The sequence below is a fragment of the Streptomyces luteolifulvus genome, assembly GCF_008806595.1.
Classification (GTDB): Bacteria; Actinomycetota; Actinomycetes; order Streptomycetales; family Streptomycetaceae; genus Streptomyces; species Streptomyces luteolifulvus.
In genome coordinates, this window is the sequence record NZ_VZRB01000021.1 from 1 (window position 1) to 161,617 (window position 161,617).

A 161,617-nucleotide genomic window follows, 5' to 3' on the forward strand; every position below is an offset into this window, starting at 1 on the left:
GCCGGTGCACATCGATCCCTACGTAAGCCGACATCGCGGGCCTCCAGACCCCGACTCGGCTCCCCCAGAACGATTGTTCCCTGAACGAGCCGGGAGGGGGAGCCCCCGCCCTCATAGGGTCAGGTCAGCCACGACCAGACGTAGTTACCGACAAGTATTTCCGTCGGTATGCGCTTGCCTGTCGGCGATCTCCGCCAAGTCCTAGACGCCCGCCGCCCCGAGCAGCGTCCCGGCCGCGTAGGTGATCCCCATGGCCAGCGCGCCGCCCGCGACATTGCGCAGCACCGCCCGGCTCGGCTCCGCCGCTCCCAGCCGTGCGCTGCTCCAGCCGGTGAGGACGAGGGCGGCGAGGACGGAGACCACGGTGACGCCCAGCCGCCAGGCCTCCGGCGGCAGCACGACGGCGAGCAGCGGCAGCAGCGCCCCTACCGTGAACGCCACGAAGCTCGCCCACGCCGCGTGCCACGGGTTGGTGAGCTGGTCGGGATCGATGCCGAGCTCCACGCGCGCGTGCGCCCTGAGCGCATCGCGTTCGGTCAGCTGGACCGCGGCCTCGCGGGCCACGTTCCGGGACAGCCCCCGTTGCTCCAGCAACTCGGTCAGCTCCTCCAGTTCGGCCTCCGGCCGCTCGCGCAGCTCCCGCTTCTCCTGGGCCAGCGCGGCCTTCTCCGAGTCGCGCTGGGTGGAGACCGACACATACTCCCCCGCGGCCATCGACATGGACCCAGCGAGCAGTCCGGCCAGACCGGCCGTCAGCAGGGCGGCGCGTTCATGCGTTGCGCCGGCCACGCCGACGACCAGTCCTGCGGTGGACACGATGCCGTCGTTCGCCCCGAGGACCGCCGCCCGCAGCCAGTTCAGGCGCGCTCCCAGCCCGCCGCCGTGGGCCTCGCTGTGCACTGATTCCGTCACACCCGGAGGATCGCACCCCGGGCGTCAGCGGCTCCGTACCGACGCCCCGAACCCTCTTCCCCGGGCGTCACCAGACCCGCAGGGACGCTCCCTTCGCGAACACCGGGCTCGTCGCGTCCGCCGGCGGTTGGGCGAGGGGTTCGGCCAGTTCGGTCACCGCAGGGCCCACCTTCGCGGCGATCGCGTCCAGGGCGTCCAGGTCGAAGCCGTACACCCGTGCCGCGTTGCCGCCGACCATCGCCGCGACCTCGTCGCGGGGCACGCCCGCATACGCGTACCGCAGGCCCTCGCGGGAGTAGGGGTGGGTCCCCTCGTCGTGCGGGTAGTCGCTGCCCCACATGATCTTCTCGACACCGATGCGCTCGCGCAGCGGCACCTCGTGGGGGCGCATGAAGCTGGCCCCGACGAAGCAGTTGTCCCGCCACACCCGGGAGGGGCGTTCGCCCATGCGTGCCGCGAGTCCCGCACCGAACTTCGACTCGGCCGTGGACGCCTTCGTCGCGGCCGGGACCAGTCGGCCGTGGTAGTAGTCCAGCATGTCGAGCACCCCGGGGATCCAGCCCGATCCCTGCTCGGTGAGGACGAGCCTGAGGCCCGGGTGACGGCGGAAGGCGCCGCCGAAGACCAGGTGCCACAGCGCGCGGTGGGAGAACCAGGTCGTCTCGACCATGAACACCGCACGGGCCGCCGGTTCGTCGCCCAGCGGCGGGGACGCCGAGCCACCGTGGTGGTTGACGACGACGCCGAGTTCCTCGCAGACCGCCCAGATCGGGTCGTACGCCGACGAGTAGAGCTCGGGCAGACCCGAGCCCGGGGGCGTGCCGGGCAGGAGGACGCCGCCCGTGAGGCCCGCCCGGGAAGCCCGGCGGATCTCCCGCACCGCCTCGTCCACATCGTTCAGGAGGATCTGGAAGACGCCCGCGCGCCGGCCCGGTGCCGCCTCGCAGAAGTCCGCCAGCCAGCGGTTGTGGGCGCGCAGCCCGGCCCACCGCCGCTCGAAGTCCGCGGTCGAGGGCGCCGGTGCCATCAGGGAGCCGGACGGGAAGAACGGCGGGATCGTGTTGGGGAAGACCACCTCCGCGACGATGCCGTCCGCCTCCAGCTCGGCCAGGCGCCGTTCGGAGTTCCAGTTCCGGTCGGCCGTGTCGGCGACCAGGTCCTCGTAAGGATTGACGTAGGTGGCGGCCCACGCGTCGAACTCGTCGTGGTGGCGCTTGTCCAGATACGGCCGGTAGTCCAGGAGGTCGGCGCCCGCGTGGCAGTCCGCCGAGATGACGGTGTACCGCTCGTCGTTCATGGAGTCGCCCCGAGCACAGGGAAGTCACGGCCGGTCAGCCAGTGCCGGCCGGCCTCGCGCGAGCGGGCCCAGGACTCCGTCACGGCCGCCTGGTCCTCGCTCTGGCCGAGGTCGGCCGGGGTGGGTCCGATGCGCCTGGCCAGCGGGGCCAGCTTCTGCGTGTCGAAGCCGAACACCTCCGCGGCCGCAAGACCCAGCATGCGGCGCGTCTCCGCCACCGGGATGTCGTGGAAGGTGCGCCGCAGCCACGCACGAGTGTCGGGCCAGGTGCCCTCGGGATGCGGGAAGTCGCTGCCCCAGAGGATGTTGTCGACACCGATCTCGTAGCGCTGGGCCAGTTCACGGCGCTTGGTGTTGGTCGCGCAGACGAACATCTGACGGTCCAGGTACTCGTGCGGCGGGCGGCGCAGCTCCTCGAACGGGGACAGCTTCTTGCCGCCGTGCGCACCGAGATAGAGCCGGTCCATGAACCAGAGCAGGTTCGGCAGCCACCAGCAGCCCGACTCGGCGACACCGAACTTCAGGCCCGGGTGGCGTTCGAAGACGCCGGACCAGAGCAGGAACCACAGCGGCCGGGCGGGCCACCAGGTCACCTCGCTCACATAGATCCCCAGGTGGTCGCCGTACTCCTGGCGCGGTGCCGCCCCCGAGTGGGTGACCACCGGCAGCCCGCACTCGGCGGCCGCCGCCCACACCGGGTCGTAGCGGCGGTCGTGGTAGGGCTCCTTGTCGGCCCACATGGCGGGGATCATCAGGGCACCGAGACCTGACTCCTTGGCGCGGTACACCTCCCGGACGACCCGCTGCGTGTCCCCCGTGACCGGCAACAGGGCCACCCCGCAGTGCCGTTCGGGGTGCTCGGAGACGAAGTCGGCCAGCCAGCGGTTGTGCGCCTGCGCGCCCGCCATGCCCAGCTCCGGGTCCTGGTCCCCGGAGAGGCCGAGGCCCACACCGAAGGGCGCGGCGGTCCGGCTGTCGACGGCGTCGGCGTCCGGGAAGACCACCTCGGCCGCGACTCCGTCGCCGTCCAGCTCCTTGAGGCGCTGCGCGGTGTCCCAGCCCCCGCGCAGCCCCTCCTCGTTGTCCTGGAACCACTTGCTCGCGAACTCCTCGTTGCGGACACCGAGCCGGGTCATCTCCTCGCGGCGCCGCTCCCGTCCGGCGAGGAACTCGTCGAAGTCCCGGTGGAAGCGGGAGTCCAGATAGGGCCGGTACTCCTCGGTGGGCAGTCCGGCGTGGCAGTCGGAGGAGATGATCAGATAGGGGTCGTCCTGGTCGGTCACTGCTGCCCCCTCAGTCGAGGATGAAGCTTTCGAGATACGACGGGTTCGCGCGGTCGAGCATCGAGGCGGCCCGCGCCCGGATCTGCTCGTCGCTGTGCTCGCTCTGAGGGAGCAGCCAGAAACGGCCCTCGCGGATGCCGTCCACGACGAGGTCCGCGACCTCCTCGACGGGCGTGAAGCGGACCTCCCGGCCCGCCTGCCTCATCGCGGCCTCCCACTGGCCGAGGCTGCGGTACGGCGTCCTGCGCGGCCGCTGCTTGGCGTACCGGGCGGGCCTGTTGCGGTGCGACTCCCACAGTCCGGTGCGCAGCATGTGCGGGCCGGGGAAGAGGACCGACGCGCCCACGCGCGCGTGCTCCGCCTTCAGGTGCGCGTAGAGGGACTCGGTCATCGTCACCACGGCCGCCTTGGTGACGGCGTACACGGAGGCGGTGGGCAGCGGGGCGATCCCGCCGTCCCCGGAGGACGTGTTGACGACATGGCCGGGTTCGCCGGAGGCCAGCATGCGCGGCACGAACGCCTGGACGCCGTGGAAGACGCCCCACACATTGACGGCGAAGGCCCATGCCCAGTCGTTCGGGTCGTGCTCCCACATCCGGCCCTCGGCGCCCGAGCCGACCCCGGCGTTGTTGCACAGGACGTGGACGGCGCCGTAGGCCGCATAGGCGGACTCGGCCAGTTCCAGGACCTGTTCGCGCGCCCCGACGTCCACCACGCGCGCGTGGACGTCGGCGCCGTCGGAGCGCAGGGCCGAGGCGGCCTTCTCCAGGGCGCCCTCCTCGACGTCGGCGAGGACCACCTTCAGACCCTCGGCCGCGAACCGACGGGCCATCGCCAGCCCGATGCCGCCCGCCGCGCCGGTGACGACGGCGACCTGTCCGGCCTCCAACTCCATCACGCGCCCCTCTCGGGCGGGGCGTCGAGGAACTGCCGGGGGTCGTCGTAGCGCTGGTGGATGTACGGCAACAGGGCCTGCGCGTCGACCTGTTCGACGACTCTGCCCCGCTGGTCGCTGGTCTTCTCGCCGATGGTGATCCCGATCAGGCGGTGCACGGGGAGGTCGGCGACGGGGTCGTACACCGACTCGCGCAGGACGACGTCGCCGGTGACCCGCTCCAGGCTGCGCACCCGCTCGTTGCGCACACAGTGCACGAGCACCGGGTCGCCGTCGAAGCCCGAACCGTCCACCGCGGGAAGGAACTTGAAGTAGAAGTCGGTCTTCCGGGCGGGCTCCGGCAGCGGCAGCTCGCCGTCCACCGCGCCCCGCACCTCGACGAAGGCGATGCCGTGCCGGGCGAGGGTGGCGCGGACGACGAGGCCGTCCCGTTCGACCGTCACCTCTCCGAGCTTCTTGGGCTCCCCGAAGACCTCACGGCCGCCGGTCAGGGCCCGCTCCTGGGTCATCGGCATGACGAGCGGGTACCAGCCGTCGACGCCGTCGTGGGCGGCGGCGACCGCGAACGAGCCCGCGCCCAAAGGGTGTCCGGGCAGCTCGACCCTGCTGATGTTCACCCGGACCAGGGGGCGGCCCGTGGGTTTGAGCGGCGGCGGGAGGACCGCGGCGACCGCGTCCGGGTCGGTCTCCCAGAGGGCCACCACTCCGGTGGACCAGATGTCGGGGAGCCTGGAACTCGCTGTGCGTGCGGCGGCGATCTCCGCCTCGGTCCGTGCGCCGTAGCGTACGCGTGCCATGTGCCGTACCGCCCTTCGTGAGGCCGTCACCTGCCAGGCGGGCAGCACGCTTGCACCGGGCGGGCAAAAGGTCCATAGCCGCGCGCACGGACATTCGGGGCACTCGAACAGGCGGGTGGCGCAGGGCACCTGAGGGAACGGACTGTCAGTCGCGGCCCGTATCCTCAGGGACCATGCTCGAAGACCTCACAACGGCGGCGTCCTCCGCCACAGCGTGGCCGGCCGCGTATCCCGAGGGATACGCGGTCGTTGACGTGGAGACCACCGGCCTGGCCCGGGACGACCGGATCATCTCCGCGGCCGTCTACCGGCTGGATGCGCGCGGTGAGGTCGAGGACCACTGGTACACGCTGGTCAATCCGGAGCGGGATCCGGGCCCGGTGTGGATCCACGGTCTGACGAGCGAGGCACTCGAAGGCGCGCCCCTCTTCCCGGACATCGCCGAGGAGTTCTCGGATCGGCTCGCGGACCGGGTGCTCGTCGCGCACAACGCCGTCTTCGACTGGCAGATGATTGCACGTGAGTTCGCGCGCGCCCGGCGGGAGGCGCCGGTGCGTCAGCGGCTGTGCACCATCGCGCTCTCCAAGGAGCTGGGCCTGCCGCTGCCCAACCACAAGCTGGAGTCACTGGCGGCGCACTTCGGGGTCGTACAGCAGCGGGCGCACCATGCGCTCGACGACGCGCGCGTGCTGGCGGAGGCGTTCCGGCCGAGCCTGCGGGCCGCGGCGGCCGGCGGGGTGCGGCTGCCGCTGCACGAGTGCCGGCCGCTGACGGAGTGGACGGACCGGGCGGCCAGACCCCGCATCGGCCATCAGCCGGGCGGCTACGGCGGCTATCGGCCGGGCAGTTGGCGCCCCTCCCGTAAACGCCCCGCGTGCCCCTATCCCAATCCGGGGCGCTACGAAGACGGCAAACCGCTCAAGCAGGGCATGCGGGTCGCCTTCTCCGGGGACACCTCGGTCGAACGGGAGCTGCTGGAGGACCGCGCGACCGAGGCCGGGCTGCATGTGGCGACGAGCCTGTCCCGGCTGACCAGTCTGCTCGTCACCAACGACCCCGACTCGGGCACGTCGAAGGTGGTCAAGGCGCGGCAGTTCGGGACGCCGGTGGTGGACGAGGCGGCGTTCGGACAGTTGCTCAGGGATGTGGAGCCGGCGTCGGAAGGGTGACCTCGGCGCGTGACCGTACGGACGGGTGATTGCCGTGCGACTCGCCCGGCGGCGTCTCGCCCGCGCGGCGCGGACGGCTCACCCTGTGGCCCATGGCGACCTGCGAAGTATGTGGCAACAACTACGGAATGACCTTCGAGGTGCACGCACAGGGCGCGGTGCACGTCTTCGACTGCTTCTCCTGTGCGATCCACCGCATGGCACCGATCTGCGAACACTGTCGTGTACAGATCATCGGCCAGGGCGTCGAGGTCGAGGGCCACTGGTACTGCGGCGCGCACTGCGCCCGCTCGGAAGGCAGGGTGGGGATCGTCGACAAGGTCTGAGCCCGCCCCAGCCGACCTTCCGGTACCACCCGCCCGACTGCACCCCACGACCGAGTTGTACGGTCGTGGGGTGTACCGCTTTCTGTTGTCCCGGCAGTGGGTGATCCTCACGCTGGTCGCCCTCGTTCTGATCCCCACGATGATCAGGCTGGGCTTCTGGCAGATGCATCGCTACCACGAGCGCACCGCCCGCAACCAGCTGGTCTCCGAGGCGCTGGCGGCCGAGCCGGTACCCGTGGAGAAGCTGACCTCCCCCGGCCACACCGTCACCCGCGGCGAGCGGTACCACGGCGTGACCGCGACGGGCAGCTTCGACACCGAGCGGGAGGTCGTCGTCCGGCGGCGCGTCAACGCCGACGAAGCGGTCGGATTCCACGTCCTCACCCCGTTCGTCCTGACGGACGGCAGGGTGCTGCTGGTCAACCGCGGCTGGATCCCCGGGACCGCGTCCCAGTCCGCCTTCCCCGAGATCCCCGCGCCGCCCGGCGGCCGGATCACCGTCACCGGGCGGCTGATGCCCGACGAGACGACCGCGGCGAGCGGCATCAAGGACCTCTCGGGACTGCCGGACCGGCAGATCATGCTGATCAACAGCGAGAAGGAGGGGCGGCGCCTCGGCGCGGACGTGCTCGGCGGCTACATCACGCTGATGGCACCCGAACCGAAGGGCGACACCCCTGAGCCGATCGGCCGGCCGGGCAGCGAGAACGCCGCCCTGAACTACGCCTACGCCCTCCAGTGGTGGCTGTTCGCCGCGGGCGTCCCGGTCGGTTGGGTGATCCTGGCCCGCCGCGAGGCCCGCGACCGGGCGGAGAAGGCACAGCGACCGACCGAGGACCCGACACCCGCGTCGGTGTGACGCTGCCCCTCACGCGGGCTGCCGGTCGTGGCCGTCGCGATCGGGGCGGAGCAGCGTGGCCGGCGGCCGGGCCCGGCCGCTCGGTCTCGGTGGATACGTGGGCCGACTGCGCACGGGATGCGCGAGGCGGGCGTGTCCTCCCTAGCGGGAAGGCACGCCCGCCTCGCGATCAAGACGTCGCACGAGGGTCAGCAGCAGCGGCCGGGGGCCTCGCATTCTCGTTGCAGGGTGCGTATCCGGTGGAACTCCCGGCGGGTCGGCACCGGGGCCTTGGGGTGGTGGCGGCGATGCCGCTCGCAGTAGCGGTCGTACTCCGTCTCGCCGACCAGTTCCCGCGCGTACCAGAGCATGGTGTCCAGGACCTTCCGTACGGCGCTCATGAGCCCGTCCCCACCAGCGTGTCGTCGCTGCGCTGGGCCGGCAGGTCGATGCGCGACTCGACGTACGGCGCCTCCGTCGTCGGCAGCGGCTCGGTGGACCGGAGGGCCCGGACGCACACCGCCGCGCAGTTGACCAGGACGATCAGGACCAGGAGCAGGAAGATCGCCATGATCACGCCGTCGACGGTGTTGTTGAGGACGATGGTGTGCATGTCGTCCATGTTCGTGGCGCCCGGCAGGAGCTTGCCGGCGTCGATGGCGTCCGCGTAGGCCTCGCGCTGGGCGAAGAAGCCGATCTTCGGGTTGCCGGAGAAGATCTTCTGCCAGCCGGCGGTGAAGGTGACGGCCACGTCCCAGACCAGCGGGACACCGGTCACCCATGCCCAGCGCAGCTTGCCGGCCTTGATGAGCATGGTCGTGGTGACGGCCAGGGCGACCGCGGCCAGCAGCTGGTTGGCGATGCCGAACAGCGGGAACAGCTGCTTGATGCCGCCGAGCGGGTCGGTGACACCTGCGTAGAGGAAGTAACCCCAGGCGCCGACGACCAGGCCGCTGGTGATCCAGATGCCCGGCTTCCAGGTGACCCGGCCGATCGGCTTCCAGACGTTGCCGAGCATGTCCTGGAGCATGAAGCGGCCGACCCGGGTGCCGGCGTCCACCGTGGTGAGGATGAACAGCGCCTCGAACATGATGGCGAAGTGGTACCAGAAGGCCTTCAGCGCGGCACCGCCGAACACCCCGGAGAAGATCTCCGACATGCCCACGGCCAGGGTGGGCGCACCACCGGAGCGGCCGACGAGCGTCTGCTCCTCGACGGCCTTGGCCGCCGCGGTGAGCTGGTCCGGGGTGATGGTGAAGCCGAGGCCCTTCACGGCCGCCGACGCGGTCTCCACGGTCGGGCCGAGCAGCGCGGCCGGGGAGTTCATGGCGTAGAACAGGCCGGGTTCGAGCACACAGGCCGCGATCAGGGCCATGACGGCGACGAAGGACTCCGTGAGCATGGAGCCGTAGCCGATCATCCGGACCTGGGACTCCTTTTGGATCAGCTTCGGGGTGGTGCCGGAGGAGACCAGCGCATGGAAGCCGGACAGGGCGCCGCACGCGATGGTGATGAACAGGAACGGGAAGAGCGACCCGGCGAACACCGGTCCGGCGCCGTTCGAGGCGAAGTCGGTCACCGACTCGGCCTTGAGTGCCGGGGCGGCGATCACCACACCCAGGGCCATCAGGGCGATGGTGCCGACCTTCATGAAGGTCGACAGGTAGTCACGCGGCGCCAGCAGCATCCACACCGGCAGCACGGAGGCGACGAAGCCGTAGCCGACCAGACAGAAGACCAGGGTCTCGGGGCTCCAGACGAAGTACTCGGCGAGCGAGGAGTCCTGGATCCAGCCGCCGCCGAGGATGGCGAGCAGTAGCAGTCCCACACCGATGACGCTGGTCTCCACGACCCGGCCCGGCCGCAGATAGCGCAGGTAGAAGCCCATGAAGAGGGCGATGGGGATGGTCATGGTGACCGAGAAGGTGCCCCAGGCGGACTCCGCCAGCGCGTTGACGACGACCATCGCGAGGACCGCCAGCAGGATGATCATGATGGCGAACACGCCGATCAGCGCGGCGGCACCGCCCACCTTGCCGATCTCGTCCCGGGCCATCTGGCCGAGGCTCTTGCCGTCCCGGCGCATGGAGAGGAACAGGACGATCATGTCCTGGACCGCACCGCCGAAGATCACGCCCGCGACGATCCAGATCGTGCCCGGCAGATAGCCCATCTGCGCGGCCAGCACCGGACCCACCAGCGGACCGGCGCCGGCGATCGCCGCGAAGTGGTGGCCGAACAGCACCCGGCGGTCGGTGGGGTGGTAGTCGACCCCGTCCTCCAGCCGCTCGGCGGGAGTGGCGCGGGTGTCGTCGACCTCGAGGACCCGGCGGGCGATGAAGCGGGAGTAGAAGCGGTAGGCGATGGCGTACGAGCCCAGCGCGGCCATCACCAGCCAGACGGCGGAGATCTCCTCGCCGCGGGCCAGCGCGATGACTCCCCAGCCGGTCGCGCCGAGCAGGGCGACCGCGGCCCATAGGGCAAATGACCGCATTCGTGATTTTTCCGGCGCTCTGTGACCGGATTCGGGCAGGGCTGATGTGGGCATGGCGGCTCCTCACCGGGCGGTGAACAAGAAATGCGCGGGCGGATCAGCGCGGGTCAGCGGCGACGACGGTTCGTCAGCGCATACGCGGCGAGCAGGCAGAGGCCGCACCCCGGCACCCAGGCGAGCTGGTACCAGTAGAAGAACGGCGTCCCCGCCAGCCGCGGCTCCGCGCCGGCGTACCAGGGGACCCACAGCAGGCCTGCGGCGGGCGCGAGAAGCAGTACGGCGATCGCGACGCGCCGTAGCCGGTGATGACCGGTCCGTGCCATGACCTGCGCTCCTCTGCCGCTCGCTGTCGGTCTGTGCAAGAGTTGCCCACCCGCCGGAACCGGTTGACACGACTTCCAGGAAATTTCCCGCCGCTTCCGTGTCCTCCAAACGGGTTCTCCGCGCAACTCTCCCGCGAGGGCACAGGCACACCAAGGACGGTGACCCATGGCCGACGGCGCCATGACCGCGACGTTCCTCGCCGTGATCGGCGGAGCGTCGCTGCTCGCCGTGACCGCGCGCCGTCTGCACCCCACGGACCGGCTGCCCTCACTGGAGGGCTGGGCCCTCGCCGACCGCAGCCTCGGCCCGGTGTGGACCTGGCTGCTGCTCGGCGGCACCATCTTCACCGCCTACACCTTCACCGCCGTACCCGGGCTGGCGTACGGCAACGGCGCAGCCGCCTTCTTCGCGGTGCCGTACACGGTGATCGTCTGCCCGCTCGCCTTCGTCCTGCTGAGCCGTCTGTGGACCGTGGCCCGCCGGCACGGCTATGTCACCGTCGCCGACTTCGTGCGCGGACGGTACGGGTCGCCGCCGCTGGCCCTGGTGGTCGCGCTGACCGGCATCCTGGCGACCATGCCGTATCTGGCGCTGCAACTCCTCGGCATACGCGCGGTGCTGACGGCCGGGGGCGTGTACCCGCAGGGCGCGGCCGGGGACCTTGTGATGGTGGCGCTGTTCGCGGGGCTCGCGATCGCCACGTACCGGCACGGGCTGCGCGCGCCCGCCGTGATCTCCGCGCTCAAGGCGGTCGCGGTCTTCGTCTCCCTCACCGTCGTGTGCTGGCTCGTCCTGGAGCGGCTCGGCGGACCCGGTGCCGTGTTCGAGGGCGCGGCCCGGCGGCTCGGCGGCACCGATGTGGCCCACTCCCCCCTGCTGCTGTCCCCGGAACAGCAGCCCGCCTACGCCACGCTCGCCCTCGGCTCCACGCTGGCCCTGCTGATGTACCCGCATGTGCTCACCGCCGGTTTCGCCGCCGACGGCCCGCGCACCCTGCGCAAGGTGAGCGTGGCGCTGCCCGCCTGGACGGGCCTGCTCGCGCTGTTCGGCTTCCTCGGCGTCGCGGCGCTCGCGGCGGGGGTGCAGGCGCCCCGGGGCGGTGCGGAGGCCGCGGTGCCGATGCTCGTCGACCGGCTGATGCCGGGACCGCTGGCGGGGCTGGTGTTCGCGGCGATCACGGTGGGCGCGCTGGTCCCGGCCGCCGTGATGTCGATCGCGGCCGCCACCTGCTTCGTCCGCAACGTGTACGTCGAGTACATCCATCCGACGGCCACACCCAAACGGCAGGTGCGCATCGCCAAGGCCGTGTCGCTCACCGCCAAGGTGGGCGCGGTGGCGTTCGTGTTCGGGCTGCGCGACCAGGACGCCATCAACCTCCAACTGCTCGGCGGGGTCTGGATCCTGCAGATCTTCCCGGCCGTGGCCGTCGGGCTGTTCACCGGCCGGCTGCACCCGCGCGCGCTGCTGGCCGGCTGGGGTGTGGGCATGGTGGCCGGGACCTTCATGGTCGTGCGCGAGGGGTTCTCGTCCGTCGTGGCCCTGGGCTCCGGGCCGTGGGAGATCTACGCCGGGCTCGTGGCCCTGCTGCTCAATCTGACCGTCGTGGTGGCCGGCACCGCGGTCCTCGAACGCCTCGGCGTCCCGCGCGGCGCCGACGCCACCGACCTGCCGCCCCGTCTGACCGTCGGACGGGGCCCGGAGACGGGAGCGAACAACCCGTGAGACGCAGACACACGACTCCCGTGCGGGAACCCTCCGCCCAGGAGCCGGCCGAGCCCCTCGTACCCGCCCCGGCCGGCCCTGCCGACCTGGAACGCGAGGCCGGCCTCGCCCGCCTCTTCGAGCTGCACTACTCCTCGATGCTGCGCCTCGCCGTGCTGCTCGGCGCGGACGATCCGGAGAACGTGGTGGCCGAGGCGTACTACCAGATCTACCGCAAGTGGCGGCGCCTGAGGGACGTCGAGGCGGCGGAGGCCTATCTGCGCTCCACCGTGTGCAATCTGACCCGGATGCGGATACGTCATCTCCAGGTCGCCCGCAAGCACGTGGAGACCCCTGCGGAGGAGACCGTCGCCTCCGCCGAGAGCGCCGCGCTGCTGCGCGACGACCAGCGGGTGCTGATCGACGCGCTCCAGCAACTGCCGCCCCGTCAGCGGGAGGCGCTGGTGCTGCGGCACTGGCTCGGACTGAAGGAGACCGAGATCGCCGCCGCGATGGGCATCTCCTGCGGTTCGGTGAAGACACACACAGCACGCGGCACCACCGCGCTGACCCAGGCGATGGAGGCCCGACGATGAACGACACCAGCCCGGACCGCACGGAGCGGGAGCTGCGCGAGGCCCTGCAGGCACTGGCCGGCGGGGTGCAGCCCGCCCCCGACGCCTATCGCACGGCCCGTGGCGAGTGGCTGCGCCGTGAACGCCGGCGGCGGCTCGTCCTCGCGGTGCTGATCACCGTCGTCTTCGCCCTGGCCACGCTGATCGGCCTGTGGGTCCTCAACCAGGCCCCGTCCGACCCCGGCGTGATCTTCTCCGGCACGGACGCCGGACTCGGGCACGCGTCACCCGCCCGGCCCCAGCCCTGATTGTCCCGGCACCTCGCCGGGAACCCGCACCCCGTGCACCCCCGTATCGAGGACTACGCCGTCGTAGGCGACGAACAGACCGCGGCCCTGGTCGGCAAGGACGGTTCCGTCGACTGGCTCTGCCTGCCCCGCTTCGACTCGGCCGCCTGCTTCGCCAGACTGCTCGGCGACGAGGAGAACGGCCACTGGCGCATCGCCCCCAAGGACGCGAAGGGTCCCTGCACCCGCCGCGCCTACCGCCCCGGCACCCTTGTGCTCGACACCGAGTGGGAGACCGACGAGGGCACGGTGCGCGTCACCGACCTGATGCCGCAGCGCGACCGCGCCCCCGATCTCGTACGCGTCGTCGAAGGCCTCAGCGGCCGGGTCACCCTGCACGGCACACTGCGGCTGCGCTTCGACTACGGCTCAGTCGTGCCCTGGATGCGCCGCTCCGACGGCGTCCGGGTCGCCGTCGCCGGCCCCGACTCGGTGTGGCTGCGCAGCGAACCCGCGGTGCACACCTGGGGCAAGGACTTCGGCACCCACTCGGAGTTCACCGTCGGCGAGGGCGAGAAGGTCGCGTTCGTCCTCACCTGGCACCCCTCGCACGAGCCGCGTCCCCCGCTCGTCGACCCGCACGAGGCGCTGCGCGCCAGCGTCGCGGACTGGCAGGCCTGGGCGGACCGCTGCCGCTACCGGGGCCCGCACCGGGACGCCGTCGTACGCTCCCTGATCACCCTCAAGGCCCTCACCTACGCGCCGACGGGCGGCATCGTGGCCGCCGCCACCACCTCGCTGCCCGAGCGGCTGGGCGGCGTGCGCAACTGGGACTACCGCTACTGCTGGCTGCGGGACTCCACCCTCACCCTGAACGCGCTCCTCGCGGCCGGCTACCACGAGGAGGCCGCGGCCTGGCGCGACTGGCTGCTGCGCGCGGTCGCGGGCGACCCGGCAGACCTCCAGATCATGTACGGACTGGCGGGCGAACGGCGGCTGCCCGAGTTCGAGCTGCCCTGGCTCGCCGGTTTCGCCGGCTCCAAGCCCGTACGGATCGGCAACGAGGCCGTCAACCAACTTCAACTGGACGTGTACGGCGAGGTCATGGACTCGCTGGCGCTGGCCCGGCGTTCGGGCCTCTCCGTCAAGCCGCACATGTGGGCCATACAGTGCGCCATGGTGGACTTCCTGCAGACGGCGTGGCAGCAGCCGGACGAGGGGCTGTGGGAGGTACGCGGGGGCCGGCGCCCCTTCGTGCACTCCAAGGTGATGGTGTGGGTGGCCGCCGACCGCGCCGTGCGCGCGCTGGAGGAGTACCCCGATCTGCCGGGCGACCCCGACGGCTGGCGCACGATGCGGGACGAGGTGCACCGCGAGGTGTGCGAGAAGGGCTACGACCCCGAGCGGAACACCTTCACGCAGTACTACGGCTCGCGCGAACTCGACGCCTCGCTGCTCCTGATCCCGCGCGTCGGCTTCCTGCCGCCCGACGACCCGCGCGTGATCGGCACCATCGACGCCATCCGCGACGAACTGGACCACCACGGCTTCGTACGCCGCTACAGCGCGCACAAGACCGGCGTCGACGGTCTGCCGGGCAGCGAGGGCAGCTTCCTCGTCTGCTCGTTCTGGCTGGCGGACGCGCTGCACATGACGGGCCGTACGAAGGAGGCCCGGGAGCTGTTCGAACGGGTCGCGGGCCTCGCCAACGACGTGGGCCTGCTGGCCGAGGAGTACGACCCGGTGACCGGCCGGCAGCTCGGCAACTTCCCGCAGGCGTTCAGCCATATCGGCCTGGTGAACACGGCCCTCGCCCTGTTCGGGGGCGACGAGGCAGGATAGGGCCATGGATCTTGGACTGAAGGACCGGGTGTACGTCGTCACCGGGGCCACCCGCGGACTGGGCAACGCCGCCGCACGCGAACTCGTGGCCGACGGTGCAAAGGTGGTCGTCACCGGACGGGACGAGAAGCGCGTCGCCGACGCGGCCGCCGAACTGGGCGCCGACGCGGCCGGGCTGGCCGTCGACAACGCCGACCCCGAGGCGCCCGCACGGCTGATCGGCGCCGCGCGCGAGCGGTTCGGCGGCTTCGACGGCATCCTCGTCAGCGTCGGCGGGCCGCCGCCGGGGTTCGTCGCCGACAACACGGACGAACAGTGGCGGGCAGGGTTCGAGTCGGTCTTCCTCGGGGCGGTGCGGCTCGCTCGCGCGGCGGCCGACGAGCTGGAGGAGGGCGGGGTCATCGGGTTCGTGCTGTCCGCGTCGGTGCACGAGCCGATTCCGGGGCTGACGATCTCCAACGGGCTGCGGCCCGGGCTCGCCGGCTTCGCCAAGTCCCTCTCGGACGAGCTGGGGCCGCGGGGGATCCGGGTGGTGGGGCTGCTGCCGTCACGCATCGACACGGATCGCGTGCGCGAGCTGGACGGGTTGTCGGCGGATCCTGAGGCCACGCGCGCGGCGAACGAGTCGCGGATTCCGTTGCGACGGTACGGAACGCCCGAGGAGTTCGGGCGGACGGCGGCGTTCTTGTTGTCCCCGGCGGCTTCTTATCTGACCGGGATCATGCTGCCCGTGGACGGGGGAATGCGGCACGGGTTCTGAAGGTCGTCAACTCACCCTCTCCGCGCCGTGCTTGACCGCCTTCAGGCGGACCTCCGTGGGAAGTGAGGCCAGGCCCGCCGAGTTGCGGGCGTGGGCAAGTGCGCCGGTGGTGAGGTCGTGCAGGGCCTCTCCGGCGTCGACGTTCGGTTCCAGGAGGAGGCGTACGCGCGTTTCGGGGGCGTCGCGCCGGCCGGTCAGCAGCACATGGGCGCGAGCCACGCCGTCCAGGTTCCGGGCGTCCGTCGTGAGGACGCCCTCCAGGGCTCGCCCCCGCAGCAGCGCGCCCGCGCCGTCGCCGGTGTCGACGAGCACCTCGGAGAGCCGGCGGCGGCGCAGGACCGCGGTCAGCCACCACAGGGCGAGCAGCACCAGGACGGCGAGTAGTGCGATGACGGTCGGCCACCACCAGTCGTCGTCCCGCCACCGGGTCCGCTCGGCCTCGCTGAGCAGCACGTCGTGCCGTCCGTCGTGGATCCACCACGCGGGAGGGTTCAGCCCCAGCCCGACGGCGAGAACGGAACCGCCGAGGGCGACCAGCACCAGGCCGATGAACCCGAGCAGTACCCGGTTGACGGTCCTGAGCACCTTAGTCACCCCTTCCGGCCGGTCCGCGCCACGTGCACCGTCAGGGCGAGCGGCCGGGACAGCCCGAGTGCCCTGATCGCCTCGGTCAGCACGGCGTCCAAGTCGCCATGGACGTCGTCCAGTTCACGGAAGTGCGAGACCGCGCGGACCTGCGCCTTCCTCCGTCCCGTGCGCACCCGTACCGACTGCACGCCGGCCACCTCCATGGCCCGGTCGCGCAGCACCATGGCGGCCGCGTCCCGGTGCAGTCCGGCGCGTACGTCGGGATGGGTGCGCCGCATCGGCAGCACGGCCCGCAGGCCTGGAGTGGTGGCCAGCAGGATCAGCCACAGGCCCACGGCGGCGGCGACTCCCGCGCCGACGAGCACCCAGATGTCGTCGAGGGGGCGCTCGGCGAGCTGCCCGGCCAGCTCCCGGCGCCAGCGCATCGCGGGCCGGTCGGCACGCACGGAGGCGATGTCGTAGAGGAAGGCGCCCGCGACGACGAAGAGCAGCAGCGCCACGATGCCCGCCGGGATGCGCCGCGAGGACCAGAACCGGCCGGTGCGGCCGGCCTCGTTCTCCGTGTCGTCGAGCGGAGGCGGTGGCTCGTGCTCGCCCGCCGCTGCGGACGTCTTCTCCAGGACCGGCAGACGCTTGGTGGTGCCTTCCGTGTCTTCCGTGCCTTCCCTGCTCTCGGTGCCCTGGGGCTCGCTCATGGCGTCCTCCCCTGTGCCACGCCGTGCGCCGGTACCACGTGCAACCGCTCCACCTGGACGGCGACCTCCGGCACGTCCATGCCCACCAAGGCGCCTACCCGCTCGGTGACATGACGACGCACGTGCCGGCACCGGGCCCCGATCTCGCCGGGGTACTCGAGTTCGAGATGGACACGGATCCGGGCGGTGTCGTGGTGCACGACGACGGTGGCGTGCGGGGGTGCGGCCTGCTCGGGCAGCGCCCCCAGCGCCTCGCGTGCCGCCTGCGCGGCGATCTTCGCGACGACCCGGTCCGCGATCCGGGTCGCGCCGCGCTCACCGGGCGGGACGACCGTCAGAGGTCCGCGGAGCCCGCCGGCTCCGTAGCTCACGGGCGTCACCGCCTCCGGTCACGGGGGCGGAAGAAGTCGCCGAGGTCCATGTCCCCCTCCAGGAATCGCCCGGCGACGAAACCGATGGCGCCCAGGGCCGCCACCAGCAGGAAGGCGCCGAATCCGCCGAAGTACCCGGCGAAGCCCAGCGCCATGCCGGCGATCATGCCGACCACGGCCATGCTCATGGTGCGCTCCTCCGCTCGTCAGACCATCAGCTGTCCGGCCGCCCGCGCGTCACTGGATCCGCGGTGCCGCTTCCTCTTCTTCTTCCTCCGGCAGCTTCACATCACTCACCGCGATGTTGACCTCGACGACTTCGAGGCCCGTCATCCGTTCCACCGCCGCGACGACGTTCTCGCGCACGGCCCGGGCGACGTCGGAGATCGACACGCCGAAGTCGACGACGATCTCCAGGTCGAGCGCGGTCTGCACCTCGCCGACCTCGGCCTTGACTCCCCGGGTCACGGCCTTCGACCCGCCGGGCACGCGGTCCCGCACCGCCCCGAAGGTCCGTGACAGCCCACTGCCCATGGTGTGCACGCCGAGCACGTCGCGCGCCGCCATCCCCGCGATCTTCTCGACGACGCCGTCGGCGATGGTGGTCCGCCCTCGGGTCGCCGGGTCGCCACCGCCGCGTCGGGTGGCCTTGCGCGTCTGCACCGGTTCCGGTCCGCCCTCTTGGGTCCTCGTCCGGTCCTGTTCCGTCATATCGGTCATCGCCGTACGTCCCTTTCGGTGGTCGTCCTGTGACCACGGTATGCGGGGTTGCGCCATCGCGCCCCGGGGATGCGGCAGGCTGGAGCAATGACGGCGGAGCAGTGGACGCAGGCGGTACGGCATCAGGTCGGGCTGGGCAGGATCGTCCCCCTCGGCGGCGCTCGCGACGGCGCGTGGATCTCCGAGGAGGCGGCCGGGGCCGTGCTCAGGCGCGCGGCGGCCGCACTGCGCGGGGTGCGGGTGAGCGCGCTCCGGATCGGGCTCGCCGATCCGGAGGACACCCAGGAACCCGCCGTACAGCCCCCGCCGAGCGCCCTGCCGCCCGGGCCGCTGCGGGTGACGGCGGAGTTCGCGGCAACGGCTGCGGACCCCCTGCCGACGGCGGCGGTGCGGTTGCGTGCCGCGCTGGCCGACGCGGCGGCCCACGGGCTCGGTCTGGTGGTGACGGACGTGGACCTGCGGGTGACGGCCCTGCTGGACGAGGAGCCGGAGCACACCACCGCGGCGCAGCGGGAGCCCGCGGCGGCGGTACCGGCCGGCGACCCCGTGGCCGCCGCCGCGCTGGCGGTCCCGGGCACGGCGCGGGTGACGCGCACCCATGTCGAGGAGCAGCGGACCGAGGCCGCGCTGCCACGCCGTCACATCTGGCTGGAACTGACGGTGGGCGCGGACCACCGGGCCCTGGATGTGGCCCGGGAGGTCCGCGCGCGGGTGGGCGAGGCGCTGCCCGATCACCCGACGGTGGCGGTGCTGGTGACGGCGGTCAGCTGACCGCGGGGCTCACTGCGCCGACGCCGGGCGGCCCGCGGCCTGCGCGGGGCTCATTCGCCGACGCCGGCCAGGTCCCGCAGCCGTCGGGCCTGCGCGGCGCGTTCCGCGGCGCGCTGCTCCTCGTACGACCGGCCCTGGACCCCGCGCAGCAGCGCCTTGGTCTCGATCACGGCATCCCGGGGCGCGGCCAGCACGGCTCCGGCCAGATCCCGTACGGCGCCGTCCAACTGGTCCAGCGGGACGGCCAGGTTGGCGAGGCCCGTGCTCACGGCCTCTTCGGCCGTCACGAACCGGCCCGTGGCGCAGATCTCCAGCGCCCGGGCGTATCCGACCAGCCCCACGAGCGGATGCGTACCGGTCAGGTCGGGCACGAGGCCGAGGCTGGTCTCGCGCATGGCGAACTCCACGTCGTCCGCGACGACGCGCAGGTCGCAGGCAAGGGCCAGCTGGAAGCCCGCCCCGATGGCATGTCCCTGCACCGCGGCGATGGACACGATGTCGCTGCGCCGCCACCAGGTGAAGCCCTCCTGGTACTCGGCGATGGTCGCGTCCAGCTCGGCGTCACTGCCACGCGCGAGGTCGATGAACGACGGCTCGCCGTCGAAGCCCTCGGGCGTGAACGCCTGCCGGTCGAGTCCGGCGGAGAAGGATTTGCCCTCGGCACGCAGCAGCACGACACGAACGGTGCCCGGCAGCAGCCGCCCGGCCTCAGCCAACGCCCGCCACAGAGCGGGGCTCTGGGCGTTGCGCTTGGCCGGGTTGGTCAGCGTCACCGTGGCGAGCGCGTCGTCGACGGTGAGCCGTACGCCGTCCTTGTCGAGTACCGGACCGAGGTCCTGGTCGGGCGAAGCCATGGGGCGCCTCCGATGCGTGCGGTCGTCTTTCGTGCCGCGGGACGGTTTTCCCGCCGGACCACGACACAGCTAAGTGACTGCACAGTAACCACCCGGCCGATCGGCCGACCTACCGGGTGGCCACCATCGAAAGGCGATGGGCCGCCCGGGTCAGGACGCTGCGGCCTTCTTGCCCCGGGTCGCTCCGCCACGCCCACGAAGCGTGACGCCCGACTCGCTGAGCATCCGGTGTACGAAGCCATACGAGCGGCCGGTCTCCTCGGCCAGCGCCCGGATGCTCGCACCGGAGTCGTACTTCTTCTTCAGGTCTGCCGCGAGCTTGTCGCGCGCGGCGCCGGTCACCCGGCTGCCCTTCTTCAGAGTCTCGGCCACCCGTGCCTCCTCATGGGAAGTGCGCTCTGGTCCCCTCATGATCACCCCTCCGGGCCTTCATGGCCACCCATTCGGCAAGGTCCGTGAGACAAGGTTTTGACGACAGGAGCGGGTCCGCACAAGCGGAATCTGCGATTCCAGACGGCGTCGTCCGTACCGCCGAACGGGTTCCTTCACGAAGTGCCAGGTCAGGGACGTGCGACGGCCGAGCCCTCACCGACGCAGGACTCGGCCACGAAATCGATGTACGACACACCTCGGTACGAGGAGATCTCACACAGATGATGGATCACGGATAGGCCGAATGATCCATACGCCGGGGATCACGCTCTGGATCATCCCTTCGGTCAAGCGGAACCGACCGCCCCGCCGGGGTCCGCGCCCGCTCAGGCCAGCGCCACGAGGTCCGCGTAGCCGGCGCCCCACAGGTCCTCGACACCGTCCGGCAGCAGGATGATCCGCTCCGGCTGGAGTGCCTCGACCGCGCCCTCGTCGTGGGTGACCAGGACGACCGCGCCCTGGTAGGTGCGCAGCGCGCCGAGGATCTCCTCACGGCTGGCCGGATCGAGGTTGTTGGTCGGCTCGTCGAGGAGCAGGACGTTCGCGGAGGAGACCACCAGGGTCGCGAGCGCGAGGCGGGTCTTCTCGCCGCCGGAGAGGACGCCCGCCGGCTTGTCGACGTCGTCGCCGGAGAACAGGAACGAGCCGAGCACCTTGCGGACCTCTACGAGGTCCATGTCGGGGGCGGCCGAGCGCATGTTCTCCAGGACCGTGCGGTCCGGGTCGAGCGTCTCGTGCTCCTGGGCGTAGTAGCCCAGCTTGAGGCCGTGACCGGGGCGGACCTCGCCGGTGTCGGGCTGCTCCACCCCGCCCAGCAGACGCAGCAGGGTGGTCTTGCCGGCGCCGTTGAGACCGAGGATGACCACGCGGGAGCCCTTGTCGATGGCCAGGTCGACGTCGGTGAAGATCTCCAGGGAGCCGTACGACTTCGACAGGCTCTCGGCCATCAGCGGGGTCTTGCCGCAGGGCGCGGGCTGCGGGAAGCGGAGCTTGGCGACCTTGTCGGACTGGCGGACGTCCTCGAGGCCGGACAGCAGGCGCTCCGCCCGGCGGGCCATGTTCTGCGCTGCGACCGTCTTGGTGGCCTTGGCGCGCATCTTGTCGGCCTGGGCGTTGAGTGCCGCGGCCTTCTTCTCGGCGTTCTGACGCTCGCGCCTGCGGCGCTTCTCGTCGGCCTCGCGCTGCTGCTGGTAGAGCTTCCAGCCCATGTTGTAGACGTCGATCACGGAACGGTTGGCGTCCAGGTAGAACACCTTGTTGACGACCGTCTCGACGAGGTCGACGTCGTGGGAGATCACGATGAAGCCGCCGCGGTAGGTCTTGAGGTAGTCGCGCAGCCAGACGATCGAGTCGGCGTCGAGGTGGTTGGTCGGCTCGTCGAGCAGCAGGGTGTCCGCGTCGGAGAACAGGATGCGGGCCAGCTCGACCCGGCGGCGCTGACCGCCGGAGAGGGTGTGCAGGGGCTGGACGAGCACCCGGTCGGGCAGGTTGAGCGCGGCGGCGATGGTGGCGGCCTCGGCCTCGGCGGCGTACCCGCCCTTGGTGAGGAACTCGGTCTCCTGGCGCTCGTACTGCTTGAGGGCCTTCTCGCGGGTCGCGCCCTGGCCGGTGGCGATGCGCTGCTCGTTGTCGCGCATCTTGCGGATCAGTACGTCGAGGCCGCGCGCGGAGAGGATGCGGTCACGGGCGAAGACGTCGAGGTCGCCGGTGCGGGGGTCCTGGGGGAGGTAGCCGACCTCGCCGGAGCGGGTGACGGTGCCCGCGGCGGGGATGCCGTCTCCGGCGAGGACCTTGGTCAGGGTGGTCTTGCCGGCGCCGTTGCGGCCGACCAGGCCGATGCGGTCGCCCTTGGCGACTCGGAAGGTGGCGGACTCGATGAGGACTCGGGCGCCGGCGCGCAGCTCGATACCGGAGGCGGAGATCACGGACAGACTCCAGGGCGGATGGGTTGGCGGGATGGGCGGCTGAGGACGTTCCCGCCGTCTAATGCGCGAGGAGAATGGCCATGGGCCAAGTCTAACGGGGCGGTGCAACCACTTTTTCAGCGTCCGGACGGTCGGCGGCGGGGGTACGGGACGCTCCGCCCTCGGCCGCCGACTGCGCTGAGCTGGGACGTCCGGTCGCCGTCCAGCGACGCTCGCGCACAGGGCCGGAGGAGGACCGGTGACCGGTACGCCACGTGACTTACAGCACGCGGGGTCGTCGAAGGGGGCGGGGCGGCGGGGGCGGAGCGGTGCGCGTGAGGTGGGGTGGGGTGGGGTCGATGGGGAGGACGCAAGTGGGCCTCGGCTCGCCCCGGCCCGTGCGGCGCGACGCCGTGCCGGCAGGGTGCCCGACGCTTTCCGTCGCGGCGTTGTCAGTGGGCGGTGCAAGACTGGCCAGCAGCCGGAATTTTCCGGATTTCCGGTGGTGGTCATGGCGCGTTGACACGACAGGGAGTGATGGGCATGGCAGGCACGGGCGGCGGGCATCCGAGTATCTACCCGACGCTGCTGTACGCGGACGCGAAGGCGGCGATCCAGCAGCTGACGGAGGCGTTCGGGTTCACGGAACTCTCGGTGTACGAGAGCGAGGACGGCTCGGTGATGCACGCCGAACTGGTGCAGGGCAACGGCGCGGTGATGCTCGGTTCCAAGGGCCACGGAGGCGTCTTCGACACGGCGATGAAGGACGCCGGCCCCGGCGGGGTGTACGTCGTCGTGGACGACGTCGACTCCCACCACCGTCGCGCCGTGGAGCACGGCGCCGAGATCCTCATGCCCCCGACGGACCAGGACTACGGCTCCCGTGACTACATGGCCCGGGACGCCGAGGGCAACATCTGGAGTTTCGGCACCTACGCCCCCGAGATAGGGGCCTGACGCCGGGGTCTTGGCTCATCCCCCGGTGTGCACCTGGAAGGCCGCCCGCCGTACCGCCTTGGCCAGTGCCGGGTCGGGGTGCGCCGCGGCCAGCGCCACCAACACCTGCACGGTGCGCGGGTGTCCGACGGCCCGCACCTCGTCGAGCAGCGCGGGGACGGTCGGCTGCACCGCCGACTCCAGGTGCCGTACGAGCAGCGGGGCGTCGCCGTGGTCGCTGACGGCGGCGGCGGTGTCGACCCACAGCCATGTGGCCTCTTCCCGGGTGAGGACCAAGTGGGCCTCCTCGGGGTCGGCGCCGTCGTGCTCGGCCAGCCACAGCAGGGCGTAGGGCCGCAGCGTGGATTCCTCGGCCACCGCGCGGACATCGGGCTCGGCCGGGGCGCCGACGACACGCAGCGCCTCGAAGGCGAGGCCGCGCAGCAGTGCGTCCTCGCCACGGGCGGCGTCGAGCAGTTCGGTGACAGCGCTGGAGACGGTGCGGGCGGCGAGCCAGGCGCGGTATTCGGCGCGGGCGGCGTTGGGGCGCAGCTGGGCACAGCCGCGGAGCATGTCCTCGGCCCCCTGCTCGATGTTCCCGGCGGGGCTTTGCGCGGCCACGCAGATCTGCTCCAGCTTGACCCAGACCGCCCAGCTGCCGAGCGGGGTGAGCGTGGCCTGTGCGTCACCGTAGGTGAGGGCGCCGACGGAGGCGAGGGCACGCAGGGCCCAGTCCAGGAGCGGCGCGAGCGGGGCGTCGGCGGGATCCGGCAGGTCCTGGCCGGGTTCGGGCTGGGGGCCGTAGGGGATCTCGCAGCGCTCGGTGCGCAGTTCGGTGACCCGCTGTTCCAGGAGGTCCAGTAGCTGCTCCACGGGGACGGGTCCCGCGGACAGCTGGAGGAAGGAGAGCACCTGAGGCATGGCCGAGACGACCTCGGCGACGGCGGCCGGCTCGTGGTCTGCGGGTTCCGGGCAGGCGAGCGACCAGGCGTCGAAGAGTGCGACCCAGCCACGCAGGACGGCGCTGTCGTCACGGTTCCAGGCGCGCAGCCGCCACCCCGGGCGGGCGCTGTCGCCGTGCACCTCGACGAGACCGGCGAGGCGCGCCGTGTCCCAGTCGGCACGCACCTGAGCCGGAGTCAGGCCCAGGTCGGCGGCGGCCCGTTCGGCGGTCGCACGGGAGAGGGTGCCCTTGCCGTCGGGGTTCGGGCCCTCCCGGCCGGGGCGGAGGGCCGCGTCGGCCCAGTGGGCGACGCGGGCCGCCGGGGCCAGGCCGGAGCGCGCCATTCCGGCCAGCTCCGCGGGGGCGGGCGTGCCCTCCGGCGGGCGTGGTGCGGGGCGGCGCGAGCGCCGCTGGTTCATCGCTCTGGGGGCGGCGGCCAGGGGTCGCGGGCGGACGAGTCGAAGCCTGGAGTCGCGCGGGATACGGGACGTCACGGGTGCAGTCTTCCGGTTGACGGTCCGAAAACCCAAACGGAATGTCACGGCGGGCGACAGGGATGGCCAATGCCGGGCCCTCGCGGGGGCCCCGGGGCCGAGAACAGGCCAGTCGTACGGACTTAAACGGAATGCTCGCGGCCGGGGCCGGCAGCATGCGGGGCCTCTGGCCCGCGCGGGAAACGGACGGTCACATCAGCGGGGTGAGGAAGCGGCGCAGTGCCTCCTCGTAGCCGCTGGGGTCGGCGTTCCACATGGCTCCGTGGGGAGCCTGACGGACCGTGTGGAGGGCGATGAGGTTGGGGCGGGCGGCGGCGAGACGGCGCGAGAACTCCCAGGGGGCCACCGTGTCGTCCGGGCCGTGGACGATCAGGGTCGGCGCGTCGAGCCGGTCGGGGGCGGGGCCCCTGCGGTGGGCGTGCATTCCGGTGCGGCCCTGCGCGGCGCGCACGGCCAGCGGCAGCAGGGCTCCCGGTGTACGGCGGGCCGCGGCGAGCGCGCGCAGCGTCGCCTCCCAGCTGAGCACCGGTGAGTCCAGGACGAGTCCCGAGATGCGCTCGCGCAGCCCCGAGCGCGCGGCGGCGCGCAGGGCCATCGTGGCGCCGGTCGACCAGCCGTGCAGGACGACCTGTTCGGCGCCGTAGCGCACGGCGTAGCGGATCGCGGCGTCCAGGTCGCGCCATTCGGTCTCGCCGAGGTGGTTCAGGCCGTCCGGCGAGCGGGGTGCGCCGAGGTCGCCGCGGTAGGCGAGGTCCAGCACCGGGAAGCGCTGGCGGTGCAGGAACCCCATGATGTTCATGGGGTGTTCGCGGGTGGTGCCGAGGCCGTGCACCGTGATCACCCAGGTGTCCCGCACCCCGGGGACGAACCACGCGGGCAGCGGGCCGAGTTCGCCGGGGATGTCGACGTCGGCGTGGTCGAGGCCGAGGGCGGCGCTCGGGTTGCCGATGTGCACGTTCGGGGTGAGCCACGCCTTGTCACCGGGTTCCAGGACGCCGTGGGTGACGCGTTCCAGACGGCGTACGACGGTGTCGGCGCGGTGCGGAACGGCCTCCTGGACGGGCCCGACCACCGCGTGCATGCCGTTGCCGGAGAGGCCGTAGGTGCCGGGGCGCAGCGAGGCCAGGGACCGGGTCAGGGTGATCTGCCCGGCGGCGGTGCCGTGCACGGTGAGGCGGGGTTCGGTGGGCAGGGGCCGGCCCGGCGGCGCCTTGAGCGCGGCGTCGCTGGCGAACCGGCCGGCGGCGACGCTTGCCGCACCGGCCGCGAGAGCCACGGTGACGGCCGCGGCCGTCGCTTTGACTGTGCGCACGAGTCCAGTGTCCTGGCCGACCCCGCGCGCGGCCAGCGGGAGGACGGCACGGGGTGATGTCCTGCACGGAACTCGCCGTGACGTCCCGTGCGGATTCGGTGTGACGTCCGCCGGAATCCGGCGTGACGCCCGGGGCGGAGCCCGCCTCAGAGCCGGTGTCACACCCCCGGCCGGATCAGCGCCGTCGTCATGGGTCCCCGCAACGCGGCATGAGCGTCCCGCGCGAGCGCACCCGAGCGTGGGGAATGGCGTGCCAGGCGGCGCGCGCCCGGCCGGGGAGGTGCACAGGCTCTCAGCCCAGCTGCCCGTACCCCCGTAGCCGCTCCCCCGCCTCCGCCAGCTGTTCCGGCGACAGCAGCGCCGGGGTGAGGCCCGGTACGGAGGAGGCCATGAGCCACAGCCGGCACATCCACTCCAGCTGGGCCGTGCGGTCGTAGGCCTGGTCCAGGGTGGCGCCGTAGGTGATCGTGCCGTGGTTGCGCAGCAGACAGCCGGAGCGGTCGGCGAGGGCGTGGAGCATGTTCTCGGCCAACTCCTCGGTGCCGTACGTCGCATAGGGGGCAACCCGGACGGGGCCGCCGAGGGCGCCGGCCATGTAGTGGATCGCCGGGAGCTCCGGCACGAGCGTCGAGACGGCCGTGGCGTGCACGGCGTGGGTGTGGACGACGGCGCGGGCGTCGGTGGTGGTGTGGACGGCGAGGTGCATGGGCAGTTCGCTCGTCGGGACGAGGGTGCCGAGCACCTGGCGGCCGTCGAGGGCGACACCGGTGATGTCGTCCGGGGTGAGCCGGTCGTACGGGACGCCCGACGGAGTGACCAGCACGGCATCCCCGACGCGCACCGAGACATTGCCGGAGGTGCCGACGACCAGTCCGTCGGACACCGTGCGACGGGCGGTCGCGACAAGGGCCTCCCAGGCGTGCGTCTCCTCGGGTCGCGCCTGCCTCCGTTGTTGCTCAGCCATGCGGCGATCCTTTCAGGCGGGGCGTCAACCTGCCGCCGGGCGGGGGCACTTTAGGGCGGAAGCCAACCGTCCGGAAGGGCACATATCGGCATACATCCCTCCCTTGTAGTGCTTGGCTGGAGATCAGCAATCTTTCAATGATCTTCCAGTACTCTCTGTGAGTTTCTTCGTGCATGCAGCCATTCCGGGGGGATCCATGGCCCGTGATCGCAAACCGTCCCGTCGTCGCGCCCGCGTGATCGCGCTGTCCGTGGCGGCGCTCACCGTAGGGGGAAGCGCCCTCGCCGAGTTACCGGCCTCGGCTGCGGGCACGCCCAAGGGGCACGACGTCTCCTCGCACCAGAAGAACGTGGACTGGCAGCACGCGAAGGCCAAGGGCGCCCGGTTCGTCTATGTCAAGGCGACCGAGTCCACCGGCTACCGCAACCCGTACTTCGGCCGGCAGTACGACGGCGCTCGTGAGGCGGGCATCATCCGCGGCGCGTATCACTTCGCACTGCCGGACAAGTCGTCGGGCTCGGCGCAGGCGGCCTTCTTCGTGCGCAACGGCGGCGCCTGGAGCGGGGACGGCTGGACGCTGCCGCCGGCGCTCGACATCGAATACAACCCGTACGACAGAAAGCGCCGGTGCTATGGCTTGACCAGGGCGAGGATGGCCGCCTGGATCAGGTCGTTCAGCGACGAGGTGAATCGACTCACCGGCCGCCGTCCGGTGATCTACACGACCGCCCACTGGTGGAACATGTGCACCGGCAGCAGCCGCGCCTTCGGCTCCGACCACGCGCTGTGGATCGCCCGTCACAACGCGGCAGACGCCGGGTCTCTGCCCGCCGGATGGTCGTTCTGGACAATGTGGCAGTACGACAACAGCGGCAGCCTGCCGGGTGATCAAAATCTCTTCAACGGGTCCGCAGAACAGCTGCGGAGGTTCGCCCGGGGCTCCTAGCCGTGCGGCGTCCGGGCCGCGCGGTTCGGCAGAACAGCAACCACCCTTTCCAGACACCGTGCAGCCCGCCCCAGTTCACCTTCCGTTCACCCAGGTTGCCTACGGTCAACCAGCCAATGACCTCGAACGATTGCCTGGGTAAATGGAAAACTTCTCGCTGATCCTCGCGATCGTGGTAGTAACCGCACTCGCGTTCGATTTCACGAACGGTTTTCATGACACCGCCAACGCGATGGCCACGACCATCTCGACCGGTGCACTCAAGCCCAAGGTCGCGGTGGCCATGTCCGCCGCGCTCAACCTTGTCGGCGCCTTCCTCTCCGTGGAGGTCGCCAACACGATCTCCAAGGGTCTCGTCGACGAGACCGGCATACGTCCCGAAGTCATATTCGCCGCCCTGGTGGGCGCGATCCTCTGGAACCTGCTGACCTGGCTCGTAGGACTCCCCTCCAGCTCGTCGCACGCCCTGATGGGCGGTCTGATCGGCGCCACCATCGCCTCGGCCGGCCTCGGCGCGGTCCACGGCGACGTGCTCGTCACCAAGGTCCTGATCCCCGCGATCGCGGCCCCGCTGGTCGCCGGCATCGCCGCGATGCTGGCCACGCGGCTGTCGTACAGGCTGGGCAGGAAGGCCGACGGCAAGGCCTCCGAGAAGGGATACCGCGCCGGCCAGATCGCCTCCGCCGGACTGGTCTCCCTGGCCCACGGCACCAACGACGCGCAGAAGACGATGGGCATCATCACCCTCGCCCTGGTCGCCGGCGGCGCCGTCGCCCCCGACTCCGACCCGCCCGTCTGGGTCATCCTCACCGCGGGCCTCGCCATCGCGCTCGGCACCTACCTCGGTGGCTGGCGCATCATCCGCACCATGGGCAAGGGTCTGACAGACCTTCAGCCGCAGCAGGGCTTCGCCGCCCAGACCAGCGCGGCCACGGTCATCCTGGCCTCCTCGCACCTCGGCTTCTCCCTCTCCACCACGCACTCCGTCTCCGGTTCGGTGATGGGCGCGGGCCTCGGCCGCAAGGGCGGTGTGGTCCGCTGGTCGACCGCGACCCGGATGTTCGTCGCCTGGGGCCTCACGCTCCCGGCCGCCGCCCTGGTCGGCGCTGTCGCCGAGTACGTGACCGGCCTCGGCGCCTGGGGCACGGCACTCGTCGCGGTCTTCCTGGTCGGCTCCAGCGCCGCCATCTGGAAGATCTCCCGCCGCGAGGTCGTCGACCACACCAACGTCAACCACCACGAGGAGCCGGCCGGCGTGGTGACCACGGCAATCGCCGCGGTGGCGGTGCCCCCGACCCACGCCGCCGAGGACCTGTCGGCCACCATCCCGGCCCCGGCGGGCGAATCCGCCCCGTCGACGGCCACCTCCGTCTGAGCCCCGCCCCCGGTTACTAAGGAATCAGCAGCATGAAGATCGACTGGGCAGCTCTCGGCTCCGTCTTCGGGGTCAGCCTCGTGGTCACCGTCGCCCTCGTGGGCCTGTTCACCCTCGGCATCGCCGGCCTCTCCCGCCGCGAGCGGGCGGCCGAACAGGGCGGTTCCGCCGCGCTCGCGGTGACGGGCGCCTATCTTTGCTTCGCGGGGTGTGCCGCCGCGGTGGCGTACGGGATCTCACTGATCGTCGCCTGACCGGCGGCAGCGACTTCACCTGGGGTGCGGGACGGATCGCCGTCCCGCACCCCTTGCTTCTGTGGTGCCTGTGACCCCTCGTGTGTGGGTCTCAGCACACTCTCCCTTCGCAGGTCAGCAGCAAGTTGACGGCCGTTCCGGGCCCATGGTGGACTGCCGGGGCCATGTACGGCGGCAAGAGAGGAAGCCGGTGAGAATCCGGCGCGGTCCCGCCACTGTCACCGCGGTAGTAAGCCCCGGGAGCCAGGAACTCTCACCGCCGGTCTCGTCGAACCAGGGCGTGGACACCCTGAGTGAGGACATATCGCCATGCACGGCTGCCGTTCGATCCTGAGTACGTGGGCCCTGCCCGACCCCACGGCCGGCTGAGCCGATGCGTGCCGATCGCGTCTTCGCGTACGGCGCCGCCGCCGGCCTACTCGGTGATCTGATCCTCGGCGATCCGCGCCGCGGGCATCCGGTCGCCGCGTTCGGACGCGCCGCCGGTGCCGTGGAACGCGTGCTGTGGCGTGACCACCGTGGATACGGCGCGCTGCACACCGCCGTGTGCGTGGGCGGTGCCGTCTCCCTCGCCGCCGTCGCCGCCTCGGCCGTACGGCGCTCCCGTGCCGCCTCCGTCGCGCTCACCGCCGCCGCCACCTGGGCCGTGGTGGGCGGGACCACGCTGGGGCGCGAGGCGCGGGCGGTCGGCCGTGCCCTCGAAGCGGGGGACGTCGCGGGCGCCCGGGCCCGGCTGCCGCATCTGTGCGGGCGTGATCCGCAGGCGCTCGACGCCGACGGGATCGCCCGGGCCGTCGTCGAGTCCGTCGCCGAGAACACCTCGGACGCGGTCGTGGGGGCGCTGGTGTGGGGTGCGGTGGGGGGTGTGCCCGGTCTCGTCGGGTTCCGTGCGGTCAACACGCTGGACGCGATGGTGGGGCACAGGTCGCCCAAGTACCGGCGGTACGGGTGGGCTTCCGCGCGGCTCGACGATGTGGCCGGGTGGCCGGGGGCGCGGGTGACTGCCGTCCTGGCTGTTGTGGCGGGGTCCGATCCTCGGGGGGCGGTGCGGGCCTGGCGGACGGATGCGGGGAAGCATCCGAGTCCCAATGCCGGGCCTGTCGAGACGTCGTTCGCGGGGGCGCTCGGGGTGCGGCTCGGGGGCACGTTGTCGTACGGGGGGCGCATTGAGCATCGGCCCGTGCTGAACGGGGAAGGGCGTGCTGTGCGGGTGGGGGACATCGAGAGGGCTGTGCGGTTGTCGCGTCGGGTGGGGTGGCTGGCGTTGGGGGTGAGTGCGGCCGGCGCGCTGCTGCGGGGGCGGGTCGCAGGGCGCCCGGCACAGCGGTGGGGAGGTCTGTCATGACCGGCGGGGGTCTTCTCGTCGCCGGGACCACCTCCGATGCCGGTAAGAGTGTTGTCACCGCCGGGATCTGTCGTTGGCTGGTTCGGCAGGGGGTCAAGGTCGCGCCCTTCAAGGCGCAGAACATGTCCCTCAATTCGTTCGTCACACGCGAAGGTGCCGAGATCGGGCGCGCGCAGGCCATGCAGGCGCAGGCCTGCCGGGTCGAGCCGGCCGCGCTGATGAATCCCGTGCTGCTCAAGCCCGGTGGCGAGCAGAGCAGTCAGGTGGTGCTCCTCGGCAGGCCCGTGGGCGAACTGAGTGCGCGCGGGTATCACGGCGGGCGGCAGCAGAAGCTCCTCGGGACCGTGCTGGACTGTCTCGCCGAGTTGCGGGGCACGTATGACGCGGTGATCTGTGAGGGGGCCGGCAGTCCCGCGGAGATCAATCTGCGGCGGACCGACATCGTGAACATGGGCATCGCACGCCATGCGCGGCTGCCCGTACTCGTCGTCGGTGACATCGACCGCGGCGGCGTCTTCGCCTCCTTCTTCGGGACCGTGGCCCTGCTCTCGCCCGAGGACCAGGAGCTGGTCGCCGGGTTCCTCGTCAACAAGTTCCGGGGGGACGTCTCGCTGCTGGAGCCGGGGCTGGACATGCTGCACGGGCTCACGGGGCGGCGGACGTACGGGGTGCTGCCGTTCCGGCACGGGCTCGGGATCGACGAGGAGGACGGACTGCGCGTGTCCCTGCGCGGCACCGTGCGGGAGTCGCACGTGGCCCCACCCGTCGGCGAGGACGTCCTGCGCGTCGCGGTGTGCGCGATCCCGCTGATGTCCAACTTCACCGACGTGGACGCCCTCGCCGCCGAACCGGGTGTCGTGGTGCGGTTCGTGGACCGGCCCGAGGAACTGGCCGACGCCGACCTCGTGGTGGTTCCGGGCACCCGCGGGACCGTACGGGCGCTGGAATGGCTGCGGGAGCGGGGACTTGCGGACGCCATCGGACGCAGGGCCGCCGAAGGGCGGCCCGTCCTCGGCATCTGCGGTGGCTTCCAGATCCTCGGTGAGCACATCGAGGACGAGGTCGAGAGCCGGCGCGGGCACGTGGAGGGACTCGGAGTCCTTCCCGTCCGGGTGCGGTTCGCCCGGGAGAAGACCCTCACCCGGCCGACGGGGGAAGCCCTCGGCGAGCATGTCGAGGGATACGAGATCCATCACGGGGTGGCCTCCGTCACCGGAGGGGAACCCTTCCTGGACGGCTGCCGGGCCGGGCAGACCTGGGGCACGCACTGGCACGGCTCCCTGGAGTCGGACGGTTTCCGGCGGGCCTTCCTGCGCGAGGTGGCGGCCGCCGCGGGCCGCCGTTTCGTGCCGGCCCCCGGCACATCCTTCGCCGCGCTGCGCGAGGAGCAGCTCGACCGGCTCGGCGACCTGATCGAACAGCACGCGGACACGGACGCGCTCTGGCGGCTCATCGAGTCGGGCGCGCCGCAAGGACTGCCTTTCATTCCACCGGGAGCGCCCGCATGAGCACAGTGTTGTTGTTGTCGACCGCCGACACGGATCTGCTGGCGGCGCGTGCCTCCGGCGCCTCCTACCGGATCGGCAACCCGACCCGGGTCGACGTCACCGAGGAGCTTCCGGGGCTTCTCGACGGCGCCGGCATCGCGGTCGTACGACTGCTCGGCGGAAAGCGTGCCTGGGAGGACGGACTCGCCGCGCTCAAGGCGTCCGGCATTCCCACCGTGCTGCTCGGCGGGGAGACCGTGCCCGACGCGGAGCTGATGGCCGAGTCGTCCGTGCCCGCGGGCGTCGTGGCGGAGGCGCTGCGGTATCTCGTGGAGGGCGGGCCGGCCAACCTGACCGAGCTGGCGCGATTCCTGTCGGACACCGTGCTGTTGACCGGTGAGGGGTTCGTCGAGCCGCAGAAGATGCCGGAGTACGGCGTCCACGGCGACCGTCCGTACGCCGAGGACCGCCCGACGATCGGCGTGCTCTTCTACCGCGCCCACGAACTCAGCGGCAACACCGCCTTCGTGGACACGCTGTGCGACGCGATCGAGGCGAAGGGCGCCAACGCCCTGCCCGTGTACTGCGGTTCGCTGCGTGGTGCCGACGCCGGGCTGTACGAGCTCCTCGGGAAGACCGACGCGCTGGTCGCCACCGTGCTCGCGGCCGGCGGCACACACGCCTCGCAGGCCTCGGCCGGCGGCGACGAGGAGGCCTGGGACATCGGGGCGCTCGCCGACCTGGACATCCCCGTCCTCCAGGGGCTGTGTCTCACGTCCTCGCACGCCGCGTGGGAGGAGTCCGACGCCGCCCTGTCCCCCATGGACGCGGCGATGCAGGTCGCCATCCCGGAGTTCGACGGCCGCCTCATCACCGTGCCGTTCTCCTTCAAGGAGCAGGGCCCGGACGACGTCCCGGTGTACGTGGCCGACCCCGAGCGGGCCGGCCGGGTCGCCGGGATCGCCGTGCGCCATGCCCGGCTGAAGCACAAGGCGAACGCCGCGAAGAAGATCGCGCTCGTCTTCACCGCGTATCCGACCAAGCACTCGCGGGTCGGCAACGCGGTGGGCCTGGACACACCCGCGTCGGCGGTGCGCTTGCTGGACGCGCTGCGGGACGCCGGGTACTCGCTCACCGAGTACCCGGACAACGGCGACGAGTTGATCCACCGGCTCATCGCGGCCGGGGGCCACGACGTCGAGTGGCTGACCGAGGAGCAGCTGGCCGCCGCGCCCGCGCGGGTCCCGCTCGCCGACTACCGGGCCTGGTTCGACAAGCTCGACCCCGAGCTGCGGGACGGCATGCTGGAGGCCTGGGGGGAGCCGCCGGGCTCCCTCTACGTCGACGGGGACGACATCGTGCTCGCGTCCCTGCAGTTCGGGAACGTCGTCGTGATGATCCAGCCGCCGCGCGGCTTCGGCGAGAACCCGATCGCGATCTACCACGACCCCGACATGCCGCCCTCGCACCACTACATGGCGGCCTACCGCTGGCTGGAGGCTGCGACATCGGAGGGGGGCTTCGGTGCCGACGCGATCGTCCACATGGGCAAGCACGGCACGATGGAGTGGCTGCCGGGCAAGGGTCTCGGGCTGTCGCGCGGGTGCGCGCCGGACGCGGTCCTCGGTGATCTGCCGCTGATCTACCCGTTCATCGTCAACGACCCCGGCGAGGGCACCCAGGCCAAGCGCCGCGGGCACGCCACGGTCGTCGATCACCTCGTGCCGCCGATGGCGCGCGCCGACACCTACGGCGACCTCGCCAAGCTGGAGCAGCTGCTCGACGAGTACGCGCTCGTCTCCGACCTGGACCCGGCCAAGGCGCCGGCCGTGCGCGCCCAGATCTGGACGCTGGTCAAGGCGGCCGAGCTGCACCACGACCTGCATGTCGCCGAGCAGCCGGACGACGAAGAGTTCGACGAGTTCGTCATGCACATCGACGGCTATCTGTGCGAAATCAAGGACGTGCAGATCCGGGACGGGCTGCACATCCTGGGCGGCGGGCCGGTCGGCGAGCCGCGCGTCAACCTGGTGCTCGCCGTGCTGCGTGCCTCGCAGGTGTGGGGCGGGCAGGCGAACGCGCTGCCGGGGCTCAGGGCTTCGCTCGCGCAGCACTTCGGCCTGGTGGAGAAGGAGCTGCTGGCCGAGCCGGGCGCTCCGGTGAAGGTCCCGGTGGAGCTGACGGACCTGGTCGGGGGCCCGTCCCGTACGGCCGCCGACGCGATCGACCTGCTGGAGCAGCTGTGCCGGCGGATCGCGGAGGGCATGGAGTCCCGGGCGTGGGACGTCACGGCCGCGCCCGCGCTCGTGCGCGGCACGCTCGGAGCCGAACTCCCGGACGCCGTCGCCGTGCTGGAGTTCGCCTGCACCGAGGTCGTGCCCCGCCTGGCGAGGACCACGGACGAGATCGGCCACATCCTCAAGGCTCTCCACGGCGGTTACGTCCCGGCCGGTCCGTCCGGCTCCCCCACCCGCGGTCTCGTCAACGTCCTGCCGACCGGCCGCAACTTCTACTCGGTCGACCCCAAGGCCATCCCGTCCCGGCTCAGCTGGGAGGTCGGGCAGTCGCTCGCCGACTCGCTGGTGCAGCGGTATCTGCAGGACACCGGCGCGTACCCGAAGTCCGTCGGCCTCACGGTGTGGGGCACCTCCGCGATGCGTACGCAGGGCGACGACATCGCCGAGATCCTGGCGCTGCTGGGCTGCCGTCCGGTCTGGGACGACGCCTCGCGCCGGGTGACCGGCTTCGAGATCGTGCCCCTGGCCGAACTCGGGCGTCCCCGCATCGATGTGACGGTCCGTATCTCCGGCTTCTTCCGGGACGCGTTTCCGCATGTCGTCGGGCTGATCGACGACGCGGTGCGCGCGGTGGCGGAGCTGGACGAGCCCGCCGGGCAGAACTTCGTGAAGGCGCACGCCGACGAGGACACGGCCGAGCACGGCGACCGGCGGCGCGCGACGGCCCGTGTCTTCGGCTCCAAGCCGGGTGCCTACGGCGCGGGTCTGCTGCCGCTGATCGACGCCCGCAACTGGCGCTCGGACGCCGATCTCGCCGAGGTGTACGCGGTCTGGGGCGGCTACGCATACGGGCGCGGGCTCGACGGGCGGGCGGCGCGCGGGGACATGGAGACGGCGTTCCGGCGGATCGCCGTGGCCGCGAAGAACGTCGACACACGCGAGCACGACCTCGTGGACGCCGACGACTACTTCCAGTACCACGGCGGCATGGTCGCCATGGTGCGCCATCTGACGGGCGCGAGCCCGGAGGCGTACGTCGGCGACTCCGCCGTACCCGACCAGGTGAAGACCCGCACGCTCGGCGAGGAGACCCACCGCGTCTTCCGCGCCCGCGTGGTCAACCCGCGCTGGATGGCGGCGATGCGCCGGCACGGCTACAAGGGCGCCTTCGAGATGGCGGCGACCGTGGACTACCTCTTCGGGTACGACGCCACGGCCGGGGTCGTCGACGACTGGATGTACGAGAAGCTCAGCGCGGAGTACGTCTTCGACGCGGAGAACCGGGACTTCATGAAGAAGTCCAACCCCTGGGCGCTGCGCGGCATCACGGAGCGGCTGCTGGAGGCGGCCGACCGCGGGCTGTGGGCCGAGCCCGACGCCGACACGCTGGAGCGGCTGCGGGCCACCTATCTGGAGCTCGAAGGCGACCTGGAGGGCGACGAGAAGTGAGTACCCCCTTTCCGTTCACGGCCGTCGTCGGCCAGGACGACCTGCGGCTCGCGCTGCTGCTGAACGCCGTGTCCCCGGCGGTCGGCGGTGTACTGGTGCGCGGCGAGAAGGGCACCGCCAAGTCCACGGCGGTGCGCGCCCTTTCGGCGCTCATGCCTCAGGTGGACGTCGTCGCCGGGTGCCGCTTCTCCTGCGACCCCGGCTCCCCCGACCCGGCCTGCCCGGACGGGCCGCACGAGGCGGGGGCCTTCGAGTCCCGGCCGGCCCGCATGGTCGAACTGCCCGTCGGCGCCTCCGAGGACCGGCTGGTCGGCGCCCTCGACATCGAGCGGGCGCTCGCGGAGGGCGTGAAGGCCTTCGAGCCCGGGCTGCTGGCCGACGCGCACCGCGGCATCCTGTACGTCGACGAGGTCAACCTGCTCCACGACCACCTGGTCGACCTGCTCCTGGACGCCGCCGCGATGGGCGCTTCGTACGTCGAACGCGAGGGCGTCTCCGTGCGGCATGCCGCCCGTTTCCTGCTCGTCGGCACCATGAACCCCGAAGAGGGCGAGCTGCGGCCGCAGTTGCTCGACCGGTTCGGGCTGACCGTCGAGGTCGCGGCCTCCCGCGAGCCCGAGCAGCGGGTGGAGGTCGTACGGCGGCGGCTCGCCCACGACGACGACCCGGCCGGGTTCGCGGCGCGCTGGGCCGACGAGGAGGCCGCCGTACGGGCGCGGATCGCGGCGGCACGGGAGCTGCTGCCGTCGGTGCGGCTGGGCGACGGGGCGCTGCGGCAGATCGCGGCGACCTGCGCCGCGTTCGAGGTGGACGGCATGCGGGCCGACATCGTGATGGCCCGGACCGCCACCGCGCTGGCGGCGTGGGCCGGGCGGACCGAGGTGCTCGCCGAGGACGTGCGGCAGGCCGCGCTGCTCGCGCTGCCGCACCGGCGGCGCCGGAACCCGTTCGACGCGCCGGGACTCGACGAGGACAAGCTCGACGAGACCCTGGAGCAGTTCGGGGAGCCGGAGGACGACGACCCGGATCCCGACGGTCCCGGCGGGGGCGGCGGGGGCGGCGGGCAGCCACCGGCACCGGACTCCGACGCACCGCAGGGCGGTGACCCGGGCGCACGCACCGAGGACGGAGAGGGCGGGGAGCCGCAGCCTTCCGGCGCCGGGTCCGGTGAGCAGTCCGCGGTACGGGCCTCGGAGCCCTTCCGCACCAAGGTGCTGAGCGTGCCGGGCCTCGGCGAGGGTGCCGCCGGGCGGCGCTCGCGGGCGCGGACCGAGCATGGGCGGACGACCGGGGCCCGGCGGCCCCGCGGGACGCTCACCAAGCTGCATCTGGCGGCGACCGTGCAGGCTGCTGCGCCGCACCAGCGGGCACGGGGGCGGACCGGGCCGGGCCTGGTCGTGCGCCGGGACGATCTGCGGCAGGCCACGCGGGAGGGGCGCGAGGGGAACCTCGTGCTGTTCGTGGTGGACGCCTCCGGGTCGATGGCGGCACGGCAGCGGATGAGCGCGGTGAAGGGCGCCGTGCTGTCGCTGCTCCTCGACGCCTACCAGCGGCGGGACAAGGTGGGGCTGGTGACCTTCCGGGGGTCGTCGGCCGAGGTGGCGCTGCCGCCGACCTCGTCGGTCGACGCGGCGGCGGCACGGCTGGAGTCCCTGCCGACGGGCGGCCGTACACCGCTCGCCGCCGGGCTGCTGCGGGCGCACGAGGTGCTGCGCGTGGAACGGCTGCGGGACCCCGCGCGGCGGGCGCTGGTCGTGGTCGTCACCGACGGCCGGGCCACCGGCGGCCCCGAGCCGGTCGAGCTGGCCGGGCGGGCGGCGCGGCTGTTCGCGGCCGAGCAGGTCGCCTCCGTGGTCGTCGACTGCGAGTCGGGGCCCGTACGGCTGGGGCTGGCCGGGCGGCTCGCGGGTGCGCTGGGCGGTACGGCGGTGACGCTGGACGAGTTGCGGGCGGACTCGATCGCCGGGCTGGTCAAGGAAGTTCAGGGCAACAGGAGGGCCGCGTAATGCCTCAGGGGCAGCCGAGTGTGGTGCCGGACGACGGGCTGACGACACGTCAGCGTCGTAACCGGCCCCTTGTGGTCGTGCACACCGGGATCGGGAAGGGCAAGTCCACCGCCGCATTCGGGCTCGCGCTGCGGGCCTGGAACCAGGGGTGGCCGATCGGGGTGTTCCAGTTCGTCAAGTCGGCCAAGTGGAAGGTCGGCGAGGAGCGGGCGCTCAGGGTGCTCGGGGACTCCGGGGAGGGCGGGACCGTCGCCTGGCACAAGATGGGCGAGGGCTGGTCCTGGGTGCAGCGCGGCCTGCAGGGCGACAACGCGACCAACGAGGAGAAGGCCCGGGAGGGCTGGGAGCAGGTCAAGCGGGACCTGGCGGCCGAGACGTACCAGCTCTACGTGCTCGACGAGTTCGCGTACCCGATGCACTGGGGGTGGGTCGACACCGATGAGGTGATCTCGGTGCTCCGGGACCGTCCCGGGACCCAGCATGTCGTGATCACCGGGCGGAACGCGCCCGCGGAACTCGTGGACTTCGCCGACCTCGTGACGGACATGTCCAAGGTCAAGCACCCCATGGACGTCGGCCAGAAGGGCCAGAGAGGCATCGAGTGGTGATGTCCGTGATGTCGTCGTCCTCCGTCCCCCGGCTGGTCGTCGCCGCGCCCTCCTCGGGCAGCGGCAAGACCACCGTCGCCACGGGGCTGATGGCCGCGCTCACCGCGCGGGGGCTCGCCGTGTCCCCGCACAAGGTCGGGCCCGACTACATCGACCCCGGGTATCACGCGCTCGCCACCGGGCGGCCGGGACGGAACCTCGACGCGTATCTGTGCGGGCCGGAGCTGGTCGCTCCGCTGTTCCTGCACGGGGCGCTCGGCTGCGATGTCGCCGTCGTCGAGGGGGTCATGGGGATGTACGACGGGGCCGCGGGGGAGGGTGAACTGGCGTCCACCGCCCATGTGGCGAAGCTGCTGCGGGCGCCGGTGGTGCTGGTCGTCGACGCGTCCTCGCAGTCACGGTCGGTGGCGGCGCTGGTGCACGGGTTCGCGTCCTGGGATCCGGAGGTGCGGGTCGGGGGCGTGATTCTGAACAAGGTGGCGTCGGATCGGCACGAGGCGCTGCTGCGGGAGGCGCTGGATTCGGCGGGGGTGCCTGTTCTCGGGGTTCTGCGGCGGGTGGCGCGGATCGGTACACCGTCGCGGCATCTGGGGTTGGTGCCGGTCGCCGAGCGGCGGGCTGAAGCGGTGGACGCCGTTGCGGCGATGGCGGCGCAGGTCTCCGACGGGTGCGATCTGGAGGCGTTGCTGGGGCTGGCGCGGAGCGCGGGTGGGTTGTCCTGTGCGGCTTGGGGTGCGGCTGAGGCCTTGGCTTCTTCGCCCCCTCCGCCCCTTCCCGTCCCGACCCTCGGGGCTGCGCCCCCGGACCCCCGCTGTCGGCCTGAACGGCGTCGTCCTCAAGCGCCGGACGGGCAGGTGGTTGCCGTTGCCGGTGGAGCGGCCTTCACCTTCTCCTACGCCGAGCACACCGAACTGCTCGCCGCCGCCGGAGCCGAAGTCGTCCTCGTCGATCCTCTCCGCGATGAGCAACTGCCCGACGGCACCCGTGGGTTGGTCATGGGTGGCGGGTTTCCCGAGATGTACGCCTCCGAGCTGTCCGCCAACGAACCCCTGCGCAAAGCCGTCGCCGCCCTCGCGGAGAGCGGTGCGCCCATCGCCGCCGAGTGTGCCGGGCTGCTGTATCTGTGCCGGGAGCTGGACGGGCAACCGATGTGCGGGGTGCTCGATGCCACCGCCCGGATGTCGGAGCGGCTGACCCTCGGCTACCGGGACGCCGTCGCCGTGAGCGACAGTGTGCTGGCGCCTGCCGGGACGCGGATGCGGGGGCACGAGTTCCACCGGACGGTCGTGGAGCCCGGCTCGGGGGCGGCTCCCGCCTGGGGTGTGCGCGCCCCTCTGCGGCGGGTCGAAGGTTTTGTACAACAAGGTGTGCACGCGAGTTATCTGCACACGCACTGGGCGTCCGAGCCCGGTGTCGCCCGTCGGTTCGTGGAGAGGTGCCGGACGTCATGAGCAGCAGGCTGATCGGAGTCGGGGTCGGGCCCGGTGACCCCGAGCTGGTCACCGTCAAGGGCGTCGGGGCGCTGCGCGCGGCCGATGTGGTCGTCGTACCCGTGATGGAGACCGGTGAGCGCGGGCGGGCCGAGGCGACGGTGCTGCACTATGTGCCCGAGGAGAAGGTCGTACGGGTCGTGTTCGCGCTCAACGAGCGCAGCGACCGGGCGCGGCGGGAGGCCGCCTGGGACGCGGCCGGTGAGCGGGTCGCGGGGTTGCTCACGGAGCACGGCTGCGTCGCCTTCGCGACCATCGGCGACCCCAACGTGTACTCGACGTTCACCTATCTCGCGCAGACCATCACCGAACTGGTGCCGGGCACGGTCGTCGAGACGGTACCCGGGATCACCGCCATGCAGGATCTCGCGGCGAGGTCGGGCGCCGTGCTGACGGAAGGGACCGAGCCGCTCACGCTCGTGCCGGTGACGGCGGGGGCCGCGGTGCTCAAGGACGCGCTGGCCGGGCCCGGGACCGTGGTCGCCTACAAGTTCGGGCGGCAGGCCCAGGAGGTCGCCGAGGCGCTGCGGGAGACGGGGCGGATCGACGACGCCGTGTGGGGTTCGGCGCTCGGCCTCACGGAGGAGTCCATCCAGCCGGCCGCCGAGCTCGACGGCGGTCCGCTGCCCTATCTGTCGACGCTGATCGCGCCCGCCCGGCGCGACGGCGGGCGGGGCGGGAAGCTGTGACACGATTCTCCGGATCATCCGGACACGGCCACCACCAGCCAGATGAACGCCGCGCCCGCCACCGTGCACAGCACGGTCGAGCGGGCCGGATGCTCGTGGTGGGCCTCGGGCAGGATCTCGGCGGCGGCAAGGTAGAGCAGTGCGCCGCCGAAGAGGCCGAGATAGCCGCCGAGCAGCTGCTCCGGGATGGTGAGGAACACGGTCGAGGCCGCTCCGACGACCGGTGCCGCCGCGTCCGCGAACAGCATGGCGAGCGCCCTGCGGCGGGCGTTCCCGTACAGGCTCGTGATCGTGTACGTGTTGAACCCGTCGGCGAAGTCGTGGGCGATGACGGCGAGGGCGACCGCCGCGCCCATGCCGCCGTCCACCTGGAAGGCCGCGCCGATCGCCACGCCGTCCATGGCGCTGTGACCGACCATCGCGGCGGCCGCGGTCAGGCCCACCTCGGGCGCGCGACCGTCCACCTCCTCGGCGCCGTGCGCGGCCTGACGGTGGGCCAGCAGGCGTTCCACCAGATGGGCCAGCAGAAAGCCGGCCACGAACAGCAGCAGGGCCGCCGGTACGCCGAAGACCTCGGTGCCGGCCGCCACCAGCGCCTCCGGCAGCAGATCCAGGCCGACCACGCCCAGCATCAGGCCACCGGCCAGACCCAGGACCAGATGACGGCGGTCGGTCACCCGCTGTGCCGTCCAGCCGCCGGCCAGCGTCATCAGGAACGCGCCGAGCGCGACGAAGACCGCCATGTGCCCTTGCTATCGGATCGCACCCCGTTCCCGCACATCCGGCGTCAGCATCCGCACCACCCGTAAGACCTGTTGTCAGAGAGGACCGATTCCCATGGCCGATGCCCCCACCGGCAAGGTGACCTTCGTCGGTGCCGGCCCCGGCGCCGCCGATCTGCTGACGTTCCGTGCCGCGCGCGCGATCGCCGAGGCCGACGTCGTGATCTGGGCCGCGAGCCTGGTGCAGGCGGAGGTCCTCCAGCACGCGCGCGAGGACGCCGAGATCCTCGACTCGGCGGCCATGTCCCTGGAGGACGTCGTCGCCGTCTACCGGCGCGCCCGGGAGGAGGGCCTGCGCGTGGCGCGCATCCACTCCGGCGACCCGGCCCTGTGGGGCGGTACGCAGGAGCAGCTCGACCGGTGCGCGGAGATCGGCATCGGGACGGAGGTCGTCCCCGGTGTCTCCGCCTTCTCCGCCGTCGCGGCTCTCGCGCAGCGTGAGCTGACCATTCCCGAGGTGGCGCAGTCCGTGGTCCTCACCCGGCTCGGCGGCGGCAAGACGCCGATGCCGCCCGGTGAGGAGGTGCGTGAGTTCGCCCGGCACGGCACCACCATGGCGATCTTCCTGTCGGCCGCCCGCAGCGGGCAGCTGGTGCGGGAGCTGCTGGAGGGCGGCTATCCGACGGGCACCCCGGTCGTCGTCGCCTACCAGGCCACCTGGCCGGAGGAGCTGGTCGTGCGGTGCACGATCGGCACGCTGGAGGAGACGGTCAAGGAGCACAAGCTCTGGAAGCACACGCTGTTCCTGGTCGGCCCCGCGCTCGACGCGCAGGGCACCCGGTCGCACCTGTACCACCCCGGTCACTTCCACGGTTTCCGCAAGGCCGACCCCGAGGCCCGCAAGGCCCTGCGTGCCCGGGGCGCGAGCACATGATCATGGTCGTGGGCACGGGGACGGGCGCGGCGCCCGGCGAGGATGAGCTCGCCGGGGCCGAGCTCGTCGTCGGTGGCCGACGGCATCTGGACGCCGTACGGCTGCCGGAGGCCGCCGAGCGGATCGTGCTCGGGCCGCTGGCGCCCGCCCTCGACGCCATGGAGGAGTACGTCGAGAAGGACCGGCGCGTGATCGTGCTGGCGTCCGGGGATCCCGGATTCTTCGGGATCGTGCGGGCGCTGGCCGAACGGTTCGGTTCGCATCGGCTCGATGTCCGGCCGGGGGTGTCCTCCGTCGCCGCCGCGTTCGCGCGCCTCGGGCTGACCTGGGACGACGCGGTGGTGGTCAGCGCGCACGGACGGGAGCTGCGGACGGCCGTGAACGTCTGCCGGGCGCATCCCAAGGTCGCCGTGCTGACCGGGCCCGGCGCCGGGCCCGCCGAACTGGGCGCTGTGCTGGCCCGTACCGCTCCGGGGCGGCTGCTGGTCGTCGCGTCCGCGCTGGGCGACCCCGCGGGCGAGCGCGTGGAGCGGGTCTCTCCCGCCGAGGCCGCGGCCCGTGACTGGGGTACGGCGGTGAGTGTCGTCCTGTGCCTGGACGAGACGCGGATGCTCGGCCCCGTGCGGACGCTCGCGGGACCGGCCGTGGCGCCCGCCCGATGGGCCCTGGACGAGGGCGAGTTCACCCACCGGGACTCGATGATCACCAAGTTCGAGGTGCGGGCGCTGGCCCTGGCCCGGCTCGGACCGCGGCCGGGCGACCTGGTGTGGGACGTCGGCTCCGGCTCGGGTTCCGTGGCCGTGGAGTGCGCGCGTCTCGGCGCCGCCGTCAGCGCGGTCGAGAAGGCCGCGGACGGGGTGGAGCGGATCCGCGCCAACGCCGGTGCGCACGGCGTCGATGTGCACGTGGTGCACGGCACCGCGCCGGACGCGCTGGCCGGACTCGACGATCCCGACGCGGTGTTCGTCGGGGGCGGCGGGCGCGAGCTGCCCGACATCGTGACCGTGTGTGCGCGGCGGGCCCGGCGCGCCGTCGTCGTCGCCATGGCCGCGCTGGACCGGGTCCCGGCGGCGCGCTCCGCCCTGATGGACGCCGGTTTCGACTGCGACGGCGTGCTGTTGCAGTCGTCCCGCCTCTCTCCGCTGCCGGGGGACGTGACCCGGCTCGCGGCGACCAACCCCGTTTTTCTGCTGTGGGGCGTCAGGCCTCACGCCCGTACCGAAGGAGTTGCCCAGTGATCGGCCTCATTTCCGCCACCGCGGCGGGGGCGGCGGCGCGGGACCGGCTGGCCGCGGCGTGGCCGGACCGCACGCGTGTGTACGACGGGCCCGTGGGGGACGCCGTACGGGCCGCGTTCGCGGAGTGCGAGCAGCTCGTGTGCTTCCTCGCCACGGGAGCCGTGGTACGGCTGGTCGCGCCCCTGCTGGGCGACAAGGCGACCGACCCTGGTGTGGTGTGCGTCGACGAGGGCGGGCGGTTCGCCGTGTCGCTGGTGGGCGGGCATGGCGGCGGGGCCAATGAACTGGCCCTTGAGGTCGGCGAGTTGCTGGCCGCCGAGCCCGTGGTCACCACGGCGACGGACGCGGTCGGCGTGCCGGGCCTCGACACGCTGGGGCTGCCGGTGGAGGGGGATGTCGCGGGCGTGTCGCGGGCCCTGCTCGACGGGGAGCCGGTGGCGCTGAAGACGGAGGTGGCCTGGCCCCTGCCGGCGCTCCGGGCGGGCGCGGAGGGGTCGTACACGATCCGGCTGACGGACCGTCTCGTCGCGCCCGCCGAGCACGAGGTGCTGCTCCGGCCGCCCTCGCTCGTCGTCGGCGTCGGCGCTTCGAAGGGTGCCCCGGTCGAGGAAGTGCTCGACCTGATCGAGAGCTCGTTGCGTGAGGCCGCACTCTCCTCCAGGTCGGTCGCCGAGCTCGCGACTGTCGACGCCAAGGCCGGGGAGCCGGGGATCGTGGAGGCTGCTCAGCGCCTCGGCGTCCCCCTGGTCACGTACTCCGCCGAGGAACTGGCCCGGATCGACGTCCCCCATCCCTCCGACGCCCCGCTCGCCGCCGTGGGCACCCCGTCCGTCGCCGAGGCCGCCGCGCTCATGGGCGGGGGCGAACTCCTCGTCCCCAAGCGGAAGTCGGCCGCCCGGCCCGCGATGGCGACCTGTGCGGTGGTCCGGCGTCCGGCGCGCGGCCGGCTCGCGGTGGTCGGACTCGGGCCGGGCGCCCGCGACCTGCTGACGCCCCGCGCGAAGGCGGAGCTGCGGCGCGCCTCCGTGCTCGTCGGGCTCGACCAGTACGTCGACCAGATCCGCGATCTGCTGCGGCCCGGCACCCGCATCCTGGAGTCGGGGCTCGGGGCCGAGGAGGAGCGGGCCCGGACCGCGGTCGCCGAGGCCCGCAACGGGCACGCGGTCGCGCTGATCGGCAGCGGGGACGCGGGCGTCTACGCCATGGCCTCGCCCGCGCTGGCCGAGGCCTCCGACGACATCGAGGTGATCGGGGTACCGGGCGTCACCGCCGCCCTCGCGGCCGGCGCGATCCTCGGTGCGCCGCTGGGCCACGACCATGTGTCGATCAGCCTGTCCGACCTGCACACGCCGTGGGAGGTCATCGAGCGGCGGGTGCGGGCAGCCGCGGAGGCGGACATCGTCGTGACGTTCTACAACCCGCGCAGCCGGGGCCGGGACTGGCAGCTGCCGAAGGCGCTCGCGATCCTCGCCGGGCACCGGGAGCCGGGGACGCCCGTCGGGGTCGTACGCAACGCCTCCCGGCCGGACGAGTCGAGCCGGCTGACGACCCTGGCCGCTCTGGACCCCGGGACGGTCGACATGATGACGGTCGTGACCGTGGGCAACACCGCGACCCGGAACATCGCGGGACGCATGGTGACGCCCCGCGGCTACCGCTGGCAGGAGACCGCGCAGGAGGAGACCGAGTGAACCGCGTCGTCCACCCGATCGAGCAGGAGTCCTTCCGGCGGCTGCGCGCCCGCCTCGACACCTCGCGCTTCCCGCCGCTGACCCGGGCGGTGGTGGAGCGGGTCATCCACTCCGCGGCCGACCTCGACTACGCGGCCGATCTCGTCATGGACGAGGCCGAGCTGGTCGAGGCGCACTCCGCCCTGCACGGCGGTGCGCCCGTGGTCGTCGACGTGGAGATGGTCGCGGCCGGCATCACCCGCCGGGACACCGTGTGCCGGCTCAAGGACGCCAGGTCCGGGCCGGGGCTGACCCGTTCGGCGCACGCGATCCGGCTCGCCTACGAGGAGGTCGGTCCCGGGGCCCTGTGGGTGATCGGCTGCGCACCCACCGCGCTGGAGGAACTCCTCGCCCTGGACGCCGCTCCGGCACTCGTCATCGGCCTGCCCGTCGGCTTCGTCGGGGCGGCCGAGTCCAAGGCCGCGCTGCGGGAGAGCGGACTGCCCGCCGTGAGCAACGTGTCCGAGAAGGGCGGTTCGGCGGTCGCCGCCGCCGCGCTCAACGCCCTGCTGTACCACCCCACTTCGCCTTCCGAGGAGCCATCGTGACCACCCCGCCGCCCGCCCTGCTCATCGCCGGCCACGGCACCCGGGACGACGCCGGGGCCGAGGCCTTCCGCGACTTCGTCCGCGAGCTGGGGCGCCGCCACCCCGAACTGCCCGTCGCGGGAGGCTTCATCGAGCTGTCCCCGCCGCCGCTGGGCGAGGCGGTGACCGAACTGGTGGAGCGGGGCGTACGACGGTTCGCCGCCGTACCGCTGATGCTGGTGTCCGCCGGACACGCCAAGGGGGACATCCCGGCGGCGCTGTCCCGCGAGAAGGAGCGCCACCCCGGCATCTCGTACACCTACGGGCGTCCGCTCGGCCCGCACCCCTCGCTGCTGTCGGTACTGGAGCGGCGGCTGGACGAGGCCCTCGGCGGTGTTGCGCGCACCCCCGACGACCGGGCCGATGTGATCGTGCTGCTGGTCGGGCGCGGGTCGACCGATCCCGACGCCAACGCCGAGGTGCACAAGGCGGCGCGGCTGCTGTGGGAGGGGCGCGGATACGCGGGCGTGGAGACGGCGTTCGTGTCGCTGGCGGCCCCGGACGTGCCGAGCGGCCTGGACCGGTGCGTGAAGCTGGGGGCGCGGCGGATCGTCGTCCTGCCGTACTTCCTGTTCACGGGCATCCTGCCGGACCGGGTCCGGCAGCAGACCGAGGGCTGGGCGCAGGCGCACCCGGAGGTCGAGGTACGGTCCGCGGACGTCATCGGTCCGGAGCCGGAGCTGCTCGACCTGGTGATGGAGCGCTATCGGGAGGCCGTCGACGGCGATCTGCGGATGAACTGCGACTCGTGCGTGTACCGGATCGCCCTGCCCGGCTTCGAGGAGAAGGTGGGGCTGCCGCAGCAGCCGCACTTCCACCCCGACGACGACGGTCACCACCACCACGGACACCACCACCACGGCGGGCACGCACACTCCCATGCGCACTGACGGGCACGATCTGCGGCACCACGGGGACTCCGAGGTGCGTGACGACGGCTCGGCACTGGTCGACCTGGCCGTGAACGTCCGCGCGGACACGCCTCCCGCGTGGCTGCGGGAGTCGATCGCCGCGTCGCTGGGCGAACTGGCCGCCTACCCGGACGGGCGCCGTGCGCGGGCCGCGGTGGCGGCGCGGCACGGGCTGCCGGCGGAGCGGGTGCTGCTGACGGCGGGCGCCGCCGAGGCGTTCGTGCTGCTCGCGCGGGCGCTGAAGGTCCGTCGGCCGCTGGTGGTGCACCCGCAGTTCACGGAGCCGGAGGCGGCGCTGCGGGACGCGGGCCACACGGTCGACCGGGTGCTGCTGCGGGAGGAGGACGGCTTCCGGCTGGACCCGGCGGCCGTCCCCGAGGACGCGGACCTGGTGGTGATCGGCAATCCGACGAACCCCACGTCCGTCCTGCACCCGGCCGCCTCGATCGCCGGGCTCGCCCGCCCCGGGCGGACGCTGGTGGTCGACGAGGCGTTCATGGACGCGGTGCCGGGTGAGCGGGAGGCCCTGGCCGGGCGGACGGACGTGCCCGGACTCGTCGTCCTGCGCAGCCTGACGAAGACATGGGGGCTGGCCGGGCTGCGCATCGGCTATGTGCTGGCGGCCCCGGAGACGATCGCGGATCTGGAGCGGGCCCAGCCGTTGTGGCCGGTGTCCACGCCGGCGCTGACTGCGGCCGAGGCGTGTGTGGGGCCGCGGGCGCTGGCGGAGGCCGCGCACGCGGCGCACCGCATCGCGGCGGACCGGGCCCATCTCGTCGCCGGGCTCGCCGAGTTCGCCTCGTCCGGGCTGCGGGTCGTGGAGCCCGCGGAAGGCCCGTTCGTGCTGGTCCGGCTGCCGGGGGCCGCCGCGGTACGTCGGCATCTGCGCGACCTCGGCTATGCGGTCCGGCGAGGAGACACGTTTCCCGGGCTGAACGAGGAGTGGCTACGGCTCGCGGTGCGGGACCGGGCGACGGTGAACGGGTTCCTGCGGGCGCTGAACGGAGCGATGGCACAGGCACACGGCTGAACGCCAATCCAGCCCGTCCGGCGTTTGAGGACGAGGCCCGTTCAGGGCCGAAGCGGGGGTCTGGGGGCGGAGCCCCCAGGGACGGGACGGGTAGGGGCGGCGGGGGCGAAAACCCTTGAGCGCCCGCTAGCCGACGATCCGCCCGTTCAGCACCACCCGTCGCGGCGCAGCCAGGACCCGTACATCGGCCCGCGGGTCGCTCTCGTACACGACGAGGTCCGCCGGTGCCCCCTCGTCCAGACCGGGCCGGCCCAGCCACCGCCGCGCGCCCCACGTCGTCGCCGACAGGGCCTCGGTCGCGGGGATGCCTGCCGCCACCAGTTCGGCGACCTCCCCCGCCACCAGACCGTGCGCGAGCGAGCCCCCGGCGTCGGTGCCGACGTAGACCGGGATACCCGCGTCGTACGCGGAGCGCACCGTGTCGTAGCGGGTCTCGTGGAGCCGCCGCATATGGGCCGACCAGCGCGGGTACCGGGACTCGCCGCCGTCCGCGAGCCTCGGGAACGTCGCGATGTTGACCAGCGTCGGGACGATGGCGACGCCGCGTGAGGCGAACAGCGGGATCAGGTCCTGCGTGAGGCCCGTCGCATGCTCGATGCAGTCGATGCCCGCCTCGACCAGATCCCGCAGCGACTCCTCGGCGAAGCAGTGCGCCGTCACCCGCGCGCCCAGCCGGTGCGCCTCGGTGATCGCCGCCTCGACCGCGTCCCGCGGCCAGCAGGCGGACAGGTCGCCCAGGTCCCGGTCGATCCAGTCGCCGACCAGCTTGACCCAGCCGTCACCGCGTCGGGCTTCCTGGGCGACGTAGGCGACGAGTTCGTCCGGCTCGATCTCATGCGCGTAGTTGCGCATGTAGCGGCGGGTCCGGGCGATGTGGCGGCCGGCACGGATGATCTTCGGCAGGTCCTCGCGGTCGTCGACCCAGCGGGTGTCGGAGGGCGAGCCCGCGTCGCGGATGAGCAGGGTGCCGGCCTCGCGGTCGGTCAGCGCCTGCTTCTCGGCGACGTCCGCGTCGACGGGGCCGTGGGCACCGAGGCCCACATGGCAGTGGGCGTCGACGAGGCCGGGCAGGGCCCAGCCCTCGACGGTGGGGATGTCGCGGGCGCCGGCGGGACGGTCGTAGGAGATCCGGCCGTCGATGACCCACAGCTCGTCCCGGACGTCGTCGGGACCGACGAGGACCCGGCCCTTCACGTGCAGCACCGCGTGATCGCTCATGTACCGCACCCTAGTCAACCCGGATCCCGCGCTACCGGTCGGCCTTGCCCACCCGGTCCGACGTCTCCTCCTCCACCTCCGCCATCGCGGGGTCGAGGAGGCGGGAGAGGAAGTGCCGGGTGCGTTCGTGGCGGGGGTTGCCGATGACCTGGCCGGGTGTGCCGTCCTCGACGATCACTCCGCCGTCCATGAAGACGACGCGGTCGGCGACCTCGCGGGCGAACGTCATCTCATGGGTGACGACCATCATCGTCATGCCCTCGTCGGCGAGCATGCGCATCACGGCGAGGACGTCGCCCACCAGCTCGGGGTCGAGCGCCGAGGTCGGCTCGTCGAACAGCATGACCTCGGGGCCCATCGCCAGCGCCCGGGCGATGGCGACGCGCTGCTGCTGGCCGCCGGAGAGGGAGGCGGGGTAGGCGTCCGCCTTCTCGGCGAGGCCCACCCGCTCAAGGTTCTCGGCGGCCACCCTCGCGGCCGTCGCCCTGTCGAGGCGGAGCACCCGGCGCTGCGGCAGCGTGAGGTTCTCGGTGACCGACAGGTGGGGAAAGAGGTTGAACTGCTGGAAGACCATGCCGATACGGCGGCGTACGGCGTCGATGTCGACGTCCGGGTCGGTCAGTTCGGTGCCGCCGACGAAGACCTGGCCCTTGGTGGGTTCCTCCAGGAGGTTCACACAGCGCAGCAGGGTCGACTTGCCGGAGCCGGACGGGCCGATGACGCACACGACCTCGCCCTGACCGATCTCCAGGTCGATGCCGCGCAGCACCTCGTTGTCGCCGAACGACTTGTGCAGGTCCTTGACCCGAATCTCCGGTCGGCTCATTTCACGGCCTCCTGGGCCTTCGCCTCCATACGCCGCACGACGAGGCCGAGCGGGATCGTGACCAGCAGATAGCACAGGCCGGCGACCAGGATCGGCGTGGAGTTGGCGGTCGTACTGGCCAGGTCACGGCCGTACTTGGACAGTTCGCGTTCCTCCAGGGTGACGCCGAGGAACAGCACCAGCGAGGAGTCCTTGAACAGCAGGACCAGTTCGTTGGTGAGCGGCGGGAGGATGATCCGGAACGCCTGCGGGATGATGATCGAGACCATCGCCCGCGCGGGCGAGAAGCCCAGCGAACGGGCCGCCTCCACCTGCCCCTTGGGCACGGCCTGGATGCCCGCGCGGATGGTCTCCGCCATGTAGGCGGCGGCCACCAGGCCGAGCGCGAGGGCGACCTTGCCGTAGGTGCCGCCGACGATCTCGGTGCCGGGGAAGGCCAGCGGTACGGCCACGCCGATGAAGATGAAGATCAGCAGGGCGGGCAGACCGCGGAAGATCTCGATGTACACGCCGGCGAGCCACCGGTAGGGGCCCACGGACGACAGTCGCATCAGCGCGATGACCATGCCGAGGGCCAGTCCGACGGCGAAGCCGGACACCGTGTACAGCACGGTGTTCTTCAGCGCCAGCGTGATGACGTCCGGGAACATCTGCCGGGCGATGTCCGCCTGGGCGAACTGGTTCTGCAGCCGGTCCCAGTCGGCCGTGACCGCGAAGGCGATCACGGCGGCGACGAAGACGGCGTACTGGACGCCGCGCGACAGCCTGCGCTTCTGACGTCTGGTCAGGCCCGTTTTCCTGGGCTGGACGGGTGCGTCTGTGGAGGCCATGGGATCAGGATGCCGCGGGCGAGGCCGCGGCCTGGTCGTACGGGCCGATCCACTGCTCGTACAGCTTCTTGTAGGTGCCGTCGGCCTTCGCGTCCGCGAGCGCCTTGTTGATGGCGGCGCGCAGCTCGGTGTTGCCCTTCTTCACCGTGAAGCCGTACTGCTCACCGGTGTTGATGTTGTCGGCGACCTCGAAGGCGTCCGCGTTGGCCTTGTCCTTGAGCCAGCCCTGGACGACCGGGTAGTCGATGACGACGGCCTTGACCTGGCCGGAGCGCAGTCCGTTGAGGACCGCGTCGGAGGACTCGAAGGAGACGGGGTCGAAGCCCTGGCTCTTGGCGTAGTCCTCGCCGGTGGTCTGCGCCTGGGCGCCGAGCTTCGCGCCCTTGGTCTTGACGTCGGCCAGCGAGGTGATGCCACTCTTCTTGTCGACGAGGACGGCCTGGGTGGCGTCGAAGTACGGGTCCGAGAAGTCGACGTTCTTCTTGCGCTCCTCGGTGATGGTCATGCCGGCCGCGGCCAGGTCGCACGCGCCGGAGTTGAGGAACGCACCGGTCTTGAAGTTCTCGAAGGGCGTGTCGAGGATCTCCTGCTGCACGCCCAGGTCCTTGGCGACGAGGTCGATGAGGGCGACGTCGAAGCCCTGCACCTTGCCGTCGATCTCCGACTGGAAGGGCGGGTACGGCAGGTGGGTGCAGGTGGTGAGCTGACCGGCCTTGACGAGCTCGACTCCGCCGGCGGCGGTCTTCGAGCCGCTGCCGCCGTCGTCGCTGGACGTACAGGCGGCCACGAGCACCAGCGCCGCCGTCGCGGTGGTGGCGGCCAGAATGCGGGTCCGGCGCCCGAGGTGCGTGTTCACGGAGAGCCTCCTGTGTGGGAACTATGGGTTCCGATTATAAGGAGAGGTTTGGGTCTCTCAAACCAAACCGATGGCTACGAGGCCCTCCGGCCTAAGAAGTCGCATCCGGGGGCTCCGCAGCGGGGGCGGCCCGGCACGGGGTGCCGGACCGGCCGCGAAGGGCCCGCCGTCGACCCGCCGGCGGCTCGCAGCCCAATTCGGAATTAATTTCCGGAATTCTTTCCGGGGTAGTCGCCCGTTTTCTTCTGCCCGCTTTCCCTCACCCTAAACGCAAAGATTCCGCGACCGTCGACCGGTGTATTTCGGGCAGATCTCATGAGGATTACATGGCTGTGATGCGTTACACACCGAGACCGGTTCGCCCGTTATATGCCGGACAAACCGCCAGCTTTGACACCGCCCTCGCGCGATCACCCGCGCCCGCGCGATAACACACCAGCCGACCGCACGTAACCCTGTTCGGCGATGCAATTTGGAATTTCCCTCGGTAAATTCAATTCGCATGACTGCCGCACAAGCAGACCTGCAGATCGACCGCCCGATGGTGGCGGACGGAGCCGCACTGTGGCGGATAGCCAGGGACTCCGAGGCCCTCGACCTGAACTCGTCGTACAGCTATCTGCTGTGGTGCCGCGACTTCGCCGCCACCTCGGCCGTCGCGCGTGACGAGCGCGGCGAGCCGGTGGGCTTCGTCACCGGTTACGTACGACCGGACCGCCCGGGGACGCTGCTCGTGTGGCAGGTCGCAGTGGACTCGGCGCACCGCGGGCGCGGGCTCGCCGCCGCGCTGCTGGACGGCCTGGCGCTGCGGACCGCCGCCGAGCGCGGGCTCACCGCCGTGGAGACCACCATCACACCCGGCAACACCGCCTCCGAGCGGTTGTTCACCTCGTTCGCCGAGCGCCACGGCGCCCGGGTGGAGCGCGAGGTGCTCTTCGATGCGGGTCAGTTCCCGGACGGGCCGCACGACCCCGAGGTGCTGTACCGCATCGGTCCCCTTTCTCTCACTCCCTCTGCCTGACCCCCACGCAACGAGGAGCGTTTCGTCGTGACCATCACCCAGCCCGACCTCAGCGTCTTCGAGACCCTGGAGTCCGAGGTACGCAGCTACTGCCGCGGCTGGCCCACCGTCTTCGACCGTGCGCAGGGCAGCCGTCTGCACGACGAGGACGGCCACGAGTACCTGGACTTCTTCGCGGGCGCGGGCTCCCTGAACTACGGGCACAACAACCCCGTCCTCAAACGCGCGTTGATCGACTACCTGGAGCGGGACGGTGTCACGCACGGGCTCGACATGTCGACCACCGCCAAGCGCGGCTTCCTGGAGTCCTTCCAGAACCTGGTGCTGCGGCCGCGCGACCTGCCGTACAAGGTCATGTTCCCGGGACCGACGGGCACCAACGCCGTGGAATCCGCGCTGAAGCTGGCGCGGAAGGTGAAGGGGCGCGAGGCGATCGTCTCGTTCACCAACGCCTTCCACGGCATGTCGCTCGGCTCGCTGGCCGTGACGGGCAACGCCTTCAAGCGGGCCGGCGCCGGGATACCGCTGGTGCACGGCACGCCCATGCCGTTCGACAACTACTTCGACGGCACGGTCCCCGACTTCCTCTGGTTCGAGCGCCTGCTGGAGGACCAGGGATCCGGGCTCAACAAGCCGGCCGCCGTGATCGTGGAGACCGTGCAGGGCGAGGGTGGCATCAATGTCGCGCGCCCGGAGTGGCTGCGCGCGCTCGCCGGACTGTGCGAGCGCCAGGACATGCTGCTGATCGTCGACGACATCCAGATGGGATGCGGGCGCACCGGGGCCTTCTTCTCCTTCGAGGAGGCCGGGATCGTGCCCGACATCGTCACCGTGTCCAAGTCGATCAGCGGATACGGCCTTCCCATGTCGCTGTGCCTGTTCAAGCCGGAGCTGGACATCTGGGAGCCGGGCGAGCACAACGGCACCTTCCGCGGCAACAACCCCGCCTTCGTCACGGCCACCGCGGCCCTGGAGGCCTACTGGACCGACGGGTCCGCGATGGAGAAGCAGACCCGGACCCGCGGCGAGCAGATCGAGCAGGCGCTGATCTCCGTCACCGAGGAGAACCTCGCCGACGTCAAGGAGTACCGCGGCCGGGGTCTGGTGTGGGGCCTGGAGTTCCACGACAAGGCCCGGGCCGAGCGGGTCGCGCGGCGCGCCTTCGAGCTGGGGCTGCTCATCGAGACCTCCGGCCCGGAGAGCGAGGTCGTCAAGCTGCTGCCCGCCCTCACCATCACACCCGACGAGCTGGACGAGGGGCTGCGCGTCCTCGCCCGTGCCGTCCGGGAATCCGCCTAGCCAGGAGGAAGTGCACCACCGTGATCGTCCGTTCGTTCAAGGACATCGAAGGCACCGACCGGCATGTGAAGGCCGCATCCGGCACCTGGGAGAGCAAACGCATCGTGCTCGCCAAGGAGCGGGTCGGCTTCTCCCTCCACGAGACGGTCCTGTACGCCGGTACGGAGACGTCCATGTGGTACGCGAACCACATGGAGGCCGTCGTCTGCGTCGAGGGCGAGGCCGAACTCACCGACGACGAGACCGGGCAGAAGTACACGATCACGCCCGGGACCATGTACCTCCTCGACGGGCACGAGCGGCACACGATGCGGATCAAGGAGGACTTCCGCTGCATCTGTGTCTTCAACCCGCCCGTGACCGGACGGGAGGACCACGACGAGAACGGCGTCTACCCCGTGCTCACCGAACCCGAGGAGGTGTGACATCACCATGACCACCACCGTCACCGATCTCTACCCCAGCCGCGGCGCCACCGAGGTGTCCGTCCCCCGCCAGGACCCGGTCGTCTGGGGTGCCCCCGACACACCCGGCCCCGTCCCGGCCGCCGACCTGCAGGCGTACGAGCGCGACGGCTTCCTCGCCGTCGAGCAGCTCATCACGGCTGCCGAAGTCGCCGTGTACCACCAGGAGCTGGAGCGGCTCGTCACGGATCCCGCCGTGCGCGCCGACGAACGGTCGATCATCGAGCCGAAGTCCAAGGAGATCCGCTCCGTCTTCGAAGTGCACCGGATCAGCGAGGTGTTCGCCTCCCTGGTGCGCGACGAGCGGGTCGTCGGGCGGGCCCGGCAGATCCTCGGCTCGGACGTGTACGTCCACCAGTCGCGGATCAACGTCAAGCCGGGCTTCGGGGCCAGCGGCTTCTACTGGCACTCGGACTTCGAGACCTGGCACGCCGAGGACGGTCTGCCGAACATGCGGACGGTGTCCGTCTCGATCGCGCTGACCGAGAACCACGACACCAACGGCGGGCTCATGATCATGCCCGGCTCGCACCGCACGTTCCTCGGATGTGCGGGGGCCACGCCGAAGGACAACTACAAGCAGTCGCTCCAGATGCAGGACGCGGGCACGCCGTCGGACGAGGCCCTGACGGCGATGGCCGGCGAGTACGGCATCAAGCTGTTCACGGGGAAGGCCGGTTCGGCGACCTGGTTCGACTGCAACTGCATGCACGGCTCCGGGGACAACATCACCCCGTTCCCGCGCAGCAACGTGTTCATCGTGTTCAACAGCGTGGAGAACGCGGCGGTGGAGCCGTTCGCGGCACCGGTGCGCCGACCGGAGTTCATCGGGGCACGGGACTTCACGCCCGTGGGGTGAGTACTGGTCCGGGCGGCGTCATCGGCGATGGGTGTTTCACAGCCACGCCAGTGACGCCGCCCGTTCCAGTACGTTCCGTACGGCGTCCTCGTCACCGGTGGCCCCGCGCGGGACCTCGTCGGGCGAGTACCGGCCGCCGACCAGAAGGCAGAAGTCGACCGGGTCCAGGGTGAGTTCCGCCTGTACGGGCTCGTCCGCGGAGCCCAGCACCCACTCCTGGCCGCCGGTGACCGCGAACAGCACCGGCGGGGCGGCGGGCCCGAGGGCCGCGCCGAGGATGCGGACGGCCAGGCGGACCAGCTGCTCCAGGTGCTCCTCGGGCGGCGGCGGGACGGTCAGTCCCAGGGCACGGCCGATGTCGTCGCTGTGGATCCACACCTCGAAGGCGCGCACCACGAAGTGGTCGGCGACCGGCAGCCGTACCCCCATGAGCGTCACCGCGCGCGCGGCGAGCACCGGATCGCGGGCCTCGGGCGTGGCCAGCAGCGCGCCCGCCTGCGCGGCCCAGTCGGCGACGGTCTCCTCGCAGCTGCGGCCGTGCTCCTGAGCGATGACTTCGGCGGTCCGCCGGTTCCAGGCCGCCTCCCATCCCTCACCGTCCGTGACCGGGGCGGGTGGCACCCGTCCGCCGGCGCCCAGCTGCCCGGCGAGCGGCTCGTCGGCGGCGATGAGGTGGGCGACGGTCGCGTGCACGTCCCAGTCGTGCACGACGGGGGTGCCCCAGCGGCCGTCCGCCTCAAGCAGCAGTGCCTTCAGGCCGGCTACGGCGGCGGCGTAGGGGGCCGCGTGCGCGGCCACGCGGGGGGCGGCGGGGCGGGCGCGCAGGGCGAAGGACACCGCGCCGTCGCCGATGTGTGACCGCCCGCCGTTCTCCGGCGGCCCCTCCAGCTGCCGTACCGTCTCGCGCAGCCGGGCCGCCTCCGCGGCGCAGCTCTCGCACTCGGCGAGATGCGGCGGGACCGTCTTCTCCTCGGCGGGCGACAGCGCCCCGAAGGCCCAGGCGGCCAGCAGCTCCCGTACGACCTCGTGGTCGTCGCTCACGGCGCACCGCCTCCTTTCCCGGGTCCTCTCGCCATCATGCGCCCTTTTCCCACGCGGGGTCGGGCGGGTCGGGCACTTCCGCCAGGGTCGCGGCCAAATTGCGCAGGGCGGTGCGCAGCCGGGTCTTGGCGGTGCCCTCCGGGATGCCGAGTTCGACGGCGGCCTGCCGGTAGGTGCGGCCCGCGAAGTAGGCCAGGTGCACCACCTCCCGCTGCGGCTGCGGGAGTTCGGCGAGGGCCGAGTGCAGCAGCAGGGAGCGTTCCCGGTCGACGACCGTCTGGTCGGGGCCGGGAGAGGCGTCCGGGATGGCGTGCAGCGCGCAGTCGTCGGCGCGGGCGTCCTTGCGGTGCCGGGCCTCGCTGCGCACCCAGTCCACGGCCCGCCGGTGGGCGAGCATGGACAGCCAGGTGCGCAGCGAGCCGCGGCGCGCGTCGAAGGCGTACGGTCTGCTCCACAGCTGGGCGAAGACCTCCTGCGCCACGTCCTCGGCGGCGGCCGGGCTGCGGGTGACGCGCGCGGCGACTGCCCGCACCAGTCCTCCGTACGCCGTGTACGCCTCGGCCAGCGCGGACTCGTCGCCGTACACCAGCCGCCGGTGCAGTTCCGCGTCGGCGGGCGGATGTACGGACGTCCTGCCCGTGGTCTCCACCGGCACCACCACCCCTGGTGCCCTTCCTAGCGTCCCCGCCGGGCCCGCGCCAGTGGTTCACGTGGACAGGACGTCCAGCAGCCGGTCGACGTCCTCGGGCGTGTTGTACAGATGGAAGGCGGCGCGCAGATTGCCCGCCCGGTCGGACACCTCGACTCCCGCCCTGCTCAGCCCGGGCTGCCGGTGGCCGAGTCCGGGCACGGAGACGATCGGCGAGCCGGGTGACGGGACCGGTTCTTGGCCAAGGCTGAGCAGACCGTTGCGGAAGCGGTCGGCCAGGGCGAGATCGTATTTACGTACGGCGTCCAGGCCGAGCTCCTCCAGCAGGGCGAGGGAGCGGCGGGCGCCGGCGTACGAGAAGAGAGCGGGGCTCTCGTCGAAACGCCGGGCGGAACGGGCGAGTTCCTCGACCGGGCCGTAGCAGGCGTCCCAGGGGCGCTCCCCCGCCACCCAGCCCGCGAACAGCGGGGTGATGCCGCCGAGGTCCTCGGGAACGGTCAGGAAGGCCACGCCGCGCGGGCAGAACAGCCACTTGAAGGCGACGGAGGCGACGTAGTCGTAGGCGCCCGCGTCGAAGTCCAGCCAGCCCGCGGCCTGGGACGCGTCGATGTAGGTACGCACCCCGTACTCGTGCGCGGCCGCCCGGATCGCGGGCAGGTCGGCGATCCGGCCGTCGGCGGACTGGGCGGCGCTGACGGCGACGAGCGCCGTGCCGGGCCGTACGGACTCGGCGATCCGCTCCAGTGGGACGGTGCGCACCTTGAGGTCGCCGCGGACGTGGAAGGGGTTCACCACCGAGCTGAAGTCGCCCTCGGCGGTGAGGACTTCGGCCCCCTCCCGCAGACCGGAGGCGATCAGCCCGCTGTAGACGGCGACCGAGGCCCCCGCCGCCACCCGGTCGACGGGCACATGGGTCAGCCGGGCGAAACTGGCGCGGCCGGCCTCCACGTCCGCGAACATGTCCGTGGGCTGCCCGGCGGCCGCCGCCTGGACGGCGATCCGCATGGCGTCCACGGTGCGGGCGGGCAGCAGCCCGGTGCTCGCGGTGTTCAGATAGGTGTTCTTCGGGGCGAACTCGGCACGGACGAGGCTCTCGAAGGTCTCCATGGGTCCACTGTGGGGCCCTGTGGACTCCCCGTCCATTGCTAATTTTTACGCGATTTCACCAAGGACTGCTTATAGATCCCCGACGACCTGCGCGTTTCAGTGCTGCGGCACCGCGCACCCGTCGGGGCCGCAGGCCTCGGCGCCGCCGTCCTCGACCAACTGCAGCGGCGGCCGCTCGCCCCATGCCTGGGTCAGCGCCTGCGTGAACACCTCGGCGGGCTGGGCGCCGGAGACGCCGTAGGTGCGGTCGAAAACGAAGAACGGCACGCCGCCCGCGCCCAGTTCCGCCGCCTCCCGCTCGTCGGCGCGGACCTCGTCCGCATAGGCGGCCGGGTCGGCGAGCACCTTGCGGGTGGCGTCGGCGTCCAGCCCGGCCTCGACGGCCAGCTCCACGAGGCGCTCGTCGCCCTCGGAGAACACCGACCGCTCCTCGGCGAAGTTCGCCCGGTACAGGATCTGGATCAGCTCGTCCTGCCGGCCCTGCTCCTTGGCGAAGTGCAGCAGTCGGTGCATGTCGAAGGTGTTGCCGTGGTCGCGCCCGCTCGTGCGGTACGCCAGGCCCTCGGCGGCGGCCTGCACACCCAGGTTCTCCTCGCCGGCCCGGGCCTGCGCCTCGCTCATGCCGTATTTCCGGGTGAGCATCGTGATCACCGGCTGGATGTCGCCCTTGGCGCGCCCGGGGTCCAGCTCGAAGGAGCGGTGCACCACCTCGACCTCGTCACGGTGCGCGAAGGCCTCCAGGGCCTTCTCGAAGCGGGCCTTGCCCACGTAGCACCAGGGACAGGCGATGTCCGACCAGATCTCGACGCGCATGCTCTCGGCTCTCCAGCTCGTACGGGTACGGAGGCGCTCTCCGTCAGGTACGTGAACGTTCAAGCAGCCGGGTTCATTCCGCGGTCACCGCATACCGCAGGTACAGGTGGTGATCCCCGCCGACGGGCGGGTTCTCCGGGTCGGGGACCCAGCCCTGGCGGGCGTAGAAGGCCTGGGCCCGCCGGTTGCCGACATGCACGTCGAGCACGGCCGTCCGCCGCCCGTCGGCCTGCCACTGCTCGACACAGGCCGTGTGCAGGGCCGTACCGACGCCGGTGCGCCAGTGGCCGGGGTCGACATGGAACTGGAACAGCTTGACCGTTTCCGCCGGGGCGGCCTGCGGGGTGCGGAAGGAGGCGATGCCCACGAGACGTCCGTCGCGCACCGCGCACAGGACCTGTCCGCCGGGGCGCTGGATGGCCTCGGTCCATCCGGCCGGCCAGTCGACGCCGTCGTCGGGCAGGCCGTCCGGGTAGTACGTGGAGCGGGCGCGCGCATGCAGCTCGGCGACCGCCGGGGCTTCCGCGCGCAGGGCGGTCCGGATCACCAGGGTCGCAACGGTCCGATGCGCTTTGATCATGCACCCGAGGACGTGCCCCGGACGGCCGTGGTTCCCCGCCCCGGACGTCAGCTTCCGTCGTCAGCTTCCGTCCCGCAGGTCCTTCGGCCAGTTCGGGCGGAACTCGATGTGGTCGTACGTCACGACACACCCCTCCCCCATCGGCGACTGCGTCATGAAACCGACCAGGGCGGCGCCGCTCTCCTTCTCGCCTCCCAGGGTGAACAGGCGGACGAACGTCCAGCGCTCACCGTCGCGGGAGGCGTGGCAGGCGAAGGCGCGGCCGGTGCGGCTGATCCGGAGCCAGACGGAACTGCCGTCCACGGTGAAGGAGTTGGCGTCGTCGGAGTGCCCCCGGGTGACCACCGTGCAGACGGTGGGCACCTCGGGGGAGTATTCCAGACAGAGCTTGGCCCAGGCCCGTTCGCCGACATGGACGTAGAGCACCCCGGCGTCGAAGGCCGCGGCGAACCCCACCGTGACCCGGGCGATCAGCTGGAAGTCCCCCTCGGGCGCACCGAGCAGCCGCGGCGCGTCGGAGGCCGGATCGAGCCCCTCGTCGGTGGGCGGCACAAACCGGTCCTGCCGGGGCCCGGCCCACCCGGTGAGCATCCCGTCCTCGTAGGACCAGTGCCCGTCGGGCCCATAGGTACGAAGAGCGAAGGGCAGTTCGGGAAGTTCGAGGTCCATCGAGTGAGTGTCTCAGGCCCGGGTGAGGTTTTGCGCTACCGCTCCAGCCGCCCGTTGAACCGCCGAGGCAGCCCCAGCGGATTCTCGTCGCGAAGCTCAGCCGGCAGCAGCGCCTCGGGCGCCCCCTGATACACAACGGGCCGCAACCACCGCTCGATCGCCGTACCCCCCACCGAAGTCGACGTGGACGTCGTGGCCGGGTACGGCCCACCGTGATGCTGCGCCGGAGCCACAGCCACCCCCGTCGGCCATCCATTCACCAGCACACGCCCTGCCAGCGGCGTGAGCTCGGCCAGAATCTCCGCTCCACGCCCCTCGCCGGCAGCCTCCTCCGCCGACAGATGAACCGTCGCGGTGAGATTGCCGGGCAGCCGGTCCAGGACACGCTTGACCTGAGCCTCGTCCGCATAGCGGGCCACGACGGTGACCGGCCCGAAGCACTCCTCCAGCAGCAGGTCGTACGCCCCCTCACCGGCCAGCTTCTCCGCAGCCACCGTGAGGAAGCCCGCGCTCACCGTGTGCTCGCTCCCCGCCCCCGGCGTCACCGGCGTCTCCACGTCGGGCAGTTCCGCCCGCTCGGCCACCCCGGCGATGAAGTTGTCCCGCATCCGGTGGTCGAGGAGCACCCCCGCCTCCGTGTCGCTCACCGCGTCCGTCAGGGACTTCACCAGCCGGTCGCCGGCCGCGCCCGCAGGGGCCAGCACCAGCCCGGGCTTCACACAGAACTGGCCGACGCCCAGCGTCATCGAACCCGCCAGCCCCTTGGCGATCGCCTCCGCCCGCTCGGCAGCGGCCGCCTCGGTGACGACCACGGGGTTGAGGGACCCGAGCTCGCCGTGGAACGGGATCGGCACCGGACGGGCCGCCGCCGCGTCGAACAGGGCCCGCCCGCCACGGACCGAACCGGTGAACCCGGCGGCGGCGACGAGGGGGTGCCTGATCAGCTCGATGCCCGCCTCGAGGCCGTGCACGAGGCCCACGACGCCCTCGGGGATGCCGTGCTCGGAGGCGGCCCGGCGCAGGACCACCGCGACCAGCTCGGACAGGGCCGGGTGGTCCGGGTGGGCCTTGACGACGACGGGGCAGCCTGCCCCGAACGCGCTCGCGGTGTCGCCGCCGGCGACGGAGAAGGCGAAGGGGAAGTTGGAGGCGGAGTAGACGGCGACGACGCCCAGCGGCACCTTGTAGCGCCGCAGGTCCGGGATCGGCGGGGTCGCGGTGTCGTCGGGGTGGTTGATGGCGACGTCGAGGAACGCGCCCTCGTCGACGATGTCCGCGAAGGCCCGCAACTGGTAGCAGGTGCGGGCGAGTTCACCGGTCAGCCGGACCGGACCGAGCGCGGTCTCGGCGTCGGCGGCCTCGACGAGCTGGTTCCTGGCCCCTTCCAGCCGGTCGGCGGCGGTGCGCAGGAACGCGGAGCGGACCGTGCGGTCGGCGAGCGCGCCGCGCGCGTCCTGCGCGGCGCGGACGGTGGTGTCCACCTCATGGGCTGTGGCCTCCACCGCAACCTGTTCGCGCTGCTTCCCGGTTCGTGGGTCGACACTCCAGACTGGTGCTGCTGCCACCGCGGGGTCCCTTCCGCTTTGAATGCCGTATGCAATGCCGCAGTTTCCGGGTCGTCCATCAGGGCTGTTCGATATGCTGAACACTGTCTCTGATGATGAATACGCTCGGAGACTATTTCCCGGCGAACGAAGGGGTCAAGGGCGATGTCGGCAGGCGGGACGGGGGGCGGGGCGCAGGTCAAGTCCGCGGTGCGGACGGTCGAACTGCTCGAGTACTTCGCCGGACGCCCGGGCATGCACTCCCTGGCGGCGGTCCAGGAAGCGGTCGGTTATCCCAAGTCCAGCCTCTACATGCTGCTGCGCACACTCGTGGAACTCGGCTGGGTGGAGACGGACGCGACGGGCACGCGGTACGGCATCGGCGTACGGGCGCTGCTCGTCGGCACCTCGTACATCGACGGCGACGAGGTGGTCGCGGTGGCCCGGCCGACGCTGGACCGGCTGTCGGACGACACCACCGAGACCATCCACCTGGCGCGGCTCGACGGCACGAACGTCGTCTACCTGGCCACCCGCCAGTCCCAGCACTACCTGCGCCCGTTCACCCGCGTGGGCCGCCGCCTGCCCGCGCACTCGACCTCGCTGGGCAAGGCGCTGCTGAGCACCTGCACGGACGAGCAGGTCCGCAAGATGCTGCCCGAGACCCTCCCCGCCCTCACCGAGAACACGATCACGGACCGGGAGAAGCTGATCGAGGAGCTGCACCAGGTGCGGGAGCAGGGCTTCGCCGTCGACCGTGAGGAGAACACGCTGGGCCTGCGCTGCTTCGGTGTCGCCATCCCCTATCGCACCCCGGCCCGCGACGCGATCAGCTGCTCGGTCCCGGTGGCACGGCTGACCCCCGCCCATGAACAGATGGTGAAGGACGCCCTGTTCGACGCCCGTGACCGACTGACGCTCGCCACCCGTAGGCTCTGAGGCATGGATGTCACACTGCGCGAGGTCCACGACAGCGATCTGCCGGTCTTCTTCCGGCAGATGAACGATCCGGAGTCGCTCAGGATGGCGGCCTTCACCGCCGAGAACCCGGCCGACCGGGAAGCCTTCGACGCCCTGTGGAAACGGATCCGGTCCTCGGACGACATCGCGCTGACGATCCTGGCCGACGGTGACGTGGTGGGGAGCGCGGCGGTGTACGGGGAGCCGGGCGAGAGGGAGGTGACGTACTGGGTGGACCGCGCGTACTGGGGTCGGGGCATCGCCACCGCCGCGCTGCGCGGACTGCTGGCCGAGGTCCCCGAACGCCCGCTGTACGCCCGGGCGGCCGCGGACAACGAGGCGTCCCGCCGCGTCCTGGAGAAGTGCGGTTTCCGGCTCTCCGCGCAGGCCAGAGGGTATGCGAACGCACGCGGCGAGGAGATCGACGAGGTCGTGCTCACGCTGCAGGGCTGAGCCGCCCCTCCCCCGTCCGGCGGAGCCGGATCATCGCGGTGCAGGACGTGTCCGACCGGGCGCGTGCGGGAGCGTGCACGTATGACGCAGTCACTCTCACCCACCGCCGGCACAGTCGTGCTCAGCCCCTCCCGCCGTGTGGTGCGGGCCGTTGCCGTTGCCGCCTGTCTGCCCTACCTCGGCCTCAAGATCGCCTGGATCGCCGGGAGCCACGTCGGGATCCCGGACGGCAGCTCGCTGCTGGAACACCGTACGACCATGGCCGTCGCCAACAGCGTCACCGTGCTGATGGACGGGGCCGTGATCGTGCTGGCGCTGGTGCTGACAAGGCCGTGGGGCCTGAGAACGCCCGCGTGGCTGTTGGCCTTCCCCGTGTGGGTCGCCACCGGACTGCTCGCGCCGATCATGGCCGGGTTCCCGCTGCAGCTCCTCGTGAAGACGCTCGGCGCGAGCGGGCACCGGGCCGCCGGCCCGGGACGTGAGCCGTTCCTCGACGCGTGGGTGTTCGGGGTGGTGTACACCGGGTTCATCGTGCAGGGGCTCTCCCTCGGCGCGCTGTTCGTGCTGTACGCCCGGGACCGGTGGGGGTGGCTGTGGCGCGGGCGCGTGTGGGAGCTCCCCCGGGGGGCCGTCGGACCCGCACAGCGCGCCACCGCCGTCGCCGCCGCCGTGCTCTCCCTGCTTCCGCTCGCTCTCCATCTGCTGTGGGCCTGCGGCGGCACCGCCGGTCTCAGCGACGGCCGGGCCGCCGACCGGACCGCCGACTTCTACGTCCTCCAAGCCGTATACGTCGTCTTCCTCGTCGCGGCCGTCACCGGCGGCTGGCTGATCGCCTTCCGGCGCGGGCGCGCCCTGCCCGTCAAGGTGCCGCTCGCCGCCGCCTGGGTCGGCTCCGGGGCGGTGGCCTGCTGGGGCGGCTGGCTGTCGCTGGTCTCCCTCGGCGGCGTGGACGACATCGCCGACCGCCCGACACAGCTCATGAACCTCGCCTACGCTGGCGAGGTGATCGTCGGCATCCTCGTGGCCACCATCGGCGCCTACTTCTTCGCGGAGCGGTCCGCCCGGGCTCCGCAGCCGTCGGCGTGAGGGGGTTCGCCCGGTTCCTGTTCGGCCGGCGGGCACGCCTGCGCTGGATCCATCTGATCCTCGGCGGCGCGCTCGCCATGCCGTACGTCTTCGTCGGCGAGGTCGTCCTCGGGACGGCCACCGGCGCAATGGACTTCGGTTCCTCCCCCCTGCAACTCGCCTCCTTCGCCTTCGGGTTGCCGGTCGCCGCCCTGACCTCGCTCTTCCCACTCACGCGTCCCCTGGAGGCCGGGGCCGTGCGGTGGCTGTGCGGGGTGGACGCCGACCGGCTCGCCTACGGGCCCGCGCGCACCCGGGCCGCGAAGGGGCGTACGGCGGCCTGGTTCACGCTGCATCTGGGGCTCGGCGGGGTCATCTCCGGGATGTCGCTGGCCGTGCCGCCGTTCGCGGTCGTGCTGATCGTGCTGCCCCTGTTCGCCCGGCTGCGGGGAATCGGGGGGTGGCTGCCCGAAGTCATGGACCACACCTGGGCGTTGGCGCTCGCGCCGGTCGCGGGCGTCGCGATGCTCGTCGCGCTGGCCGGATGCGCGGCAGGGGCCGGCGCCCTGCTCGCCCGCTGGGCGCCCCCGCTGCTCGGGCCCGCTCCCGAGGACCGGCTCGCGGCGGCCGAGGCGCGGGCCGCCGAACTCGCCGTACGCAACCGGCTCGCGCGGGAGCTGCACGACTCCGTCGGCCACGCCCTGAGCGCGGTCACCCTGCAGGCCGGCGCCGCCCGCCGCGTCCTCGGCAGCGACCCCGAGTTCGTCCGCGAGGCCCTCGCCGCCATCGAGGAGACCACCCGGCGGACGGTCGGTGAACTGGATGCCGTCCTCGGCGTGTTGAGGGACGGCGACACTCCTGGTACGGCGCCCGCGCCCACGCTCGCCGCCGACCTCGACGGCCTGCTGCGACGCGTCGGGGCGGGCGGGCCGCGGGTGACGGCCACGGTCGACGCCGACCCCGCGACGCTGCCTCCCCTCGTCTCCCGCGAGGCCTACCGGATCGTCCAGGAAGGGCTGAGCAACGCCCTCAAACACGCGGGTGACCAGGTCGCCGTGACGCTGCGGATCGAGGTCGTCGGTGAGCACCTGGAGATCACGGTCGAGAATCCCCTCGGCGATGCCGCCGCGTACCGCCCCGGCGGAGGCCACGGTCTGCGCGGCATCGCCGACCGGGCCCGGCTGCTGGGCGGCTCGGCCGAGGCGGGGGCGTCCGGAGGAGCGTGGCGCCTGAACGTACGACTGCCGATGAAGGGACCCGCATGACCACCGGCCCGACCACCACGGGGGAACCCGCGTGACCCGCCCACCGATCCGCATCGTCCTCGCCGACGACGAGCGCCTGGTCCGCACCGCCCTGCGGGCGATCCTGTCCGCCGAGCCGGATCTGGAGGTCGTCGGTGAGGCGGCGACCGGGGCCGAGGCCGTGTCCGTCGTCCGGGACCTCGGGCCCGACGTGGTCCTCATGGACGTACGCATGCCGGAGACGGACGGCATCCGGGCCACCGAGCAGATCCTCGCCACGCTCGACGAGCCACCCCGGATCGTCGTCGTCACCACCTTCGAGAACGACTCCTACGTGTACGACGCGCTGCGCGCCGGAGCCGCCGGTTTCCTGCTCAAGCGGGCGGAGGCCGACCTGCTCGTCCAGGCGGTGCGGCTCGTCGTGCGCAGCGACAGCCTGCTGTTCCCGTCGGCCGTGCGGGCGCTCGCCGCCGAGCACGCGCGCGTGTACCCCGCGCCGCCGGCCTGGATCGCGAGGCTCACCGGACGCGAGAGCGAGGTCCTGCGTCTCATGGCGGCCGGACTGACCAACGCGGAGATCGCCCGGCGCATGGAGGTCGGCCCCGCCACCGTGAAGACGCACGTGGCCGCTGTCCTGGCGAAGACCGGCACCCGCGACCGCACCCAGGCGGCGATCGCCGCGTACGAGGCGGGGTTCATGAAGACCCGATGAGAAACCGGGCCCAAGGGAACGAATCCCTCGGACCCGGTCGTCTTGCAGAGCGCAATGAACAACACGATCAGGCGCGCTTCCGTCTTCACACTGCTCCTGGTGTTCGCCCTGCTGGTGCGGGCGACCTGGGTGCAGTTCTACGAGGGTCAGGCGCTCGCGGACGACAAGGACAACCGGCGGGGCGCGATCGCGACCTACGCGGAGCCGCTCGGGAACATCATCGTGGCCGGGGAGTCGATCACCGGGTCCGCGCGGACGAAGGGCAGCGACCTCGCGTACAAGCGCACGTACCAGGACGGCAAGCTGTACGCGGCGGTGACCGGCTACGCCTCGCAGAGCTACGCGCCGACCCAGCTGGAGGGCATCTACCAGGATCTCCTCGACGGCACGGACAGCCGGCTGAAGGCCACGCTGGACCTGGTCACGGGCGATCGGGCCGATCCGGGGAACGTGATCACCACGATCGACCCCGACGTCCAGCAGGCGGCGTACGACGCGCTCGGCGACACCAAGGGCGCGGCGGTCGCGATCGACCCGGCGACGGGCAGGATCCTCGCGGTCGTGTCGACCCCGTCGTACGACCCCTCGTCGCTGACGGACGCCAACACCGCCGGGGCGGCCTGGAAGAAGCTCACCAAGGACTCGGACAAGCCGCTGACCAACCGTGCGCTGCGGCAGCCGCTGCCGCCCGGCTCGACGTTCAAGCTGGTCGTGGCGGCGGCCGCGCTGGAGGACGGGCTGTACGCCTCGGTGGACGAGGACACGGGCAGCCCGGACCCGTACACGCTGCCCGGCACGAGCACCGTGCTGAAGAACGAGAACCCCTCCGCGCCCTGCGAGAACGCCTCGATCCGTACCGCGCTCAGGTACTCCTGCAACAACGTCTTCGCGAAGATGGCCGTCGACCTCGGCCAGGACAAGGTACGGGCGATGGCGGAGAAGTTCGGCTTCAATGACGACACCCAGGACGTGCCCGTGCGGGCCCACGCGAGCGTGTATCCGTCCGGCATGGACAAGGCGCAGACGGGCCTGTCCGGCCTCGGCCAGTTCGACGTCACGGCGACCCCGTTGCAGATGGCCATGGTGTCCGCGGCCATGGCCAACGACGGCAAGCTGGTCTCGCCGCACATGGTGTCCCAGATCACCGACAGCGGCGGCGATGTGCTGAAGAACTACGAAGACGGCACCGACAGCGACGGCAGCACGGACACCAAGGAGATCGTCAGCTCCTCGACAGCCGGGCAACTCCGGTCGGCGATGGAGACGGTCGTCGAGCAGGGCACGGGAACGAACGCACAGATCGACGGCGCCACGGTGGGCGGCAAGACGGGCACGGCCCAGAACGGCAAGAACAACAGCAAAACGCCGTACGCCTGGTTCACGTCGTACGGAAAGACGGACGGCAAGGAGGTCGCCGTGGCGGTGGTCGTCGAACAGTCCGACGCGGCCCGCTCGGAGGTCAGCGGCAACGGCCTGGCGGCCCCCGTGGCCAAGGCCATGATGCAAGCGGCCTTGGCGTAGTCGGCCAAAGGGGCGCGGGCGGAGCCGGCCGAACCCGGCACCGGCCCGGACGCAACCACCTGCACCTTCTCTTCATCTGACATCACGTACACGCAGTGACGTCCCAACCCTGCCGGCCCGAGCCCCCCTCGGACCGGCAGCGCCGGCCAGGGCCCCCCTCATGGCCGGCAAGAAACGCCCCCGCCGGTGACGACCGACGGGGGCGTTTCGCGCCCCAGCGCCCTGAAGGGGCGCGGGGAACTGCGCGACCAGCCACGACGGCGCCGCAGACGGCCGCCCACGCATCGCGCCACTTCCAGCGGAGCGCTCAGCTCACGAAGTACGTCGGGTTCGGCAGCTTGTACGTCCGGTCGGCGTAGCCGCCGTCGAGGTCGGAGTACTGGTCGCCGAAGTTGGCGATCACGCTGTAGCCCAGGTCCTCGATGTGCTTGCGGGTGCCGGACTTGTACTGAACCGTGGTGCAGTTCCAGGTACCGGGCGTGGCGCAGTCGCCCAGGTACGACGGCGGGTTGGCCTTGTCCTTGAGGAACATGTGGCCGGCGTCGAGGTTCACATCGGCGCCGATCTTCTTCAGGTTCTGGACCGCGGCGGAGCGCTGGGCCTCGCTCAGACCGGAGTTGTAGAAGACCTCGACGCCCTTGGAGTCGGCGTACCGCACGAGCTCGGGGCTGCCGAAGACGGCCGGGCGGTCGGCCTTGTTGACGTACTCGGCCCATGTGGTCGAGTTGTACGTGTAGTTGGTCTTCTTCTCGTAGTCGAGGCTGAGCAGCAGTGTGTCGTCGATGTCGAAGACGACCGCGGGCTTCTCGCCCCGGTGGTGCGCCTTGCGCGCCGCCCGGTCGATGTACTTCCTGGCGGAGCGGTCGAGGCGCGCGAGGTCCTTGGCGTACGGGCTGTCCGGGGACGCCTGGTACACCCCGTTGCTGTCGAGCGTGGTGCCGTAGTAGGTGTCGATGTCCTTCACCAGGAGCCCGATGTTGTAGGGCTCGTGGGTGGAGTTGGCCGTGGACTGACCGGCCGTTGCGGCTCCGGCGCCGTAAAGGGCGCCGCCGGCGACGGTGCAGGCGGCGACGAGAGCCGTGATGCGAAGTGGCTTATGCATGACAAGTGTTCTACGCGCGTCACCCCACCGAGCGCGAGACCCGTTGCCCGATCTTTACCTTCTCGCCCGGGCAACGGGTCGCCGTCACCGGTGCCAGCCCGGATCCCGTCCGCTCAGACCCACCGCCCGGTCCAGCAGCGGCGCGTCGGCCGGGACGGGCACCACAGGACCGAAGAGGCCTCCGCCGCGGTCCGGGTCGTCGGCCGCCGCGAGGAGGAAGCCGTACGACGCCTCCAGCGCGGCGGGGTCGGGGAGGTACCCCTGGCCGGTGGCGCGGGCCAGGTCCCAGCCGTGGATGACAAGCTCGTCGGCGGCGACGGCGCCCGCGACCGAGCCCGGCAGGTCCACGCCGCCGGCCCGGGTCATACCGGTCCACGCGCCCGGGTCGCGCCAGGCGTCCGCCAGCTCGTCGAGCACCTTCGGCAGTTCCTCGCGCCAGCCGGGTCCGATGTCCGGCAGGGCGGCGTTCGGGCTGGTGTCCGTCGTGACACCGAGGTCCTTGCGGCCGGCGTCACGGAAGGCGACGGCCAGTCCGTGCAGGTGGCCCAGCATGTTGCGTACCGCGCAGCCCGGACACGGCGTGCCGTCCGCGAGCTGCTCGTCACTCACGCCCTCCGCGAGCCTTGCCACGATGCGGGTCTGCGGTCCCAGGTCGAGGGTCGTCCGGTCGGTCATCGCTGCTCCCTGGGGTGCGGGGTCGGTCAGGGGGTAGACCGGCCGCGTCCCGGAAACTCATCGCAGGAGACTCATCGCGCCCCGGCCTCGGCCCGCGCGGTCCGGACGAGCTCGGCGGGTGTCCGGCCTCCGGCCAGGCACCACAGGGCGATCACCGGGTCGCAGATCGCGCAGCCCAGGGAGGAGCTGTGGGCGAACGGGACGATCGGGTTGCCCTTGAGGTGGTGCACGACGTCCCAGGCGGTGTGCAGCAGCCAGCGACGCCGATGAAGGTCCACGAGTCCAGTCCGCGGTAGGCGACACAGGTGGCGAGCACGGTGAACGCGAACTCCCAGCCGCCGAGACCGCCCCCACTGAGGTAGGCGGCGCTCGCCCCGGCGACCATGACGGCGTTGAGACGGCGCCGGTGCGGTTCCCGCACGAGGCACATGACCAGGACGTAGAGGACGCCGATGAGGACGGGAAGGAGGTAGCTCCTGGCGTCGACGCCAGGAGCGACGACGTACACGCCCCAGAGGCGTCACTGACGGCTTCCAACGGATTCCCGCCCGCCGGATGCGTCCCCCCGGGCTCACGGTTCGCCGACCCCCTTGCGATCAGAGGTGGACGAACGGCGAGGCCTTCACCGGTCCTCCTCGAGCAGCGCGTATCCGCGTTCGATGACCTGAGCGAGCTGCTTGACATGATCCTCGCTCGGCTCGTGCAGCGGGGGCCGCACCTCCCCCACGTCGAGTCCGCGCAGCCGGACCCCGGCCTTGACGAGGGAGACGGCGTAGCCGCGGCCCCGGGCGCGCAGCTCGGCGAAGGGAAGGTAGAAGCCGTCCAGGAGCCGGTGCGCGGTGGTGTCGTCGCCGGACGCGAGGGCCTCGTAGAAGGCACGGGCGATCTCCGGAGCGAAGCAGAAGACGGCGGAGGAGTAGAGGGTGATGCCGATGCCGCGGTAGGCGAGCTGGGTCAGCTCGGCGGTCGGCAGCCCGTTGAAGTAGAGGAAGCCGCCGGGGACTTCGGTGCGCACAGCGCCGACGATCCGCTGCATGAGATCGAGGTCGCCGAGGCCGTCCTTGAACCCGGTGATCCCGTCGGTGCGCGCCAGCTCGACGACGGTCCGCGGGGTGAAGACGGCGTTGTCGCGCTGGTAGACGACGACCGGCAGCCCGGTCGCGGCGGCCACCTCCCGGTAGTGCCGCAGCAGTCCCTCCTGTCCGGCCGCGACGAGGTACGGCGGCAGGACGAGCAGCCCGTCCGCCCCGGCCGTCTCGGCGAGCCGCGCGTACCGGACGGCGAGCGCGGTCCCGTACCCGGCGCCCGCGACCACCGGCACCCGCCCCGCGGTCTCCTCGACGGCCGCCCGTACGCACGCCTCGAACTCCTCCGGCGTGAGCGCAGGGAACTCCCCCGTGCCGCAGCATGCGAAGACGGCGGCGGCGCCGGCCGCGATCCCGCGGCGCACATGGGCGCGGAAGACATCGAGGCCGAGGGAGCCGTCGGGGCGGTAGGCGGTGACGGGGAAGAACAGCGGCCCGCCGGGGGCGCTGAGTCGAGCGGCGAGCGGGGCTGGCGTCACGGACTCTCCCTGAGACAGGCGCCTGCATTCTTATGATCAATGTCTACATTTCTGAACGCAGCCACACTATGGAGCCATTTCACGGCGGGTCAAGCGCACACAGAGGCAGCACAGAGGCAACTCGGGCGCGGATTTCGCAGGTCCGCGTCACACTTGACGGTAAGACACCTGATCTTTAGCTAGTCCATGCATATGAATGTCGTCCATGAATGAGGCCGCCGACTCAAGGAGACCGAGGATGCCCGATCCGCGCACCGTCCTGCTCACCGGCGCCGCCGGCCGGGTCGGCACCCTGATGCAGAACCTGCTCCCGGCCTTCGGCCACGAGCTGCGCCTCTTCGACGTACGCCCGATCGACGGCGACCCGGACGCCGTCACCGCCGACCTCGCCGACAAAGCGGCCATACGGGAGGCGGTACGGGGCGTCGACGCGATCGTCCATCTCGCGGGCATCTCCCTGGAAGCCCCCTTCGAGAAGATCCTCAGGGCGAACATCGAGGGGACCTACCACCTGTACGAGGCGGCCCGCGAGGAGGGGGTCGGGCGTATCGTCTTCGCCTCCTCCAACCATGCCGTGGGCTTCACCCCGCGCCCCCGGGGCGACGATCCGCTGATCCCCGTCGACACCCCGCGCCGCCCGGACACCTTCTACGGCCTGTCCAAAGCCTTCGGCGAGGATCTCGCCCAGCTCTACTGGGACAAGCACGGCCTGGAGACCGTCTCGGTGCGCATCGGCTCCTGCTTCCCCCAGCCGACCAGCGTGCGCATGCTGTCGATCTGGATGAGCCCCGGCGACGGCGCCCGTCTCTTCCACGCGGCCCTGACCGCCGAGAACGTCGGCCACACCGTCGTCTACGGCTCGTCCGCCAACACACGTCTGTGGTGGGACCTGAGCGGTGCCCGGGCGCTCGGCTACGAGCCGCAGGACGACTCCGAGGAGTTCGCCGAGAAGCTGATCGCCGAGCGGGGCGAGCTGGACCCGGAGAACCCGGCGCACGCCTGTCTCGGCGGCCACTTCGTGAGCGACCCGCCGATGTGGCCGTACTGACCTCGTCGGCACCGACGTCGCCGACCGGCGGAAAATGATCGTTCGCGACCGCGGGCGGGCACCGAACGGGCCCGCCCGCCGCCGTATTCGGGCACCGAACGGGCACGCCTGCCGTGACACTCGGGCACCGGCTCCGCCCGATGTCCCGCGCCGATCCACAGCCGCGCAGGTCCGCGACGGGCACGCCGCGCCGTGAACGGGCAGATACGGGCAGCATCGGTCCTGCAACAGGCCTGGTCAGTGCCGCGCACCCGGGGTACAACTTCCCCCATGGCCGCATGGGGCCCGAACGGGCAGCTCCGGCTCGGGGCACCCGGACGCTATCGGGCCACGCGGCAGAGCAAGGAGGTGTCGGCGATGACGACGACAAGCACCGCGAAGACGGCGGAGGAGCGCCAGCGGGAGATCGTACGGGCCGTACGCGCCGCCGGCTCGGTCGACGTCAACGCGCTCGCCGCCGAGCTGGGCGTGGCCAAGGAGACCGTACGCCGGGATCTGCGCACCCTGGAGGAGCACGGCCTGGTCCGCCGCACCCACGGCGGCGCCTACCCCGTGGAGAGCGCCGGCTTCGAGACGACGCTCGCCTTCCGCGCCACCAGCCAGGTCCCCGAGAAGCGCCGGATCGCGGCCGCCGCGGCCGAACTGCTCGGGGACGCCGAGACGGTCTTCGTCGACGAGGGCTTCACCCCCCAGCTCATCGCCGAGGCACTGCCCAGGGACCGGCCGCTGACCGTGGTCACCGCGTCCCTGCCGATCGCGGGCACGCTCGCGGGTGCCGAGGACATCTCGGTCCTGCTGCTGGGTGGCCGGGTCCGCCCCGGCACCCTGGCGACCGTCGACCACTGGACGACCAAGATGCTCGCCGGCTTCGTCATCGACCTCGCCTACATCGGCGCCAACGGCATCTCGCGCGAACACGGTCTGACCACGCCCGACCCGGCGGTCAGCGAGGTCAAGGCCCAGGCGATCCGATCCGCCCGGCGCATCGTGTTCACCGGCGTCCACACCAAGTTCGGGGCCGTCAGCTTCTGCCGGTTCGCCGACGTCTGCGATCTGGAGGCGATCGTCACCAGCTCGCTGCTCCCCGCGGCCGAGGCCCACCGCTATGCGCTGCAAGGTCCGCAGATGATCCGCGTCTGACGTCCGGCCCCCGTACGGCATCCGACGGTTCGGCGACCCGCCCACCCACGCCGTAGGGACCCCCAACCCGGTCAGCGCCCCATTTGCCCTTATTTGTTCAGGAGGACCGCATGCGAACCCGGAGCCGACGCGCATCGCGCACCCTCTTCGCCATGGCCGCCATAGGGACGCTGATCACCCCGCTCGCCGCCTGCGCGGGCGCCGGCGGATCCGGACCCTCCGGCGGCCGCTCCCTGAACGTCCTGATGGTGAACAACCCGCAGATGCTGGATCTGCAGAAACTCACCGCCGCCCACTTCACCGAGGCCACCGGCATCAAGGTGAACTTCACCGTCCTCCCAGAGAACGACGTCCGGGACAAGATCAGCCAGGACTTCGCCCACCAGGCCGGCCAGTACGACGTCGCCACCCTCAGCAACTACGAGATCCCGATCTACGCCGAGAACGGCTGGCTCCACTCCCTGGACCCGTACGTCAAGAGCGACACCGCCTTCGACCAGGCCGACATCCTCACCCCGATGACACAGGCCCTCACCGCTGAGGACGGCAAGCTCTACGGCGAGCCCTTCTACGGCGAGTCCTCCTTCCTGATGTACCGCAAGGACATCTTCGAGAAGGAGGGCCTGACCATGCCCGGCAAGCCCACCTGGAAGCAGGTCGCCGACCTCGCCGCCAAGGTGGACGGCGCCGAGTCCGGCATGAGGGGCATCTGTCTGCGCGGCCTGCCCGGCTGGGGCGAGGTGCTGGCCCCGCTCACCACGGCCGTCAACACCTTCGGCGGCACATGGTTCGACAAGGACTGGACGGCACGGCTGGACTCCAAGGAGTTCAAGGAGGCCACGCGGTTCTATGTCGACCTGGTGCGCAGGCACGGCCAGTCCGGCGCCGCGCAGTCCGGCTATGCCGAGTGCCTCAACCACATGACCCAGGGCAAGACGGCCATGTGGTACGACGCCACGGCCGGCGCCGGCTCCCTGGAGGCCGGCGGCTCCCCGGTCAAGGGCAGGATCGGCTATGTCCCGGCCCCGGTCGAGAAGACCGAGAGCTCCGGCTGGCTCTACACCTGGGCGTGGGGCGTCCAGAAGTCGTCCCAGAACGCCGACGACGCCTGGAAGTTCATCTCCTGGGCCTCCGGCAAGGGCTACGAGAGGCTCGTCGGCACGACCATCGGCTGGGCCAATGTGCCGGCCGGCAAGCGGGCGTCGACCTATGACATCCCCGAGTACCGCAAGGAGGCGGCGGCCTTCGCGGACGTCACCCGGGACGCCATCGCCGGCGCCAGGCCGGAGGACCCGGGCGTGCAGCCCCGGCCCGCGCCCGGCATCCAGTTCGTCGGCATCCCCGAGTTCACCGACCTGGGCACCAAGGTCTCCCAGGAGATCAGTTCCGCCATCGCCGGCCGGCAGTCCGTGGACAGCGCGCTGGCGAAGTCGCAGAAGCTCGCCGAGGCCGTCGGCAAGAAGTACGAGGGATCATGACCGTCACGACGTCCGCCGCTCGGGTCACCGCGCCGGCCGCGTGGCCGGCGCCCCGCCCGCCGAACCGCATGCGCGCATGGGTCACCCGGGCCCCGCTGCTGCCCGCGCTGATCTTCATGATCGTCGTGACGCAACTGCCCTTCGTCGCGACCCTGGTGATCTCGTTCTACGACTGGAACGCGCTGTATCCGGACGACCGCCGCTTCGCCGGCTTCGCCAACTATTCGGAGGTGCTCAGCACACCCGAACTACGCAGGTCGGTGGGGACAACCGTGGTGCTGACCGCCACGGTCGTGCTGGTCAGCCTGGTGCTCGGGCTGGTCCTGGCGCTGCTCCTGGACCGCCGCTTCCGTGGCCGGGCCGCCGTGCGCACGATGCTCATCGCCCCCTTCCTGCTGGTGCCGATCGCGGCCGCGCTGCTGTGGAAGCACGTGCTGTACAACCCCGAGTACGGCCTGCTCAACGGGATTCTGCGGTGGATCGGCGGGGACACGGCGGTCCAGCCGGACTGGATCTCCGAGATGCCGCTGATGGCGGTCGCGGCCTCACTGATCTGGCAGTGGACCCCGTTCATGACGCTGATCCTGCTCGCCGGACTGCAGAGCCGTGACCCGGAACTGGTCGAGGCGGCCCGGATGGACGGCGCGAACGAGTGGCAGGTGTTCGTCCACATCACCCTGCCGCACCTGCGCCGCTACCTCGAACTGAGCGTGCTGCTGGGCTCGATCTACATCGTGCAGAACTTCGACGCGGTGTACACGATCACCTCCGGCGGCCTGGGCACCGCAAACCTGCCGTACACCGTCTACCAGACCTTCTACCAGGCGCACGAGAACGGCCTCGCCTCCGCGGCCGGCGTCATCGTCGTCATCGGCTCGCTCATCCTCGCCACCTTCGCCCTGCGCGTGGTGTCGTCCCTGTTCCGTGCGGAGGTGTCCCGCCGATGACGACGATCACCACCGCCGCCCGGCGGCGGACCGGGTCCCGCGGCCGGTTCCGGGGAGCCGCCCTGGGAGTCGCCGCGTGGCTGGCCGGCATCCTCTTCGTCCTGCCCATCCTCTGGATGGTCCTGACCTCCTTCCACTCCGAGGTGGACGCGGCGACCAACCCGCCCTCCCTCACCGCGTCGCTCACCCTGGACGGCTACCGCGCGTTCTTCGGCCTGGACGGCGGCGCCAGCCCCTGGCCGGCGCTGCTCAACTCGGTGACGGCCTCCGTGGTCTCCACGCTGCTGACGCTGCTCCTCGCACTGCCCGCCGCCTACGCGCTGTCCGTCCGGCCGGTGCGGAAGTGGACCGATGTCCTGTTCTTCTTCCTGTCCACCAAGATGCTGCCGATGGTGGCGGGGCTGCTGCCGGTCTACCTGTTCGCGAAGAACACCGGGCTGCTCGACAACATCTGGGCACTGGTCGTCCTCTACACCGCCATGAACCTGCCGATCGCGGTGTGGATGCTGCAGTCCTTCCTCTCCGAGGTGCCGGCCGCGGTCATCGAGGCGGCGCAGATCGACGGCGCGCGGCTGCCGACGATCCTGTGGCGCGTGGTGACCCCCCTGGCGCTGCCCGGCATCGCGGCGACCTCCCTGATCTGCTTCATCTTCAGCTGGAACGAGCTGCTGTTCGCCCGGGTCCTCACGGGCGTGGTGGCCGAGACGGCTCCTGTCTTCCTCACCGGCTTCATCACCAGTCAGGGCCTGTTCCTGGCGAAGGTGTGCGCCGCCTCGCTCATGATCTCCCTGCCGGTGCTCGCCGCGGGGTTCGCCGCCCAGGACAAGCTGGTCCAGGGCCTGTCTCTGGGAGCCGTCAAATGAAGGCAGCCGTCATCGAGTCCGTGGGCCGCGCCGTCGTCACCGAGGTCCCGGACCCGACGCCGGGCCCGCGCGAGGTCGTCGTCGAGGTGGCCGCATGCGGCTTGTGCGGCACGGACCTGCACATCCTCCAGGGCGAGTTCGCGCCGAGGCTGCCGATCGTGCCGGGGCACGAGTTCGCGGGCGAGGTGGTCGGCGTCGGCGCCCGGGTCACCGAGGTCGCGGTGGGCGACCCGGTGGCGGTGGACCCCTCGCTGTACTGCCACGAGTGCCGCTACTGCCGTACCGGCCACAACAACCTCTGCGAACGGTGGGCGGCGATCGGCGTGACGACGGCCGGAGGGGCGGCGCAGTACGCGGTCGCGCCGGTGGCCAACTGTGTGAAGCTCCCCGAGCACGTCCGCACCGAGGACGCGGCACTGATCGAACCGCTCTCCTGCGCCGTGCGCGGCTACGACGTGCTGCAGTCCCGGCTCGGCGCGCACGTCCTGATCTACGGCTCCGGCACGATGGGCCTGATGATGCTGGAACTGGCGAAGCGGACGGGCGCGGCGAGCGTGGACGTGCTGGACGTGAACCCCGTACGCCTGGAGACGGCGCGGCAGCTGGGCGCCTCGGCCTGCGCGGCGGGCGCGGACGAACTGGACCGGCCGCAGGGCTGGGACCTGGTGGTGGACGCCACGGGCAACGCCGCGGCGATCCAGGACGGGCTGGACCGGGTGGCGAAGGCCGGAACGTTTCTCCAGTTCGGCGTCGCCGACTACGCGACCCGCGTGACGATCGACCCGTACCGCATCTACAACCAGGAGCTCACGATCACCGGCTCGATGGCGGTCCTGCACAGCTTCGAACGAGCGGCGGAACTGTTCGCGAACGGCGTCCTGAACCCCGAGATCTTCATCAGCGACCGGGTCCCGCTGAGCGGCTATCCGAAGGCACTGGAGCGGTTCGCGGCGGGGGTGGGCCGAAAGATAGTGGTGGTGCCGTAGTGAGCTTGAATCAGCCCTCCGGCGGCTGGCAATCTTCAGCCCCTCCGAGGCTGGCATCTTCAGCCCGTCCGGCGGCTGGCATTTCAGCCCCTCCGGCGTTTGAGGAGCGGGGGTCCAGGGGGCAGAGCCCCCTGGCGGGGTCGAAGGGGCGGAGCCCCTGGGGACGGGACGGGAAGGGGCGGCGGGGGCGAAAACCACTGGGCCCGCACCCCACCACCCCCCTACCATCCCGCACATGCCAAGCCCCCACGGCTTCACCTACGAAGCCCACACGAACGGCACCGTCCGCATCTCCCACCACGGCCGCCCGGTGACCACCCTCAACGGCCCCCGCGCCGCCCAGTTCCTCGCCGAAGCCGAGGCCGAGACCGAGACCTCCGACCCCCAGCTGGTCATGGCCCGCTGGACCGGAAACTACAAACGCGGCAACGAACGCACGGCCCGCAACCACCCCCGCAACAGACGCTGAGCCCACGCCCGGCCCCCACGGTGAGATCCAACCCGATTGGCCGCCAGGTAAGGGAACGGTAAAACGCCCTCGCTCGTTCAACGGGGCATGACAGCTATGACCCCCGGCTCGAACATCCCTCTCTCCACCGCCCGCGTGACGGTGGACGTCGCCGCCCCGGTGCGGCTCGACGTATCGGGCCTGCTGCTCACGGGCGACGGCAAGGTGCGCTCGGACGACGACTTCATCTTCTACAACCAGCCGGCCGGCCCCGGCGTGACCTACCGCTCGGGCGGCGGCACGGCCCCCGACGCGATCACCGTCGACACCGCCGCCGTCCCCCCGGGCATCGAGAAGATCGTCGTCACGGCGAGCCCGGACGCCGCCGGCCAGACCTTCCAGGGCATCGAACCCACAGCGACGATCCGCAACGCGGACGACAACAGCGTCCTGGCCACGTTCACGCCCCCGCAGCTCGGCGGCGAGACCGCCCTGGTGGTTGTGGAGATCTACCTGCGCAACGGCGCCTGGAAGGCCCGCGCCGTCGGCCAGGGATACGCCAACGGCCTCGCCGGCATCGCCACCGACTTCGGCGTCACCGTGGAGGAACCGGCCCCCGCCCCCGTCGCGCCGTCCCAGCCCGCCGTCCAGGCCCCGATGGCTCCGCCGCCCCCGCCGGTCCCGCCCGTGCCGCCGACGGACCAGCGCCTGACCGCCCCCTCGGCGCCCGCCGCACCCCCGGCGCCGCCCGCCGCCCCGGCCCCCGGCGCCGGAAAGATCAACCTCGACAAGGGCAGGGTCAGCCTCCAGAAGAACCAGACCGTCTCCCTCGTCAAGGGCGGCCGCCCCCTGCTCGCCCAGGTCAAGATGGGCCTCGGCTGGGAGCCGGCGTACCGCGGCAAGGACATCGACCTGGACGCCTCGGTCATCGCCTACGGCCCCCAGCGCAATCACATCGACAGCTGCTACTTCGGCAAGCTCTCCATCGTGAACGGCGCGATCAGGCACTCCGGGGACAACCTCACCGGCGAGGGCAGCGGTGACGACGAGGTGATCACCGTCGACCTCGGCCGGCTCCCGCAGGAGGTCACCGGCCTGGTCTTCACCGTCAACTCCTTCTCCGGCCAGAAGTTCACCGAGGTCGCCAAGGCCTACTGCCGCCTCCTGGACGCGGCGTCCGGCGAGGAACTGGTCCGCTTCGACCTCACCAGCGCCGAGGCGCAGACGGGGGTGATGATGGCGAAGCTGATCCGCCAGTTCTCCGGCGAGTGGGAGATGACGGCCATGGGCGACTTCGTCAAGGCCCGCACGGTCCGGAACATGGTCAAGCCGGCGGCCCAGGCACTGTAGACCGAGGCGGTACGACCTCCGGGGCGCCCCCCGCAAGCAGGGGGCGCCCGGCGTTCGGCACACAAGGAAGCCGGCCCAGCGCCTAGAACAACGCGCTGTACGCGTTCAGCGCCGGCTGGCCGCCGAGGTGGGCGTAGAGCACCGTGGAGTCGCGGTCGATCTCGCCGCGTGCCACCAGGTCGACCATGCCGGCCATCGACTTCCCCTCGTACACGGGGTCGGTGACCATGCCCTCGGTGCGTGCGGCGAGCCGCATCGCCTCCAGTGTGGTCTCGTCCGGGATGCCGTAGATGCCCGCGTGGTAGCGCTCGTCCAGCTCGACGTCCGCCTCGGTCAACTCCCGCTTGACGCCGATGAGCTGACCGGTGCGGTGCGCGATCCGGGCGATCTGCGCGCGGGTCTCGGCGGGCTTGGCCGAGGCGTCGATCCCGAGCACGCGCCGGGGCCGCTCCCCCGCCTCCTCCAGCGCGGCGAACCCGGCGATCATGCCCGCCTGGGTCGACCCGGTCACCGAGCACACGATCACGGTGTCGAAGAAGACGCCCAGCTCCCGCTCCTGCTCGGCGACTTCGTACGCCCAGCCGGCGAAGCCCAGGCCGCCGAGCGGGTGGTCGGAGGCGCCGGCGGGAATGGCGTAGGGCCTGCCGCCCGACTCCTCGACGTCCCTGAGGGCCTGTTCCCAGCTCTCCTTGAACCCGATCCCGAACCCGGCCTTCACCAGTCGTACGTCGGCTCCGGTGAGTCTGCTGATGAGGATGTTGCCGACCTTGTCGTAGACGGAGTCGGGCCAGTCGACCCAGCTCTCCTGCACCAGCACGCAACCGAGCCCGGCGCGGGCGGCGACCGCCGCGACCTGACGGGTGTGGTTCGACTGCACCCCGCCGATCGAGACGAGCGTGTCGCAGCCCTTCGCGAGCGCGTCGGCGACCAGGTACTCCAGCTTGCGTGTCTTGTTCCCGCCGTAGGCGACACCGGAGTTGCAGTCCTCGCGCTTGGCCCAGAGCGCGGCTTGGCCGAGGTGCCCGGTGAGCCGCTCCAGGGGGTGCACGGGCGAGGGGCCGAAGAGGAGGGGGTAACGCTCGTAGGAGGAAAGGGAGGTGGCGGAAGGGGAAGGAAGGGAAGAGAGGGACATGGGGTGCCTCCGGTGTTTCAGTGGGCGGCTTCCTGGCCGGCCACGTCCATGGCGGCCAGCCCCCGCCAGATCTTCGCGGTGACACGGACCGCCCCGTCCGTGTCACCGCCCGCGCAGGCCTCGATCAGCCGCTCGTGCAGTCCGGCAGAGCGGCAGGCGGAGCCCTCGCCGAAGCGCCGTCGCTCCAGGCGCCGGATGAGCGGGGTGTAGCGAGTGATGGTGGCGGCGGCCGCGCGGTTGCCGGCGGCCCGGACGAGGATGTCGTGCAGCTCGTCGTCGGCGACCAGCGCGGCGTCGATGTCGCCGGTGCGGACTGCGGTCGCGAAGCGCTCGTTGGCCGCGCGCATCGCCTCGACGTCCGCCGGGAGCAGCCGGGGGACGGCGACCCGGGTGGCCAGCTCGTGCATGGCGCCGACCACGGCGGCGGCGTCCCGTACGTCGGCGGCCACCACCGGTGTCACCCGTGTGTAGCTCTGCGGCTTGCTCTCCAGGAGGCCCTCGTCCACGAGCCGGGAGAAGGCCTCGCGCACGGGCGCCCGGGACAGTCCGAGCCGCGCGGCGAGTTCGGCGTCCCGGACCACCGCACCGGGTGCGATCTCCCCGGACACGATGGCATCCCGGATCGCTGCGTAGGCACGGTCCCGGAGCAGGGTGCGCGGTACGGCCTCCATAAACTGAAATGTTAGATGTCAGTGCTCGGCCGGACAAGGGTGTGGCCCGTACCGAAGTACGGGCCACACCCACCACCGCGTCAGGCAGTCCACGGCCAGTCGGCGTCCCGGGCCGCCTCCAGCAGCGGAACCATCCGGAAGGCCGCGTCCGAGAGGCCGCCGAACGTGTGCCTGTTCCCCTTCCCCGACGGGCCGTGGCCCGCCCGGTAGCCGGCGAGGTTCCAGGTGTAGACGGGCACGTCCGCCGGAACCTGCTCGGTCGGGTCACCGTACTGGTGGTACGCGTACTGCTCATCGGTGACGATCAGCACCCGGTCGTGCCCCTTGTAGTGGCGGCGCACCGCCTCGGTCGTGTCGGTGCCACCGAGGTCGCCGAAGCGGTCCAGGACCTTCAGCACCGACTCGCCCTTGCGGAACGCCACACCGTGGCTCGACGTCCCGAACTCGACGAGATCCGCGCGCTCCGCCCGCAGCGCGAGCGCCGCGCCGAAGACCGCCGCCGCGTCGGCACGGCTGAGCTCCGACCGGTCGGACAGCCGCGAAAAGAACATCGAGCCCGAGCGGTCCACCAGCACCAGGGTGCGGCCGGTCAGCGCGGGCACCTGGGCCAGCGAGTGGCCGAGCGCCTGCTCCAGCGGGTACGCCCAGCGCAGCGAGGGCGCGTGCCGGTGCGCGGCGAGGTACCGGAAGGGGAACTGCCGCGAGCGCGCGACCTCCGCCGGGTCGCTGATCCGGGCCGCGACCTGCGCGGCGACCTCGTCGGACACCCCTGCCTGGTCGAAGTTCCGCAGGTTGCGGCTCAATGCCATCGTGCCCATGGACGGGATCACGGCCTCCCATGCCTCCCGGTCCATCGGCCCCTGGAGCCAGCCGGCCAGCGCCTCCCAGGTCATCCCGGCCGCGGCGAGCCGCTCGGCGCCGTCCGGTGCCGTGACGACCGCCCGCCGCTCCTCGGCCGGCAGCGCCATCAGCTCGCGGTGCGCGGTGAGGACACGGTTCGAGGCGGGCGGCACGGCGGTGTCCGGGTTGTGCCGGCGGTCGAGGGCGTACAGGAACAGCTCGCCCTGCCACGGCTTGTCGGGGTCCGGCGCCGCGTGCACGAGGTTGAGGATGTCGCCGAAGCGGTAGCCCTTGGCCGCCGTGTCGTACTTCAGCAGCGACGTGCCGCTGTAGAGGCGTCGGACGGCGTCGGCGATGCCGCGCTTGACCGGCTTGGGGACGTTGCGGCCGTGCGTCGCCGTCCAGTACGCGAGCAGTTCGCCGGGCTCGTCGGGCCGCTGGAGCACGGAGGCGACGACCTGCCGGTTCGAGGGGCCTTCGGTGGCTCCCGCGTCGAGGCGTGCCTTCACATACTCGGCGGCGCCCACGATCGAGGCCGTACGGAGGTTGCCCTCGCCGCGCAGCCAGCCGAGCAGGCCGGCCGTCCACGAGGGGTCGGTGACGGCGAGCTCGCGCACGAGCGTGGCGAACCGGTCGTCCCGGTCGGCGCCGGTCTCGTAGAAGGTCTGCTGGGTGACGAAGTGGGACACCGCGAGCAGGAAGAGTTCGGAGCGCGCGTCGCGCTCACGGCCTCGGCCGCCCTCGTAGGTGCGCAGCACCCGGCCCGTCGAGGTGACGCGGGAAACGGGCTGCGCCTTGGCGTTTCTGGTGTTGAATCGCGCCATGATGAATTCCCCCGAATTCGCTGGTGTTTCGGGGGAGGCGCAGCGGAAGGAGGGTGCCCGAGTTCAGGAGTCGGCGACGGACTATCCGGATGCTCTGCCCATTGAGCTACACCGACCCGCAGTCGATGACGGGACTCGAACCCGCAACCGTCCGATCCAATGAAGTAACCGTTGCCTGCGCACCGGGCACCCACCATGAGCTGCGCCTCCCGAGATCAAGTCGGCGGCGGCAAGGGATTCTTTTTGCAGAAGAAGTAGCCGCTGCCATCGCACCGGGAGGTGCGTGACGTCGTGATCTCACTGTAGGAGGCGCAACTCGGGAGGGGCGACCGAATTAATTACCCGCGCTTCTGCCGCTTCCAGGGACCGGTGATGGCCAGCATGATGCCCGGGTCCTGGATGCTGGCGAACAGGGTCCGGCCGTCGCAGGAGAAGGTGACGCCGGCGAACTCGCTGTATTCGGGCTCCTCTTCGGTACCTGTGTTCAGCTCGTTGCGGGCGATCGGGTACGTACGGCCGCTGTCGGTGGCGCCGAAGAGGTGCTGGATGCCCTCGCCGTCCTCGGCGATGACGAGGCCGCCGTACGGGGAGACGGTGATGTTGTCGGGGCCGTCGAAGGCGCCGTCCGCCGACGGATCAGCGGGGTCGGGGTTGACGCCGAGCAGGACCTTGAGGGTCAGGGTGCGGCGCTTGGGGTCGTAGAACCAGACCGCGCCGTCATGCTGGACGGGGCTCTCGGTGCGGGCGAACGAGGAGACGATGTAGGCGCCGCCGTCGCCCCACCACATGCCCTCCAGCTTGCGGGCGCGGGTGACCTGGCCGGCGGTGAACTGCTTGCGGACGGCGGTGGTCTTCGCGTCGCGGTCGGGGACGTCGACCCAGTCGACGCCGTACACGGTGCCGATCTTCGTGGCGCGGGACAGGTCGTCGACGAACTGGCCGCCGGAGTCGAAGCACTTGAAGGCCTGCAGGACGCCCGCGTCGTCGGCGAGGGTGCGCAGCTTGCCGCGGCCGTGCTCGAAGCCCTGGGGCGGGGTCCAGCGGAAGAGGAGGCCGTTGGGGCTCCCGGCGTCCTCGGTGAGGTAGGCGTGGCCGCGCCTGGGGTCGATGACGACGGCCTCGTGGTCGTAACGGCCGAAGAACTTCAGGGGCTTGGGGTTCTGGTTGGCGCGCCGGTCGCGGGGGTCGACCTCGAAGACATAGCCGTGGTCCTTGGTCATGCCGTTGACGCCGGCCTTGTCGGAGTTCTCCTCGCAGGTGAGCCAGGTGCCCCAGGCGGTGCGGCCGCCCGCGCAGTTGGTGGAGGTGCCGGCGATGCCCACCCATTCGGCGACCTGTCCGTCGGGACGCACCTCGACGACCGTGCAGCCGCCGGCCGCGGCGGGGTCGTAGACGAGGCCCTCGGTGAGCGGCACCGGGTACTTCCAGTTGGCGCGCGGGCCCCGGAGTTCGTGGTTGTTGACGAGGAGGGTGGTGCCGCGCGGGCCGTCGAAGGCGGCGGTGCCGTCGTGGTTGGACGGGGTGATCTCGCCGGACTCCAGCGTGGTCCGGCCGCTGTAGGTGACGATGCGGTACTTGAACCCGGCGGGCAGCGCGAGGATGCCGTTCGGGTCGGAGATCAACGGTCCGTATCCGACACCCCCGTGGGCCGCCGCCTCGCCCTCCCCCAGGCTGTCCGTGTCCGTGGACGCAAGGGCCTGGGGGGCGGTGGCGAGGGCGCCGACGCTGCCCGCCAGCGCGACGCCGGCGCCGGTGATCGCGGATTTTGTGGCGAAGTCCCTGCGGGTGAGCGACATGGTGTCTCCTGTGACGGTGGCTATGCCGTGGAGGGTGGCGGACCTCGGGTCGGCGACACCGTCCCGCCCACGCCTGAACGGGAGTTGAACGCCGGGCTACCTCACCGGGCTCTGTTCCATGAACCCGTATACGCTCCCCCGCCACACATCACAAGCCCCTCGGATTCGCTGCCGTACGAGAAATTGGTCGGAGGATTCTTCGTAAAGAAGGTCATCACTGCCAGAATGTCCCTCATCCCATGATTTACGACGGAGCACCTTGACCGCGGGGTTTCCCGGCAATAGACACCCCACTACCTGAATGACCCGGGGGAGGCGAGCCGAAGTGGACGCACGTCGTGCGCGCAGCCTCCACGAGGGCCGGCTGATGAGCCTGCCCCATGTGACGGGGGTCGGGACCGGAAGGGACGAACGGACGGGCCAGGACGTGATCATCGTCTTCGTGACCCGCAAGGTGCCCCGGGACCGGCTCAGGGACGAGGACGTGGTTCCGGACGAACTCGACGGCGTACCCGTGCGTGTGCTCGCCATCGGCGAGGTCTCGGCGCAGGAGTAGCCGCGGTCCTGTCCCCGGAACCGCGAAGACACCGGGGAAAGGTGGTCTGGCCGTGACGAGCCAGCCCGAACTGATGCGAGGACCCACCGGCGGACAGCTGAGCGACAGCTCCCGCCGGCAGGCACTGTCGGACTTCCTGCGGCGCGAGCAGCCGCTCTCCAATGTCGTCGGCTTCGGCCACGGCGTGAAGTGGAGCGGGGGCCGACCGACCGGCGAGGAAGCCGTGTTGGTGTTCGTGACGCAGAAGGTTCCGGAGTCGATGCTGCCGGAGCGGGACGTGATCCCGTACCAGATGGACGACGGGACGCCCACGGACGTGGTGGCGGTCGGCCATGTGGCCGCGCAACGGCAGCAGCGGCCGTCCGGAGCGCGCCGCGAGGAGCGGCACGGGATGTCGTACGGCGCCGACGGCGGCGTCGAGGAGCAGCTGGCGCGCCTCACGCAGCCGCTGCTGGAGGAGCTGAGCGGCCCGGCGGCGTTCGAGCCGCAGATCCTCAAGCGCCGTATGCGGCCGAGCCCTTCGGGCTTCTCGGTCGGCAACGTACGGGTGACGGCGGGCACGCTCGGCAGCGTGGTGTACGACTTCCTGCCGGGCGCGACGGTCGACCCGCCGGGCGCGGGGCTGGGCGTGCCGTCGAAGTTCTACATCCTGTCCAACAACCATGTGCTGGCGGACTCCAACCGGGCGCAGCTGGGCAGCCCGATCGTGCAGCCGGGTGTGTTCGACGGCGGCACGGACCCGGCGGACCGGATCGCGACCCTGGACCGCTTCGTCACGATCCAGTTCGCGCCCCAGATCCCGCTGGAGCGCCACAACAACGTGGTGGACGCGGCGCTGGCCACGGTGGACTTCCAGGACGCCACCCGGGAGCAGTACTTCAGCGGGGCGCCGCGTGCCTGGCGGCGCAAGGCCAATGTCGCGGTCGGCGATCTGGTGAAGAAGACCGGCCGGACGACGAACATCAGCTTCGGCCGGATCATCGCGGTCGACGCGACGATCGACGTCAACTACGGTACGGCCGGCACGGCCCGCTTCAAGGACCAGATCCTCACGACGAACATCTCGGCGGGCGGCGACTCGGGTTCGCTCGTCACCTCGCTCGACAACGTCGCGGTGGGGCTGCTGTTCGCCGGGTCCTCCGTGGTGACGGTCGCGGGCCACATCGAGAACGTCCGCGCGCTGCTGCGCATCGAGGTCGCCGAGCAGCTGGCCTGACGGTCGCTCCAATCGGAAGGAGGAACACCCATGACCACACAGGCACGCAGGCAGAAGGGCGCGACCTCGGTGGAGCATCGCTTCCACAACGCGCAGGGCGCGGAGGTCAAGACGCGCGACGAGGCGTTCGCCGCGCAGCGCGAGGTGTCCGCGGAGGCGGTCTCCGCGTCCGCGAAGCTGGAGCTGCACAACGGCGCGGTCACCTTCGCCATCGAGGTGAAGTACAACCCCAACACCTACCCGTACGTGGTGCTCGGCGGCCGGATCACCTCGGGCATCTGCGGCGCCCCGTGGGACATCACGGGCGGCCACCTGGGTGAGACGATCCGCCTCGACGCCAAGAACCCGGCCGGGCCCGGCACGTGTGCCGGCACGATCACGGTCGTCGGCGAGTACCAGAACCCGCCGGCCTACCGGGGCACGTACGGCTTCAACGGGGCGACGTCGTCGTTCAAGCACACGACGGTGTACCACTGCTGAAGGCCGGCCGGCCGCGACTCACGCGCAGCGTGCCGTGGGTCGCGGCCGCTCTCAACTCCCGTGCTGCGACCGCGCCTTGAACGCGGCCTTCCGCGCTTCCTTCGCGATCTTCTTGTCCGGGTGCAGCCGCCCCATCGCCTCCAGCACATCGGCCGTGGCCGGGTGGCCCACCCGCCATGCCGCCTCGAAGAATCCGCCGTGCTGCCGCGCCAGTCCCTCCACCAGCGCCCGCAGTTCGTGCGAGTTCCCTTCGGCCGCCAGCTGCGCGGCAACCGTGTCGATGGTCAGCCAGAACACCATCTCCTCGGACGGCGCCGGTACGTCCGCGGCGCCCCGCTCGCTCAGCCAGACCCGCGCGAGCCCGCCCAGCTCGGCGTCGTCGAGCACCTCCCGCAGCGCGGGCTCGGCCTCGGCGCCCACCAGGGACAGCGCCTGCTGGCAGTGCAGCCGCCGAAGCGGCGCGCCTGCGTCCGAGCCGCGCGCGGCCGCCAGCAACTCCCGTGCCGCAGCCAGCGGTTCGCGGCGTCCGAGCCACTGCTCGGTCTCGGCCTGAGCCGCCCTCGGCGGGAACTGGGCCGTGCCGTCGAGCAGCGCGTCGGCGCCCTTGTCGGAGAGCTCGCCGACGGCGGGCACGCCGAAGCCGGCCTCCAGCAGCCGGGCCCGCAGCCCGTACTGCCCGAGGGGGGTCAGCCGCACCATGCCGTAGCGGGAGACGTCAGCTTCGTCGACCGTCGCCGCGGGCTCTTCCTCGGGACTGTCGATGTCCGCCATCAGTGCCTCGTCGACCGGCTGGTACTCGACGAGCCCGACCGGTTCCAGCAGCCGGAACTGGTCGTCGAGGCGCATCATCGCGTCGGACACCTGCTCCAGCACGTCGTTGGTGGGCTCTCCCATGTCGCCGGGCACGATCATGGAGGCGGCGAGCGCGGGCAGCGGCACGGGTGCGTCGCCCGGGCCGTCCTCACTGGCCGTGAGCAGGTAGAGATTGCCGAGCACCCCGTCGAGGAACTCGGCCTCCGCGTCCGGGTCCCAGTCCAGTGAGGAGAAGTCGATCTCGTCGCCCGCGCCGACGGCGTCGACCAGGTCGTCGAGGTCGGGCACGCTCGCGTCGGCGAGGACCGCCTCCAGCGCGGCCAGCCACACGCCGAGCACGTCCTGCGGCGCACCGCCGGTGAGCAGCGCCAGCTCCTCACCGGCCGTCACGGTGCCCGCCTCCTCGTCGACGACCTCGACGAGTCCGGCGTCGACGGCGACACGCCAGGCCTCACCGGCGAGGGCCGCCGCGTCGTCCCCGGTCAGCCCGAGGGTCTCGGCGGCGGCGGGCAACTGCTCGTCGACGAGCCCGCCTCCGGTGTCCACCCGGGTGTCCGGGCCGGCCCAGCGGGCCAGCCGGGCGGCGCGGGAGAGCAGCGGGGTGGTCAGCGCGTCCCGCGCCAGCTCCGCTTCGGGGCGCAGTCGCACCGGCGGCAAGGGGGAGCTGTCTGACATCGGGTGTTTCTCCTAGGCGCCTTGGTACGGGAAGCCGCCCTACGGCTCGCATACGGCTCAATCGCTCAGCCTAGACGGATTTCCACCCATGCCGCCCGGTTCATCTCCCCGTCGGGTGCTGTACATGGCCGAAACCTTGACAACTGGCCTGACCAGGCAGGAGATTGACGCGCGTAGAAATCCGGCGGACATCTGTTCACTGTATTTTCTACGCGCGTTGCCGCCGCCCCACCGGCCGCGGCTCCCACCGTTCCACCCACCACATTCGTCCCGGCGCCCAACGTATGTCCCCGGAGGGATCCCGTTGCCGAGCAAGTCTTCCGCGCGTCTCGCCGCGCTCACCGTCGCCGCCGTCTGTTCCGCGGCGTCCCTAGTCGTCCTCACCTCGCCCGCGCACGCGGACTCCGTGCGTATCCATGACGTCCAGGGCAGCACCCGGATATCCCCCTACGCCGGCCAGAAGGTCACGGACGTGGCGGGAATTGTCACCGGCGTGCGCACCTACGGTTCGTCCAAGGGCTTCTGGATCCAGGATCCGACCCCGGACGACAACCCGGCCACCAGCGAGGGCGTCTTCGTCTTCACCGGCTCCGCTCCGAAGGTCGCGGTCGGCGACTCGGTCCTCGTCGCCGGCACGGTCTCGGAGTACGTGCCGGGCGGCACTTCGTCCGGAAACCAGTCCCTGACCGAGATCACCAAGCCGGTGATCACCGTCGTGTCGAGCGGCAACGCCGTCCCGGCCGCCACGGTCGTCGACGCGAAGTCGGTCCCGGCCGCCTACGCCCCGGCCGGCGACACCGCCGCGGGCAACTCGATCAACGGCCTGTCCCTGGAGCCGGCGACGTACGCCCTGGACCGCTACGAGTCCCTGGAGGGCATGAACGTCCAGGTCGCCGACGCCCGTGTGGTCGGCGCGAGCGACCCGTACACCGAGCTGTGGGTCACGGTGAAGCCGCGGGAGCACGCCAACCGCCGCGGCGGCACGGTCTACGGCTCCTACGAGTCCCAGAACACCGGCCGGCTGCAGATCCAGTCGCTGGGCTCGACCACCGACTTCCCGAAGGCGAACGTCGGCGACACCCTCACGGGCACGACCGCCGGCCCGCTGGACTTCAACCAGTTCGGCGGCTACACCCTGGTCGCCAACCGGATCGGCACGCTGAAGAGCGCCGGGCTGGAGCGCGAGAGCACGCAGAAGCAGCACCGCGGCGAGCTCGCGGTCGCGACGTACAACGTCGAGAACCTCGACCCGTCCGACGCCACGTTCGAGGAGCACGCCTCCGCGATCGTGAACAACCTGAAGTCGCCCGACATCGTGTCCCTGGAGGAGATCCAGGACAACAACGGCGCGACGAACGACGGCACGGTCGCCGCCGACCAGACGATGAAGAAGCTGACCGACGCGATCGTCGCGGCGGGCGGCCCGGCGTACGAGTGGCGGTCGATCGACCCGGTCAACAACTCGGACGGCGGTGAGCCGGGCGGCAACATCCGCCAGGTGTTCCTGTTCAACCCGGAGCGGGTCTCCTTCACGGACCGCGCGGGCGGCGACGCCACCACCGCCACGGGTGTCACCAAGGTCAACGGCAAGGCGCAGCTGACGGCCTCCCCCGGCCGTATCGACCCCGCGAACGAGGCCTGGAGGAGCAGCCGCAAGCCGCTGGCCGGTGAGTTCGTCTTCCGCGGCCGCACGGTCTTCGTGATCGCCAACCACTTCAACTCCAAGGGCGGAGACCAGGGTCTGACCTCGCAGTACCAGCCGCCGGCGCGCGGCTCGGAGGCCCAGCGCCACCTCCAGGCGACGGCGGTGAACACCTTCGTCAAGGAGATCCTCGGCGCCCAGAAGACCGCGGATGTCATCGCGCTCGGCGACATCAACGACTTCGAGTTCTCCGAGACCACCAAGATCCTGGAGGGTGACGGCGCGCTCTGGTCGGCGATCAAGTCGCTGCCGAGGAGCGAGCGTTACACCTACGACTACCAGGGCAACAGCCAGGTCCTGGACCAGATCCTGGTCAGCCCGTCGATCCGGCGCGGCTGCGACTTCGAGTACGACAGCGTGCACATCAACTCGGAGTTCAACGATCAGATCAGCGACCACGACCCGCAGGTGCTGCGCTTCCACCCGTAGCCGGTGCCGCTCAGGGCTGGCTGAACACTCCGTCCAGCCAGCCCTTCCAGGCGGCTTCGTTCGCCTCGGCGTCGGCGTCCGGGGCGAAGTCGTGGACGCTGATGCCGACCATGTAGCCCCAGTGGTTACGGCCGAAGAAGCGGATGAGGGCATTGTCGGTGCGCAGCCCGATGAAGTACGGGTTGCGGAAATCGACCACGGCGTCCAGGAGCCCGCCCTCGGGCCCACGGGCCCGTACGCGCTCCCCCGCGGCGGTCTCGTCGGCGAGCCCCAGGGCCTTCGCGACGGCGGCCATGGCGTCCGGGGCCTTGGACGCCTCGGGCCCGTCGAAGGTGGCGAAGGCGGCGGTGCGGCCGTCGAAGTGGGTCAGGTACTGGCGCAGGGTGTGCAGATAGAAGTCGGTGTGCTTGGCGGCGCCGTCGTACTGGTTTTCCCAGTCGTCGACGAAGATCCCGCTGTGCACGTACCGCACCCAGGCGCGCCGGCCCTCGTCGCGCGGCTCGACGGTGTAGTCGAGCTGGTTGACGGTCTGTTCGGAGATGCCCTCGACGTCCTCGACACGGTTGGTGTAGCGGTGCGGGGGATCCCAGGCGGTGACCGTGGACCCGAACGGGCCCTTGCCGCCCTCGCGGGGCTCCGGCGGCTCCATCGGCCACAACCAGCCGCCGGTCCCGGCGGTGAAGGCGTCCCACACCTGCTGCGGAGTGGCGTCGACTTCGAACTCGCGGGCGATCTCGAATTCCTTGGACATGGTGGGCTCCTGAGTCCTACTGGTCCAGTTCGGGGGCCGGCCGGTCCTCGGCCGTGGGTTTGAGCGTGGGATGGACGGCGACGACGATGCGGTGGTCGCGGCCGCCCTCGGCGTCCGGGGCGTCGTACTTGCGGATCAGCGCGCCGACCCCCGCCGTCAGCTCCTGGATGAACGCGGCCCGGTCGGCGGCCGAGGCGAAGCGGACCTCACCGTCGAGCGCGTAGGTGGCGAGCCGCTTGCGGGCCTTCGTCGCGCCGGTGATCAGCGAGCCGACGTCCCGTACGAGCCGGGCGCCGAGCGCGAGCAGCCAGCGCGCGGAGAGCTGGTCGCGGAAACGGTCCGGGTCCGGCTGCACGGAGGCGAGGGCGAGCGGCGAGATCACATACGACGCCGCGGTCGCGCGCATCAGCCGCTCGGTGACATTGCCCTTGCGGCGCTCACCGGCGAGCTCCACCAGGCCGTGCCGCTCCAGGGCCTTCAAGTGGTAGTTCACCTTCTGCCGGGGCAGCCCTACCTTGCCGGCCAGCATCGCGGCCGACGCGGGTCCGGCGGCCAGCTCGGCGAGCAGCCGCGCCCTGATGGGGTCCAGGGAGACGGCGGCGGCCTCGGGGTCCTCGATCACGCTCACGTCCAGCATGTGTCCACCCTCTCACCGAAAACTTTTTTTGTCCAGACGGATGAAGTTTTCGGTGAGTCGGGAGTTTCCGGTGAGCGGCGAGAGGAAAGGCCGCATCCCGCGCCCACCGCGGGATGCGGCTTGTGTGCCCGCCCGGTCACCTCCGGGGGTACCGCCACGCCACCACCACGGCCAGGGCCACCGCCGCACCGATCGCCAGCGCCGGCCCGGGATGCCGTACCGCCGCCATGACGAGGGGCCGGGCAGGCTGGGGCACGCCGTGTTCCACCCGGTGCTCCAGGTCGTGGCCCGCCCGCGCGGCCTTCTCGTGGACCGTGCGCCCGGTCCCGGTCGCCCTCTCCTGCGCCCTGTGCCCGGCCCGCATCGCCGTGTCGTGGACCTTGTGCCCGGCCTCCGTGGCCCGGTCGTGAACCTTGTGACCGGTCCGCGCGGCCCTGTCCTGCACCTTGTGCCCGGTCTCCGTCGCCCGCTCCTGGACCCTGTGTCCGGCCTGCGCGGCGGTGCTGCGCAACTGCACGGTCATCGCGCCCGCCCGGTCCCTGAGGTCGGCCGCCCGAGCCATCGCACGGCCCTTCACATCCACCTTGCCTGCCAACTCCTCCACGGTTTCGCCCAGTTCACTGCGGGTCTGCTCGATCTGCCGCCGCAGTTCCTCGGGCCCCTTCGCTCCCCTGCCCTGTGGTTCCGTCCCGTCCGTCATCGGTGCGCCCTTTCCCTGATCTCCTCTACATCGGCCCTGACGCTGCCGAGGGTCTCCTCGGGCGTGGGGGGAGCGGCGCGGCGCAGCTGCGCACGGCCCGTCGCGGCCAGCACGGCCGCGAGCACGAACAGCACAGCCGTCACGATGAGCGCCGCGGCCCAGACGGGCAGCGTCAGCGAGAGCGCGGCGGTGGCCGTGCCGGCCAGGGCGAGCAGGCCGGCGTAGGCGAGCGCGCCCGCGGCGCCGAGCAGGCCGCCGCCGCGGCCCGCGCGCCGCCCCTTGAGAGCGAGCTCCTCCTTGGCGAGGGCCACCTCCTGCCGCACGAGGCGGGAGAGCTGTTCGCCGGCCTGTCCGACGAGCTCGCCCACGGAGTGGTGCTCGTCGTGCACCGCCTTGGGTGTCATGGTCCCGGTCACGGTGTCCGCCTCCTCTCGGTTCGGACCATCCGGGTACCCGGACCGGCCTTCGTTACCCGTGCCCGCCCGGGTCGTGGCCGCGCTCGCCGAACCGGGCCAGCTGGGTCTGGAACCAGTCGAGCCGGGCCTGCAACAGGGCCGCCTCCGCGACGAGTTCGGGCACCCCGAAACCCTCGGGCGGACCGGGAGAGTCCCCCCGCTCCGGCGTCCCGCGCCCGGCCTCCACCCGCAGGCCGTGCCCGGCCAGCCGGGCGAAGGCGGTGAGCGACACGGACGTACGCCGGCGGACACAGCCCGCGCAGGACGGGGCCAGCGCGCGCCAGCCGGGTCTGCCCCAGCCGGCGTCGGCGAGCGCCACGGCGACCGCACCGCAGGCGCACGGTCCGACGGTCGCGGTCCGTACCCGCTGACGGGCGTGACGGAAGCCGCGTTCGAAGCGGATGTACCGGCCGAGCACCGAGACTTCGAGCAGCACGGCCGCCCGGTGCTCCGCAGTGCACAGCAGCGCCTCGGCCGTCGTACGGTCGTGGACGCAGTGGAAGCCGCAGTCGCAGCGGCGGTGCGGTGGACGATGCCGCAGGCCGTAGACGCAGGACGCGTCGGCCACGACGCCGTACGGCAGCGCGCCGCCGAGCGACACACCGGTGAACCCGGCCCGGGTGCCGTCCTGGGACAGCACCGGGTGGGCGATCTTGTATCCGGTCGGCGGCTCCGTCGGGCGTTCCTCGGGGAGCCGCAGTCTCATCGGGCGGCCGGGACCTCTTCGGGCGCGGGCGCGGGCGGCTCATGGATCTCTTCGGGGACCGGGAGTTCTTCCTCGTGGATCTGCGGCCGCTCCTCCGCGACTCCGGTGGCGAGTGCCTTGCCGAGCTTCATGACGCCTCCCATGACCAGTGGTCGATGACCGTCCCGGCCATGGTGACCCATGAGGGGTCGAATTGGACATAGGGCCCTGGCCTCACCCACCCCCAACCCCACCCCAGCCCCACCCCACACATCAGCATCCCTTATCAATATCTCGTAGAAGAATTAAGTGGAGCTTCACTGTGGTCGCGCCGAGACTACTCCCATGACGTCTCCCGGTGCCTGCGCCCCTCCCTTCGGCCGCTCCCTCTGCGCGATGATCACGCCCTTCACCGAGGCGGGCGGGCTGGACCTCGACGGCGCCCAGCGGCTCGCCGACCATCTGGTGTCCGAGGGCTGTGACGGCCTGGTGCTCTCCGGTACGACGGGTGAGTCGCCGACCACGACGGACGCCGAGAAGTCCGAGCTCGTCAGGGCCGTCCGGGAGGCGGTGGGCGAGCGGGCGTCGATCGTGGCCGGGGTGGGCACCTTCGACACCCGGCACACCGTCGAACTCGCCCTGGCGGCCGAAAAGGCGGGCGCCGACGGCCTGTTGGTCGTCAGCCCGTACTACAGCAGGCCACCGCAGGACGCGCTGGAGGCCCACTTCCGGGAGGTGGCCGACGCGGCCGGGCTGCCGCTGATGCTGTACGACATCCCCGGCCGGACCGGCACCCGTATCGAGCCCGACACGATGATCCGGCTCGCCGGACACCCCCGGATCGTGGCGGTCAAGGACTGCTCCTACGACTTCCTCGGCACCCAGAAGGTGCTCGCCCGCACGGAGTTGGCGTACTACGCGGGCTGCGACGAGCACATCCTCGCCCTGTACGCGGTGGGCGCCGCCGGGTACGTCAGCACGGTCGCCAACGTCGTACCGGCCCAACTCCGCGCGGTCCTGGACGCGTTCGAGGCGGGCGACACCCTCGTGTCCGCCCGCCTCCAGCAACGCGCCACGCCGCTCATCGAGTTGATGATGGCGTCCGGTCTGCCCGGCGCCGTCACCGCCAAGGCCCTCCTGACCCGACTGGGCCTGCCGGCGGGCCCGGTCCGCCCGCCGCTGCGACCCGCCGGCCGCGAGGCGGTCGACGGGCTGCTGGCGGCGTACGAAGCGCTGGTGACGGCCGACCAGCGCTCGTGACGGTCCGCTCAGGGCTGTGCGAAGACCGGCTCCCAGCGCCCGGCGGCACCGTCGTTGCCCTTGCGGAATCCGCTGAGCGGTACGACCTTGTCGCTGCCGATCGTGACCAGCACCAGCCGGTTGTGGAACTCGTTCGAGCCGGGAGTGATGTCCCAGGCGACGAGCGACTTCTCACCGACCCAGGCGAGCAGTTGCTGCCCTCGCACCTCGGTCCGCCTGCCGGTACGGGCGTCGAGGACCCAGGAGGACGTCTTCCACTTCTCGCCCGCGAAGTCACCGGCGACGAGCCGCCCGCTCGGCGACTTGCCCGCGTCGACGTACCACTGGAGGTGCTTGTCCTTCGCCGGCACGGCGACCTCGCGGCCCGTGAGGTCGTAGAACTGCTTGCCGATGTCGCCCATCGGGTTCCCGCACCAGACGTGCCGGCCGTCGTCGCTGAGCGCGAAGTCCTGGCGGGAGTTGATGAAGCCGCCGCCCATGGGGTCGTTCGGGTCGCCGTCGAGCCCGACCTCGCTCCAGGAGCCCTTGCCGGAGGCCACGTCGAGGACGTAGAAGCCGGTGCGGGTCGACTGCTGCGGCGCGTCGTAGCCCTCGGAGCCCTCCATCTTGACCCTGAGGTCGGGGTTCTCGCCGTAGCTCGTCGCGACCAGCTTCCGTCCGTCGCGGGAGAACGACAGTCCCGCGACACCGTGGTCGACCGGGATCCACCGCTCCACCTTGCCGTTGGCCAGGTCGAGCAGGCCGATCCGCGGGGCGGGCAGCTGCTGCTCCAGGACGGCGGCGGTCTTCATGCCGGGGGCGACGGCGACGTAGGACCACTGCGGGGCCTTCACATACCTGCCGGTCCTCTGGTCGAGCAGCCAGTAGGCGCGGACCGAGGCGGCCTTGCCGGACGACTGCTCGACCGTCCTCGGGATGTAGTACGCGGCCAGCGTTGTGCCGTCGGCCGAGATCAGGTCGCGCGGCGGCGACTGGTCCGGCTGGGCGCGGATCCCCGTCCGGTCCACGACATGGGCGGGACGTACGTCCTCCTTCCCGGAGTCCAGCAGCGGCACCGCCACCGCGACGGCGACCACGGCGACCGTGGCGGCGGCCGCGGCCACGAGCCTTCGCGTACGGCGGCGTCGGCGGACGGCGAGTACCCGGTCGGCGAGCCCCGCTGCCGTCGGGGCCTGCGCCGCGGCCTGCTCGCGCAGGGCGTCGCGCACGAGTTCGTCGACGTTCACGGACGCACCTCCACGGGCGAGTAGTCACGGGACGACAGCCGCTCGGTGTCGGCCGGGCCGAGCGCGTCCAGCTCGGGCGCCAGCGCACGCAGCCGGGCCAGCGAACGGTGGGTGGTGGACCGTACGGTGCCGACGGAGCAGCCGAGCAGACGGGCCACGTCCGCCTCGGGCAGGTCCTCGAAGTAGCGCAGCACCAGCACGGTGCGCTGGCGGGCGGTGAGCCGGGACAGCGCCTCACGCATGACGAGGCGCAGTTCTGCGGCGGCCGCGGCGTCGGCTCCGGCCACGCCCGCCTCGGGCGGTTCGGCGACGCTGACCTCCTGCCGGGGCCACTTCAGACGCCAGCGGCTGACCTGCTGGCGGTAGAGGATGCGCCGTACATAGGCCTCGGGCTCGTCGATCCGCTGCCAGCGCCCGGCCGCCTTGACCAGGGCGTTCTGCAGCAGGTCCTCGGCGGCGTGCTGGTCTCCCCCGCACAGCAGCACGGCCGTCTTCAGCAGGGCGGACGACCTGCTGTCCACGAAGTCCCGGAAACCCTCCAGCCCTTCGGCATTCATCGTCACCTTCTCTTCCCCGGCGGCACCTGTGCCCCGCCCCTGTGCCCCTTGTGACGCGCGCGCCCGCCCGCCGCTATGCCTGTGCGCCGGGAATTCCCCGAAGAAATGTCCACCGGCCCGTCACCACCGCTGCCGTACGGTGGCCGCGTGAGCCGCCCGCTGCTGTTCCTCGACGTCGACGGCCCCCTCAACCCGTACGCGGCGCAGCCCGAACGGCGTCCCGACGGCTATACGACGATCAGGGTCGCCGTGAGCCCGGGCCGCCGACTGCGGGTGTGGCTGAATCCCTCGCACGGCCCGGCACTGCTCGCCCTCGACTACGACCTGTGCTGGGCGACCACATGGATGGACTCGGCCAACCGCTGGATCGCCCCTGTCGTCGGCCTGCCCGAGCTGCCGTACGTCGACTTCGGCGCAGGCCTGTTCGCGCATCGAGCGGACGGGGTGCACTGGAAGACCGAGGCGATCGTGGCCCACGCCGCGGGCCGCCCCTTCGCCTGGGTGGACGACGAACAGAGCCCGGCGGACGAGACGTTCGTGACCCGCCACCACCCCGGCCCCGCCCTCCTCCACCACGTCAGCCCGCGCATCGGCCTGCGCGAGCCCGACTTCACCGCACTCGCGGAGTTCGCGGCGACAGCACAGCCGTGACCGAGCGCTGCCGGAAGCTTACGGGGCCGTGATCACTCGCGCCGAAGCAGCTCCCGGTCATCAAGGCTCCGCCGACCGCATGGAAAGGTGCAGGTCGCGGCGGAGAAACAGCCCTTGGCAACGAGCGCGATCACCTGTCACGATCTAGCCGTGGTCAAGCTTTCGAAGATCGCGAGGCAGGCAGACGTCCTCCTCGACCTGATGGGCGTGGCGGTCGGTTCACTGCTGCTGGTGATCGGTATCGAGACCTACCGCGACGGTGGATCCGTGGGCTGGCCGATCGCCGGATCAGTGCTGTTCTCGGTCAACCTCTGGGTAGCCTGCCGTCGATTCATCCGGCACAGGAAACCGACTCCGTGAGGCAGGCTCAAGTCCCGCTCCAGGCAAAGTTGCTGAACCTCCTCCGCATTGTCACGGTACCGCCACAACCACGGTATGGCCGGATCACGCCCCTTCCGTCCGGCCCGGTCCTCGTCCAATGATCGTCCCCGTTCCGACCATCCCGCCGAATCGCGCGGGGTGGCACCAGCGAAAAAAAGGGGGGACTCCACCATGAGGACCGTACGCGCCAGAACCGCCATCGCCGCCGCGACGCTGGCCATCGGCGCCGGACTGGCACTCGGGCCGACGGCCCAGGCGAGCACGACGCAGGGCTACATCGCCGGCGGCGGCTCCGTCACCGACGACTGGGGGGACGAAGGGCTGCTGTCCAGCGGCTCCCACGCGAACAGCAATGCCACCGCCGTGTGGCAGTGGGTCCTGTGGGCGGAGGGCGTGAAGGAGTCGAACGGCACGCGCTACGACCAGTCCGACATCGACTGCCAGTTCGGCCCCAACACGACCTACGCCACCAAGGACCTCCAGACCCGCTGGGGCCTGATCGTCGACGGCAAGGTCGGCAAGCAGACCTTCGGCACTTTCGACAGCTTCCTGGAGCTGGGCAGTGACGGACGGACCATCACCTACCACGGCGACTACTTCGACGGCTACACGCACAAGTTCACGCTGAAGCGCATCAGCGGCAAGTACTACGTCAAGGACCCTGGCTCCGGTAAGGGCTGGAAGGGCGCGTACTACCACAGCAAGACCGCCTGCTGATCCTGCGGGCTTCCGACAGACGCCGGGGCGGCCCGTCGCGACCGCGTGGAACGCGACCGCGGCGGGCCGCCCCCACGTTCGTCACGGCCGCCGGTGATCAGTTGTGGGCGTGCAGGACCTCGTTCAGGCCGCCCCAGACAGCGTTGTTCGGGCGGGCCTCGACCGTGCCGGTGACCGAGTTGCGGCGGAAGAGGATGTTGGAGGCACCGGACAGTTCGCGGGCCTTGACGATCTGGCCGTCGGGCATGGTGACCCGGGTGCCGGCCGTGACGTACAGACCCGCCTCGACGACGCACTCGTCGCCGAGCGCGATCCCGACGCCCGCCTCGGCGCCGATCAGGCAGCGCTCGCCGATGGTGATGCGGACGTTGCCGCCGCCGGACAGGGTGCCCATGGTGGAGGCGCCGCCGCCGATGTCCGAGCCGTCACCGATCAGCACACCGGCCGAGATACGGCCCTCGACCATCGACGTGCCGAGCGTGCCGGCGTTGAAGTTGACGAAGCCCTCGTGCATGACCGTGGTGCCCGAGGCGAGGTGCGCGCCGAGGCGGACCCGGTCGGCGTCGGCGATGCGGACGCCCTTGGGCGCGACGTAGTCGGTCATCCGCGGGAACTTGTCCACCGAGGTCACCTGGAGGTGCAGTCCCTCGGCGCGGGCGTTCAGCCGGACCTTCTCGATGTCGTCGACGGCGACCGGGCCGAGCGAGGTCCAGGCGACATTGGCGAGGAGGCCGAAGATGCCGTCCAGGCTCTGGCCGTGCGGCTGGACCAGACGGTGCGAGAGGAGGTGGAGGCGCAGATAGGCGTCGTGCGTGTCGATCGGCTTCTCGTCGAGCGAGGAGATGACCGTACGGACCGCGACGACCTCGACGCCTCGGCGGGCGTCCGGCCCGATCGCCTTCGCGGCACCCTCACCGAGCAGTTCCACGGCCTTCTCGGCGGTCAGCCGCTCGGTACCGGCGGGCCCGGGCTCGGCGGTGAGCTCGGGCGCGGGGAACCAGGTGTCGAGGACGGTGCCGTCGGCGGCGACGGTGGCGAGCCCGGCGGCAACGGCGCCGGTGGTACGAGGAGCAGTCGTGTCGGTCATGAGGGCAACCTAACCGCCCGGAGGCCACGGAGGCCAACCACCGGCGGGGCCGTCTCAGGTGCCGGGCGGTATCTCGGACGTGGGGTGGCGCCTCGGGTGCCGGGTGGCGCCTCGGGCGTGGGGTGGCGCCTCGGGTGCCGGGCGGTGCCGGAAGGTGTCCCAGGTTCCGAGGCATGTCTCAGGTGCGGAGCGGTGTGTCTGGTAGCGGGCGGCACTTCTCGGCGCCGGTCGGCATCACTCAGCCCGTCCGGCGTTTGAGGACGAGGCCGTCCAGGCCGAAATGGAGGTCTGGGGGCGCAGCCCCCAGCAGCGGCAGCGCCCCGCTAGCCAGGAATGACCCGCGCCAGCACCTCCCGCGAGGACTCCTCGTCGTACGACCCGCCCGTCAGCAGGACCTGCAGACAGATGCCGTCCATCAGCGCGACCAGCGCCCGCGCGGTGACGGGGTCCGTGCGCCGCGAGATGCGCTCGGCGAGGTCCTCCGCCCACTCCGCGGCGACGGGACGCAGGGCGGGCCGGCGCAGGGCCGCGAGATAGAGCTCGTACTCCAGCTCGACCCCCGTACGGTCGCCCGCGAGCCACTCGCCCATCCAGCCGGCCAGCTCCGAAGCCAGGTCGGCGTCCGCGTTCTCCAGGCCCCCGCGGGCCGCGATCACCTTGGCGAAGCCCTCGTTGGCCTGCCGCAACGCGGCGACCATCAGCTCGTCGAGGGTCTTGAAGTGATACGTCGTGGAGCCGAGCGGCACATCGGCCTCGGCCGCGACGGAGCGGTGGGTCAGCCCGGCAAGCCCCTTCTCCCCGACGACCCGGATCGCGGCGTCGATGATCCGCTGCCGCCGCTCGGGGTCGTAACGCCGGGCCATCAGTGCGCACCCCCCATGTTCAGCACCACGACCCCGACGATGATCAGCGCGATCCCGAAAGCCTTGGTCGTCGTCATCCCCTCGCCGAGGAACATCATCCCTATCGTGGCGATGGCCGCGGTCCCGACACCGGACCAGATCGCGTACGCGGTTCCGACGGACACGGTCTTCAGGGTCTGCGCGAGCAGCACGAAGGAGAGGGCGTAGCCGAGGACGGTCAGCAGCGAGGGCACGGCCCTGCTGAAGCCGTCGCTGTACTTCATGGCGGTGGTGGCTCCCACCTCAGCGCCGATGGCTACGGCGAGCAACAGGTATCCCATGTGTACTAGCGTACATAACGCAGCCATGACAACGTCCGAGAACGTTGCAGAAGCCGCTCTCCTCCTCGGTCGCCTGCACGCGAAACGGCGACGTCCGTCGGACGTCGCCGTTCGTCTTCGACCGATGAGGCCGATGAAGCCGATGCGGCCGACGGGATCTCAGACGTTGAACCCGAGCGCCCGCAGCTGCTCCCGCCCGTCGTCCGTGATCTTGTCGGGGCCCCACGGCGGCATCCAGACCCAGTTGATGCGGAGCTCGTTCACCAGGCCGTCCGTGGCGGACTTGGCCTGGTCCTCGATGACGTCCGTCAGCGGGCAGGCCGCCGAGGTCAGGGTCATGTCGACGGTCGCGATGTTCGCGTCGTCGACATGGATGCCGTAGATCAGGCCCAGGTTGACGACGTCGATGCCCAGCTCGGGGTCGACGACGTCCATCAGGGCCTCGCGGAGCTCCTCCTCCGAGGCCGGCTTCATCTCCACGGTGTCACTCATGCCGTCTTCCTTTCGGCGTCGGCTCCGCCCAGCGCCTGGGCCGTCGCGTCCTTCCACGCCATCCAGCTCAGGAGGGCGCACTTCACCCGCGCCGGGTATTTGGAGACACCGGCGAACGCGACCGCGTCCTCCAGCACCTCCTCCATCGCGTCGTCGGGCTCGATCCGGCCCTTGGACTGCATCAGCTCCAGGAAGGTCTCCTGGATCTTCTGCGCCTGGGCCAGCTCCTTGCCGACGAGAAGGTCGTTCAGCACGGAGGCCGAGGCCTGGCTGATGGAACAGCCCTGGCCCTCGTACGAGACGTCGCTGATCGTCGTGCCGTCGTACTTCACCCGCAGCGTGATCTCGTCGCCGCACGTCGGGTTGACGTGGTGCACCTCGGCGTCGCCATCCCTCAGACCACGCCCGTGCGGGTGCTTGTAGTGGTCCAGGATGACTTCCTGGTACATCGAATCCAGCTTCATGCGATCGCTCGCCAACCCCTCAGCCGAAGAAGTTCCGTACGTGCTCCAGGCCGTCGACCAGCACGTCGATCTCGGCCGGCGTGGAGTACAGATAGAACGACGCCCGCGTGGTCGCAGGAATTCCGTAGCGGAGGCAGACCGGCCGCGCACAGTGGTGGCCGACCCGGACCGCGATGCCCTGCTCGTCGAGGACCTGGCCCACGTCGTGCGGGTGGATGTCGCCGAGCGTGAAGGAGATCGCCGCGCCCCGGTCCTCCGCCGTGGTCGGGCCGATGATCCGCAGATCGGGGACCTCGGTGAGCCGCTTCACCGCGTACTCGGTGAGTGCGTGCTCATGGGCGAGGATCTTGTCCATGCCGATCGAGTTGAGGTAGTCGATCGCCGCGCCGAGGCCGACCGCCTGCGCGATCGGTGGGGTGCCCGCCTCGAACTTGTGGGGCGCCGGGGCGTAGGTCGAGGAGTGCATCGACACCGTCTCGATCATCTCGCCGCCGCCCAGGAACGGGGGCAGGTCCTCCAGGAGCTCCTGGCGGCCCCACAGGACGCCGATGCCCGTGGGCCCGCACATCTTGTGGCCGGTGAAGGCCACGAAGTCGGCCTGGAGGGCCTGCACGTCCAGCGGCATGTGCGGCGCGGCCTGCGAGGCGTCGATGCAGACCAGCGCACCGACCTCCTGCGCCCGGCGCACTATCGCCTCGACCGGGTTGATCGTGCCGAGGATGTTGGACACCAGAACGAAGGAGACGATCTTCGTCTTCTCCGTGATGATCTCGTCGATGTCGGACAGGTCGAGACGGCCGTCGTCGGTCAGGCCGAACCACTTCAGCTTCGCGCCCGTGCGCTGCGACAGCAGCTGCCACGGCACGATGTTGGAGTGGTGCTCCATCTCCGTGATGACGATCTCGGTGTCGGAGTCCACACGGTAGGGCTCGTCGGCCCAGCCCAGCATGTTCGCCACGAGGTTCAGCGACTCCGAGGCGTTCTTGGTGAAGATCACCTCGTCGCGGCTGGGCGCGTTGATGAAGTCCGCGACCTTGTCGCGCGCGCCCTCGTACAGCGCCGTGGCCTCCTCGGCGAGGACGTGCACGCCACGGTGGACGTTGGCGTTGTGCTGCTCGTAGTACTCGGAGAGCACGTCGAGCACCTGGCGCGGTGTCTGCGAGGTCGCCGCGTTGTCCAGGTACACCAGCTTCTTGCCGTCGTGGACCAGACGGTCCAGGACGGGGAAGTCCTTGCGGATCGCCTCGGTGTCGAGGAGGCCGGGGAGCCCATGGCGGGAAGGGGTCACGCGGATGCGCCACCCTTCGTGTATGCCTCGTAGCCCTCGTCCTCCAGCTTGTCGGCGAGCTCGGCACCGCCGGACTCGACGATCCGGCCGCCGGAGAAGACATGGACGTGGTCGGGCTTGATGTAGCGCAGGATGCGCGTGTAGTGCGTGATCAGCAGGGTGCCGACCTCGCCGGTCCCGCGGACGCGGTTGACGCCCTCGGAGACGATGCGAAGGGCGTCGACGTCCAGACCGGAGTCCGTCTCGTCGAGGATCGCGATCTTCGGCTTGAGCAGTTCGAGCTGGAGGATCTCGTGGCGCTTCTTCTCACCGCCGGAGAAGCCCTCGTTGACGTTGCGCTCGGCGAAGGAGGGGTCCATGTTGAGGCGCTCCATGGCCTCCTTGACCTCCTTGACCCAGGTGCGCAGCTTGGGGGCCTCGCCGCGGATGGCGGTGGCGGAGGTGCGCAGGAAGTTGGAGACCGAGACACCGGGGACCTCGACCGGGTACTGCATCGCCAGGAACAGGCCCGCGCGGGCGCGCTCGTCGACGGACATCTCCAGGACGTCCTCGCCGTCGAGCAGCACGGTGCCCTCGGTGATCGTGTACTTCGGGTGACCCGCGAGCGAGTAGGCGAGGGTCGACTTGCCGGAGCCGTTCGGGCCCATGATGGCGTGCGTCTCGCCCTGCTTCACGGTGAGGTCGACGCCCTTGAGGATCTCCTTCGTGGCGTTGTCGGCCTCGACGGTGACGTGCAGGTCTCGGATTTCAAGCGTTGCCATGAATGCCTCAGGACTCCTGGGTGAGGGAGACGAACACGTCGTCCCCTTCGATCTTTACGGGGTATACGGGGACCGGGCGCGTCGCGGGAAGGCCGGACGGCTTGCCGGTGCGGAGGTCGAAGCTGGAGCCGTGCAGCCAGCACTCGATCTGACAGTCCTCCACCTCGCCCTCGGAGAGCGAGACGTTCGCGTGCGAGCAGATGTCGAAGATGGCGAACACCTCCCCCTCGGTCTGCACGACCGAGACCGGCGTGCCGTCGAGTTCCACCCGCTTCGGGGTGCCCTCCTCCAGCTCGCTCAGCCCGCAGGCGCGTACGAACGTCGACGAGGCAGTCATCCGACCGATGCCTCCAGCTCCTCGTCGATCTTGGCGATGAGACGCTCCTCGATGTCCTCGACGCCGATCTGCTGGACCAGCTCGGCGAAGAAGCCACGGACGACGAGACGGCGGGCCTCGTGCTCCGGGATGCCGCGGGCCATCAGGTAGAAGAGCTGCTCGTCGTCGAAGCGGCCGGTCGCGCTCGCGTGCCCGGCACCGACGATCTCGCCGGTCTCGATCTCCAGGTTGGGCACGGAGTCGACCCGGGCGCCGTCGGTCAGCACCAGGTTGCGGTTCATCTCGTAGGTGTCCGTGCCCTCGGCCTTGGCCTCGATGAGCACGTCGCCGATCCACACCGCGTGGGCGTCGTCGCCCTGGAGCGCACCCTTGTAGGCGACGTTCGACTTGCAGTGCGGGGTGTTGTGGTCGACCAGCAGACGGTGCTCCTGGTGCTGGCCCGCGTCGGTGAAGTACAGGCCGAAGAGCTCGGCCTCGGCGCCGGTGCCGGCGTAGGAGACGCGCGGGTGCAGTCGTACGACGTCGCCGCCGAAGGTGACCACGAACGACTTGAAGGTGGCGTCCCGGCCGACCAGCGCGTTGTGCTGGCCCACGTGCACGGCCTTGTCGTCCCAGTCCTGGACGGAGACGACGGTCAGCTTGGCGCCGTCGCCCAGGATGTAGTCGACGTTGGCGGCGAGCACCGCGTCACCGGTGTGGTCGATGACGACGACGGCCTCGGCGAAGGCGCCCAGCTCGATGATCTGGTGGCCGTAGGCGACCCCGCCCTCGCCGTGCACGGCGATACGGATCGGCTCGGTGAGCACCGCCTCCTTGGGGACGGTGACCACGCCGGCCTTCTCGAACGCCGAGTAGGCCTGGGCGGCGACACGGTCGACCGGGGTGCCCGCCCTGCCGAGCCGTGCGTCGTCGCGGCCGACGGTCTCGACGGTGACGCCCTCGGGGGCCCGGACGTCGACCTTTACGCCCTCGCCGGTCGCGACGGCGGTGCCGTCGTGCAGGCCGCGCAGCCGCTCCAGCGGGGTGAACCGCCACTCCTCCTCGCGGCCGTGCGGGACCGGGAAGTCCGCCACGTCGAAGGACGGGGGCGCGCTCATGCGCGTGGCGACGGTCGACTCGGCGGCCACCGCGATCTGGCCCGCGGTGGTGGAGCCCAGCGGTGGGGGTCCCCCCGCTCGAACGGAGTTGAGAGTGGGGGAGTTCTGAGCCTCAGCCATGGCTGTCGTAATGCTCGCTTTCTTACGTGAGTGGCTTGATGGGGACTGCGGCCGGGGGCTAGCCCACCGCGCCTTCCATCTGCAGCTCGATCAGCCGGTTGAGTTCGAGGGCGTACTCCATGGGCAGCTCCTTGGCGATCGGCTCGACGAAGCCGCGCACGATCATCGCCATCGCCTCGAACTCGCTCAGACCGCGGCTCATCAGGTAGAAGAGCTGGTCCTCGGAGACCTTGGAGACGGTGGCCTCGTGGCCCATGGACACGTCGTCCTCACGGACGTCCACGTAGGGGTAGGTGTCGGAGCGGGAGATGGTGTCGACGAGCAGCGCGTCGCACAGCACGTTCGACTTGGATCCGGCGGCGCCCTCGCCGATCTCGACGAGTCCGCGGTAGGACGTACGGCCGCCGCCGCGCGCCACGGACTTCGACACGATGTTGGAGGACGTGTTCGGCGCCATGTGGACCATCTTGGAACCGGCGTCCTGGTGCTGGCCCTCGCCGGCGAAGGCGATGGACAGGGTCTCGCCCTTGGCGTGCTCGCCCATCAGGTAGACGGCCGGGTACTTCATGGTGACCTTGGAGCCGATGTTGCCGTCGATCCACTCCATGGTCGCGCCCTCGTACGCCACAGCACGCTTGGTGACCAGGTTGTAGACGTTGTTCGACCAGTTCTGGATGGTCGTGTAACGGCAGCGGGCGTTCTTCTTGACGATGATCTCGACGACCGCGGAGTGCAGCGAGTCCGACTTGTAGATCGGCGCCGTGCAGCCCTCGACGTAGTGCACATAGGCACCCTCGTCGACGATGATCAGGGTCCGCTCGAACTGGCCCATGTTCTCCGTGTTGATACGGAAGTAGGCCTGGAGCGGGATCTCCACGTGGACGCCCGGCGGCACGTAGATGAAGGAGCCGCCCGACCACACGGCGGTGTTCAGCGAGGCGAACTTGTTGTCTCCGACCGGGATGACGGTCCCGAAGTACTCCTTGAAGAGCTCCGGGTGCTCCTTCAGCGCGGTGTCGGTGTCCAGGAAGATGACGCCCTGCTCCTCCAGGTCCTCGCGGATCTGGTGGTAGACGACCTCCGACTCGTACTGGGCGGCGACACCCGCGACGAGGCGCTGCTTCTCCGCCTCCGGGATGCCGAGCTTGTCGTAGGTGTTCTTGATGTCCTCGGGCAGGTCCTCCCAGGACGCCGCCTGCTTCTCCGTGGAGCGTACGAAGTACTTGATGTTGTCGAAGTCGATGCCAGACAGGTCCGAGCCCCAGTTCGGCAGGGGCTTCTTGTCGAACAGGCGCAGGCCCTTGAGGCGGAGCTTGGTCATCCACTCCGGCTCGCTCTTCTTCGCGGAGATGTCGCGGACGACGTCCTCGTTCAGACCGCGCTTGGCAGAGGCACCGGCCTCGTCGGAGTCGGCCCAGCCGTATTCGTACTTGCCCAGACCCTCGAGTTCGGGGTGGGCAGTCTCCGTGGGGAGAGTCATGCGGGGTTCCTCCCGGCCGTGCTTGCAGATGCGTCAGTGGAATTCTTGGGGATGAACGTCGTGCAGACGCCGTCGCCATGGGCGATGGTCGCCAGTCGCTGGACGTGCGTTCCGAGCAGCTCGGCGAAGATCTCCGTCTCCGCCTCGCAGAGCTGGGGGAACTGCTCCGCGACATGGGCGACCGGGCAGTGGTGCTGGCAGAGCTGCTCGCCGACCGGTGCGCTGCGCGCCGTAGCAGCGTACCCGTCGACGCTCAGGGCCTTGGCCAGGGCTTCGGCGCGTTTGTCGGGGGTGGCGCTCTCGATCGCCTTGCGGTACACGCTCGCCTGTGCGGCGATCCGGGCGCGGGCGAAGGCGGCGACCGCCTCCTGGCCGCCCTCCTGGTCGGCGATCCAGCGCAGCGCGTCCTTGGCGAGCTGGTCGTAGGACTGGTCGAAGGCGTCGCGGCCGCAGTCGGTGAGCGCGAAGACCTTGGCGGGACGTCCGCGCGTCCGCGCGCCGTAGACCCGCTGCTCGCGTCCCTCCACGACGTCGTCGGCGGCGAGCGCGTCCAGGTGACGCCGTACGGCCGCCTGGGTCAGGCCCAGCCGCCCGGCGAGCTCTGCGACGGTCGACGGCCCGTGGTCCAGGATGGACCGCGCGACCCGGTTGCGGGTGGACCGGTCCGAGCGCAACCCAGCCGCGAACTCCTCGTGAGGGGGCCCCGTGGGGGTCTCCCGAGCCTCGCCGACGTTTTTCACAACGCCATTGTTGCGTAATTCCTCGGAGCCAGGCAAGCCACGCCCGTCCCACCGGGCGGTGCGCTACATCACTTAGGCATACCTAATCTGACCTGCAAGAACGATCTTTGATCGATCAAAAGGGCTGGCCGGCCGCCCGGCCCGTAAGGAGGAGATCCTGTACCCGCCCGTCCGGGACACGAACGGCGTACCTAGACTCTGGAGCCATGCGAAGTGAGCCCGTGGTCCAGGTACAGGCCCTGGTGAAGCGGTACGGCACGAAGACCGCGGTGGACGGCCTCGACCTGGTGGCGACGGCGGGTGTGACCGCCGTACTCGGTCCCAACGGAGCGGGCAAGACGACCACGGTCGAGACCTGCGAGGGGTACCGGAGGCCGGACTCCGGCACGGTGCGCGTCCTGGGCCTCGACCCGGTCACCGAGTCCGCCGCGCTGCGCCCCCGGATCGGCGTGATGCTGCAGTCCGGCGGTGTCTACTCCGGCGCGCGGGCCGACGAGATGCTGCGCCATGTCGCCGCCCTGCACGCACACCCGCTCGACGTGGACGCGCTCATCGAGCGGCTGGGGCTGGGCAGCTGCGGCCGGACGTCGTACCGCCGGCTGTCGGGCGGCCAGCAGCAGCGACTCGCCCTCGCGATGGCCGTGGTGGGCCGCCCGGAGCTGGTGTTCCTGGACGAGCCGACCGCCGGCCTCGACCCGCAGGCCCGCCGCGCCACCTGGGACCTCGTGCACGATCTGCGCAGGGACGGCGTCTCCGTGATCCTCACCACCCATCACATGGACGAGGCCGAACAGCTCGCCGACGATGTCGCGATCATCGACGGCGGCCGGGTCATCGCCCAGGGCAGCCCCGAGCAGCTGTGCCGCGGCGGCGCCGAGAACACGCTCCGCTTCACCGGCCGGCCGGGACTGGACGTCGGGTCCCTGCTCAAGGCGCTCCCCGCGGACTGCACGGCCGCCGAGCTGACGCCGGGCTCGTACCGCATCGTCGGCAAGGTGGACCCGCAACTGCTCGCCACGGTCACCTCGTGGTGCGCCCAGCACGGGGTGATGCCGGAGCGGATCTCGGTCGAACGGCACACCCTGGAGGACGTGTTTTTGGAGCTCACCGGCAAGGAGCTGCGTTCGTGACCACCGTCGGTACGGGTACGTACGCGCCGAAGCCCGGCGCCGCGCCCCTCCCCCGCATGATCGCGGCGCAGGCCGTGCTCGAGACGAAGATGCTGCTGCGCAACGGCGAGCAGCTGCTGCTGACGGTGGTGATCCCCACCCTGCTGCTGGTGCTGTTCAGCACGGTGGACATCGTCGACACCGGGGCGGGCGAGGCCGTGGACTTCCTCGCTCCCGGCATCCTCGCGCTCGCCGTGATGTCCACGGCGTTCACGGGACAGGCCATCGCGACCGGCTTCGAGCGGCGCTACGGCGTCCTGAAGCGGCTCGCCTCCTCCCCGCTCCCCCGCTGGGGGCTGATGGCCGCGAAGACGGTGTCGGTGCTGGTCACGGAGATCCTCCAGGTGATCCTGCTGACGGTGATCGCCTTCGCGCTGGGCTGGTCGCCGCAGGGCAACCCCTTCGCCGTACTGCTCCTGCTGATCCTCGGCACGGCCGCGTTCTCGGGCCTCGGCCTGCTGATGGCGGGCACGCTGAAGGCGGAGGCGACACTGGCCGCCGCGAACCTGGTCTTCCTGCTGCTCCTGGTCGGCGGCGGGGTCATCGTCCCGCTGGACAAGTTCCCCTCCGGCGCCGAGGACGTCCTCGGTCTCCTGCCGATCTCCGCCCTCTCGGACGGCCTCAGGGACGTGCTCCAGCACGGCGCCGGGATGCCGTGGGGCGACCTGGGGATTCTGGCGGTGTGGGCGGTCGTCGGCCTGGCTGCCGCGGGGCGGTTCTTCCGCTGGGAGTAGGCCGGCTGCGGACCCTCGTGAAAGCGTGCACAAGCGGCGGCCTACGATGGTCCGCGTGCCAAACGTGACCCGCGCCGACGCCGTAGCCGCCGTGCGCAACCCGCTCGCCTTCATCGCCGCACGCTGGACCCCGGATCCCCGGACGGTGCGGCGGGCGGCCCTCGCCGCGCTCGTCATGTCGGTGATCATCGTGGTCACCGGCGGTGCCGTACGGCTCACCGGTTCCGGCCTCGGCTGCCCGACCTGGCCCAAGTGCACCGAGGACTCGCTCACCGCGACCAGCACGATGGGGTTCCACGGCGCCATCGAGTTCGGCAACCGCATGCTGACGTACGTGCTGTGCGGCGCGGTCGGCTGGGCGATCATCGCCGCGCGCTCCGAGAAGCCGTACCGGCGCGGCCTGACCCGGCTCGGCTGGGCGCAGTTCTGGGTCGTGATGGGCAACGCGGTCCTAGGCGGGATCGTCGTGCTCGTGGGCCTGAACCCGTACACGGTCGCGGCGCACTTCCTGCTCTCGACGGCACTGATCGCGGTCGCCACGGTGATGTGGCAGCGCACCCGCGAGGGCGACGGTGCGCCCCGCCCGCTGGTCGGCCCGTCCGTGCGGCAGCTGGTGTGGTTCGCGGTCGTGGCCTCCGTGCTGCTGGTCGCGGTCGGCACGGTGGTGACCGGTGCGGGCCCGCACGCCGGCGACTCCAGCAAGGTCGAGCGGATGCCCGTCGACTGGGAAACGGTGACCAAGCTGCACGCCGTGCTCGCCTGGATCGTGGTGACGCTCACCTTCGCCCTGTGGTTCGTCCTCAAGGCGGTCGACGCCCCGAAGGGCCCGCTGGACCGCACCCGGGATCTCTTCCTGGTACTGCTCGCCCAGGGCGTGATCGGCTACGTTCAGTACTTCACGAACCTCCCCGAGGTCCTGGTCGGCCTGCACATGCTCGGCTCGTGCCTGGTGTGGATCGCCGTACTGCGCGTCCAGCTGGCGCTGCGCGAGCGCCCGAAGACGGCGATCGACCTGCCGGGCCCCGCGTCGGAGGCGGCGATCGGCACGCGCGCGTAGGTCCGGCCGCACAGCTCATCGGGAGGCCGGCGGGCGCCCGGCCGGGGATGTGACACAGGCTTTCTCAGGCCAGGCCGTACACCCGCCGTGCGTTCTCCGCCGCGACCAGCCCCGCCACCCGCTGTGCGTCCGCCGGCGACCATGCCCCCTCGTCGACCCAGGCGCCGAGCACCCGCTCCAGTGCCTCCCGGAACAGCCGTGCTCCCACCACATGGAGTTCGGGCAGGCCGTGCGCCCCGCTGGAGAAGAGGATCTTGCCGAAGGGGGCCAGTTCCAGGATCTCCGCGAGGATGGTCGCCGCCCGGGCGCCGGTGCGGGCCAGGGCGGCGCCGGAGTCGGCGTAGACGTGCGGGAAGACGCCCGCGAGGTGCGCGGCGTGACGGTGATAGGGGTAGCTGTGCAGCAGCACCAGATCCGTGCCGAGGCCGGCCGTCGCGCGGACGAAGTCCGTCAGCAGGGCCGGGTCGGTGCGGTCGATGCGCGGTCCCGGTCCGCCGAGCCCCGCGTGCAGTTGGAGGGGCAGCCCCGAGGCCACCGCGATCCACAGCAGATGTCTGAGCAGCACCGGATCGCTGAGCTCCCCGCCGACCCGGCGTCCGGCCAGCCAGCGGGAGGCCGCGCCCCGTACCTCGCCCGGCCCGGGCGGCTCGGGCGCGAGCGCGAGGCCGTGCCGCATGCCCGCCACGGAGGTGAAGGCCACCGCACTCGCGGCGGCCCCGTGCACCGACTCGGCCAGATTGGCGAGGAAGGACTCGACGGTGCCGGAGGTGTCGGCGACCTGTTCCGCGAGGAGCTCCAGGCGCACGATCTCGCGGGCCTCGGCGACCGAGGCGGAGGCCATCTCGGCGGGGCCGGTCAGGTCGCCGGGCAGCCCCGTGTCGACCAGATACGTCGTGATACCGCTGCCGCGCAGCAGCCTGCGGCCCGTTTCCAGTACGCCGAGTTCACGACGCCGGGCGAGATAGCGGGCAGGCGGACAGTGCGGTTCGAGGCCCAGCAGCGGGGGGCACCAGCGGCGTACGGCGAATCCGGTCTGGGTGTCGAACAGCGTCGTGCCGGGGGCGGGCGGGCCCTCGGTGCGGGCCAGCTGGGCCTCGAAGGTGCCGAGGCCCAGTTCTGTTCTCAGTACGCCGTGGCAGTACTGGTCCACGAGGGACGGGGTTTCGATCATCCGGGCTCCCCCGTGGGGTGACTACGTCGTTCCTACGGGGGGCTAACGGGTGAACGGGCTGTGAGGTCGCGGGCTGTTCAGGCGTTGGCCGGGCCGCCGACCTGGATGCCTGCCATGCGGGTCCATTCGTACGGGCCCGTCTTCACCTTCGCCGCGAACTCGCCGTCGAAGGTGTCGTGGGTGGGGATGCCCGACTTCTTCACCGCCTGCTCGGCGATGTCGTACGAAGGGGCCACCAGGTCGCCCCACGCGCCGTCCTCGCCCACGAGGACGATGCGGGCGCCGCGGTCTCCGATGTACGCGACCTGGCCCTCGGCTCCTCCGTGGGCCTTGGAGAAGGTGCTGATCTGCTTGGCGAGGCGGGTCGCCCTGCGCTCGGCCTTCGCGTCAACCTGCTGCGTGTCTGCCATGCCCAGGATGCTACCGACGGGTAGATCAAACGGCGAGGTCCGGGTGCGTGGCTTTGACCACGCCTACCGCAGGAACGGGTCCACGGCCACGGCCACGAAGAGGATCGAGACATAGGTGATGGACCAGTGGAACAGGCGCATCTCCTTGAGCTTGGCGCCCGTCACCTCGGCCTTGGCCCGGGTCTGCAGTCCGTGTGCCTCCCACAGCCAGAAGCCGCCGGCCAGCAGCGCCACCGCCGTGTAGAACCAGCCCGTGTAACCGAGCGGGGTCAGCAGCAGCGACACCGCGACCATCACCCAGCTGTAGATCACGATCTGCCGCGCGACGACCTTGTTGGTGGCGACGACCGGAAGCATGGGCACACCCACGCGCGCGTAGTCGTCCCGGACCTTCATCGACAGCGGCCAGTAGTGCGGCGGCGTCCAGAAGAACATGACGAGGAACAGGATGACCGGCGCCCACGACATGGAGTTCGTGACGGACGACCAGCCGATGAGCACCGGGAGACAGCCCGCGATACCGCCCCAGACGATGTTCTGGGACGTACGGCGCTTGAGGATCATCGTGTACACGACGACGTAGAACAGCAGGGCGCCGAGCGACAGCCAGGCGGACAGCCAGTTGACGGCGAGACCGAACAGCAGCGTGGAGACGACGGCCAGGGAGATGCCGAAGACCAGGCACTCGCGCGGGCTGACCATGCCGGTGACCAGCGGGCGCTGCGCCGTGCGGTCCATCAGGGCGTCGATGTCACGGTCGATGTACATGTTGAGCGCGTTGGCGCCGCCCGCGGAGAGGTAGCCGCCGATGCAGGTGAGCAGCACCAGCTCCAGGTCCGGCACGCCCTGCTGGGCGAGGAACATCACCGGGACCGTGGTGATCAGCAGCAGCTCGATGATCCGTGGCTTGGTCAGCGCCACGAACGCCTTGACACGGGCCCCGAACGGCCGGTGAGTCGGGCTCTGGCTCGTCCCGATAATCCCCGCTGGACGGGATTCAACGGCCGTCACGCACACCCCTGACAGAGACATCCCAGCAAGCCCGCCCGTGTGAGGTCCGGGTAAAGGCTCGCGCGTACCACGCCACTCTAGACGTTGCCCAGACCCGGACATTCGCGGGGGTCGGCTCGTGTTGGGCGGCGCCGCCGCAAGAGCCGGTGGGGACTCGATTGAGCACTCTGACGAGCGGCTCCGTATTCATGTGCCGAACACGGGACGGCCCAGTCGGGAGGCGGATCCCGGGGAGTCCCGGCAGTCTGGAAATGACTGAGAAAACGCACGTTCTTACGGGGGTAGGCTCAACATCGGCCGGGGCACCCACTGCACCGGCATTTCGACATGTGCGACATGTGGAGAGGAGCCCTGACCCAGGGTGAACACCAAGCCGACCACAGACCTCGAGTGGACCGAGCTGGACCAGCGGGCTGTCGACACCGCGCGCGTCCTGGCCGCCGATGCCGTACAGAAGGTCGGCAACGGCCATCCCGGTACGGCGATGAGCCTGGCCCCTGCCGCCTACACCCTCTTCCAGAAGGTGATGCGGCACGACCCGGCGGACGCCGACTGGGTGGGGCGCGACCGTTTCGTCCTGTCCGCGGGCCACTCGTCCCTGACCCTCTACACCCAGCTCTACCTGGCCGGATTCGGCCTGGAGCTGGACGATCTGAAGGCCTTCCGGACGTGGGGTTCGAAGACCCCCGGTCACCCCGAGTACGGCCACACCACCGGCGTCGAGACCACCACCGGCCCGCTCGGCCAGGGTGTCGCCAACGCGGTGGGCATGGCCATGGCCGCCCGCTACGAGCGCGGTCTGTTCGACCCGGACACCCCGCAGGGCGAGTCCCCCTTCGACCACTTCGTCTATGTGATCGCGGGTGACGGCTGCCTCCAGGAGGGCATCTCCGCCGAGGCGTCCTCGCTGGCCGGCCACCAGAAGCTCGGCAACCTGGTCCTGCTGTGGGACGACAACCACATCTCGATCGAGGGTGACACGGAGACCGCCGTCTCCGAGGACACCGTCAAGCGCTACGAGTCGTACGGCTGGCATGTGCAGCGGATCGCCCCGAAGCCGGACGGCGACCTCGACCCGCACGCCATCTACAACGCGATCGAAGAGGCGAAGAAGGTCACGGACAAGCCGTCCTTCATCGCGATGCGCTCGATCATCGCCTGGCCGGCCCCCAACGCGCAGAACACCGAGGCCGCGCACGGCTCGGCGCTCGGCGACGAGGAGGTCGCGGCCACCAAGCGCGTCCTCGGCTTCGATGCGGAGCAGACCTTCGAGGTCGCGGACGAGGTCCTGGACCACACCCGCAAGGCGCTGGAGCGGGGCAGCGAGGCCAAGGCCGAGTGGGAGAAGTCATTCCAGGAGTGGCGGGCCAACAACGCGGAGCGCGCCGCCGAGTTCGACCGCATCAGCAAGGGCGAGCTGCCGGCCGGCTGGGAGGAGAAGCTCCCGGTCTTCGAGCACGGCAAGGGCATCGCCACCCGCGCGGCCTCCGGCAAGGTGCTCCAGGCGCTCGGCGCGGTGATCCCGGAGCTGTGGGGCGGCTCGGCCGACCTGGCCGGCTCGAACAACACCACGATCGACAAGACCTCGTCGTTCCTCCCGGCGGACAACCCGCTCCCGGAGGCGAACCCGTACGGCCGCACGATCCACTTCGGTATCCGCGAGCACTCCATGGCCGCGGAGATGAACGGCATCGCGCTGCACGGCAACACCCGGATCTACGGCGGTACGTTCCTCGTCTTCTCCGACTACATGCGCAACGCGGTGCGTCTGTCGGCCCTGATGCATCTGCCGGTGACGTACGTGTGGACGCACGACTCCATCGGTCTCGGCGAGGACGGCCCGACCCACCAGCCGGTGGAGCACCTGGCCTCGCTGCGCGCCATCCCGGGCCTGAACATCGTGCGCCCCGCGGACGCCAACGAGACCGCGATCGCCTGGCGCGAGATCCTCAGGCGCTACACGAAGGTGTTCGGCAAGGGCGCCCCGCACGGCCTGGCGCTGACCCGCCAGGGCGTGCCGGTGTACGAGTCCAACGAGGATGCCGCGCGCGGCGGTTATGTCCTGTTCGAGGCGGAGGGCGGCGAGCCGCAGGTCGTTCTCATCGCCACCGGTTCCGAGGTGCACATCGCCGTCGAGGCGCGCGAGCAGCTCCAGGCCGGCGGCGTGCCGACGCGGGTGGTGTCGATGCCGTCCGTGGAGTGGTTCGAGGAGCAGGACCAGGGGTACCGGGACAGCGTCCTGCCGCCGGCGGTGAAGGCGCGCGTCGCGGTCGAGGCCGGTATCGGTCTCACCTGGCACAAGTACGTGGGTGACGCGGGCCGCATCGTTTCCCTGGAGCACTTCGGTGCTTCGGCGGACGGCAAGGTCCTCTTCCGGGAGTTCGGTTTCACTGCCGAGAACGTGGCCGCGCAGGCCCGGGAATCCATCGCCGCGGCCCAGCGCTGACGCTCATACACGACACGTAGGAGATGTAATTCCATGACAGACGCACTCAAGCGCCTCTCCGAGGAAGGCGTCGCGATCTGGCTGGACGACCTGTCGCGCAAGCGGATCACGTCCGGCAACCTCGCCGAGCTGATGGACCAGCAGCACGTCGTGGGCGTCACCACCAACCCGTCGATCTTCCAGAAGGCGATCAGCGGCGGCGACGGATACGAGCGGCAGCTCACCGACCTGGCCGCCCGCAAGGTCACCGTCGAAGAGGCCATCCGCATGATCACGACGGCGGACGTCCGTGACGCCGCCGACATCCTGCGCCCGGTGTTCGACGCGACCGACGGCCAGGACGGCCGGGTGTCGATCGAGGTCGACCCCCGCCTCGCCCACAACACCGCCGCGACCATCGCCGAGGCCAAGCAGCTGGCCTGGCTGGTCGACCGTCCCAACACCCTCATCAAGATCCCGGCCACCAAGGCGGGTCTGCCGGCGATCACCGAGGTCATCGGCCTCGGCATCAGCGTCAACGTCACGCTGATCTTCTCGCTGGAGCGCTACCGCGAGGTCATGGACGCCTATCTGGCCGGCCTGGAGAAGGCCAAGGAGCGGGGCCTTGACCTGTCCCTGATCCGTTCGGTGGCGTCCTTCTTCGTGTCCCGCGTGGACACCGAGATCGACAAGCGGCTCGACGCGCTCGGCACCCCCGAGGCCAAGGCCGCCCGCGGCAAGGCGGGCGTCGCCAACGCGCGTCTGGCCTACGAGGCGTACGAAGAGGTGTTCTCCTCCGACCGCTGGAGCACGCTGGAGAACGCGGGCGCCAACAAGCAGCGGCCGCTGTGGGCGTCGACGGGTGTGAAGGACCCGGCGTACAAGGACACCCTGTACGTCGACGAGCTGGTCGCGCCGAACACGGTGAACACCATGCCGGAGGCCACTCTCCTGGCCACCGAGGAGCACGGCGAGATCCGCGGCGACGCCGTCAGCGGAACCTACGAGCAGTCCCGCGCCGAACTCGACGCCGTCGAGAAGCTCGGGATCCCGTACGACGACGTGGTCCAGCTGCTGGAGGACGAGGGCGTCGAGAAGTTCGAGGCGTCCTGGAACGACCTGCTCAAGTCGACCGAGGTGGAGCTCCAGCGCCTCGCCCCTTCGGAGGGCTGACACGTTGACGCCTTTCCCCGGTTCCGGAGCGAACCCGCTTCGTGACCCCGCCGACCGACGGCTCCCGCGTATCGCGGGGCCGTCGGGCCTGGTCATCTTCGGCGTCACGGGCGATTTGTCCCGGAAGAAGCTCATGCCCGCGGTGTACGACCTCGCGAACCGGGGTCTGCTGCCGCCGGGCTTCTCGCTGGTCGGTTTCGCCCGGCGCGAGTGGCAGCACGAGGACTTCGCGCAGGAGGTCCACGACGCCGTCAAGGAGCACGCCCGCACCCCGTTCCGCGAGGAGGTCTGGCAGCAGCTCATCCAGGGGATGCGCTTCGTCCAGGGCACCTTCGACGACGACGACGCGTTCGAGCGGCTGCGCGGCACGATCGAGGAGCTGGACAAGGCACAGGGCACGGGCGGCAACTTCGCCTTCTACCTCTCGGTGCCGCCGCGCTCCTTCCCCGTGGTGATCCAGCAGCTGAAGAAGCACGGACTGGCGGACCAGACCGCCGGCTCCTGGCGCCGCGCGGTCATCGAGAAGCCCTTCGGGCACGACCTCGCCTCGGCCGAGGAGCTCAACAAGGTCGTGCACGAGGTGTTCGCCCCGGACCAGGTCTTCCGCATCGACCACTACCTGGGCAAGGAGACCGTCCAGAACATCCTGGCGCTGCGCTTCGCCAACACGATGTTCGAGCCGATCTGGAACCGGTCCTTCGTGGACCATGTGCAGATCACCATGGCCGAGGACATCGGCATCGGCGGCCGCGCCGGGTACTACGACGGCATCGGCGCCGCCCGTGACGTCATCCAGAACCACCTCCTCCAGCTGATGGCCCTGACGGCCATGGAGGAGCCCGCCTCCTTCGACGCGGACGCGCTGGCCGCCGAGAAGACCAAGGTGCTCGGCGCCGTTCGGCTGCCGAAGGACCTGGGCCGAGGCACCGTGCGCGGTCAGTACGCGGCGGGCTGGCAGGGCGGCGAGAAGGCCGTCGGCTACCTGGAAGAGGACGGCATCGACGCCAAGTCGAAGACGGACACCTACGCGGCGATCAAGCTGGAGGTCGACAACCGCCGCTGGGCGGGCGTCCCCTTCTATCTGCGTACCGGCAAGCGGCTGGGCCGCCGGGTGACGGAGATCGCCGTGGTCTTCCAGCGAGCCCCGCACTCCCCGTTCGACCACACCGCTACCGAGGAGCTGGGCAAGAACGCGATCGTCATCCGCGTCCAGCCCGACGAGGGCGTCACGGTCCGGTTCGGTTCGAAGGTGCCGGGCACGTCGATGGAGATCCGGGACGTGTCCATGGACTTCGCCTACGGCGAGTCGTTCACGGAGTCCAGCCCGGAGGCGTACGAGCGGCTCATCCTCGACGTCCTGCTCGGCGACTCGAACCTCTTCCCGCGCACCGAGGAGGTCGAGCTGTCCTGGAAGATCCTCGACCCGATCGAGGAGTACTGGGACAAGAACGGCAGGCCGGCGCAGTACCCGTCCGGTACCTGGGGACCCGTCGAGGCGGACGAAATGCTGGAGCGAGACGGACGGAGCTGGCGCCGGCCATGAAGATAGACCTCACGGACACCACGGCCAGCAAGGTCAACAAGGCGCTCGTCCAGGGCCGCCGCGCCATCGGCACGCCGGCCGTCGGCATGGTGCTCACCCTCGTCATCGTCACCGACGAGGAGAACGCCTACGACGCCCTCAAGGCCGCGAGCGACGCCTCGCACGAGCACCCCTCGCGCACGCTCGTGGTCATCCGGCGTGTCTCCCGCTCGCCCCGCGACCGTACGAAGTCCCGCCTCGACGCCGAGGTGCGGGTGGGCGCGGACGCGGGCACCGGCGAGACCGTGGTGCTGCGGCTGTACGGCGAGGTGGCCGACCACGCGCAGTCCGTGGTGCTGCCGCTGCTGCTGCCGGACGCGCCGGTCGTGGTCTGGTGGCCGGTCGACGCGCCGCTGGACCCGGCGAAGGACCCGCTGGGCGCGCTGGCCCAGCGCCGTGTCACCGACACCTACGCCTCCGAGCAGCCGGTACGGGACCTGGCCTCCCGCGCCGACACCTACACCCCCGGCGACACCGACCTGTCCTGGACCCGCATCACACCCTGGCGCTCGATGCTGGCGGCGGCGCTGGACCAGGTCACCTGCGAGGTCAGGGCCGTCGAGGTGGAGGGCGAGGAGTTCAACCCGAGTTGCGAGCTGCTGGCGATGTGGCTGGCGTACCGCCTGGACGTCCCCGTGAAGCGGTCGCTGTCCGGCGGCCCCGGGCTGACGGCGGTCCGTATGGACACGACCTGCGGCCCGATCGTGCTGGACCGCCCGGACGGCTCGCTGGCGACGCTGTCGATCCAGGGCCAGCCGGACCGTGCGGTGGCGCTGAAGCGGCGGGAGACGGCCGAGCTGATCGCGGAGGAGCTGCGGCGGCTGGACCCGGACGACACCTATGCCTCGGCGCTGCGGTTCGGGGTGGACCGGCTGAACCCGGTTCCCAGGCAGGAGGCCGCCGGGGCGCCGGTGGCCAAAGGAGATGCGGCCGCCGTCCCGGCTCCCGTCGAGACTGCCGCGCAAGCACCCGCGAAGGAAGCGGCGGCCGAGGCCCCGGTGAAGAAGGCGGCGGCAAAGTGAGCACTCCGCAGTTGGTCGTGCACCGGGACAAGGAGCTGATGGCGCAGGCCGCAGCGGCCCGTCTGATCACGAAGATCGTGGACGCGCAGGCCTCGCGCGGCTCCGCCTCGGTGGTGCTGACCGGAGGCCGCAACGGCAACGGGCTGCTCGCCGCGCTGGCGGCGGCCCCCGCCCGGGACGCCGTCGACTGGGGCCGCCTCGACCTGTGGTGGGGGGACGAGCGCTTCCTGCCGGAGGGCGACCCGGAACGCAATGTCACCCAGGCCCGTAAGGCGCTGCTGGACGCGGTGCCGCTCGATCCCGAGCGGGTGCATGCGATGCCCGCGTCGGACGGCCCGTACGGCGCCGACGTGGACGCGGCGGCGGCCGGTTACGCCGAGGAGCTGGCGCGTGCGGCGGGCCCCGAGAACCACGGTGCGGTGCCGACGTTCGACGTGCTGATGCTGGGCGTCGGGCCGGACACGCATGTGGCGTCCCTGTTTCCCGAACTGCCCGCGGTCCGGGAGACGGAGCGCACAGTCGTCGGTGTCCACGGCGCCCCCAAGCCGCCACCGACCCGGGTGACACTCACCCTCCCGGCGATCCGCTCGGCCCGCGAGGTCTGGCTCCTGGCGGCCGGCGCGGACAAGGCGAACGCCGCGGCGATCGCCCTGTCGGGCGCGGGCGAGATCCAGGCCCCGGCGGCGGGCGCCCAGGGCCGCTCACGAACGCTGTGGCTCCTGGACGCGACGGCGGCCGCCCAGCTGCCGCGCTCGCTGTATCCACCGGCGTCGCCATGACGCGGGGGCGGTGGGGGCCATGCCGCCCCCACCGCCCCTCCCCCGAGGTGCGTTCACTTGACCGAGCCGGCCATCACCCCCTGTACGAAGTGCCGCTGGAAGGCGAAGAACACGATCAGCGGGACGACGAGGGAGAGGAACGCGCCGGAGGAGATCACATCGATGTTGCTGCCGAACTGGCGCATCTGCGACTGGAGCGCGACCGTGAGCGGCTGCGAGCCGCTGTCGGAGAAGATGAGCGCCACCAGCATGTCGTTCCAGACCCAGAGGAACTGGAAGATGCTGAGCGAGGCGATGGCCGGCATCCCGAGGGGCAGGACCAGCCGACGGAAGATCCGCCATTCGCCGCAGCCGTCCATGCGCGCTGCCTCCAGCATTTCGCGCGGGATCTCGGCGAAGTAGTTGCGCAGCAGGAACACCGCGAAGGGCAGTCCGTAGGCGACGTGGAAGAGGACGACGCCGGGGATCGTGCCGAACAGGCCCAGCACGCCGAACAGTTTCGCGATCGGGATCAGTCCGATCTGCACCGGCACCACCAGAAGGCCGACCACGACCAGGAACAGCCAGTCCCGGCCCGGGAATTCGAGCCAGGCGAAGGCGTATCCCGCGAGGGCGGCGATCAGCACGATCGCCACGGTGGTGGGCACCGTGATGAGGACCGTGTTCCAGAAGGACTCGAGCATCCCGTCGTTGTTCAGCAGGGCGCTGTAGTTGTCGAAGGTCAGCTGTGACGGCTCGGTCAGCGCCTTCCACCAGCCGGTGGTGGAACTGAGTTCCCGCGGCCGGAGCGAGGACAGGAGCAGGCCGAGCGTCGGTGTCAGCCACAGCAGTGCCACGGCGACCAGGACGACCCGGACCAGTCCGCCCCGCGTCAGGGCGACCAGCCGTGAGGCAAGTCGGCGGCGCGGCGCGGTGGTGGGAGCCGACGGCGGCAAGGGGAGGGCGGTCCGTTCGCCGGCCTGTGTGGTCGTCATGGCTTGCTCCTGCGGAAGCGTCGGATGTTGAAGGCCATCGCCGGGACGACGAGGAGCAGCAGCAGTACGCCGACTGCGCTGCCCAGTCCCTGGTCGGTGCCGCCGCCGAAGGACACCAGCCACATCTGCATGGCCAGCACGTTGGCTTCCTCCTGGACCGGCCCCGGGGCGATGACGTAGACGAGGTCGAAGACCTTCATCACGTTGATCACGAGTGTCACGAAGACGACACCCAGCACCGGGGCCAGCAGGGGGACGGTGATGCGCCGGAAGATGACCCACTCGCTCGCGCCGTCCACGCGGGCCGCTTCCATGACGTCCCTGGGCAGGGTGGCGAGCCCGGCACCGATCAGCACCATGGCGAAGCCGGCCCAGATCCAGAGGTAGGCCGCCATGATCGCCGGGGTGACCAGGCTCGGGCCCAGCCAGTCGACGCCGTTGAACGGCTCGGCGAAGTTCTTCTCGGGCAACCGGACGGTGTACGACCCGTCGTCCATGCCGGAGAACGTGAAGGATCCGTCGTCCGCCGTGGTGGTGGTGCCGACGGCCTTGCCGTCGCGGACCAGTTCCACCGTCATGCCGGGCAGTCCCCGTTCGCCGGTGTCGATGACGCCGGACGTGCCGCCCCCACCGGGGGTGAAGTCGAGGTAGACGGCACCGGTGAGCGCGTCCGGCTGCCCGGTGGGCTGGTGAGCGGGCTTGGCGGCGGCCGGGAGGGCCTTGGGGAGAACGCCGACCAGGCCCAGTTCGACAGGCTTCCCCGGGCTCACGTTCGCTGCCGCGTACGAGCCGTCCTTCTCCTCCTTCAGTGTCTCTTCGTCACGGGGATGGGCCCCGGGGTAGGACGAGGAGGGGGCGAAGGCGTCATGGACGGTGACCACGGCCGCGTTGAGCGCGCCCCGCTCCGGGTCCTGCTCGTACACCAGGCGGAAGGTGATGCCCGCGGCCAGGAAGGAGATCGCCATCGGCATGAAGATGACCATCTTGAACGCGGAAGCCCACTTCAGCCGTTCGGTCAGCACCGCCAGGATCAGCCCTATGCCGGTGACCAGAGCCGGGGCGACGAGCACCCAGACGGCGTTGTTGCGCAGCGCGGTGCGGGTGGCCGGATCCCGGAGCATCTCCGTGTAGTTGTCGGCCCCCACGAACCGGTCGCCGGAGGCGTCGAAGAAGCTGCGGACGATCGAGTAGCCGATCGGATACACCACGAGCGCGCCGAGGATCAGCAGGGCGGGGAACAGGAACAGCAGGGCGAATCGGCGCTGCCGTTTCTTCGCCCCCCTGCTCCCGGGGTCGGGTGCCGCTGCCCGGCGGCGGGTGCCGCCCGCGAGAGCGGGCGGCACCTGGTGAGTGTTGCTCGACATCCTGCCGGCCTCAGTCCTTGTAGGCGGCGGCCGCTGCGGCTTCGAGCTTCTTCGCGGTGCCCTTCACATCGCCGGGCGAGCGCAGGAAGTCCTGGAGGATCTTCCACTCGCCGTTGTTCGAGGGACCGCCGAAGGCAGCGGGAGCCTGGTCGGACATGTCGAACCGGGCGGTGTCCCCGGCCTTGATCAGGGAGGCCCCGAGGTCACGGCTGATGTCGTCGGGGTAGGCGGAGCTCGGCACGGCCTTGTTCGGCGAGAGGAACCCGCCCCCTCCGGCCCAGATCGTCCCGGCTTCCTCGGAGGCCAGGAACTCGACGAGCTTCATGGCCGCTGCCGGGTTCTTCGCCTTCTTGAAGACGACGGCGGCGTCACCACCTCCGACGAACGGCGCCTTGCCCCCGTCCACGGCCGGGAAGGGGAAGAGCTTGGCGTCCTCGCCGACCGTCTTCTTCAGCGTGCCCTTGATCTCGGCACCGACGAAGTCACCCTCGTAGACCATGCCCGCCTTGGGCTTGTCACCGAAGACGTCGGCCACGGATCCCGGGTACGGGGTGCCCAGGGCGCCCTTGGCGCCGCCGGCGATCAGGCCGTCCTCCTCGAACAGCTTCCCGAGGCTGGTGAGCGCCTTGACCACCGTGGGGTCGGTCCACTTGATCTCGTGCTTGGCCAGCTTGTCGTAGTTCTCGGCGCCCGCCTGGGAGAGGTAGATGTTCTCGAACCAGTCCGTGAGCGTCCAGCCGTCCTGCCCCGCGACCGAGAAGCCGGCGAGACCCGAGTCGGAGATGGCCTGGCCGGCCTTCAGCATGTCCTCGTACGTGGTGGGCGGCTCCACGCCCGCGTCGGCGAAGGCCTGCGGGCTGTACCAGACGGTCGACTTGTCGTTCACCTTGACGTAGAGGCCGTAGTACGTGCCGTCGACGGTGCCGTACTTCTTCCACACCGGGGCGTAGTTGGCGTCGACCGCGTCGCTCACGTTCTTCGACAGGGGCTGGAGCCAGCCCTTCTGCGCGAACTCCTGCACCACGCCGACCTGCGGAGCCATGCCGACGTCCGGCGGGTTGCCGCCCTCGGCCTTGGCGCCCACCACGGTGGGGAACTTGTCTCCGGTGGAGGTGTACTCGACCTTGGCGCCGGTCTTGTCGCTGAAGGCCTTCAGAACCTTGCGGAAGTTGGCCTCTTCGGCGCCGGTCCACACGGCCGCGACCGTGACGGTCTGGCCCTTGAGCTCCTGTGCTCCGTCGGAGGAGCCGGACTTCTTGCCGTCATCGCCGCCACAGCCGGTCGCTGTCACTACGAGAGCTGCCGTCATGACGGCTGCGGCCAGGGTGCGCTTCATTGCGTTCTCCTTGTGTGCGTGGACCCATGAGTCGGTGGGAGGGAACGGGGGTTGATCCGGCGGCCGGTGAAGGCCCGGGAGTGGGGAGTCGGCGGACATCACAGGTCGCCGAGCCACCAGGCGGCCGTGGAGCCGGGCAGTACTCCTGCCAGGCAGGGGCCGCTGGACAGCAGGGGGGTTCCGGACACCGGCGCCGGGGTGGGCGCCGTACCGAAGTTGACGGCGCAGACGAAGCCGTCGCCGCGGGCGAAGGCGAGGACGCCCGGTGGGGTGTCCAGCCAGCGCAGCGTGCCCTCGCCCAGCTGGGGCAGAGCGGCGCGCAGTTGGAGACCGTCGCGGTAGAGGTGCCAGAACGAGCGGGTGTCGGCGAGGGCGCGGTCGGTGGCGTACTCGGCGAAGTACTCCGGCTGCGGCAGCCACGGCTTGGCACCCTCGGCACCGGAGGTGAAGCCGAACGGGGAGGCCTGACCCGACCACGGCAGCGGCACCCGGCAGCCGTCACGGATACGGGCCCGGCTGCCGGTGCGGCGGAAGATCGGGTCGGTGAGCACGTCGTCCGGCAGATCGACGACCTCGGGCAGACCCAGTTCCTCGCCCTGATAGATGTACGCGGCTCCGGGCAGCGCCAGCATCAGCAGGGCCGCGGCGCGGGCGCGGGCAGCGCCCAGTCCGCTGCCCTCGGTGGCCGGTTCGCCGTAGCGGGTGACGGTGCGGACCTGGTCGTGGTTGTTGAGGACCCAGGTGACCGTCGAGCCCGTGCCGGCTATGTCCTGCATGGCCTCGGTGACGACCTTGCGGAAGGCGTCGGCGCTCCAGGGGGCGCTCAGCAGGTCGAAGAAGAAGGCCTGGTGGAGTTCGTCCGAGCGGACGTACTGGGCGTGTTCGCGGGCCGTCGGGACCGAGACCTCGCCGACCAGGAGCCGCTCGCGGCCGTCGCGCGCCGTGTACTCCTCGCACAGCGCCCGCCACTGCCGCCAGACGTCGTGCACCTCGGGCTGGTTCCAGGCGAGCGGGTTGACCGAGTCGCGGGTGCGGGCGTCGGCCTCGGGGTCCGGGGAGTCGGGCAGGTCCGGGTGCTTGAAGAGGCCGGCGGCGACGTCGATGCGGAAGCCGTCGGCGCCCCGGTCGAGCCAGAAGCGCAGGGTCCGGTCGAACTCGGCGGCCACTTCGGGGTTGCGCCAGTTCCAGTCGGGCTGTTCCGGCGTGAACATGTGCAGGTACCACTGGCCGGGGGTGCCGTCCGCCTCGGTGACGCGGGTCCAGGCCGGGCCGCCGAACATGGCGTGCCAGTTGTTGGGCGGTTCGGCGCCGTCCGGGCCGCGGCCGTCGGCGAAGTGGAAGCGGGCACGGGCCTCGCTGCCGGGGGCGGAGGCGAGCGCCTCGTGGAACCACGGGTGCTCCACGGAGCAGTGGTTGGGGACGATGTCCAGGAGCACCTTGATGCCGAGCCGGCGGGCGGCCGCCACCAGCAGGTCGAACTCGGCGAGGTCGCCGAAGACCGGGTCGACGTCGCAGTAGTCGGCGACGTCGTAGCCGTGGTCGTGCTGCGGGGACGGGTAGAAGGGGCTGAGCCAGATCCCGTCGACGCCGAGCTTCTTGAGATACGGCAGTCCGGCCCGGACCCCGGCGAGATCGCCGATGCCGTCGCCGGTGCTGTCCAGGAAGCTGCGGACGTACACCTGGTAGATCACTGCGTCGCGCCACCAGCGGCGCGCCGTGAGGGTCTTGTCGATCACCCCGTGGGCCTGTCTGTGCGAGCTGACGGTTATGCATGCATGTTAAGTAGGCGTGTCAGGAGGGTGTCAATGAACAGGCAGAAGATACTGGGCAGTCGGCCCTCTAAATCCGGACACATCAGGGCAAAGCCAACGCAAGAGAGACCTTGGCGTTACCTAACATGTAACTAGGAGGTCGGCGACTGGCTCTAACGGCCGGGAATGGCCGCGAGCTCCCGCGCCAGTCGTCGCACCGCGGCCTCGGGCGTCTCGCGCCCGGTCATCGCGTCGTGCACGACCGCCTGCACCACCAGGCTGACCTGGTCGTAGCGCGGGCTCTTGGGGCGCGGCGCGGCGGCGAGCACGCTCGCGCGCAGGGTCGTCAGGTACGGGAACGCCCGCACCAGTTCCGGATCTTCGTAGAGGGCGGCCCGTACGGGCGGCAGCGCGCCGCGTGTGAGGACCTGGCGCTGCACCGGCGCACTGGTGAGGTACGCGATCAGCCGCGCCGCCGAGTCGGGGTGCCGTGCGTGGGTGCTGACGGCCAGATTGGAGCCGCCGAGGACGCTGGTGCCGGGCCCGTCCGGCCCCGGCAACGGTACGGCGCCGACCTTCCCGGCGACCGGGGAGCCCTTCGCCGACGCGCCGACGTACGCGTAGGGCCAGTTGCGCAGGAAGAGCAGCCGGCCGTCCTGGAAGGCCTGCTTGGACTCCTCCTCCTTGTAGGTCAGCGCCTCCTCGGGTATCCAGCCCTCGCGCACGCCCCGGGCGAGGAACCCGATGCCCTCGCGGGCCGCTCCCGAGTTCACGGTGACGCGGTCGCCCTCGTCGCCGAGGATCGTGCCGCCCGCCGAGTAGACGGCCTCGGCCGCGTTGACGGTCAGGCCCTCGTAGGGCAGGAACTGGCCCGCGTAGCCGTCGAGGCCGTACTTCGGGGCGATGGTCCTCGCGTCCCGCTCCAGCTCGGCCCAGGTGCGCGGCGGCGGCACGCCCTCCTTGGCGAGGACGTCCTTGCGGTACAGGAGCAGGCCGGCGTTGGTGACATACGGGACGGCGTACAGCGTCCCGTCATAGGTCGCCGTGTCCACGACAGGCGGGAGGAAGGACTTCAGCGGAAAGCGATCGGGCGGCAGGGGGCGGATCCAGCCCGCCTCGGCGAACTCCGAGGTCCAGTTGACGTCGATATTGAGGACGTCGAAGCGGCTGCGGTCCCCGTCGCGCAGGTCGGTGGCCATCTGCGCATGGGTCTCGTCCGCGGAGTCCGGGAGCTCGACGAGGCTGACCCGCTCGGCGGGGTGGATGCGGTTCCAGCCCTCCAGCAGGGGGCCGAGATAGCCGGTGAGGTCACCGGCGGTGGCCAGGGTGAGCGGCCCGCGGCCGCCCGTCGTACCCTCCTCGGCATGCGCGCCGGAGGCGATGTAACCGGTCAGGACCACGGCGAGAACGAGAAGGCCCCTACCGGCGGCGTGGATCCACCGCATAGGTTCCTCCCTGTACACCGGTACCGGGCAACTTCACCCGCCAGAGGCCATGTATACCTGTTAGGTATGGGTGATACTAGGGCCTGGAGCACATTACGAGAACAGGAGGACTGCACGAGTGCGCCTGCACCTCCTGGCTCTCCTCGCCCGCGGACCGGCCCACGGCTACGAGCTCAAGCAGGACCTTGAGCAACTCCTGGGCTCCGCGTACCCTCAGCCGAACGTTGGCCAGATCTACGTCACCCTCGGCCGTCTCGAGAAGACGGGACTGATCGAGGGCGAAGAGGTCGAGCAGTCGAGCCGGCCCAACAAGAAGATCTACCACCTCACCGACGCCGGGCGGGAAGCGCTGCGCACCTGGTACGAGGAGACGGCGGACGAGCCGCGGGTCAGGGACGAGTTCTTCATGAAGCTGGCACTCGCCCCGCGGACCGGTCTCGCCGAACAGATCACCCTCATCAACAAGCAGCGGCGCCAGTACCTCAACACCATGCGCAATCTGTCGAAACTGGCCGCCGCCGAGAACCGGGACAACCGCATCGCCCAGCTGCTGATAGAGGGCGCGATGCTGCACCTCCAGGCCGACCTCGACTGGCTTGAGCGGTGCCAGGAAGAGCTGGAGGAGCTGGAGTGAGCGACGGTCCCGCTCAAGTGCTGCGCGCCCAGGACCTGGTCAAGACGCACCACGGCGAGGGCGCGCCGGCGCATGCCGTGCGAGGAGTCGACCTGACCCTGCGGCAGGGCGAGTTCGTGGCGGTCACCGGTCCGTCCGGCGCCGGGAAGTCGACGCTGCTGCACTTGCTCGGCGGGCTCACCAGGCCCGACAGCGGCAGCATCTGGCTGGGCGGGGAGTGCACGGACGCCTACAGCGAGGCCCGCTGGGCGGTGGAGCGCAGGAAGCGCATCGGCATCGTCTTCCAGTTCTTCAATCTGGTGTCGAACCTGTCCGTCGCCGACAACGTGGAACTCCCCGCGCTGCTGGCCGGGGCCTCCCCCCGGCAGGCGCGCACCGAGCGGGAGGAGCTGCTGGCCGAGCTGGGGCTCGTGGGCAAGGAGCGGAGCATGCCGGGCGAGCTGTCCGGCGGTGAGCAGCAGCGGGTCGCGCTGGCCCGGGCCCTGGTCAACCATCCGCCCCTGCTGCTGGCCGACGAGCCCGCGGGCAGCCTGGACAGCAAGGCCACCCGCGAGGTGATGCGGCTGCTGTCCCGCTTCCACCGGCGCGGGCAGACGATCGTGCTGGTCACCCATGACGCGCGGCTCGCCAGCGCCGCGGACCGGGTGATCAGCTTCTTCGACGGACGGATAGCCGACGACGCGGAACTCGACGGCACGCCGTCCCGCGGAACCGGGATATCCGGGGTGCTGGAGCTCAAGGACTGAGATGCGGGTGTACGACGATCAGCTCGCCCTGCGTGAGCGGAGAGGCTGAGCCGGTGCGAGCCACCCTGCGCTGGGCGCACTCCGATCTGCGCACACACCGCGGCGAGGCGCTGTTCCTGGTGCTCGCCACCGCGGGCATCGTCGCCTCGCTGCTGCTGGCCACGGCGCTCTTCGGCTATGCGACGAACCCCTGGCAGCGGGTCTTCACCCAGGCGCGCGGCGCGCATGTGTGGATCCACACGGGCCCGTCCGCACAACCGGGGAAGCTCACCACGCTGGAGGGCGTCGAGTCCGTCGCGGGCCCCTACCCCGTCGCCTCCACCACCCTCGCCTCCCGCGGCACCCGCGCCTTTGTCGAACTGCGCGGCACGTCCGGGCAGCCCTCCGTCGGCCGGCCGCTGATCTCCTCCGGGCACTGGCTGGATCCCGCGACGCCCGACGGCGTGGTGCTGGAGAGCCGCCTCGCCCGCGCCCTGCTGGCCGGCCCCGGCGACACGCTCACTCTGCCCGGCACCGCACGGAAGCTGACCGTCCTCGGCACCGCCGACAGCGCCGAGCCGCGCTTCCGCCCGGGCGAGCAGCCCGGGCTCGTATGGGCGCTTCCGTCCCAGGTGCCCGACCCGGACGGCCGGGTGACCGGACTGCGGCTGACCGATCCCGAGGACACCGACTACGCCGTCCAGCGCGCCGTCACGGTCCTGGGCGCGGGTGCGGTCAGCGAGGTCTCCACCTGGCAGCAGGCGCGCGCCGAGGCACAGGGCGACAACCGGCTGCTCGGGCAGGTGCTGGGCCTGTTCGGGCTGGGCGCGCTGATCGCCGCCGGGCTCGCCGTGCACGGGGCGATCGGCACCCGCATCCGCGGCCATCTGCGGGACATCTCGGTGCTGAAGGCGGTCGGCTTCACACCCGGCCAGGTCGTACGGATCTTCCTGCTCCAGCACATCGCCTTCGCTCTGCTCGGCGCCCTGGCCGCGGCGGCGCTCACCCAGGCACTGGGCAGCCGGATCCCCGGGCGGCTCGGGGACGCGGTCGGCGTGTGGCAGGGGCTCCCCGGACATACGGTGGCGCTGTTCGCGGTGCCGGCCGGGGCGGTGCTGTTCATCGCCGCGACCACCGGGCTCGCGGCCTGGCGTGCGGGACGTGTGCCTCCGGTACCGGTGCCGCGGCCCGCGGCACCGCTGGGCGGTCGCCTCTCGGGCGTGGCGCGCCGGGCGCTCGGGCTGCGGCTGCCGCCGGCACTGGTCCTGGGCTGGCACAAGGCCTTCACCAGGCGTCCCCGGTCGCTGGCGGCGGTGGCCCGGCTCGCGCTGCCGCTCCTGTTGATGGTGGTCGCGATGAGCGCCTGGTCCACCATCGACCGCGTGCACAACAGGCCCGAGCAGATAGGCCTGCCGACCGCGCTCACCGTCCACGCGGACGGCGGTCCGACCGACCGGGAGACACGCGCCCTGCTGGAGCGTGATCCGCAGGTCGCGACCGCCTACCCGGGCGTGGAGGTGGCGGCCCTGGTTCCGGGCCAGACGTCCACGATCGCGCTGCGGGGCCTCGGCACCCGTCAGGACCCCTACCCGTACACCCTGGCCGAGGGCCGCCCGGCGAGCGGCCGGGACGAGGCGGTGGCCGGGCAGGGACTGCTCGACCTGCTCGACGTGCGCGTCGGCGACTGGGTGCGGATGACGGTGGGCGACCAGCCGCAGATCCTGCACATCGTGGGCCGCAGCATCGAACCGGAGAACGCCGGCCGGGTCATCTCCACCTCGCTGGACACCCTGCGCGAGAACGACACGGCGCTCGGCCGCACGCTGTACCAGCTACGGCTGAGTCCCGGTGCCGACCCCCAGACGGTCGCCGGCCGGCTGGCCGCGGCCGGGAACGGGCACCTGGACGTGCACGCCGCGACGAACCCGGCCGACGGGCTCTCGGCGCTGCGTGGAGTCGTCGTCGGTCTGATCGCCGTCCTGGCACTCATCGGGCTGATCGAACTGCTCACCGCGATCGGCGGCGCCGTACGCGAGGGCGAACGGGACCTGCTGGCGCTCAAGGCCATGGGCCTGTCCCCGCGGCAGATCACCGCGATCACCGTCACCGCCACCGGCTGCACCGCACTGGCCGCGGTCCTCGTCGGTACGGCCCTGGGCGCGCCCCTCGCGCACTGGCTGATCGACGCGCAGGGCAGAGCGAGCGGCATCGGCGCCGGGGTGGCCGAGGGCCCCTCCCCAACCCTCCTGCTCCTGTTCGGCACCGCCGCGGTACTGGGCGCAACGGCCCTCGCCGCAGTACCCGCATCCCGAGCGGCCCGCAGACGCCTCGCAGACACACTGAGCGCAGTGGCCTGACGGCCGGGACACCCCGGCGGCGGGACGCGGCGGCCCGGCGGACGGTGGCCCGGCGGTGGGACGCGACGGCCCGGCGAACGCGACGTGATGGCCCGGCGGGCGGGACGTGACCGCCCGGCAGGCGCGCCGTAAAGCCTGGCAGGCAGCACACGCGGCACGGCGCGCGACCGCACTCGCTCCACCTCCGGCGGCCCACAGACGCCTCGCAGACACACTGAGCGCGGCGGTCCCACGGGCGAGGCACGGCCCGGCGAGCGGACGCGACGGCCCGGCGGGCGGCCCACTCCGGTGGCCCGCTGTGCCGCCACCCCACCCCCACACTTAGCGGGGTCGCCTGACGAGCGGGACGCCCCGGCGGGCAGGACGTGATGACCCGGCGGGCGGACGCGACGGCCCCGCCGACGGCACACAGCGCCGGCACCGCCGCGATGCCCGGCGCAACCGCACTCGCCCCGCCCCCTGCCGCCCGCCCTGCCCTCCACCTCGCGCACACACTGAGCGCGGTGGCCTGACCCGGGGGCGCGCCAGCCCGGTCGGTGGCGCACGACGGGGCCGGCGGGCTGCGCATTCCGGCCGGGCAGGCTGCACCCAAACAGCTCCCGCCGGGCAGCGCACTCCGGCCCGGCAGAGGGAACCCGACGCCCGGCAGGCGGCCCACCGCAGCCCACGGCCAGGCGGCGCCGCAGGCGGGAGTATCCGGAAGCGGGGGCCCATGCCCATGCCGCCCGCTTCCGGATCCGTGCTCACTGGCGGCCGCGCAGCTCCCGGTACGTGGCCACCAGGGCCTTCGTGGACGCGTCCAGGCCCGGCACCTCGGCGCCTTCGGTCAGTGCGGGCTCGACCCGCTTGGCGAGCACCTTGCCGAGCTCGACGCCCCACTGGTCGAAGGAGTCGATGTTCCAGATCGCGCCCTGCACGAACACCTTGTGCTCGTAGAGGGCGATGAGCTGCCCGAGGACCGACGGCGTCAGCTCGCGCGCGAGGATCGTGGTCGTGGGGTGGTTGCCCTGGAACGTCTTGTGGGGCACCAGCTCCTCCGGCACACCCTCCGCACGCACCTCGTCCGGCGTCTTGCCGAAGGCCAGCGCCTGCGTCTGGGCGAAGAAGTTCGCCATCAGCAGGTCGTGCTGCGCCTTGAGTCCCTCGGCCATCTCCGCGACCGGCTGGGCGAAGCCGATGAAGTCCGCCGGGATCAGCTTCGTGCCCTGGTGGATGAGCTGGTAGTAGGCGTGCTGCCCGTTCGTGCCGGGCGTGCCCCACACGACCGGCCCGGTCTGCCAGTCGACCTCGTGTCCGTCCCGGCCGACGTACTTGCCGTTGGACTCCATGTCCAGCTGCTGGAGATATGCCGTGAACTTGGACAAATAGTGACTGTAGGGCAGCACCGCATGCGACTGCGCGTCGTGGAAGTTGCCGTACCAGACACCCAACAGACCGAGCAGCAGCGGCACATTGGACTCGGCCGGCGCGGTGCGGAAGTGCTCGTCGACGACCCTGAACCCGTCGAGCATCTCCCGGAAGCGGTCCGGGCCGATGGCGACCATCAGGGACAGACCGATCGCGGAGTCGTAGGAGTAGCGGCCGCCGACCCAGTCCCAGAACTCGAACATGTTCGCTGTGTCGATGCCGAACTCGGCGACCTTCCCGGCGTTCGTCGACAGCGCCACGAAATGCTTGGCGACGGCCTCCTGACCGGCGCTCAATTCGGTGAGCAGCCAGTCGCGCGCCGAGGTGGCGTTCGTGATCGTCTCGATGGTGGTGAAGGTCTTGGAGGCGATGATGAACAGCGTCTCGGCCGCGTCGAGGTCACGCACCGCCTCGTGCAGGTCGGCACCGTCCACATTCGACACGAAACGGACGGTGAGCCCGCGGTCGGTGTAGCTGCGCAGCACCTCGTACGCCATCGCCGGACCGAGGTCCGAGCCGCCGATGCCGATGTTCACCACGTTCTTGATGCGCTTGCCGGTGTGCCCGGTCCAGGCGCCGGAGCGGACGCGCTCGGCGAAGCCGGCCATCTTGTCGAGGACGGCGTGCACGGCCGGTACGACGTTCTGCCCGTCCACCTCGATCACGGCGTCGCGCGGGGCGCGCAGCGCGGTGTGCAGCACCGCCCGGTTCTCGGTGGTGTTGATCTTCTCGCCGCGGAACATGGCGTCCCGGAGGCCGAAGACACCGGTCGCGGCGGCCAGCTCGCGCAGCAGCCGCAGCGTCTCGTCGGTGACGAGGTGCTTGGAGTAGTCGACGTACAGGTCCCCGACCTGGAGCGTGTATCCCTGGCCGCGCCCCGGGTCGGCGGCGAACAGCTCCCTCAGCCGCACCTCGCCGAGCCCCTCGCGGTGCTTGGCCAGAGCGGTCCACTCGGGCGTCTGGTTGAGCCTCGTACGGCCCTCTGCGTTCATCTCGGACTTCAGCCTTCTTCCTTGCTCTGCTGCGCCCCGCTGCCGGCTCCAACCTAATTGATCAGCTCCGGGCGTGAGCCCTCGTCGCGTCGTCGTGCCGCGCAACAACAGGTACGTCCGCCTTGCGCGCAGGTGTCAGCGCGGTGACGGACAGTATGAAGAAGGCGAGGATCCGGGTCCGGCCGTACACCCCGCGGTGTCCGGCCGGACATCAACTCCTAGATTTCGCCCCGCAGTTTGGCGAGCGCCTCGGCGAGGATCGCCTCGCCGTCCGCGTCGCTGCGCCGCTCCCGCACATACGCGAGGTGCGTCTTGTAGGGCTCGGTGCGCGGCGGGTCCGGCGGGTTGTCCCGGTCCTGACCGGCCGGGAAGCCGCAGCGCGGGCAGTCCCAGGTTTCGGGGACCTGCGCGTCGCTGGCGAAGCTGGGCTGCGTCTCGTGCCCGTTGGAGCACCAGAAGGAGATGCGCAGACGCGGCGCGGACTCGCCGCGCTCGGCCTCGCCCATCGGCCCCGCCCCGACCCGGCTTCCTCGGATCGCGTTGCCACTTGCCACGGTGTAACTCCCTGCGTGATGGTGCCGCGAAGCGAGTCGGCGTTTCGCTTCGCTGCGAGCGCCTCAGTCTACGTAAGGCCCAACGCGCGTCCAGTGGTTGGAGTTACAGCTCCCACACCAAGACGCAAGCCCCATGATAGGCCGCGCTCAGCTGCGCGTACCGAACATGGGGCCTTACGTGCGGATTGTGGTTGTGTGCTGTGCGTGCGTGGTGCGCCGTGTCAGCCGCTGATCAGTTGTTCGTCTTCATCAGGATGCCGAGTACGACAATGCTCGCGAACCACATCAGACCGACCACCACGGTGATGCGGTCGAGGTTGCGCTCGGCGACCGAGGAGCCGCCGACGGAGGACTGCATGCCGCCACCGAACATGTCGGAGAGGCCGCCGCCCTTCCCCTTGTGCATCAGCACCAGCAGCATCAGCAGCAGGCTGAAGACGATCAGGGCGATCGAGAACCCCAAAACCACGGCTGGACCAACTTCCTCGGATTCGGATGGACGACGGGGGCCAGCAGAACGTGCTGGCCCCCGCAAGGGTACGACGGATCGCGGCTAGCGCATACTCGCAGCTTGCCGGGTCGCCTCCGGGACGCTGTTCACTGGTCGCGGAAGCGCACGATCTTGACGAACTCGTCGGCGTCCAGCGAGGCACCGCCGACCAGGGCGCCGTCGATGTCCGCCTGCGCCATGATCTCGGCGACGTTGCCGGCCTTGACGGAGCCGCCGTACTGGATGCGGACCTTGTCGGCCAGCTCCTGCGTGTACAGCTCGGCGATCTTGCCGCGGATGGCGGCGCAGACCTCCTGGGCGTCCTCGGCGCCGCAGACCTTGCCGGTGCCGATGGCCCACACGGGCTCGTAGGCGATCACGATGGACTCGGCCTGCTCGGCCGGGAGGTCCTTCAGACCGCCCTCGACCTGGGCGAGCGTGTGCGGGACGGCATTGCCCGCCTCACGGACCTCCAGCTCCTCGCCGACGCACATGATCGGGGTCAGGCCGTGCTTGTAGGCGGCCTTGACCTTGGCGTTCACGAGCTCGTCGGTCTCGTTGTGGTACTGGCGGCGCTCGGAGTGGCCGATGGCCACATAGGTGCACTTGAGCTTGGCCAGCATCGAGCCGGAGATCTCGCCGGTGTAGGCACCGGAGTCGTGCGCCGAGAGGTCCTGGGCGCCGTACTTGATCTTGAGCTTGTCGCCGTCCACCAGGGTCTGCACGGAGCGCAGGTCGGTGAAGGGCGGCAGGACGGCGACCTCGACGGCCTCGTAGTCCTTGTCGGCCAGGGCGAAGGCGAGCTTCTGGACGTGGGCGATGGCCTCGAGGTGGTTGAGGTTCATCTTCCAGTTGCCCGCCATCAGCGGCGTACGCGTGGTCACGGGGTCAGTCCTCCAGTGCGGCAAGGCCGGGGAGCGTCTTGCCCTCGAGGTATTCGAGGGAGGCGCCGCCGCCGGTCGAGATGTGGCCGAATGCCGACTCGTCGAAGCCCAGGGTGCGGACGGCCGCGGCGGAGTCGCCACCGCCGACGACCGTGAAGCCGTGGGTGTCGACGAGGGCCTGGGCTACCGCCTTGGTGCCCTCGGCGTAGTCGGGGTGCTCGAAGACGCCCATGGGACCGTTCCAGAACACGGTGGCCGCATCGGCGAGCTTCGAGGCGTACAGCTTGCGGGTCTCGGGACCGATGTCCAGACCCTCCTGGTCGGCGGGGATGGCGTCCGCGGCGACGGTGGTGGGGTTGGCGGGGGCCTTGGTCCTGAGGTCCGGGAACTCGGGCGCGACCAGCACGTCGACGGGGAGGACCAGCTCCACGCCGCTCTTCTCCGCGCGCGCGATGTACTCGGTGACGGCCGGGATCTGGTCCTCCTGGAGGAGGGAGATGCCGACCTCGTGGCCCTGCGCCTTGAGGAAGGTGTACGCCATGCCCCCGCCGATGAGCAGACGGTCCGCCTTGCCGAGCAGCTCGTCGATGACGGCGAGCTTGTCGGAGACCTTGGCGCCGCCGAGGGCGACGACATAGGGGCGCCTGACGTCCTCGGTGAGCTTCTTCAGCACCGCGACCTCGGTGGCGATGAGGTAGCCGGCCGCGTGCGGCAGCCGGGCCGGGAGGTCGAAGACCGAGGCGTGCTTGCGGTGCACGGCGCCGAAGCCGTCGCCCACGTACAGGTCGGCCAGCTCGGCGAGCCGGTCGGCGAAGGCGCCGCGCTCGGCGTCGTCCTTGGACGTCTCGCCGGGGTTGAAGCGCAGGTTCTCGACGACGGCGACCTGGCCGTCGATGAGGCCGGCGACGGCGGCCCGGGCGGACTCGCCGACCGTGTCGGTCGCGAACACCACGCCGCTGCCGAGAAGTTCACCGAGGCGCGAGGCGACGGGGGCGAGCGAGAAGGCCGCGTCGGGAGCGCCCTTGGGGCGGCCGAGGTGCGAGGCGACGACCACGCGGGCGCCCGCCGCCACCAGGGCCTTGACGGTGGGCAGCACGGCGCGGATGCGCCCGTCGTCGGTGATGGTGCCGCTGTCGAGCGGCACGTTCAGGTCGGCGCGGACGAAGACCCGCTTGCCTTCCACGCCTTCCGAGAGAAGTTGGTCGATCGTCTTCATTGAGGGGACTCCTGAAGAGGGCTCGTGTTGCTGATGATCGTAAGAGGGCCGATCTTCACGTGAGTCAGGGCCCGGGCGGCGCGTCCGCGCGCTGCCCGGGCCCTGTTCTCACATCGAGGTGCCTGCTCTGACGATCAGAGCTGGTTGCCGACGAAGACCGTCAGGTCGACGAGGCGGTTGGAGTAGCCCCACTCGTTGTCGTACCAGCCGATGACCTTCACGTTCTTGCCCTCCTGGACCATGGTCAGGGAGGAGTCGAAGGTGCAGGACGCCGGCGCGTTGACGATGTCAGAGGAGACGATCGGGTCCTCGGTGTACTCGAGGATGCCCTTCAGCTCGCCCTCGGCGGCCTTCTGGAAGGCGGCGTTGATCTCTTCCTTGGTGACCTCGCGGCCGAGCTCCAGGACGAGGTCGGTGACCGAGCCGGTCGGGACCGGGACGCGCATGGCGATGCCGTCCAGCTTGCCCTTGAGCTGCGGCAGGACCAGGGCGGTGGCCTTGGCGGCACCGGTGGTGGTCGGGATGATGTTCTCGGCGGCGGCACGGGCGCGGCGCAGGTCCTTGTGCGGGAAGTCCAGGATGCGCTGGTCGTTCGTGTACGCGTGCACCGTCGTCATCAGACCCTTGACGATGCCGAAGTTCTCGTCGAGGACCTTGGCCATCGGCGCCACACAGTTGGTGGTGCAGGAGGCGTTGGAGATGACGTGGTGGTTCGCCGGGTCGTACTTGTCCTGGTTGACGCCCATCACGACGGTGATGTCCTCGTCGGAGGCCGGAGCCGAGATGAGGACCTTCTTGGCGCCGCCGGCGAGGTGCTTCGCGGCGTCGGCCTTCTTCGTGAAGATGCCCGTCGACTCGATGACGATGTCGACGCCGAGCTCGCCCCACGGAATGTCGGCGGGGTTGCGCTCGGACAGGACCTTGATGGTCTTGCCGTCGACGGTGATCGTGTCGGCGGTGTGCGAGACCTCCTGCTTCAGACGGCCCAGGATGGTGTCGTACTTGAGCAGGTGAGCGGTGGTCGCGGTGTCACCCAGGTCGTTGACAGCCACGATCTCGATGTCTGCACCCTGCTCCAGCAGCGCGCGGAAGTAGTTACGACCGATGCGGCCAAAGCCGTTGATGCCTACGCGGATCGTCACGAACCGATCTCCTCGTTGGTACGCCGGTTTCGAGACCGGCGAGCTGTATGGGATGTCCCCGACCGCCTACGACCCTACCTCCCTCAGGGCGCCGAAGTGACATTCAGATGCCTCATACACGGCAGGGCGGCCCGTACCCGCCAGTAGGGGTACGGACCACCCGGGCCGTAAGGCCGGATCACCCGATGTGACTATGGATTGTCAATACCTTTTGACCAGGCGAGTCACCCTTCCAGGGCCGCGAGGGCCTTGCCGAGCAGTGCCGTGCGGTCGGCCGCCGCGGTGACGTGTTCAAGGCCAAAACCGAGCAGCACGGTGTCCTCGGTGGTGACCGCTCCGTACGTCTGGAACAGCGTCCCCGTGCGCGCCCAGTCCTTGAGGACGGCCGGGCTGCCGGGGGGCGGTCCGGCGACCTGCCAGACTCCCAGGGACGTCTCGAAGCCCTCGGTCCCGGTGGCCGTGCCGCCCACGACGAGCGAGGCGTCGTCGGCGAGGACGCCGTGGCCGCCGGAGCCCGGGTCGGTGACGTAGCTGATCGAGACCTCGACCGACCTGCCCGCGTACGCGGTGAGGTCGAAGTTCGCCTGCTGCCAGCCGCTGGAGGCACCGGTGAGGCTGTTCCACCGGCCGGAGGTGCCGGTCGCGGTGCAGCCGCCGGTCGCGACCGTGAGGTAGTGCTTCAGCCAGGGGTGCTCGCCGGCGTAGAACCCTGCCTCGCACTCCGTCGGCACGGCGGTGCCGGTGGCGCCGCCCGCTTCGGGAAGGGTCGTCCAGTCGTCGGCCCCGGTGGTGTGGGCCTCGACGATCACGTGGTCGTAGCCGGGTTCGGTGTCCCACAGCAGCTGGGTGCGCAGCGTGGGCTTGTCGGCCGCGCTCACACCGGTGAGGTCGACGGTGCGGCTGAGCCGCTTGTAGGCGTCGTCGGTGTGGACGGCGGCCGCCATGTACGAGCCCGCGTACGGCCCGTACGGGTTGACGGTCCCGGCGAACTGTCCCGCGCCCGCGCTCGCGAACTGCGGATAACTGGCGACCGGCAGTTCATCGGACGTCACGCCGTAGGTGCCCGCCCGGTCGAGCGGGTTGCCGGCCGCGGCGCCGAGCGCGCCCGTGACGCCGCCGAGCCTGCCGGAGCCGGTGAAGCCGGTGGCCCCGGGAGTCGACGTACGCGAGTAGGCGCCCAGGTAGTACTGGCTGAAGTCGTTCGACGGGGTGCCGTCGCCGAGGTCGACACTGCCGCCGGCCAGCTCGCCCGCCTCGATCAGCTGGCCGCCCTCGTTGAGGAAGGCCCGCAGCTGGAGCTGGGTGGCGATGCCCGGGACGCTCGCGCCCGTGTAGTGGACGACGGTGCCGAAGTGGCTCAGCACACCGAGCGCGTCGGGCGCGCCCTGCGTCGCCACGTCCCAGACGATGGCCTTGCGGCCGTTGGCCCTCAGCGCGTCGACGTAGGTCTGCGCCTGCGTGGCGGCAGCGCCCTCCTCGGCGACCACGAGGGTGTCCGCGCGCGGCCGTTCGGCCACGGTGTACGTGAAGTGCTCGCTGGAGACGGCCTTGCCGCTCTTCGTACGGCCGGTGAACCAGACCTCGACCTGGTCACCCGGGTCGCCGTCGCGGACCTTGGCCCGGTACTCGTCGAAGTAGAGGTTGTCGTCCCCGCCGAACGTCTCGCCGCCCCGCCAGGCCCTGAGCGCCCGGTGGTGCGTTCGGCCGTCATTGACGCGGTACCTGAGTTCCTTGCCGCGCACCGACTTCCGTACGACGACGGAGACCTGCTGGTCCGCGCCGCGCGAGAACGACGAGGAGAACGTCGCCGGGGTGAAGTCGGCGGCGCTCAGGCCGACCGAGGACGAGGGCTTGTCCGGGTGGGCTGCCGTCTCGGCGACCGAGAGCGCGAAGGGGACGTTCTTCGCGAACTCGTCCTGGATCAGCTTCTCGTCGTCCGGGAAGTTGAAGACCGACTGGCAGTCCGCCGCCTTCCAGGCGTCGTTCGGGTCGATGTCCGACGCGGTCTGACACGTCGACATCTCGGGGGTGAACATCGCCAGGCCGTTGACGTTGGCCGCGTGGCCGTCCGCCTCGCCGTTGGTGGTGTACAGCTCCGAGGAGACCTGCGGGTGGTAGCCCGGGACCGCGGAGTTGTCCGGCGTACCGGCGAGGGCCTTGTAGAGGACGTCGTCCGGGGTCGGGGTGGCGACCTGCCAGCCGACGCCGTAGAGGAGGAGTTCGGCGGCGGAGTGGTAGTTGATGCCGTACGTGAAGCCGATCCGCCGCTCGAAGCGGTCGAGCGCCTTGGTCTCGGGCTCGGAGCCGGGGGACGCGCCGCGGTAGGTCTGGCTGGTGGGGTTGGGGGACGAACCCTCGTCGTCATAGCCCCACTTGTAGGTGAAGTTGCGGTTGAGGTCGACGCCGTCGCCGGTGGAGATGGCGCCGTCGCCGTTGACGTCGCGCAGGTTCTTGCGCCACAGACGGGAGTCGCGGCTCTGGAAGGTGTAGTCGTAGCCGTCGGGGTTGGCCGACAGGAGGAACCACAGCTCGTTGGTGTCGACGAGCTTCTTGACGCGTTTGTCCGACGTGTAGTTGTCCAGGTAGTAGTGCATCAGCCGCCGGGTCATCTCCGGGGTGATCCACTCGCGCGCGTGCTGGTTGGACATGTAGAGGACGGACGGCTTGGAGCCGTCCTTCGACTTCTTCGCGTTCTTCGTCAGCTTGAGCGCAAGGATGTCCTGGCCGTTGACGGTCTTTCCGATGGAGACGACCTTGGTGAGGCCCGGGTTGGCCTGCCCGGTCGCGAGGATCTCCTCCTTGAGACCGCCGCTTCCTCCGTACGGACGGAACACGCCCTCGGCCGCCTTCTTCACGCGGTTCTCGGCCCTGGCGAAGATGGTGTGCTCGTCGAGGTCGACGCCCTGCTTCTCCAGCTTCTCGGCCTGCTTGTCGGTGAGATAGACCTCGACGGTGGCCTTGCCCTTCTCGGGGACCTGCTCGCCGAGTTCGTGGCCGTCCTGTCCGGCGGCCAGCAGCAGGGGTACCTGCTTCTTGGTCACGTCGGCGCGGAAGACCTTGACCTCGTCCGCGTCGGAGTCCGGTGAACTTCCCGGTTGCGCTTGGGCGATGGGTGCGATGCTCGCTCCGCCGATCAGGAGCGCGCCGACAGCGAGGATCGATCTCGCTCTATGTCTCATGAACCCCCCTAGCAGTGGTCCGCCACAGCAGCGAATAGATGCCAGGCTCATGACAGTCCATGATCGAGTCAAGGGCGCCTCAAGGACAGGCAACACGCCAGTGCCGACGCCCAAATGGACGCCGGCACGGACGAGTCGGACGCTCGGGGATCACCCCACGAGGTTGTCGGCCATCTCGTCGGTGAGGCTGGACTCCGTGCCCGGGATGCCCAGATCGGAGGCACGCTTGTCGGCCATCGCGAGCAGCCGGCGGATACGGCCGGCCACCGCGTCCTTGGTCAGCGGCGGGTCGGCGAGCGCACCCAACTCCTCCAGGGAGGCCTGCTTGTGCTCCATGCGCAGCCGGCCCGCGGCCGCAAGGTGTTCGGGGACCTCGTCGCCGAGAATCTCCAGGGCGCGCTGGACCCGGGCGCCGGCGGCGACGGCCGCGCGGGCGGAGCGGCGCAGATTGGCGTCGTCGAAGTTGGCGAGCCGGTTCGCCGTGGCCCGCACCTCGCGGCGCATCCGGCGCTCCTCCCAGGCCAGCACCGACTCATGGGCGCCGAGTCGGGTGAGCAGCGCGCCGATCGCGTCGCCGTCGCGCACGACCACCCGGTCCACGCCACGGACTTCACGGGCCTTGGCCCCGATCGACAGCCGGCGGGCGGCGCCGACCAGCGCGAGCGCGGCCTCGGGGCCCGGGCAGGTCACCTCCAGGGAGGAGGAGCGGCCGGGTTCGGTGAGCGAGCCGTGCGCGAGGAAGGCCCCGCGCCAGGCAGCCTCCGCGTCACAGGTGGCTCCCGAGACCACCTGCGGGGGCAGGCCGCGGATCGGGCGGCCCCTGCCGTCCACCAGGCCGGTCTGACGGGCCAACTGGTCACCGCCGGCGACGACGCGCACGACATAGCGCGAGCCGCGGCGCAGTCCGCCCGGCGCCATCACGATCAGCTCGGAGCTGTGGCCGAAAATCTCCAGGATGTCCCGCTTGAGGCGGCGGGCCGCCATCGCGGTGTCCAGCTCCGCCTCGATCACGATGCGCCCGCTCACCAGATGGAGGCCGCCGGCGAACCGCAGAATGGCGGAGACCTCCGCCTTTCTGCAGCAGGTCCGGGTGACGGGGAGCCGGGAGATCTCGTCCTTCACCGCTGCCGTCATCGCCATGGGCCGATCCTTCCATGCATCCGAAAAATACGGTCGTACGCGGCCGCGAGGAGCTCCGGGTCGTGCCTGGGGCTCCCGTCCCTCCGGGCCACCGGGGCCAGCTCGACCGCGGCGCCGAACCGCTTGGCGGCCTCGGTGAGCACATCGCGGTCGGGCACGGCGGCCTCGTCGGCCAGCACCACGTCCAGGGCGAGTTTAGGGGCGTGTCGTGCCAAAACCTCCACATGACGCTGCGGGGAGAAGCCTTCGGTTTCTCCCGGCTGCGGGGCGAGGTTCAGGGAGAGCACCCGGCGCGCCTTGGTCTTGGTGAGCGCGTCCAGGAGCTCGGGCACCAGCAGATGCGGGATGACCGAGGAGAACCAGGACCCGGGACCCAGGACCACCCAGTCGGCGTCGAGGACGGCCTCGACCGCCTCGGGGACGGCGGGCGGGTCGTGGGGCACGAGGTGCACGGACTGCACCTCGCCGGGCGTGAGGGCGACGGTCGCCTGTCCTCGTACGGTGCCGACCTCGTCGGGCCGGTCCGGGTCATGCCCCTTGACCAGGGCCTGGAGCTCCAGGGGCACGGCGGACATGGGCAGCACACGCCCGTGCGCGCCGAGGAGCTTGCCGACCAGGTCGAGGGCCTGGACGTGGTCCCCGAGCTGCTCCCACAGGGCGACGATCAGCAGATTGCCGACCGCGTGCTCGTGCAGATCGCCCTTGGACTGGAAGCGGTGCTGGATGACCCGCGCCCAGGTCTGGCCCCAGTCGTCGTCGCCGCACAGCGCGGCCAGTGCCTTGCGCAGATCGCCGGGCGGGAGCACACCCAGCTCGTCGCGCAGGCGCCCGCTGGAGCCGCCGTCGTCGGCCACGGTGACGACGGCGGTGAGATCGCCGGTGATCCGGCGCAGCGCGGCGAGCGAGGCGGACAGGCCCATGCCGCCGCCGAGCGCGACGACCTTGGGCTGGGCGCCGCGGCGGCGCGGGCGGGCGCCACGGACCTCGGCGGGCCGGCCCGCGCGCCCCTCGGACACCGTCCTGCGCAGCCTGCTCAGCCGCGGGGAGCGTGCCGTCATTCGCGTCCCATGTCCCGGTGCACGACCACCGTTTCCACACCCTCGGCCGCCAGGCGCGCGGCCAGCTTCTCCGACGTGGCGACCGAGCGGTGCTTGCCTCCCGTGCAGCCGATGGCGATGGTCACGTACCGCTTGCCCTCACGCCGGTACCCGGCCGCGATGAGCCTCAGCAACTCGGCGTACCGGTCGAGGAACTCCTTGGCGCCGGGCTGGTTGAAGACATACGCGGCCACCTCCTCGTTGAGACCGGTGAAGGGGCGCAGCTCCGGGACCCAGTGCGGGTTGGGCAGGAAGCGCATGTCCGCGACCAGGTCGGCGTCGACCGGCAGGCCGTACTTGAAGCCGAAGGACATGACGGTGGCCCGCAGCTCGGGCTCCTCCTCCCCGGCGAACTGGGCGTCCATCTTGGCGCGCAGCTCGTGCACATTGAGGCTGGAGGTGTCGATCACCAGGTCGGCGTCGCCGCGCAGCTCGCGCAGCAGCTCGCGCTCGGCGGCGATGCCGTCGACGATACGGCCGTCGCCCTGCAGCGGGTGCGGGCGGCGCACCGACTCGAAGCGGCGCACCAGGGCCTCGTCGGAGGACTCCAGGAACACGATCCGCCGGGTGACGCCCCGGGTGTCGAGGTCGGCGAGCGACTCGCGGAGGTTGTCGAAGAAGCGGCGGCCGCGCACGTCGACGACGACCGCGATCCGCGCCACGTTGCCCTGTGAGCGGGCGCCGAGCTCCACCATGGTGGGTATGAGCGCGGGCGGGAGGTTGTCGACCACGAACCAGCCCAGGTCCTCCAGGCACTTGGCGGCGGTGGAGCGGCCGGCCCCCGACATACCGGAGATGATCACCAGCTCGGGGATGGCGGTCTCCGGGACCCCGGCCGAGTCGGCGCTCGTGCCGGTGCTCACCTGTGCTTCGTCTCCGGTCTGGTCCTGTTGCTCGTCGTGCTTGTTCGCATTCATGTCTCCTGCCCCCGTCGCTCGTCCCGGGCGCCCGTCGTCACGGGCTCCCCACCGGAACCCATTGTCGCGGGTTCCTCCTCCATGATCTCTCCAGTCGCCGTGTTCACGGCGGGTGCGGCCGGCGCCGCCCGGGCGAGGGCCACCGCGATCGTCTCGGCCGTCTTGCGGCCTATGCCGGGAACCTCGCAGATCTCGTCGATGGTGGCGGATCGCAGTTTCTTCAACGAACCGAAGTGTTTCAGGAGTGCCTGCTTGCGGGAGTCCCCGAGCCCCGGCACGTCGTCCAGCGGGCTCGCCCGGAACCGCTTGGCGCGTTTGGTGCGCTGGTAGGTGATCGCGAAGCGGTGGGCCTCGTCGCGGACGCGCTGCAGGAGGTAGAGGCCCTCGCTGGTGCGGGGCAGGACCACCGGGTCGTCCTCCTCCGGCAGCCAGACCTCCTCCAGGCGCTTGGCGAGGCCGCACACCGCGATGTCGTCGATACCGAGCTCGTCGAGCGCCTTCCTGGCGGCCGCGACCTGCGGCTGCCCGCCGTCGACGACGACGAGCTGGGGCGGGTAGGCGAAGCGCTTGGGGCGGCCGTCCTCCTCGGTGTGGGTGTTCTCGCCGTCGGCCCACTCCCCCGTCTTCTCCTTCTCGGCGAGATAGCGCCGGAAGCGGCGGGTGATCACCTCGTGCATCGAGCGGACATCGTCCTGGCCCTCGAAGCCCTTGATCTGGAAGCGGCGGTACTCGCTCTTGCGCTGCAGACCGTCCTCGAAGACGACCATGGAGGCCACGACGTCGTCGCCCTGGAGGTGCGAGATGTCGTAACACTCGATCCTCAGCGGGGCGCTGTCCAGGTCGAGGGCCTCGGCGATCTCCTCCAGCGCGCGCGAGCGCGTGGTCAGGTCGGAGGCGCGCTTGGTCTTGTGCAGCGCGAGCGCCTGCAGGGCGTTGCGCTGCACCGTCTCCATCAGGGCCTTCTTGTCGCCGCGCTGCGGGACGCGCAGCGACACGCCGGCGCCGCGGCGCCCGGCGAGCCACTCCTGGACGGGCTCCACCGGATCGGGCAGGGCCGGGACGAGGACCTCCTTGGGGACCGAGTCGCCCCGCTCCTCGCCGTAGAGCTGCTGGAGGGCGTGTTCGACGAGGGCGCCGGTGGTGATCTCCTCGACCTTGTCGGTCACCCAGCCGCGCTGACCGCGCACGCGTCCGCCGCGCACATGGAAGATCTGCACGGCCGCTTCCAGCTCGTCCTCGGCAACCGCGATCAGGTCGGCGTCGGTCGCGTCGGCGAGCACGACCGCGTTCTTCTCCATGGCCTTCTTCAGGGCCTCGATGTCGTCGCGCAGGCGGCCCGCCCGCTCGTACTCCATCGCCTCGGCCGCCTCGGTCATCTCCTTCTCCAGGCGGCGGATGTACGTGCCCGTGCGGCCGGCCGTGAAGTCGCAGAACTCCTCGGCGAGTTCGCGGTGCTCCTCGGCGGAGACCCGGCCGACGCAGGGCGCGGAGCACTTGCCGATGTAGCCGAGCAGACAGGGGCGGCCGGTGCGGGCGGCGTTCTTGAAGACGCCGGCCGAGCAGGTGCGGACCGGAAAGACGCGCAGCAGCAGGTCCACCGTGTCGCGGATGGCCCACGCGTGCCCGTACGGCCCGAAGTAGCGCACGCCCTTGCGCTTGTGGCCGCGCATCACCTGCACCCGCGGGAACTCCTCGTTCATCGTCACGGCGAGGTACGGGTAGCTCTTGTCGTCGCGGTACTTGACGTTGAACCGGGGGTCGAACTCCTTGATCCAGGAGTACTCCAGCTGGAGGGCCTCGACCTCCGTGGACACCACGGTCCACTCCACGGACGCGGCCGTGGTGACCATGGTGCGGGTGCGGGGGTGCAGGCCGGCCAGGTCCTGGAAGTAGTTCGCCAGACGCTGGCGCAGGCTCTTCGCCTTTCCGACGTAGATCACCCGGCGGTGCTCGTCGCGGAACCTGTAGACCCCGGGGGTGTCCGGGATCTCTCCCGGCTTGGGGCGGTAGCTGGAGGGGTCGGCCATGTCTCACACCCTACTGGCGGGGGGTGACAGCGCGGCGGGCCTGTGGACAACGGCCGGAACGGTCTCCCCAGGGCGTCCGCCATCCTACCGTCCGTGCGGACGCGGACGCGCTCGGTGAGACCGTCCGGACTCGGCCAGGAGTGCGCGGATGTTGAGCATCAGGTGTTGTCGGGGCTTGGTCAACACGCTTCAATGCGGGGGAACTCGGGGCCGTGAACGGCGGCGTACGGATGGGAAGACGCCCCGCGCCGACGGGGTGGCCCCGACACCCTGCGAACGGTCTGACCAGCCGTTGTGATCATTCACAGAGAGGCCCCTGCATGCCGCACGCCACACAGCACGCGGACGTCGCCACCGTCGCCACCGCGGAACTGGACACGGCCCTGCGAGGCGGCCCCTTCCACGTCGCGCTGCGCGCCGCCATCGCCGCCCGCGGACTGCCGCTCCAGCGTGTGCAGCACCATCTGTCCCGGTACGGGGTCAAGGTCGGCGTGACCAGCCTGAGTTACTGGCAGCAGGGCGCCCGGCGCCCGCAGCGCCCCGAGTCGCTGCGGGCCGTACGCGCCCTGGAGGAGATACTCCAGCTGCCGGAGGAGTCACTGATCCGGCTGCTCGCCGAGACCGACGAACGCTCGGCGGAACAGCGGCCGGCCTCCCGTACCTACCGCTCGCTCGTGGCGGCCTCCGGTGTCCTGGAACGGCTGCTGGCCGAGCTGGACTCGCCGCTGGACAGCGGACTGCACGCCCTCGGGCACCATGAGCGGGTACGGATCGGGGCCCGCCGCGAGCTGCTGGGGCGCGAGTCGCACCACATCGTGCGCGCCCACCGGGACGGCGTGGACCGCTTCATGGCCGTCCACCACGGCGACCCGGGGTGCGCGCCCGAGCGTATGGCCGTGCACGCCCTGGAGAACTGCCGCATGGGCCGCGTCCGGCTGCACCACGACACCGGAGTGCTCGTCGCCGAGCTGCTCTTCGACACACGGCTGCGGGCCGGCGACACGTTCCTCTTCCGTTATGCCGTCGAGGACGGCACGGCCGGCGTGTCGCGCGAGTACGTCCGCGGATTCGGGGCGGCGGGCGGACAGTACGCCCTGCAGGTGGGGTTCGACCAGCGGGCGCTGCCGGTGCGCTGCCACCGGTTCACCCAGCATTCGGCGGCGGCGCCGCGCAGCGGCCGCCAGGAGCTGGCGCTCAGCGGGCGGCACCACTCGGTGCACCTCGTCGAGCCACGGGTGCGGTCGGGGATCGTGGGGATCGGGTGGGACTGGGAGTAGGCACCCGCGCCTGAAGTCGAGGAGCACGTGTCCGGAGAGGGCCGCGCGGGACGTAAACGCTTGCGCAAACGTTTACGTCTGGCGTGGAATGGGATACGGTCCCCGCCGAAGGCAAGAAAGAGGGCGAAGGGGAACTCCATGCCGACCATGGCCGACGTCGCGCGCAGCGCCGGTGTGTCCGTGGCGACCGTCTCGCACGTACTGAACGGCACCCGGCCGGTGCTGCCCCACACCCGGCAGGCCGTGCTGGACGCCATGGACGAACTGGGCTACACGCCCAACACCCTGGCGCGTTCCCTGGTGACCTCCCGTACCCGGTCCATCGGGCTCGCGGTGTCGGCGATCAGCAACCCGTACTTCACAGAGATCCTCCAGGGCGTGGAGGCCGGCGCCCTGGAACAGGGCTACAGCCTGCTCATCGCCGATCCGCACGACGATCCGGTGCATGAGCGCAAGGTCGTCCAGCTTCTGCACGAACGGCGGGTGGACGGCGTGATCGTCGCGCCCTCCGCGAACCCGGGGGAGCTCCTCGCCTACCTCGGCCGCCACGACGTACCCACCGTGCTTCTCGACCGGGTGGTCGACTCCGCCGCGGACGGCGCACCACGCTTCGACCAGGTCTGCTCCGACAGCGCGGAACCGACGGCCCACCTGGTCACCCATCTCGCCGGACTCGGCCACCGCCGGATCGCCCTCGTGGCGGGCCTGCCCGGGCTCAGCACGACCAGCGAGAGGATCACCGGTTACCGGCACGGGCTCGCCGCCGCCGGTTTCCCGTACGACGAACGCCTCGTCGTGCACGGCGACTCGGAGGCGGCCGGCGCCGAACGGGCCACGGCCGCCCTGCTGTCCCTCGGCGCGCCGCCCACCGCGCTGGTCACCGCCAACAACGCGATGACCATCGGGGTGCTGCGTGCCCTGCGCGACCACGGCTTGTCCGTGCCCGACGACATCGCGCTGTGCTGCTTCGACGACTTCGCCTGGGGGGATCTGTTCACACCCCGGCTCACCGCGATCGCCCAGCCCAGCAGGGAGCTCGGTGCCGAGGCCGTCCGGGTGCTCCTGGAACGGCTCGCCGAGCCGGACCGGCCCGCCCGGACCGTGCGGCTCCCCTGCACCTTCGTCCATCGCACGTCGTGCGGATGCGCCACCGGGAAACCCGGGAATCCCAGGAAAGGAACCGCCTCGTGATCATCGTCGCCGGTGAGGCCCTGATCGATCTGGTGCCGCAGGGCGCGGGTGCCCTCGCGGGCCTGAAGCCTGCGCTCGGCGGCGGCCCGTACAACACGGCCGTGGCCCTCGGCCGCCTCGGCTCCCCCACGGCCTTCTGCTCCCGTACGTCCTACGACGCCTTCGGCGAGGCGCTGCTCGACGGGCTGCGGTCGGCGGGCGTGGACGTGTCGGGTGTGCAGCGCGGCCCGGAGCCTACGACTCTCGCGGTCGCCACGATCGACGCGCACGGGTCGGCCGCCTACTCCTTCTATGTCGAGGGCACGGCCGACCGTCTGTTCACGGCCCCCGACAGGCTCCCGGCGGCGGCGCGAGCCGTGTCCTTCGGCACCTGCTCGCTGGTCCTGGAGCCGGGCGCGAGTGCCTACGAGGAACTGATGCGGACCGCGGCTGCGCAGGGCGTGTTCACCGCGCTCGACCCGAACATCCGGGCCGGGCTGATCCCCGATCCGGACGCCTACCGGGCCCGGTTCAAGAGCTGGCTGCCTTCGGTGTCGCTGCTCAAGCTCTCCGAGGAGGACGCGCAGTGGCTGGGGGGCACTCCGCGGGAGTGGCTGGCCGCCGGTCCCGCCGCCGTCGTGATCACCCGCGGCGGTGACGGCCTGACGGTGTTCACCCGGGACGGTGCCGAACACTCGGTACCGGGCGGGAAGGTCGACGTCGTGGACACGATCGGCGCGGGCGACACGGTGAACGCGGCGCTCCTCCACGGACTGGCCACGGCGGACGCCCTGTCCCCACAGGCGCTCCCGGCCCTGGGCGAGGACGGCTGGCGCCGCCTGCTCCGGTTCGCGGCGCGCGCGGCGGCCATCACCTGCTCCCGGGCGGGAGCGGAGCCGCCGTTTGCGTCCGAGTTGGGGGATTTGTAAGAGGGGCGAGTCTTAAGGGGATGGGCGGGGTGGTGTGCGGTGCCGGGGGCGCCGAGGACATCGTGGTCGACAGCAAGGTGCTGGCCCCGGCCGGTACCGGCCTGGGCGCGAGCGATGGCTCGTGGGACGTCTCCCGAGGTACCGTGCGTCGCGCCGCGCGCGCCCGTGGCCGACGGTGGTGCGTAGGGCTTCGCGCGGAGCGACGCACGGTGCCTAGCAAGGAGCTCCCGCGGGGCCGCCGAGCCACACCCCCTGGCCAGGGTCTTCGCGGGTGCGCCCCGCACAGTGCCGCGCGCAGCCACCCCCACCCGGGAGTGCAAAGGGGGTGGCAAGCTGCACGCGCTTGGCCACCTTCCCCGCGGGACACCTCACTTGCTGCGGCGCACAGCCCCGCGGGACACCTCGCTTACGGCGGCGCACAGCCCCGCTGGGCCCTCGCGCGAGTCGGCCCGCCCCGCGGAGCACCGCGCATGCTGCGACGCGCAGCCCCCGCTGGCCCTTCGGCGGGGCGCCGCGCCCGGCACCGCCCCGGCCGCCTGTCCCGCGCGGAAAGCTTCACATGGTGCAAAGCCCAGTGCCCCCGCGGGGCGTTCCCGCAGGGGCACCGTGCCTCGGAAGTGGCGCCCGGCTGTGCCGAGGCGGGTCCGCGCCTGATGCTCAGGCCTTGCGAGCTCGCGTCGTCTTCTTCGCGGGCGTCGTCTTCTTCGTGGCGCCCGCCGCCTTCTTCGTCGTCGTGTTGTTGGCCGCCTTGGCCGTCCGGGCCGTCGTCGTCTTCTGTGCCGTCGACTTGGCCGCGACCGTCCTTGCCGCGGCCTTGCGCGGAGCGCTCGGCGCGGCGTCGCTGATCCGGTCCGCGCCGAGGATCTCCCGCAGGAACTTGCCGGTGTGGCTGGCCGGAATCCCGGCCACCTGCTCGGGCGTGCCCTCGGCGACGACGAGGCCTCCGCCGGCACCGCCCTCCGGACCCATGTCGACGACCCAGTCGGCCGTCTTGATCACATCGAGGTTGTGCTCGATGACGATGACCGTGTTGCCCTTGTCGACCAGGCCGGACAGGACCGTCAGCAGCTTGCTGATGTCCTCGAAGTGCAGACCGGTGGTCGGCTCGTCAAGGACGTAGACCGTGCGACCGGTGGACCGCTTCTGGAGCTCGCTGGCGAGCTTCACCCGCTGGGCCTCACCGCCGGACAGCGTGGTCGCGGACTGGCCGAGACGGACGTAGCCGAGACCGACGTCGTGCAGGGTCCGAAGGTGGCGGGCTATCGCGGGCACGGCCTCGAAGAAGTCGAGGGCCTCCTCGATCGGCATGCTGAGGACCTCGGCGATGGACTTGCCCTTGTAGTGGACCTCCAGGGTCTCCCGGTTGTAGCGGGCGCCGTGGCAGACCTCGCACGGGACATACACGTCCGGGAGGAAGTTCATCTCGATCTTGATCGTGCCGTCGCCCGCGCAGTTCTCGCAGCGGCCGCCCTTGACGTTGAAGGAGAACCGGCCGGGCTGGTAGCCGCGGACCTTCGCCTCGGTGGTCTCGGCGAACAGCTTGCGGATGTGGTCGAAGACGCCGGTGTACGTCGCCGGGTTGGACCGCGGGGTGCGGCCGATGGGCGACTGGTCGACATGCACGACTTTGTCGACGAGGTCGTCGCCGTCCACGCGCGTGTGCCGCCCGGGAACGTTGCGGGCGCCGTTCAGTTCGCGGGCCAGGTGCGTGTAGAGGATGTCGTTGACCAGCGTCGACTTGCCGGAGCCGGACACGCCCGTGACCGCGGTGAACACGCTCAGCGGGAAGGACACGTCGATGTCCTGGAGGTTGTTCTCGCGGGCACCGTGCACCGTCAGCCGGCGGGACGGGTCGTGCGGGCGCCTGATGTCCGGCAGCGGGATGGACTTCTTGCCGGACAGGTACTGGCCGGTCTGCGACTCGGCATTGGCGAGCAGTTCCTTCAGGGAGCCGCTGTGCACGACCTTGCCGCCGTGCTCGCCCGCGCCGGGGCCGATGTCGACGACCCAGTCGGCGGTCTTGATGGTGTCCTCGTCGTGCTCGACGACGATGAGCGTGTTGCCCATGTCGCGCAGCCGCACCAGGGTCTCGATGAGCCGGTGGTTGTCGCGCTGGTGCAGGCCGATGGACGGCTCGTCGAGGACGTACAGCACGCCGACGAGTCCGGAGCCGATCTGGGTGGCCAGGCGGATGCGCTGGGCCTCGCCGCCGGAGAGCGTGCCGGCCGCGCGGTTCAGTGAGAGGTAGTCCAGGCCGACGTCGACCAGGAACCGCAGCCGCTCGTTGACCTCCTTCAGCACCCGCTCGGCGATCTTCTTGTCACGGGCATTGAGCTTCAGCTCGCCCAGGAAGTCCGCGCAGTCGCTGATCGACATCGCGGAGACCTCGGCGATCGACTTCTCCATGATCGTGACCGCTAGGACTATCGGCTTCAGACGCGTGCCCTCACACGTGGGGCAGGGCACCTCGCGCATATAGCCCTCGAAGCGCTCACGGCTGGCGTCGCTCTCGGCCTCGCTGTGCCGGCGCTTGACGAAGGGAACGGCGCCTTCGAAGGGCGTGGTGTAGACGCGCTCGCGCCCGTACCGGTTGCGGTAGCGGACCTCGATCTGGGTCTTGTGGCCCTGGAGCAGTGCCTTCCTGGCGCGCTGGGGCAGGCCCGCGAAGGGGATGTCCGTCCGGAACCCGAGCGCATCGGCGAGGGCGCCGATGAGGCGGCCGAAGTAGTCCTTGGTGTGGCCGTGCGACCAGGGGTGGATGGCGCCCTCGTCGAGGGACTTGTCCTCGTCCGGGACGATCAGCTCCGGGTCGACCTCCATGCGCGTGCCGATGCCCGTGCACTCGGGGCAGGCGCCGAAGGGCGAGTTGAAGGAGAAGGAGCGGGGCTCCAGTTCCTCGAAGGAGAGGTCGTCGTACGTGCAGTACAGATGCTCCGAGTACATGCGTTCGCGCTCGGGGTCGCCCTCGGGGAGGTCGACGAAGTCGAGGACGACCATGCCGCCGGACAGTCCGAGGGCGGTCTCGACGGAGTCGGTGAGGCGGCGCTTGGCGGAGTCCTTCACCGTGAGGCGGTCGACGACCACCTCGATGGTGTGCTTCTCCTGCTTCTTCAGCGTGGGCGGGTTGGAGAGCTGGATGGTCTCGCCGTCCACACGCGCGCGGGAGTAACCCTTGGTCTGGAGGTCGCCGAACAGGTCGACGAACTCGCCCTTGCGCTCCCGCACCAGCGGTGACAGGACCTGGAAGCGGCTCCCCTCCGGCAGCTCAAGGACCTTGTCGACGATGGCCTGCGGCGACTGGCGCGAGATCGGGCGACCGCACTCGGGACAGTGCGGCTTGCCGATGCGCGCGAACAGCAGTCGCAGATAGTCGTAGACCTCGGTGATGGTGCCGACCGTCGAGCGCGGGTTGCGCGAGGTCGACTTCTGATCGATGGAGACCGCCGGCGAGAGGCCTTCGATGAAGTCGACGTCCGGCTTGTCCATCTGCCCGAGGAACTGGCGGGCGTACGAGGAGAGCGACTCCACGTAGCGCCGCTGGCCCTCGGCGAAGATCGTGTCGAACGCCAGGGAGGACTTGCCCGACCCGGACAGGCCCGTGAAGACGATGAGCGAGTCGCGTGGCAGATCGAGCGAGACGTTCTTCAGGTTGTGCTCGCGCGCGCCACGGACGATGAGACGGTCGGCCACGCCGGTCCGCACCTTTCTCGAGAGAAGTGACAGGGGCGGGGCCCCCGTACCTTCTCAGACTAGGGGGAGCCACTGACAACGCCGGTCGGATCCCCGGAGTGCATAACAATCCCCGGCCATCCAGCATGCCCGACGCCGCCCTTGACCATATAGCACGCGCATTCGATTTATGGCACGGGTTCACCACCTTCACCCGAAGGTGTGGCGAGGCTAGGGTCAGTACCATGATTGATCACGCCCATGACCTGGCGTCTGTACGTGACGCGACCGACCGCTTGCTCATCGCAGTCGCCAAGATGGACAACGCCTCCGTGGCCGAGCCGTCACGCCTGCCCGGCTGGTCCCGCGGTCACGTCCTCGCCCACATCGCCCGCAACGCCGACGCCCTCGTGAACGTCCTCGAAGGCCGCCCCATGTACGTCTCCGGCGACGCCCGGGACGCGGACATCGAGCGCGACGCCCCACGCCCCCTCGACGTCCACCTCGCCGACCTGCGCGAGAGCGCGGCCCGCTTCCAGGAGGCGGGGGCCGTGCCCGCGGACTGGTCACGCACCGTCGAACTGCGCAACGGGGTCACCGACTCGGCCTCCCGGCTGCCGTTCCGGCGCTGGGTGGAGGTGGACCTGCATCACGTGGACCTCGGCATCGGATACGAACTGGAGGACCTCCCGGAGCAGTTCGTGGAGCGCGAGACCGACTTCCTCACGGAGCGGTTCGCCGGCCGTCCCGACGTACCGCCGACGCACCTCACCGACGGCACGCGCGCGTGGGGCACGGGCCGGGCGGCGAGCACTCCCGAGATCACTGTCACCGGGTCCGCGCCCGACCTGCTCGGCTGGCTCGCCGGACGCCGCGACGGCTCCGCGCTGACCGTGCGAGGCGGCGCGCTGCCGACGCTGCCTCCCCTGTAGCGCGTGGGCGGTCCCCGGACCGCTCCCCCGCTATAGGCTGGCGGCCATGACGTACAGCGGACAGGTGACGGTCGGCGGCCCGGCGGACGTGCACGAGCTCAAGGACCTGATGATCACGAAGATCGCCGTCGGCCCGATGGACAACAACACCTATCTGCTGCGCTGCCGGGCCACGGACGAGCAACTGCTCATCGACGCGGCGAACGACGCGGGCACACTGCTCGGCATGATCGGTGACGACGGCATCGCGTCCGTCGTCACCACGCACCAGCACGGCGACCACTGGCAGGCTCTCGCCGAGGTCGTCGCGGCGACCGGCGCCCGCACCCACGCCGGCCGCGACGACGCCGAAGGCATCCCGGTACCGACCGACGTGCTCGTCGACGACGGGGACATCATCCGGGTGGGGCGTGTGGAGCTCACCGCGCGCCACCTGGTCGGGCACACACCCGGCTCCATCGCCCTCGTGTACGACGATCCGCACGGGCATCCCCATGTCTTCACCGGCGACTGCCTCTTCCCGGGGGGCGTGGGCAACACCCGCAAGGATCCCGAGGCGTTCGCCCGTCTGATCCACGACGTCGAGACGAAGATCTTCGATGTACTGCCGGACGAGACCTGGGTCTACCCGGGGCACGGCAACGACACGACGCTGGGCGCGGAGCGACCGCATCTGCCGGAGTGGCACGCGCGCGGGTGGTGAGAAGCAGGCGCGTGCAGTCGATCGCGCACGCCGGGCGCCTGCCGTCCATCGCGCGCACGGCGCCCGCTCTGCGCACGCGCCCCGTGTGAACCGTTCACACGCACCGCCTCCGAACACGCGCTCCCGGCACCCGTGGTTGCGCAGTCAACTGGTAGCAGCCCCGCACGGGATGACGGCTCCTGAGCGGTGCGGGCCGCCGGTCTTCCGATCCCCGCCCTCGACCGGCGGCCCCGGCATGCCATCGGTCCTTGCACGCCTTACGCGTCCGCCTGCGCCGCCCCCGCCAGCGCGGCGACCCGCTCCACGCCGAACACGTATCCCTGCACGCCGCACCCCGCGATGACTCCGTCGGCGCGCAGTGAGACGTACGAGTGGTGCCGGAACGACTCCCGCTGGTGGATGTTGGAGATGTGGACCTCCAACACCGGAAGGCCGTCGCAGGTGTTGAGCGCATCCAGGATCGCGACGGACGTGTGCGAGTAGGCGCCGGGGTTGATCACGATCCCGCAGTGGTTGAGGCGGGCCTCGTGGATCCAGTCGACCAACTCGCCCTCGTGGTTGGACTGGCGGCAGTCCACCCTGCCGCCGTGCGCGGCGGCGGCCTTGGCGCACAGGGCCTCCACGTCGGCGAGGGTGTCGGAGCCGTAGATCTCCGGCTGTCGCCGGCCGAGCAGATTCAGGTTGGGTCCGTTGAGGATCATGATCGGCGCGTTGGCCAGGGTGCGGGGCACGGTTCCTCCGGTCCGTTCAAAGGGCGATCCGCCGAGGACCGCTGCTCAGACCCGGTCTATCACGGTGCGCCGGGGATGAAGGGGGGCGCACTCTCGCCGGGAGAGCCGCACCCCCGCGCCCCCGTAACTACCGGTCACCGTGGGTAGTTGATGCAGCATGCACGATGTACGCACCGTAAGGGCACCTTCCATGCTGCGACTCGCGGTCGCCTCGCTCGCGGGGACGGCCATCGAGTTCTACGACTTCTTCGTGTACGGGACCGCCGCGGCGCTGGTCCTGGGGCCGCTGTTCTTCCCGACGTTCTCGCCGGTGGCCGGGACGCTGGCGGCGTTCGGCACATTCGGTGTGGGCTTCGTGGCGCGCCCGCTGGGGTCGGTGCTGTTCGGGCATCTCGGCGACCGGCGCGGGCGGCGGCCGGTCCTCGTCGTCTCGCTGCTGCTGACGGGCGCCGCCACGGTCGCGGTCGGCTGCGTACCCACGTACGAATCGATCGGTGTGGCCGCTCCCCTGCTGCTCCTGGCGCTGCGTTTCCTGCAGGGGCTCGGGCTCGGCGGGGAATGGGGCGGCGCCGTGCTGCTCACCGCCGAGCATGCGCCCGCCGAACGGCGCGCACTGTGGTCGAGTTTCCCGCAGGTCGGGCCCGCGGTGGGTTTCGTGCTCGCCAACGGCGTGGTGCTCATGCTGTCGGCGACCCTGTCCGAGGAGCAGTTCGCCGCCTGGGGTTGGCGGGTGCCCTTCTGGGCCGCGGGCGGGCTGGCCGTGGTGGGACTGTGGCTGCGTTCGTCGCTCGCCGAGAGTCCCCGGTTCCTCGAAATCGACGACCACGCGCGTGTGCCGCTCGCCGAGGTCGCGCGCAGCCACTGGCGGCTCGTTCTGCTGACCGCCGGGGCGCTCGCCGTCGGGTACGCCGTCTTCTACGCGGTGACGACCTGGTCCCTCGCGTATGCGACGGAGCGGCTCGGGGTGAGCCGTACCGTCATGCTGGCCTGCATCATGGCCGCGGTGGTGGTGCAGGGGGCGCTGACACCGCCGGCGGCTGCCCTCGGCGACCGCTACGGACGCAGGCCGCTGTGTTTGGCGGGGTGCGCGGCAGCCGCCGTGTGGATGTTCCCGATGGTCGCGCTGCTCTCGACCGGTGCGCCGCTGCTGATGTTCCTCGGTTTCCTGGGCGCGCTGGTCGCGTTCATCACGATGTTCGCCGTGATCGCCGCGTATCTGCCGGAGCTGTACGAGCCGCGGGTGCGCTGCACGGGCGCCGCGGTCGGCTACAACCTCGGCGGGGTCCTCGGGGGCGCGCTCACCCCGATCGTGGCGACCGCGCTCGCCGAGCGGGGCGGCCGGGTGCCCTGGGGGGTGGGTGCGTATCTGACGGCGATCGCGCTGCTGAGTCTGGGGTGTTTCGCCCTGCTGCCGGAGACGCGTCCGGTGCCGGCGGTGGCGGCGGAGCCGGCCACCGGGTGAGGGCGCGGGTCACCGTACGCGCGCCGGCTACGGATTGACGGCGAGCTCCAAGTACGCCGCGAACACCACCGGGTGATGGGCAGGAAGTAGTCGCGGTGCCGCACGGTCTGGGTCGCCACGAACAGGCCGTACAGGATCAGCGAGGAGAGCGCGGCGAAGGTGAGCTGCGTGCTCGAGAACTCCGGGCCCGGCTTGCTCGTGGTGAAGGTCGGCAGGACCAGACTGAGCGTGGCCAGGGTGGCGACGGTCGCGAGGGCGGCACCGGTGCCCTCGGGGTTGAAGACCGCCGTGCCGTGCCGCAGGGAGGCGACGAGGAGGCTCATACCGACGACTCCGTTGCAGGTGATCATCACGGCTGCGAAGACCGTGTCCCGGGCCAGGGTCGCGCTCTTGTCACCACCGTCCGCCATCAGGGTGACGATCAGGGCGACTTCGATGATCGTGACGGCGACGGCGAGAACGAGGGAGCCATAGGGTTCCCCGGCCCGGTGGGCGACCACCTCGGCGTGGTGCACGGCGGCCAGGACGGCCCCCGCCAGGACCAGTGTCACCAGCGCGACCACCGCGCCGGGAAGATCGCGTCCCCAGGTGAACACGAGCAGGACGACCGCGATCACCGGCACGAGGTACTCCCACTGTGCCGTGAGCGACCTGAGCCGAGCGATCATGCAGCGATCGTCGCAGACGCCTCTGGGCCCCGCACTCGGTCGTGCGGGCCCGGTCACCTCACGTGAACTCGGTCAAGTCCAGCACGTCGCAGTCGGTGAAGGAGGGTGCCTTGGTGCACAGCACGGCCATCCGTTCGGCGAACTTGGCCGTCTCGGGGCGGTCGCTGTTGCTCATGGCTTCTTCGTACGAGTCGAACTCGATCACCGCGAGGTAGTGACCGGGGTTGGTGCGGTCCTGCAGGACGAGGCGGCGCGTGGGGCCGCCACTGTGGCCGTCCATGGTCTGGTCCATCTCCTGCGACAGCTCCCGCATCTCCTCGATGCGTTCGGTTTCGAAGTCGATGATCTGCACGAACTTCATCGGTGCGTCCACGGTGCCTCCACCCGGCCGTGGCGTCCCCGGGCCGGGGAGCGCTCAGCACCCAACGAAGCACCGGGAGCAGTGGTCGGCAATCAGCCGGGCACCGCTCCCGGTGATGGTTGTTTCTACGTCCGACGTGGTCAGGCCTCGATGCTGTCCTTCGGAGCGCCTTCGGTCCGCGTCTGCGCCGCCTCGGCCGCCGCCTGCTTCCGGGAGGCCGCGAGGCTGGTGATCGTGGTGACGATCAGGACCGCGCAGATCACGCCGAGCGAGACCGGGATGCTGATCTCGGGGACGTGGACCCCGGACTCGTGCAGCGCGTGCAGCACCAGCTTGACGCCGATGAAGCCCAGGATGACCGACAGGCCGTAGCTGAGGTGGACCAGCTTCTTCAGCAGACCGCCTATGAGGAAGTACAGCTGCCGCAGACCCATCAGCGCGAACGCGTTGGCGGTGAAGACGATGTACGGGTCCTGCGTCAGGCCGAAGATCGCGGGGATCGAGTCGAGCGCGAACAGCACGTCGGTGGTGCCGATCGCAAGCATGACGACCAGCATCGGGGTCATCACCCGCTTGCCGTTCTGCTGGATCCACAGCTTGGTGCCGTGGTAGCGGTCGGCCACCCCGAAGCGGCGCTCGGCGGCCTTCAGCAGTTTGTTCTCCTCGTACTCCTCGTCCTCCTCGTCGGCCCGGGCCTCCTGGATGAGCTTCCAGGCGGTCCAGATCAGGAAGGCGCCGAAGAGGTAGAACACCCAGGCGAAGCTGGCGAGGATCGCGGCACCGGCGGCGATGAAGATCGCCCGCAGTACCAGGGCTATCAGTACGCCGACGAGCAGCACCCGCTGCTGGTACTGCGAGGGCACGGCGAACTTCGCCATGATCAGGACGAAGACGAAGAGGTTGTCGACGCTCAGCGACTTCTCGGTGATGAAGCCCGCGAAGAACTCGCCGGCCGGCTGACCGCCGCCGAAGACGAGCAGACCGAGGCCGAAAAGACCGGCCAGGGCGATCCAGACGACGGTCCAGATTCCGGCTTCCTTGATGGACACGTCGTGCGGCTTGCGGCCGATGAAGAAGTCGACCGCGATCAGGGCCGCCAGGCCCACGATGGTCAGAACCCACAGGTTCACGGAAACATCCACTGCGCCTCCGGCAGTACGTAACGGCAGATGTCAGCGTCGTCGCTGCCGGAGGTCTCTTCCACCCACGATGGGCCGACGCCCCGGGATCTGGCCTGATCCGTATTGACGGGTACGCCGCAGCAGACAGGGAGTACTCCCCTCCGTGAGGAAGACAGTACCCCATTCACCAAGGAAAGGTAAAGAGATTAGTAAAGTAAAGACCAAATTTCCTGGTCAGAGGGCTTTACGTGTGCTTGGTGAAGAGGGTGCGACGGTCACCTGTTCCACGAGCGGCGGGCCGCGGCGACCTGGGTCAGCACCTGCTGGAGCACCTGGCTGCCGGACGGCACGAGCGAGGGTTCGTACGTCCAGGCGTGCCCCACCCACGGGTCGGCGAGGTGGTCGTCGGGCACGGGCGTGAGCCTCAGCAGCGAACGCCACAGCGGGTCCAGCAGCGGGCCGTAGCCGGCGGCCTCCTCGCGGTCGGCGACCATCATCAGGTGGACACCGACGGCCGGGCCCTCGTCCGCGAGGTAGCGCAGCTGGGTCACGGCCCGGTCGTCGAATCCGTGCGGGAAGTCGTTGACCACGAGCAACTGCTCGGACGTGTCGAGGCCGGGCGGCAGCGAGTCGGCCGCGCCGCCACGCACCGCCATCTGCACCAGGTCGACGCGCTGGGTGAGCCGGGCCAGGACGTCCGCCACGCCCGCGGCGCCGACTGCGGGCGGTGCGGCGAGCACACCGGTCTGCACCAGCGGGGCCAGCGCCTGGGCTCCGGATCCCGCAGGGTCGATGGCATGCACGGTGAACTCGCCCGCCGGATAGACGGCGAGCAGCCGGCCCGCGAGGGCCACCGCCGTGTCCATCGCGAGGCGCCGCAGCTCATGGGAGTCGGCGAACGAGCCGTCGAGCGATCCGGCGCGTCCGCTGTCGATCCACAGGCCGCGCTGCAGCGGCAGACGGACCAGCATGGGTATGCGCAGCCCGGTCGCCTCCGGCAGATGGAGGTCGCCGAGCCGCAGGGCCATGGGGATCTCCATGGGTACGCGGTAGCCGTGCCACACGGGGTTGTCCCAGCGGGCGTACGCAGCCGGCAGCGCGGGCTCGACGACCCCGGCCTCGGCGGTGAGCTGGGCGAGGTCGCGGTCCAGGGCCGCCTTGGCCTGCTCGACGAGCTGGGCGTGCTTGGCGCGGGCCACCTCCCGCGCGGCGTCACCCTGTCCGCCGATCCTGCTGCGCGGGTCGGACAGGACCTGGTCGAGCTCCTTCTCCATGCGCGAGTCGGCGAAGTCGACGGCGCTGCGGTACGCGGCTGTCGTGCGGGCCAGGTCCTCGAACATGCCCCACACCTGGTTGTAGAGCCGCTCGTCCATGGACCAGCCGGTCGCGTCGCCGGCGACGGGCTGCGCGGGCTGCCCCGGCGGGGCGGGCGGAGCGGTCGGCGGAGGCGGCGGTGGGGCGGTGTTCTGCCGGCGCGGGTGGCTGTAGTCGATCGGGCCGCCCGCGGTGGGCGCGTTCTGGGTGACGGCGGAGGGGTCCGCGGCCCCGCCGCCCTGATACGGGTGCTGTGGCACGGACGGCCCCGGCCCGCCGGTGGTCCCCGACCCGTGCGGTTCCTGAGGGCCGTACGGAGTCATCGGCTGCGGCGGTACGGCGTCGGGAGCGCCCTGGGGTGCGGCGGCGCCGTGCGGTGCGGAGCCGCTCTGGTCCGGGCCGAGTGCCGGTGCGGCGGCCTGCCGGGAGCGGTCGGCGTCCGGCGTACGCGGCGGCGGTGCCGGGACCGAGCGGGCCTGGCCCCGGGCCACCGCCTCGTTCATGCTGCCCGCGAGCTGGTGGGCCTCGGGCAGGCCCTGGTCGGTGAGGAGTTCGGCGAGGCCGCCCGCGTAGCCCTGGCCGACGGCGCGGACCTTCCAGGCGCCCTGCCGGCGGTAGAGCTCCAGAGCGACGAGGGCGGACTCGGCCTCCAGGCCGGTGACGGTGTAGCTGGCGACCTCGGTGCCGTCGAGGCCGGTGACCGCGACGAAGGGGGCGGCTACGGCGCCGAAGTGGAGCGGACCTCCGCTGCCGTTGGGCAGGGCGAGCAGCACGCTGACCCGGTGCACGGCCTCCGGCATGGCCTCCAGGTCCACCGCGAGACGGTGGTCGGCGGCCGCCTGCTTGGAGACTTCGAGCCCCGGCAGCGTGGGGGTGCCCGGGTGGGCCACCCATTCGACGCCGTGGATTCTGCCCTGCTCGTCGCCGAGCGTCGCCGCGGCCACGACCGGTGTGCCGGCCGAGACGCGGATCTCCAGACGGGCCTGGGAGAGCGGGTGGTTCTGCCCCCGCACCAGCTCGGCCGTCATCGCCTTCGTCCCCCTGTGTCGCTGTGTCCGGTGTTCTGTGCCCCCTCGTCGGGCTGTCCTACAGGTGCGGCAGGATCGCCGGCATCAGGTCCTGGAAGGTGCGGCCGTTGGCCGGCGTGCCGAGGGCCGTCATTGTCCAGTTCTGGCCCGTCCGGTGCACCTTCGCCATGATCTGCGCGGTGTAGGCGCCGCCGCCCGCCAGCGTGTAGCGGGCGAGCTCCTGGCCGTTGGTCTCGTCGACCAGGCGGCAGAACGCGTTCTGCACCTCCTGGAAGGTCTGGCCGGTGAAGGAGTTGACGGTGAAGACGATCTGGTCGATGTGGACCGGGATGCGCGCCAGGTCGACGAGGATGGCCTCGTCGTCCCCGCCCTGCCCGACACCGCCGACGAGGTTGTCGCCGGTGTGGCGCACCGAGCCGTCGTCGCTCACCAGGTGGCGGAAGAAGACGACGTCGACCGGCTGCTTGTCCGCGAACAGGACGGCGGAGGCATCGAGGTCGATCTCCCGCGTGCGCGAGCCGAACAGGCCGCGCCGGGGAGCCGCCTGCCAGCCGAGACCCATGCGCACCGCGGTCAGGCTGCCCCCGTCGTTCTTTTGCAGACTGATGGCCTGACCCTTGGTCATGTTGACGGTCACGCGCTGATTCCCCTCTCGAACTGTCCCCTGCTGCCGCGGAGTCCGCGGTTGACGAGAACCCTATGCAGAGCCACTGACAGTGACGCCACCCGGTCCGTACTTTGTGTCGGTCTTGCAACACACCGCACGGGCGGTCCGGCCGGCCGGACCGCCCGTGCGGTCAGACACCCCATGTCGTTTGGTGTCAAACGGCGGGGGTGTGGGCGTGGTGTGACCAGGCGGTCGCCTCGTCGTAGGTGGTGCGGGTTTTGAGGCAGCCGTGGAGGTTGCCGACGAGGCGGTTGCCGACCTGTCGGAGGGCGGGGTTGTAGCCGGCCTCGCGGGCGCGCTGTCTGTCGTAGTAGCGGCGGGCGCCGGGGGAAGCGCGTAGGGCTGAGAACGCCTGACGCTGGAG

Annotated in this window: 152 protein-coding genes, 3 pseudogenes and 1 riboswitch; of the genes and pseudogenes, 69 read left to right on the forward strand and 86 right to left on the reverse strand. The window is 71.0% G+C overall.

What is annotated here, in order from left to right:
• Positions 1-201: 201 nt before the first annotated feature.
• The 5 genes from F7R91_RS26530 to F7R91_RS26550 all read right to left on the reverse strand — a co-directional run bounded on the left by F7R91_RS26530 (position 202) and on the right by F7R91_RS26550 (position 5,184).
• Positions 202-912: a VIT1/CCC1 transporter family protein gene (locus F7R91_RS26530; protein WP_150951968.1), complete on the reverse strand. Its 711-nt coding sequence runs from the start codon at positions 910-912 to the stop codon at positions 202-204.
• 67 nt (positions 913-979) lie between these two features.
• A complete protein-coding gene (locus F7R91_RS26535; RefSeq protein ID WP_150951971.1) occupies positions 980-2,209 on the reverse strand; it encodes an amidohydrolase family protein in 1,230 nt (409 codons plus the stop codon).
• Positions 2,206-3,492: an amidohydrolase family protein gene (locus F7R91_RS26540; protein ID WP_150951974.1), complete on the reverse strand. Its 1,287-nt coding sequence runs from the start codon at positions 3,490-3,492 to the stop codon at positions 2,206-2,208. The genes F7R91_RS26535 and F7R91_RS26540 overlap by 4 nt, the downstream gene beginning before the upstream one ends.
• Positions 3,493-3,502: 10 nt before the next feature.
• Positions 3,503-4,387, reverse strand: a complete 885-nt coding sequence (locus F7R91_RS26545; RefSeq protein ID WP_150951977.1) for an SDR family NAD(P)-dependent oxidoreductase — start codon at positions 4,385-4,387, stop codon at positions 3,503-3,505.
• Entirely contained in the window at positions 4,387-5,184 is a 798-nt protein-coding gene (locus tag F7R91_RS26550) for an acetoacetate decarboxylase family protein (protein ID WP_150951980.1), read from the reverse strand. The genes F7R91_RS26545 and F7R91_RS26550 overlap by 1 nt, the downstream gene beginning before the upstream one ends.
• Before the next feature lie 173 nt (positions 5,185-5,357).
• Here F7R91_RS26550 and F7R91_RS26555 point away from each other — a divergent pair, with 173 nt between their 5' ends.
• From F7R91_RS26555 to F7R91_RS26565, 3 genes are all read left to right on the forward strand, one after another.
• Positions 5,358-6,353, forward strand: a complete 996-nt coding sequence (locus tag F7R91_RS26555; RefSeq protein ID WP_150951982.1) for a DEDDh family exonuclease — start codon at positions 5,358-5,360, stop codon at positions 6,351-6,353.
• Between the two features lie 92 nt (positions 6,354-6,445).
• Entirely contained in the window at positions 6,446-6,679 is a 234-nt protein-coding gene (locus F7R91_RS26560; protein WP_150951985.1) for a hypothetical protein, read from the forward strand.
• 70 nt (positions 6,680-6,749) lie between these two features.
• Positions 6,750-7,538 carry an SURF1 family cytochrome oxidase biogenesis protein gene (locus F7R91_RS26565; RefSeq protein ID WP_150951988.1) on the forward strand — a complete coding sequence of 263 codons (789 nt, stop codon included), beginning with the start codon at positions 6,750-6,752 and terminating at the stop codon, positions 7,536-7,538.
• 188 nt (positions 7,539-7,726) lie between these two features.
• Here the strand turns inward: F7R91_RS26565 and F7R91_RS26570 are convergent, their stop codons facing one another.
• From F7R91_RS26570 to F7R91_RS26580, 3 genes are read right to left on the reverse strand one after another with little or no spacing between them, the layout of a single operon-like run.
• On the reverse strand, positions 7,727-7,918 hold the full coding sequence (locus F7R91_RS26570; RefSeq protein WP_150951991.1) for a YbdD/YjiX family protein: 192 nt from the start codon (positions 7,916-7,918) through the stop codon (positions 7,727-7,729).
• Positions 7,915-10,065, reverse strand: a complete 2,151-nt coding sequence (locus tag F7R91_RS26575) for a carbon starvation CstA family protein (RefSeq protein ID WP_150951994.1) — start codon at positions 10,063-10,065, stop codon at positions 7,915-7,917. Before F7R91_RS26575 ends, F7R91_RS26570 begins: the two co-directional genes overlap by 4 nt.
• A 53-nt stretch (positions 10,066-10,118) precedes the next feature.
• The gene (locus F7R91_RS26580) at positions 10,119-10,334 is read right to left on the reverse strand and encodes a DUF3311 domain-containing protein (RefSeq protein WP_150951997.1); all 216 of its coding nucleotides are present in this window, start codon (positions 10,332-10,334) and stop codon (positions 10,119-10,121) included.
• 166 nt (positions 10,335-10,500) lie between these two features.
• Here F7R91_RS26580 and F7R91_RS26585 point away from each other — a divergent pair, with 166 nt between their 5' ends.
• From F7R91_RS26585 to F7R91_RS26605, 5 genes are read left to right on the forward strand one after another with little or no spacing between them, the layout of a single operon-like run.
• Positions 10,501-12,057: a sodium:solute symporter family protein gene (locus tag F7R91_RS26585; protein WP_150952001.1), complete on the forward strand. Its 1,557-nt coding sequence runs from the start codon at positions 10,501-10,503 to the stop codon at positions 12,055-12,057.
• Positions 12,054-12,632 carry an RNA polymerase sigma factor gene (locus F7R91_RS26590; protein WP_408056065.1) on the forward strand — a complete coding sequence of 193 codons (579 nt, stop codon included), beginning with the start codon at positions 12,054-12,056 and terminating at the stop codon, positions 12,630-12,632. The genes F7R91_RS26585 and F7R91_RS26590 overlap by 4 nt, the downstream gene beginning before the upstream one ends.
• The gene (locus F7R91_RS26595) at positions 12,629-12,919 is read left to right on the forward strand and encodes a hypothetical protein (RefSeq protein ID WP_150952003.1); all 291 of its coding nucleotides are present in this window, start codon (positions 12,629-12,631) and stop codon (positions 12,917-12,919) included. Before F7R91_RS26590 ends, F7R91_RS26595 begins: the two co-directional genes overlap by 4 nt.
• Before the next feature lie 33 nt (positions 12,920-12,952).
• Positions 12,953-14,740 carry a glycoside hydrolase family 15 protein gene (locus F7R91_RS26600; RefSeq protein ID WP_150952006.1) on the forward strand — a complete coding sequence of 596 codons (1,788 nt, stop codon included), beginning with the start codon at positions 12,953-12,955 and terminating at the stop codon, positions 14,738-14,740.
• A gap of 4 nt (positions 14,741-14,744) precedes the next feature.
• Positions 14,745-15,500 carry an SDR family oxidoreductase gene (locus F7R91_RS26605; RefSeq protein ID WP_150952009.1) on the forward strand — a complete coding sequence of 252 codons (756 nt, stop codon included), beginning with the start codon at positions 14,745-14,747 and terminating at the stop codon, positions 15,498-15,500.
• 6 nt (positions 15,501-15,506) lie between these two features.
• Here F7R91_RS26605 and amaP read toward each other — a convergent pair whose 3' ends face one another.
• From amaP to F7R91_RS26630, 5 genes are read right to left on the reverse strand one after another with little or no spacing between them, the layout of a single operon-like run.
• Positions 15,507-16,094 carry an alkaline shock response membrane anchor protein AmaP gene (gene amaP / locus F7R91_RS26610; protein ID WP_150952012.1) on the reverse strand — a complete coding sequence of 196 codons (588 nt, stop codon included), beginning with the start codon at positions 16,092-16,094 and terminating at the stop codon, positions 15,507-15,509.
• On the reverse strand, positions 16,091-16,783 hold the full coding sequence (locus F7R91_RS26615; protein ID WP_150952015.1) for a DUF6286 domain-containing protein: 693 nt from the start codon (positions 16,781-16,783) through the stop codon (positions 16,091-16,093). Before F7R91_RS26615 ends, amaP begins: the two co-directional genes overlap by 4 nt.
• Positions 16,780-17,163, reverse strand: coding sequence for an Asp23/Gls24 family envelope stress response protein (locus F7R91_RS26620; RefSeq protein WP_150952018.1), 384 nt, complete (start codon positions 17,161-17,163; stop codon positions 16,780-16,782). Before F7R91_RS26620 ends, F7R91_RS26615 begins: the two co-directional genes overlap by 4 nt.
• Positions 17,160-17,342: a hypothetical protein gene (locus F7R91_RS26625; protein WP_150952021.1), complete on the reverse strand. Its 183-nt coding sequence runs from the start codon at positions 17,340-17,342 to the stop codon at positions 17,160-17,162. The genes F7R91_RS26620 and F7R91_RS26625 overlap by 4 nt, the downstream gene beginning before the upstream one ends.
• Positions 17,343-17,391: 49 nt before the next feature.
• A complete protein-coding gene (locus tag F7R91_RS26630) occupies positions 17,392-17,874 on the reverse strand; it encodes an Asp23/Gls24 family envelope stress response protein (protein WP_191971651.1) in 483 nt (160 codons plus the stop codon).
• 87 nt (positions 17,875-17,961) lie between these two features.
• Here F7R91_RS26630 and F7R91_RS26635 point away from each other — a divergent pair, with 87 nt between their 5' ends.
• On the forward strand, positions 17,962-18,645 hold the full coding sequence (locus F7R91_RS26635; protein WP_150952024.1) for a nucleopolyhedrovirus P10 family protein: 684 nt from the start codon (positions 17,962-17,964) through the stop codon (positions 18,643-18,645).
• A 50-nt stretch (positions 18,646-18,695) separates the two neighbouring features.
• Here F7R91_RS26635 and F7R91_RS26640 read toward each other — a convergent pair whose 3' ends face one another.
• The 3 genes from F7R91_RS26640 to abc-f form a co-directional block, all read right to left on the reverse strand.
• Positions 18,696-19,499, reverse strand: a complete 804-nt coding sequence (locus F7R91_RS26640; protein WP_150952027.1) for an enoyl-CoA hydratase/isomerase family protein — start codon at positions 19,497-19,499, stop codon at positions 18,696-18,698.
• 150 nt (positions 19,500-19,649) lie between these two features.
• Positions 19,650-19,871 carry a helix-turn-helix domain-containing protein gene (locus tag F7R91_RS26645; RefSeq protein WP_018533414.1) on the reverse strand — a complete coding sequence of 74 codons (222 nt, stop codon included), beginning with the start codon at positions 19,869-19,871 and terminating at the stop codon, positions 19,650-19,652.
• 386 nt (positions 19,872-20,257) lie between these two features.
• Positions 20,258-21,856 (reverse strand): ribosomal protection-like ABC-F family protein, encoded by a 1,599-nt coding sequence (gene abc-f / locus F7R91_RS26650; RefSeq protein WP_150952033.1) that lies wholly within the window; start codon positions 21,854-21,856, stop codon positions 20,258-20,260.
• A 522-nt stretch (positions 21,857-22,378) separates the two neighbouring features.
• Between abc-f and F7R91_RS26655 the strand changes: the two genes are divergently transcribed.
• Positions 22,379-22,792 carry a VOC family protein gene (locus tag F7R91_RS26655; protein ID WP_150952036.1) on the forward strand — a complete coding sequence of 138 codons (414 nt, stop codon included), beginning with the start codon at positions 22,379-22,381 and terminating at the stop codon, positions 22,790-22,792.
• A gap of 15 nt (positions 22,793-22,807) precedes the next feature.
• On the opposite strand, the gene F7R91_RS26660 is transcribed toward F7R91_RS26655, so the two are convergent.
• The 3 genes from F7R91_RS26660 to F7R91_RS26670 all read right to left on the reverse strand — a co-directional run bounded on the left by F7R91_RS26660 (position 22,808) and on the right by F7R91_RS26670 (position 26,484).
• On the reverse strand, positions 22,808-24,208 hold the full coding sequence (locus tag F7R91_RS26660) for a hypothetical protein (protein ID WP_191971652.1): 1,401 nt from the start codon (positions 24,206-24,208) through the stop codon (positions 22,808-22,810).
• Between the two features lie 190 nt (positions 24,209-24,398).
• The gene (locus F7R91_RS26665; RefSeq protein ID WP_150952039.1) at positions 24,399-25,520 is read right to left on the reverse strand and encodes an alpha/beta hydrolase family protein; all 1,122 of its coding nucleotides are present in this window, start codon (positions 25,518-25,520) and stop codon (positions 24,399-24,401) included.
• Between the two features lie 292 nt (positions 25,521-25,812).
• Complete coding sequence (locus F7R91_RS26670) at positions 25,813-26,484, reverse strand: class II aldolase/adducin family protein (RefSeq protein ID WP_150952042.1); 672 nt, start codon at positions 26,482-26,484, stop codon at positions 25,813-25,815.
• 196 nt (positions 26,485-26,680) lie between these two features.
• On the opposite strand from F7R91_RS26670, the gene F7R91_RS26675 reads away from it, so the two are divergent.
• The 10 genes from F7R91_RS26675 to cobI all read left to right on the forward strand — a co-directional run bounded on the left by F7R91_RS26675 (position 26,681) and on the right by cobI (position 40,370).
• Positions 26,681-27,430, forward strand: coding sequence for a lysozyme (locus F7R91_RS26675; RefSeq protein ID WP_150952045.1), 750 nt, complete (start codon positions 26,681-26,683; stop codon positions 27,428-27,430).
• A 142-nt stretch (positions 27,431-27,572) separates the two neighbouring features.
• A complete protein-coding gene (locus F7R91_RS26680; protein WP_150952048.1) occupies positions 27,573-28,805 on the forward strand; it encodes an inorganic phosphate transporter in 1,233 nt (410 codons plus the stop codon).
• Between the two features lie 32 nt (positions 28,806-28,837).
• Positions 28,838-29,059 carry a hypothetical protein gene (locus tag F7R91_RS26685; RefSeq protein WP_150952051.1) on the forward strand — a complete coding sequence of 74 codons (222 nt, stop codon included), beginning with the start codon at positions 28,838-28,840 and terminating at the stop codon, positions 29,057-29,059.
• 132 nt (positions 29,060-29,191) lie between these two features.
• Positions 29,192-29,331: riboswitch (cobalamin riboswitch) on the forward strand.
• Positions 29,332-29,432: 101 nt separating this feature from the next.
• On the forward strand, positions 29,433-30,404 hold the full coding sequence (locus F7R91_RS26690; RefSeq protein ID WP_150952054.1) for a cobalamin biosynthesis protein: 972 nt from the start codon (positions 29,433-29,435) through the stop codon (positions 30,402-30,404).
• Positions 30,401-31,912, forward strand: a complete 1,512-nt coding sequence (locus F7R91_RS26695; RefSeq protein WP_150952057.1) for a cobyric acid synthase — start codon at positions 30,401-30,403, stop codon at positions 31,910-31,912. The genes F7R91_RS26690 and F7R91_RS26695 overlap by 4 nt, the downstream gene beginning before the upstream one ends.
• A complete protein-coding gene (gene cobN, locus F7R91_RS26700; RefSeq protein ID WP_150952060.1) occupies positions 31,909-35,577 on the forward strand; it encodes a cobaltochelatase subunit CobN in 3,669 nt (1,222 codons plus the stop codon). The genes F7R91_RS26695 and cobN overlap by 4 nt, the downstream gene beginning before the upstream one ends.
• A complete protein-coding gene (locus F7R91_RS26705; protein ID WP_150952063.1) occupies positions 35,574-37,583 on the forward strand; it encodes a putative cobaltochelatase in 2,010 nt (669 codons plus the stop codon). Before cobN ends, F7R91_RS26705 begins: the two co-directional genes overlap by 4 nt.
• Positions 37,583-38,191, forward strand: a complete 609-nt coding sequence (gene cobO, locus F7R91_RS26710) for a cob(I)yrinic acid a,c-diamide adenosyltransferase (protein ID WP_150952066.1) — start codon at positions 37,583-37,585, stop codon at positions 38,189-38,191. The genes F7R91_RS26705 and cobO overlap by 1 nt, the downstream gene beginning before the upstream one ends.
• A complete protein-coding gene (locus F7R91_RS26715; protein WP_150952069.1) occupies positions 38,191-39,642 on the forward strand; it encodes a cobyrinate a,c-diamide synthase in 1,452 nt (483 codons plus the stop codon). The genes cobO and F7R91_RS26715 overlap by 1 nt, the downstream gene beginning before the upstream one ends.
• Positions 39,639-40,370 carry a precorrin-2 C(20)-methyltransferase gene (gene cobI / locus F7R91_RS26720; protein ID WP_150952072.1) on the forward strand — a complete coding sequence of 244 codons (732 nt, stop codon included), beginning with the start codon at positions 39,639-39,641 and terminating at the stop codon, positions 40,368-40,370. The genes F7R91_RS26715 and cobI overlap by 4 nt, the downstream gene beginning before the upstream one ends.
• Positions 40,371-40,384: 14 nt before the next feature.
• Here cobI and F7R91_RS26725 read toward each other — a convergent pair whose 3' ends face one another.
• Positions 40,385-41,113: a ZIP family metal transporter gene (locus F7R91_RS26725; protein ID WP_150952075.1), complete on the reverse strand. Its 729-nt coding sequence runs from the start codon at positions 41,111-41,113 to the stop codon at positions 40,385-40,387.
• A 94-nt stretch (positions 41,114-41,207) separates the two neighbouring features.
• On the opposite strand from F7R91_RS26725, the gene cobM reads away from it, so the two are divergent.
• From cobM to cobC, 6 genes are read left to right on the forward strand one after another with little or no spacing between them, the layout of a single operon-like run.
• Positions 41,208-42,026: a precorrin-4 C(11)-methyltransferase gene (gene cobM, locus F7R91_RS26730; RefSeq protein WP_150952078.1), complete on the forward strand. Its 819-nt coding sequence runs from the start codon at positions 41,208-41,210 to the stop codon at positions 42,024-42,026.
• Positions 42,023-43,264 carry a precorrin-6y C5,15-methyltransferase (decarboxylating) subunit CbiE gene (gene cbiE, locus F7R91_RS26735; RefSeq protein ID WP_150952082.1) on the forward strand — a complete coding sequence of 414 codons (1,242 nt, stop codon included), beginning with the start codon at positions 42,023-42,025 and terminating at the stop codon, positions 43,262-43,264. Before cobM ends, cbiE begins: the two co-directional genes overlap by 4 nt.
• Complete coding sequence (gene cobJ / locus F7R91_RS26740; protein WP_150952085.1) at positions 43,261-44,955, forward strand: precorrin-3B C(17)-methyltransferase; 1,695 nt, start codon at positions 43,261-43,263, stop codon at positions 44,953-44,955. Before cbiE ends, cobJ begins: the two co-directional genes overlap by 4 nt.
• Positions 44,952-45,542 (forward strand): precorrin-8X methylmutase, encoded by a 591-nt coding sequence (locus F7R91_RS26745; RefSeq protein WP_150952088.1) that lies wholly within the window; start codon positions 44,952-44,954, stop codon positions 45,540-45,542. Before cobJ ends, F7R91_RS26745 begins: the two co-directional genes overlap by 4 nt.
• Positions 45,539-46,471, forward strand: coding sequence for a sirohydrochlorin chelatase (locus F7R91_RS26750; RefSeq protein ID WP_150952091.1), 933 nt, complete (start codon positions 45,539-45,541; stop codon positions 46,469-46,471). The genes F7R91_RS26745 and F7R91_RS26750 overlap by 4 nt, the downstream gene beginning before the upstream one ends.
• Positions 46,461-47,522, forward strand: a complete 1,062-nt coding sequence (gene cobC, locus F7R91_RS26755; protein WP_150952094.1) for an Rv2231c family pyridoxal phosphate-dependent protein CobC — start codon at positions 46,461-46,463, stop codon at positions 47,520-47,522. The genes F7R91_RS26750 and cobC overlap by 11 nt, the downstream gene beginning before the upstream one ends.
• A 126-nt stretch (positions 47,523-47,648) precedes the next feature.
• On the opposite strand, the gene F7R91_RS26760 is transcribed toward cobC, so the two are convergent.
• From F7R91_RS26760 to F7R91_RS26775, 4 genes are read right to left on the reverse strand one after another with little or no spacing between them, the layout of a single operon-like run.
• Entirely contained in the window at positions 47,649-48,740 is a 1,092-nt protein-coding gene (locus F7R91_RS26760) for an amidohydrolase family protein (RefSeq protein WP_150952097.1), read from the reverse strand.
• 31 nt (positions 48,741-48,771) lie between these two features.
• Complete coding sequence (locus tag F7R91_RS26765; RefSeq protein WP_150952100.1) at positions 48,772-49,566, reverse strand: amino acid ABC transporter ATP-binding protein; 795 nt, start codon at positions 49,564-49,566, stop codon at positions 48,772-48,774.
• Positions 49,563-50,396 (reverse strand): amino acid ABC transporter permease, encoded by an 834-nt coding sequence (locus tag F7R91_RS26770; RefSeq protein ID WP_150952102.1) that lies wholly within the window; start codon positions 50,394-50,396, stop codon positions 49,563-49,565. The genes F7R91_RS26765 and F7R91_RS26770 overlap by 4 nt, the downstream gene beginning before the upstream one ends.
• A 4-nt stretch (positions 50,397-50,400) precedes the next feature.
• On the reverse strand, positions 50,401-51,252 hold the full coding sequence (locus tag F7R91_RS26775) for an ABC transporter substrate-binding protein (RefSeq protein WP_150952105.1): 852 nt from the start codon (positions 51,250-51,252) through the stop codon (positions 50,401-50,403).
• Between the two features lie 502 nt (positions 51,253-51,754).
• Here F7R91_RS26775 and ectA point away from each other — a divergent pair.
• From ectA to thpD, 4 genes are read left to right on the forward strand one after another with little or no spacing between them, the layout of a single operon-like run.
• Positions 51,755-52,273: a diaminobutyrate acetyltransferase gene (gene ectA, locus F7R91_RS26780; protein WP_150952109.1), complete on the forward strand. Its 519-nt coding sequence runs from the start codon at positions 51,755-51,757 to the stop codon at positions 52,271-52,273.
• Between the two features lie 27 nt (positions 52,274-52,300).
• Positions 52,301-53,572 (forward strand): diaminobutyrate--2-oxoglutarate transaminase, encoded by a 1,272-nt coding sequence (gene ectB / locus F7R91_RS26785; protein WP_150952111.1) that lies wholly within the window; start codon positions 52,301-52,303, stop codon positions 53,570-53,572.
• 20 nt (positions 53,573-53,592) lie between these two features.
• Positions 53,593-53,997 carry an ectoine synthase gene (locus F7R91_RS26790; protein ID WP_150952114.1) on the forward strand — a complete coding sequence of 135 codons (405 nt, stop codon included), beginning with the start codon at positions 53,593-53,595 and terminating at the stop codon, positions 53,995-53,997.
• 7 nt (positions 53,998-54,004) lie between these two features.
• Positions 54,005-54,895, forward strand: a complete 891-nt coding sequence (thpD, locus tag F7R91_RS26795; RefSeq protein WP_150952116.1) for an ectoine hydroxylase — start codon at positions 54,005-54,007, stop codon at positions 54,893-54,895.
• Positions 54,896-54,931: 36 nt separating this feature from the next.
• On the opposite strand, the gene F7R91_RS26800 is transcribed toward thpD, so the two are convergent.
• From F7R91_RS26800 to F7R91_RS26830, 7 genes are all read right to left on the reverse strand, one after another.
• Complete coding sequence (locus tag F7R91_RS26800) at positions 54,932-55,936, reverse strand: maleylpyruvate isomerase family mycothiol-dependent enzyme (RefSeq protein WP_150952119.1); 1,005 nt, start codon at positions 55,934-55,936, stop codon at positions 54,932-54,934.
• A 34-nt stretch (positions 55,937-55,970) separates the two neighbouring features.
• Positions 55,971-56,597, reverse strand: coding sequence for an RNA polymerase sigma factor (locus tag F7R91_RS26805; RefSeq protein WP_408056066.1), 627 nt, complete (start codon positions 56,595-56,597; stop codon positions 55,971-55,973).
• Positions 56,598-56,642: 45 nt separating this feature from the next.
• Positions 56,643-57,692, reverse strand: a complete 1,050-nt coding sequence (locus F7R91_RS26810; RefSeq protein ID WP_150952122.1) for an aminotransferase class V-fold PLP-dependent enzyme — start codon at positions 57,690-57,692, stop codon at positions 56,643-56,645.
• A gap of 96 nt (positions 57,693-57,788) precedes the next feature.
• Positions 57,789-58,505 (reverse strand): DsbA family oxidoreductase, encoded by a 717-nt coding sequence (locus F7R91_RS26815; RefSeq protein ID WP_150952125.1) that lies wholly within the window; start codon positions 58,503-58,505, stop codon positions 57,789-57,791.
• Between the two features lie 73 nt (positions 58,506-58,578).
• A complete protein-coding gene (locus tag F7R91_RS26820; protein WP_191971654.1) occupies positions 58,579-59,085 on the reverse strand; it encodes a GNAT family N-acetyltransferase in 507 nt (168 codons plus the stop codon).
• A gap of 60 nt (positions 59,086-59,145) precedes the next feature.
• The gene (locus tag F7R91_RS26825; RefSeq protein ID WP_150952128.1) at positions 59,146-59,754 is read right to left on the reverse strand and encodes a DUF1349 domain-containing protein; all 609 of its coding nucleotides are present in this window, start codon (positions 59,752-59,754) and stop codon (positions 59,146-59,148) included.
• Between the two features lie 35 nt (positions 59,755-59,789).
• Positions 59,790-61,319 (reverse strand): aldehyde dehydrogenase (NADP(+)), encoded by a 1,530-nt coding sequence (locus F7R91_RS26830; protein WP_150952130.1) that lies wholly within the window; start codon positions 61,317-61,319, stop codon positions 59,790-59,792.
• A gap of 144 nt (positions 61,320-61,463) precedes the next feature.
• On the opposite strand from F7R91_RS26830, the gene F7R91_RS26835 reads away from it, so the two are divergent.
• The 6 genes from F7R91_RS26835 (at position 61,464) to F7R91_RS26860 (ending at position 67,253) form a co-directional block, all read left to right on the forward strand.
• The gene (locus tag F7R91_RS26835; RefSeq protein ID WP_150952133.1) at positions 61,464-62,237 is read left to right on the forward strand and encodes an IclR family transcriptional regulator; all 774 of its coding nucleotides are present in this window, start codon (positions 61,464-61,466) and stop codon (positions 62,235-62,237) included.
• 3 nt (positions 62,238-62,240) lie between these two features.
• Positions 62,241-62,711 (forward strand): GNAT family N-acetyltransferase, encoded by a 471-nt coding sequence (locus F7R91_RS26840; protein ID WP_150952136.1) that lies wholly within the window; start codon positions 62,241-62,243, stop codon positions 62,709-62,711.
• Positions 62,712-62,792: 81 nt separating this feature from the next.
• Positions 62,793-63,797, forward strand: a complete 1,005-nt coding sequence (locus F7R91_RS26845) for a hypothetical protein (protein WP_150952139.1) — start codon at positions 62,793-62,795, stop codon at positions 63,795-63,797.
• Positions 63,794-65,041, forward strand: a complete 1,248-nt coding sequence (locus tag F7R91_RS26850) for a sensor histidine kinase (protein WP_150952142.1) — start codon at positions 63,794-63,796, stop codon at positions 65,039-65,041. The genes F7R91_RS26845 and F7R91_RS26850 overlap by 4 nt, the downstream gene beginning before the upstream one ends.
• A 31-nt stretch (positions 65,042-65,072) precedes the next feature.
• Positions 65,073-65,732, forward strand: coding sequence for a response regulator transcription factor (locus F7R91_RS26855; RefSeq protein WP_150952144.1), 660 nt, complete (start codon positions 65,073-65,075; stop codon positions 65,730-65,732).
• Positions 65,733-65,786: 54 nt separating this feature from the next.
• On the forward strand, positions 65,787-67,253 hold the full coding sequence (locus F7R91_RS26860) for a penicillin-binding transpeptidase domain-containing protein (protein WP_150952147.1): 1,467 nt from the start codon (positions 65,787-65,789) through the stop codon (positions 67,251-67,253).
• A 307-nt stretch (positions 67,254-67,560) separates the two neighbouring features.
• Here F7R91_RS26860 and F7R91_RS26865 read toward each other — a convergent pair whose 3' ends face one another.
• The 4 genes and pseudogenes from F7R91_RS26865 to F7R91_RS26880 form a co-directional block, all read right to left on the reverse strand.
• On the reverse strand, positions 67,561-68,355 hold the full coding sequence (locus F7R91_RS26865; protein WP_150952150.1) for an HAD family acid phosphatase: 795 nt from the start codon (positions 68,353-68,355) through the stop codon (positions 67,561-67,563).
• Between the two features lie 84 nt (positions 68,356-68,439).
• Positions 68,440-69,030, reverse strand: coding sequence for a TIGR03086 family metal-binding protein (locus F7R91_RS26870; RefSeq protein WP_150952153.1), 591 nt, complete (start codon positions 69,028-69,030; stop codon positions 68,440-68,442).
• A gap of 71 nt (positions 69,031-69,101) precedes the next feature.
• Positions 69,102-69,460 (reverse strand): annotated as a pseudogene (locus F7R91_RS26875) (DUF6010 family protein).
• 192 nt (positions 69,461-69,652) lie between these two features.
• Complete coding sequence (locus F7R91_RS26880) at positions 69,653-70,594, reverse strand: 5-dehydro-4-deoxyglucarate dehydratase (protein ID WP_150952156.1); 942 nt, start codon at positions 70,592-70,594, stop codon at positions 69,653-69,655.
• Between the two features lie 238 nt (positions 70,595-70,832).
• On the opposite strand from F7R91_RS26880, the gene F7R91_RS26885 reads away from it, so the two are divergent.
• From F7R91_RS26885 to F7R91_RS26920, 8 genes are all read left to right on the forward strand, one after another.
• Complete coding sequence (locus tag F7R91_RS26885; RefSeq protein WP_150952159.1) at positions 70,833-71,642, forward strand: NAD-dependent epimerase/dehydratase family protein; 810 nt, start codon at positions 70,833-70,835, stop codon at positions 71,640-71,642.
• A 348-nt stretch (positions 71,643-71,990) separates the two neighbouring features.
• Positions 71,991-72,782 (forward strand): DeoR/GlpR family DNA-binding transcription regulator, encoded by a 792-nt coding sequence (locus F7R91_RS26890; RefSeq protein WP_456243071.1) that lies wholly within the window; start codon positions 71,991-71,993, stop codon positions 72,780-72,782.
• 110 nt (positions 72,783-72,892) lie between these two features.
• Complete coding sequence (locus F7R91_RS26895; RefSeq protein ID WP_150952165.1) at positions 72,893-74,260, forward strand: ABC transporter substrate-binding protein; 1,368 nt, start codon at positions 72,893-72,895, stop codon at positions 74,258-74,260.
• Positions 74,257-75,207, forward strand: a complete 951-nt coding sequence (locus tag F7R91_RS26900) for a carbohydrate ABC transporter permease (protein ID WP_150952168.1) — start codon at positions 74,257-74,259, stop codon at positions 75,205-75,207. Before F7R91_RS26895 ends, F7R91_RS26900 begins: the two co-directional genes overlap by 4 nt.
• Complete coding sequence (locus F7R91_RS26905; protein ID WP_150952170.1) at positions 75,204-76,070, forward strand: carbohydrate ABC transporter permease; 867 nt, start codon at positions 75,204-75,206, stop codon at positions 76,068-76,070. The genes F7R91_RS26900 and F7R91_RS26905 overlap by 4 nt, the downstream gene beginning before the upstream one ends.
• The gene (locus F7R91_RS26910; protein ID WP_150952173.1) at positions 76,067-77,056 is read left to right on the forward strand and encodes a zinc-dependent alcohol dehydrogenase family protein; all 990 of its coding nucleotides are present in this window, start codon (positions 76,067-76,069) and stop codon (positions 77,054-77,056) included. Before F7R91_RS26905 ends, F7R91_RS26910 begins: the two co-directional genes overlap by 4 nt.
• A gap of 235 nt (positions 77,057-77,291) precedes the next feature.
• Positions 77,292-77,525, forward strand: a complete 234-nt coding sequence (locus F7R91_RS26915; RefSeq protein ID WP_150952178.1) for a hypothetical protein — start codon at positions 77,292-77,294, stop codon at positions 77,523-77,525.
• Between the two features lie 96 nt (positions 77,526-77,621).
• Entirely contained in the window at positions 77,622-78,854 is a 1,233-nt protein-coding gene (locus tag F7R91_RS26920) for a TerD family protein (protein ID WP_150952386.1), read from the forward strand.
• A gap of 82 nt (positions 78,855-78,936) precedes the next feature.
• On the opposite strand, the gene F7R91_RS26925 is transcribed toward F7R91_RS26920, so the two are convergent.
• The 4 genes from F7R91_RS26925 to F7R91_RS26940 form a co-directional block, all read right to left on the reverse strand.
• Complete coding sequence (locus F7R91_RS26925) at positions 78,937-79,986, reverse strand: 1-aminocyclopropane-1-carboxylate deaminase (RefSeq protein WP_150952181.1); 1,050 nt, start codon at positions 79,984-79,986, stop codon at positions 78,937-78,939.
• Between the two features lie 17 nt (positions 79,987-80,003).
• The gene (locus F7R91_RS26930) at positions 80,004-80,657 is read right to left on the reverse strand and encodes a GntR family transcriptional regulator (RefSeq protein WP_150952185.1); all 654 of its coding nucleotides are present in this window, start codon (positions 80,655-80,657) and stop codon (positions 80,004-80,006) included.
• 80 nt (positions 80,658-80,737) lie between these two features.
• The gene (locus tag F7R91_RS26935) at positions 80,738-82,321 is read right to left on the reverse strand and encodes a TROVE domain-containing protein (RefSeq protein WP_150952188.1); all 1,584 of its coding nucleotides are present in this window, start codon (positions 82,319-82,321) and stop codon (positions 80,738-80,740) included.
• Positions 82,322-82,659: 338 nt separating this feature from the next.
• Complete coding sequence (locus F7R91_RS26940; RefSeq protein ID WP_150952191.1) at positions 82,660-84,117, reverse strand: alkaline phosphatase PhoX; 1,458 nt, start codon at positions 84,115-84,117, stop codon at positions 82,660-82,662.
• 325 nt (positions 84,118-84,442) lie between these two features.
• On the opposite strand from F7R91_RS26940, the gene F7R91_RS26945 reads away from it, so the two are divergent.
• The 3 genes from F7R91_RS26945 to F7R91_RS26955 are packed head-to-tail and all read left to right on the forward strand — an operon-like array spanning position 84,443 to position 86,369.
• Positions 84,443-84,673 (forward strand): hypothetical protein, encoded by a 231-nt coding sequence (locus F7R91_RS26945; protein WP_225320804.1) that lies wholly within the window; start codon positions 84,443-84,445, stop codon positions 84,671-84,673.
• Between the two features lie 52 nt (positions 84,674-84,725).
• Entirely contained in the window at positions 84,726-85,889 is a 1,164-nt protein-coding gene (locus tag F7R91_RS26950) for a S1 family peptidase (protein WP_225320805.1), read from the forward strand.
• Between the two features lie 30 nt (positions 85,890-85,919).
• Positions 85,920-86,369: a hypothetical protein gene (locus F7R91_RS26955; protein ID WP_150952194.1), complete on the forward strand. Its 450-nt coding sequence runs from the start codon at positions 85,920-85,922 to the stop codon at positions 86,367-86,369.
• Between the two features lie 51 nt (positions 86,370-86,420).
• Here the strand turns inward: F7R91_RS26955 and F7R91_RS26960 are convergent, their stop codons facing one another.
• Positions 86,421-87,857 (reverse strand): hypothetical protein, encoded by a 1,437-nt coding sequence (locus F7R91_RS26960; protein WP_150952197.1) that lies wholly within the window; start codon positions 87,855-87,857, stop codon positions 86,421-86,423.
• A 304-nt stretch (positions 87,858-88,161) separates the two neighbouring features.
• Between F7R91_RS26960 and F7R91_RS26965 the strand changes: the two genes are divergently transcribed.
• Positions 88,162-89,988, forward strand: a complete 1,827-nt coding sequence (locus F7R91_RS26965; RefSeq protein ID WP_150952199.1) for an endonuclease/exonuclease/phosphatase family protein — start codon at positions 88,162-88,164, stop codon at positions 89,986-89,988.
• Positions 89,989-89,998: 10 nt separating this feature from the next.
• Here the strand turns inward: F7R91_RS26965 and F7R91_RS26970 are convergent, their stop codons facing one another.
• The 6 genes from F7R91_RS26970 to F7R91_RS43850 all read right to left on the reverse strand — a co-directional run bounded on the left by F7R91_RS26970 (position 89,999) and on the right by F7R91_RS43850 (position 93,368).
• Positions 89,999-90,739, reverse strand: coding sequence for an SRPBCC family protein (locus F7R91_RS26970; RefSeq protein WP_150952202.1), 741 nt, complete (start codon positions 90,737-90,739; stop codon positions 89,999-90,001).
• A gap of 16 nt (positions 90,740-90,755) precedes the next feature.
• Positions 90,756-91,376: an ArsR/SmtB family transcription factor gene (locus F7R91_RS26975; protein ID WP_150952205.1), complete on the reverse strand. Its 621-nt coding sequence runs from the start codon at positions 91,374-91,376 to the stop codon at positions 90,756-90,758.
• A gap of 136 nt (positions 91,377-91,512) precedes the next feature.
• Positions 91,513-92,076 carry a DUF3618 domain-containing protein gene (locus F7R91_RS26980; RefSeq protein WP_150952208.1) on the reverse strand — a complete coding sequence of 188 codons (564 nt, stop codon included), beginning with the start codon at positions 92,074-92,076 and terminating at the stop codon, positions 91,513-91,515.
• The gene (locus F7R91_RS26985; protein WP_150952211.1) at positions 92,073-92,492 is read right to left on the reverse strand and encodes a phage holin family protein; all 420 of its coding nucleotides are present in this window, start codon (positions 92,490-92,492) and stop codon (positions 92,073-92,075) included. The genes F7R91_RS26980 and F7R91_RS26985 overlap by 4 nt, the downstream gene beginning before the upstream one ends.
• 52 nt (positions 92,493-92,544) lie before the next feature.
• Complete coding sequence (locus F7R91_RS26990; RefSeq protein ID WP_150952214.1) at positions 92,545-93,237, reverse strand: hypothetical protein; 693 nt, start codon at positions 93,235-93,237, stop codon at positions 92,545-92,547.
• Positions 93,234-93,368: a hypothetical protein gene (locus tag F7R91_RS43850; RefSeq protein ID WP_269144761.1), complete on the reverse strand. Its 135-nt coding sequence runs from the start codon at positions 93,366-93,368 to the stop codon at positions 93,234-93,236. The genes F7R91_RS26990 and F7R91_RS43850 overlap by 4 nt, the downstream gene beginning before the upstream one ends.
• A 193-nt stretch (positions 93,369-93,561) precedes the next feature.
• On the opposite strand from F7R91_RS43850, the gene dapA reads away from it, so the two are divergent.
• Positions 93,562-94,476, forward strand: a complete 915-nt coding sequence (gene dapA, locus F7R91_RS26995) for a 4-hydroxy-tetrahydrodipicolinate synthase (protein WP_191971655.1) — start codon at positions 93,562-93,564, stop codon at positions 94,474-94,476.
• An 8-nt stretch (positions 94,477-94,484) separates the two neighbouring features.
• On the opposite strand, the gene F7R91_RS27000 is transcribed toward dapA, so the two are convergent.
• Together F7R91_RS27000 and F7R91_RS27005 are read right to left on the reverse strand one after the other, a co-directional pair.
• A complete protein-coding gene (locus F7R91_RS27000) occupies positions 94,485-95,702 on the reverse strand; it encodes a WD40 repeat domain-containing protein (protein ID WP_150952221.1) in 1,218 nt (405 codons plus the stop codon).
• A complete protein-coding gene (locus tag F7R91_RS27005; protein ID WP_150952223.1) occupies positions 95,699-96,259 on the reverse strand; it encodes a SigE family RNA polymerase sigma factor in 561 nt (186 codons plus the stop codon). The genes F7R91_RS27000 and F7R91_RS27005 overlap by 4 nt, the downstream gene beginning before the upstream one ends.
• Before the next feature lie 147 nt (positions 96,260-96,406).
• Between F7R91_RS27005 and F7R91_RS27010 the strand changes: the two genes are divergently transcribed.
• The 3 genes from F7R91_RS27010 (at position 96,407) to F7R91_RS27020 (ending at position 98,008) form a co-directional block, all read left to right on the forward strand.
• Complete coding sequence (locus F7R91_RS27010; protein ID WP_191971656.1) at positions 96,407-96,910, forward strand: HAD domain-containing protein; 504 nt, start codon at positions 96,407-96,409, stop codon at positions 96,908-96,910.
• Positions 96,911-96,997: 87 nt separating this feature from the next.
• Positions 96,998-97,270 carry a hypothetical protein gene (locus tag F7R91_RS27015; RefSeq protein ID WP_225320806.1) on the forward strand — a complete coding sequence of 91 codons (273 nt, stop codon included), beginning with the start codon at positions 96,998-97,000 and terminating at the stop codon, positions 97,268-97,270.
• Positions 97,271-97,462: 192 nt separating this feature from the next.
• Positions 97,463-98,008, forward strand: a complete 546-nt coding sequence (locus F7R91_RS27020) for a peptidoglycan-binding domain-containing protein (RefSeq protein WP_150952229.1) — start codon at positions 97,463-97,465, stop codon at positions 98,006-98,008.
• A gap of 97 nt (positions 98,009-98,105) precedes the next feature.
• Here F7R91_RS27020 and dapD read toward each other — a convergent pair whose 3' ends face one another.
• The 11 genes from dapD to F7R91_RS27075 form a co-directional block, all read right to left on the reverse strand.
• A complete protein-coding gene (dapD, locus tag F7R91_RS27025) occupies positions 98,106-99,095 on the reverse strand; it encodes a 2,3,4,5-tetrahydropyridine-2,6-dicarboxylate N-succinyltransferase (RefSeq protein WP_150952232.1) in 990 nt (329 codons plus the stop codon).
• A 323-nt stretch (positions 99,096-99,418) separates the two neighbouring features.
• Complete coding sequence (locus tag F7R91_RS27030; protein WP_150952235.1) at positions 99,419-99,958, reverse strand: TetR/AcrR family transcriptional regulator; 540 nt, start codon at positions 99,956-99,958, stop codon at positions 99,419-99,421.
• Positions 99,958-100,278, reverse strand: coding sequence for a DMT family transporter (locus F7R91_RS27035; protein WP_191971657.1), 321 nt, complete (start codon positions 100,276-100,278; stop codon positions 99,958-99,960). Before F7R91_RS27035 ends, F7R91_RS27030 begins: the two co-directional genes overlap by 1 nt.
• Before the next feature lie 159 nt (positions 100,279-100,437).
• A complete protein-coding gene (locus F7R91_RS27040) occupies positions 100,438-100,770 on the reverse strand; it encodes a metal-sulfur cluster assembly factor (protein ID WP_030745090.1) in 333 nt (110 codons plus the stop codon).
• Positions 100,767-101,234, reverse strand: a complete 468-nt coding sequence (sufU, locus tag F7R91_RS27045) for a Fe-S cluster assembly sulfur transfer protein SufU (protein WP_150952240.1) — start codon at positions 101,232-101,234, stop codon at positions 100,767-100,769. The genes F7R91_RS27040 and sufU overlap by 4 nt, the downstream gene beginning before the upstream one ends.
• Before the next feature lie 19 nt (positions 101,235-101,253).
• Entirely contained in the window at positions 101,254-102,522 is a 1,269-nt protein-coding gene (locus tag F7R91_RS27050) for a cysteine desulfurase (RefSeq protein ID WP_150952243.1), read from the reverse strand.
• Positions 102,519-103,283, reverse strand: a complete 765-nt coding sequence (gene sufC / locus F7R91_RS27055; protein ID WP_150952245.1) for a Fe-S cluster assembly ATPase SufC — start codon at positions 103,281-103,283, stop codon at positions 102,519-102,521. Before sufC ends, F7R91_RS27050 begins: the two co-directional genes overlap by 4 nt.
• A 7-nt stretch (positions 103,284-103,290) precedes the next feature.
• On the reverse strand, positions 103,291-103,620 hold the full coding sequence (locus F7R91_RS27060) for a bifunctional 3-phenylpropionate/cinnamic acid dioxygenase ferredoxin subunit (RefSeq protein WP_150952248.1): 330 nt from the start codon (positions 103,618-103,620) through the stop codon (positions 103,291-103,293).
• A complete protein-coding gene (gene sufD, locus F7R91_RS27065; protein WP_150952251.1) occupies positions 103,617-104,837 on the reverse strand; it encodes a Fe-S cluster assembly protein SufD in 1,221 nt (406 codons plus the stop codon). Before sufD ends, F7R91_RS27060 begins: the two co-directional genes overlap by 4 nt.
• Positions 104,838-104,895: 58 nt before the next feature.
• Positions 104,896-106,317: a Fe-S cluster assembly protein SufB gene (gene sufB, locus F7R91_RS27070; protein ID WP_150952254.1), complete on the reverse strand. Its 1,422-nt coding sequence runs from the start codon at positions 106,315-106,317 to the stop codon at positions 104,896-104,898.
• The gene (locus F7R91_RS27075; RefSeq protein WP_150952256.1) at positions 106,314-107,057 is read right to left on the reverse strand and encodes a helix-turn-helix transcriptional regulator; all 744 of its coding nucleotides are present in this window, start codon (positions 107,055-107,057) and stop codon (positions 106,314-106,316) included. Before F7R91_RS27075 ends, sufB begins: the two co-directional genes overlap by 4 nt.
• Before the next feature lie 206 nt (positions 107,058-107,263).
• Between F7R91_RS27075 and F7R91_RS27080 the strand changes: the two genes are divergently transcribed.
• Genes F7R91_RS27080 through F7R91_RS27090 form a run of 3 tightly spaced genes read left to right on the forward strand, consistent with a single transcriptional unit; the run spans position 107,264 to position 110,017 of the window.
• The gene (locus tag F7R91_RS27080) at positions 107,264-108,187 is read left to right on the forward strand and encodes an ABC transporter ATP-binding protein (RefSeq protein ID WP_150952259.1); all 924 of its coding nucleotides are present in this window, start codon (positions 107,264-107,266) and stop codon (positions 108,185-108,187) included.
• Between the two features lie 56 nt (positions 108,188-108,243).
• Positions 108,244-108,960: an ABC transporter permease gene (locus tag F7R91_RS27085; RefSeq protein WP_225320810.1), complete on the forward strand. Its 717-nt coding sequence runs from the start codon at positions 108,244-108,246 to the stop codon at positions 108,958-108,960.
• Positions 108,961-109,006: 46 nt separating this feature from the next.
• A complete protein-coding gene (locus tag F7R91_RS27090) occupies positions 109,007-110,017 on the forward strand; it encodes a COX15/CtaA family protein (protein WP_150952264.1) in 1,011 nt (336 codons plus the stop codon).
• A 64-nt stretch (positions 110,018-110,081) separates the two neighbouring features.
• On the opposite strand, the gene F7R91_RS27095 is transcribed toward F7R91_RS27090, so the two are convergent.
• From F7R91_RS27095 to F7R91_RS27105, 3 genes are all read right to left on the reverse strand, one after another.
• Entirely contained in the window at positions 110,082-111,188 is a 1,107-nt protein-coding gene (locus tag F7R91_RS27095; RefSeq protein ID WP_150952267.1) for an amidohydrolase family protein, read from the reverse strand.
• A gap of 77 nt (positions 111,189-111,265) precedes the next feature.
• A complete protein-coding gene (locus F7R91_RS27100) occupies positions 111,266-111,598 on the reverse strand; it encodes a hypothetical protein (protein WP_150952270.1) in 333 nt (110 codons plus the stop codon).
• A gap of 63 nt (positions 111,599-111,661) precedes the next feature.
• The gene (locus F7R91_RS27105) at positions 111,662-112,615 is read right to left on the reverse strand and encodes a heme o synthase (protein WP_150952399.1); all 954 of its coding nucleotides are present in this window, start codon (positions 112,613-112,615) and stop codon (positions 111,662-111,664) included.
• Positions 112,616-112,970: 355 nt separating this feature from the next.
• On the opposite strand from F7R91_RS27105, the gene tkt reads away from it, so the two are divergent.
• From tkt to pgl, 5 genes are read left to right on the forward strand one after another with little or no spacing between them, the layout of a single operon-like run.
• A complete protein-coding gene (gene tkt / locus F7R91_RS27115; RefSeq protein WP_150952273.1) occupies positions 112,971-115,055 on the forward strand; it encodes a transketolase in 2,085 nt (694 codons plus the stop codon).
• 33 nt (positions 115,056-115,088) lie between these two features.
• The gene (tal, locus tag F7R91_RS27120) at positions 115,089-116,207 is read left to right on the forward strand and encodes a transaldolase (RefSeq protein WP_150952276.1); all 1,119 of its coding nucleotides are present in this window, start codon (positions 115,089-115,091) and stop codon (positions 116,205-116,207) included.
• A 4-nt stretch (positions 116,208-116,211) separates the two neighbouring features.
• Positions 116,212-117,750, forward strand: a complete 1,539-nt coding sequence (gene zwf / locus F7R91_RS27125; RefSeq protein WP_150952279.1) for a glucose-6-phosphate dehydrogenase — start codon at positions 116,212-116,214, stop codon at positions 117,748-117,750.
• Complete coding sequence (opcA, locus tag F7R91_RS27130; RefSeq protein ID WP_150952282.1) at positions 117,747-118,811, forward strand: glucose-6-phosphate dehydrogenase assembly protein OpcA; 1,065 nt, start codon at positions 117,747-117,749, stop codon at positions 118,809-118,811. Before zwf ends, opcA begins: the two co-directional genes overlap by 4 nt.
• Positions 118,808-119,590, forward strand: coding sequence for a 6-phosphogluconolactonase (pgl, locus tag F7R91_RS27135; RefSeq protein ID WP_150952285.1), 783 nt, complete (start codon positions 118,808-118,810; stop codon positions 119,588-119,590). The genes opcA and pgl overlap by 4 nt, the downstream gene beginning before the upstream one ends.
• 53 nt (positions 119,591-119,643) lie before the next feature.
• On the opposite strand, the gene F7R91_RS27140 is transcribed toward pgl, so the two are convergent.
• The 5 genes from F7R91_RS27140 to F7R91_RS27160 all read right to left on the reverse strand — a co-directional run bounded on the left by F7R91_RS27140 (position 119,644) and on the right by F7R91_RS27160 (position 126,460).
• On the reverse strand, positions 119,644-120,474 hold the full coding sequence (locus F7R91_RS27140; protein WP_150952401.1) for a carbohydrate ABC transporter permease: 831 nt from the start codon (positions 120,472-120,474) through the stop codon (positions 119,644-119,646).
• 86 nt (positions 120,475-120,560) lie between these two features.
• Entirely contained in the window at positions 120,561-121,928 is a 1,368-nt protein-coding gene (locus tag F7R91_RS27145) for an ABC transporter permease (protein ID WP_150952288.1), read from the reverse strand.
• 10 nt (positions 121,929-121,938) lie between these two features.
• Positions 121,939-123,264, reverse strand: coding sequence for an ABC transporter substrate-binding protein (locus F7R91_RS27150; RefSeq protein ID WP_150952293.1), 1,326 nt, complete (start codon positions 123,262-123,264; stop codon positions 121,939-121,941).
• Between the two features lie 98 nt (positions 123,265-123,362).
• Complete coding sequence (locus F7R91_RS27155) at positions 123,363-125,000, reverse strand: glycoside hydrolase family 13 protein (RefSeq protein WP_225320808.1); 1,638 nt, start codon at positions 124,998-125,000, stop codon at positions 123,363-123,365.
• Between the two features lie 188 nt (positions 125,001-125,188).
• Entirely contained in the window at positions 125,189-126,460 is a 1,272-nt protein-coding gene (locus F7R91_RS27160) for an ABC transporter substrate-binding protein (protein WP_150952296.1), read from the reverse strand.
• Positions 126,461-126,578: 118 nt separating this feature from the next.
• Here F7R91_RS27160 and F7R91_RS27165 point away from each other — a divergent pair, with 118 nt between their 5' ends.
• The 3 genes from F7R91_RS27165 to F7R91_RS27175 are packed head-to-tail and all read left to right on the forward strand — an operon-like array spanning position 126,579 to position 130,176.
• Entirely contained in the window at positions 126,579-127,094 is a 516-nt protein-coding gene (locus F7R91_RS27165) for a PadR family transcriptional regulator (RefSeq protein ID WP_150952299.1), read from the forward strand.
• A complete protein-coding gene (locus F7R91_RS27170; protein ID WP_150952302.1) occupies positions 127,091-127,840 on the forward strand; it encodes an ABC transporter ATP-binding protein in 750 nt (249 codons plus the stop codon). Before F7R91_RS27165 ends, F7R91_RS27170 begins: the two co-directional genes overlap by 4 nt.
• 53 nt (positions 127,841-127,893) lie before the next feature.
• Positions 127,894-130,176 (forward strand): ABC transporter permease, encoded by a 2,283-nt coding sequence (locus F7R91_RS27175; protein WP_150952305.1) that lies wholly within the window; start codon positions 127,894-127,896, stop codon positions 130,174-130,176.
• Between the two features lie 743 nt (positions 130,177-130,919).
• On the opposite strand, the gene pgi is transcribed toward F7R91_RS27175, so the two are convergent.
• The 11 genes from pgi to uvrC all read right to left on the reverse strand — a co-directional run bounded on the left by pgi (position 130,920) and on the right by uvrC (position 145,221).
• Entirely contained in the window at positions 130,920-132,575 is a 1,656-nt protein-coding gene (gene pgi, locus F7R91_RS27180) for a glucose-6-phosphate isomerase (RefSeq protein WP_150952307.1), read from the reverse strand.
• Between the two features lie 218 nt (positions 132,576-132,793).
• Positions 132,794-133,081: an RNA polymerase-binding protein RbpA gene (locus F7R91_RS27185; protein WP_007448238.1), complete on the reverse strand. Its 288-nt coding sequence runs from the start codon at positions 133,079-133,081 to the stop codon at positions 132,794-132,796.
• Between the two features lie 280 nt (positions 133,082-133,361).
• Positions 133,362-133,598 carry a preprotein translocase subunit SecG gene (gene secG, locus F7R91_RS27190; protein ID WP_150952310.1) on the reverse strand — a complete coding sequence of 79 codons (237 nt, stop codon included), beginning with the start codon at positions 133,596-133,598 and terminating at the stop codon, positions 133,362-133,364.
• A 128-nt stretch (positions 133,599-133,726) separates the two neighbouring features.
• On the reverse strand, positions 133,727-134,503 hold the full coding sequence (gene tpiA / locus F7R91_RS27195) for a triose-phosphate isomerase (RefSeq protein ID WP_150952313.1): 777 nt from the start codon (positions 134,501-134,503) through the stop codon (positions 133,727-133,729).
• Positions 134,504-134,507: 4 nt separating this feature from the next.
• Positions 134,508-135,719, reverse strand: a complete 1,212-nt coding sequence (locus F7R91_RS27200; protein ID WP_150952316.1) for a phosphoglycerate kinase — start codon at positions 135,717-135,719, stop codon at positions 134,508-134,510.
• A gap of 134 nt (positions 135,720-135,853) precedes the next feature.
• Positions 135,854-136,861, reverse strand: coding sequence for a type I glyceraldehyde-3-phosphate dehydrogenase (gap, locus tag F7R91_RS27205; protein WP_150952319.1), 1,008 nt, complete (start codon positions 136,859-136,861; stop codon positions 135,854-135,856).
• Positions 136,862-137,085: 224 nt separating this feature from the next.
• Positions 137,086-140,040 (reverse strand): M14 family metallopeptidase, encoded by a 2,955-nt coding sequence (locus tag F7R91_RS27210; RefSeq protein WP_150952322.1) that lies wholly within the window; start codon positions 140,038-140,040, stop codon positions 137,086-137,088.
• A gap of 150 nt (positions 140,041-140,190) precedes the next feature.
• Complete coding sequence (gene whiA / locus F7R91_RS27215) at positions 140,191-141,180, reverse strand: DNA-binding protein WhiA (protein WP_150952325.1); 990 nt, start codon at positions 141,178-141,180, stop codon at positions 140,191-140,193.
• Positions 141,171-142,238 carry a gluconeogenesis factor YvcK family protein gene (locus F7R91_RS27220; RefSeq protein ID WP_150952328.1) on the reverse strand — a complete coding sequence of 356 codons (1,068 nt, stop codon included), beginning with the start codon at positions 142,236-142,238 and terminating at the stop codon, positions 141,171-141,173. Before F7R91_RS27220 ends, whiA begins: the two co-directional genes overlap by 10 nt.
• On the reverse strand, positions 142,235-143,194 hold the full coding sequence (gene rapZ / locus F7R91_RS27225; protein ID WP_150952331.1) for an RNase adapter RapZ: 960 nt from the start codon (positions 143,192-143,194) through the stop codon (positions 142,235-142,237). Before rapZ ends, F7R91_RS27220 begins: the two co-directional genes overlap by 4 nt.
• Positions 143,191-145,221: an excinuclease ABC subunit UvrC gene (gene uvrC / locus F7R91_RS27230; RefSeq protein WP_150952334.1), complete on the reverse strand. Its 2,031-nt coding sequence runs from the start codon at positions 145,219-145,221 to the stop codon at positions 143,191-143,193. Before uvrC ends, rapZ begins: the two co-directional genes overlap by 4 nt.
• A gap of 320 nt (positions 145,222-145,541) precedes the next feature.
• Here uvrC and F7R91_RS27235 point away from each other — a divergent pair, with 320 nt between their 5' ends.
• The 3 genes from F7R91_RS27235 to F7R91_RS27245 all read left to right on the forward strand — a co-directional run bounded on the left by F7R91_RS27235 (position 145,542) and on the right by F7R91_RS27245 (position 148,597).
• Positions 145,542-146,498 (forward strand): hypothetical protein, encoded by a 957-nt coding sequence (locus F7R91_RS27235; RefSeq protein ID WP_150952337.1) that lies wholly within the window; start codon positions 145,542-145,544, stop codon positions 146,496-146,498.
• A 138-nt stretch (positions 146,499-146,636) separates the two neighbouring features.
• Complete coding sequence (locus F7R91_RS27240; RefSeq protein WP_150952340.1) at positions 146,637-147,689, forward strand: LacI family DNA-binding transcriptional regulator; 1,053 nt, start codon at positions 146,637-146,639, stop codon at positions 147,687-147,689.
• Positions 147,686-148,597: a carbohydrate kinase family protein gene (locus tag F7R91_RS27245; RefSeq protein WP_150952343.1), complete on the forward strand. Its 912-nt coding sequence runs from the start codon at positions 147,686-147,688 to the stop codon at positions 148,595-148,597. The genes F7R91_RS27240 and F7R91_RS27245 overlap by 4 nt, the downstream gene beginning before the upstream one ends.
• Before the next feature lie 657 nt (positions 148,598-149,254).
• On the opposite strand, the gene uvrA is transcribed toward F7R91_RS27245, so the two are convergent.
• Positions 149,255-152,287, reverse strand: coding sequence for an excinuclease ABC subunit UvrA (gene uvrA, locus F7R91_RS27250; RefSeq protein WP_150952346.1), 3,033 nt, complete (start codon positions 152,285-152,287; stop codon positions 149,255-149,257).
• Between the two features lie 224 nt (positions 152,288-152,511).
• Between uvrA and F7R91_RS27255 the strand changes: the two genes are divergently transcribed.
• The gene (locus F7R91_RS27255; RefSeq protein WP_150952349.1) at positions 152,512-153,198 is read left to right on the forward strand and encodes a maleylpyruvate isomerase family mycothiol-dependent enzyme; all 687 of its coding nucleotides are present in this window, start codon (positions 152,512-152,514) and stop codon (positions 153,196-153,198) included.
• 46 nt (positions 153,199-153,244) lie between these two features.
• Positions 153,245-153,901, forward strand: a complete 657-nt coding sequence (locus tag F7R91_RS27260; RefSeq protein ID WP_150952352.1) for an MBL fold metallo-hydrolase — start codon at positions 153,245-153,247, stop codon at positions 153,899-153,901.
• 257 nt (positions 153,902-154,158) lie between these two features.
• On the opposite strand, the gene aroQ is transcribed toward F7R91_RS27260, so the two are convergent.
• Positions 154,159-154,632, reverse strand: a complete 474-nt coding sequence (gene aroQ, locus F7R91_RS27265) for a type II 3-dehydroquinate dehydratase (protein ID WP_150952355.1) — start codon at positions 154,630-154,632, stop codon at positions 154,159-154,161.
• Positions 154,633-154,822: 190 nt separating this feature from the next.
• Here aroQ and F7R91_RS27270 point away from each other — a divergent pair, with 190 nt between their 5' ends.
• Positions 154,823-156,094: an MFS transporter gene (locus F7R91_RS27270; RefSeq protein ID WP_150952358.1), complete on the forward strand. Its 1,272-nt coding sequence runs from the start codon at positions 154,823-154,825 to the stop codon at positions 156,092-156,094.
• Positions 156,095-156,162: 68 nt separating this feature from the next.
• Here the strand turns inward: F7R91_RS27270 and F7R91_RS27275 are convergent.
• The 6 genes and pseudogenes from F7R91_RS27275 to F7R91_RS27300 all read right to left on the reverse strand — a co-directional run.
• Positions 156,163-156,762, reverse strand: a pseudogene (locus F7R91_RS27275) (calcium:proton antiporter); the annotation flags it as partial.
• Positions 156,763-156,820: 58 nt separating this feature from the next.
• On the reverse strand, positions 156,821-157,135 hold the full coding sequence (locus F7R91_RS27280) for a hypothetical protein (protein WP_408056067.1): 315 nt from the start codon (positions 157,133-157,135) through the stop codon (positions 156,821-156,823).
• A 128-nt stretch (positions 157,136-157,263) separates the two neighbouring features.
• Positions 157,264-158,265 (reverse strand): TerC/Alx family metal homeostasis membrane protein, encoded by a 1,002-nt coding sequence (locus tag F7R91_RS27285; protein ID WP_191971658.1) that lies wholly within the window; start codon positions 158,263-158,265, stop codon positions 157,264-157,266.
• Positions 158,266-158,519: 254 nt separating this feature from the next.
• Entirely contained in the window at positions 158,520-160,586 is a 2,067-nt protein-coding gene (locus F7R91_RS27290) for a TerD family protein (RefSeq protein WP_150952364.1), read from the reverse strand.
• A gap of 58 nt (positions 160,587-160,644) precedes the next feature.
• A complete protein-coding gene (locus tag F7R91_RS27295) occupies positions 160,645-161,223 on the reverse strand; it encodes a TerD family protein (RefSeq protein WP_150952367.1) in 579 nt (192 codons plus the stop codon).
• A gap of 184 nt (positions 161,224-161,407) precedes the next feature.
• Positions 161,408-161,617, reverse strand: a pseudogene (locus tag F7R91_RS27300) (IS110 family transposase); the annotation flags it as partial.

What these genes read in the sequence shown, in the direction of transcription:
- F7R91_RS26930 (WP_150952185.1), bottom strand. Translation starts at nt 80,657, where the DNA reads ATGGAGGCCGTACCGCGCACCCTGCTCCGGGACCGTGCCTACGCAGCG.
- F7R91_RS26550 (WP_150951980.1), bottom strand. Translation starts at nt 5,184, where the DNA reads ATGGCACGCGTACGCTACGGCGCACGGACCGAGGCGGAGATCGCCGCC.
- F7R91_RS26570 (WP_150951991.1), bottom strand. Translation starts at nt 7,918, where the DNA reads ATGAGCGCCGTACGGAAGGTCCTGGACACCATGCTCTGGTACGCGCGG.
- whiA (WP_150952325.1), bottom strand. Translation starts at nt 141,180, where the DNA reads ATGGCGATGACGGCAGCGGTGAAGGACGAGATCTCCCGGCTCCCCGTC.
- F7R91_RS26545 (WP_150951977.1), bottom strand. Translation starts at nt 4,387, where the DNA reads ATGGAGTTGGAGGCCGGACAGGTCGCCGTCGTCACCGGCGCGGCGGGC.
- F7R91_RS26860 (WP_150952147.1), top strand. Translation starts at nt 65,787, where the DNA reads ATGAACAACACGATCAGGCGCGCTTCCGTCTTCACACTGCTCCTGGTG.
- F7R91_RS26870 (WP_150952153.1), bottom strand. Translation starts at nt 69,030, where the DNA reads ATGACCGACCGGACGACCCTCGACCTGGGACCGCAGACCCGCATCGTG.
- F7R91_RS26905 (WP_150952170.1), top strand. Translation starts at nt 75,204, where the DNA reads ATGACGACGATCACCACCGCCGCCCGGCGGCGGACCGGGTCCCGCGGC.
- tal (WP_150952276.1), top strand. Translation starts at nt 115,089, where the DNA reads ATGACAGACGCACTCAAGCGCCTCTCCGAGGAAGGCGTCGCGATCTGG.
- F7R91_RS26670 (WP_150952042.1), bottom strand. Translation starts at nt 26,484, where the DNA reads ATGGCTGAGCAACAACGGAGGCAGGCGCGACCCGAGGAGACGCACGCC.
- F7R91_RS27255 (WP_150952349.1), top strand. Translation starts at nt 152,512, where the DNA reads ATGATTGATCACGCCCATGACCTGGCGTCTGTACGTGACGCGACCGAC.
- F7R91_RS27240 (WP_150952340.1), top strand. Translation starts at nt 146,637, where the DNA reads ATGCCGACCATGGCCGACGTCGCGCGCAGCGCCGGTGTGTCCGTGGCG.
- F7R91_RS27235 (WP_150952337.1), top strand. Translation starts at nt 145,542, where the DNA reads ATGCCGCACGCCACACAGCACGCGGACGTCGCCACCGTCGCCACCGCG.
- F7R91_RS26955 (WP_150952194.1), top strand. Translation starts at nt 85,920, where the DNA reads ATGACCACACAGGCACGCAGGCAGAAGGGCGCGACCTCGGTGGAGCAT.
- F7R91_RS27090 (WP_150952264.1), top strand. Translation starts at nt 109,007, where the DNA reads ATGGTCCGCGTGCCAAACGTGACCCGCGCCGACGCCGTAGCCGCCGTG.
- F7R91_RS27290 (WP_150952364.1), bottom strand. Translation starts at nt 160,586, where the DNA reads ATGACGGCCGAGCTGGTGCGGGGGCAGAACCACCCGCTCTCCCAGGCC.
- F7R91_RS27095 (WP_150952267.1), bottom strand. Translation starts at nt 111,188, where the DNA reads ATGATCGAAACCCCGTCCCTCGTGGACCAGTACTGCCACGGCGTACTG.
- F7R91_RS27210 (WP_150952322.1), bottom strand. Translation starts at nt 140,040, where the DNA reads ATGAGACATAGAGCGAGATCGATCCTCGCTGTCGGCGCGCTCCTGATC.
- F7R91_RS26820 (WP_191971654.1), bottom strand. Translation starts at nt 59,085, where the DNA reads ATGATCAAAGCGCATCGGACCGTTGCGACCCTGGTGATCCGGACCGCC.
- F7R91_RS27220 (WP_150952328.1), bottom strand. Translation starts at nt 142,238, where the DNA reads ATGACGGCACGCTCCCCGCGGCTGAGCAGGCTGCGCAGGACGGTGTCC.
- F7R91_RS26695 (WP_150952057.1), top strand. Translation starts at nt 30,401, where the DNA reads ATGACCGGCGGGGGTCTTCTCGTCGCCGGGACCACCTCCGATGCCGGT.
- F7R91_RS26975 (WP_150952205.1), bottom strand. Translation starts at nt 91,376, where the DNA reads ATGCTGGACGTGAGCGTGATCGAGGACCCCGAGGCCGCCGCCGTCTCC.
- F7R91_RS26560 (WP_150951985.1), top strand. Translation starts at nt 6,446, where the DNA reads ATGGCGACCTGCGAAGTATGTGGCAACAACTACGGAATGACCTTCGAG.
- thpD (WP_150952116.1), top strand. Translation starts at nt 54,005, where the DNA reads ATGACCACCACCGTCACCGATCTCTACCCCAGCCGCGGCGCCACCGAG.
- F7R91_RS27040 (WP_030745090.1), bottom strand. Translation starts at nt 100,770, where the DNA reads ATGAGTGACACCGTGGAGATGAAGCCGGCCTCGGAGGAGGAGCTCCGC.
- F7R91_RS26815 (WP_150952125.1), bottom strand. Translation starts at nt 58,505, where the DNA reads ATGCGCGTCGAGATCTGGTCGGACATCGCCTGTCCCTGGTGCTACGTG.
- sufC (WP_150952245.1), bottom strand. Translation starts at nt 103,283, where the DNA reads ATGGCAACGCTTGAAATCCGAGACCTGCACGTCACCGTCGAGGCCGAC.
- F7R91_RS26885 (WP_150952159.1), top strand. Translation starts at nt 70,833, where the DNA reads ATGCCCGATCCGCGCACCGTCCTGCTCACCGGCGCCGCCGGCCGGGTC.
- F7R91_RS27060 (WP_150952248.1), bottom strand. Translation starts at nt 103,620, where the DNA reads ATGACTGCCTCGTCGACGTTCGTACGCGCCTGCGGGCTGAGCGAGCTG.
- F7R91_RS27035 (WP_191971657.1), bottom strand. Translation starts at nt 100,278, where the DNA reads ATGGGATACCTGTTGCTCGCCGTAGCCATCGGCGCTGAGGTGGGAGCC.
- F7R91_RS26760 (WP_150952097.1), bottom strand. Translation starts at nt 48,740, where the DNA reads ATGAGCGATCACGCGGTGCTGCACGTGAAGGGCCGGGTCCTCGTCGGT.
- F7R91_RS26595 (WP_150952003.1), top strand. Translation starts at nt 12,629, where the DNA reads ATGAACGACACCAGCCCGGACCGCACGGAGCGGGAGCTGCGCGAGGCC.
- opcA (WP_150952282.1), top strand. Translation starts at nt 117,747, where the DNA reads ATGAAGATAGACCTCACGGACACCACGGCCAGCAAGGTCAACAAGGCG.
- F7R91_RS26685 (WP_150952051.1), top strand. Translation starts at nt 28,838, where the DNA reads ATGAAGATCGACTGGGCAGCTCTCGGCTCCGTCTTCGGGGTCAGCCTC.
- rapZ (WP_150952331.1), bottom strand. Translation starts at nt 143,194, where the DNA reads ATGAATGCGAACAAGCACGACGAGCAACAGGACCAGACCGGAGACGAA.
- F7R91_RS26575 (WP_150951994.1), bottom strand. Translation starts at nt 10,065, where the DNA reads ATGCCCACATCAGCCCTGCCCGAATCCGGTCACAGAGCGCCGGAAAAA.
- F7R91_RS26655 (WP_150952036.1), top strand. Translation starts at nt 22,379, where the DNA reads ATGGCAGGCACGGGCGGCGGGCATCCGAGTATCTACCCGACGCTGCTG.
- F7R91_RS43850 (WP_269144761.1), bottom strand. Translation starts at nt 93,368, where the DNA reads ATGAAGCTCGGCAAGGCACTCGCCACCGGAGTCGCGGAGGAGCGGCCG.
- F7R91_RS26915 (WP_150952178.1), top strand. Translation starts at nt 77,292, where the DNA reads ATGCCAAGCCCCCACGGCTTCACCTACGAAGCCCACACGAACGGCACC.
- F7R91_RS26585 (WP_150952001.1), top strand. Translation starts at nt 10,501, where the DNA reads ATGGCCGACGGCGCCATGACCGCGACGTTCCTCGCCGTGATCGGCGGA.
- F7R91_RS26765 (WP_150952100.1), bottom strand. Translation starts at nt 49,566, where the DNA reads ATGAGCCGACCGGAGATTCGGGTCAAGGACCTGCACAAGTCGTTCGGC.
- F7R91_RS27100 (WP_150952270.1), bottom strand. Translation starts at nt 111,598, where the DNA reads ATGGCAGACACGCAGCAGGTTGACGCGAAGGCCGAGCGCAGGGCGACC.
- F7R91_RS26835 (WP_150952133.1), top strand. Translation starts at nt 61,464, where the DNA reads ATGTCGGCAGGCGGGACGGGGGGCGGGGCGCAGGTCAAGTCCGCGGTG.
- F7R91_RS26840 (WP_150952136.1), top strand. Translation starts at nt 62,241, where the DNA reads ATGGATGTCACACTGCGCGAGGTCCACGACAGCGATCTGCCGGTCTTC.
- F7R91_RS27005 (WP_150952223.1), bottom strand. Translation starts at nt 96,259, where the DNA reads ATGAATGCCGAAGGGCTGGAGGGTTTCCGGGACTTCGTGGACAGCAGG.
- F7R91_RS26605 (WP_150952009.1), top strand. Translation starts at nt 14,745, where the DNA reads ATGGATCTTGGACTGAAGGACCGGGTGTACGTCGTCACCGGGGCCACC.
- F7R91_RS26940 (WP_150952191.1), bottom strand. Translation starts at nt 84,117, where the DNA reads ATGTCGCTCACCCGCAGGGACTTCGCCACAAAATCCGCGATCACCGGC.
- dapA (WP_191971655.1), top strand. Translation starts at nt 93,562, where the DNA reads ATGACGTCTCCCGGTGCCTGCGCCCCTCCCTTCGGCCGCTCCCTCTGC.
- cbiE (WP_150952082.1), top strand. Translation starts at nt 42,023, where the DNA reads ATGATCATGGTCGTGGGCACGGGGACGGGCGCGGCGCCCGGCGAGGAT.
- F7R91_RS26630 (WP_191971651.1), bottom strand. Translation starts at nt 17,874, where the DNA reads ATGACCGATATGACGGAACAGGACCGGACGAGGACCCAAGAGGGCGGA.
- F7R91_RS26960 (WP_150952197.1), bottom strand. Translation starts at nt 87,857, where the DNA reads ATGTCAGACAGCTCCCCCTTGCCGCCGGTGCGACTGCGCCCCGAAGCG.
- F7R91_RS26895 (WP_150952165.1), top strand. Translation starts at nt 72,893, where the DNA reads ATGCGAACCCGGAGCCGACGCGCATCGCGCACCCTCTTCGCCATGGCC.
- cobN (WP_150952060.1), top strand. Translation starts at nt 31,909, where the DNA reads ATGAGCACAGTGTTGTTGTTGTCGACCGCCGACACGGATCTGCTGGCG.
- F7R91_RS27020 (WP_150952229.1), top strand. Translation starts at nt 97,463, where the DNA reads ATGAGGACCGTACGCGCCAGAACCGCCATCGCCGCCGCGACGCTGGCC.
- dapD (WP_150952232.1), bottom strand. Translation starts at nt 99,095, where the DNA reads ATGACCGACACGACTGCTCCTCGTACCACCGGCGCCGTTGCCGCCGGG.
- F7R91_RS26770 (WP_150952102.1), bottom strand. Translation starts at nt 50,396, where the DNA reads ATGGCCTCCACAGACGCACCCGTCCAGCCCAGGAAAACGGGCCTGACC.
- sufB (WP_150952254.1), bottom strand. Translation starts at nt 106,317, where the DNA reads ATGACTCTCCCCACGGAGACTGCCCACCCCGAACTCGAGGGTCTGGGC.
- ectA (WP_150952109.1), top strand. Translation starts at nt 51,755, where the DNA reads ATGACTGCCGCACAAGCAGACCTGCAGATCGACCGCCCGATGGTGGCG.
- F7R91_RS26715 (WP_150952069.1), top strand. Translation starts at nt 38,191, where the DNA reads ATGTCCGTGATGTCGTCGTCCTCCGTCCCCCGGCTGGTCGTCGCCGCG.
- cobM (WP_150952078.1), top strand. Translation starts at nt 41,208, where the DNA reads ATGGCCGATGCCCCCACCGGCAAGGTGACCTTCGTCGGTGCCGGCCCC.
- F7R91_RS26990 (WP_150952214.1), bottom strand. Translation starts at nt 93,237, where the DNA reads ATGAGACTGCGGCTCCCCGAGGAACGCCCGACGGAGCCGCCGACCGGA.
- F7R91_RS26980 (WP_150952208.1), bottom strand. Translation starts at nt 92,076, where the DNA reads ATGACGGACGGGACGGAACCACAGGGCAGGGGAGCGAAGGGGCCCGAG.
- F7R91_RS27085 (WP_225320810.1), top strand. Translation starts at nt 108,244, where the DNA reads ATGATCGCGGCGCAGGCCGTGCTCGAGACGAAGATGCTGCTGCGCAAC.
- pgi (WP_150952307.1), bottom strand. Translation starts at nt 132,575, where the DNA reads ATGAACGCAGAGGGCCGTACGAGGCTCAACCAGACGCCCGAGTGGACC.
- cobC (WP_150952094.1), top strand. Translation starts at nt 46,461, where the DNA reads ATGCGCACTGACGGGCACGATCTGCGGCACCACGGGGACTCCGAGGTG.
- F7R91_RS27185 (WP_007448238.1), bottom strand. Translation starts at nt 133,081, where the DNA reads ATGGGCGAGGCCGAGCGCGGCGAGTCCGCGCCGCGTCTGCGCATCTCC.
- F7R91_RS27160 (WP_150952296.1), bottom strand. Translation starts at nt 126,460, where the DNA reads ATGCGGTGGATCCACGCCGCCGGTAGGGGCCTTCTCGTTCTCGCCGTG.
- F7R91_RS26845 (WP_150952139.1), top strand. Translation starts at nt 62,793, where the DNA reads ATGACGCAGTCACTCTCACCCACCGCCGGCACAGTCGTGCTCAGCCCC.
- F7R91_RS26935 (WP_150952188.1), bottom strand. Translation starts at nt 82,321, where the DNA reads ATGGCGCGATTCAACACCAGAAACGCCAAGGCGCAGCCCGTTTCCCGC.
- F7R91_RS26900 (WP_150952168.1), top strand. Translation starts at nt 74,257, where the DNA reads ATGACCGTCACGACGTCCGCCGCTCGGGTCACCGCGCCGGCCGCGTGG.
- F7R91_RS26865 (WP_150952150.1), bottom strand. Translation starts at nt 68,355, where the DNA reads ATGCATAAGCCACTTCGCATCACGGCTCTCGTCGCCGCCTGCACCGTC.
- F7R91_RS26580 (WP_150951997.1), bottom strand. Translation starts at nt 10,334, where the DNA reads ATGGCACGGACCGGTCATCACCGGCTACGGCGCGTCGCGATCGCCGTA.
- F7R91_RS26725 (WP_150952075.1), bottom strand. Translation starts at nt 41,113, where the DNA reads ATGGCGGTCTTCGTCGCGCTCGGCGCGTTCCTGATGACGCTGGCCGGC.
- cobO (WP_150952066.1), top strand. Translation starts at nt 37,583, where the DNA reads ATGCCTCAGGGGCAGCCGAGTGTGGTGCCGGACGACGGGCTGACGACA.
- F7R91_RS26625 (WP_150952021.1), bottom strand. Translation starts at nt 17,342, where the DNA reads ATGAGCATGGCCGTGGTCGGCATGATCGCCGGCATGGCGCTGGGCTTC.
- cobI (WP_150952072.1), top strand. Translation starts at nt 39,639, where the DNA reads ATGAGCAGCAGGCTGATCGGAGTCGGGGTCGGGCCCGGTGACCCCGAG.
- F7R91_RS27200 (WP_150952316.1), bottom strand. Translation starts at nt 135,719, where the DNA reads ATGAAGACGATCGACCAACTTCTCTCGGAAGGCGTGGAAGGCAAGCGG.
- F7R91_RS26640 (WP_150952027.1), bottom strand. Translation starts at nt 19,499, where the DNA reads ATGGCTTCGCCCGACCAGGACCTCGGTCCGGTACTCGACAAGGACGGC.
- F7R91_RS26920 (WP_150952386.1), top strand. Translation starts at nt 77,622, where the DNA reads ATGACCCCCGGCTCGAACATCCCTCTCTCCACCGCCCGCGTGACGGTG.
- F7R91_RS26535 (WP_150951971.1), bottom strand. Translation starts at nt 2,209, where the DNA reads ATGAACGACGAGCGGTACACCGTCATCTCGGCGGACTGCCACGCGGGC.
- uvrC (WP_150952334.1), bottom strand. Translation starts at nt 145,221, where the DNA reads ATGGCCGACCCCTCCAGCTACCGCCCCAAGCCGGGAGAGATCCCGGAC.
- F7R91_RS26810 (WP_150952122.1), bottom strand. Translation starts at nt 57,692, where the DNA reads ATGGAGACCTTCGAGAGCCTCGTCCGTGCCGAGTTCGCCCCGAAGAAC.
- F7R91_RS26690 (WP_150952054.1), top strand. Translation starts at nt 29,433, where the DNA reads ATGCGTGCCGATCGCGTCTTCGCGTACGGCGCCGCCGCCGGCCTACTC.
- sufU (WP_150952240.1), bottom strand. Translation starts at nt 101,234, where the DNA reads ATGAAGCTGGATTCGATGTACCAGGAAGTCATCCTGGACCACTACAAG.
- sufD (WP_150952251.1), bottom strand. Translation starts at nt 104,837, where the DNA reads ATGGCTGAGGCTCAGAACTCCCCCACTCTCAACTCCGTTCGAGCGGGG.
- F7R91_RS27150 (WP_150952293.1), bottom strand. Translation starts at nt 123,264, where the DNA reads ATGAAGCGCACCCTGGCCGCAGCCGTCATGACGGCAGCTCTCGTAGTG.
- F7R91_RS27145 (WP_150952288.1), bottom strand. Translation starts at nt 121,928, where the DNA reads ATGTCGAGCAACACTCACCAGGTGCCGCCCGCTCTCGCGGGCGGCACC.
- F7R91_RS27080 (WP_150952259.1), top strand. Translation starts at nt 107,264, where the DNA reads ATGCGAAGTGAGCCCGTGGTCCAGGTACAGGCCCTGGTGAAGCGGTAC.
- F7R91_RS26675 (WP_150952045.1), top strand. Translation starts at nt 26,681, where the DNA reads ATGGCCCGTGATCGCAAACCGTCCCGTCGTCGCGCCCGCGTGATCGCG.
- F7R91_RS26925 (WP_150952181.1), bottom strand. Translation starts at nt 79,986, where the DNA reads ATGTCCCTCTCTTCCCTTCCTTCCCCTTCCGCCACCTCCCTTTCCTCC.
- F7R91_RS26825 (WP_150952128.1), bottom strand. Translation starts at nt 59,754, where the DNA reads ATGGACCTCGAACTTCCCGAACTGCCCTTCGCTCTTCGTACCTATGGG.
- F7R91_RS26635 (WP_150952024.1), top strand. Translation starts at nt 17,962, where the DNA reads ATGACGGCGGAGCAGTGGACGCAGGCGGTACGGCATCAGGTCGGGCTG.
- F7R91_RS27030 (WP_150952235.1), bottom strand. Translation starts at nt 99,958, where the DNA reads ATGGCCCGGCGTTACGACCCCGAGCGGCGGCAGCGGATCATCGACGCC.
- F7R91_RS27260 (WP_150952352.1), top strand. Translation starts at nt 153,245, where the DNA reads ATGACGTACAGCGGACAGGTGACGGTCGGCGGCCCGGCGGACGTGCAC.
- F7R91_RS26555 (WP_150951982.1), top strand. Translation starts at nt 5,358, where the DNA reads ATGCTCGAAGACCTCACAACGGCGGCGTCCTCCGCCACAGCGTGGCCG.
- F7R91_RS26615 (WP_150952015.1), bottom strand. Translation starts at nt 16,783, where the DNA reads ATGAGCGAGCCCCAGGGCACCGAGAGCAGGGAAGGCACGGAAGACACG.
- F7R91_RS26680 (WP_150952048.1), top strand. Translation starts at nt 27,573, where the DNA reads ATGGAAAACTTCTCGCTGATCCTCGCGATCGTGGTAGTAACCGCACTC.
- F7R91_RS26970 (WP_150952202.1), bottom strand. Translation starts at nt 90,739, where the DNA reads ATGTCCAAGGAATTCGAGATCGCCCGCGAGTTCGAAGTCGACGCCACT.
- F7R91_RS27270 (WP_150952358.1), top strand. Translation starts at nt 154,823, where the DNA reads ATGCTGCGACTCGCGGTCGCCTCGCTCGCGGGGACGGCCATCGAGTTC.
- F7R91_RS26910 (WP_150952173.1), top strand. Translation starts at nt 76,067, where the DNA reads ATGAAGGCAGCCGTCATCGAGTCCGTGGGCCGCGCCGTCGTCACCGAG.